General features: G+C 60.7%; 210 protein-coding genes, 2 tRNA genes and 13 pseudogenes (2 of these 225 only partly in view). 75 read left to right on the top strand and 150 right to left on the bottom strand.

Features of this window, described 5'->3' with window-relative positions; genetic code table 11:
• The 10 genes and pseudogenes from R1A29_RS05680 to pdeM all read left to right on the top strand — a co-directional run.
• Positions 1-940 (top strand): annotated as a pseudogene (locus R1A29_RS05680) (penicillin acylase family protein); it begins 1,510 nt to the left of the window's first position.
• Positions 941-1,065: 125 nt separating this feature from the next.
• On the top strand, positions 1,066-2,100 hold the full coding sequence (locus tag R1A29_RS05675) for a ligase-associated DNA damage response exonuclease (protein ID WP_134825705.1): 1,035 nt from the start codon (positions 1,066-1,068) through the stop codon (positions 2,098-2,100).
• On the top strand, positions 2,097-3,782 hold the full coding sequence (locus R1A29_RS05670) for an ATP-dependent DNA ligase (RefSeq protein ID WP_438300882.1): 1,686 nt from the start codon (positions 2,097-2,099) through the stop codon (positions 3,780-3,782). The genes R1A29_RS05675 and R1A29_RS05670 overlap by 4 nt, the downstream gene beginning before the upstream one ends.
• Positions 3,783-4,032: 250 nt before the next feature.
• Entirely contained in the window at positions 4,033-4,815 is a 783-nt protein-coding gene (locus R1A29_RS05665; protein ID WP_438300881.1) for a transporter substrate-binding domain-containing protein, read from the top strand.
• 57 nt (positions 4,816-4,872) lie between these two features.
• Positions 4,873-5,601, top strand: coding sequence for an ABC transporter permease (locus tag R1A29_RS05660; RefSeq protein ID WP_065259276.1), 729 nt, complete (start codon positions 4,873-4,875; stop codon positions 5,599-5,601).
• Positions 5,598-6,308 (top strand): ABC transporter permease, encoded by a 711-nt coding sequence (locus R1A29_RS05655; RefSeq protein ID WP_085712925.1) that lies wholly within the window; start codon positions 5,598-5,600, stop codon positions 6,306-6,308. Before R1A29_RS05660 ends, R1A29_RS05655 begins: the two co-directional genes overlap by 4 nt.
• A gap of 12 nt (positions 6,309-6,320) precedes the next feature.
• A pseudogene (locus R1A29_RS05650) lies at positions 6,321-7,440 on the top strand (succinylglutamate desuccinylase/aspartoacylase family protein).
• 13 nt (positions 7,441-7,453) lie between these two features.
• Positions 7,454-8,218 (top strand): ABC transporter ATP-binding protein, encoded by a 765-nt coding sequence (locus tag R1A29_RS05645; protein WP_085712923.1) that lies wholly within the window; start codon positions 7,454-7,456, stop codon positions 8,216-8,218.
• A gap of 59 nt (positions 8,219-8,277) precedes the next feature.
• Positions 8,278-10,764 carry a ligase-associated DNA damage response DEXH box helicase gene (locus R1A29_RS05640; RefSeq protein ID WP_438300880.1) on the top strand — a complete coding sequence of 829 codons (2,487 nt, stop codon included), beginning with the start codon at positions 8,278-8,280 and terminating at the stop codon, positions 10,762-10,764.
• Positions 10,764-11,420, top strand: coding sequence for a ligase-associated DNA damage response endonuclease PdeM (gene pdeM / locus R1A29_RS05635; RefSeq protein WP_438300879.1), 657 nt, complete (start codon positions 10,764-10,766; stop codon positions 11,418-11,420). Before R1A29_RS05640 ends, pdeM begins: the two co-directional genes overlap by 1 nt.
• 39 nt (positions 11,421-11,459) lie before the next feature.
• Here the strand turns inward: pdeM and R1A29_RS05630 are convergent, their stop codons facing one another.
• On the bottom strand, positions 11,460-11,669 hold the full coding sequence (locus tag R1A29_RS05630) for a hypothetical protein (protein ID WP_065259270.1): 210 nt from the start codon (positions 11,667-11,669) through the stop codon (positions 11,460-11,462).
• A gap of 106 nt (positions 11,670-11,775) precedes the next feature.
• The gene (gene dcd / locus R1A29_RS05625; RefSeq protein ID WP_438300878.1) at positions 11,776-12,342 is read right to left on the bottom strand and encodes a dCTP deaminase; all 567 of its coding nucleotides are present in this window, start codon (positions 12,340-12,342) and stop codon (positions 11,776-11,778) included.
• Between the two features lie 354 nt (positions 12,343-12,696).
• Between dcd and R1A29_RS05620 the strand changes: the two genes are divergently transcribed.
• Complete coding sequence (locus tag R1A29_RS05620) at positions 12,697-12,906, top strand: cold-shock protein (RefSeq protein ID WP_002554837.1); 210 nt, start codon at positions 12,697-12,699, stop codon at positions 12,904-12,906.
• A 119-nt stretch (positions 12,907-13,025) separates the two neighbouring features.
• On the opposite strand, the gene R1A29_RS05615 is transcribed toward R1A29_RS05620, so the two are convergent.
• On the bottom strand, positions 13,026-14,033 hold the full coding sequence (locus tag R1A29_RS05615) for a DUF481 domain-containing protein (RefSeq protein WP_438300877.1): 1,008 nt from the start codon (positions 14,031-14,033) through the stop codon (positions 13,026-13,028).
• Positions 14,034-14,169: 136 nt separating this feature from the next.
• On the opposite strand from R1A29_RS05615, the gene R1A29_RS05610 reads away from it, so the two are divergent.
• The 4 genes from R1A29_RS05610 to R1A29_RS05595 all read left to right on the top strand — a co-directional run bounded on the left by R1A29_RS05610 (position 14,170) and on the right by R1A29_RS05595 (position 18,958).
• Complete coding sequence (locus R1A29_RS05610; protein ID WP_438300876.1) at positions 14,170-14,553, top strand: MGMT family protein; 384 nt, start codon at positions 14,170-14,172, stop codon at positions 14,551-14,553.
• A gap of 43 nt (positions 14,554-14,596) precedes the next feature.
• Complete coding sequence (locus R1A29_RS05605) at positions 14,597-16,156, top strand: AmpG family muropeptide MFS transporter (RefSeq protein WP_114881691.1); 1,560 nt, start codon at positions 14,597-14,599, stop codon at positions 16,154-16,156.
• Positions 16,157-16,271: 115 nt separating this feature from the next.
• Entirely contained in the window at positions 16,272-17,987 is a 1,716-nt protein-coding gene (locus R1A29_RS05600; RefSeq protein ID WP_438300875.1) for a proline--tRNA ligase, read from the top strand.
• A 17-nt stretch (positions 17,988-18,004) separates the two neighbouring features.
• Positions 18,005-18,958, top strand: a complete 954-nt coding sequence (locus R1A29_RS05595; protein WP_438300874.1) for a hypothetical protein — start codon at positions 18,005-18,007, stop codon at positions 18,956-18,958.
• A 48-nt stretch (positions 18,959-19,006) separates the two neighbouring features.
• Here R1A29_RS05595 and dinB read toward each other — a convergent pair whose 3' ends face one another.
• Positions 19,007-20,068 (bottom strand): DNA polymerase IV, encoded by a 1,062-nt coding sequence (gene dinB, locus R1A29_RS05590; RefSeq protein ID WP_114881690.1) that lies wholly within the window; start codon positions 20,066-20,068, stop codon positions 19,007-19,009.
• A 281-nt stretch (positions 20,069-20,349) separates the two neighbouring features.
• Here dinB and R1A29_RS05585 point away from each other — a divergent pair.
• The 5 genes and pseudogenes from R1A29_RS05585 to R1A29_RS05565 all read left to right on the top strand — a co-directional run bounded on the left by R1A29_RS05585 (position 20,350) and on the right by R1A29_RS05565 (position 25,990).
• Positions 20,350-20,426 (top strand) — tRNA-Met (locus R1A29_RS05585).
• A 209-nt stretch (positions 20,427-20,635) separates the two neighbouring features.
• A tRNA-Met gene (locus tag R1A29_RS05580) sits at positions 20,636-20,712 on the top strand.
• Between the two features lie 279 nt (positions 20,713-20,991).
• A pseudogene (gene mprF, locus R1A29_RS05575) lies at positions 20,992-23,630 on the top strand (bifunctional lysylphosphatidylglycerol flippase/synthetase MprF).
• On the top strand, positions 23,630-24,922 hold the full coding sequence (locus R1A29_RS05570; protein ID WP_438300873.1) for a virulence factor family protein: 1,293 nt from the start codon (positions 23,630-23,632) through the stop codon (positions 24,920-24,922). The pseudogene mprF and the gene R1A29_RS05570 overlap by 1 nt, the downstream one beginning before the upstream one ends.
• 735 nt (positions 24,923-25,657) lie before the next feature.
• Positions 25,658-25,990, top strand: a complete 333-nt coding sequence (locus R1A29_RS05565; protein ID WP_248744350.1) for a DUF3077 domain-containing protein — start codon at positions 25,658-25,660, stop codon at positions 25,988-25,990.
• A 68-nt stretch (positions 25,991-26,058) separates the two neighbouring features.
• On the opposite strand, the gene R1A29_RS05560 is transcribed toward R1A29_RS05565, so the two are convergent.
• Positions 26,059-27,900: a potassium transporter Kup gene (locus R1A29_RS05560; RefSeq protein ID WP_371321039.1), complete on the bottom strand. Its 1,842-nt coding sequence runs from the start codon at positions 27,898-27,900 to the stop codon at positions 26,059-26,061.
• A gap of 350 nt (positions 27,901-28,250) precedes the next feature.
• On the opposite strand from R1A29_RS05560, the gene rimO reads away from it, so the two are divergent.
• From rimO to tsaA, 6 genes are all read left to right on the top strand, one after another.
• The gene (gene rimO / locus R1A29_RS05555) at positions 28,251-29,588 is read left to right on the top strand and encodes a 30S ribosomal protein S12 methylthiotransferase RimO (RefSeq protein ID WP_085712910.1); all 1,338 of its coding nucleotides are present in this window, start codon (positions 28,251-28,253) and stop codon (positions 29,586-29,588) included.
• 111 nt (positions 29,589-29,699) lie between these two features.
• Positions 29,700-30,173, top strand: coding sequence for a GNAT family N-acetyltransferase (locus R1A29_RS05550; RefSeq protein ID WP_438300872.1), 474 nt, complete (start codon positions 29,700-29,702; stop codon positions 30,171-30,173).
• A gap of 83 nt (positions 30,174-30,256) precedes the next feature.
• On the top strand, positions 30,257-30,967 hold the full coding sequence (locus R1A29_RS05545) for an rRNA pseudouridine synthase (RefSeq protein ID WP_207866681.1): 711 nt from the start codon (positions 30,257-30,259) through the stop codon (positions 30,965-30,967).
• A 73-nt stretch (positions 30,968-31,040) separates the two neighbouring features.
• Positions 31,041-31,508: a DUF1456 family protein gene (locus R1A29_RS05540; protein ID WP_434591662.1), complete on the top strand. Its 468-nt coding sequence runs from the start codon at positions 31,041-31,043 to the stop codon at positions 31,506-31,508.
• A 117-nt stretch (positions 31,509-31,625) separates the two neighbouring features.
• The gene (locus R1A29_RS05535; RefSeq protein ID WP_438300870.1) at positions 31,626-32,396 is read left to right on the top strand and encodes an SDR family oxidoreductase; all 771 of its coding nucleotides are present in this window, start codon (positions 31,626-31,628) and stop codon (positions 32,394-32,396) included.
• Positions 32,397-32,455: 59 nt separating this feature from the next.
• A complete protein-coding gene (gene tsaA, locus R1A29_RS05530; protein WP_438300869.1) occupies positions 32,456-33,154 on the top strand; it encodes a tRNA (N6-threonylcarbamoyladenosine(37)-N6)-methyltransferase TrmO in 699 nt (232 codons plus the stop codon).
• 69 nt (positions 33,155-33,223) lie between these two features.
• On the opposite strand, the gene fpr is transcribed toward tsaA, so the two are convergent.
• Entirely contained in the window at positions 33,224-34,003 is a 780-nt protein-coding gene (gene fpr / locus R1A29_RS05525) for a ferredoxin-NADP reductase (protein WP_003222277.1), read from the bottom strand.
• A gap of 144 nt (positions 34,004-34,147) precedes the next feature.
• Here fpr and R1A29_RS05520 point away from each other — a divergent pair, with 144 nt between their 5' ends.
• Positions 34,148-35,074, top strand: coding sequence for a LysR family transcriptional regulator (locus tag R1A29_RS05520; protein WP_085712905.1), 927 nt, complete (start codon positions 34,148-34,150; stop codon positions 35,072-35,074).
• On the opposite strand, the gene R1A29_RS05515 is transcribed toward R1A29_RS05520, so the two are convergent.
• The 3 genes from R1A29_RS05515 to R1A29_RS05505 all read right to left on the bottom strand — a co-directional run bounded on the left by R1A29_RS05515 (position 35,071) and on the right by R1A29_RS05505 (position 37,132).
• On the bottom strand, positions 35,071-35,433 hold the full coding sequence (locus R1A29_RS05515) for a diacylglycerol kinase (RefSeq protein ID WP_003222276.1): 363 nt from the start codon (positions 35,431-35,433) through the stop codon (positions 35,071-35,073). The two genes, R1A29_RS05520 and R1A29_RS05515, sit on opposite strands and share 4 nt — an antisense overlap.
• Before the next feature lie 75 nt (positions 35,434-35,508).
• A complete protein-coding gene (erdR, locus tag R1A29_RS05510) occupies positions 35,509-36,159 on the bottom strand; it encodes a response regulator transcription factor ErdR (RefSeq protein ID WP_007954938.1) in 651 nt (216 codons plus the stop codon).
• Positions 36,160-36,388: 229 nt separating this feature from the next.
• Entirely contained in the window at positions 36,389-37,132 is a 744-nt protein-coding gene (locus R1A29_RS05505) for a tRNA-uridine aminocarboxypropyltransferase (protein WP_438300868.1), read from the bottom strand.
• A 189-nt stretch (positions 37,133-37,321) separates the two neighbouring features.
• On the opposite strand from R1A29_RS05505, the gene R1A29_RS05500 reads away from it, so the two are divergent.
• A complete protein-coding gene (locus tag R1A29_RS05500) occupies positions 37,322-37,747 on the top strand; it encodes a PA3611 family quorum-sensing-regulated virulence factor (protein WP_119427211.1) in 426 nt (141 codons plus the stop codon).
• On the opposite strand, the gene R1A29_RS05495 is transcribed toward R1A29_RS05500, so the two are convergent.
• On the bottom strand, positions 37,748-37,942 hold the full coding sequence (locus tag R1A29_RS05495; protein ID WP_085712901.1) for a hypothetical protein: 195 nt from the start codon (positions 37,940-37,942) through the stop codon (positions 37,748-37,750).
• Positions 37,943-38,295: 353 nt separating this feature from the next.
• Here R1A29_RS05495 and R1A29_RS05490 point away from each other — a divergent pair, with 353 nt between their 5' ends.
• Positions 38,296-39,414 (top strand): TIGR00730 family Rossman fold protein, encoded by a 1,119-nt coding sequence (locus tag R1A29_RS05490; RefSeq protein ID WP_438300866.1) that lies wholly within the window; start codon positions 38,296-38,298, stop codon positions 39,412-39,414.
• A gap of 72 nt (positions 39,415-39,486) precedes the next feature.
• Here R1A29_RS05490 and recX read toward each other — a convergent pair whose 3' ends face one another.
• The 48 genes and pseudogenes from recX to R1A29_RS05250 all read right to left on the bottom strand — a co-directional run bounded on the left by recX (position 39,487) and on the right by R1A29_RS05250 (position 76,311).
• The gene (gene recX, locus R1A29_RS05485; protein WP_039771298.1) at positions 39,487-39,957 is read right to left on the bottom strand and encodes a recombination regulator RecX; all 471 of its coding nucleotides are present in this window, start codon (positions 39,955-39,957) and stop codon (positions 39,487-39,489) included.
• A gap of 8 nt (positions 39,958-39,965) precedes the next feature.
• Complete coding sequence (gene recA, locus R1A29_RS05480) at positions 39,966-41,024, bottom strand: recombinase RecA (RefSeq protein WP_085712898.1); 1,059 nt, start codon at positions 41,022-41,024, stop codon at positions 39,966-39,968.
• Between the two features lie 83 nt (positions 41,025-41,107).
• A complete protein-coding gene (locus R1A29_RS05475; RefSeq protein ID WP_134825690.1) occupies positions 41,108-41,608 on the bottom strand; it encodes a CinA family protein in 501 nt (166 codons plus the stop codon).
• A 68-nt stretch (positions 41,609-41,676) separates the two neighbouring features.
• Positions 41,677-42,195 carry a lysis system i-spanin subunit Rz gene (locus R1A29_RS05470; RefSeq protein WP_438300865.1) on the bottom strand — a complete coding sequence of 173 codons (519 nt, stop codon included), beginning with the start codon at positions 42,193-42,195 and terminating at the stop codon, positions 41,677-41,679.
• Positions 42,174-42,740, bottom strand: coding sequence for a glycoside hydrolase family 19 protein (locus R1A29_RS05465; protein ID WP_438300864.1), 567 nt, complete (start codon positions 42,738-42,740; stop codon positions 42,174-42,176). The genes R1A29_RS05470 and R1A29_RS05465 overlap by 22 nt, the downstream gene beginning before the upstream one ends.
• 34 nt (positions 42,741-42,774) lie before the next feature.
• Positions 42,775-43,029: a hypothetical protein gene (locus R1A29_RS05460; RefSeq protein ID WP_438300863.1), complete on the bottom strand. Its 255-nt coding sequence runs from the start codon at positions 43,027-43,029 to the stop codon at positions 42,775-42,777.
• A 19-nt stretch (positions 43,030-43,048) separates the two neighbouring features.
• Entirely contained in the window at positions 43,049-44,185 is a 1,137-nt protein-coding gene (locus tag R1A29_RS05455; protein WP_438300862.1) for a hypothetical protein, read from the bottom strand.
• An 18-nt stretch (positions 44,186-44,203) separates the two neighbouring features.
• The gene (locus R1A29_RS05450; protein WP_438300861.1) at positions 44,204-44,650 is read right to left on the bottom strand and encodes a hypothetical protein; all 447 of its coding nucleotides are present in this window, start codon (positions 44,648-44,650) and stop codon (positions 44,204-44,206) included.
• Positions 44,651-45,538, bottom strand: a complete 888-nt coding sequence (locus R1A29_RS05445; protein ID WP_438300860.1) for a gp53-like domain-containing protein — start codon at positions 45,536-45,538, stop codon at positions 44,651-44,653.
• Between the two features lie 41 nt (positions 45,539-45,579).
• Positions 45,580-46,047, bottom strand: coding sequence for a phage tail assembly chaperone (locus tag R1A29_RS05440; RefSeq protein ID WP_438300859.1), 468 nt, complete (start codon positions 46,045-46,047; stop codon positions 45,580-45,582).
• Positions 46,047-46,973, bottom strand: coding sequence for a hypothetical protein (locus R1A29_RS05435; RefSeq protein WP_438300858.1), 927 nt, complete (start codon positions 46,971-46,973; stop codon positions 46,047-46,049). Before R1A29_RS05435 ends, R1A29_RS05440 begins: the two co-directional genes overlap by 1 nt.
• Positions 46,974-46,995: 22 nt before the next feature.
• Positions 46,996-47,562, bottom strand: coding sequence for a tail fiber assembly protein (locus R1A29_RS05430; RefSeq protein ID WP_438300857.1), 567 nt, complete (start codon positions 47,560-47,562; stop codon positions 46,996-46,998).
• Positions 47,563-47,569: 7 nt separating this feature from the next.
• Positions 47,570-48,667, bottom strand: a complete 1,098-nt coding sequence (locus R1A29_RS05425) for a phage tail protein (protein WP_438300856.1) — start codon at positions 48,665-48,667, stop codon at positions 47,570-47,572.
• Between the two features lie 55 nt (positions 48,668-48,722).
• Positions 48,723-49,160 (bottom strand): phage tail assembly chaperone, encoded by a 438-nt coding sequence (locus tag R1A29_RS05420; protein WP_438300855.1) that lies wholly within the window; start codon positions 49,158-49,160, stop codon positions 48,723-48,725.
• Between the two features lie 64 nt (positions 49,161-49,224).
• Positions 49,225-49,893 (bottom strand): hypothetical protein, encoded by a 669-nt coding sequence (locus tag R1A29_RS05415; RefSeq protein ID WP_438300854.1) that lies wholly within the window; start codon positions 49,891-49,893, stop codon positions 49,225-49,227.
• Between the two features lie 14 nt (positions 49,894-49,907).
• Complete coding sequence (locus tag R1A29_RS05410) at positions 49,908-50,507, bottom strand: YmfQ family protein (RefSeq protein ID WP_438300853.1); 600 nt, start codon at positions 50,505-50,507, stop codon at positions 49,908-49,910.
• On the bottom strand, positions 50,495-51,541 hold the full coding sequence (locus R1A29_RS05405; RefSeq protein ID WP_438300852.1) for a baseplate J/gp47 family protein: 1,047 nt from the start codon (positions 51,539-51,541) through the stop codon (positions 50,495-50,497). The genes R1A29_RS05410 and R1A29_RS05405 overlap by 13 nt, the downstream gene beginning before the upstream one ends.
• Positions 51,531-51,929 (bottom strand): phage GP46 family protein, encoded by a 399-nt coding sequence (locus tag R1A29_RS05400; RefSeq protein WP_438300851.1) that lies wholly within the window; start codon positions 51,927-51,929, stop codon positions 51,531-51,533. Before R1A29_RS05400 ends, R1A29_RS05405 begins: the two co-directional genes overlap by 11 nt.
• Positions 51,929-52,438 carry a phage baseplate assembly protein V gene (locus R1A29_RS05395; RefSeq protein ID WP_438300850.1) on the bottom strand — a complete coding sequence of 170 codons (510 nt, stop codon included), beginning with the start codon at positions 52,436-52,438 and terminating at the stop codon, positions 51,929-51,931. Before R1A29_RS05395 ends, R1A29_RS05400 begins: the two co-directional genes overlap by 1 nt.
• Before the next feature lie 28 nt (positions 52,439-52,466).
• Positions 52,467-53,510, bottom strand: a complete 1,044-nt coding sequence (locus R1A29_RS05390; protein ID WP_438300849.1) for a phage baseplate assembly protein — start codon at positions 53,508-53,510, stop codon at positions 52,467-52,469.
• A 3-nt stretch (positions 53,511-53,513) separates the two neighbouring features.
• Complete coding sequence (locus R1A29_RS05385; RefSeq protein ID WP_438300847.1) at positions 53,514-54,749, bottom strand: DNA circularization protein; 1,236 nt, start codon at positions 54,747-54,749, stop codon at positions 53,514-53,516.
• Complete coding sequence (locus tag R1A29_RS05380) at positions 54,736-56,508, bottom strand: phage tail protein (protein ID WP_438300846.1); 1,773 nt, start codon at positions 56,506-56,508, stop codon at positions 54,736-54,738. The genes R1A29_RS05385 and R1A29_RS05380 overlap by 14 nt, the downstream gene beginning before the upstream one ends.
• Positions 56,509-56,638: 130 nt before the next feature.
• The gene (locus R1A29_RS05375) at positions 56,639-56,935 is read right to left on the bottom strand and encodes a phage tail assembly protein (protein WP_003222226.1); all 297 of its coding nucleotides are present in this window, start codon (positions 56,933-56,935) and stop codon (positions 56,639-56,641) included.
• Positions 56,932-57,279 carry a phage tail tube protein gene (locus R1A29_RS05370; protein WP_007908779.1) on the bottom strand — a complete coding sequence of 116 codons (348 nt, stop codon included), beginning with the start codon at positions 57,277-57,279 and terminating at the stop codon, positions 56,932-56,934. The genes R1A29_RS05375 and R1A29_RS05370 overlap by 4 nt, the downstream gene beginning before the upstream one ends.
• A gap of 67 nt (positions 57,280-57,346) precedes the next feature.
• On the bottom strand, positions 57,347-58,843 hold the full coding sequence (locus R1A29_RS05365) for a phage tail sheath subtilisin-like domain-containing protein (RefSeq protein WP_438300845.1): 1,497 nt from the start codon (positions 58,841-58,843) through the stop codon (positions 57,347-57,349).
• Positions 58,843-59,022: a DUF2635 domain-containing protein gene (locus tag R1A29_RS05360; RefSeq protein WP_007954893.1), complete on the bottom strand. Its 180-nt coding sequence runs from the start codon at positions 59,020-59,022 to the stop codon at positions 58,843-58,845. The genes R1A29_RS05365 and R1A29_RS05360 overlap by 1 nt, the downstream gene beginning before the upstream one ends.
• Positions 59,019-59,602: pseudogene (locus R1A29_RS05355) on the bottom strand (phage tail terminator protein). The gene R1A29_RS05360 and the pseudogene R1A29_RS05355 overlap by 4 nt, the downstream one beginning before the upstream one ends.
• Positions 59,603-59,663: 61 nt before the next feature.
• The gene (locus R1A29_RS05350) at positions 59,664-60,692 is read right to left on the bottom strand and encodes a phage late control D family protein (protein WP_438300844.1); all 1,029 of its coding nucleotides are present in this window, start codon (positions 60,690-60,692) and stop codon (positions 59,664-59,666) included.
• A 9-nt stretch (positions 60,693-60,701) separates the two neighbouring features.
• Complete coding sequence (locus R1A29_RS05345) at positions 60,702-60,914, bottom strand: tail protein X (protein WP_085712874.1); 213 nt, start codon at positions 60,912-60,914, stop codon at positions 60,702-60,704.
• Positions 60,907-61,290 (bottom strand): phage tail protein, encoded by a 384-nt coding sequence (locus R1A29_RS05340; protein ID WP_085712873.1) that lies wholly within the window; start codon positions 61,288-61,290, stop codon positions 60,907-60,909. The genes R1A29_RS05345 and R1A29_RS05340 overlap by 8 nt, the downstream gene beginning before the upstream one ends.
• The gene (locus R1A29_RS05335; protein WP_438300843.1) at positions 61,287-63,530 is read right to left on the bottom strand and encodes a phage tail tape measure protein; all 2,244 of its coding nucleotides are present in this window, start codon (positions 63,528-63,530) and stop codon (positions 61,287-61,289) included. The genes R1A29_RS05340 and R1A29_RS05335 overlap by 4 nt, the downstream gene beginning before the upstream one ends.
• Positions 63,531-63,658: 128 nt before the next feature.
• Positions 63,659-64,240: a phage tail assembly protein gene (locus R1A29_RS05330; protein ID WP_085712872.1), complete on the bottom strand. Its 582-nt coding sequence runs from the start codon at positions 64,238-64,240 to the stop codon at positions 63,659-63,661.
• A gap of 81 nt (positions 64,241-64,321) precedes the next feature.
• The gene (locus R1A29_RS05325; RefSeq protein WP_248738156.1) at positions 64,322-64,828 is read right to left on the bottom strand and encodes a phage major tail tube protein; all 507 of its coding nucleotides are present in this window, start codon (positions 64,826-64,828) and stop codon (positions 64,322-64,324) included.
• Positions 64,828-65,994: a phage tail protein gene (locus R1A29_RS05320; protein ID WP_134825664.1), complete on the bottom strand. Its 1,167-nt coding sequence runs from the start codon at positions 65,992-65,994 to the stop codon at positions 64,828-64,830. Before R1A29_RS05320 ends, R1A29_RS05325 begins: the two co-directional genes overlap by 1 nt.
• Before the next feature lie 2 nt (positions 65,995-65,996).
• Positions 65,997-66,182: a hypothetical protein gene (locus tag R1A29_RS05315; RefSeq protein ID WP_039771239.1), complete on the bottom strand. Its 186-nt coding sequence runs from the start codon at positions 66,180-66,182 to the stop codon at positions 65,997-65,999.
• Positions 66,183-66,283: 101 nt separating this feature from the next.
• Positions 66,284-66,799: a DUF4376 domain-containing protein gene (locus R1A29_RS05310; RefSeq protein WP_438300842.1), complete on the bottom strand. Its 516-nt coding sequence runs from the start codon at positions 66,797-66,799 to the stop codon at positions 66,284-66,286.
• Between the two features lie 9 nt (positions 66,800-66,808).
• A complete protein-coding gene (locus tag R1A29_RS05305) occupies positions 66,809-70,087 on the bottom strand; it encodes a tail fiber protein (RefSeq protein ID WP_438300841.1) in 3,279 nt (1,092 codons plus the stop codon).
• Positions 70,088-70,723: a phage tail protein I gene (locus tag R1A29_RS05300; RefSeq protein WP_438300840.1), complete on the bottom strand. Its 636-nt coding sequence runs from the start codon at positions 70,721-70,723 to the stop codon at positions 70,088-70,090.
• On the bottom strand, positions 70,720-71,715 hold the full coding sequence (locus R1A29_RS05295) for a baseplate J/gp47 family protein (protein WP_085712867.1): 996 nt from the start codon (positions 71,713-71,715) through the stop codon (positions 70,720-70,722). Before R1A29_RS05295 ends, R1A29_RS05300 begins: the two co-directional genes overlap by 4 nt.
• On the bottom strand, positions 71,712-72,044 hold the full coding sequence (locus tag R1A29_RS05290; RefSeq protein WP_438300839.1) for a phage baseplate protein: 333 nt from the start codon (positions 72,042-72,044) through the stop codon (positions 71,712-71,714). The genes R1A29_RS05295 and R1A29_RS05290 overlap by 4 nt, the downstream gene beginning before the upstream one ends.
• Before the next feature lie 14 nt (positions 72,045-72,058).
• On the bottom strand, positions 72,059-72,667 hold the full coding sequence (locus tag R1A29_RS05285) for a phage baseplate assembly protein V (RefSeq protein ID WP_438300838.1): 609 nt from the start codon (positions 72,665-72,667) through the stop codon (positions 72,059-72,061).
• Between the two features lie 3 nt (positions 72,668-72,670).
• Positions 72,671-73,192, bottom strand: coding sequence for a hypothetical protein (locus tag R1A29_RS05280; RefSeq protein WP_438300837.1), 522 nt, complete (start codon positions 73,190-73,192; stop codon positions 72,671-72,673).
• A 72-nt stretch (positions 73,193-73,264) separates the two neighbouring features.
• Complete coding sequence (locus R1A29_RS05275; protein WP_134825658.1) at positions 73,265-73,606, bottom strand: phage holin family protein; 342 nt, start codon at positions 73,604-73,606, stop codon at positions 73,265-73,267.
• Between the two features lie 108 nt (positions 73,607-73,714).
• The gene (locus R1A29_RS05270; RefSeq protein WP_207985179.1) at positions 73,715-74,293 is read right to left on the bottom strand and encodes a DUF642 domain-containing protein; all 579 of its coding nucleotides are present in this window, start codon (positions 74,291-74,293) and stop codon (positions 73,715-73,717) included.
• A gap of 3 nt (positions 74,294-74,296) precedes the next feature.
• Positions 74,297-74,488 (bottom strand): Com family DNA-binding transcriptional regulator, encoded by a 192-nt coding sequence (locus tag R1A29_RS05265; protein ID WP_438300836.1) that lies wholly within the window; start codon positions 74,486-74,488, stop codon positions 74,297-74,299.
• A gap of 144 nt (positions 74,489-74,632) precedes the next feature.
• Positions 74,633-75,061: a tail fiber assembly protein gene (locus R1A29_RS05260; protein ID WP_438300835.1), complete on the bottom strand. Its 429-nt coding sequence runs from the start codon at positions 75,059-75,061 to the stop codon at positions 74,633-74,635.
• A 177-nt stretch (positions 75,062-75,238) separates the two neighbouring features.
• Positions 75,239-75,427 carry a hypothetical protein gene (locus R1A29_RS05255; protein ID WP_134825654.1) on the bottom strand — a complete coding sequence of 63 codons (189 nt, stop codon included), beginning with the start codon at positions 75,425-75,427 and terminating at the stop codon, positions 75,239-75,241.
• Between the two features lie 148 nt (positions 75,428-75,575).
• A pseudogene (locus tag R1A29_RS05250) lies at positions 75,576-76,311 on the bottom strand (LexA family transcriptional regulator).
• Between the two features lie 210 nt (positions 76,312-76,521).
• Here R1A29_RS05250 and mutS point away from each other — a divergent pair.
• Positions 76,522-79,104, top strand: coding sequence for a DNA mismatch repair protein MutS (gene mutS / locus R1A29_RS05245; RefSeq protein WP_438300834.1), 2,583 nt, complete (start codon positions 76,522-76,524; stop codon positions 79,102-79,104).
• Positions 79,105-79,267: 163 nt separating this feature from the next.
• Entirely contained in the window at positions 79,268-79,591 is a 324-nt protein-coding gene (gene fdxA / locus R1A29_RS05240; protein ID WP_007908827.1) for a ferredoxin FdxA, read from the top strand.
• Positions 79,592-80,103: 512 nt separating this feature from the next.
• On the opposite strand, the gene rpoS is transcribed toward fdxA, so the two are convergent.
• The 8 genes from rpoS to R1A29_RS05200 form a co-directional block, all read right to left on the bottom strand.
• Positions 80,104-81,111, bottom strand: a complete 1,008-nt coding sequence (gene rpoS / locus R1A29_RS05235; protein WP_007954831.1) for an RNA polymerase sigma factor RpoS — start codon at positions 81,109-81,111, stop codon at positions 80,104-80,106.
• A 106-nt stretch (positions 81,112-81,217) separates the two neighbouring features.
• On the bottom strand, positions 81,218-82,099 hold the full coding sequence (locus R1A29_RS05230) for a peptidoglycan DD-metalloendopeptidase family protein (protein ID WP_438300833.1): 882 nt from the start codon (positions 82,097-82,099) through the stop codon (positions 81,218-81,220).
• Positions 82,100-82,311: 212 nt separating this feature from the next.
• Positions 82,312-82,947, bottom strand: a complete 636-nt coding sequence (locus R1A29_RS05225; protein WP_169432601.1) for a protein-L-isoaspartate(D-aspartate) O-methyltransferase — start codon at positions 82,945-82,947, stop codon at positions 82,312-82,314.
• Between the two features lie 41 nt (positions 82,948-82,988).
• Entirely contained in the window at positions 82,989-83,738 is a 750-nt protein-coding gene (surE, locus tag R1A29_RS05220) for a 5'/3'-nucleotidase SurE (protein WP_085712856.1), read from the bottom strand.
• Positions 83,726-84,784, bottom strand: coding sequence for a tRNA pseudouridine(13) synthase TruD (truD, locus tag R1A29_RS05215; protein WP_085712855.1), 1,059 nt, complete (start codon positions 84,782-84,784; stop codon positions 83,726-83,728). The genes surE and truD overlap by 13 nt, the downstream gene beginning before the upstream one ends.
• Entirely contained in the window at positions 84,781-85,254 is a 474-nt protein-coding gene (gene ispF / locus R1A29_RS05210; protein ID WP_438300832.1) for a 2-C-methyl-D-erythritol 2,4-cyclodiphosphate synthase, read from the bottom strand. The genes truD and ispF overlap by 4 nt, the downstream gene beginning before the upstream one ends.
• A 43-nt stretch (positions 85,255-85,297) precedes the next feature.
• Positions 85,298-86,143 (bottom strand): S-formylglutathione hydrolase, encoded by an 846-nt coding sequence (gene fghA / locus R1A29_RS05205; RefSeq protein WP_438300831.1) that lies wholly within the window; start codon positions 86,141-86,143, stop codon positions 85,298-85,300.
• Positions 86,144-86,198: 55 nt separating this feature from the next.
• A complete protein-coding gene (locus R1A29_RS05200; protein ID WP_065259207.1) occupies positions 86,199-87,311 on the bottom strand; it encodes an S-(hydroxymethyl)glutathione dehydrogenase/class III alcohol dehydrogenase in 1,113 nt (370 codons plus the stop codon).
• A gap of 116 nt (positions 87,312-87,427) precedes the next feature.
• On the opposite strand from R1A29_RS05200, the gene R1A29_RS05195 reads away from it, so the two are divergent.
• Positions 87,428-88,324, top strand: coding sequence for a LysR substrate-binding domain-containing protein (locus R1A29_RS05195; protein WP_085712852.1), 897 nt, complete (start codon positions 87,428-87,430; stop codon positions 88,322-88,324).
• Here R1A29_RS05195 and ispD read toward each other — a convergent pair.
• From ispD to rpsB, 23 genes are all read right to left on the bottom strand, one after another.
• Positions 88,321-89,028: a 2-C-methyl-D-erythritol 4-phosphate cytidylyltransferase gene (ispD, locus tag R1A29_RS05190; RefSeq protein ID WP_438300830.1), complete on the bottom strand. Its 708-nt coding sequence runs from the start codon at positions 89,026-89,028 to the stop codon at positions 88,321-88,323. The genes R1A29_RS05195 and ispD overlap by 4 nt on opposite strands.
• Positions 89,025-89,303: a cell division protein FtsB gene (gene ftsB / locus R1A29_RS05185; RefSeq protein WP_003222158.1), complete on the bottom strand. Its 279-nt coding sequence runs from the start codon at positions 89,301-89,303 to the stop codon at positions 89,025-89,027. Before ftsB ends, ispD begins: the two co-directional genes overlap by 4 nt.
• Before the next feature lie 171 nt (positions 89,304-89,474).
• The gene (gene eno, locus R1A29_RS05180; RefSeq protein WP_438300829.1) at positions 89,475-90,764 is read right to left on the bottom strand and encodes a phosphopyruvate hydratase; all 1,290 of its coding nucleotides are present in this window, start codon (positions 90,762-90,764) and stop codon (positions 89,475-89,477) included.
• Between the two features lie 156 nt (positions 90,765-90,920).
• Positions 90,921-91,766 carry a 3-deoxy-8-phosphooctulonate synthase gene (kdsA, locus tag R1A29_RS05175; RefSeq protein ID WP_007954807.1) on the bottom strand — a complete coding sequence of 282 codons (846 nt, stop codon included), beginning with the start codon at positions 91,764-91,766 and terminating at the stop codon, positions 90,921-90,923.
• Between the two features lie 4 nt (positions 91,767-91,770).
• Complete coding sequence (locus tag R1A29_RS05170; RefSeq protein ID WP_011332696.1) at positions 91,771-93,402, bottom strand: CTP synthase; 1,632 nt, start codon at positions 93,400-93,402, stop codon at positions 91,771-91,773.
• Positions 93,403-93,676: 274 nt separating this feature from the next.
• The gene (tilS, locus tag R1A29_RS05165; RefSeq protein ID WP_438300828.1) at positions 93,677-95,005 is read right to left on the bottom strand and encodes a tRNA lysidine(34) synthetase TilS; all 1,329 of its coding nucleotides are present in this window, start codon (positions 95,003-95,005) and stop codon (positions 93,677-93,679) included.
• Positions 95,006-95,151: 146 nt separating this feature from the next.
• Entirely contained in the window at positions 95,152-96,099 is a 948-nt protein-coding gene (locus R1A29_RS05160; RefSeq protein ID WP_085712849.1) for an acetyl-CoA carboxylase carboxyltransferase subunit alpha, read from the bottom strand.
• Between the two features lie 140 nt (positions 96,100-96,239).
• Positions 96,240-99,761 (bottom strand): DNA polymerase III subunit alpha, encoded by a 3,522-nt coding sequence (dnaE, locus tag R1A29_RS05155; RefSeq protein ID WP_085712848.1) that lies wholly within the window; start codon positions 99,759-99,761, stop codon positions 96,240-96,242.
• Positions 99,762-99,837: 76 nt separating this feature from the next.
• On the bottom strand, positions 99,838-100,464 hold the full coding sequence (gene rnhB / locus R1A29_RS05150; RefSeq protein WP_085729815.1) for a ribonuclease HII: 627 nt from the start codon (positions 100,462-100,464) through the stop codon (positions 99,838-99,840).
• 11 nt (positions 100,465-100,475) lie between these two features.
• On the bottom strand, positions 100,476-101,606 hold the full coding sequence (gene lpxB / locus R1A29_RS05145) for a lipid-A-disaccharide synthase (protein ID WP_438300827.1): 1,131 nt from the start codon (positions 101,604-101,606) through the stop codon (positions 100,476-100,478).
• A gap of 2 nt (positions 101,607-101,608) precedes the next feature.
• Complete coding sequence (gene lpxA / locus R1A29_RS05140; protein WP_085712845.1) at positions 101,609-102,385, bottom strand: acyl-ACP--UDP-N-acetylglucosamine O-acyltransferase; 777 nt, start codon at positions 102,383-102,385, stop codon at positions 101,609-101,611.
• Positions 102,382-102,822 (bottom strand): 3-hydroxyacyl-ACP dehydratase FabZ, encoded by a 441-nt coding sequence (gene fabZ / locus R1A29_RS05135; RefSeq protein WP_003222142.1) that lies wholly within the window; start codon positions 102,820-102,822, stop codon positions 102,382-102,384. Before fabZ ends, lpxA begins: the two co-directional genes overlap by 4 nt.
• A gap of 105 nt (positions 102,823-102,927) precedes the next feature.
• Positions 102,928-103,983 (bottom strand): UDP-3-O-(3-hydroxymyristoyl)glucosamine N-acyltransferase, encoded by a 1,056-nt coding sequence (gene lpxD, locus R1A29_RS05130; protein ID WP_438300826.1) that lies wholly within the window; start codon positions 103,981-103,983, stop codon positions 102,928-102,930.
• A gap of 3 nt (positions 103,984-103,986) precedes the next feature.
• Positions 103,987-104,490, bottom strand: a complete 504-nt coding sequence (locus tag R1A29_RS05125; protein WP_003222140.1) for an OmpH family outer membrane protein — start codon at positions 104,488-104,490, stop codon at positions 103,987-103,989.
• Between the two features lie 45 nt (positions 104,491-104,535).
• Complete coding sequence (gene bamA / locus R1A29_RS05120; RefSeq protein ID WP_438300825.1) at positions 104,536-106,911, bottom strand: outer membrane protein assembly factor BamA; 2,376 nt, start codon at positions 106,909-106,911, stop codon at positions 104,536-104,538.
• Positions 106,912-106,985: 74 nt separating this feature from the next.
• Positions 106,986-108,338 carry a sigma E protease regulator RseP gene (rseP, locus tag R1A29_RS05115; RefSeq protein WP_438300824.1) on the bottom strand — a complete coding sequence of 451 codons (1,353 nt, stop codon included), beginning with the start codon at positions 108,336-108,338 and terminating at the stop codon, positions 106,986-106,988.
• 53 nt (positions 108,339-108,391) lie between these two features.
• Positions 108,392-109,582: a 1-deoxy-D-xylulose-5-phosphate reductoisomerase gene (ispC, locus tag R1A29_RS05110; RefSeq protein WP_438300823.1), complete on the bottom strand. Its 1,191-nt coding sequence runs from the start codon at positions 109,580-109,582 to the stop codon at positions 108,392-108,394.
• Positions 109,579-110,385 (bottom strand): phosphatidate cytidylyltransferase, encoded by an 807-nt coding sequence (locus R1A29_RS05105; RefSeq protein ID WP_085712840.1) that lies wholly within the window; start codon positions 110,383-110,385, stop codon positions 109,579-109,581. Before R1A29_RS05105 ends, ispC begins: the two co-directional genes overlap by 4 nt.
• Positions 110,385-111,140 (bottom strand): polyprenyl diphosphate synthase, encoded by a 756-nt coding sequence (gene uppS / locus R1A29_RS05100; protein WP_438300822.1) that lies wholly within the window; start codon positions 111,138-111,140, stop codon positions 110,385-110,387. The genes R1A29_RS05105 and uppS overlap by 1 nt, the downstream gene beginning before the upstream one ends.
• A gap of 14 nt (positions 111,141-111,154) precedes the next feature.
• Positions 111,155-111,712, bottom strand: coding sequence for a ribosome recycling factor (frr, locus tag R1A29_RS05095; protein ID WP_085688727.1), 558 nt, complete (start codon positions 111,710-111,712; stop codon positions 111,155-111,157).
• Positions 111,709-112,452: a UMP kinase gene (pyrH, locus tag R1A29_RS05090; protein ID WP_011332683.1), complete on the bottom strand. Its 744-nt coding sequence runs from the start codon at positions 112,450-112,452 to the stop codon at positions 111,709-111,711. The genes frr and pyrH overlap by 4 nt, the downstream gene beginning before the upstream one ends.
• Before the next feature lie 209 nt (positions 112,453-112,661).
• The gene (tsf, locus tag R1A29_RS05085) at positions 112,662-113,525 is read right to left on the bottom strand and encodes a translation elongation factor Ts (protein WP_085712838.1); all 864 of its coding nucleotides are present in this window, start codon (positions 113,523-113,525) and stop codon (positions 112,662-112,664) included.
• A gap of 204 nt (positions 113,526-113,729) precedes the next feature.
• Positions 113,730-114,467 carry a 30S ribosomal protein S2 gene (gene rpsB, locus R1A29_RS05080; RefSeq protein ID WP_003222119.1) on the bottom strand — a complete coding sequence of 246 codons (738 nt, stop codon included), beginning with the start codon at positions 114,465-114,467 and terminating at the stop codon, positions 113,730-113,732.
• A gap of 372 nt (positions 114,468-114,839) precedes the next feature.
• Between rpsB and map the strand changes: the two genes are divergently transcribed.
• The 4 genes and pseudogenes from map to R1A29_RS05060 all read left to right on the top strand — a co-directional run bounded on the left by map (position 114,840) and on the right by R1A29_RS05060 (position 120,497).
• A complete protein-coding gene (gene map / locus R1A29_RS05075; RefSeq protein ID WP_039769663.1) occupies positions 114,840-115,622 on the top strand; it encodes a type I methionyl aminopeptidase in 783 nt (260 codons plus the stop codon).
• 40 nt (positions 115,623-115,662) lie between these two features.
• Positions 115,663-118,364: pseudogene (locus R1A29_RS05070) on the top strand ([protein-PII] uridylyltransferase).
• Between the two features lie 43 nt (positions 118,365-118,407).
• Entirely contained in the window at positions 118,408-119,607 is a 1,200-nt protein-coding gene (gene dapC, locus R1A29_RS05065; protein WP_085712836.1) for a succinyldiaminopimelate transaminase, read from the top strand.
• Positions 119,608-119,708: 101 nt separating this feature from the next.
• Entirely contained in the window at positions 119,709-120,497 is a 789-nt protein-coding gene (locus R1A29_RS05060; protein WP_438300821.1) for a M12 family metallopeptidase, read from the top strand.
• A 6-nt stretch (positions 120,498-120,503) separates the two neighbouring features.
• Here the strand turns inward: R1A29_RS05060 and R1A29_RS05055 are convergent, their stop codons facing one another.
• Positions 120,504-122,135: a Na+/H+ antiporter gene (locus tag R1A29_RS05055; RefSeq protein WP_438300820.1), complete on the bottom strand. Its 1,632-nt coding sequence runs from the start codon at positions 122,133-122,135 to the stop codon at positions 120,504-120,506.
• A gap of 260 nt (positions 122,136-122,395) precedes the next feature.
• On the opposite strand from R1A29_RS05055, the gene R1A29_RS05050 reads away from it, so the two are divergent.
• The 4 genes from R1A29_RS05050 to R1A29_RS05035 all read left to right on the top strand — a co-directional run bounded on the left by R1A29_RS05050 (position 122,396) and on the right by R1A29_RS05035 (position 125,502).
• The gene (locus tag R1A29_RS05050) at positions 122,396-122,704 is read left to right on the top strand and encodes an arsenate reductase (RefSeq protein ID WP_042607053.1); all 309 of its coding nucleotides are present in this window, start codon (positions 122,396-122,398) and stop codon (positions 122,702-122,704) included.
• Between the two features lie 31 nt (positions 122,705-122,735).
• Positions 122,736-123,770 carry a 2,3,4,5-tetrahydropyridine-2,6-dicarboxylate N-succinyltransferase gene (gene dapD, locus R1A29_RS05045; RefSeq protein WP_085712832.1) on the top strand — a complete coding sequence of 345 codons (1,035 nt, stop codon included), beginning with the start codon at positions 122,736-122,738 and terminating at the stop codon, positions 123,768-123,770.
• Between the two features lie 125 nt (positions 123,771-123,895).
• Positions 123,896-125,101 (top strand): aminotransferase class V-fold PLP-dependent enzyme, encoded by a 1,206-nt coding sequence (locus R1A29_RS05040; RefSeq protein WP_438300819.1) that lies wholly within the window; start codon positions 123,896-123,898, stop codon positions 125,099-125,101.
• On the top strand, positions 125,098-125,502 hold the full coding sequence (locus R1A29_RS05035) for a SufE family protein (protein ID WP_438300818.1): 405 nt from the start codon (positions 125,098-125,100) through the stop codon (positions 125,500-125,502). The genes R1A29_RS05040 and R1A29_RS05035 overlap by 4 nt, the downstream gene beginning before the upstream one ends.
• Positions 125,503-125,527: 25 nt before the next feature.
• On the opposite strand, the gene tcdA is transcribed toward R1A29_RS05035, so the two are convergent.
• The gene (tcdA, locus tag R1A29_RS05030; protein ID WP_085702578.1) at positions 125,528-126,346 is read right to left on the bottom strand and encodes a tRNA cyclic N6-threonylcarbamoyladenosine(37) synthase TcdA; all 819 of its coding nucleotides are present in this window, start codon (positions 126,344-126,346) and stop codon (positions 125,528-125,530) included.
• A gap of 213 nt (positions 126,347-126,559) precedes the next feature.
• Here tcdA and R1A29_RS05025 point away from each other — a divergent pair, with 213 nt between their 5' ends.
• The 4 genes from R1A29_RS05025 (at position 126,560) to R1A29_RS05010 (ending at position 131,778) form a co-directional block, all read left to right on the top strand.
• Positions 126,560-129,151, top strand: a complete 2,592-nt coding sequence (locus R1A29_RS05025) for a glycosyltransferase (protein WP_265812191.1) — start codon at positions 126,560-126,562, stop codon at positions 129,149-129,151.
• Positions 129,152-129,363: 212 nt separating this feature from the next.
• On the top strand, positions 129,364-130,515 hold the full coding sequence (gene dapE / locus R1A29_RS05020) for a succinyl-diaminopimelate desuccinylase (RefSeq protein WP_114881565.1): 1,152 nt from the start codon (positions 129,364-129,366) through the stop codon (positions 130,513-130,515).
• A complete protein-coding gene (locus R1A29_RS05015; RefSeq protein WP_438300817.1) occupies positions 130,515-131,324 on the top strand; it encodes a putative RNA methyltransferase in 810 nt (269 codons plus the stop codon). Before dapE ends, R1A29_RS05015 begins: the two co-directional genes overlap by 1 nt.
• Before the next feature lie 76 nt (positions 131,325-131,400).
• Complete coding sequence (locus tag R1A29_RS05010; RefSeq protein WP_085729795.1) at positions 131,401-131,778, top strand: hypothetical protein; 378 nt, start codon at positions 131,401-131,403, stop codon at positions 131,776-131,778.
• 76 nt (positions 131,779-131,854) lie between these two features.
• On the opposite strand, the gene R1A29_RS05005 is transcribed toward R1A29_RS05010, so the two are convergent.
• Positions 131,855-132,064 (bottom strand): cold shock domain-containing protein, encoded by a 210-nt coding sequence (locus tag R1A29_RS05005; protein WP_077044286.1) that lies wholly within the window; start codon positions 132,062-132,064, stop codon positions 131,855-131,857.
• Positions 132,065-132,301: 237 nt separating this feature from the next.
• On the opposite strand from R1A29_RS05005, the gene plsB reads away from it, so the two are divergent.
• The 3 genes from plsB to R1A29_RS04990 are packed head-to-tail and all read left to right on the top strand — an operon-like array spanning position 132,302 to position 135,971.
• Positions 132,302-134,806, top strand: a complete 2,505-nt coding sequence (gene plsB, locus R1A29_RS05000; RefSeq protein ID WP_438300816.1) for a glycerol-3-phosphate 1-O-acyltransferase PlsB — start codon at positions 132,302-132,304, stop codon at positions 134,804-134,806.
• Between the two features lie 51 nt (positions 134,807-134,857).
• Entirely contained in the window at positions 134,858-135,256 is a 399-nt protein-coding gene (locus R1A29_RS04995; protein WP_438300815.1) for a YbaY family lipoprotein, read from the top strand.
• A gap of 25 nt (positions 135,257-135,281) precedes the next feature.
• Positions 135,282-135,971 (top strand): DUF4197 domain-containing protein, encoded by a 690-nt coding sequence (locus tag R1A29_RS04990; protein WP_085712823.1) that lies wholly within the window; start codon positions 135,282-135,284, stop codon positions 135,969-135,971.
• Here R1A29_RS04990 and R1A29_RS04985 read toward each other — a convergent pair.
• The 3 genes and pseudogenes from R1A29_RS04985 to R1A29_RS04975 all read right to left on the bottom strand — a co-directional run.
• Positions 135,968-136,417, bottom strand: a pseudogene (locus R1A29_RS04985) (Fic family protein); the annotation flags it as partial. The gene R1A29_RS04990 and the pseudogene R1A29_RS04985 sit on opposite strands and share 4 nt — an antisense overlap.
• Positions 136,418-137,047: 630 nt before the next feature.
• Complete coding sequence (locus R1A29_RS04980; RefSeq protein ID WP_438300814.1) at positions 137,048-140,116, bottom strand: efflux RND transporter permease subunit; 3,069 nt, start codon at positions 140,114-140,116, stop codon at positions 137,048-137,050.
• Between the two features lie 6 nt (positions 140,117-140,122).
• Positions 140,123-141,223 (bottom strand): efflux RND transporter periplasmic adaptor subunit, encoded by a 1,101-nt coding sequence (locus R1A29_RS04975; protein ID WP_114881559.1) that lies wholly within the window; start codon positions 141,221-141,223, stop codon positions 140,123-140,125.
• A gap of 94 nt (positions 141,224-141,317) precedes the next feature.
• Between R1A29_RS04975 and R1A29_RS04970 the strand changes: the two genes are divergently transcribed.
• On the top strand, positions 141,318-141,971 hold the full coding sequence (locus R1A29_RS04970; protein WP_438300813.1) for a TetR/AcrR family transcriptional regulator: 654 nt from the start codon (positions 141,318-141,320) through the stop codon (positions 141,969-141,971).
• Positions 141,972-142,044: 73 nt separating this feature from the next.
• On the opposite strand, the gene R1A29_RS04965 is transcribed toward R1A29_RS04970, so the two are convergent.
• Positions 142,045-142,827 carry a class I SAM-dependent methyltransferase gene (locus tag R1A29_RS04965; protein WP_114881557.1) on the bottom strand — a complete coding sequence of 261 codons (783 nt, stop codon included), beginning with the start codon at positions 142,825-142,827 and terminating at the stop codon, positions 142,045-142,047.
• 93 nt (positions 142,828-142,920) lie between these two features.
• On the opposite strand from R1A29_RS04965, the pseudogene R1A29_RS04960 reads away from it, so the two are divergent.
• Positions 142,921-143,534, top strand: a pseudogene (locus tag R1A29_RS04960) (energy transducer TonB).
• A 12-nt stretch (positions 143,535-143,546) separates the two neighbouring features.
• On the opposite strand, the gene R1A29_RS04955 reads toward R1A29_RS04960, so the two are convergent.
• From R1A29_RS04955 to ppc, 6 genes and pseudogenes are all read right to left on the bottom strand, one after another.
• The gene (locus R1A29_RS04955; RefSeq protein ID WP_438300812.1) at positions 143,547-144,383 is read right to left on the bottom strand and encodes an isocitrate lyase/PEP mutase family protein; all 837 of its coding nucleotides are present in this window, start codon (positions 144,381-144,383) and stop codon (positions 143,547-143,549) included.
• A 30-nt stretch (positions 144,384-144,413) separates the two neighbouring features.
• On the bottom strand, positions 144,414-145,274 hold the full coding sequence (locus tag R1A29_RS04950) for a DUF72 domain-containing protein (RefSeq protein WP_085712815.1): 861 nt from the start codon (positions 145,272-145,274) through the stop codon (positions 144,414-144,416).
• Complete coding sequence (locus R1A29_RS04945; protein ID WP_085712814.1) at positions 145,274-145,582, bottom strand: hypothetical protein; 309 nt, start codon at positions 145,580-145,582, stop codon at positions 145,274-145,276. The genes R1A29_RS04950 and R1A29_RS04945 overlap by 1 nt, the downstream gene beginning before the upstream one ends.
• Positions 145,583-145,755: 173 nt before the next feature.
• Complete coding sequence (gene tsaB / locus R1A29_RS04940; RefSeq protein ID WP_438300811.1) at positions 145,756-146,430, bottom strand: tRNA (adenosine(37)-N6)-threonylcarbamoyltransferase complex dimerization subunit type 1 TsaB; 675 nt, start codon at positions 146,428-146,430, stop codon at positions 145,756-145,758.
• Between the two features lie 93 nt (positions 146,431-146,523).
• Positions 146,524-147,171, bottom strand: coding sequence for an adenylate kinase (gene adk / locus R1A29_RS04935; RefSeq protein WP_085712812.1), 648 nt, complete (start codon positions 147,169-147,171; stop codon positions 146,524-146,526).
• 300 nt (positions 147,172-147,471) lie between these two features.
• A pseudogene (gene ppc / locus R1A29_RS04930) lies at positions 147,472-150,104 on the bottom strand (phosphoenolpyruvate carboxylase).
• 214 nt (positions 150,105-150,318) lie between these two features.
• Here ppc and R1A29_RS04925 point away from each other — a divergent pair.
• The 3 genes from R1A29_RS04925 (at position 150,319) to R1A29_RS04915 (ending at position 152,279) form a co-directional block, all read left to right on the top strand.
• Positions 150,319-150,663 carry a pilin assembly protein gene (locus tag R1A29_RS04925; protein ID WP_085688799.1) on the top strand — a complete coding sequence of 115 codons (345 nt, stop codon included), beginning with the start codon at positions 150,319-150,321 and terminating at the stop codon, positions 150,661-150,663.
• 367 nt (positions 150,664-151,030) lie between these two features.
• Entirely contained in the window at positions 151,031-151,435 is a 405-nt protein-coding gene (locus R1A29_RS04920) for a DUF4398 domain-containing protein (RefSeq protein ID WP_085697302.1), read from the top strand.
• A 55-nt stretch (positions 151,436-151,490) separates the two neighbouring features.
• Positions 151,491-152,279, top strand: a complete 789-nt coding sequence (locus R1A29_RS04915) for an OmpA family protein (protein WP_248744282.1) — start codon at positions 151,491-151,493, stop codon at positions 152,277-152,279.
• Between the two features lie 257 nt (positions 152,280-152,536).
• Here the strand turns inward: R1A29_RS04915 and R1A29_RS04910 are convergent, their stop codons facing one another.
• From R1A29_RS04910 to R1A29_RS04830, 17 genes and pseudogenes are all read right to left on the bottom strand, one after another.
• Positions 152,537-152,866 (bottom strand): hypothetical protein, encoded by a 330-nt coding sequence (locus tag R1A29_RS04910; RefSeq protein ID WP_119427141.1) that lies wholly within the window; start codon positions 152,864-152,866, stop codon positions 152,537-152,539.
• A complete protein-coding gene (locus R1A29_RS04905) occupies positions 152,863-153,768 on the bottom strand; it encodes an alpha/beta hydrolase (RefSeq protein WP_438300810.1) in 906 nt (301 codons plus the stop codon). The genes R1A29_RS04910 and R1A29_RS04905 overlap by 4 nt, the downstream gene beginning before the upstream one ends.
• A gap of 58 nt (positions 153,769-153,826) precedes the next feature.
• A complete protein-coding gene (locus R1A29_RS04900; protein ID WP_085712808.1) occupies positions 153,827-155,104 on the bottom strand; it encodes a flavohemoglobin expression-modulating QEGLA motif protein in 1,278 nt (425 codons plus the stop codon).
• A 33-nt stretch (positions 155,105-155,137) separates the two neighbouring features.
• Positions 155,138-155,692 carry a hypothetical protein gene (locus R1A29_RS04895; protein WP_438300809.1) on the bottom strand — a complete coding sequence of 185 codons (555 nt, stop codon included), beginning with the start codon at positions 155,690-155,692 and terminating at the stop codon, positions 155,138-155,140.
• Positions 155,693-155,738: 46 nt separating this feature from the next.
• Positions 155,739-156,443: a TetR/AcrR family transcriptional regulator gene (locus R1A29_RS04890; protein ID WP_011332647.1), complete on the bottom strand. Its 705-nt coding sequence runs from the start codon at positions 156,441-156,443 to the stop codon at positions 155,739-155,741.
• 118 nt (positions 156,444-156,561) lie between these two features.
• Positions 156,562-158,064 (bottom strand): lysine--tRNA ligase, encoded by a 1,503-nt coding sequence (lysS, locus tag R1A29_RS04885; RefSeq protein ID WP_119427139.1) that lies wholly within the window; start codon positions 158,062-158,064, stop codon positions 156,562-156,564.
• A 68-nt stretch (positions 158,065-158,132) separates the two neighbouring features.
• Positions 158,133-159,228, bottom strand: a protein-coding gene (prfB, locus tag R1A29_RS04880) for a peptide chain release factor 2 (protein WP_114881547.1) whose coding sequence is annotated in 2 segments (ribosomal slippage) — positions 158,133-159,155 and positions 159,157-159,228 — 1,095 coding nt in all. Because the reading frame shifts where the segments join, the coding sequence is not laid out codon by codon here.
• Positions 159,229-159,334: 106 nt separating this feature from the next.
• Complete coding sequence (locus R1A29_RS04875; protein ID WP_085712805.1) at positions 159,335-160,336, bottom strand: response regulator; 1,002 nt, start codon at positions 160,334-160,336, stop codon at positions 159,335-159,337.
• A 48-nt stretch (positions 160,337-160,384) separates the two neighbouring features.
• Positions 160,385-161,395 (bottom strand): chemotaxis response regulator protein-glutamate methylesterase, encoded by a 1,011-nt coding sequence (locus R1A29_RS04870; protein WP_438300808.1) that lies wholly within the window; start codon positions 161,393-161,395, stop codon positions 160,385-160,387.
• Positions 161,392-163,685: pseudogene (locus tag R1A29_RS04865) on the bottom strand (hybrid sensor histidine kinase/response regulator). The gene R1A29_RS04870 and the pseudogene R1A29_RS04865 overlap by 4 nt, the downstream one beginning before the upstream one ends.
• The gene (locus tag R1A29_RS04860; RefSeq protein ID WP_248738199.1) at positions 163,682-164,365 is read right to left on the bottom strand and encodes a chemotaxis protein CheW; all 684 of its coding nucleotides are present in this window, start codon (positions 164,363-164,365) and stop codon (positions 163,682-163,684) included. The pseudogene R1A29_RS04865 and the gene R1A29_RS04860 overlap by 4 nt, the downstream one beginning before the upstream one ends.
• Entirely contained in the window at positions 164,362-165,639 is a 1,278-nt protein-coding gene (locus R1A29_RS04855; protein ID WP_438300807.1) for a CheR family methyltransferase, read from the bottom strand. Before R1A29_RS04855 ends, R1A29_RS04860 begins: the two co-directional genes overlap by 4 nt.
• Entirely contained in the window at positions 165,636-166,172 is a 537-nt protein-coding gene (locus tag R1A29_RS04850; RefSeq protein ID WP_114881542.1) for a chemotaxis protein CheW, read from the bottom strand. The genes R1A29_RS04855 and R1A29_RS04850 overlap by 4 nt, the downstream gene beginning before the upstream one ends.
• Positions 166,172-167,794 (bottom strand): methyl-accepting chemotaxis protein, encoded by a 1,623-nt coding sequence (locus R1A29_RS04845; protein WP_085712799.1) that lies wholly within the window; start codon positions 167,792-167,794, stop codon positions 166,172-166,174. Before R1A29_RS04845 ends, R1A29_RS04850 begins: the two co-directional genes overlap by 1 nt.
• Positions 167,795-168,029: 235 nt before the next feature.
• Positions 168,030-169,130: an acyltransferase family protein gene (locus R1A29_RS04840; protein WP_438300806.1), complete on the bottom strand. Its 1,101-nt coding sequence runs from the start codon at positions 169,128-169,130 to the stop codon at positions 168,030-168,032.
• Positions 169,127-170,215, bottom strand: coding sequence for an acyltransferase family protein (locus tag R1A29_RS04835; RefSeq protein WP_438300805.1), 1,089 nt, complete (start codon positions 170,213-170,215; stop codon positions 169,127-169,129). Before R1A29_RS04835 ends, R1A29_RS04840 begins: the two co-directional genes overlap by 4 nt.
• A gap of 238 nt (positions 170,216-170,453) precedes the next feature.
• Positions 170,454-171,176: a tellurite resistance TerB family protein gene (locus R1A29_RS04830; RefSeq protein ID WP_438300804.1), complete on the bottom strand. Its 723-nt coding sequence runs from the start codon at positions 171,174-171,176 to the stop codon at positions 170,454-170,456.
• A 176-nt stretch (positions 171,177-171,352) separates the two neighbouring features.
• Between R1A29_RS04830 and R1A29_RS04825 the strand changes: the two genes are divergently transcribed.
• From R1A29_RS04825 to R1A29_RS04790, 8 genes are all read left to right on the top strand, one after another.
• Entirely contained in the window at positions 171,353-172,267 is a 915-nt protein-coding gene (locus R1A29_RS04825; RefSeq protein WP_438300803.1) for a LysR family transcriptional regulator, read from the top strand.
• A gap of 144 nt (positions 172,268-172,411) precedes the next feature.
• Positions 172,412-173,869 carry a gamma-aminobutyraldehyde dehydrogenase gene (locus R1A29_RS04820; protein ID WP_438300802.1) on the top strand — a complete coding sequence of 486 codons (1,458 nt, stop codon included), beginning with the start codon at positions 172,412-172,414 and terminating at the stop codon, positions 173,867-173,869.
• A 112-nt stretch (positions 173,870-173,981) separates the two neighbouring features.
• Positions 173,982-175,133, top strand: a complete 1,152-nt coding sequence (gene ydcS / locus R1A29_RS04815) for a putative ABC transporter substrate-binding protein YdcS (RefSeq protein WP_114881536.1) — start codon at positions 173,982-173,984, stop codon at positions 175,131-175,133.
• Positions 175,134-175,425: 292 nt separating this feature from the next.
• Positions 175,426-176,463: an ABC transporter ATP-binding protein gene (locus R1A29_RS04810; RefSeq protein ID WP_438300801.1), complete on the top strand. Its 1,038-nt coding sequence runs from the start codon at positions 175,426-175,428 to the stop codon at positions 176,461-176,463.
• A 1-nt stretch (position 176,464) separates the two neighbouring features.
• Entirely contained in the window at positions 176,465-177,400 is a 936-nt protein-coding gene (locus R1A29_RS04805; protein ID WP_007954664.1) for an ABC transporter permease, read from the top strand.
• Complete coding sequence (locus R1A29_RS04800) at positions 177,390-178,199, top strand: ABC transporter permease (RefSeq protein ID WP_007954663.1); 810 nt, start codon at positions 177,390-177,392, stop codon at positions 178,197-178,199. The genes R1A29_RS04805 and R1A29_RS04800 overlap by 11 nt, the downstream gene beginning before the upstream one ends.
• 50 nt (positions 178,200-178,249) lie before the next feature.
• Positions 178,250-179,674 (top strand): gamma-aminobutyraldehyde dehydrogenase, encoded by a 1,425-nt coding sequence (locus R1A29_RS04795; protein ID WP_438300800.1) that lies wholly within the window; start codon positions 178,250-178,252, stop codon positions 179,672-179,674.
• Positions 179,675-179,818: 144 nt separating this feature from the next.
• On the top strand, positions 179,819-181,303 hold the full coding sequence (locus R1A29_RS04790; protein ID WP_085611445.1) for an APC family permease: 1,485 nt from the start codon (positions 179,819-179,821) through the stop codon (positions 181,301-181,303).
• A 44-nt stretch (positions 181,304-181,347) separates the two neighbouring features.
• Here the strand turns inward: R1A29_RS04790 and R1A29_RS04785 are convergent, their stop codons facing one another.
• The 3 genes from R1A29_RS04785 to R1A29_RS04775 form a co-directional block, all read right to left on the bottom strand.
• Entirely contained in the window at positions 181,348-181,974 is a 627-nt protein-coding gene (locus R1A29_RS04785) for an RloB family protein (RefSeq protein WP_438300799.1), read from the bottom strand.
• A 2-nt stretch (positions 181,975-181,976) separates the two neighbouring features.
• Positions 181,977-183,230, bottom strand: coding sequence for an AAA family ATPase (locus R1A29_RS04780; protein WP_438300798.1), 1,254 nt, complete (start codon positions 183,228-183,230; stop codon positions 181,977-181,979).
• Positions 183,231-183,710: 480 nt separating this feature from the next.
• Entirely contained in the window at positions 183,711-183,896 is a 186-nt protein-coding gene (locus R1A29_RS04775; RefSeq protein ID WP_039769577.1) for a hypothetical protein, read from the bottom strand.
• 404 nt (positions 183,897-184,300) lie between these two features.
• Here R1A29_RS04775 and R1A29_RS04770 point away from each other — a divergent pair, with 404 nt between their 5' ends.
• On the top strand, positions 184,301-185,929 hold the full coding sequence (locus R1A29_RS04770; RefSeq protein WP_438300797.1) for a glucan biosynthesis protein D: 1,629 nt from the start codon (positions 184,301-184,303) through the stop codon (positions 185,927-185,929).
• 12 nt (positions 185,930-185,941) lie between these two features.
• On the opposite strand, the gene R1A29_RS04765 is transcribed toward R1A29_RS04770, so the two are convergent.
• From R1A29_RS04765 to R1A29_RS04750, 4 genes are all read right to left on the bottom strand, one after another.
• Entirely contained in the window at positions 185,942-186,475 is a 534-nt protein-coding gene (locus tag R1A29_RS04765; protein WP_438300796.1) for a GNAT family N-acetyltransferase, read from the bottom strand.
• A 91-nt stretch (positions 186,476-186,566) separates the two neighbouring features.
• A complete protein-coding gene (locus R1A29_RS04760; protein ID WP_438300795.1) occupies positions 186,567-187,673 on the bottom strand; it encodes an NADH:flavin oxidoreductase/NADH oxidase in 1,107 nt (368 codons plus the stop codon).
• 231 nt (positions 187,674-187,904) lie between these two features.
• A complete protein-coding gene (gene recJ / locus R1A29_RS04755; protein ID WP_085609150.1) occupies positions 187,905-189,614 on the bottom strand; it encodes a single-stranded-DNA-specific exonuclease RecJ in 1,710 nt (569 codons plus the stop codon).
• A 54-nt stretch (positions 189,615-189,668) separates the two neighbouring features.
• Positions 189,669-190,211 carry a YaeQ family protein gene (locus tag R1A29_RS04750; protein ID WP_007954646.1) on the bottom strand — a complete coding sequence of 181 codons (543 nt, stop codon included), beginning with the start codon at positions 190,209-190,211 and terminating at the stop codon, positions 189,669-189,671.
• A 146-nt stretch (positions 190,212-190,357) separates the two neighbouring features.
• Between R1A29_RS04750 and R1A29_RS04745 the strand changes: the two genes are divergently transcribed.
• Positions 190,358-191,557, top strand: coding sequence for a CaiB/BaiF CoA transferase family protein (locus R1A29_RS04745; RefSeq protein WP_438300794.1), 1,200 nt, complete (start codon positions 190,358-190,360; stop codon positions 191,555-191,557).
• Complete coding sequence (locus R1A29_RS04740) at positions 191,505-192,464, top strand: TIGR02285 family protein (protein ID WP_438300793.1); 960 nt, start codon at positions 191,505-191,507, stop codon at positions 192,462-192,464. The genes R1A29_RS04745 and R1A29_RS04740 overlap by 53 nt, the downstream gene beginning before the upstream one ends.
• A 174-nt stretch (positions 192,465-192,638) precedes the next feature.
• On the opposite strand, the gene R1A29_RS04735 is transcribed toward R1A29_RS04740, so the two are convergent.
• From R1A29_RS04735 to xerD, 7 genes are all read right to left on the bottom strand, one after another.
• Entirely contained in the window at positions 192,639-192,920 is a 282-nt protein-coding gene (locus tag R1A29_RS04735) for a DUF3509 domain-containing protein (RefSeq protein WP_438300792.1), read from the bottom strand.
• Between the two features lie 165 nt (positions 192,921-193,085).
• A complete protein-coding gene (locus tag R1A29_RS04730; RefSeq protein WP_438300791.1) occupies positions 193,086-193,493 on the bottom strand; it encodes a response regulator in 408 nt (135 codons plus the stop codon).
• Positions 193,494-193,611: 118 nt separating this feature from the next.
• Complete coding sequence (locus R1A29_RS04725) at positions 193,612-194,985, bottom strand: transporter substrate-binding domain-containing protein (protein ID WP_438302009.1); 1,374 nt, start codon at positions 194,983-194,985, stop codon at positions 193,612-193,614.
• Positions 194,986-195,104: 119 nt separating this feature from the next.
• Entirely contained in the window at positions 195,105-196,514 is a 1,410-nt protein-coding gene (gene thrC, locus R1A29_RS04720) for a threonine synthase (RefSeq protein ID WP_438300790.1), read from the bottom strand.
• 109 nt (positions 196,515-196,623) lie between these two features.
• The gene (locus R1A29_RS04715) at positions 196,624-197,928 is read right to left on the bottom strand and encodes a homoserine dehydrogenase (RefSeq protein ID WP_011332618.1); all 1,305 of its coding nucleotides are present in this window, start codon (positions 197,926-197,928) and stop codon (positions 196,624-196,626) included.
• Between the two features lie 131 nt (positions 197,929-198,059).
• Positions 198,060-198,791, bottom strand: coding sequence for a bifunctional protein-disulfide isomerase/oxidoreductase DsbC (dsbC, locus tag R1A29_RS04710; RefSeq protein ID WP_085711641.1), 732 nt, complete (start codon positions 198,789-198,791; stop codon positions 198,060-198,062).
• A gap of 141 nt (positions 198,792-198,932) precedes the next feature.
• Positions 198,933-199,829: a site-specific tyrosine recombinase XerD gene (gene xerD / locus R1A29_RS04705; protein WP_438300789.1), complete on the bottom strand. Its 897-nt coding sequence runs from the start codon at positions 199,827-199,829 to the stop codon at positions 198,933-198,935.
• 108 nt (positions 199,830-199,937) lie between these two features.
• Between xerD and R1A29_RS04700 the strand changes: the two genes are divergently transcribed.
• Positions 199,938-201,749, top strand: a complete 1,812-nt coding sequence (locus tag R1A29_RS04700) for a cation:proton antiporter (protein WP_438300788.1) — start codon at positions 199,938-199,940, stop codon at positions 201,747-201,749.
• 45 nt (positions 201,750-201,794) lie between these two features.
• Here R1A29_RS04700 and R1A29_RS04695 read toward each other — a convergent pair whose 3' ends face one another.
• The 6 genes and pseudogenes from R1A29_RS04695 to ffh form a co-directional block, all read right to left on the bottom strand.
• Complete coding sequence (locus R1A29_RS04695) at positions 201,795-202,208, bottom strand: acyl-CoA thioesterase (protein ID WP_114881518.1); 414 nt, start codon at positions 202,206-202,208, stop codon at positions 201,795-201,797.
• 91 nt (positions 202,209-202,299) lie between these two features.
• Complete coding sequence (gene rplS, locus R1A29_RS04690) at positions 202,300-202,650, bottom strand: 50S ribosomal protein L19 (RefSeq protein ID WP_009047143.1); 351 nt, start codon at positions 202,648-202,650, stop codon at positions 202,300-202,302.
• Positions 202,651-202,695: 45 nt separating this feature from the next.
• Positions 202,696-203,405 (bottom strand): annotated as a pseudogene (trmD, locus tag R1A29_RS04685) (tRNA (guanosine(37)-N1)-methyltransferase TrmD).
• A gap of 44 nt (positions 203,406-203,449) precedes the next feature.
• Complete coding sequence (rimM, locus tag R1A29_RS04680) at positions 203,450-203,986, bottom strand: ribosome maturation factor RimM (protein ID WP_085711646.1); 537 nt, start codon at positions 203,984-203,986, stop codon at positions 203,450-203,452.
• A gap of 5 nt (positions 203,987-203,991) precedes the next feature.
• Positions 203,992-204,243 carry a 30S ribosomal protein S16 gene (rpsP, locus tag R1A29_RS04675; protein ID WP_003198088.1) on the bottom strand — a complete coding sequence of 84 codons (252 nt, stop codon included), beginning with the start codon at positions 204,241-204,243 and terminating at the stop codon, positions 203,992-203,994.
• Between the two features lie 248 nt (positions 204,244-204,491).
• The gene (ffh, locus tag R1A29_RS04670) at positions 204,492-205,868 is read right to left on the bottom strand and encodes a signal recognition particle protein (RefSeq protein ID WP_085711647.1); all 1,377 of its coding nucleotides are present in this window, start codon (positions 205,866-205,868) and stop codon (positions 204,492-204,494) included.
• Between the two features lie 209 nt (positions 205,869-206,077).
• On the opposite strand from ffh, the gene R1A29_RS04665 reads away from it, so the two are divergent.
• The 3 genes from R1A29_RS04665 (at position 206,078) to R1A29_RS04655 (ending at position 209,696) form a co-directional block, all read left to right on the top strand.
• The gene (locus R1A29_RS04665; RefSeq protein WP_096819244.1) at positions 206,078-206,890 is read left to right on the top strand and encodes a cytochrome C assembly family protein; all 813 of its coding nucleotides are present in this window, start codon (positions 206,078-206,080) and stop codon (positions 206,888-206,890) included.
• 12 nt (positions 206,891-206,902) lie between these two features.
• Positions 206,903-208,144: a transporter associated domain-containing protein gene (locus R1A29_RS04660; protein ID WP_438300787.1), complete on the top strand. Its 1,242-nt coding sequence runs from the start codon at positions 206,903-206,905 to the stop codon at positions 208,142-208,144.
• 235 nt (positions 208,145-208,379) lie between these two features.
• Entirely contained in the window at positions 208,380-209,696 is a 1,317-nt protein-coding gene (locus tag R1A29_RS04655) for an MFS transporter (protein WP_438300786.1), read from the top strand.
• 46 nt (positions 209,697-209,742) lie between these two features.
• Here R1A29_RS04655 and purT read toward each other — a convergent pair whose 3' ends face one another.
• From purT to R1A29_RS04630, 5 genes and pseudogenes are all read right to left on the bottom strand, one after another.
• Positions 209,743-210,924, bottom strand: coding sequence for a formate-dependent phosphoribosylglycinamide formyltransferase (gene purT / locus R1A29_RS04650; protein WP_438300785.1), 1,182 nt, complete (start codon positions 210,922-210,924; stop codon positions 209,743-209,745).
• Positions 210,925-211,024: 100 nt separating this feature from the next.
• Positions 211,025-211,492 carry a preQ0 transporter gene (locus tag R1A29_RS04645; protein ID WP_438300784.1) on the bottom strand — a complete coding sequence of 156 codons (468 nt, stop codon included), beginning with the start codon at positions 211,490-211,492 and terminating at the stop codon, positions 211,025-211,027.
• Between the two features lie 95 nt (positions 211,493-211,587).
• Positions 211,588-211,797, bottom strand: coding sequence for a DUF1289 domain-containing protein (locus tag R1A29_RS04640; protein ID WP_438300783.1), 210 nt, complete (start codon positions 211,795-211,797; stop codon positions 211,588-211,590).
• On the bottom strand, positions 211,794-212,318 hold the full coding sequence (locus tag R1A29_RS04635) for a gamma carbonic anhydrase family protein (protein ID WP_034154816.1): 525 nt from the start codon (positions 212,316-212,318) through the stop codon (positions 211,794-211,796). The genes R1A29_RS04640 and R1A29_RS04635 overlap by 4 nt, the downstream gene beginning before the upstream one ends.
• A 47-nt stretch (positions 212,319-212,365) precedes the next feature.
• Positions 212,366-212,964: pseudogene (locus R1A29_RS04630) on the bottom strand (CoA pyrophosphatase).
• A 147-nt stretch (positions 212,965-213,111) separates the two neighbouring features.
• Between R1A29_RS04630 and R1A29_RS04625 the strand changes: the two are divergent.
• The 7 genes from R1A29_RS04625 to nagE all read left to right on the top strand — a co-directional run bounded on the left by R1A29_RS04625 (position 213,112) and on the right by nagE (position 221,666).
• Entirely contained in the window at positions 213,112-213,663 is a 552-nt protein-coding gene (locus tag R1A29_RS04625) for an NUDIX hydrolase (RefSeq protein ID WP_438300782.1), read from the top strand.
• Between the two features lie 49 nt (positions 213,664-213,712).
• Positions 213,713-214,228 carry a L,D-transpeptidase family protein gene (locus R1A29_RS04620; protein WP_260522322.1) on the top strand — a complete coding sequence of 172 codons (516 nt, stop codon included), beginning with the start codon at positions 213,713-213,715 and terminating at the stop codon, positions 214,226-214,228.
• Between the two features lie 278 nt (positions 214,229-214,506).
• Positions 214,507-215,238 carry a GntR family transcriptional regulator gene (locus tag R1A29_RS04615; RefSeq protein WP_438300781.1) on the top strand — a complete coding sequence of 244 codons (732 nt, stop codon included), beginning with the start codon at positions 214,507-214,509 and terminating at the stop codon, positions 215,236-215,238.
• 30 nt (positions 215,239-215,268) lie between these two features.
• Entirely contained in the window at positions 215,269-216,375 is a 1,107-nt protein-coding gene (gene nagA / locus R1A29_RS04610) for an N-acetylglucosamine-6-phosphate deacetylase (protein ID WP_438300780.1), read from the top strand.
• Positions 216,356-217,378: an SIS domain-containing protein gene (locus R1A29_RS04605; protein ID WP_438300779.1), complete on the top strand. Its 1,023-nt coding sequence runs from the start codon at positions 216,356-216,358 to the stop codon at positions 217,376-217,378. The genes nagA and R1A29_RS04605 overlap by 20 nt, the downstream gene beginning before the upstream one ends.
• A 35-nt stretch (positions 217,379-217,413) precedes the next feature.
• Positions 217,414-219,927 carry a phosphoenolpyruvate--protein phosphotransferase gene (gene ptsP, locus R1A29_RS04600; RefSeq protein WP_438300778.1) on the top strand — a complete coding sequence of 838 codons (2,514 nt, stop codon included), beginning with the start codon at positions 217,414-217,416 and terminating at the stop codon, positions 219,925-219,927.
• Positions 219,928-219,950: 23 nt separating this feature from the next.
• Positions 219,951-221,666, top strand: a complete 1,716-nt coding sequence (gene nagE, locus R1A29_RS04595; RefSeq protein WP_438300777.1) for an N-acetylglucosamine-specific PTS transporter subunit IIBC — start codon at positions 219,951-219,953, stop codon at positions 221,664-221,666.
• A 405-nt stretch (positions 221,667-222,071) separates the two neighbouring features.
• Here nagE and R1A29_RS04590 read toward each other — a convergent pair whose 3' ends face one another.
• Both R1A29_RS04590 and purL read right to left on the bottom strand, forming a co-directional pair.
• On the bottom strand, positions 222,072-222,383 hold the full coding sequence (locus R1A29_RS04590; RefSeq protein ID WP_438300776.1) for an NGG1p interacting factor NIF3: 312 nt from the start codon (positions 222,381-222,383) through the stop codon (positions 222,072-222,074).
• A 5-nt stretch (positions 222,384-222,388) separates the two neighbouring features.
• Positions 222,389-226,284: pseudogene (gene purL, locus R1A29_RS04585) on the bottom strand (phosphoribosylformylglycinamidine synthase).
• Between the two features lie 285 nt (positions 226,285-226,569).
• Here purL and mltF point away from each other — a divergent pair.
• Positions 226,570-228,030 (top strand): membrane-bound lytic murein transglycosylase MltF, encoded by a 1,461-nt coding sequence (gene mltF / locus R1A29_RS04580; RefSeq protein ID WP_085711664.1) that lies wholly within the window; start codon positions 226,570-226,572, stop codon positions 228,028-228,030.
• A 43-nt stretch (positions 228,031-228,073) separates the two neighbouring features.
• Here the strand turns inward: mltF and pdxJ are convergent, their stop codons facing one another.
• The 4 genes from pdxJ to rnc all read right to left on the bottom strand — a co-directional run.
• Positions 228,074-228,817: a pyridoxine 5'-phosphate synthase gene (gene pdxJ / locus R1A29_RS04575; protein WP_038357694.1), complete on the bottom strand. Its 744-nt coding sequence runs from the start codon at positions 228,815-228,817 to the stop codon at positions 228,074-228,076.
• 47 nt (positions 228,818-228,864) lie between these two features.
• Entirely contained in the window at positions 228,865-229,551 is a 687-nt protein-coding gene (gene recO / locus R1A29_RS04570; protein WP_367255974.1) for a DNA repair protein RecO, read from the bottom strand.
• Between the two features lie 155 nt (positions 229,552-229,706).
• On the bottom strand, positions 229,707-230,609 hold the full coding sequence (gene era, locus R1A29_RS04565) for a GTPase Era (protein WP_011332590.1): 903 nt from the start codon (positions 230,607-230,609) through the stop codon (positions 229,707-229,709).
• On the bottom strand, positions 230,602-230,686 hold the 3' end of the coding sequence (rnc, locus tag R1A29_RS04560; RefSeq protein ID WP_085711665.1) for a ribonuclease III. Its footprint extends 605 nt past the window's final position; 85 of the gene's 690 nt are visible here — the last part of the coding sequence; the start codon falls outside the window, past its right edge; its stop codon occupies positions 230,602-230,604. Before rnc ends, era begins: the two co-directional genes overlap by 8 nt.

Below are 230,686 nucleotides of genomic sequence, written 5' to 3'. Positions count from 1 at the left end.
CGCCAACCAGCGCGTCATCCCTCACGGTTACGGCATGCAACTGTCCAACTCCTGGGCCGCACCGGAGCGTGGCGAGCGCCTCGCGGAACTGGCCGGCAGCGGCAAACAGGACGGTCGCAGCATGATCGCCATGCAGTACGACCAGACCACCACCTTCGCCGCCAAGCTGAAGAAAATGTTCGAAGCCCCGGGCATGGCGCAGCCGCTGAAACAGGCGATCGACGCTCTGCCGGAAGCCGACCGCAGCAAGGCTCGCGAGGCCTACACCCGCTTGATGGCATTCGACGGCAAGCTCAGCCCGACTTCGGCCGACGCGGCAATCTACGAGTTGTTCCTGCAGGAAAGCATGAAGCAGATCTTCCTCGACGAACTCGGCCCGCAGAACAGCCCGGCGTGGAAAGCGTTTATCGCCAACGGCGACTTGTCCTACTCGGCACAGGCCGATCACTTGCTGGGGCGCGAGGACAGTCCGTTCTGGGACGACGCACGCACGCCGCAGAAAGAAGACAAACCGACCATCCTCGCCCGCAGCCTGGCGGCGGCGATCAGCGCCGGCGACAGCCAACTGGGTGGCGACCGCAAAGCCTGGCAGTGGGGCAAACTGCACCGCTACGAATGGAAAAATGCCAACGGCCAGACCGTTCGCGGTCCGATCGCTGCGGGTGGTGACCACACTACTCTGAACACGGCGGCGTTTGCCTGGGGCCAGGACTTCAACACCACCCGGGCGCCGTCGATGCGTTTCATCGTCGACTTCAGCCAGAGCGAACCGCTGATGGGCCAGAACGGCACGGGGCAATCGGGTAACCCGGCCAGTCCGAACTACCTCAACGGCATCGATCCTTGGCTCAAGGGCCAGTACATCGGTTTGCCGATGCAGCCGCAGAACTTTGAGCGGGTGTATGGGAAGACGCGGTTGACGCTGACTCCAGGCAAGTAAATGCGATCCCCGTGTGGGAGCCAGCCCAGCTCCCACACGGGTTTTGCAATGACCCGCAAAATCAATCGAACTTCTGACTTCGCCCAAACCTCATAGCTAACAAGTCCCTCCATTCCGGTAACGCCATGGACCTTGTTATCGCCCGCCCCGAAGGCTTGTACTGCCCCGCCGGGGACTTCTACATCGATCCGTGGCGCCCGGTCGAGCGCGCGGTGATCACCCATGCCCACGGCGATCACGCCCGCACCGGCAACGCGCACTATCTGGCGGCCAGCGCCGGCGAAGGGATTCTGCGTGCGCGTCTCGGTCAGGACATCAACCTGCAATCACTTGAGTACGGCCGGCGCCTGACCCACCACGGCGTCACCTTGAGTTTTCACCCCGCCGGACACGTTCTGGGCTCGGCTCAGGTGCGACTCGAATACGGCGGTGAAGTCTGGGTCGCCTCCGGCGACTACAAAATCGAACCCGACGGCACCTGTGCGCCCTTCGAACCGGTGCGCTGCCACACCTTCATCACCGAATCGACCTTCGGCCTGCCGATCTACCGCTGGCAGCCGCAAGCGCAGGTGTTCGGAGAGATCAATCAGTGGTGGCAGGCCAATATCGAGGCCGGCAAAACCAGCGTGCTGTTCTGCTACTCCTTCGGCAAGGCACAGCGCATCCTCCACGGCATCGACGAAACCCTCGGCCCGATCCTCAGCCACGGCGCGGTGGAACCGCTGAACCGGGTCTATCGCGAGGCCGGTGTATACCTGCCGCCGACGATCTACGCCGGCGACGTGAAGAAAAACGACCCGCTGATGCGTCAGGCGCTGGTCATTGCCCCGCCTTCGGCCGGCGGCAGTAGCTGGATGCGGCGTTTCGGCGACTACAGCGACAGCTTCGCCAGCGGCTGGATGCGCTTGCGTGGCACCCGTCGGCGGCGCGGCGTGGATCGCGGTTTCGTGCTTTCCGATCACGCCGACTGGCCCGGCCTGTTGTGGGCCATCGAACAGACCGGTGCCGAACGGGTGATGGTCACTCACGGCTCGATCGGCGTGCTGGTCCGCCACCTGCGCGAAAAAGGGCTTGATGCCCAAGGCTTCAACACCGAATACGGCGATGATGAACAGGACAACCTCGCCGTCGAACCCGTCGTTGCCGAGGTGCAACCATGAAAGACTTCGCCGGGTTGTACGCCGAACTCGACGCCACCACCTCCAGCAACGCGAAACTCGCGGCCATGCAGGCCTACTTCGCCCAGGCGGAACCGCAAGACGCCGCGTGGGCGGTTTACTTTCTGTCCGGAGGACGGCCCCGGCAACTGGTGCCGGTACGGATCCTGCGCGAACTCGCCGTCGAAGTGTCCGGACTCACACCGTGGCTGTTCGAGGAGAGCTATCAAGCGGTCGGCGATCTGGCGGAAACCATCTCGCTGGTGCTCCCGGAAAACCCGCACACCTCCGAAGCCGGCCTCGCCGAATGGATCGAGCACAAGCTGTTGCCGCTGCGCGGTGAAACCCCAGAATACCTCGCTCGCCAGTTGCCGGCGCTGTGGGCGCAACTGGACCGGCCGAGCCTGATGCTGTGCATCAAACTGATCACCGGCAGCTTCCGGGTCGGTGTCTCCAAACTGCTGGTGACCCGTGCCCTGGCCTCGATGGCCGGGCTGGACAGCAAACGCGTGGCACAACGGCTGGTGGGTTACACCGATTTGTCCAACCGGCCGGACGCCGCCAGCTACCTGAAACTGATCGCCCCCGAGTCCAGCGACGAACACGCCCAGCGCGGCGGCCAGCCGTATCCGTTCTTTCTCGCCCACGGTCTGTCGCAACCGGTCGAGCAGTTCGAAGACTTGCTCGGCCCGGCGAGCAACTGGCAGGTTGAGTGGAAGTGGGACGGCATTCGCGCCCAAGTGGTCAAGCGTGACGGGCGGTTGTGGATCTGGTCCCGGGGCGAGGAACTGGTGACCGAACGCTTTCCCGAACTCGACTCGCTGGTTGAGGGCTTGCCTGACGGCACGGTGATCGACGGCGAAATCGTGGTCTGGAAAAACACACGGCCTGACGCCGAAACCTTTGATCCCGATTCGACGGCACCACCGGCGGTGCAACCTTTCGCCCTGCTCCAGCAGCGGATCGGTCGCAAGACCCTCGACCGGAAGATCCTCGAAGACGCACCGGTGGTGGTCCTCGCCTACGACCTTTTGGAGTGGCAGGGCGAAGACTGGCGCAACCGGCCGCAGATCAAACGGCGCGAACAACTGGAACAGGTCATCACACGTTGCAACAACCCGGTGCTGCTGCCCTCCCCGGTGCTGAACGGCAGCGACTGGTTCGACCTCGCCCGGCAACGCGAAGCCTCCCGACGACTGGGGGTCGAAGGCATGATGCTCAAGGCCCGCGACGCGATGTACGGCGTCGGGCGCACCAAGGACATGGGCGTGTGGTGGAAATGGAAGGTCGACCCGTTCAGTGTCGACGCCGTGCTGATCTACGCCCAGCGCGGCCATGGCCGGCGCGCCAGCCTGTACAGCGATTACACGTTTGCGGTGTGGGACGGGCCGCCCGGTTCCAGCGCCCGCGCCCTGGTGCCATTCGCCAAGGCCTATTCCGGCCTGACCGACGAGGAAATGCGCGAGGTCGACAGCATCGTGCGCAAGACCACCGTGGAAAAGTTCGGCCCGGTCAGCAGCGTGACACCAAGCCTGGTGTTCGAACTGGGTTTCGAAGGCATCGCCCTGTCGCGCCGGCACAAGAGTGGCATCGCCGTGCGCTTCCCGCGCATGCTGCGCTGGCGCCAGGACAAGACCGTGGAAGAGGCCGACAACCTGGCGACGTTGCAGAATCTGCTGGTCTGATCCCTCCTCCCGATGCTCACTCTGATCACTCCCACGCAGAGCGTGGGAACGATCATGCTCATAAACAGTGCATCCGATTTTCCGTGCCCGTTTTCGGGCATTCCTCCCGCTGCACCCTCCCTTCCTACACCTTTTAAAACACTTGTTCGGGACTCTGGTTCGGAAATTGCTACTTTCTATAAGTCGTAAGCGTTCCAGTAACAATAATTCTGCGCCACAAGCGCTCATATTGGTTCTTAGGGATTGAATAATGAAAAAAGCATTGCTGACCCTTTCTGCACTGGCGTTGTGCATGGCCGCCGGCTCCGCGCTGGCCAAGGAATACAAAGAGCTGCGTTTTGGCGTCGATCCTTCCTACGCACCGTTCGAGTCGAAAGCGGCCGACGGCAGCCTGGTGGGCTTTGACATCGATCTGGGCAACGCGATCTGCGCCGAGCTGAAGGTCAAGTGCAAGTGGGTCGAAAGCGACTTCGACGGCATGATTCCGGGCCTCAACGCCAATAAATTCGACGGTGTGATCTCGTCGATGACGGTAACACCGGCCCGTGAAAAGGCCATCGACTTCTCCAGCGAGCTGTTCTCCGGCCCGACGGCCTACGTATTCAAGAAGGGTTCCAGCCTGACCGATGACGTTGCTTCGCTGAAGGGCAAATCCGTCGGTTACGAGCAAGGCACCATCCAGGAAGCCTACGCCAAGGCCGTGCTGGAGAAGGCCGGGGTGAAAATCCAGGCCTACGCCAACCAGGACCAGGTCTACGCCGACCTGAAAAACGGCCGCCTCGACGCCTCGATCCAGGACATGCTGCAAGCCGAACTGGGCTTTTTGAAGTCGCCGGACGGTGCCGCGTACGAAGTCAGCAAGCCGGTTGACAGCGAATTGCTGCCAGCCAAAACCGCTGTCGGTATTAAGAAAGGTAACAAAGAGCTGAAGGCGCTTTTAGATAAAGGTATCAAAGCGTTACACGACGACGGCAAATACGCCGAGATTCAAAAGAAACACTTTGGCGATCTGAATCTGTACAGCGGCAAATAATGCACCGGCGCCCATCCTTCGATGGGCGCCTTTTTCATCCGCTCAGGTTGCTGATTTATGTTCGAAAACCTCTTACAAAATCTGGGGCTCTCCGCCTTCAGCCTCAAGGGCTTCGGTCCGTTGCTGTTGGAAGGCACCTGGATGACCATCAAATTGTCGGCGTTGTCGCTGCTGGTGGCCGTGTTGCTCGGCCTGCTGGGCGCCAGTGCCAAACTGTCCAAATCAAAACTGCTGCGCCTGCCTGCCCAGCTCTACACCACGCTGATTCGCGGGGTGCCGGACCTAGTGCTGATGCTGTTGATCTTCTACAGCCTGCAAACCTGGCTGACCGCGCTGACCGATGTCATGGAGTGGGATTACATTGAAATCGACTCCTTCACGGCCGGCGTGATCACCCTGGGCTTCATTTATGGCGCGTACTTCACCGAAACCTTCCGTGGCGCGATTCTCGCCGTGCCTCGAGGTCAGGTTGAAGCCGCCACGGCCTACGGCCTCAAACGCGGCCAGCGCTTTCGCTTCGTGGTGTTTCCGCAAATGATGCGCTTCGCCCTGCCGGGCATCGGCAACAACTGGATGGTGATGCTCAAGGCCACCGCGCTGGTGTCGATCATCGGCCTGGCGGATCTGGTCAAGGCCGCCCAGGACGCCGGCAAAAGCTCCTATCAACTGTTCTACTTCCTGGTACTCGCCGCCTTGATCTATCTGCTGATCACCAGTGCCTCGAACGTCATCCTGCGCTGGCTCGAACGTCGCTACGCCGCCGGTGCCCGGGAGGCCGTACGATGATCGAACTCCTGCAGGAATACTGGAAACCCTTCCTTTATACCGACGGCAACAACATCACCGGGCTGGCTATGACCCTGTGGCTGCTCAGTGCGTCGATCTTTATCGGTTTCATCGTGTCGATCCCGCTGTCGATTGCCCGGGTTTCCCCGCACTTCTACATTCGCTGGCCGGTGCAGTTCTACACTTACCTGTTCCGGGGCACGCCGCTCTATATCCAGCTGCTGATCTGCTACACCGGGATCTACAGCCTGGCCGCCGTGCGCGCCCAGCCGATGCTCGATGCATTCTTTCGCGATGCGATGAACTGCACGATCCTCGCCTTCGCCCTCAACACCTGCGCCTACACCACGGAGATCTTCGCCGGGGCGATCCGCAGCATGAACCACGGCGAAGTCGAAGCGGCCAAGGCTTACGGTCTGACCGGCTGGAAGCTGTATGCCTACGTGATCATGCCGTCGGCGCTGCGTCGTTCGCTGCCGTATTACAGCAACGAAGTGATCCTGATGCTGCACTCGACCACCGTGGCGTTCACCGCAACGATCCCGGACATCCTGAAAGTCGCGCGGGACGCCAACTCGGCGACCTACCTGACCTTCCAGTCGTTCGGTATCGCCGCGCTGATCTACCTGACCATCACCTTTGCGCTGGTCGGCCTGTTCCGTCTTGCCGAACGCCGATGGCTGGCTTTCCTCGGGCCGACTCACTAGGACCTCTCTGCAATGCGCCACCAGATACATGACCTGCTGGCCCCGCTGCCGGGGACCGCACGACAGATCCACAGCTTTCACTTCGGCCCGGAAAAGGCCAAAGGCAAAATCTACATCCAGTCCTCGCTGCATGCCGACGAACTGCCCGGCATGCTGGTGGCCTGGCACCTCAAGCAGCGCCTGGCGGAGCTGGAAGCCGCCGGGCGGCTGATCAGCGAAATCGTGCTGGTGCCGGTGGCCAACCCGGTCGGCCTCGAACAAGTGCTGATGGACGTGCCGCTGGGCCGCTACGAGCTGGAGAGCGGGCAGAATTTCAACCGCTGGTTCGTCGACCTCAGCGAAGAGATAGGCAACGAAATCGAATCGCAACTGTGCGACGACCCGCAGCGCAACCTCGAACTGATCCGCACCAGCCTGCGCAGCGCACTCGCCCGCCATAGCGCCACGACTCAGCTGCAATCCCAGCGCCTGACCCTGCAACGGCTGGCCTGTGACGCGGACATGGTGCTGGACCTGCACTGCGATTTCGAATCCGTGGTTCACCTCTACACCACGCCCGAGGCCTGGCCGCAGGTCGAGCCGCTGGCGCGCTACATCGAATCACAGGCGAGCCTGCTGGCCACCGACTCCGGCGGCCAATCGTTCGACGAATGCTTCACCCTGTTGTGGTGGCAATTGAAGGAGCGCTTCGGCGAGCACTTCGAGATTCCCTCTCGGCAGTTTCTCGGTGACGGTCGAGCTGCGCGGTCAGGGCGACGTCAGTCATCCCGTGGCCAGTCGTGACTGTCAGGCGCTGCTCGATTACCTGACTCACTTCGGTGCCATCGCCGGCGCCTCGAAACCGCTGCCGGAGCTGCCATTCCCGGCCACGCCGCTGGCCGGTGTCGAACCTGTCACCACGCCGGTTGGCGGCCTGCTGGTGTACACCGCCACGCCCGGCCAGCACCTGGAAGCAGGGCAGCAAATCGCCGAAATCATCGACCCGATCAACGACCGGGTCACGCCAGTCCATTGCACCGCTTCCGGTCTGCTCTATGCCCGCTCGCTGCGGCGCATGGCCACGGCCGGCATGGTGATCGCCCACGTCGCGGGCGCCGAAGCCTATCGCAGCGGCTACTTACTTTCGCCTTGAGGATGCCTGTCCCATGTACAAACTGACCGTAGAAGGCCTGCACAAAAGCTATGGCGACCATCAGGTGCTCAAAGGCGTTTCGCTCAAAGCCAAAACCGGCGACGTAATCAGCCTGATCGGCGCCAGCGGCTCGGGCAAAAGCACCTTTTTGCGCTGCATCAACTTCCTCGAACAACCCAACGACGGCGCGATGAGCCTCGACGGCCAGGCGATCCGCATGGTCACCGACCGCCACGGCATGCACGTCGCCGACGCCGAGGAACTGCAACGTCTGCGCACTCGCCTCGCCATGGTGTTCCAGCATTTCAACCTGTGGAGCCACATGACCGTGCTGGAAAACATCACCATGGCCCCGCGCCGGGTGCTGGGTTGCAGCAAGGCCGAGGCCGATGATCGCGCCCGGCGTTATCTGGACAAGGTCGGCCTGCCGGCCCGGGTCGCCGATCAGTACCCGGCCTTTCTCTCCGGCGGCCAGCAACAACGGGTGGCCATCGCCCGGGCCCTGGCCATGGAGCCGGAAGTCATGCTGTTCGACGAACCGACCTCGGCGCTCGATCCGGAACTGGTCGGCGAAGTGCTCAAGGTGATTCAGGGCCTGGCCGAAGAAGGCCGGACCATGATCATGGTCACCCACGAAATGAGCTTTGCGCGCAAGGTGTCGAGCCAGGTGCTGTTCCTGCATCAGGGGCTGGTGGAAGAAGAAGGTGCGCCGGAAGACGTGCTGGGCAATCCGAAAAGCGAACGCCTGAAGCAATTCCTCAGCGGCAATCTCAAGTAAAACTATTGCCCGGCCGGCGCGGTCACTGAAGGAACACCTTCAGAGCACACGTCGCCGGCATGGGCACTTCCACCGACTTCGCCAGACACTGGTTCAGCGCCCAAGGCTGGAAGCCGTTCGCCTTTCAGAAGCAGGTGTGGGCGGCGGTCAAGCGTGGCGAATCCGGACTGCTGCACGCCAGCACCGGTGCCGGTAAAACCTACGCGGTGTGGTTTGCCGCGCTCAATCGATTTGCCCGCTCCGGGCCTGCCGCAGAGACAACCCGCAAACGCCCACCGCCTGCCGAACCGCTGACCGTCCTGTGGATCACGCCGATGCGGGCGCTGGCCGCCGACACCGCGCGTGCCCTGCAAACGCCGCTGGACGATCTGCACATCCCCTGGAGCGTCGGCCTGCGCACCGGTGACACCGGCAGCAGCGAACGCGCACGGCAGAATCGGCGCCTGCCGACTACGCTGATCACCACCCCGGAAAGCCTGACCCTGATGCTCGCCCGCGCCGACGCGCAAACGGCGCTGTCGACCTTGCGCATGGTCGTGGTCGATGAATGGCACGAACTGCTCGGCAACAAGCGTGGCGTGCAATTGCAACTGGCCCTCGCCCGCCTGCGGCGCTGGCATCCGGGACTGATCGTCTGGGGTGTTTCCGCGACGCTTGGCAATCAGTCCCACGCCGAACAGGTGTTGATCCCACAGGGCGGTGGCGTGAGTGTTCAGGGGCAAAGCGAAAAAACGCTACGGGTCGATACCTTACTCCCACCGCAGATCGAGCGTTTTCCCTGGGCCGGGCATATCGGTCTGAAGATGTTGCCGCAGGTGGTCGCCGAACTGGATGTGTGCGCCAGCAGCCTGGTGTTCACCAATACTCGGGCGCAGTCGGAAATCTGGTATCAGGCCTTGCTGGAAGCACGACCGGACTGGGCCGGTCTGATTGCCTTGCACCACAGCTCGCTGTCCCGCGATACCCGGGACTGGGTCGAGCAGGCGTTGAAGAATGGCCAGCTCAAAGCGGTGGTTTGCACTTCGAGCCTGGATCTTGGAGTGGACTTTCTACCGGTGGAGCGGGTGCTACAGATCGGTTCGGCCAAAGGCGTAGCGCGCCTGATGCAGCGTGCCGGGCGTTCAGGCCATGCGCCCGGTCGAACGTCGCGGGTGACCCTAGTGCCGACTCACAGTCTGGAGCTGATCGAAGCCGCTGCCGCACGCGATGCCGTGGCGCAGCGACGGATTGAACCGCGTCTGTCGCCGCATAAACCGCTGGATGTGCTGGTGCAGCATCTGGTCAGCATCGCATTGGGCGGTGGCTTTATTCCCGATGACTTGTACGAAGAAGTCCGCAGCGCCTGGGCCTATCGCGACCTGACGCCCGCAGACTGGGCCTGGGCGCTGGCGTTCGTACGCCATGGCGGGATGTCACTGACGGCTTACCCGGACTACCGTCGGGTCGAGCCGGATGAGCACGGGATCTGGCGCGTCCCCGATGCCCGATTGGCCCGCCGCCACAGGATGAGCATCGGCACCATCGTCAGCGACGCCTCCATCCATCTGAAATTCTGGAGCAAGGGCGGAGGCGGCAAGCAACTGGGCAGCGTCGAGGAAGGCTTCATCGCCCGCCTCAAACCCGGTGACGGTTTCCTGTTCGCCGGACGCTTGCTGGAACTGGTGCGGGTGGAAAACATGACCGCCTACGTCAAACGCAGCACCGCGAAAAAAGCCGCCGTGCCGCGCTGGAATGGCGGACGCATGCCGCTGTCCAGCGAACTGGCCGAAGCGGTGGTCGCTCGATTCAGCGCCGCAGCACTCGGTGAGTTTGCAAGCCCGGAAATGCAGGCCTTGCGACCGTTGTTGGAAACGCAGATGCGCTGGTCGGGCCTGCCGACAGCCGACAGCCTGTTGGCCGAAGTGCTGAAATCCCGCGAAGGCTGGCATCTATTCCTCTATCCATTCGCCGGGCGGCAAGTGCATCTGGGGCTGGCCAGTCTGCTGGCGTGGCGGGTCAGCCAGCGCCTGCCTTTGACCTTCTCGATTGCGGTCAATGATTACGGGCTGGAATTGCTCAGTGCCACACCCGTTGACTGGTCTGTGCAACTGGACGGCGCCCTGCTCAGTCCCGAGGATTTGTTGAAGGATGTGCTCGCCAGCCTCAACGCGGGCGAACTGGCATTGCGGCGTTTCCGGGAAATCGCGCGGATCGCGGGCCTGGTGTTCGCCGGTTACCCCGGCGCGCCGAAAAGCACCCGACAGGTACAGGCCTCCAGCGGGCTGTTTTTCGAAGTGTTCAAGCAATACGACGCCGACAATCTGTTGCTGGCCCAGGCCGGGGAAGAAGTCCTACGGGAAGAACTGGATATTCGTCGACTGGAACAGACGCTGGAGCGAATCAACCGGATGAAACTGGACATGCACCTGATCAAACGTCCTACACCGCTCGGCTTCCCGCTGCTGGTGGAACGCATGCGCGAAAGCATGAGTTCGGAAAAACTCGCCGATCGCATCCGGCGCATGGTCGGCGATCTGGAGAAAAACGCCGACAAGGGTCAATCCTGATGGGCGCGCCCTATTCTGTGCGTCTGGCGGGCGAAGAACTCTGGCTGTTGCCGGAAAAGGCACTGTATTGGCCGGCGCAACAGGCGCTGCTGATTGCCGACGTGCATTTCGGCAAGGCGGCCGCCTACCGGCGCCTGGGGCAGCCGGTGCCGCAGGGCACCACGGCGAGCAACATTGCGGTGATCGAACAGTTGCTGGCGAAACTACCGTGTCGGCAACTGATCTTCCTTGGTGATTTTCTGCATGGGCCCGGTTCCCACGCCACAGACACCTTGCAAGCATTGGCGCAATGGCGGGCGCGTCATGCGGATCTGCCGATCACGCTGATTCGCGGCAATCACGATAAACGTGCCGGTGATCCTCCGCAGGCGCTGAATATTCGGGTGGTGCCGGAGCCGTTACTGCTCGGGCCCTTCGCCTTGCAGCACGAACCCGATCCGCACCCGGAACGCCATGTTCTCGCCGGGCACGTGCATCCGGTTTATCGATTGAACGGCAAAGGGCGTCAGCGTCTGCGGCTGGCGTGTTTCAGGCTGGGAGAACGCATCAGCCTGCTGCCGGCCTTCGGTGCCTTCACCGGCGGTTATCCGGTGGAGAAGGAAGACAGCTGTCGGATCTTTGTCATTGGCGACAACGAAATATGGCCCGTCGGCTGAGGTCCTGTTCAGGAATCAGTCGACGGGCCATACATTCAATCACGCGACGGGCGCGGGTGGCGGTTTGTCCGGCAATGTAGGCTCGCCGGGCTCGGTCGGTTCTTCGTTGGGGGTGTCGGGATCAGGCTGGTGAGGAATTCCGCCAGCCAGGGTGACGGGCGGGTGTGCCAACAAGGACCAGGCCAATACGCCAACCTGATTGGGCTCGAGCCTTGCCAGTTCGGCAGTGATTTGCGGATCGATCTTCATGGAGCACTCCTCGGCGAAGGCCCGTCCCGCTGTTCGCGAAACGGGCAGTACACCCCATAGAGTGTCTACCCGCCGAAGAATTCCCGGTAACTGCCGGATGGACGGCTCAGGTACGTGGCAGAGTCACGCCACGCTGGCCCTGGTACTTGCCGGCGCGGTCCTTGTAGGAAACTTCACACTCCTCGTCGGACTCCAGGAACAGCATCTGCGCCACACCTTCGTTGGCGTAGATCTTCGCTGGCAGGTTGGTGGTGTTGGAGAACTCCAGGGTCACCTGACCTTCCCACTCAGGCTCGAGCGGCGTGACGTTGACGATGATGCCGCAACGGGCGTAGGTGCTTTTGCCCAGGCAGATGGTCAGCACGTTGCGTGGAATACGGAAGTATTCAACGGTCGTGGCCAGGGCGAAGGAGTTCGGCGGGATGATGCAGGCGTCGCTGTGGACGTCGACGAAGCTGCCGGCGTCGAAGTTTTTCGGATCGACGATGGCCGAATTGATGTTGGTGAACACCTTGAAATGGTTGGTGCAACGCACATCGTAGCCGTAGCTCGACACACCGTAGGAGATCACCCGGCTGTCGTCGCTGCCACGTACCTGGCGCTCGACGAACGGCTCGATCATGCCGTGTTCCTGCGCCATGCGGCGAATCCACTTGTCCGATTTGATGCTCATGGCGGGGTGTCCTGAATAGCGAGGTGGAAAAAATCTGTCCGGCATCTTACCGGGCGCGCCGCCGGGTTCAAAGTCCAGGGTGCAAATCTCGCCGAACATGCAGGAAATACGCGGCTTCGCGACGAACCGTCACACCGCCGATCCTTAAAACGGAGAAACCTTCGCAAGAAGCATTGGCACGTTCCGGAAAAAGGGTTAAGGTGGCGCCACTGTGCTGCTTGTGTCACTGAGAATCTCTACACGATATGTTGAATTTCGATCCAACCATCTACAAGAATTTTTCCTGCTCTTTGCACTCAGTCTCGGCCAGGGTTCTTCCTGAGTCGCAGTTATCTTTGTTCAAGGAGTTACACCATGTCTAATCGCCAAACCGGTACCGTTAAGTGGTTCAACGATGAAAAAGGCTTCGGCTTCATCACTCCACAATCCGGTGACGACCTGTTCGTTCACTTCAAAGCTATCCAGTCCGACGGCTTCAAAAGCCTGAAAGAAGGCCAACAGGTTTCTTTCATCGCTACCCGCGGTCAGAAAGGCATGCAAGCTGAAGAAGTACAAGTTATCTAACTTGTAGCTTCCTAGCTAGGAAGCCCCGCCCTTAAAAGCGGGGCTTTTTTGTGGGCGCCTGTTTTGTACAGGCAAAAAAAACGCAGCCCGACAAAGGCTGCGTTTTTTTGTGTGCGGCGTTACCAGGCCACGCCAAACCCGGCGGTGTAGCGGGTCTTGTTCAGATCCGCATCCTTGGTGCCGCTGATGATGTCACGCTCGGCCTTCAGATTGAGCGAAGCCCAGTCCGTCACCTTGTAGCGCAGGCCCACTTCCGAATCCAGGGCATAGTTGGCGACGTCCGACAGTGGTTTGCCGAGTTCGCCGGTGGTGAAGAACTGCACCTTCTTGCCGATCAGGTAGCGGTTGTAGTCCCATTTCATGGCAACGGAATAGAAGTTGTCCTTGCCGCCGTCGCTGTACTCGTAATCGGTGCGGTTGAGCAGCGAGCCGAGGGAGAACGCGCCCAGTTCGTCATCCCAGAACTGATAGCCCGGACCGGTACCGACCACCCGCTGGCGTGACAGCTCTTCGACGTAATCACGTTTGTAGTTCAATCGCCCCTGCCAGAACCACTTGTCGGTCAGGAAGCGGTCCAGGGCGTATTCGGCGCGCCAGTTGTTGGTGGTCACCACCTCATCCTGGACTTCGCGGTTGTACTCGCCCTCGGCGGTATGACGCCAGCGGCCATGGCGCGCCGAGGTCTTGAAGCCGATGTCGTAGTCATTGGTGTCTTTTTCGGCACGCTGATAATCCAGGGCCAGATCGACATTGCCCTTCCAGACCAGATCCTCGACCACCGGCTTGGGCTTGAGAATCTGCTGGATGCTCGCCAGCTCGACGGTTTTCGGTGCTTCACCATTGGCAAGAGTGACCTTGCCATCGTCAGCGGCAGTCAGCGACTTGGCTTTCTCGCCGCTGTAGGCGTCCTGCTTGACCAGCAGTTCCTGATCACTTTCCAGGGTCTTCACCTGTTTCCAGTCGATGGTGACGGCACCGGCGTACTGAGTCTGCACCAGCAACTTGCCGCCATCGAACAGGGTGATTTTGCCGCTCAGCTTGTCTCCGTTCTTCAACCAGACGGTATCGGCAAGCAAGGGCGTGGACGCACTGAAGACAGCAAGGCACAACAGGGTTCTGGACAACATAAGCGAATCGGGGGCTCGGGTTTGCGAAAAAAGGGGTCGGCATTATCCGTAGGAATAATCCTCTGACAAGGAGTGACCCGGCTATTTCTGTTGAGTTCATTTCTCAATTGCCCGATCACGGATTACCCTTTAATCCATGAATCGACCCTGTTCAGGAACGGCGCACGTGACAGACCCGATACAAGCCTGCGAAAACGATCCGCAAATCCGACGCACGGCACTCTACTCGACCCTTGCCCAGGTACCTGAGGGCAAGGTGGTCAGCTATGGTCAGTTGGCCGAACTGGCCGGGTTGGGGCGCGCCGCCCGCTGGGTTGGCCGCACCCTGAGCCAGTTGCCGGACGACACCAAGCTGCCCTGGCACCGCGTACTCGGTGCCGGCGGTCGGATCAGCCTGCCGGCAGGCAGCCCTTCGGGTGATGAGCAGCGGGCACGATTGCGTATGGAGGGCGTTACGATCCTGAACAATCGTGTGGATATTCGGCGCCATGGCTGGCGTCCGGTAGAGCACAGCGGTTAGAGTGCGCGCTTTGTTTTCGCAATCTTGAGGCAGACTTCAGCCCATGCCCCGTAAAACCTGGCGCGCCGCGCTCGCCGCCTATGCCAGTCCTTCGACGCTCGTGCTGTTGTTGCTGGGTTTCGCCGCCGGCCTGCCGTACATGCTGGTGTTCTCGACACTTTCGGTCTGGCTGCGTGAAGCCGGTGTAGCCCGCGAGACGATCGGCTATGCCAGCCTGATCGGTCTGGCCTATGCCTTCAAATGGGTCTGGTCGCCGCTGCTCGATCAATGGCGCCTGCCGTTGCTCGGCAAACTGGGCCGACGCCGTTCGTGGCTGGTGCTTGCGCAGTCGCTGGTAATCCTCGGCCTGATCGGCATGGGCTTCTGCGACCCGCAGAAACACTTGTCCTGGCTGATCGCCATTGCCGTGATCGTCGCCTTCGCTTCCGCCACCCAGGACATCGCCGTCGACGCCTATCGCCTGGAAATCGCCGAAGACAACCGCCAGGCTGCCCTGGCCGCCAGCTACATGTCCGGTTATCGGGTCGCGGCCCTGCTGGCAACGGCCGGCGCACTGTTCTTTGCCGAGGGTTTCGGCTCCACCGGTTTCAACTACCAGCATTCGGCCTGGACCGGCACTTACGCGCTGTTCGGCGCCTTGATGGTGCCAGCCCTGATCACCACCCTGCTGATGCGCGAGCCGCCAGTGCCGCTGCGTACCCAGCTGCAGGCCGGGCGCTACACCTTCATGCATCAGCTGATGTCGGTGTTCGTGCTGATCGTTCTGCTGGTATCCGTACCGGCCATGTTCACCCAGCTCTACAACACCGATTTCGCCAGCGTGCTGTTCGGTACCATGAGCCCGCTGGACCTGCTGCTGGAAGACCGGGCATTCCTGCGCGCCATTCTCTACACCCTGCTGACCGGTCTGTGCCTGTCGACCATGGGTCGCCGTGGCCTGGCCCCGGTGCTGACGCCGGTCAACGATTTCATCCTGCGCTACCGCTGGCAGGCCCTGCTGCTGCTCGGCCTGATCGCCACCTATCGCATGTCGGACACGGTGATGGGCGTGATGGCCAACGTGTTCTACATCGACCAGGGCTTCACCAAGGACCAGATCGCCAGCGTCAGCAAGATCTTCGGCCTGATCATGACCCTGGTGGGCGCCGGCATGGGCGGCCTGCTGATCGTGCGCTTCGGGATTCTGCCGATCCTGTTCATTGGCGGTGCCGCGTCGGCAGCCACCAACCTGCTGTTCGTGATGCTGGCGGACATGGGCCCGAACCTGCAAATGCTGGTGGTGACCATTTCCCTCGACAACTTCAGCTCGGGCATGGCCACTTCGGCGTTCGTCGCCTATCTGTCGAGCCTGACCAACCTGAAGTTCTCCGCGACCCAGTACGCCCTCCTCAGTTCGATCATGCTGTTGCTGCCACGCCTCATCGGCGGCTACTCCGGGGTCATGGTGGAGAAGTTCGGCTATCACAACTTCTTCATCATCACAGCGGCGCTCGGCGTGCCGACCCTGGTGCTGATCGCCCTGCACTGGTTCCAGGAGAGTCGCCGCGAAGGCCCGACTCCGACACCGGAACCCGTGTCGACGCCCGTCGCCGAAGAGTCGTAAGACATCTCGCACCCGGCGGGAGGGTTTCCGCCGGGCCTGCACTTCTGTACGTCGGCAGCTCTCGCCGGTACACTGCTCCGTCATTTCCAGTCATAGCAACCGACAACGGCCAACCATGCGCACCAGTCAATTTTTGCTCGCCACACAGAAAGAAACGCCTTCCGACGCGGTCGTCGTCAGCCATCAGCTGATGCTGCGCGCCGGCATGATCCGCAAACTCGCCTCGGGCCTGTACACCTGGCTGCCGATGGGCCTGCGGGTAATGCGCAAGGTGGAAGCCATCGTTCGCGAAGAGATGAACGCCGCGGGCTCTCTGGAAGTGTTGATGCCGAGCACCCAACCGGCCGAGCTGTGGCAGGAATCGGGGCGCTGGGAAGAATACGGCCCTGAGCTGCTGCGCATCAAAGACCGTCACGGTCGCGACTTCTGCGCGGGCCCGACCCACGAAGAAGTGATCACCGATCTGATGCGCAACGAGTTGAGCAGCTACAAGCAGCTGCCAATCAACCTGTACCAGATCCAGACCAAATTCCGTGACGAAATCCGCCCACGCTTCGGCTTGATGCGCGGCCGTGAATTCATCATGAAGGACTCGTACTCATTCCATGCAGATCAGGCATCGCTGCAGATCACCTATGACCGCATGCACGAAGCGTACTGCAACATCTTCACCCGCCTGGGCCTGAAGTTCCGTCCGGTCGAAGCCGACAACGGCTCCATCGGTGGCGCCGGTTCCCACGAGTTCCACGTACTGGCCGAGTCCGGCGAAGACGATATCGTCTTCAGCAACGGTTCCGACTACGCCGCGAACATCGAGAAAGCCGAAGCCGTACCGCGTGAAACCTCCCGCGCTGCGCCGGCCGAAGAGCTGCGTCTGGTCGACACTCCGGACACCAAGACCATCGCGGCCCTGGTGGAAAAATTCGGTCTGCCGATCGAAAAGACCATCAAGACCCTGATCGTGCACGCCGAGGAAGAAGGCAAGCTGATCGCCCTGGTCATCCGTGGCGACCACGAGCTGAACGAAATCAAGGCTGCCCAGCAACCTGGCGTCGCCAGCCCGCTGGTCATGGCGTCCGACGCCGAACTGCGTGACGCCATCGGCGCCGGCGCTGGTTCCCTCGGCCCGCTGAACCTGCCACTGCCGATCATCATCGACCGTTCGGTCGAGCTGATGAGCGACTTCGGCATCGGTGCCAACATCGACGACAAGCACTACTTCGGCGTGAACTGGGAGCGTGACCTGCCGGTTCCGACCGTGGCCGACCTGCGCAACGTCGTGGCCGGCGACCCAAGCCCGGACGGTAAGGGCACCCTGGAAATCAAGCGCGGCATCGAAGTCGGACACATCTTCCAGCTGGGCAACAAGTACAGCAAGGCGATGAAGTGCGAAGTGCTGGGCGAGAACGGCAAGCCTGTGACCCTGGAAATGGGTTGCTACGGCATCGGCGTGTCCCGCGTGGTGGCTGCGGCCATCGAGCAGAACAACGACGAGAACGGCATCATCTGGAGCGACGCCCTGGCGCCATTCCAGATCGCCCTGGTACCGCTGCGCTATGAAACCGAGCAGGTGCGCGAAGCCACCGACAAGCTGTACGCGGAACTGACCGCGGCCGGCTTCGAAGTGCTGCTGGACGATCGCGACAAGAAAACCAGCCCGGGCATCAAGTTCGCGGACATGGAGCTGATCGGCATTCCACACCGGATCGTGGTCAGCGACCGCGGCCTCGCCGAAGGCAACCTGGAATACAAGAGCCGTACCGAAGGCCAGGCGCAAGCGCTGCCGGTTGCCGACGTACTGTCCTTCCTGCAGGCCCGTATCCGCCGCTGAAACCAGATAGAGTCCTCATGTTCAAGCGAAACACCTTAGGCCTCGGTGGTGCCGCCCTGTGCGGCACCCTGCTGGTCAGCGGCTGTGCCAATCACATGTCACAGCGCAGCGAGCACGAAGAGCGGGTCGAGCGGAAGCTGCTCGATCACAGCCTGCAGATCGATGTCGGTGAGCCTAAGGTGCTTGAGCTGCCGCAGAGACGCGTAAAGATCAACGAGCAGAAAACCTTCGAAGTCACTGAGTACGAAGTGACCCGTCGTTATGACCGTTACACGCCTTATCAGCCCTGGCGCGAAATCTACGAGATTCCGCTGGGTGCAGTGGCGGTGGTGGCCGGCGTCGGGGCCAACGTGGTCAACGTATTCGCCTTCGGCACCCTGCCAGACAGCGTGACCAAGGACTGGCTGAGCTACGGGTTCGCCGGGCTCAACCCGTTCATGAACGTGCAGTCCCACGGTCGTGCGCAGCAGAACCTGGCCGGTATCGATGAAGTCCAGCGCGACAAGCGCATGGAGTATTCGAGCCTGCCGTGGAGCGAGCGTCCGGTGCAGGTCAAGGCCGGCAAGCAGACCTTCGACATGACCACCGACCGCAACGGCGTGCTGCGCCTGAACCTGCTGGACAGCCCGTTCGCTGAAAACGATCTGAACCATGTCGGCAAACTGCAGATCAGTGTCGAGGACGCCAAGGATGACGTGCATTCCGACTCGTCCCTGACGATCAGCAGTCACCTGCGCGGCAAGCTGCTGGAAGCCCACGGTCTGATTTACGACGATCTGGAAGACGACGAAGTGAGCCAGTGGGTGCACCGGGTCAAACGTCTGTCGGAACTGGGTCTGGAAGAAGAAGCCAGTGAGCTGGAACAGAGCCTGATCGAGCTGACACGCAACGATCCCGAGTTGCAGGCCGAGTTCGTCAAGTCGCTGACCAAGGATGCCGGGCGACTGGTGGCGGACCCGGGTCCGAACTGACAACGCTTATAGAAGAGCCCGAACCTGTTTCGGGCTTTTTTATGTGCGCTACCGCTCGAACAACTCCATCTGCTCGAACCCGCCGCGCAAATCCTCCAGCCGAACCCCCACCCCAAGCAGCCGCACCGGTTTGCCACCGCGATTGAACGCCTGCGTCAGCATCAACTGATAACTGCCCAGATCCCGCCCTGCCCCGGCCTGCTCCAGTGTGGTCTGGGTGAAGTCATGGAATTTCACTTTGACGAACGGCTTGCCCGGCCGGTAGCTGCTGTCGATCCGCGCCATGCGGGTTTTCAGGGTTTCCAGCAATTCAGGGAGCTTGTCCAGGCAACTGCGCAGATCCGGGAGGTCGACGTCGTAGGTGTTTTCCACACTGATAGACTGACGACGACTGTCGTTATGCACCTGTCGCTCATCTATCCCACGGGCCAGACTCCAGAGTCGCTCGCCAAAACTACCGAATTCGCGCACCAACGCCAGCTTGTCCCACTCGCGCAGTTGCGAGCAGTCGTTGATTCCAAGCTTGCCCAGTTTGTCCGCAGTGACCTTGCCGACGCCGTGCAACTTGCTCACCGGTAGACCACTGACGAAGTCTTCGACCTGATCCGGGGTGATGACAAACAGGCCGTTGGGCTTTTTCCAGTCGCTGGCGATCTTGGCCAGAAACTTGTTCGGTGCCACCCCGGCCGAGACCGTGATGTGCAATTGATTGGAGACCCGGCGCCGGATGTCCTGGGCAATCCGCGTGGCGCTGCCACCGAAATGCGCACTGTCCGAAACATCAAGGTAAGCCTCATCCAGCGACAGCGGCTCGATCAGGTCGGTGTAATCGCGAAAGATCGTGTGAATTTCCTTCGATGCCTCGCGGTAGGCGTCCATACGCGGTTTGACGATGGTCAGGTCCGGGCACAGTTTCAAGGCATGCCCGGAGGACATCGCCGACCGCACGCCGTAAGCCCTCGCCTCATAGTTGCAGGTAGCGATCACCCCGCGCCGGTCTGCCGAACCACCCACCGCCAGCGGTTTACCGGCCAGACGCGGATCGTCACGCATCTCGATGGCGGCGTAGAAACAGTCACAGTCGATGTGGATGATTTTTCGCTGGGTCATGACAGAAAAGGAAACGTGGCAAGCCGGATGGGCAGTATCTCACTGACACCTGTATATAGCACCAGTGGTATGAAGGTTCTTTTCCAGCGGTAGGAAACGTCCGTTGAATTTATTTTCTCAATCGGAAATCGCTGACCAATAGAGCTGAAACCCGCGCCCTGCCTGACCTGCGGCCCCGCCAGCGGCCTCAAAAAATAGCTAACCAATTGAACCAGAACAGATTTTATCCGGATTCAAGGTTGACACCCCGGCGATCCTCTGTAGAATGCCCGCCACACAGACGCGGGATGGAGCAGTCTGGTAGCTCGTCGGGCTCATAACCCGAAGGTCGTCGGTTCAAATCCGGCTCCCGCAACCAAACATCGAAAAAGGCCAATCGAAAGATTGGCCTTTTTTGTGCGCGTCTGTTTTTCATTGGGCAATCATCCGGGCCAAACAGGAATCCTTTGCAATTCCGAAACTTACCGCCCTCCTGCGACGGATTGACGCGATTTCACGCTTATTTGACCCTTCGCGGGATTAACGGTTGACACCCCGCCGTTCGCCTGTAGAATGCCGCCACACAGACGCGGGATGGAGCAGTCTGGTAGCTCGTCGGGCTCATAACCCGAAGGTCGTCGGTTCAAATCCGGCTCCCGCAACCAAACATCAAAAAAGGCTGCTCGAAAGAGTGGCCTTTTTTGTATCTGTGGAAAAAGTCCTTTCGCAACAATGATCTGTCATCGTGCAGTGAACCGCTCAGGATCTTCAGACCCGCCGAGTTGCGACTATGCTTGAGTCGCAGGCAAGAGGTCTGCAATCCGGGACCTGCCCTCGCCGATACCCGACGAGAGGCGTAGTATTTTGTGATTATTTTTTTCTACAGGGATTGGTAACTTGGCTGGATACCCCCATCCTGTCGCGCACAATCCAAGAGGTGATTGATGCGCGCCAACTCGTCTGATCCACAAGACACCCTCACCGTGAATCCATCGATCAAGCCCGAGCGCATGCGCTTGCTGGATCGAATCAGCAAATACCGGCAACCGATTGGTCTGGCGGTCACTTTGCTGTTGTTCGCTATCGCGCTGATTGCCTGTCGCCATCTGCTCAGCGAACTCGACCTCTATGCCCTGCACGACTCGATTCTCGACGTGCCGAAGCCGGCCCTGCTCGGTGCTTTCGGCGCGACCGTCGTCGGCTTCATCATTCTGCTGGGCTACGAATGGTCGGCCAGCCGCTATGCCGGCGTGACCATCCCGCCGCGCACGCTGGCGCTCGGTGGCTTCACGGCTTTTGCGATCGGCAACGCCATCGGCCTGTCGATGCTGTCCGGCGGCTCGGTGCGTTACCGTTTATATGCACGGCTTGGCCTGGGCGCTTCGGAAGTCGCGCACATGACCCTGTTCGCCAGCCTGTCGCTGGGCTGCGCCCTACCCCCGCTGGCGGCACTGGCCACCCTGAGTGACCTGCCGGCGGCTTCCCAGGCGCTGGGCCTGTCCGAAGGCCTGCTGGCCACGATTGCCTCTGCCGTGCTGTTGCTCGGCGCGATTCTGGCCATGGGCATTTATCGTCGGCGTCTGCCGGAACAGCCTTATCGCGACAATCTGCTGGTCAAGGTCGGCCGCCGCACCTTGCGCCTGCCGGGCCGCCGCCTGACGTTCCTGCAACTGGTCATCACCGCCCTCGACGTCGCCGCTGCCGCTACCGTGTTGTACATGCTGCTGCCGGAAGCACCGCCATTCGGCGCGTTCCTGCTGGTGTACCTGCTGGCCCTGGCGGCCGGCGTGCTCAGCCATGTACCGGGCGGTGTCGGGGTTTTCGAAGCGATTCTGCTGGCGGCCTTCGCCGACAAACTCGGCGCAGCACCGCTGGCCGCCGCCCTTCTGCTCTATCGCATGATCTATGTGGTGCTGCCATTGCTGGTGGCCTGCGTACTGCTGCTGATCAATGAAGGTCAGCGGCTGTTCCAGACCCAGACCATGCGCGCCGCTTCCGGTCTGGCCGCACCGATCCTCGCGGTATTGGTGTTCCTGTCCGGCGTGGTGCTGCTGTTCTCCGGTGCCACCCCTGAAATCGACACGCGCCTGGAACACATCGCCTACCTGATCCCCCATCGCCTGGTCGATGCCTCGCACTTCGGCGCCAGCCTGATCGGCGTGCTGTGCCTGATGCTCGCCCAGGGCCTGCGTCGCCGGCTGTCGGCGGCGTGGATGCTGACCACCATTCTGCTGCTGGTGGGCGCCCTGCTCTCGCTGCTCAAGGGTTTCGACTGGGAAGAAGCGACGCTGATGACCCTCACCGCCGCGCTGCTGGGGGTGTTCCGTCGTTCGTTCTATCGCCCGAGCCGTCTGACCGAAGTGCCGTTCTCGCCGCTGTATCTGGTGGCGAGCCTGTGCGTACTCGGCGCTTCGACCTGGCTGCTGCTGTTCGCCTACCAGGACGTGCCGTACAGCCATCAGTTGTGGTGGCAGTTCACCCTCGACGCCGATGCCCCGCGCGGTTTGCGTTCGCTGCTCGGCGCTGCGGTGCTGTTGCTGGTGATCGCCCTGACCTGGCTGCTGCGTACCGCCCGCCCGGTGATTCATCTGCCGACCCCGGACGAGCTGGAGCGCGCCTCGAAGGTATTGATGGCCTCCTCGCAACCGGACGGCGGCCTGGCCCTGACCGGTGACAAGGCGTTGCTGTTTCACCCCAACGACGAAGCCTTCCTGATGTACGCCCGTCGCGGCCGCAGTCTGGTGGCGCTGTACGACCCGATCGGCCCCGGCCAGCAACGGGCGGAAATGATCTGGCAGTTCCGCGACCTGTGTGACATCCACCACGCCCGTCCCGTGTTCTATCAGGTGCGCGCCGAGAACCTGCCGTACTACATGGACATCGGCCTGACCGCGATCAAGCTCGGCGAAGAAGCCCGGGTCGATCTGCATCGCTTTGACCTGGATGCCAAGGGCAAGGAGATGAAGGACCTGCGCTACACCTGAACCGTGGCACCCGCGACGGTCTGTCGCTGGAGATCTTCGAGCCGGGCCAGGCGCCGATGGATGAGCTCAAGGTGATTTCCGATGCCTGGCTGACCGGCAAGAACGTACGCGAGAAAGGCTTCTCCCTCGGCCGTTTCAGCGACGATTACCTGAAGCATTTCCGCATCGCGGTGATTCGCTTCGAAGGCCGCCCGGTGGCGTTCGCCAACCTGCTCGAGACTTATAGCCATGACCTGGCCAGCCTCGATCTGATGCGCTCGCACCCGGACGCCCCCAAGCTGACCATGGAGTTTTTGATGGTCGGTCTGATTCAACATTATAAGAGTCACGGATACGCGCGTTTCAGCCTGGGCATGGTGCCGTTGTCGGGGTTGCAACCCCGTCGTGGTGCACCGCTGACCCAGCGTCTGGGCTCGATGGTTTTCCGCCGTGGTGAGCAGCTGTACAACTTCCAAGGCTTGCGCCGCTTCAAAGACAAGTTCCAGCCTGACTGGGAACCCCGTTATATGGCAGTGCCCGCCGGACTCGATCCGCTGGTGGCACTGGCCGATACTGCTGCCCTGATCGCGGGCGGCTTGACTGGATTGGTGAAACGCTGATGATTCAACGCTCCCTGAAGTACATCCTGGCCGCACTGATTGTGCTGGCCGTGATTGCCGGCGGCGGTTACTGGTACCTCAAACGCCCGGCACCGGAACCGACCCTCGAACAGCTAAAACCGGCTGACGGCACCGTCATGACCCGGGTCATCCCCGGCACCAAGCCCAAGGCCCAGGTGCTGGTGGCGGTCGAGGACGACAAGAAACTCACCGACAATCAGCTGACCACCCTGAGCCGCAGCGCCTCGGCGCAGATCGTCCAGGTGATTCTGCCCAAGGACTGCCTGCTGCAAAGCCGCGCGCTGCAAAGCGGCCTGCGCGAACTGAACGGCCCGGCGACCCTGGTCAGCGGCATCGGCCCTAGTGCGGTGCTGGCCTGGCGCTGGCTGTCGGAACAGAAGGACGACAAGGCCCAGGCCGTGTCGGTCGATCTGGCCCTGGAAAAAGGCGGCTGCACTCACCTGCTGCCAAAATCTGCCGCCCACGGCCACTGGCTGGTGGCCTGGAACGACAACCCGGACGACACCAGCGCCGGTTTCGTGCGCGATCAACCGAACGCCGAAACCAGCATCAGCGACTACGACATCAACCTGCCGCAAGTGCTGAACAACGAACTGCGCAAGATCCTCGTCGGTGGCGACAAGGCCAACGGCGGCCTGCAGATCCCGGTGGTGGAAGTCCCGGCCGGCCAGGCCAAGGACACCGTGACCCTGTTCCTGTCCGGTGACGGTGGCTGGCGAGATCTCGACCGCGACGTGGCCGGTGAAATGGCCAAGATCGGATACCCGGTGGTCGGCATCGACACCCTGCGCTACTACTGGCAGCACAAGAGCCCGGAACAGAGCGCACTGGACCTGACCGAACTGATGCAGCACTACCGCCAGAAATGGGGCACCAAACGCTTCATCCTGACCGGTTACTCGTTCGGCGCCGACGTCCTGCCGGCCATCTACAACCGCCTGCCGGAAACCGAGCAGCAACGCGTCGACGCAATCATCCTGCTGGCCTTCGCCCGCACCGGCAGCTTCGAAATCGAAGTCGAAGGCTGGCTCGGCAACGCCGGCAAAGAAGCCGCCACCGGCCCGGAAATGGCCAAACTGCCACCGGCCAAGGTCGTGTGCATCTACGGCGAAGAAGAGAAGGATGAAAGCGGTTGCACCGACAAGACCGCGGTGGGCGAAGCGGTGAAACTGCCTGGCGGCCACCACTTCGACGAGAACTACCCGGCGCTGGCCAAGCGCCTGGTGGATCTGATCGAGAAGCGTCAGAGCAAGGATCAGCCGGCAGAGTGATCTGAGGCGCACCAACGAAAAAGCCCCGCAACCTCACGGTTGCGGGGGCTTTTTCATTCTCGGAGCTCCCACGGAGAACCATACAGAACTCAGCTGACTGTCAGCGCTTCTTGGACATACCTCGCCCGCATGTCGTCATGGCTAATCGCTTGAGCCGGATTGAAATTGATCAATCGTGCCTCGGCTACCTCTTCAACCCGGAGATTCTCGAGTTCATCCAGCCTTTCTTGTTTCAAGCATTTCTTCATGAACACCCTTCTCCAAGAATGCCGCCTTTCACTCGAACTGCCCTCAGTCCTGGAACAAAGGACAGTTGCCAAGCGAAACTAATTGAAGAATCAACACCTGCTTAGCGCATTGATTCTGTCCGACGCATAGTTTCGCTTACTTCCGGTGGCGCAATATCAGATGACGTCCGAGTACCTTGTAGGCAAACTCCTAATCTCGTATTTGGGCACTTTGCCGCCCTGTTGCACTGTTTTTTGACGGGATACTCTCCAGAGGTCGCTGACCCTTTCAGCGATCGGGTGTGGTAACCCGGATAAACCAGCGCAACAGCGCCCCATTCACAATCACAGGCACTTTCATGCCTGTGATTTCGATTTATGGCAGCTGTGCGTGGGACGCCTTCGGGCGTGCCGGTTTCCTTGGTTCCCGGTTTACCACCCTGCGTACAGCTGCCTCCCTTTCGTGTGGTAACGGAAGTTGCAGCTCCTCGAACCAAGGAGTAACACCATGACCGAAACGAAATCGTCTACACCCACAGACCTTACAACCATCGGCTTCACCTCCTTTCTCTACGGCTCTGGCTCCGATCAAGCGTTTTTCAATGTCCGCTCTGGCGTCCCCATCGTCGAAGCCCTGTCACAGGCTTCAGATCTGTTGTTCCTCGCCAAATCCTTCGCCGAGGATGCCGCCTACGACAAAGAAAACGACCGCCACGCCTGGGCTGCGCATTACCTGACAATCATGGGCAAGGCCTTGATGGATGATGTGACGAAATCCCTGATGCCACGAGTAACGCGGACGAAAACCGAATCTGAAGCAGAATTGCCCGAAAGCATGTAAACGGCACAGAAACGAAAAAGCCCCCGCCAGCCACGAGACTGACGGGGGCTTTTCAGTTCAAACGGAGCCTACATCTCCACCTGCGTCCCCAACTCAATCACCCGGTTCAGCGGCAGATTGAAGAACCGCAGGTTCCCGTTCGCATTCTTCAACATGAACGCAAACAGCGCTTCACGCCAACGGGCCATGCCTTCGAGTTTCGAGGCGATGACCGTTTCGCGGCTGAGGAAGTAGGTGGTGCGCATCGGGCTGAAGTCGAGGTCGTCCAGATGGCACAGCTTCAACGCCTGCGGCACGTCCGGCTCGTCGGTGAAGCCGAAGTGCAGGATCACCCGGAAGAAGCCTTCGCCATGGGCCTCGACCTCGAAGCGTCGGGATGGCGGTACGCGCGGGATGTCTTCGTAGACCACGGTCAGCAGCACAACCTGCTCGTGCAAGACCTGGTTGTGCAGCAAGTTGTGCAACAGCGCGTGTGGCACTGCGTCGGAGCGGGCAGTGAGGAACACGGCAGTGCCCTGCACCCGGTGTGGCGGCTGCACGCGGATACTGCTGATGAAAATCGGCAGCGGCAGCGCGCCTTCGTCCAGGCGCTCGACCAGCAATTGCTTGCCGCGCTTCCAGGTGGTCATGAGGATGAACAAGGCGATACCGGCGACCACCGGGAACGCACCACCCTGCACGATCTTCGGCACGTTGGCGGCGAAGTACAGGCCGTCCACCAGCAGGAAACCGATCAGCACCGGCACAGCCAGCACCGGAGGCCATTTCCACAGCAACAGCATGACCGCCGACACCAGAATCGTGGTCATCAGCATGGTCCCGGTCACCGCCACGCCGTAGGCCGAGGCCAGTGCGCCGGAGGATTCGAAGCCCAGCACCAGCAGGACCACACCGACCATCAGCGTCCAGTTCACCGCACCGATGTAGATCTGCCCCTGCTCATCGCTGGAGGTGTGCTGGATGTACATGCGCGGGATGTAGCCGAGCTGGATCGCCTGACGGGTCAGGGAGAACGCGCCGGAGATCACCGCTTGCGAGGCGATCACCGTGGCCAGGGTCGACAGACCGACCAGCGGAATCAGCGCCCAGCTCGGCGCCAGCAGGTAGAACGGATTGCGCGCCGCTTCCGGGTTGTCCAGCAGCAAGGCACCCTGACCGAAGTAGTTGAGCACCAGCGCCGGCAGCACCAGCAGGAACCACGCCCGGGCAATCGGCTTGCGGCCGAAGTGGCCCATGTCGGCGTACAGCGCTTCGGCACCGGTCAGCGCCAGCACCACGGCACCGAGGATCGCCACGCCCATGCCGGCATGAACCATGAAGAAACGCACGGCCCAGATCGGGTTCAGCGCCTTCAGCACTTCCGGGGAATGGCTGATGCCGTACACGCCGAGGGCGCCGAGCACCAGGAACCAGGTGACCATGATCGGCCCGAAGAGAATGCCGATCCGCGCCGTACCGTGACGCTGGATCAGGAACAGGCCCACCAGCACCACCAGCGACAGCGGTACGACCCAGTGGTCGATGCCATCGAACGCCAGACCCAGACCTTCAATGGCCGAGAGTACGGAAATCGCCGGGGTGATCATGCTGTCGCCGTAGAACAGCGCCGCGCCGATCAGGCCGCAGACCACCAGCAGCGAACGCAACTTCCTGCGCTCCCCCGCCGCCCGCCGCGCCAATGCGGTGAGTGCCATGATCCCGCCTTCGCCCTGGTTGTCGGCCCGCAGGACGAACATCATGTATTTGATCGACACGACCCAGATCAGCGACCAGAAGATCAGCGACAGAATGCCCAGTACTCCGTCGTGATTGACGGGGACGCCATAACCGCCGGAAAACACTTCTTTGAGGGTGTACAACGGGCTCGTGCCGATGTCGCCGTAAACTACCCCGACTGCCGCGACCAGCATGCTCAGCGGTTTTGCAGCCGAATGCTCGGCGCCCGCCGCCTGACTACTTGCCTGACCCATCCAACACTCCTGATTTCCAGACCGGCTTCTTTGAACGAAGCACTATGCTTTTTGATGCAGCATGCGCTGTTTTACCTGTTGTTACAGTCGTTTTGTTGACTGTAAAAAATTGGTAAAGCCCAACGGCGCGAAGCATAGCGCAGCACTCGTCGTATTTCCCTGCATAAAGCTGGTCAAGTGCGCTGCTCATCGCTAGAATTGCGCACTTTTTGATCAGAGGCGCACTTCAAGCGCCCGTCCGTCGGCTTCCACCATCAGGCAAGCGACGTCACAAAACACCGAGGTTAGACATGTCCACCACTCCTGCGCCGGCCAATCCAAAGGTTGGCTTCGTATCTCTGGGTTGCCCGAAAGCACTGGTCGACTCCGAGCGCATCCTGACCCAGCTGCGCATGGAAGGCTATGACGTGGTGTCCACCTATCAGGACGCCGACGTGGTCGTGGTCAACACCTGTGGCTTCATCGACTCGGCCAAGGCCGAATCCCTGGAAGTCATCGGCGAAGCGATCAAGGAAAACGGCAAGGTCATCGTGACCGGTTGCATGGGTGTCGAAGAAGGCAACATCCGTGACGTGCACCCGAGCGTGCTGGCCGTCACCGGTCCGCAGCAGTACGAGCAAGTGGTCAACGCCGTGCACGAAGTCGTGCCGCCGAAACAGGATCACAACCCGCTGATCGACCTGGTGCCGCCGCAAGGCATCAAGCTGACGCCGCGTCACTACGCGTACCTGAAGATTTCCGAAGGCTGCAATCACAGCTGCAGCTTCTGCATCATCCCGTCGATGCGCGGCAAACTGGTCAGCCGTCCGGTCGGCGACGTGCTCGACGAAGCCCAGCGTCTGGTCAAATCCGGCGTCAAAGAGCTGCTGGTGATTTCCCAGGACACCAGCGCCTACGGCGTTGACGTCAAGTACCGCACCGGTTTCTGGAACGGCGCGCCGGTGAAGACCCGCATGACCGAACTGTGCGAAGCGCTGAGCACCCTCGGCGTCTGGGTCCGTCTGCACTACGTTTACCCGTACCCGCACGTCGACGAGTTGATCCCGCTGATGGCCGCCGGCAAGATCCTGCCGTACCTGGACATTCCGTTCCAGCACGCCAGCCCGAAAGTCCTGAAGTCGATGAAACGCCCGGCGTTCGAAGACAAGACCCTGGCGCGGATCAAGAACTGGCGCGAAATCTGCCCGGACCTGATCATCCGTTCGACCTTCATCGTCGGCTTCCCCGGCGAAACCGAAGAAGACTTCCAGTACCTGCTGGACTGGCTGACCGAAGCCCAGCTCGACCGCGTCGGCTGCTTCCAGTACTCGCCGGTCGAAGGCGCGCCGGCCAATGACCTGAACCTCGACATCGTCCCGGACGACGTCAAGCAGGATCGCTGGGAACGCTTCATGGCGCACCAGCAGGAAATCAGCTCGGCCCGCCTGCAAATGCGCATCGGCCGTGAAATCGAAGTGCTGGTGGACGAAGTCGACGAGCAAGGCGCGGTCGGCCGCTGCTTCTTCGATGCCCCGGAAATCGACGGCAACGTGTTCATCGACAACGGCAGCAACCTCAAGCCGGGCGACAAGGTCTGGTGCAAGGTGACCGACGCCGACGAATACGACCTCTGGGCCGAACAGATCTAAACGCGAAAAATACGAAAAGCCCCGCTCTCTTTTACGAGATGCGGGGCTTTTTTACGGCTATCGTTTGTGAGGGGAAGGACTCCCTCATTAATGACAAAGAGGCTATCGGGCATGCGCCACCATTCGGTCATTCACACGCCGAAACTCAGCGATTATCAGGAACTGACCCGGGTCTGGGAGGCCTCGGTTCGTGCCACACATGATTTTCTGCCGGACAGCTACATCGAGCTGCTGCGCAATCTGGTGCTGACCCGCTACCTCGATGCGGTGATGCTGATCTGCACCAGGGACAGCCACCAGCGCATCACCGGGTTTGCCGGCGTGGCGGCGGGCAAGATCGAAATGCTGTTCATCGACCCCCAGCATCGCGGCCAGGGCCTGGGCAAGAAGCTGCTGAGATACGCCATGGAACACCTGAACGCCGATGAACTGGACGTCAACGAGCAGAACCCGCAGGCCCTGGGCTTTTACTTCAAGCAGGGCTTCGAGGTGATCGGCCGGTCGGAAGTCGATGGCATGGGCCAGCCGTATCCACTGCTGCACATGCGTCTGAAACAGCCGGAACAGCGCGCCGTACGCGGCTAAAAGCCACACGGTACAAATGCAATCGCGATTAACCGGCGCCAGGCAGGTACAATGCCCACCCCTTTTTTTGTTACGGCCCTGTCATGACTGACCCGATTCGCCTCTCCAAACGCCTCATCGAACTGGTCGGTTGCTCCCGCCGGGAGGCCGAGCTGTTCATCGAGGGCGGCTGGGTCACCGTGGACGGCGAAGTCATCGACGAGCCGCAGTTCAAGGTCGGCGACCAGAAAGTCGAGCTCGACAAGGACGCCAAGGCCACCGCGCCGGAGCCGGTGACCATCCTGCTCAACGTCCCGGCCGGCATGGATGTCGACACTGCGATGCAATCGCTGAGCGCCGACACCCTCAGCGAAGAACACCGCTACGGCAAGCGACCGCTGCGCGGGCACTTCCTGCGCCTGACCGCCAGCGCCGACCTGCAACCCAAGGCCAGCGGCCTGCTGGTGTTCACCCAGGACTGGAAGGTGCTGCGCAAGCTCACCGCCGACGCTGCGAAGATCGAGCAGGAATACGTGGTCGAAGTCGAAGGCGACATGGTCGCCCACGGCCTCAATCGCCTGCAGCACGGTCTCACCCACAAGGGCAAGGAGCTGCCGCCGGTCAAGGCCAGCTGGCAGAACGAAAACCGCCTGCGCTTCGCCATGAAAAACCCGCAGCCGGGGATCATCGCCCAATTCTGCGAAGCGGTCGGGCTGAAGGTCGTCGGCATCCGCCGTATCCGCATCGGCGGCGTATCGATCGGCAAGGTGCCGGCCGGCCAATGGCGCTACCTGTCCGGCAAAGAGAAGTTCTAAGGCCTCCGTTGCCGCCACACATTCCGGCATCGCGCCTGCGCGGTGCCCACAGCGAAAGATCAGGACTGCAAACATGGTTCATAACGACGTATTGCGCAGCGTGCGCTACATGCTCGACATCAGCGACAAGAAAGTCGTCGAAATCATCAAACTAGGCGGCCTGGACGTAACGCTTGCCGACGTGGTGACCTGGCTCGACAAGAAAGAAGAAGACGAAGAAGGTTTCGTGCGCTGCCCGGACGAAGTCATCGCGCACTTCCTCGACGGTCTCGTGATCTTCAAGCGCGGCAAGGACGAAAGCCGTCCGCCGCAGCCAATCGAAGTGCCGGTGACCAACAACATCATTCTGAAAAAACTGCGCGTGGCCTTCGAACTGAAAGAAGACGACATGCACGCGATCCTCAAGGCTGCCGATTTCCCGGTGTCCAAGCCTGAGCTGAGCGCGCTGTTCCGCAAGGTCGGCCACACCAACTACCGCCCGTGCGGCGACCAGTTGCTGCGCAATTTCCTCAAGGGGCTCACGCTGCGCGTGAGAGCGTAAAAAGCAGCTACAAGTTTCGAGCTGCAAGCATTTGACTTTGCTTGCAGCTTGAAACTTGTAGCTCGAAGCTGGCCGCATGGCCTAGGGTGTACTGAACCCTAGCCCTCAGGATTCGCCATGCATCCATATTTTTCCCTGCAAGGCCGCACCGCCCTGGTGACCGGCGGCACCCGTGGTATCGGCAAAATGATCGCCAAGGCCTTTGTCGAGGCCGGCGCCCGTGTGTACGTCTGCTCCCGTGACGCTGAAGCCTGTCATCAGACCGCTGAAGAGCTCGGAACATTGGGCACTTGCGAGGGCGTGGCGGCGAATCTGGCGACTGAAGAAGGCGTAAAAGAGCTGGCGGAGCGACTGGGCGAGCAGATCACCCATCTGGACATTCTGGTGAACAACGCCGGCACCACCTGGGGTGCGCCGCTGGAGAGCTACCCGGTCAAGGGCTGGGAGAAGGTCATGCAGCTCAACGTGACTTCAGTGTTCAGCTGCATCCAGCAATTCCTGCCCCTGCTGCGCAAGGCCGGTTCGGCAGCGAATCCGGCGCGGATCATCAACATCGGTTCGGTGGCCGGGATCTCTTCCTTCGGCGAACAGGCCTACGCCTATGGGCCGAGCAAAGCGGCCCTGCACCAACTGTCGCGGATTCTCGCCCGGGAACTGGTGAGCCAGCACATCAACGTCAACGTGATTGCGCCGGGACGCTTCCCGAGCAAGATGACCCAGCACATCGGCAACGACCAGCAGGCACTGGCCGAGGACACCGCGCTGATCCCGATGAAGCGTTGGGGCCGCGAGGAAGAGATGGCGGCGCTGGCGATCAGCTTGGCGAGTACCGCCGGGGCCTATATGACCGGGAATGTCATTCCGCTGGATGGCGGGTTCAGTCTTTAGGTCGGCGACGTGGCCGGACGGGTTATCATGCCCGCCCTGCTCCGTTTCGAATGCAAACCATGACTTACAGCGTCTCCCCCATCGGCTTCGTCCGCTCCTGCTTCAAGGAGAAGTTCGCCATCCCGCGCCAGCCGCAACTGGCTCCCGCCGCCCGTGGCGTGCTGGAACTGGTGGCACCGTTCGACCAGGGCGATGCGGTGCTGGGGCTGGAGCAGGTCAGTCATGTCTGGCTGCTGTTCCTGTTCCATCAGGCGCTGGAAGACAAGCCGCGACTGAAAGTCCGCCCTCCGCGCCTGGGCGGCAACAAGTCCATGGGGGTGTTCGCCACCCGCGCCACTCACCGGCCAAACGGCATCGGTCAGTCGGTGGTGAAACTGGACAAGGTCGAGGCCAATCGCCTGTTCATCTCCGGCATCGACCTGCTGGACGGCACGCCGATTCTCGATATCAAACCCTACGTGCCCTACGCCGACATCATCGCTGACGCCTCCAACAGCATCGCCAGTGCCGCACCGAAACTGATCGACGTGCAGTGGACGGACGCGGCGCTGCAACAGGCGCACACGCACGCTCAGCGCCTTGCCGAGCCTTTGGTCGAGCTGATCGAGCAATGCCTGGCCCAGGATCCGCGTCCGGCGTATCAGACGCCCGCACCGGAGCGCGAATACGGCGCGCAGTTCTGGGATCTGGACGTGCGCTGGCATTACCCGACACCGGAGCAGATCCGCGTCCTGGAAGTCGTCCCCGCCGAAGCGTGATCCCCGGAAACGAAAAAGCCCGCGCTGCCTTCTCAGGCAACGCGGGCTTTTCTGTTGGCATCGTCGGGATTACTTCTCGACGAACGCACGCTCGATCAGGTAGTCACCTGGCTCGCGCATACGGGCCGAGATCTTCAGGCCGAAGCTGTCGAGCACTTCGCTGGTCTCGTCGAGCATGCTCGGGCTGCCGCAGATCATCGCGCGGTCGTCCTGCGGGTTGATCGGTGGCAGGCCGATGTCGCTGAACAGCTTGCCGCTGCGCATCAGGTCGGTCAGACGGCCCTGATTCTCGAACGGCTCGCGAGTCACGGTCGGGTAGTAGATCAGCTTGTCACGCAGCGCCTCGCCGAAGAACTCGTTCTGCGGCAGGTGCTCGGTGATGAATTCGCGGTAGGCGACTTCGTTGACGTAACGAACACCGTGGACCAGGATCACTTTCTCGAAGCGCTCGTAGGTTTCCGGGTCCTGGATCACGCTCATGAACGGCGCCAGACCGGTGCCGGTGCTCAGCAGGTACAGGTGCTTGCCCGGGTTCAGGTCGTCCAGGACGAGGGTGCCGGTAGGCTTCTTCGAGATGATGATCTCGTCGCCTTCCTTCAGGTGCTGCAGCTGCGAGGTCAGCGGACCATCAGGCACCTTGATGCTGAAGAACTCGAGATGCTCTTCCCAGTTCGGGCTGGCGATCGAGTAAGCGCGCATAAGCGGGCGGCCGTTTGGCTGTTGCAGGCCGATCATCACGAACTGACCGTTCTCGAAGCGCAGGCCCGGATCGCGGGTGCACTTGAAGCTGAACAGAGTGTCGTTCCAGTGATGAACACTGAGGACACGCTCGTGGTTCATGTTGCTCATGTACGTGGGACTCCTGGAGATTGATCTGCGCTTGCCCGGCTCGCGTTGAAGGATGCCGACGGTGCGCAATTGCATCGCATTCTAATAGCGCCGACAATATCTGTTAACTGGATTATTAAGATAAGGGTTATCGGTTATATCGATATGCGATTTACTCTTCGTCAACTGCAAGTCTTCGTCGCTGTCGCCCAGCAGGAGAGCGTGTCCCGGGCTGCGGGTCTGCTCAACCTGTCGCAATCGGCCGCCAGCACTTCCATCACCGAACTGGAGCGTCAATCCAGCTGCCAGCTGTTCGATCGTGCCGGCAAACGCCTGAGCCTCAACGCCCTCGGCAAACAATTGTTGCCGCAAGCGGTGGCTATGCTCGATCAGGCCAAGGAAATCGAGGACCTGCTCAACGGCAAATCCGGTTTCGGTTCGCTGTCGGTGGGCGCGACCCTGACCATCGGCAATTACCTGGCCACCCTGCTGATCGGCGGCTTCATGCAACGGCATCCGGAAAGCCAGGTGAAGCTGCACGTGCAGAACACTGCCAATATCGTGCAACAAGTGGCGCATTACGAAATTGATCTGGGTCTAATCGAAGGCGATTGCAGCCACCCGGACATCGAAGTGCAGAGCTGGGTCGAGGACGAACTGGTGGTGTTCTGCGCCCCGCAGCATCCACTGGCCAAACGCGGCAGCGCGACCATGGAGGAACTGACCCATGAAGCGTGGATTTTACGGGAACAGGGTTCGGGTACGCGTCTGACGTTCGATCAGGCCATGCGTCACCATCGCAGTGCGCTGAATATTCGTCTGGAGCTGGAACACACGGAAGCGATCAAGCGCGCCGTGGAATCTGGTCTGGGGATTGGCTGCATCTCGCGTCTGGCGCTGCGTGATGCGTTCCGGCGCGGCAGTCTGGTGCCGGTGGAGACGCCGGATCTGGATCTGGCGCGGCAGTTCTATTTCATCTGGCATAAACAGAAGTACCAGACCTCCGCCATGCGCGAGTTTCTCGATCTGTGCCGCGCCTTCACCGCCGGGGTCCAGCGCAGCGACGAGATCGTCCTGCCGACAATCGCTTAAAGCAGAATCACCGCCCACACCAGGGCAATCATGCTCAGTGCCACGAATTGCGCGGCGCTGCCCATGTCCTTGGCGTTCTTGGACAGCGGGTGCAGTTCCAGGGAAATGCGGTCGATGGCCGCCTCCACCGCAGAGTTCAGCAACTCGACGATCAGCGCCAGCAGGCACACGGCAATCAGCAACGCCTGCTCGACACGGCTGACATTCAGGAAGAACGTCAGTGGAATCAGCACCACGTTAAGCAGCACCAGCTGACGGAATGCCGCTTCGCCGGTGAAGGCTGCGCGCAGGCCGTCCAGCGAGTAACCGGAAGCGTTGAGGATGCGTTTCAGGCCCGTCTGGCCCTTGAAAGGTGACATAAAGTAAACAACCGACCAAAAAGAAGTGGGGAAGCTAGTTCAACGAAAGTCAAAAAAGCGTGAAGACGCCAGCCTTTACTGGCTTGGAATTGACTCAAGTTGTTGCAAGAGTAAAGCCGCCTGGGTGCGAGTCCGCACGTTCAGCTTGCGAAAGATCGCCGTGACGTGGGCCTTGATGGTCGCTTCCGACACACTCAACTCATAGGCAATCTGCTTGTTGAGCAGGCCTTCACAGACCATGGTCAACACCCGGAACTGCTGGGGCGTAAGGCTCGCAAGACCATCGCTGGCGGCTTTGGCCTCGTCGGATACGCTGACGGCTTCGAACGCCTGGGGCGGCCAGAACACGTCGCCGTCCAGCACTTTGCGCACTGCTTCCTGAATCACGCTCAAGTCGCTCGACTTGGGAATGAAACCGCTGGCACCGAACTCCCGCGACTTGACCATCACCGAAGCTTCTTCCTGCGCCGAAACCATCACCACCGGAATCTGCGGATACTGTCCGCGCAACATCACCAGCCCGGAAAACCCGAAAGCGCCCGGCATGTTCAGGTCCAGCAGCACCAGATCCCAGTCGGCCTTCTCGGTCAGGCGCGTCTCCAGCTCGGCGATGCTCGCCACTTCCACCATTCGTACATCCGGACCAAGGCCCATCGTCACCGCTTGATGCAGTGCGCTACGAAAAAGAGGGTGATCATCGGCAATCAGGATGTCGTATGTGGCCATTTTTCAAATGATCCTGTTTTTGATGGCAGACCCGATGCATTCGGGGCTCACCAAGGCAAATCAAGATGCCGGCGCTTGTGCAGCGGCATCCACAGGGGCACGTTCAACGCCAATCACGGACAAAAACGGCGTTTCAAACCTTGGCCGCACCCCAATCGGCGCCAAGCATGCCCAGCGAAGCCGGGGTGGTCAAGCAACACGGCCACTGCTTTAGCAGTATGGGCCAGGATCAGGCCGGCACCGGCTGCGGGTTGGCTATAAAAGGCAGCAACTCGGCATGGGCCGGTGTCGACACATTCACCTCAAGCTGCTGCTTGGCGCCCAGGTAATGCTGGCTGAACACATCGAAATAGGCGTCCAGCGCCGAGGCGGCATCCGTATCGCCCGCCAGTTCCAGGCACAGCGCCGCGACTTCGGCGGTGCACAGATGCTCGCTGCGGGTCGAACGGCGCAGGCGATAACGCGACAGTTTGTCGGGCAGCAGACTGAGGATCGGCAGGCGATCGAAGTACGGGCTCTTGCGGAAGATCTTGCGCGCCTCGGTCCAGGTCGCGTCCAGCAGAATGAACAACGGACGCTTGCTGCTATCGAGATCCACGGTGTTGGTGACCCGCGAAGGCTCGACGTACTCGCCGGGAAACACCAGATACGGCTGCCATTGCGGGTCGTTCAGCAGCGCCAGCAGTTGCTCGTCGGGTTCGGTCCGCGACCAGATGAAGGCATGATTGTCCCACACGATGTCGGCGATCAGCCAACCGGTGTTGCTCGGCTTGAACACTTCCTTGCCGGTCATGATCAGGCAGACACCAGAGCGGGTTTCAACGGTCGGGCGCCAAGCGCACAGGCAATGACTGATGATGACCCGGCAGTCGCGGCAACGCTCGGAGCGGAAACCACGGGCCTGAATCGGCTTGATGCCCTCGTCCTCGCGCTGATCGCGCAGGCGGGCCACGGCGTTGGGGGCATGGTTCATTGCGGGCGACGCCGACTGACAGGAAAACTCGACACGAACAACTCTCGGCAAGGCAATAAAGGCCGGCAGTTTATCAGAGCAACGGGCACAAGCCTGTACCCTCCCGACCGGCTCCCCTATAATTCGCCGCCACTGAACGCACAGCCCCGGGGCTGGTCGAACCACCAGTCACTGAATCAGGAGAGTTTCATGCTGCGCCTTATCGTTCCTACCGCGGCCATTGCGCTGGCGTTGTCCTTCAGCGCACAGGCTGCGTCCCTGAAAGAGCAGAACCTGAACAAAGAGCTGCAAAACGTCGCCGCCCAAAGCAGCGTCGGTACACCACGGGCGATCAACGAAGACATCCTCGATCAGGGTTACACCGTTGAAGGCACCACGCTGATCAACCACCTGAGCGTCCAGGCAAGCCATGCCGACAAGATGCGCGCCGACCCCAAAGCCGTGTATTTCCAGCTGGGGGCTTCGGTCTGCAACAACCCGTCGTACCGCAAGCTGATGGCCAAGGGTGCCGTGATGCGTTACGACTTCAGCGAAGTGAAGACCAATCGGGCGATCGGTTCGGCCAGCTATCAGGAATCGGACTGCCCTAAAGCAGGCCCGGCGAAGAAGAAGTAATCAACGAGAATTGGCGCGCCGCTGTTCATCCTCGGCGCGCAGTTCGGCCAGCAAGGCCTGCAGATAGCGCGAACGTCGCTCCCCTCCCGAAAGACGTCGGCAGCACTCTTCTTCGAGACTGACATGATTGGTCTCGGCCGATGCCTTCAACATTCGATACAGCTGTGTATCGATCTCCAGAATGACTCTGGTCATGTGTCCCGCCTCCTTGCCACCCGCAAATCCTTGAATCGCGTGCACCTTGCGTACGCTCGCTGACGCAAAGTTGTCGTACGGCGCCTTTAACTTAGTAAATCAGAGCATTTTGCCGTCGGTGCGCCATCGGACGAGCGGTGAAAGCACTTCGCAAAACGACAATAAGCAGTTGCCAGGCAAGACTTTGTGGCGCAATGCTCAATGAGCGAGAAATGCTTTGAGGGTCTAGATTCAAAGTATTCCCGATCATTTATCAACGGCAGGAAAGGAGCTGCCGGACGTTTGTTTTTCTTGCAGCGCGGCACTGACGCCGCACGTCAGGGCCGAAGGCTCTGTGCAGAAGGAGAAGTTGCATGCCTTACCAACCGAATGACCTGCTCAGCCGTCATTTTCAGGAAAGCGGCCACGACCTCACCGGCAAGGTCGAAGAACAACTCAACCTGGTTTCCCCCAACAGCCCGAACATTCCCATCTACCGCGACATGATCCTGACCGTGCTGCGCATGGCCCAGGAAGATCACAACCGCTGGAACGCCAAGATCACCCTGCAAGCCCTGCGAGAACTGGAGCAGGCGTTTCGCACGCTCGAACAGTTCAAGGGCCGGCGCAAGGTTACGGTGTTCGGCTCGGCGCGCACGCCCGTCGAGCATCCGCTGTACGCCATGGCCCGTGATCTGGGCGCAGCCCTGGCCCGCTCAGACATGATGGTCATCACCGGTGCCGGTGGTGGAATTATGGCCGCCGCCCATGAAGGAGCCGGCCGCGACAACAGCTTGGGATTCAACATCACCCTGCCCTTCGAACAGCACGCCAACCCTACCGTGGACGGCACCGGAAACCTGCTGCCGTTCCACTTTTTCTTTACGCGCAAACTGTTCTTCGTCAAAGAGGCCGACGCACTGGTGCTGTGCCCCGGCGGTTTCGGCACGCTGGACGAAGCGCTGGAAGTACTGACCCTGATCCAGACCGGCAAAAGCCCGCTGGTGCCGGTGGTTCTGCTGGACGCGCCGGGCGGCACGTTCTGGCAAGGGGCGCTGGATTTCATCCGCCAGCAACTGGAGGACAATCGTTACATCCTGCCAACCGACCTGAAACTGATGCGCCTGGTCTACAGCGTTGAAGAGGCGGTGGAACAGATCAATCAGTTCTATGGCAACTTCCACTCCAGCCGCTGGCTCAAACGGCAGTTCGTGATTCGCATGAACCACAGGCTCAGCGACCGGGCCCTGGACCACATGCAGGAGGCCTTCGCCGATCTGTGCCTGAGCGACCGGTTCCATCAACACGCCTATAACGGTGAGGAGCACGACGAGGCGCAATTCAGCCATCTGGCACGACTGTCCTTCGCCTTCAACGCCCGGGACCATGGACGCCTGCGGGAACTGGTGGACTTCATCAACCTGCCGGAAAACTGGGCCCAATCCAGACCACAAACGGCGCAACCCTCCCGCGAACCGTCGAAGGTAATCTGAAGGCAAAAAAAAGCGGCCCGCTATCGAAATAGCGGGCCGCTTTTTTATTTTTTGATTGAAGCTGGAACCGATTTAATCGTCCATCCCTCTGCCGCTGAACAAGCGGTTGATCATCTCCATCGAGAACCCCCTATACGCCAGAAACCGGCCTTGCCTGGCTCGTTCCTTGGCGTCGCCGGGAAGCTGTCCGGAGAATTTCCGTTGCCAGGTGTCTGTGAGCTGCTCTTGCCAGTTGATACCGCTCTCACGCAAGGCGAGTTCGATATCGGCACGCTGCAGGCCCCGCTGGCTCAGTTCTTCACGAATCCGTAACGGGCCATAACCTGAACGGGCGCGGTAAGAAACAAAGCTTTCCAGATAACGGGCTTCGGAAAGCAGCCCTTCTTCCGTCAATCGGTCGAGAGCTGTTTCGATCATTTCGGGTGGAGCGCCGCGCTGACGCAGTTTACGCGTCAGCTCGACTCGACCGTGCTCGCGACGTGCGAGCAGGTCCATTGCGGTTCGCCGCACCGCGACGAGGGTATCGAGTACGGCGGTTGTCATCGGTGCAATCAGATATCAGCGTCAGCCAGGTCGTCTTCGGTCTCTGTGACCGCAGAAGCCTTGGAGTCAGCGATCACGGCTGGCGACAGCAGCTTGTCACGCAGTTGTTTCTCGAGCTTCGCCGCGACTTCCGGGTTGTCTGCCAGGAACTTGGCCGAGTTGGCCTTGCCCTGACCGATCTTGGTGCCTTCGTAGGCATACCAGGCGCCGGACTTCTCGACGAAACCGTGCAGCACGCCCAGGTCGATCATCTCGCCGTTCAGGTAGATACCCTTGCCGTAGAGAATCTGGAACTCGGCCTGACGGAACGGCGAAGCCACCTTGTTTTTCACAACCTTGACGCGGGTTTCGCTGCCGACCACTTCGTCGCCTTCCTTCACCGCGCCGGTACGGCGGATGTCGAGACGAACCGAAGCGTAGAACTTCAGCGCGTTACCACCGGTAGTGGTTTCCGGGCTGCCGAACATCACGCCGATCTTCATGCGGATCTGGTTGATGAAGATCACCAGGCAGTTGGCGTTCTTGATGTTACCGGTGATCTTACGCAGCGCCTGGGACATCAGACGGGCTTGCAGGCCCACGTGCATGTCACCCATTTCGCCTTCGATTTCAGCCTTCGGCACCAGTGCCGCCACGGAGTCGACGATGATCACGTCAACGGCGTTGGAGCGCACCAGCATGTCGGTGATTTCCAGGGCCTGTTCGCCGGTGTCCGGCTGGGAAACCAGCAGGTCGTCGACGTTGACGCCCAGCTTGCCGGCGTACTCAGGGTCGAGGGCGTGTTCGGCGTCGACGAATGCGCAGGTCGCGCCGGCCTTCTGGGCCTGGGCGATCACGGACAGCGTCAGTGTGGTTTTACCGGAAGATTCAGGACCGTAGATTTCAACAATACGGCCTTTTGGCAGGCCGCCGATGCCGAGCGCGATGTCCAGCCCCAGAGAGCCGGTGGAAATGGCCGGGATCGCCTGACGGTCCTGATCGCCCATACGCATTACGGCACCCTTGCCGAATTGACGTTCGATCTGACCCAGGGCCGCAGCCAAGGCTTTCTTCTTGTTGTCGTCCATTAAAGTCCTCACGTAATCAATAAGGCCTGACGGCCAACACCTGTATAAGTAGCCAGTATTATTCCACAGCGTTCACGGATCGCCTACCCCTGATTTTCGATTTCTCGTGCCGCTAGTCGCAGCAGGCCCTCTAGCGCGGCCTTCACCGTTTGTCGGCGGACGTCGTCGCGGTTGCCGGGGAAGTGCTGCACCTCGCTGGAAACCGCGTCGCCGACACCCCAGGCCAGCCATACCGTGCCCACCGGCTTGTTCGGCGAGCCGCCGTCCGGCCCGGCGATACCGCTGACCGCCACGGCAAATCGCGCACGGCTGTGTTTCTGCGCACCGCGCACCATCGCCTCGACCACCTCGCGACTGACTGCGCCCACCGTCCCGAACAGTTCGGCGGGCACATTCAGTTGCTGGGTTTTCTGGCGGTTGGAGTAGGTCACATAACCGGCCTCGAACCAGGCGGAGCTCCCCGGGATCCGGGTAATCGCTTCAGCGATGCCGCCGCCGGTGCAGGACTCGGCCGTGGTGACGTGGGCATTGAGCAACTGCAGGCGTCGGCCAAGTTCGGCCGCCAGTTGGGTGAGGTCTTTCACGGCACTCTCCGGATCGGGTGGAATGCCTACCACCGTACACGAGCCGGTTGCGCTTTCAATACACAGACTCATTCAAAATGTGCAGGCGCCAGTGCTCTGATATAGGCCTGACAGGCCTGCAGGGCAATCAGTCCTCGATCGCCTTCACCGGTGATGGCGACAATTCGTTGAGCATGCGCCGAGTCAAGTCGGGCGCGTACGGTTGCATGATCCACGCCGCCGGTGCCGGAGGCGGCTGGCACGCCGCAGCCTTGGGCAGCGTCGCCTGCGTCGATGAGGACTGACAGGCGCAGATCAGCAGTGGCAAGGCGATCGCGCAGGCGATCCTGATCACGTTGGGCATCGCTGAGTGCTCGATAGTGGGTTTGTTCACTGGCCGCGAGCCGTTGCTCCAGGGCCAGACGCTTGTCCTGCTCGGCCTGTTGCGCCGTGGCAGCAGCCTGAGTCAGTTGGTTGAGGGTTTCGGCATGCTGTCGGGCCTGCTCGGCCAGTTGGCGGCCGTAGCGCCAGTCCTGGAATTGCCAGGCCAGTGCGGCAGCCCCCAGGACCAGCAATACAACACCAATTACACGCCAGGAGATGGACATAACACCGCCCTCGCCCGCGCCCAGATGTCCAGGCGATCCTGCAAGCCGTTCAACCCGCCGTTGATTCGACGGGTGATGGTGTTGAACTGATCGCGGTCCGCCAGTTCGTTCAAACCGTTCTGCTCCCAGAACCACGCGGCGGACTCCGCCGCCCACTGCGGTTGCTCGAGCAATTCGGGCAACGACAACAGACGCTCATCGCCAAACAGCCCGAGACTGCACTGGCGATAGTTGGTGCGCCCGGTGATCTGGATCAGACCGCGACCGCGATACTTCTGCCCGTCACCATCGGCTTCCGGCGTATTGCCCAGGCGCAGGGCCAGCGTGCCGGTGTCGTACTTGCTCAGATACTGGTTGTCGCCCAGTTCGCGCACGTAGCGCAGTTGCCCGGACTCATGACCGACCTGAGCGAGAAACGCAGCGACGCGCTTGGGCGTATCGATGCGATGACGCGCCATGGCGTCGTTGAGCGGTGAAACAAAAACGCCCGCTTGGGTGCGGGCGTTGGGCATGATGTTGCTGAGGTTGTTTTCAGTGATTTGCATAATGCTTGATCCTCCCTGGATTGCGCCGATTGAATCACGGCTGGCGACCGAATCCGGTCAGCCATTTCTTTGCCAGGGTTTTCAGGGCGCCATCAGGGGCAATGTCTTCTTGCGACGAAAACACCCAGCCGAGGTTGCCAAAGTTCGCCGACCAGTCTATTTGTGGTGCTGGAGTGACCTCGGTGATATCGACCCAGAGCAGATCCGGGTGAAACATCTCGACCATGTTTCCGTCGGTCGAGAACAGTTCGACTACCGTGTCGTTAACGATGCGTGCGTAGGTTTTCATCAGGCGTACTCGTAAATGATCACGACACCGGGAGCGCCGGCTGAACCGGATCGTCCCGGCTGGTTCGGGGCATTGGCAACTCCGCCGCCGCCAGCACCGTAACCGGTTCCGACGCTCGTCGGGCCGCCGAAACTGTTGCCCGTTCCTCCTGCGCCCAGCGGCGAGCTGGCACCATGTCCAGCGAGCGTAGGGCCTGCAACCGAGATGCCCGGCGCACCGGACGTGCCGGCACAGTTGACGATGTTCCCTCCGGAAGCGACGGCGCCTGGTGTACCGCCGAAATACAGGCCATTACCCCCGGTGAAACCAGATCGATCCAGGGCGACGCACCACCTCCCGGAGCACTGACCAGCGAGCCGAAGGAACTTGTCCCGCCGCTTGCTCCACTGCTCGCAATGGCACCTGCCGCTCCAGAGATCCCTACGGTGATCACTTGGCTGATGCCGATCGTTTTCGCATCCAGCCATGCCTCGGCATAACTTCCAGAAGCGCCGCCACCGGAAACACCATACTGAGTGGAAGTCGCCGGACTGACGCCCGCGCTTCCACCGCCACCGCCAACGACCTTGACCAGCACATTTTTCATTCCCGCCGTCGGTACATAGACACCGGATGCAGTGAAGGTTTTTACATTCAACAAGCGGCCACTGGTTGCGTTGCCACCGCTGGCATACACCAGCAACCAGCTGTCTCGCGCCGCGCTGTACACCACCGAACACACGCTGCCACCGACAATCTCCGCAGGTCGCAACGCACTCAACGCCAGACTCAATAGCGGTTTGGGCAGAAGACCATTCGGCGCAAAAGTGCTCGCCCCGGTATTGGCATTGCCTGCCGTGAAGCGCAGCGTCAGCCCGTCCTTCAACGCGCTGATGGCCGGCACGTAATTGGCCATGTAAAGGTTGGCAGCGCCAATATCCGCTGCGTGTTTATCTTCACCGCTCTGGCTGATTCTCTTGATCGCCAGCAACAACTGCGTCACATCGTTTTCGCTGGGTTCGAGTCCGGCAGACTTGACGACATTCAGCAGCTCATCGGTGATGCCATTGCCCCAGGTCGCGGGGATCAGCGATCCCGGCAACCCGCCGACAACGTCTTCATTGACGAACTTGCCGTTCACCAGTCCGATGCCGGGAACGCTTTTCGGATAATCCATTTCAGTTTTCCTGGTCCATTAGAGTGCCGTTGCCAACCAGCGCGGCGCCACCGGACGATGCTCGCTGAACGGGAAAAACGAAGCCTGTGGCCAGTCCCGCAGCGCGCGCCGAAACGCTTGCAGCTCGGCATATTGCTCGGTGGTCAGCGTGGTGCCGCCGCCGTCCTCCAGTTCATCGCGGTCGCGGGCCACCAGGCCATCGGTGGCTGCCAGTTGTGTGGTGCGCCAGCGGCGTTCGATATCAGCGGCTTCGTCTGCTGTCGGCGGTGGTGGATCAACCAGGATCGGAAAACCGTTATCGGCCCGCACGCCAATCACCTTCGCGGTGACCGCCAACTCTTGCAGGAGCGAAGTCCAATAGGCCTGAGGAATTTCGATGACATCGTCGGGAATGTCCGACGAGTTGATACCCGGTACATAGGCGCCCCGGGTACTGGCGCTGAACAACACGTTGAAGGGGTTCATTCAATAGCCCTTTGCAAAATAGCTCACGGAACAATTGGCGGCGAGGCTGCCGGCCGCGTCACGGATTCTCAGCGTGCAGCCTTGTTGGTTGACTGCAATCAACGCGAGCATCGCTGCATCACCTCCGGCGTGAGTGGCCACGAGCGAAAAGAATCCCCTGGGGAACGAGATCGGAAACGTCACCACGACATTCCCGCCGGCATTCGACATACCTGAGCCCCACTGATCGATATTCCCACTGAGGTGCTTTTGATAACCGGGATTGGCCACCAGGCCGGAAAACAGTGGGGCATATTTCAGACTGGCCGTACCGTGTACCGTCCAGATACCGTTCTCTTTGACAACGTTGGCACTCTCGCCGCTGTTCATCACAATCGAACTCAGATACGCGCCTTGCGGGCTTATTTGCGTACTGCCCAAGCAGGCAATGGTGATCGCTGCGTTGCTGCGACAGTGAAAGCCGATCGTCGCGCCGTTGGGCACACTGAGGATGTCCGGCAACGTCACGGTGTATGACGAATTACCACCCAGGCCGATTGAACATCCGACATCCGCAGCCGTCAGTTGCGTGGCCGCAGACACACCGCGCGCCCCGGCATAGTTGCCAAGTGCACGTTGGACAAATTCGGACGTTGCCGCCGATCGACTGACATCGAATGGCGCAGCCGTCTGGAACAGTTGAGAACCGCGAAGAGCACCCAGCAATTGAGTATTTGACGCCTCACTCGGTGTAAGGCCTCCGGCACGCACAACACCCAGAATTTCCTGCGTGACACCGTTGCCCCAACTGGCCGGGATCAACGATCCCGGCTTGCCCGTAATCAGGTCTTCATCGACAAACCGACCGTTGACCAGGCCGGCACTGGGAACACTATTGGGATAGTCCAAGGCTTATCTCCTTATCTGAAAACATGGGTAGCGTGACGGCTTCAGCCAATCGGGCCGGCCAGCCACTGCGGCGCTGATGGCCGAGAAACGGATGACGGGAATGCGCCGCAATCGGGCCAGTCGCGCAAGGCCTGGCGGTACTCGAGCAGCTCCAGGTATTGCTGGGCCTTGAGCGTTGTCCCACGCCCCAGCTCCTGCTCATCGCGATGGCGGGTGACCCGCCATTCGGTGGCTGCGAGAGCCGACTGACGCCAGGTGCGCCCTGCTGCCAGAGGCTCGTTGTCCTCGACCATGGGGGTCTTGTCGACAACGGGACTTTGCGGTTCGTACGCAGGCTCGATAGCGGGAGCTATCTCATCCATCGACGCGCCGATTTCGACGTTCACGCCATCGGGCACCTGCACCATCGCCGCAACGAACGCCGGCGCAAACAGTTGCTCGATCGCGTAGTCACCGGTGTCGATCACTTCGACCGCGACACCGTTTTCAATGCGTGCATAACGAGCCATTACTCGTACTCCCAGATTTCACAGAAGGCATTGCCACCGGCACCGCTGACTACGGATGCAGAAGCGTTGGTCGAGCATGAACCGCTTCCCCCCGAGCCGCGGACACCGGCAATGCCAGTGCCATTGACGCCCATCAGGGGAGCACCACCATCAAACGGGCTCGGCCCCCCGCCCCCGCAGAGCACACCCCAATTGGCGTTGTACATCGCATAGGTGCCGGGGATACCCCGAGCGCTGCAGAGATTGCCGCCCGTAACGACCTGCCCACCCGCGCCACCCTGTACAAAACCGGAAGCCGTTGCGGACGTCAGGACTGTAATCGTCTGCCCGCCCATTCCCCCCGAAACACTCAAATAAGAACCGAAAGACGCACCGCCACCCGCCTGACCAATCGCGTTACGTGCGGCACCGCCAGCGCCCAAAGTGACCGGAACACCGGCCAGCATTTCCGGCGTGACGTCATACAGGCTCTCTCCGTAAGCACCGGCTCCGCCACCGCCGCCAATCCCTTGATAAGTAGCCGGGATCGGCGCACATCCGCCCCCCGAACCACCTGCGCCCACCAACCGAACACGAATCCGTTTGGCTCTCGGGTTCGGCTTGTAAACCGTGATCCCGACCGTTTCGATCTGCCTGACTGCCAGCAGTCGCCCGACCGCATCGGTGATGCCGTAACCGGCCAGCGTGGTCGGGGTGTTCTTCAGTTTGGTGAAGTCGACCAGCGCACCGATGGCCGTGGCCAACTGGTTGGTTTTGCTCTCGTCCGGCGTCAGTCCGGCAGCCTTGATGGCGTTGAGAATTTCTTGCGTGACACTGTTGCCCCAGGCGGCGGGGATCAACGAACCGGGCGTGCCGGTAACGGGGTTTTCATCGATAAAACCACCGTCGACCAGGCCGACGCCGGGGATGCTTTTCGGATAGTCCATTGCACTGCTCCCTGTGCGGCAATCAGCTGGTTACGGTTGCGCCGGGCACTGCCGGCCAGGTGATCTGTTCCGGGAAACCGGTCTGCTTTTCGATGCGGTTCAGCTCCACGCAATAGAGCTTCCATTCGAGCAGTTGCAGTTGCTCTTCGTGGCTGGCATCGCCGATGTCTTCGGCATATTGCAGGGGCGCAATGCGCAGGACGGCGTCGCGCAGCAGCGTGTCGCGCCGGGTCAGAGCGATCCGTTTGAGATCCGCCGATTGAGCAGCAGTATCGAGCTGCCAGGCGTTATCGACCCACGAATGAAATCCGCCCGGCCATGGTTGCGTGGTGAAGCCCTCTGGCAGATCACCCAATGCGGTCCAGGTTTCCCGAATGCCCGTATCGGTGTGATAAACATCACCGCGGAAGTCGAGCTTTTGCTGCAGAGAACCGTTGTCGTAAGCCCAGGCATATCCACTCGGTGCCGCAGAGAGTTCGATACTCAACGTCACGGCGTTGCCAGGCAGCTGTACGCCGATACCTGGTACAAGCGGAAACTCGACAGGCCCGGTCAGCGCACCGCTGTCGTCTATCAAATAATTGAACATGTGTGCCTCAGATCAGTTTGATACGGCCGGGATACGCGATGTTTCGCGGGCGGGTTTCAGATGAGAAATTGCCGATCGACCCGATGTAGGTATCGGAGTCGAATGCAGGGTTCGGATACGTCGTAGCGACCGTTCCATTGGTGGGGTAAAAGTTGACGTCCGTCGAAACACTCCAGAGGTTGTCCGGAATGGAGGGAGCGGGACGCGCGGACGAGCCTGTGCTGGTGGGCAGATAATGGTTATGAGTCTGCAGCGCATGGTTTTGAAGGCTGCCCGCGACACGACCGACATCTACGCCTCTCGCTTCATCGAGCACACGCAGAAATTCGCCGCGCGCTTCCGGGATACGAAAGTTCGTCGCACCATCGCCGCTGGTCCACGCCCCTTCCCTGCCCCAACGCCCCGCTTCGTTGGTCAGCACGCCCGACGCCTGAGCAAAATCCCAGAGCCAGGGCCATTGCGCCCGATCGAGGAACGCTCCGTTAAGCGCCCCGTAACCGCCTGGCCCCAGCACAGTGGTGGTCTCGAAAACCGGTCGGCCCAACGGCGTGTTGTCGAAGCGTCCGAGCGGCCACCAGGCGCCAGCACCGTCACTGCGCAGATGCCACCAGTCGCCGTTGCCCATCAGCACCAGAAAGGGGTAACCATTGGACGAAAGGTGTGTATGAAAGCGAATGCGGTCCGTACCGGAAGCCTGAACAACCAGTCGATTGCCGCTGTTGTCGACACGACGAACAATCACGTCGCGCACACCCAGTCCGACAGTGGCGCCAGGCAAGGTGATCGTCGTGGCGCCGGGGCTGCCATCGATCAATACCAGACCGAGTTCCTGATCACTCAGTGCCTTCGAAGCGGCAAGCCGTGTCACCACCGAACGCATTGGGCTGGCGGCACCGATAATCGATTGAATGGCTTTGAACAACTGGCCGGTATCGGCCTCGTTGGCCGTCATTCCGGCACCGCCGATCACGTTGATAATTTCTTGCGTAACGCTGTTGCCCCACACCGCCGGAATCAAAGATCCCGGCGTTCCTGCCACCGGGTTTTCATCGACGAAGCGGCCGTCGACCAGGCCGACGCTGGGGACGCTTTTTGGGTAGTCCATATTTCAATCCTTTACCTGAAGCACTGATTGCAAATGTCGGGAACGCGCCGGGCGTTTAGTCGATAGCCATCCATGCCGGCTTCTTCGGTCGAGAGCGTTTAGAGGGAAACTTCTTGGCCTGCGGCCATTTGCGCAGAGCCTGCAGATAGACGAGCAGGGTCTGATACTCGGCATCGGACAGTGTCGTGGCCTTCATCAACTCCACTTCATCCCGATGCCGGTCGCGCAGCCAGACCACTCGTTCGAACTCGTTGTCACGCCAGGCCTTGGCATCCCGCGCAGCCTGCTCATCCGAAACTGACTCGGACGCAGGCGCGGGCGCCACCAGAACCGGCAGGCCTTTTTCATCGTGGGAACGGTCCATGCCCGCTGCCGGACTGGCGATCACCGCCTCGTAGCGTTCATCGTCAATTTCAACGGCATCATCGGGCAGACTTGTGTGATAACCCGCCAGGTAGGTATTGCCAGTACTGCGGCTATAGAAACGTTTCATGTCAATTCCCCACGCTCAGGACACTGACAAAACCTGAACCGCCGGAATTGCTCAGCACCTGGACCTAGCTTGCATCGAAGTTGGTCACCAGAGGAGGTGTGGTGATGTCGAAAAAGGGTGCGTTCCCGCTGTGCGAGTAACTCGCCCATGCACCACGACACTGATTCTTGAAAGCCAGCGGCCAGGGTTTTGTCACATAGCCTTTATCGACGCTGACCGTGATAAACACCCACTGGATCGTGAAGCCGCCCAGCCAGCTCGGGAAAACGACGTAGCCGTTTTCGCCAAAGCTGTAGGCAACGCCCAGACCCAGTTTTTTCGGCGTCACAATCGTGGTGTCATCCGCTACGGCATTGACCTGCGCCTGGGAAGCGATGCGCGCCCAGCCGAACAGCGTTTCCGTCGCCTGCACCAGTTTCTTTTCAATCGCCTGAAACACTCGCAGCGGCGACATCGATCGATTGCTGCTGGTCCCCGACTCCGCTTCTTCCTTGCTGGCGAAGGACTCGACCCTGTTCTTCTCGACAAGCGTCGAAATCGCCGTCTTGAGCTGGGTGTTGTCACTTTCATTCGGCACAAGACCGGCGGCGCTGATGACCGTCACGATCTCATCCGTCACACCATTGCCCCAGTCCGCCGGAATCAGCGATCCCGGTTTGCCGGTCAGCGGGTTTTCATCGATAAATTTCCCGTTCACCAGACCGGCGCTGGGGATACTTTTTGGATAGTCCATCCCGTCACTCCTTCCTAGTCATAGTTGATGTGCACCTTGGTATGCGCCGGCGCCGCCCGATGGATCAGGCACTCAAGCGCCGAGCCCGGATTCACGCCGAAGCGTTCGCCCCAGTAACTCGCGCCGAAACGCCGTCCGAGCAGCAAGCGGCCACCGGTATTGAGCGTCCACATGAACTGCGCTTCCCAGGTGCCCCAGTGCGCCGCGCCGAATCGCGAGCGGCCCATGCGCGGGGCTTCGAATTCGGTGATGGTGGCGTTGGGGTAACCCTGGCTTTTGGCGATTTCCAGGTAGTAGCCGACGGCCTGGCTGCCGACCGCGAGCAAGCGGCGGCGTACGGCGAGGCGACGGTCGTCGAACAGTGGTGTGGCGCCGAGGCACGGGTCGGGCAGGTTCATCACCTGTTCCCAGTCCGGCACCAGTTCGCTGACGCCGGCCGGGTCCATCTCGTTGAGCAGATCGGCGGCGCGGGCGTCGAGGCGCGCCAGTTCGACGGCAACGCCTTGCAGCACTTCATCGAGTTCCGGCACCCGCTCCGGGTCCCACGCCGGGCCGCTGGGCAGCAGTGCGCGAAGCTGCGCCTGATATTGCGCAGCGGTTCTTATGCCCCCCATACGCAACCTCCGAAGGTGAGCAGTTCGCTTTGACCGGCAGGCACGTCAGCGGCCGGTGCGGTCAAGGTGTGATCGTACTCACCGCCGGCGCTGCTGATGGCTTCGCGGATATGGCTGATCAGCAACGGCACGCCGAGGTCGGCTTCACGGTTGTGCAGATCGCGCAGCTGCGCTTCGACGGCGGCGCGCACGGCGGTGGTGTCCGGGTTGACGCTCTTGAAGCGGTACACCACCGGCACTTGAATCGGTCGCTGCACATGCACTTCCGCCGTCACCGGTCGCAGCGGTTCGATGTAGTCCTGGACTTCCGCCAGTTGCTCGTCGTTGGGCACCGGTTGTGGATCTTCATCACGCATGATGAACACCGTTACCGTACCCGGCCCGAGCAGGCCGCCTCGACACCAGGCGCGAGTTACGCCCGGCACTTCCAGCGCCCAGGTTTCATAGTCGCTGGCCGAACCGCCATGGGGGATGACGCGATAGGAACGGATCACCCGCGAACGCAGCGACTCCAGACTCTCCCTTGCCACGCCGCCACTGAGGCCCGGCGCCAACACCATGAAACTGTTGCCGACCACACCCGTCACTGGTTGTACCGGGGTCAGCGCCAGTCCGGCATCGGCATTACCGAGGCTGCCGGCATCCAGCGCCGCGATGGTGGTGGTGTTGCTGCCATTGACGGTGGTGCGCGCGGTGGTGACTTTGTAGGTACGACCATCGCTCGATTGCAGCAGCGTATCAACGTCCAGCACCGCGCCCGCGGTTGCAGTAAAACTGACGCTGCCGGTGGCGACTTGCGCCGGTTTGCGCGGCTGGTTCAGGCGCAGCGCGGCGATGCGTTCCAGGGTCGATTCGTCGGCGGTGTCGGGCAGGATCTGCTCGGCAATCCAGTCAAGGTAGCCATACAGACCGTAAGCGGCACCACCGACGGTGCGGGCCAGAACTTGCGCATCGGACTGGCGCAGCGAATCGCCGGCCAGGTCGCTTTGGGTGCGCTTGATCAGCACCGGCAGCGAAGGGGTTTCAAACGGCATAGATCACCTGCCAACTGTTATCGGGGTTGATGTCCAGGCGTTCGCCGTCGGCCAGGGTCAGGACCGTACGCAGGTTCAGGCGCTGGGCGTCGAGGCGTTCGCTGATGATGTCGATGGCGCTGCAGTGGCCGTCATCGATCAGCCATTGCAGGGCTTCGCGGGCATAGAACTCGGCGTCCATCTGGGTCTGCCGGGTCAGCTTGACCCGGCGCAGCAGCCACAGCCGCGAGCCGATGCGATCGTCGGCCACGGTGGGAAAGGTGTCGCCCCACCAGCCGTAACGCTCCTCGTCGTCGAGAGCATCGTCGTCGGCCGCACGGCGCCAGGAGAACAGGCTGATCAGCACCGAGCGGATCAGCGCGGCGTGGAGGTTTTGACTGAAAAGCATCACTGACCTCCCGCCGGCACGCCGGTCTGACTGCTGCCACCCTGCACGCCGCCATGTACGTGCTTGATCTGGCTGATGCCGCCGGCCAGCTGATCGCCTTTGGAAACGATCTTGCCGGTCTGGTTGATCACCGGTGTGTCGAAGTTCACCGCCGTGCTCGCGCGGATGTTGAGCGTGGCGGTTTCGATATCGATGATCCGCCCGCGCCTGAAGTGGATCTTGTCGCCTTCGTCGGTGTAGATCGCCACTTCGCCGGCCGCCAGCGATTGCAGGCGATAACGGCGGTCAGCGACCACCAGGGCGATGGCGTGGGAACGGTCACCGCCGAGGAACGTGACGACGCCTTCGGCACCGGCCAGCGGATGGCTGGTAAAGCCGTAGGGCTCGAAGTGCTCCATGTCGTCGTTCACTTCACCGGCGGTGAGGCGCATTTGCAGCGATTGCAGCTTGGAGGCCGAACTGGCGAGCACGACAGTGCCGCGCGCCAGCAGGCGTGTCAGTAGGCTCATAGGGTTTTCCTTGAGGGCGGTGTCGGGCTCAGGTCTTTTTCGGGGGAGTCGGGTTCGCGTCGAAGGTATGCGGCGGCGCCACCTGCAGGGTGGTCACCGAACCTTGCGCCGACAGCGAATACGTCACCTTGGAGATCAGCATGTCTTCATCGAACCCGAGCACCGGATCCTTGACCCGCACCAACGTGTTGTGACGCCACAGGTCACCGTTGGACTGACGCCAGCCCTGCACCTGATACGTGGTAGTCAGTGCCCGGCCCATGCGCGTCGCGCTCTCCCATTGGGCCCGTTGCTGGGCCAGTTCGAACGTCAGTTGCGAGCCTTCGTTGATGATCGTGGTACGCCGGCGTTTGAAACTCAGGTCGGCCGCCGTCGATTCCACTTCGCTGGCCGCCGCCCCGCTCTTCTTGTCGTTGCCCTTCTGCTGGCCGATCACCCGGTATTCGGAAAATACCTGGCTGAAATCCATCGGCGCATTGGCCGAGAGAATGTTCTTGCCCAGTTCCAGTGCATCGCTGGCGCGGCCGCCGCTGCCGGGTCTGGCGAGCACCAGCCGGCCTTCGGCGTCATCGGTGGAAAACACCCGGTACAGCGAGAGCAGACGGTCGATCGACTGAAACGCCGTTTCACCCGGCACGATCGTGTGTTTGCTCAGGCGTGCGGTCTCGGGAATTTCGTTGACCACCATCAACGCGTACTCCATGGCCAAGGCCTGAACGATGTTCAACAGCGACTGATCCTGCCATTGGCCGGGGTTGTTTCGCGCCGCACAATCCACCAGATCCTGGGTCTTGGAACTGCCTTCGATGCTCAGGCTGATCTGCCGCCCGTCATAACTGATTGGCGCCTTGAACACATAACCGGTGAGCACCAGATCCTGGCCGATCCGCACTTCGCACGGGTCGCCGGCCTTGATCCGCTGATCCACGGTCTGCCCCGGCCATTGCCAGGTGATGTCGAGTTTGAAGGTGCGGAACTGGCGCTCCAGGTCCGCGGTGATCTGCACGCTTTTCCAGCCGCCGTATTCCATGTCGCCGACGGTCAGCGTCACGCGGTTGTCAGTCTCGTTCATGGCTCACTCCCAGGAGACTTTCACTTCGTTGGGTGAATACCCTGGATGAGACAGGCCGTTGCGCTGAATGACCTCGGTCACACGGGTGGCATCGCCAAACTGCTTGTAAGCCACGACCACTGCCGGAAAGGTTTCCTGGAAGGTTTTGCTGACCAACCGCACACCGGACGAAGCCACAGCCTTGAGGTGCGCGATCAGCGCTTCCTTCACATCGGCGATGGCCTGGTAGTGCGCGGGATCGGCCTTGTCCTGGGCCTTTTGCAGCGCTTCGATCAGCTCTTTTTGCAACGCTTGCAGATCATCCGTGACCGGTACTTCCTGACGGCTGACCGGCTGTTTCGACTGCTGATCCAGCGAAGGCGTCGACGACAGTTTCACCGGCGTCGACGCCACCGGCATCGAAGCCACCCATTGCGCCGCTTTGACGATCAGGGTGTCCTGCACCAGATTGGCCAGGGCCTGCGCCGCAGCGGTGGTGTCCTTGCCGGTGGTGATTTTCGGTGCGTCGGCCTTGCGGATGGCTTCGATCTGTTGGGACACGTCGGCAATCACGCCACGGTAACCCTCCTTCGCGAATTCCTTCAGCTCCTTGATATCGCCGAGCAAACCCTTGAACTCCGCCGCCACCTCCTTGGGCAGTTCCTTGACGGCCCTGACCAGTTCGGTGATCTGTTTGTATTGCGCGATCAGCGGTTTGAGTTGCTCCTTGATCACGTCGTACACGCCGGTGAGGCTGTTGCGCAGATTGGTGATGCCGATCCGCGCAGCCTTGATCAGGGTCATCGCCTGTTCGAAGCGCGCCACCGCCGAGCCGAGCAAACCGTCGGCCTTGATCAGCAGGACTTTTTGTGTGCTGACCGTCGCCGTCGGAAACGGCAGCGGTCGGTCGGGGTAGAACTTCAGGCTGAAGGTCACCATCCCGCCGTCCTGACGGGTGTGGGTCATGTCGCACTCGCCGACCTTGACCTGCAAGCGTCCCAGCCACGGATGCACCAGCTCGCCGCTGCCCTGCTCCAGGGCCTGGAGCAGCTTGTCACGCTGCTCCAGGCAATCGGCACCGATGATGAACGCCGTCAGGTCGTGGGTCTTGGCTTGCTGGCCGAGATCCTCGAAAAACGGCAGGTCGCGTTGCGGGTATTCATGCAACTGCCCCTTGCGACCGACCGGGGTTTTCGCCTGGTCGATCCAGAAGCCGACACCGCGAAAGGATGCCGGCAACAAACGGTCACGCCAGTTCATTGGAACCTCCTGCCGATAGCGAGCGATAGCCGATGCGCGAACTGAGCGCCAGCCCCGGTTGATTGGTTTGCGGTTGATCGGTGCGCAGCCCCGCCGGCGCATTTTCGAAGCGCACCGTCAGGCCACCTTCGAGCTGCGTGCGGTTGTTGGCGGCGCTTTGCTGGATCAGGGCGCCAGAGGATCGCGGCAAAGAACCGCCCTGCAGCGCGCTGCCACCCTCGGGTTTCGGACTGGCACCGAAGAAGGCCGGCGCCAGTTCACCCTTGCCTTCGGCATTGGTCTGACGTTGCGCATCGGTCAAGGTTTCGACCTTGCCGGTGACCTTGGCGATCAGCCCGGCGAAGCCGCCATCGAACAATTCCTTGATCGGTGCGATGACGGTTTGCAGCTTTTGCCACAGCTCGCCGAACCATTCGGTGATCGGCCCCCAGTTCTTGATGATCTGCCCCAACGGTGTCCATTCGAACATGTTGTGCAGGAACTCCAGCACTGGTGCTGCCAACGCTTGTACCACGCCCCACAGCGCCGAAAACACTTCGCTGATCGGCTGCCAGTACTGCGCGATCTGCTCCAGCGGCGACCATTCGAACAGGCTCTGGAAGAAGCTTTTGATCGTTTGTGCCGACGTTTGCAGCGCGGCCCAGACCGGTTCGAAAAAGGTCACGACGCTGCCCCAGTTGTTGACGAGCATCCCCAACGGGGAATAGTCGAACAGGGTGCCGAAGAAGTCCTTGATGGCTTGCGCCGCCGGTTGCAGCGCGGCCCAGATCGAGGCGAAGAAACCGGTGATCGCGCCCCAGTTGTTGATGATCATGCCCAGGGGCGTCCAGTCGAACAGCCCTTTGAGGAACGACATCACCGGTACGCTCAAGGCCTTGAGCAATTCCCAGATCGCCGAAAACAGACCGGTCAACGGCCCCCAGTTTTCCAGGATCAGGCCCGCAGGCGACCACGAGAAAACCGACTTGAAGAAGTCGATCACCGGCGCGGTGACCGCTTTGACCTTGTCCCAGATTCCCGAGAAGAAACCCGTGACCGGTTCCCACAGTGCTGCCAGCGTTTCCAGCGGTCGCCAGTCGAGTACCGTGCGCAACGTCGCCATTGCACTGGCCCCGGCGTTTTTCACGCCCTCCCACAATCCGGTGAAGAACGCGGAAATCGGTGTCCAGTTGGCCACGATCAAACCGGCCGCCACGGCAATGCCCATGGCGATCAGCATGATCGGATTGGTCTTGAGCACCATGCTCATGACGTCCATCACCTGGGTCATACCGGTGACGGCGGTTTGCATGGCGGAAAACGCAATCGCCCCCGCCGCCAGCCCTTCGACCAGTTTCGGGTTGTCGGCCAGCAGGCTGCCGACCTGGGTCAGCATCGGCTCCAGCCCGACCACCAGGGCGCCCACCGCCGGCACCAGTGCGGCGTCTACCGCAGCGGAGACCTTTTCCATCGACGCGCTGAACACGTTCATGTTCTGCGCGGCGGCTTTCGGTGTTTCCGGCAGATCGACGGTTTTCGCCGTCTCGCTGACTTCGGTCAACTTGCCCTGAAACGCTGCGGCGGATTTGATGCCGTCCACGAACGGCGTAATCACGCTGCCGCCCTTGAACAGACCGCTGATGTCCAGTTTGCCGAGGCCGGTCTGTTCGAGGTTTTTCTTGAAGTCATCCACCTTCACTCGCAGGGCGCCGAGTTTGGGTGACAGTTCGTCGATGCCGGTCAGCAGCACCGACGCTTTAGCTTTGGTTTCTTCTGCCATCACTGCACCTGCTGCATCGCATTGATCCGTTGCGCGTGCTCCAGCGATTCGCGAAGCACATCCAGTGGCCTGGCCATCATCTGTTCGGGGTCAACCTTCCAGAACCAGGCCAGGTCATAGGCGACCGAAATCAGGTCGGTGATGGCTCCGACGCCGCACTCATGAAAAAACTCGCAACGGCCCAGCTCAACGCGTTGAGGTCAGCCAGGTCCAGCTGGTTGACCGACGACGGCGGAATGCCGGCGCACACGGCGATGTATTTGGCCGCCACGTCCATGTCGAGGCTGACTTCTTCGCTCTTGTCGATCTTGTACGGCAGCGCCTTGATCGCTCGCACCTCCTGCACCGTCGGACGGCGCAGGACGAGTTCGGTCAGGGGCTCGCCGTGAGCTTCGATCGCAACTTGAAGCTTCACGGCGCCGCTCATTGCCAGGTCCCCTTGATGCCTTCGAATTTCAGTTCGATGGTGGCGTCATCGCCTTTGGAGACTGGCTCTTCGACCAGGTAGGCACCGGCCAGTACGTAGACTTTGCCGTTGCTGAATTCGCAGGTGACGGTGATGTCGGTGCCTTCGATCAGCTTCTTCAGCGGGAAGTCGGCGGTGTGCAGCGCGGTCACTTTGAACGACGGCGCGATGTCGGTTTCCTTGTAGAAACCCGGTACGACGGTTTCGCGTTTGACGGCCATCAGCGGGGCTTCGCAGCCGCCATTGATGGTCAGTTGTGCACCGTCGACCTTGACGTAGCAGGTGCCTGCAATCAGTTGACCCATGGTGTTACTCCCTTCAAATAAAAAGCCCACGCAAGGTGGGCTGGATTCACAGATTCAAACGGGCCGATCAGGCGACGTCGTCGTACTGCAGACGGAACTGGTTGAGCAGTGCGAACACGCGCAGACCGTTGATGTAATCCGGCGGGAACAGCACGTTCACGCGGCTCGGGTCCTGCACGTCGCGCTCGACGATCAGGTGCTCGGCGAACAGCTCGGCGTTTTCCACGTGGCCTTCCAGTTCGAGCTTGGCGTACTGGGCGATCAGCTCACCGCGAATGGTCGCCGGGGTAACGATCGGCTGACCGGCGCCGAAACGGGTGCCGTCGGAGGCCAGTTTGTGGCGACCGTATTTGCTGGTGATCACGCTTTGCAGACGACGCACGATGAACGCCGACTGGTGCATGGTTTCGCTGTCCAGGTACGAGTTGTCGGCCTGGCCGTAAGCGTTCTTCTGGTAGGTGGTGATCGAGCGCTGGATGCGCACGTAGCCGCCTTCGTAGTACGCGGTGGCGATGCCGTAGTTGAGCAGCGACTGACGCTCGGTCAGGGTGAAGCGCTCGCTGGCCGGCGCCGGATCGACGCCTGGCAGGCTGCCGCTCTGGGTCGGACGGCTGGCGTCGGCAGAGATGAACACCGAGGTACGTGCAGCCAGTGCAGCGGCTTGTACCCATACCGGTTGCGGAACGCCCGGCTCCAGCGCCTGAATGGTCATGTGCTGGTCGTTGCGCGCCTGACCGGCCGCCACCAGAGTGCCGACGGTGCCGCGCTTGGCGCTGTAGACGTGACCGAACAGTTGCTTGGCCCAGGACCAGCGACCGGTGCTGTCGTCCATCACCGCTTGCCAAGTGTTGAGGGTAGCCAGGTCGGACCAAGGCAGTGCGATGAATTCGAACGGCTCGTCACCCAGTGCTGCAACGGCAGCCATTTGATCCGGTACACCGACGCCGCCGGTCATGGCGGTGATGGCGGTGGTCAGGCCGGCCGGGGTTTCTTCGCCGTTGCTCTTGCCCAGGCGATTGAATTGCAGGCTGATGTCGTTGCCGCTCTCGCCGGTCCATTTGGCGTTCAGGGTGACGACGCCTTCAGCAGCCGCAGCGCTCACCGGCAGATCGGCGGTGGCGTTGATTTTCTGTGCCAGGGCGGTAGCCGCCTGGGCCGCGGTGGCGCCGTTGACCACGGTGGCCTGCACACGCACGCCGCCGACATACAGGTTGAGAATGCCAGCCTGAGTCGCGGTGCCGGTCAGGGTCAGCACGCCTTTGGCGATGGCGCCGGTGGCGTTGTGCAGCGGCAGGCACCAGATCTCACCGATCGGGTCGGCCTTGCGGAAGGTCTCGTACATCGAGGCCAGCATCGAGCCCTGGCCGCCAATGCTCTTGGCCAGTGCCACGCTGGAAACCAGCACCAGTTTGCCGACTTCGCTCGGGGCGATGTTGTCGTTGACCTGTGCCACGATCAGGCGGCGCATGGACGACGACGCGCTATTGGCGGCCGAGTTGTCCATTTCGGCATAGAACAGCGGTACACGAATGTCCGCAGGAATGTTGCTGAATCCGATCGCCATTATTTGGCTCCTTTTTGTTTAGCTGTTGCGGTTTTGAGGGTGATATCGCCGTCGGCCAGACGCCGGCGCCACCAGGCGCTGTCCAGCACTTCACGGCCTTCGAGTGGCAGCAGGTCGCCTGCTTCCGGGTCCGGCACGGCACGGCCGGCGGCCGGCACTACGGTGATGCGGTTGCTCATGGGGTTACGTCTCCAGAGAAAGTCATTTCCACGCGCCCGTCAGGGCCGGGTGTTTCAGGTTGGGGTCGGCCGGGTCGATCGCATCGACCCGCACGGTGACCCCGGTAAAGGACGACAAGCCGTCCAGTTCACGTTCGTGCCAACTTTCCGCAGGCTGACTTGGCAGATTGCGGCCCAGCTGGAACTCGGCAAAAAAGCGCAGCCGGTAGAACGCGCGGCTGCTGTTGATCGAGACCGTTTCGCCGCCGTCATAAACGATGGCGCTGTATTCCGAACCGGGTTTGAAACCCACCAGCGCACGCCACAGTTCGGCGCGCAGGTCGTGCAACAGATCCAGCGCTTTTGTGGCGTCCGTGGCGTCGAGCACCAGGATGATTTCGAAGCGGTCACGGATCGGCTGGCTGGCGGAGTTCTGTGCGGTGCTGGCGCTGGCCAGGTCGGCCAGGGGTAAAACATGGGCCGACGGGGTCGGCAGATTCGGGTTGCCTTGCAGCAGCGCCAGGTCGACACCTGTCGCGATATGGCCGGCAAGGCTTGGGCATTGCGCACGCAGCTGCGTGAGGATCGGGGAGATCTTCATGGGGAGCGTTCCAGGATGTGTGAGTGGCCACAGTGATGCGTGTGGCGGTGAGTCCGGAGGATCAGTCTTTGGCTTTTGCTTCGGGATCCCGGCCGTTTGCTTCGATCAAGCAGCGATAGCTTTCTTCGGGCTTGCCGCTGGCAGTCACCTTCTCGATCGACCAGCGACCGCGCATGAAGTCGGGCCAAGTGTCATCGAGCACCAGCAGACCTTCGGCCACCAGCAGCGGATCACCCGGGCAAGTAACTTTCAGCGTGTATTTCTCGCGCAGCATCTTGCGCACTTCGGCTTCGCCGATGGCTTTGGCTTCTTCCACACTGGCCTGTTTCTGACGAACGATCTTGAAGGGCGCCTTGCCGGTTTTCACCTCCACCTGCTTGCCGGCATTGGTGTCCCAACAGCAGACTTTGCAACCCTGATTCTGGGTGCGGGCGGTCTCTTCCAGCGTGGCGCTGATGAAAGCGTGTTCGCCCGGCCGATTGTTGTGGGTCACCGACAGCCTCACATCCGGTATCACCTGACCCGACAGGGTTTTGAGCTGCGCCCGTTTCGCCAGCACGTAGAGGTCGTTGAACGGTTTGGCCACCGCGTCGTACTTTTTCGCCAGTCGCGTGATGAAACCCATGTCGGTTTCGTTCGACTGGTCGACATGAGCGATCCTGATCAACGCCAGTTCGGGATCGACGCGCGGCGAGAAACCGTGTGGCTCGACCAGTTTGCGAAACAGCCCGCCAAGCGTCGTGGGGCCATGACTGGCCGTGCGCCGTTCCTTGAATCCGGTTTCGTCCTTGCCGCTGAAAGGCGCGGCGGTCGCGACCAGCGTCAGGCGCAGCGGGAACAGCGTCGGTGTCAGTCGAGTGATCCTGAACTGGCCTTTGTCGACCAGCCTGGATTCCAGATAGCCCACCCGCAATCCAATTTTCCCGCCGAGGGTCGGCAAGCCTTCAAGGCCTTCCAGGTCGAGCACCAGCGTCAGTTGATCGGACTCCATCCCGGCAGCATCGATGTGTTCCCAACTGATCAGCCGCTGGTTCAGCAGGTCCTTGTTGGCGCCATAGATTTCGATCGCCGGCGTAAATCCCTGTGCCATGCAGCCTCCTTAATCCCAGGCCAGAACCGGTTTGATCGCGGCCGGTCTGCTATCGAGTTCCGGGAGTGTCACCCAGACACCCGCCGACAGAATCGGGCCGTGTTCGGCCAGGGTCGGGTTGAGTGTCCACAGGGCTTCTTCGGCGCTGTCATCGCTGCGACCGGTTTCGCGGTACAGCAGCAGATTGACCGAATCACCGGCCACGCTTCGTACCTTACGCATTGTTGAACTCCGTCAATACGATCACCCACTTGATCACCATCGCGGTGCCGTCATCGATGACCTCGCTCTGGTTTTCGTCGATGCTGGTGATCCGCCACAAACCCCAGTTGCGACCAATGCCGTCAATCAGCGGCAGCGGCACTCTCAGTGCTTGCAGCGCGCGCAGCTCATCGAGCCGGTCCATCGCCACGGCGTACATCGAGGTGCCACCGATGGTCAGGGTTTCGGGTTTCTGTCCTGTCTGGTGGGATCTGGGTTTGCTGTTGAGGATCTGCAGCTCGGTCCAGCCGCCCTCGGATTTTCGCGACAGCGTGCTGTACGCAAAATCCCGGGACAGGCCGAAGATGAAACTGCCCAGTGCCATTTGTTGTTTCATGTACCGGCTCCGTCAGTCAGGGCTGCATCACGACGCGTCCCGAGTGGGTTAGCGCCCATCAGCAGCGGCATGAATTGGCCATGGAATTGACCGGAAATCTGTTGCTCGATAATCGACTGAATCTGTTGGGCAGTGTCGGGGGCAGGACAGGTGACCTGGATCAGAGGAGAGAACGAAACGCTCTGGTTTTGTGTCTGCGCACTGGACAGACTTTTGGCAACGTCTGCGGGTGGGGCAAGCTTGTCCTTTTCTGATTCGGGGGCAAGTTTTTCACCGAGCCACGAACCGCCCACGCTGCCCGCGGTGCTGCCAATGATGCCGCCCACCAAGCCGCCGATCGCGGTGCCGATAATGGGAACGAAGCTGCCGATCATCGCGCCCGCCACGGCGCCGGCATAACCGCCCGCCAGGCTGCCGCCCGCCGAGCCTATTGCTCCGCCGACCGCTTTGTTGTCGCCATCCTGGATTCCTTTGAGCACGTCGGGAACCGCGGTGACCACTGTCAAAAGTGCGTTGGACTTGGTGAATCCTTTGGCTGCACTGTTCGCGTCCTTAAAGCGACTGCCCCATGTCTGGGGCGATGCATCCACATTCGCAGCCAACTTCATTTCCGCCTTCGCCCCGGCCTTTGCCTTCTCTCCCCTCTTCGGCTTTTTCGGCTTTTGCTCAGACGAATTGGCGGAGGCGCTATCGGTAGATCCGGCAGCAACAGGTTTGCCGTCGGGGCCAACGCCGGCTGCGCGATCCACGATTTCGATGAGGGGCCCCGCTCCCGCCGTCACCAACAGCTTCGTTGCTGCATTACGCAAGGCCGAAGCCATCGCAACCTTGATTTGCGCCCCCCGGGAAACAGCGATCACCCCTACCAGTGCGAGCAGGGCTGCTGTGGCCTTTGGTTGCTCCTCGGCAAAGCTGCTTATCCCGCTGACCACACTGTCCAGCGTAACGACCAGACCATCAACCAGATTGGTCAGTGAACTACCCAGAGCCGTGGACAATCGGGTCGCACTGGCGTCGAGCGCATTCCATCGTCCTTGCGAGGTTTCACCCAGCTCCGTGGCCGTTCTGGCCACAGAACCGACGTACGCGGGTTTCGATTCCGACTTCGGGTCTTGGCCAGGAACCAGAGAAAACGCCTTCTGCACGTCCTCAGGCTTCTTCAGCAATTTAACGATCGCATCATCGTTACCGAAGAGAGCCTTCGTCAGTGACTCTCGCTCTTTCTCATCTGACTTACCCTTGAGCGCTTCCAATAACTTATTGATAGTGGCGGGGGCGTCCGTGCGCATTCCGCTGGCCACGGTTTCAGGGGTCAGATCTTTAACGCCCAGTTTCGTCCAGGCAGCGCGTTGCTCTTGCGTCGCAGCCTCGCCCTTGGCCAGTACCGCGGTGAACGCATTCAACCCGGCGCCGGCACTGGCCTTGTCTGCACCACTGTTTAGAAAAGCGGCGGCCAACGCAGCAATCTGCTCAGGCTTGAGCCCCGTGGCCATCGCTTTTTCGCCGGAGTTCTGAACGACTGAACCGATGTCGGCGGCTTTGGCATCCAGCCCGCTGTGACCCAGGTAGTTGCTGGCATCAGCCAGTCGCTGGCTTTGCGTGCGATCAAGCTTCATCGCCGACTGCCACGCCAGCATCATTTCGCCAGCCGTTTTTACATCAACACCGAATGCCGAGGCATTGATGGCGGCGTCACGAGCAAAACCCGTCAGTGCATCCGCTTTCTGCTTGCCCTCAAGACCGTCGCCAACGCCGGACCTGGCCGCTGCCAGTTGAACCTTCAGCAGATCCACAGCGGTCGCCCCGCTCGGAGCGACCTGTTTGTCGCTGGTCATCTTCTGGGTGTCTTGCGAAAGTGCCCGAAGTTGATCCTTGTCCAGCTTCACGATCTGATTGAGTTCAAGCAGGGCCATTTGGTTGGTCATTGAGGCTTGCATGAACTTCAGCGGTGAACGTTGTTCTACCTCGGCCTTGAGTTTCGACTTCGGTTCGCTCGCCGCAGGTGCAGCAGCGCCAGTCTTGAACAACGACTGTTGGGCGGCAAATACCTCCCGCAGCTTGACCTGTTCCTGGGTCAGCAAACGAATATCCGCACTAGCCATGGCCAGTGCCAGACTCAAATCCACCAGCGGTGTGCCGAGACTGTCGGGCGCTATTGATCCACCCGCCAGTCTGACGTTGCCGAACGCCATGCTTCCAATCTCGCTGGCGAGCATCGGCGCATACTTCGTATCTGCCATGCCGCTCTACTCCTGTTTCACGCCAAGGCGAGTGATCGCTATGTCGTAGCGGCGCAACGCCTTTTCGGCGTCCCACTCCAGAATTTCCGCCTCACTTACCGGGTAAATGAGCGGCACGATATCGAGGATTACTTCGATGTCGCGTTCTGAAAGAAGGCCGCCGGCTGGTTTAAAAAATCGTCGATACGCACCTGCAATTGCGTCCAGTCCGGGACGCTCATCAGGGCCAGATCGGGGATCATCAGGCCGGTGCAATGGGCGGTGATGAACTCGGCGCGTTCCTTGGCCGTTTTCAGTTTCTTCATCACTTTGGTGGCCCGCAGCGCCGGCATTTCCAGGCTCAGCGAGGTCACGGTGCGGCCGGTGACGGCGAGCGGTTGCAGCAGTTGCACCTGGTCGGGATCATCGGACTTTTCCGCGTCTTCGACCTGGTCGAGAAAGTACGACGCCGGACGGGTCGACATCTCGTGCACGTACTGCGCGATGCTCACGTAGTCCGGGCGCTTGAGCTGGTCGAGTTCCTTGACCGACAACCCGGTGGCCAGCAGCGCCAGTTCGAAGAACTGATCGTCTTCATCGTCGCCGGCGCGTTCCAGCGCTTCTTTCTGGGCGGCGTAGAACAGTGGCTTGAGCTGGATCGATTCGATCTGCGAGCCGTCGTCGCCGGTGATCGGCGACAGCAGGTCATGCTTGGGTGGCATCCACGACATGAAAGGAATTCCTTGGGTGTTCTTGAAGATCCCTGCGGGCATGAACGCCCACAGGGTTTGTGCACGGTCTGCCAAAAAGGCTTACGGCATCAGCACCGCACGACGGGCATCACCGAGGATGTCGACGCCGTTGAGTACGAACTTCTGGGTGCGCACGTCGATGTCGATCACCGGCACGCCATTTTCCAGACGGTTGTAGGTACGGCAGGAGAGCTCCAGGTTGGTCTTGGGCTTTTCACCCATTTTCACCGCGGTTTCCTCCAGGGATTTCAGCTTGCCGCCGACGGTGTGGTAGGTGAACCAGGTGTTGCCGTCCTGGTCCTGACCGGCTTCGCGCACGTTCAGCAGGATGTCGTCGCCCAGCTTCACACCCAGTGCAAGCATGACCTCGGCGCCCATGCCTTGCAGGGTCAACTTGGCGTTGAGCGCTTTGCCGCCCTTGACCATTTCTTCAACGATGAAGCGGCCGCCACGCATCTCTTCCACGTCGAATTCGATCTTCGGCGGGGTGAACTCTTCCACGGTCGCCGACAGCGGCAGGCCTTGCAGGGTGGCCGCGATGGCCTGGCGATTACGGTTGGTAAACATTAGAGAACGTCCTCCAGGAACTGCTCGATGATTTCATCGCGGGCGTTGAGTTGATAAACCATGTGTTCGTTCGGCGCGTAGCGGCCGTAGTCGATGACCACGTACCAGGTGCCGTTCTTGTACTTCTCGACGCTGTTGAGTTCCGGGTGCAGATACACACTGCCGCCGGGAATGGTTTCGTCGGCAACCAGGGTCTGCAGCCAGTCGTTGATGCGTTTGACTTCCTGATCCATGAACGACTTGGTCAGGTTCTTGGCCATGGCCTTCTGACCGGCCTTCACCAGCTTGCGGCTGATGGCGTCTTCCAGACCGACATAGCTGATGAACTTGCCGGTGATCGAGCGGTTGCCCAGCAGCGAGAAGCCGCCCAGCACGGTGCGGGCGTAATAGCTGACGCCGTAGCGGTTGAGCAGATCGCCTTCGGTGGAGGTGTCGAGGATGTTGTACTCAACGACCCGGGATACGTCTTCGGCGTAGGTCACCTGGTTGCCCGGGCTTTCCCATTGCTTGACCTTGGCCAGTGCGGCAATCGCCAGGCTCGACGGTGCGAGGAAGACGTTTTTCTTCGCTGCTTTCGAGTACACGGCCGGCATGTTGTGCACCACCAGGCAACGGTCGAAACCGAGGTCGGCGCCGCCCAGTTCCTGGCTGTAAGTCACCTGGTCAGCGACCGAGGCATCCTTGCCGTCCAGCACCACGCGGGCCTTGATGCGTTTGCCGAACGAGGCGAACTCGCTGGCCACCGCTTTGGTGCCGGTGAAGCCTGGCGCGCCGATGATGGTCAGGTCTTCCGGGACGCTGCCCAGTGCCGCCAGACCGAGTTTGCGACCGGTGGCTGGCTCGATGCCGCCGATCACTGCGTTGACGGTGTCGGCCGGGGTCGCGCCCGCTTCGACGATCACCACGTACACCGGCACCTTGACCACTTTGAGGATCTGGTAGACCGCGTGGTACAGGGTGCCCTCTTCCGCACCGGTCGGATCGAGCAGCGCGTGAGTGGTGAAGCTGTTGATGCGAAACGGTGCGTTGCGCGGAATCAGCGGATCGGCTTTCGGCGCGGTGCCGACCAGACCGATAACGTTGTCGCCCAGGCCACCCATGGCCTCGGGGGATTCGGTGGCATTGACGGTAATGCCGTTGTGCTCGAAGTTCAGAACCTCAGCCATATTCAGTCAGCCTTCTTGGCAGCGGCCTTCACGGCCTTGGTGGTAGGTGTTTTCAGCTCCAGTCGACCGGCGCTGTGCAGGGCACTGGCCTCGACATCGAGCAGATCGAGTTCCTGGCCGACGCTCGACCAGTGCCCACCGCCGGTGGGGAATGGAACGAGCACGGTGTAGGTTTGGCGGGTTGCCATTTTTCGTTTCTCCATAAACGGGAAAGCCCCTCGTGGGGAGGGGCTTGGCGGGTGTTGAGTGTTTTTTGGGGGGGAAGAAAACGCCCCAGGATGCGGGGTGTTTATTTGAGATTTGCGGTATCGGGCGACGGTGACTCCGGCCAGCCTTCGGCAAGCATTTCGTCGTGGTAATCGCCTGCCTCGATTGCGCTTAACAATGTCAGTTCGCGGTCAAAACAGGCCTGTACGTGCGCCCGCACGGCTTTCGCAATTTCGATGATTTGCGCAGCGCCGATCTCGACGAATCCCTTCGCTGTTTTGAAATTGCAGCGGTATTCGGGATCGAGGACTGCGGACAGTCCCATACTGGCAATCAGAGCCTGACTGTCGCGGGTTGTCTCGATCTGTAGCTCACCGACCGACACGCCAGAGGCTTCCCGGCGGAATCGCTCGGCAGCAATAACTACTTCTTTTGAGACAGGGGTATTTCCGGTTTTTGAAGCGATATAGGCCAGATAGCGCTCATCGTCATCCGTAACGACGCCCTGGTTTGGCCAATACGCCTCATCTTGCGGCTCTGCAAAAACCGCCTTCACGGCAAGCAGGTGCTCATCCGTAAATTGGACATAGATGCTCATGGGTCACCCTTAAAATTTGTATGCCGTGATGTTGATGCTAAAGGTTGCGATACCCGCAGACGCCGACAGGGTGTGATACAGCGTCTGAGGACTCGTCAGCGGCAGAAGCGGAAAAGGACTTTGAGGGCCACCGTTTGCAGCGCCAGAGGGATTGCAAGCGAACTGTACGTTGCCCACACCATTTTCGCCGCCCAAGGCTGCATAGGTATTGACACCAGCCGAGGCGTTGGAAAGCCCAATGAAGCCTTGACACTGCTTTGCATTCATCGGAACAGCGGAAGCCACCGAGAACGGCGTATAGCTGGACCTGCCGCCCTGTGTGGACAACACTTCCTTGCTATTACCGAAGAACATTCGGTTTTCCTGATAACCATTCGGGAACTGGCCGCTGGCGTTCGTTGGCCACACCCCGATCAGCGCCGAGTAGGTGTAACCCGCTGGTGGAGCCGATCCACCGTACATAACAGGCGCCACAGCCGACGTGCAGTTCCACGCCATCACGCCCTGAGCCTCGGTTACCGGGTTGTAGAAGGCATAGAGGGCCACATAGCCATTGACTGGTGCTGCCCCTGCATCCATGGCACCGAGGCCCTTGGCTGCCGACGCCAGATCAACTAACTGGCTGAAGTTTCGCAGGGTGCGCGTCTTGCCATTGGCATTGCCGACAACAACCTCCGCCACCTTGATCGTTCCGGACGACGACGCAACCGAAATCTGCATCTTGTCGCCACGTATGCTCCCAACAAGCGGGCCATTGCTGGAGGCGGTTTCAATGGCCGCTGCGAGTGCGGCGATATCGATCGTTCCCTGGTTAACCGGCGCGTTCCAGGCCTTGATGCACCACATCACCGCCAAGTTGCGCGGGCGGGTTTCAGTTGAAGTTCGCGCTACCCTTGAAGCATCAAAGACCATCGAAATGGGTGCGGTTGTACTCCCCCCTGGCATAGACACCGCACCGTTGGACTGAACACTGAAAACTCCATATGCGGCGCCAGCGAGTTGCGTGCCATTACTCGCGGTCATCGACCCCGTAATGTTTTGCAGCGCATCAAGTTGATAACTGCCCAATGCTCGATCCGCATCGATACCTCGCCCATGATCCCAGCCACGCAGAAATTCACCGCGCGACTCCGGCAAGCGAAAATTCCCTGCGCCCTCATCACCCTTGTTGAACTTCGTACCGAGATACGCGGCCAGATCCGGATAGGTCGCGATGCTCTGCACGCTGCCATCCAGTTCCAGATAACCGGCAGGCACGACGCCCATTGGGAACGACAGAACAGCACCCACAGGAACAGAAGATTTAAGCTGCGAGACTTCCTTCGCCAGCGCAGCTACATCGATGTTTCCCTGATTGATCGGCGCGTTCCAGGCCTTGATGCACCACATGACGGCGAGGTTGCGGGGGCGGGTTTCACCCCCTCCGGTATTCGTCGTAGACCAGTTAGGCGTCCCCGTTGCAGAAAGAATGATGCCTGAGGAGCCACCAGACGCGGCGATGGATGTCGGGGCCGAGAAAGTGTGATTGTGAGATTTGAGATCGTCAGCCTGATAGCTACCCATCGCACGACCAGCATCCACACCGCGTCCATGATCCCAGCCGCGTAGAAATTCACCACGAGACTCCGGCAACCGGAAATTCCCGGTCCCCTCATCGCCCTTGTTGAACCTGGTACCGAGATACGCCGCCAAATCCGGATAAGTCGCAGTGCTCTGCACACTGCCATCCAGCTCAAGAAAACCGGGCGGCACGATCCCCGTCGGGAACGCCATGACAGCACCCACCGGAACGGCAGATCCCAAACGGGAAACTTCCTTGACCAGTGCCGCTACATCAATGTTTCCCTGATTGACCGGAGCATTCCACGCTTTGATGCACCACATGACGGTGATGTTGCGTGGGCGAGTTTCGCTACCACCGCGTACGCCGGTAGCGGCCATCTGTTGCCCTTCTCCGGAATACGATGGTGTACCCGAAGAGTTAGTGCCGTGGTATGCCTGAATAACAGGATATTCGTTACTCATGAAGCCAGGGCGATTGGTACTTGGAGGATGGTTGTGGGACTTGAAATCGTCTGCCTGAAAGCTGCCGAGACCGCGCCCCGCATCTACACCCCGCCCATGATCCCAACCGCGCAAAAACTCCCCACGAGCCTCAGGCAACCGGAAATTCCCGACACCCTCATCGCCCTTGTTGAACTTGCCGCCCAGATAAGCGCTCAAGTCCGGGTAGGTCGCGCTGCTCCTGACGCTGTTGTCCAGCTCCAGAAAGCCCGGCGGCGGCGTATCGACGGGGAACGCCACAATCGAACCCACGGGCAACGCCGAAGCCTTGGCAATCAGCGCTTCGACTTCAGCCTTGGTGTAGGAGTCCTTGATGCCGAAGCCGGCCAACGTGTCGGGATTCGAGCCGGCTGTCGCGCGGCCGTATTCGTCGACGCTCAGACTTTTGTAGGTACCGGCAGCAATCCCGGTGCGCCCGGCCAGCATCTTGAATGTCAGCGCGGTGGTGCCGAGGGTGATCGGTGCGTTGGTGGTCAGGTGCCACAGCGAATCGCCGTTGAGCGTGCCCTCTTCCACCATCACCGTCAGGCCCGGTGTGACCTTGGCGCTGACGTTGGCATCGCTGGCCCGCACCCAGTCACCGTTGGCGACAATCCACATGCCGTTGTCCTTGGCCAGGGTCTGGTTCGGCAGCAACACGCGGTCGCCCGCGATCACGGCAACACCGTCGATCTGCTGCGCACCGTTCAACACCACGTTGGCGGTGGCGGCGACGCGCACCGATTGTTTGCCATCGAGTTTGCCGAGTTCTTCGGCGAGGTAGCTCATGACCCAGGCACGAGTGGCCTTGACCACGGTGTCGTCGATCAGCAGCGTCACCAGCGAGGCATTGCTGGTCTCGAAAATCGAGCGGATATAGAACTCTTTGCCCGAGCCGGAGGTGGCCAGCACCGGTTTGAACGACTCCGGGTATTTGACGATGGCGTAGAGAATGCCGGTGTCGGTCCACAAACCGGCTTCACGCACGTACCAGCCACCGACGTCCGGCGGGATGGTGACTTCGGCGAGCAGCCAGCTCGGATTTTTCTCGTCCTGGAACAGCGCGTTAAGCGGTCCACGCCAGACTTCGCGCTTGAGCGCGGTAGCTGTCGCGGCCGGGTTGTAGACCGCGCCGCCACCATCGCCGACAGAAATCTGCGTCAGCTTGATCGGCACGCCCGCTGCCTTGCAGGCGGTTTCGTAGGCAATCCCTGCGTTGGTGAGCAGGGTGTAATAGTCAGCCATTCAGGCCCCCTGAGGATAAATAGTGGATGTTTCGACGGTGTAGAGACCGGCCGCCATGAAGGCTTCACCGGAGGTTTCGAGGCCTTCGAGGAACACCGGATAGACCGTGGTCAGTTCGCCGCAGAAGGTCGCGGCGCCAATCACATGAGAGCCGAAGGCGCTGAGGCCGACCGACACCGACAGCACGTCCCGTTCGCTCTTGGCATCGGCCAGGCGTCGGTCGAGACGGGCGTCGATTTCTTCGCTGTAGGGTTGTTCGCTGAAGGCCCGCACGGAAAAGCTGTACGGCGCGCCCGGCGGTGTCTGTTCATACCAGGCGCGGACTTCAGGCCTCAGTTGCAAGCCCTTGGCGGCGTTTTCCAGCGCCTTGCGAGTGCCGGCCTGGCGCGCAGTGGGCCAGGCCAGTTCGACAGTCAGGCGCTTTTCCGCCTCCGGTGCGTCGGTGCTCCATTCGGCCACGCCGCGATCCGCTGCGAGATACGGCAAGAACGCGGCCGGTGTTTCGCTCGGGTTCATCAATTCGGGAAACGGCGGCACGATGCGGTCGAGCAAGGTGCCGAAGCCGATATCGAGCGCCCGCTCCAGTGCCGAGCTGTTGGCCGGCAGCAGGGTCGGACGCGGTGTCTGGTCCGTCATAGCGTCTGCACCTCGACCTCGACCGCCGTGCAATACGGCGCTTGAAACGCGGAGCACACGATGGGTGTCAGCGGTTCAAGAATCTGCAACTGCACGGCGCCGGCGCTGTGCAGCGTGTAGTCGATCCAGCTCGGGTCGACCCGGCCTTCCAGACGATGGCAACTGTCGGCGTAGGCTTGCAGATGTTGCTCGGCGGCGACTTTGGTCAGGCCCGAATCCGGGCCGGAATTGATCTTCGCCACGACACGGATCTTGTAGCGCTGAATCTCGGCGCCCTTGACCGTGACCTTGTCAGTTTCCGGGCAGACATCGGGCCGGGCGAAGTGTTGGCGCACGCCATCCAGCAGTGCTGCGGACGGTGTGCCGTCGGCGTCGCGGGACAGCACAGTCACCTGCACTTCACCGGGTGCGGTGCGGCGGCCATTGCCATCCTTGACCTGTGCGGCGAGGCCGTCCGGGGCAAAGGTGTAGGTGACGTCGACGACACCGGCATCGGTGGATTCGACTTTCACTGACGGCCGCTCGCCGAGGGTGAACACCTCGCGGCGGTATTGCATCCGCGAACCCGCCGCCGGCGCATGGGGCGCCAGGTAGTAGCGCAACCGGGCGTCATCGTCGCTTTCGTAAATCGCCGGCACCGGCGGGAATGCCGCCGGGTCGCCCGGGTCGAGCAGCTGTCGCTCCAGGCCCATGTCCGCCAGCCGCGCATCGAGGTTGCTGCCGGTGGCCCACCACGCCAGCATCTGCTTGATCCGGGCGTTGTATTTGCGTTCGTGGGTCTGCAGGCGAACGCAAAATGCTTCGAGCGCCATCGTCAGCAGTTCGCTTTCGTTTTCCAGGCTGGTCTTGAGTTTCGCAGCACTCTGCGGCGAGCGGGATCCGACGTATTCCAGGACGAAGGTCTTGAACTCGGCCAGCAAATCCTCGAAGGCCTCGACCTTGATCAGCGAAGGTTCGGCCAGTTGGTTCTGGCCAGGGATCAGCATGCTCATGTCACGACCTCGAAAGTCTGTTGGCGGTTTTTCCAGGTGCCGGCGAAACGCAGCAGCAGGCCGGCGCCCTGTCGGGTGGCGACGATCACGCCGGGCTGGAAATCGCCGATGCCGTTCTGCGGGTTGTAGAACGCCTGCACAGCGTGGCTCTGGGCCAGAAGCAGAACGTCATCACCGAGGTTTTGCCCCAGCAGCGTGGGGATCAACGAACCATAAAGGGGCCTTTTTTGCCGGGTGCCCAGCGGCGTGGTCAGGGCTCGTGTCGCGCGCTGCACGAATTGCAGCCAGTCGTCGACCGTGGCCCCGGTGTCTCTATCGATTCCGATCATGGGAGGCTCTTGATTCAGGGACTGATGACGCGACCCTGGTGATCCACCAACGGGCCGCTGAAGTGCACGCCCGAGGCGTCGATGGTCAGGCCGGTGGCGCCCAGTTGCAGGTTGATCGCTTGCGGCGTCATCGCCAGCCGCGCCGGGCCGATGCTCAGTTCAAGCGCTTCGCGAGAGCCGCTGAATGCGGCCGGGCCGTTTTGCCAGTGCAGGGTGTGCGTGGCGTCGTCGTAGCCGCTTTCGCTGCCATCGACATGTACCCGTCGCGTCAGCGTGGGGATGGTCGCAACCGGTGGAAAACGGTCACTGTTCAAGCCGAACAACGCCACGCTTTGTGCGCCACTCTCTCCGCTGCCGTAGTTGAGCAGCAGACACTGTTCGCCCACGCTGGGAATCCGCGATTCGCTCTGGGCGCCGGCGCTCGGATTGAAGAACTTGATGGCCGGCGTGAGCAATCCTCCGTGGCTGACCTTGCAGGTGTTGCTCGCCGCATCGACCTCCTGACAGAGGCCGATGCGACAAAAGCTCTCGGCGCGTCGGTGCAGGTCTTCGATCTCCGCTTCCATCTCGGCCAGGCGCTCGATGATCGGGCCCAGTTGCATGCGCAGTAATGCGTCGAACATCGGTCAGGCCTCCAGCGAGGTGTATTGGTCGGGGTCGTCGATGTCGCTGACTTCCCAGGTGCGGGCGAATTTCGGCGTGCCGAGCGGATCCTCGAGCAAGGTCGGACCAAGGTAGAGGGTCTGGTTGAAAGTCAGGGTCCAGGCCTTGTTGGGCTGATCGGCGCGAATCGCCAGTGACGGCAAACCATCGAGATTCATCGGCAGATCGCACTGATCGCCGGGCAGGCCCCAGCGGTTGTCGGTGATCAGGTTTTTCAGGGCGGCAATCAGGTCACACGCGGCAAACGCCGTGGAGGAAAGCGCCGGAATGACCTGCAGCGACAGCGTCAGCACATGGGCAATTCGCCCGTTGGCAGCGCGCTCTCCTGGTGCATTGCGTTCGATGTCGATCAGCACCCAGGCCTTGTCGCCGGGGGCCGTGAAGTCATCGTGAGTGCCGACCTGCACGTTCAGGCCGGCGTTATTGCGCAAGGCTGTCGCCATTGCCGTGAACAGCTGCGATGGCTGTAAAACCGGTGCAGGCATGCATGACCTCCTTTTCGAATGTCCACGCAAAATCCCGCCGCACAGCGTGCAGCGAGACAAGAAAGGGGTGGGTTACTGTGGATCGCGCGGTGGCGGAACTTCGCAGACGCCGATGCGCTTGGCGGCCCAGCGTTCGTACAGACCGATGGCCACGTCGGCACCGGCCATGGCAGTCAGGCAGCCAAAAGCGCCGGCGGCCCAGATCGACATGCCGGCGGCGTACAGCAGCATGATTGCCGAGACGCCGCAGATCATGCAGGCGCCGGAGCGCAGGGCCAGCCGTCGCAGCAGTGGCCAGCCGCGGGCGCCGTCCTTGTCGGCACGCCACATTTCGCCGGAGACCCCGCCCGCCACGGCAAGCAGGATGACCAGCCAGATCGGCATGTCCGCCAACGCTTGTTGCTCGGTTGTCATGTCACGCCTCCTGAAAGCGTTGATGAAATAAAGGGGCGTGTGAAAGACAGCACCGAAGCGGTGCTGTCTTTCACACGGGTAGTAACCGCAGCTACTCTGCGCAGGGCGTTACAGGCGCTCAACAATGACGTTGTCGATAAAGGCATAGTTGGCGTATGGGTTCTGCTCGTTGGAAAACGCCAGAGTTGTCTGCGCGGTTATCGCGGTGAACTCGTAAGTGACGGTGCTCCACTCGACTGCGACGCCTTTGGCTGTCGGTGTGTTGAACGTAGCGGTTTGCCCGGCCACTTTCACCTGAATGACACCGTCTCCCGAGCGGCTGGCGTAACGCGAGTTACCCGCGCTGAAGGTCAATCGGTATCGGGCGCCCGGGGTAGTGGCGAAATTCTGCTGAATCCCGCCACCGTTGCCGTAAACATAGTTGGCGAGATCAACGATCATTACGCCATCTGCTGCCACAGAGCCGCCGATGGCATTGGGCATGTTGAAGTATTCGGCACCGGACAGGAACGTCGTCCAGCCCGTAATGGCATTGGTTTTTGCCGGGGTGTCCAGAATGCAGCCACCACCGCATGTCGATTGTTCAAAACTGCCGTTTACCAGAAGGTTGGCGGCAATTGCGCTGCCGCCATTGCCCAGCAGCGCTACCGCGAGAAACGGAGCAACGTATTTCTTCAGAATGTTCATGTCTTACCTATGAGGAGATTGATCAGGTTGTGCTGACAACGCAGCACGCATGTCGCTCACAGGCGATCGCTCGGGGCTCTTGGCCCTCACATGATTCAATGTTCCGCAGCGGGAACATTTGATCTGGAGTTCTGTGTACTCACCCACCCGGGCGAGCAGTCGTTTGCAGTTGCCACAGCGGCACTCTTTCAACATCGGCAAATCCTTTTGATTCCCTGCCAGGCCTTGTTCATGCCGCGAAACGTTGTTGAAGCGCCTGCATCAGGCAGGCATTCCAGAAAGCCCGGCACGGAGGCCGGACCTTTCGGTCATACAAACCAGAACAATTGGATCGTCGAATCAAACCAGCGAAAAAGGCTCTGTCGGCCAAACCATGGTGAACGGGTAACCCGGCTGACTCCTGTAATCGCACACGGCGACGACGTATTGCTTGAAAGCCAGCAATGCCACTTCTTCCTCTGGCGTTGCTATCCCCAGATCCTTCTTGTAATCCAGCGGATTGAACGTCAGCCAACCTTTGGCAGTTGATAGCTTCTCAGTCGCGAGGAACTTGACTTCACTGGCCACCTCTTCATAGGTGGGCGCATGCAACTCCCATTGATTGTTGACCAATCTGGCATTCCACCCCACCGCAACTTCAGTGTTTCCGGTGGCATCCACCCACTGCCCCCACAATCCGTCAGGAAGACTGACCGGTTTCCCTTCATCGGTATCAAGCACCTGATAAACCTTGAAATTGGGCATCGTAATGAAGACGTATCGATTCATGCTTTTCATCCCTTTTTGATTGCCGGCCTCCCGGCATTTCTGTTTCTGCCCAGAAGGCATTCCAAAAAGCCCGGCATTTCGCCGGGCTTTTCAGTAATGCGCTCCTTCGCCTTCCTTCAATCCTGTGTACGTGAAGGAAGCTGACTTTTCGGCGCTACTGGCGCGGTACGAGTCCATTCAGATTGTTTTTCCGACCGCGGTCCCTGCCCGCCGGATAACTGCTTCTGGTGCTTTACGCTGCACACCCGGGTCAGTTGCCAACCCTCTGAACCGTTGAGGCCGGTTCATCGCTGCCTGTTCTTGTGGAACTAAAGAGCTGTTGTTGCCAGCCGCTTTGTCGAGCGGCTTGGTGGCAAGAATATGCATGTATGCATATCCAGTCAATGCGTAAATGCATTTATTTATGCGCAATGAATGCGTGAATGCATGAAAGCCCTGTCGTTCAAGGGTTGGCCGGTTTTCTACAGGCGAAAAAAAACCCGCCGTGGGCGGGTTTTATCTGAGAGAGAGATCGTTACCGGGCGTACATGCCCCACCAGAAGACGTGACCGAGGATGACGATCTGCTCTTCCTGCATATCCTGGAAGCTGTAGTCCTCGTCCGGATGCTCATCGCGATTGAAGCTGCGCAGGCGAATACCGGTTGGCAGGCGATAGAGCTGCTTCACCCGCAACTGACCGTTGTGGTTGATCGCGTAAAGGTCGCCATCGATGATGTCACCAATCCCGCACTTGCCCGCGTTCACACCAACGGTGGCGCCGTCACGCAACACCGGCAACATGCTGTTGCCCCGTACGGTCACGCATTTGGCCTGGTCGAACTGCACGCCGTTATGGCGCAGGCTGCGCTTGCCGAAGCGCAGGCTAGAGCGTTCGCTCTCTTCGATGACGAATCTTCCTGATCCAGCAGCCAATTCAACCTCGCGAAGGAAGGGCACCGACACCTCGTCGTCATCGACGGGCGTGTCATCGTCCCACAGGCTTATGTCCTTGAGTTCGGAATGCAACTCCTCGCGCCCGCCGCCGGCAACCGGCGCGACATCCGCGCGCCCGCGCAACTGATCGGTACTCACGGCGAAGTACTCGGCAATCTTCGAGATGTGTTTATCCGAAGGATCGACGATCTTCCCGCTGAGAATCCGCGAGAGAGTGGATTGAGGCACGCCGGTGCGACGGTGGAGCTCCGTGGGGAGAGATCCCGTGCTGATCGAGCAGTGCTCTTAAGACGGAGGATACGTTGCGTTTTTGCATAACGCGCATAGTGCTTGAAGTTTTTCGGGAAAACAAATGCTGATTTGCATAATTCGTGCATAATCGACCTTTTTGCGCCAGATAGATGTCACCCGGCCGCGATGCCTGCGTCCGACAGACCGCCCATGGTAACCTTGCGCCCATCGCGGAAAAGCCCGGCGACTGCCCCGCTTTTGCCCCACACCTTCCAACGAGTTACCTGACAATCCGATGAATAAAGCCGTCTCCGACCTGTCCTCCCACACCCCGATGATGCAGCAGTACTGGCGCCTGAAGAATCAGCACCCGGACCAGCTGATGTTCTACCGCATGGGCGACTTCTACGAGATCTTCTACGAAGACGCGAAGAAGGCGGCCAAATTGCTGGACATCACCCTGACTGCCCGTGGGCAATCGGCGGGGCAGGCGATTCCGATGTGCGGGATTCCGTATCACGCGGCGGAAGGTTATCTGGCGAAGCTGGTCAAGCTCGGCGAGTCGGTGGTGATCTGTGAGCAGGTCGGCGACCCGGCCACCAGCAAGGGGCCGGTGGAACGTCAGGTGGTGCGGATTATCACCCCGGGCACGGTCAGCGATGAGGCACTGCTCGATGAACGTCGCGACAACCTGATCGCGGCGGTGCTGGGGGATGAACGCCTGTTCGGCCTGGCGGTGCTGGACATCACCAGCGGCAATTTCACCGTGCTCGAGATCAAGGGCTGGGAGAACCTGCTGGCGGAGCTGGAGCGGGTCAACCCGGTCGAGTTGCTGATCCCGGATGACTGGCCGAAAGACCTGCCGGCGGAAAAACGCCGTGGCGTTCGTCGCCGTGCGCCGTGGGATTTCGAGCGTGACTCGGCGCTGAAAAGTCTTTGCCAGCAGTTTTCGACCCAGGACCTGAAAGGCTTCGGCTGCGAAACCCTGACCCTGGCCATCGGCGCTGCCGGTTGCCTGCTGGCGTACGCCAAGGAAACCCAGCGTACCGCCCTGCCCCATCTGCGCAGCCTGCGTCACGAGCGGCTGGACGATACCGTGGTGCTGGACGGCGCCAGCCGCCGCAACCTGGAACTCGACACCAACCTGGCCGGTGGCCGCGACAACACCCTGCAATCGGTGGTCGACCGTTGCCAGACCGCCATGGGCAGCCGCTTGCTGACCCGCTGGCTGAACCGCCCGCTGCGCGATCTGACTGTGCTGCTGGCTCGCCAGAGTTCGATCACTTGCCTGCTCGACCGCTATCGCTTTGAAAGCCTGCAACCGCAGCTCAAGGAAATCGGCGATATCGAGCGGATTCTGGCGCGGATCGGCCTGCGTAACGCCCGCCCTCGCGACCTCGCTCGCCTGCGTGATGCACTCGGCGCCCTGCCGGAACTGCAAGTGGCGATGACCGAGCTGGAAGCGCCACACCTGCAACGCCTGGCCACCACCACCAGTACTTACCCGGAACTGGCGGTGCTGCTGGAAAAAGCCATTATCGACAACCCGCCAGCCGTGATCCGTGACGGCGGTGTGCTGAAAACCGGTTACGACAGCGAACTCGACGAGCTGCAATCGCTGAGCGAAAACGCCGGCCAGTTCCTGATCGATCTGGAAGCCCGGGAGAAGGCCCGAACCGGCCTGGCCAACCTGAAAGTCGGCTACAACCGTATCCACGGCTACTTCATCGAACTGCCGAGCAAGCAGGCCGAATCGGCCCCGGCGGACTACATCCGTCGGCAGACCCTCAAGGGCGCCGAGCGCTTCATCACGCCAGAGCTGAAAGAGTTCGAAGACAAGGCGCTGTCGGCCAAGAGCCGTGCCCTGGCTCGCGAGAAGATGCTCTACGAAGCGCTGCTGGAAGATCTGATCAGCCAGTTGCCGCCATTGCAGGACACCGCTGGTGCGCTGGCTGAACTGGATGTGCTGAGCAACCTCGCCGAGCGTGCTCTGAATCTCGATCTGAATTGCCCGACCTTCGTCAGCGAACCGTGCATGCGCATTACTCAGGGTCGTCACCCGGTGGTTGAACAAGTGCTGACCACGCCGTTCGTGGCCAACGACCTGAGCCTGGACGACAACACCCGGATGCTGGTGATCACCGGCCCGAACATGGGCGGTAAATCCACCTATATGCGCCAGACTGCATTGATCGTGCTGCTGGCTCATATCGGTAGCTTCGTGCCGGCGGCCAGCTGCGAACTGTCGCTGGTGGACCGGATTTTCACCCGAATCGGTTCCAGCGACGACCTCGCCGGCGGGCGTTCGACCTTCATGGTGGAAATGAGCGAAACCGCCAACATCCTGCACAACGCCACCGAGCGCAGCCTGGTGTTGATGGACGAAGTCGGTCGCGGCACCAGCACGTTCGACGGTCTGTCGCTGGCATGGGCGGCGGCCGAGCGACTGGCACATTTGCGTGCCTATACTCTATTTGCAACGCACTATTTCGAACTGACCGTATTGCCGGAAGCCGAGCCTCTGGTGGCCAACGTGCACCTCAATGCCACCGAGCACAACGAACGCATCGTGTTCCTGCACCATGTGTTGCCGGGGCCGGCCAGCCAGAGCTATGGCCTGGCAGTGGCACAACTGGCCGGTGTACCGAGCGAAGTGATCGTGCGAGCCCGCGAGCACTTGAGCCGACTGGAAGACACCGCACTGCCCCATGAGGCGCCGAAGCCTGCCGTCAAAGGCAAACCGGCGACGCCGCAGCAAAGCGACATGTTCGCCACCCTGCCGCATCCCGTACTGGATGAACTGGCCAAGCTGGATCTCGATGACGTGACGCCGCGTCGGGCACTCGAAATGTTATATGCACTTAAGAACCGGATCTAAGCACCGAAGAACCGGATATAACGCAAACGGCTTCAAGCTGTTAGAATCTCGCGCGGTTCGGGATGCTGCTGGCTATTAGCCTGGCTGGCAGACATCGCTCCCGAACCTGGCGACCCCAACCGTGAAGGGGCAACGCTGCCGCCGCCTGAGGAGAAAATTAGAAATGACCTTCGTCGTCACCGACAACTGCATCAAGTGCAAGTACACCGACTGCGTAGAAGTCTGTCCGGTGGACTGCTTTTACGAAGGCCCGAACTTCCTGGTGATTCACCCGGATGAGTGCATCGACTGCGCCCTGTGCGAACCGGAATGCCCGGCCGTCGCGATTTTCTCCGAGGATGAAGTCCCGGAAGAAATGCAGGAATTCATTCAGCTGAACGTTGAGCTGGCCGAGATCTGGCCGAACATCACCGAGAAGAAAGAATCGCTGCCGGACGCCGAAGAGTGGGATGGCGTCAAAGGCAAGATCAAAGACCTCGAACGCTGATCTGTCCCGCGTTTGAAGAAAAGGCCCCTTGCGGGCCTTTTTGTTTTTCCGGGTTTTGCTTTTCTTCGGGCAAAAAAAAGGGGCGGTTTGACCCGCCCACATTTTTTCCCTATTCCCTGTGTTCCTTTTCATCGTCCTGATGAATCGCATCCTGCGATGTCCATTCCCTTCTTCCTTGAAGGGCGTGTCTATCCGTCGACACAACCCAGATACTAAAGAGTTCCCCGTTTCGAGCAACCGGCCCGTTCCGGTAAAACCTCCTGTCATAAGCATTTAATATTTGTAAATATTCATATAAATCAAAAACTTAACCATGCCCCTACAGATCAATGGATGTCTTCCGCAGTGTAAAAATAACGAACACTTACGAAAGAGTAAGCCAGGGCTTACATCGCGAGACTACAAACCCGGGAAATGACGACCGGTCGTCAGGTTCCAAACAGATTGCCAAAGCCAGACAACAAAAAGCCCCGAACCAGTCGGGGCTTTTTGCGGACGATCATGCAAGACGCTTACTGAAACAGCGACTCGCTCGACAGGCCGTTTTTCTCGAGGATTTCACGCAGGCGCTTGAGGCCTTCCACCTGGATCTGTCTCACCCGTTCCCGGGTCAGGCCGATCTCCAGGCCTACATCTTCCAGCGTGCTGCTCTCGTGACCGCGCAGGCCGAAGCGGCGTACTACCACCTCGCGTTGCTTGTCGGTCAGCTCCGAGAGCCATTGATCGATGCTCTGCGACAGATCGTCGTCCTGCAGCAGTTCGCATGGATCGGTCGGGCGGTCATCCGTAAGGGTGTCCAGCAGGGTTTTATCCGAATCCGGACCCAGCGAGACGTCGACCGAAGAAACCCGCTCGTTCAGGCCCAGCATGCGCTTGACCTCGCCCACCGGTTTTTCCAGCAGGTTGGCGATTTCTTCAGGTGAAGGTTCGTGATCGAGCTTTTGCGTCAGCTCCCGTGCGGCCCGCAGGTACACGTTGAGCTCCTTGACCACATGGATCGGCAGCCGGATGGTCCGGGTCTGATTCATGATCGCGCGCTCGATGGTCTGACGGATCCACCAGGTCGCGTAGGTCGAGAAGCGGAAGCCGCGCTCGGGATCGAACTTTTCCACCGCGCGGATCAGCCCGAGGTTGCCCTCTTCGATCAGATCCAGCAGCGACAGCCCCCGATTGACGTAACGCCGGGCGATTTTGACCACCAGCCGCAGGTTACTTTCAATCATGCGCTTGCGCCCGGCGGGATCGCCACTTTGCGACAGACGCGCAAAATGAACTTCTTCCTCCGGGGAGAGCAATGGGGAAAAGCCGATTTCGTTGAGGTACAGCTGCGTGGCATCGAGTGCCCGAGTGTAGTCGATGTACTTGTGTTGCTTAAGTGAAGCGGAGTGTTTGGATTTGGCACGAACGGAAGGTGGAGCAGCCCCTTCATCATTCGACATCGAATCCGAATCGATGCCGGTCTCCATCAGGAGAACCTCATCGTCGATGTCAAACTCCGGCACTTCTTTACTGAGAGCCATTGTTATAGTCCTTTGGTGAGTTCGACCCCAAGCTCAAGCGACGCCTTTATCCTTGGCAACGCTGGAGCCTGTCCCCTCTACGCGACGGAACAGGCTGGTCTGCAAATCAACGTCTTGGCAGGAACTGCAGCGGATCTACAGGTTTACCTTGTCGGCGAATCTCAAAATGCAGTTTCACCCGGTCTGTACCCGTTGACCCCATTTCGGCAATTGTCTGTCCGACTTTGACCTGCTGCCCCTCCCGTACCAACAGCCGACGGTTGTGTCCGTAAGCACTGACGTAGGTTTCGCTGTGTTTGATGATGACTAATTCGCCGTAGCCCCTTAAGCCACTCCCGGCGTAAACCACCGTCCCATCAGACGCAGCTAAAACAGGCTGTCCCAAATCCCCGGCGATATCAATTCCTTTATTCAAACTACCGTTTGAAGAGAATTTTCCAATCAGAATGCCATTAGATGGCCATCCCCAGCCGGTCGGGGCCGGGCCGGGTGGAGGCAATGGAGCCGGTGCCGGCTTGTTGGCGACGGACGGTATAACCGTCGTCGAAGCGGCCCCGGAACCGGTGGTTGTGGTGGTCGTCGTGCCATTCGCCTGGCGCCGGATTATCGTGGTTTTGCTCGACGAGGACGGTGCCGAACTACTGCTGCTGGCCACGGCAGTCGACGTTGAACCCGGACGTCCATCAAAGCGAATCGTCTGACCCGGGTGGATCGTGTACGGCGTAGGAATATTGTTCCGGGCAGCGAGGGCTTTGTAGTCCCAGCCGTAACGAAACGCGATGGAAAACATCGTGTCACCCGGACGGACTACATACTGTCCGGTCGTCACTGTAGGACGCTGGGCGACCGCATTGTTGCGATCGACGACCCGAACGTTGTTCGATTTGGTGCTGGAGCAACCGACCAGCAAGGTGCTCAAGACAAGGCCAGTCACCAGGCGCTGAAAGCTCGTGTTACCCATACGCTGCGCAATGACTGTGAGACTCACCCGCCGCTCCCTTTGTGGTGGCTGAAAAAATATGGAATGCCGATTTCGGCTTGTAGCTTCGCAAGTATAACGGGCGAATCCGGCTTTACCTTTAATGAAGCGATATCGCTCGGCGCACACGTTTGCTCATGGACGATGAATTCTGTTTATACAATCGGTGCCGCTGTAAGACAGGCGCACTCGCAAGGAATTCAGCGCCGAAAAACAAATGCTCAGGCCAGTGGCCCGTTGAGCAATGGCACGAATCGCACCGCCCCGAGAACGTGCCGGGAGAAGCCGTTTTCTTCGCGCACGATCAACATCAATTGCTGAACTTCGCCTGAGCCGACCGGGATGACCATCCGCCCGCCCGGTGCCAGCTGATCGAGCAGCGCCTGGGGAACATCGGTCGCCACAGCCGTAACGATGATGCCGTTGTACGGCGCCAGCGCCGGCCAGCCTTCCCAGCCATCACCCCAGCGGAACACCACGTTGCGCAGGTTGAGCTCGACCAGGCGTTCCTTGGCCCGGTCCTGCAGCACCTTGATCCGCTCGACGGAGAACACCCGTTCGACCAGTTGCGACAACACCGCCGTCTGGTAACCGGAACCGGTGCCGATTTCCAGTACCTTGTCCAGCGGCCCCGCCTCGAGCAGCAACTCGCTCATGCGCGCAACCATATAAGGCTGGGAGATGGTCTGGTTGTGGCCGATCGGCAGCGCGGTGTCTTCGTAGGCACGGTGGGCCAGCGCTTCGTCGACGAAGAGATGGCGCGGCGTGCGGCGGATCACTTCCAGCACGTTCGCGTTGGACAGCCCTTCTTCATATAGACGCTGAATCAGGCGCTCACGGGTGCGCTGGGAGGTCATCCCGATGCCGCTGCGCAACCGGTCGTCTTGTTCACGAGCCATCAGTTGAGCCCCTCCAGCCAGCCGTCGAGACTTCTGAAAGCATCATTGAAGGTGCGATCGAGCTGCAACGGAGTGATGGAAACGTAGCCCTGCATCACCGCATGGAAATCGGTACCCGGCCCGCCGTCCTCTGCATCGCCGGCGGCAGCAATCCAGTAACCGGCCTTGCCACGGGGATCGACCACTTTCATCGGCGCTGCCGCACGAGCGCGATGCCCCAGGCGCGTCAGCTGAATGCCGCGAATGTGATCGAGAGGCAGATTGGGGATGTTCACGTTCAGTACCGTGCGCGGTGGCAGATCGAGCCCGGCGTGGGCTTCGACCAGTTTGCGCGCAAAGTAGGCGGCGGTGGGCAGATTGTCCACCTGCCGGGAAGCCAGCGAGAAGGCAAACGATGGGCGTTCGAGAAAACGGCCTTCAAGGGCCGCCGCCACTGTCCCGGAATACAACACATCGTCGCCCAGGTTGGCGCCGAGGTTGATGCCCGAAACCACCATGTCCGGTTCACGTTCCAGCAAACCGTTGAGCCCCAGATGCACGCAGTCGGTCGGCGTGCCGTTGAGACTGATGAAACCGTTGGCCAGGTATTGCGGGTGCAGCGGACGATCCAGTGTCAGCGAACTGCTGGCACCGCTTTTGTCCTGTTCCGGGGCGATAACCACGCATTCGGTGTAATCCGCCAGCGCAGCATAAAGCGCGGCAAGACCGGGCGCAGTCACCCCATCGTCGTTAGAAATCAGAATACGCATGGGCTGTCCGTCTGCCCCACCGGCACCAGATCAACGAGTTCGCGCACCAATACGGTGGCGAAGCATCCGGCCGGGAGGACGAATTCCAGTTGCAGAATGTCAGGCTCGGGATAATGCCACGTCAACCCGCCAATGGGCAGCCGCAGGATACGACGTTCGTGGCTCATACCGGCATTAATCAACCAATCGCGCAGATCCGCCTCACGTGCGGCGATTGCCTGCTCCAGATCATGGACAGCGCCGGCGGCCGGTGAGTCACCTTCGCCCCACTGTGGCCCGGTCGGATGCAGATCGAGAATCGCCAGGCGCGGGTCGCTGCACTCGGCAACACCGGCCGGGAAAAAGCTGCGGCTGTCGGTGAACGCCAGCAGATCGCCGACCTGGGCGCGCTGCCAGGTGCCATCGGCAACACGCGCCGCCAGCACCTGGTTGAACAGAAAGCTGCGTGCGGTCGACAGCAGGCGCGAACGCACATTGCGCTGCTCCGGCAAAGCCTTGCGCGCCGCCCATGAACGGGCATCGACGACATTGCCACCGTCATGGCCGAAACGCTGGGCGCCGAAGTAGTTCGGGATGCCTTGTTTGGCAATCAGTTGCAGACGCTCATCGATGGCGGCCTTGTCGCCATTGAACTGGGTCAGGCGCAAGGTGAAACCGTTGGCCGAATGCGCGCCGCGTTGCAGCTTGCGCTTGTGGCGGGTGGTCTTGAGGATCTTCAGGGTGTCGTTTTCCGCCGCCGACAGGTCCGGGTCAGCCTTGCCCGGCAGTTGCACGCTGAACCACTGGCGGGTCAGCGCCTGACGGTCTTTCAGGCCGGCATAGCTGACCGTGCGCAACGGCACACCGGCCGCCTTGGCAATGCGTCGAGCTGCTTCTTCGGTGTTCAGACCGCGCTTTTCCACCCAGATCCACAGGTGCTCGCCGTCACCGCTGAACGGAATGTCGAGGACTTCGTCGACCTGGAAATCTTCAGCGATGGCTTTCAGTACCGCGGTGCCGAGCGCATCGCCATAGGCCCGCGGGCCAAGCAGTTGCAGTTCGTTCATGCGCGCAGCAACAAGGCAACGGAATGCACGGCGATGCCTTCTTCGCGACCGACGAAGCCGAGCTTCTCGGTGGTGGTGGCTTTCACGTTCACTTGATCCAGTTCTACTTGCAGATCCGCGGCAATCAGCGCGCGCATCGCTTCGATATGAGGGGCCATTTTCGGGGCCTGGGCAACGATGGTGTTGTCGACGTTGCCGACTTTCCAGCCTTTGGCGTGGATCAGGCTGACCACATGACGCAACAACACACGGCTGTCGGCGCCCTTGAATTGCGGGTCGGTGTCCGGGAAATGCTTGCCGATATCACCCAGCGCCGCCGCGCCGAGCAAGGCATCGCTCAAGGCATGCAGCAGGACGTCACCGTCGGAGTGAGCGAGCAGCCCGAAGCAGTGTGCGATTCGCACGCCGCCCAGAGTAATGAAATCGCCTTCAGCGAAACGGTGCACATCATAGCCGTGGCCAATACGCATAAAAAAACGCCCCGAATTTTGTCAGGGCGTGATTCTACCTGCATTAGGCCTTGAGGGCGCGTGCGTGATGTTGCAAGTGGTCGTCTATGAAGCTGGCGATGAAGAAATAGCTGTGGTCGTAGCCCGGTTGCAGGCGCAACGTCAACGGATGACCCGCCTGTTTTGCCGCTTGTTGCAGGGCTTCCGGTTTGAGCTGGGTGGCGAGGAAATCGTCGCGATCACCTTGATCGACCAACAACGGCAGTTTCTCGTCCGCTTCGGCGATCAGTGCACAGGCATCCCATTCGCGCCATTTAGAACGGTCTTCGCCCAGATAGCGGGTGAATGCCTTCTGGCCCCACGGGCAATCCATTGGGTTGTTGATTGGCGAAAACGCCGACACCGACTGGTAACGCCCCGGATTGCGCAACGCACAGACCAGTGCACCGTGACCGCCCATGGAGTGACCGCTGATGCTGCGCTTGTCCGACGCCGGGAAATGCGCTTCAACCAGTGAAGGCAATTCCTGCACGACATAGTCATGCATCCGATAGTGCCGCGACCATGGTTCCTGCGTGGCATTCAGGTAGAACCCGGCACCGAGGCCGAAATCCCACGCGCCATCAGGGTCACCCGGTACATCGGCGCCACGGGGGCTGGTGTCCGGAGCCACGATGATCAACCCCAGTTCGGCTGCCATGCGCATGGCGCCGGCCTTCTGCATGAAGTTCTCGTCCGTGCAGGTCAGGCCCGACAGCCAGTACAGCACCGGCAGCTTGCCGCCCTGCTCTGCCTGCGGCGGCAGATACACGGCGAACACCATGTCGCAACCCAGTACTTCGGAGCGATGGCGATAGCGCTTGTGCCAGCCGCCGAAACTCTTCTGACAGGAGATGTTTTCCAGACTCATGTAGGACTCCTACGCAGTCACGGCTGCACATTGGCCGCCGTGACATCGCGATTGATCAGAAATGAATGACGGTGCGGATGCTCTTGCCTTCGTGCATCAGGTCGAAGGCCTTGTTGATGTCTTCCAGGCCCATGGTGTGAGTGATGAAGGTGTCCAGCGGGATTTCGCCGCTCTGAGCCATGTCGACATAGCTTGGCAATTCGGTACGACCACGCACGCCACCGAACGCCGAACCGCGCCAGACGCGACCGGTCACCAGCTGGAACGGACGGGTGGCGATTTCCTGGCCGGCACCGGCAACACCGATGATCACCGACTCGCCCCAACCTTTATGGCAGCACTCGAGGGCCGCACGCATTAGTTGCACGTTGCCGATGCATTCGAAGGAGAAATCGACGCCGCCGTCGGTCATGTCGACGATCACTTCCTGGATCGGACGATCGAAGTCTTTCGGGTTCACGCAGTCGGTAGCACCCAGTTGCCTGGCGATTTCGAACTTGGCCGGGTTGATGTCGATGGCGATGATGCGCGAGGCCTTGGCCTTCACCGCGCCAATCACCGCCGACAGACCGATGCCGCCAAGACCGAAAATGGCCACGGTGTCACCCGGCTTGACCTTGGCGGTGTTGATCACCGCACCGATACCGGTGGTCACGCCGCAACCGAGCAGGCAGACCTTTTCCAGCGGTGCATCCTTGGAGATCTTGGCCACGGAGATTTCCGGTAGCACGGTGTACTCGGAGAAGGTCGAGGTACCCATGTAGTGGAAAATCGTTTGGCCCTTGTAGGAAAAGCGCGAAGTGCCATCCGGCATCAGGCCCTTGCCCTGGGTGGCGCGAATTGCCTGGCAGAGGTTGGTCTTGCCCGACTTGCAGAATTTGCACTGGCCGCACTCCGGGGTGTACAGCGGGATCACGTGGTCGCCGACAGCAACAGAGGTCACGCCCTCGCCGATTGCTTCAACGATGGCACCGCCTTCGTGGCCGAGGATCGACGGAAAGATACCTTCCGGGTCAGCGCCGGACAGGGTGTAGGCGTCAGTGTGGCAAACCCCGGAAGCCACCACGCGCAGCAACACTTCACCGGCCTTGGGCATGGCGACATCGACTTCTACGATTTCCAGCGGCTTCTTGGCCTCGAAGGCAACGGCGGCGCGCGACTTGATCATGCTGACTCTCCAGTGAATCCATTGAATAAAAAAACAGACTGGCAGTGTAGTCCAGCGCCGTTTGATGAATAATCCGGACAAAAGCAAAACATTATTGCCATACAGGGATAATCCCCATGTCCGAAAACCGCTGGGAAGGCATCGACGAGTTCGTTGCCGTCGCCGAATGCAGCCAGTTCACGGCTGCTGCCGAACGCCTGGGCGTGTCTTCCTCGCACATCAGTCGACAAATCGTACGGCTGGAAGAGCGTTTGCAGACACGACTGCTCTACCGCAGTACCCGGCGCGTCACGCTGACAGAAGCCGGCCAGACGTTTCTGCAACATTGCCAGCGCCTGCAGGATGGTCGCGAAGAAGCGCTGCGCGCGGTCGGTGATTTGACCAGCGAACCCAAAGGCATGCTGCGCATGACCTGCGCCGTGGCCTACGGCGAGCGCTTCATTGTGCCGCTGGTGACCCGATTCATGGGGCACTATCCACAACTGCGCATCGATATCGAACTGACCAACCGGCAACTCGATCTGGTGCATGAAGGCCTGGATCTGGCGATCCGCCTCGGGCGTCTTCAGGATTCCCGGCTGGTGGCGACTCGTCTGGCCCCACGGCGCATGTACCTCTGCGCGTCGCCGTCCTACCTCGAACGGTACGGTCGGCCACACAGTTTGTCGGAACTGAGCCGGCACAATTGCCTGATCGGCAGCTCGGATATCTGGCAACTGGAACAGAACGGGCGGGAATTTTCCCAGCGGGTACAGGGAAACTGGCGCTGCAACAGTGGGCAAGCGGTGCTGGATGCAGCGCTACAAGGCGTGGGTTTGTGTCAATTGCCGGATTATTACGTGCTGGAGCATTTGCACAGCGGTGCGTTGATCTCTTTGCTGGAAGCGCATCAACCACCAAATACGGCGGTGTGGGCGCTGTATCCACAGCAAAGGCACCTTTCGCCGAAGGTGCGCAAACTGGTGGATTTTCTCAAGGAAGGTTTGGCCGAACGGCCGGAATACCGGATTTAACGGCGGTTCGCCCAGCGCTGGCGCAACCATTCGAGGTCTTCCGGGCGGGTGACTTTCAGGTTATCCGCACGCCCTTCGATAAGGCGTGGTGCCATGCCGGCCCACTCCATCGCCGAGGCCTCATCGGTGATCAGCGCATCGGCCACCAGACTGTCCGCCAGTGCGCGGTGTAAGGCACCGAGGCGGAACATCTGCGGCGTATAGGCCTGCCAGATCACGCTGCGATCCACGGTTTCGACCACACGACCGTGCTTGTCGACCCGCTTCAGGGTGTCGCGCGCCGGTACGGCCAGCAAACCGCCCACTGAATCGTCGGCAAGTTCTGAAAGTAATTTATCGAGATCGTCACGGCTCAGATTGGGCCGTGCCGCATCGTGCACCAGCACCCAATCCTCATCGTCGGCGCCTTGCGCATGCAAATGCAGCAAGGCGTTGAGCACCGAACCGGAACGCTCGGCGCCGCCATCGACCCGTTGAATGCGCGGATCGCTGGCGCTGGCCAGGTTCGGCCAATAAGGATCATCGACAGCAAGACTGACCACCAGCCCCTTGAGGCTCGGGTGATCGAGGAAACAGCCGAGGCTGTGTTCGAGAATTGTGCGCCCGCCCAGTTGCAGGTATTGCTTGGGACGGTCCGCGGCCATACGGGCACCGACGCCCGCGGCAGGAATCACGGCCCAGAAGGCCGGCAGGGAATCGATCATTGGGCCAACTGGTAAAGGGTTTCGCCGTCCTTGACCATGCCCAGTTCGTGACGAGCCCGCTCTTCAACGGTCTCCATGCCTTTTTTCAACTCGCTGACTTCAGCGTCCATCACCCGGTTGCGCTCCAGCAGGGCTTCGTTCTCGGCGTGTTGATCAGCGATCTGCTGATTCAGTTCGGCAACTTGCGCCAGACTGCCATTGCCCACCCACAGGCGGTACTGCAGACCGGCCAGCAGCAAGAGCAAGACGAGAAACAACCAGTAAGGACTGCGCATCGAATATCAGGTATCCAGTGAAAAAAGACAGCCACGCAAAAACTTTGAAGCATCTGATAGCACGAAGCCTGGAATATCCAGGCTTGTGCATATAAGGCATCAGATTAGTGGCAAATCCATCGCTGTCACGACTTTTCCGACACAATCCGGTGTCTTTTTACCATGTAGCGATCAGCCGCGGAACTCGCTGCGACCGTTGTACTTGGCTTTGCCATTCAACTGCTCTTCGATACGCAGCAGTTGGTTGTACTTGGAAACGCGGTCGGAACGGCACAGCGAGCCGGTCTTGATCTGGCCAGCCGAAGTACCCACGGCCAGGTCGGCGATGGTCGAATCTTCGGTTTCGCCCGAACGGTGCGAGATCACCGCAGTGTAACCGGCAGCCTTGGCCATCTGGATGGCTTCCAGTGTTTCGGTCAGGGTGCCGATCTGGTTGAACTTGATCAGGATCGAGTTGGCGATCTTTTTATCGATGCCTTCTTTCAGGATCTTGGTGTTGGTCACGAACAGGTCGTCACCGACCAGCTGGGTCTTCTCGCCGATCTTGTCGGTGAGGATCTTCCAGCCAGCCCAGTCGGACTCGTCCAGACCATCTTCGATGGAGATGATCGGGTAACGCTCGGTCAGGCCTTTCAGGTAGTCGGCGAAACCTTCAGCGGTGAACACCTGGCCTTCGCCGGACAGGTTGTACTTGCCGTCTTCGAAGAATTCGCTGGCCGCGCAGTCCAGAGCCAGGGTCACGTCGGTGCCCAGCTTGTAACCGGCGTTGGCAACGGCTTCGGAGATCACTTTCAGTGCGTCTTCGTTGGAAGCCAGGTTCGGCGCGAAACCGCCTTCGTCACCAACAGCGGTGCTCAGGCCACGGGCCTTCAGCACGGCTTGCAGGTGATGGAAAATCTCGGTGCCCATGCGCAGACCTTCCGAGAAAGACTTGGCGCCAACCGGCTGAACCATGAATTCCTGGATGTCGACGTTGTTGTCGGCGTGTTCGCCACCGTTGATGATGTTCATCATCGGAACCGGCATCGAGTACACACCCGGAGTGCCGTTCAGGTTGGCGATGTGTGCGTACAGTGGCAGGTCCTGATCCTGTGCAGCCGCCTTGGCCGCAGCCAGGGAAACGGCGAGGATGGCGTTGGCGCCCAGGGTTGCCTTGTTTTCGGTACCGTCGAGCTTGATCATCGCGTGATCCAGGGCTTTCTGGTCGCTCGGGTCGGTGCCCAGCAGCAGATCGCGGATCGGACCGTTGATGTTGGCTACCGCCTTGAGCACGCCCTTGCCCAGGTAACGGCTCTTGTCGCCATCACGCAGCTCGAGCGCTTCACGCGAGCCAGTGGATGCACCGGACGGCGCGCAAGCGCTGCCGATGATGCCGTTGTCGAGAAGCACGTCCGCTTCCACGGTGGGATTGCCACGGGAGTCGAGAACTTCACGACCTTTGATGTCGACGATTTTTGCCATTGTTGTAAACACTCCAAAGTTGACGAAAACGACGCAGCTAGAGGAAATCTTTTGACCGTCGGCAAGTGGTGTACAGCGGGCAGCTTGCAGACGACAACGCTCATACCCGAGGGCATGAGCGACAAATCGTGCGGTACTTTACCGGAGAATTGAGGTTTACGCGGTTTCTACCGTCGGAAAACTCTTCACCAGTTCGTCCAGGGCTTTGAGCTGGGCCAGGAATGGCTCCAGTTTGTCCAGACGCAAGGCGCAAGGGCCGTCGCATTTGGCGTTGTCCGGGTCCGGGTGCGCTTCGAGGAACAGACCCGCCAGCGACTGGCTCATGCCCGCCTTGGCCAGGTCGGTGACCTGGGCGCGGCGACCGCCGGCGGAGTCGGAACGACCGCCAGGCATTTGCAGCGAATGGGTCACGTCGAAGAATACCGGGTACTCGAACTGCTTCATGATGCCGAAGCCGAGCATGTCCACCACGAGGTTGTTGTAGCCGAAGCTTGAACCACGCTCGCAGAGGATCAATTGATCGTTACCCGCTTCCACGCACTTGTTCAGGATGTGTTTCATTTCCTGAGGCGCGAGGAACTGGGCTTTCTTGATGTTGATCACAGCATTGGTCTTGGCCATCGCGACGACCAGATCGGTCTGGCGCGACAGGAAGGCCGGCAGCTGGATGATGTCGCAGACCTCAGCGACGACCGCGGCCTGGTCAGGCTCGTGGACGTCGGTGATGATCGGCACGCCGAAGGCTTGTTTGATGTCCTGGAAGATGCGCATGCCCTCTTCCAGGCCAGGACCGCGATAGGAGGTCACAGAAGAACGGTTGGCCTTGTCGAAGCTGGCCTTGAACACGTAAGGGATACCGAGTTTTTCGGTGACCTTCACGTACTCTTCGCAAACCTGCATGGCCATGTCACGGCTTTCCAGCACGTTCATGCCGCCGAACAGCACCATGGGTTTGTCGTTGGCAATCTCGATGTCGCCGACGCGGATAATCTTCTGTGCCATCGGGTTACGCCTTCTTCTGGTGTTGAGCCAACGCTGCTTTCACGAAACCGCTGAACAGCGGGTGACCGTCACGCGGAGTCGAGGTGAATTCCGGGTGGAACTGGCAAGCGACGAACCATGGATGATCCGGTGCTTCGACCACTTCAACCAGCGCTGCATCGGAAGAACGACCGGAAATCTTCAGGCCGGCCTCGATGATTTGCGGCAGCAGGTTGTTGTTCACTTCGTAACGGTGACGGTGACGCTCGACAATCACATCCTTGCCGTAGCAGTCGTGCACCTTGGAGCCGGCTTCGAGCAGGCATTCCTGTGCGCCGAGGCGCATGGTGCCGCCCAGGTCGGACGCTTCGGTACGCACTTCAACGGCGCCGGTGGCGTCTTCCCACTCGGTGATCAGACCGACAACCGGATGGCCGCTGGCACGATCGAACTCGGTGGAGTTGGCGTCTTTCCAGCCCAGCACGTTACGGGCGAACTCGATGACCGCCACTTGCATGCCCAGGCAGATACCCAGGTACGGAACCTTGTTTTCGCGAGCGTATTGAACGGCAGTGATCTTGCCTTCCACGCCACGCAGACCGAAGCCACCCGGTACGAGGATCGCGTCCACGCCTTCCAGCAGCGCGGTGCCCTGGTTCTCGATGTCTTCGGAATCGATGTAGCGCAGGTTGACCTTGGTGCGGTTGGTGATGCCGGCGTGACTCATCGCTTCGATCAGCGACTTGTAGGCGTCCAGCAGTTCCATGTACTTGCCGACCATCGCGATGGTGACTTCGTGCTCAGGGTTCAGCTTGGCATCGACGACCTTTTCCCACTCGGAAAGGTCGGCGCCATTGCATTGCAGGCCGAAACGCTCGACGACGAAATCGTCCAGACCCTGGGCGTGCAGCACGGCCGGGATCTTGTAGATGGTGTCGACGTCTTCCAGGGAGATCACCGCACGCTCTTCAACGTTGGTGAACAGCGCGATCTTGCGACGCGACGAGACGTCCACCGGATGGTCGGAGCGGCAGATCAGCACGTCTGGCTGCAGACCGATCGAACGCAGCTCTTTTACGGAGTGCTGGGTCGGCTTGGTCTTGGTCTCGCCAGCGGTGGCGATGTACGGAACCAGGGTCAGGTGCATCAGCATCGCGCGCTTGGAACCGACTTCCACACGCAGTTGGCGGATGGCTTCGAGGAACGGTTGCGATTCGATGTCGCCAACGGTACCGCCGATTTCCACCAGGGCCACGTCAGCATCGCCGGCACCCTTGATGATGCGGCGCTTGATTTCGTCGGTGATGTGCGGAATCACCTGGATGGTTGCACCCAGGTAGTCACCACGGCGTTCTTTGCGCAGCACGTGCTCGTAGACACGGCCGGTGGTGAAGTTGTTGTTCTGGGTCATGGTCGTGCGGATGAACCGCTCGTAGTGGCCCAGGTCCAGGTCGGTCTCGGCGCCGTCGTGGGTGACGAACACTTCACCGTGCTGGAACGGGCTCATGGTGCCCGGGTCGACGTTGATGTACGGATCCAGCTTCAGCATGGTGACCTTAAGCCCCCGCGCCTCCAGGATGGCCGCCAATGAAGCCGATGCAATGCCTTTCCCCAAAGAAGAAACAACACCGCCCGTGACGAATATGTAGCGCGTCATGAAAAACCCTAGAAGTCTGCGTTAAAGCGGTCCGAGCCGCCGGGGAAAGCGAAGGAAGGCCGAAGCCCCCGATCACCTGCATTAATCACAGTGCACCTTTCAAAAAAACCGCCGCGTTGGGACAGACCGGAAGTGAAAACACCGGTACGTTGCTCGCTACACATTTTTTGGAATCGCCCAGCAAAGACTGCTTGGTAATCGGCAACTCCTGCAATTCAGGCGAATCCACAGAAGTTGTATCAAGAAGGGAGCGTAGTCTACCGGAATGCCCCCTTCATCTCAAACCTTGATCTTCGTCAGAAGGCTGCCAATGCAATCGCCAGCCTTCCGGTGGATTGCTGTCGAGCCCCGGCAGGTTCGCCACGGCGAGCAATTCTTCACCGCGAAACAGCAGCGGCAATCTGCCACGCACGAAGCCCGGCACCGCGCGCTCATTGAGCAGGCGCTTGAGATCGCGATGTCCGCGATCCGCCAGATGCATCACCTCGCCGCCCTGCCGATAGCGGATCTGCAGCGGCCCTGCGGGAGTCTGACCGCTGAACATGACACGCCCGTTATCGGGCAAGCGTAGCGCCAGCGACGTCTCGTGCCAGTCGCCACTGACCACCGGCGTGCGCAGCCAGTGGCCGCTGAGCCACCACAGGCGACCGGCGCTGCGGTGCAACTCGCCATCTGCCAGACGCCAGACCGGAGCGGCATCGTTACCGGCATCGCGCAGATCGATCCAACCCGACCAATGGTCGGTATCCGGCAGTCGGGTGAGCGGTTCAAGCCAGTGACTGAGCGCATTGCGCTGGCGCGCATCGGACAACCCGGCGATGGCCCCAAACTCCAGTGATGGCAATCCCGACCACCCGAACTCACCGGGCAAGCTCGCTTGAGCCAGATCGATCTGCGCCAGCTCATCGAGCAAACCTTGCGCCTCCCGTAAATGCGCCGCACTGCGGGCCATGCTAGCGTGAGCCTGCGGCCAGCGACCGGTCAGCAACGGCATGACCTGATGGCGCAGATAGTTGCGCGAGAACTGTCGATCCTGATTCGACGGATCCTCCACCCAACGCAGATCATGATCCCGCGCATAGGCTTCCAGTTCGGCACGCGTGATGTCGAGCAACGGTCGAACCAGACTGCCCTGCCCCACCGCTCGTTGCGCCGGCATGCCGGACAGACCGCGCACCCCGGCGCCTCGCAGCAACCGGAACAACAGGGTTTCTGCCTGATCGTCGCGGTGCTGGCCCGTTATCAAGACATCATTGATCCGAGTCGCCGAAGTGAATGCAGCGTAACGCGCATCCCGCGCCGCACGCTCAAGGCTGGCGCCCCCTTGCACGGTCACGTGAACAATCTGTAATGGAATGCCCAAGGCGTCACAGACAGCCTGGCAATGCGCCGGCCACGCGTCGGCCGCGGCTTGAAGGCCGTGATGGACATGGATGGCGCTTAGCGCTGGAAGGGATTCGGATTTGGCGAGCGTTGCCAGAAGGTGCAGCAGGACGGTGGAGTCGAGGCCGCCCGAGAAAGCGATACGCCAATGGGCCGCACCGAGCCAGGGCTTGAGATTACGCAAAAGCCTGGAAGGCAAATCAATCGAGGGCTGACCCATTTTTCTACCTTTTCACAAACCAAATGTGGGAGCGGGCTTGCTCGCGAAAGCGGTGAAACAGCCAACACAGTCGTTGAATGTTACATCGCATTCGCGGGCAAGCCCGCTCCCACAGTGTTTTGCATCGCTGGCCGAAACGGCTCGTCTTAGAGACCGTAGCTCATCAGACGATCGTAACGACGCTTGAGCAGCGCTTCGTTGTCGAGCTTCTTCAGCATCGCCAGTTGCGAGCTCAGCTCGGCACGGATCGAGGCAGCTGCAGCCGCCGGATCGCGGTGGGCGCCGCCCAGAGGCTCGCCGATCACTTTGTCGACGATGCCCAGGCCTTTCAGACGCTCGGCGGTGATGCCCATCGCTTCAGCGGCATCCGGCGCCTTTTCTGCGGTTTTCCACAGAATCGAAGCGCAACCTTCCGGCGAGATCACCGCGTAGGTCGAGTACTGCAGCATGTTCAGCTGATCGCAGACACCGATCGCCAGTGCGCCGCCGGAACCACCTTCACCGATCACGGTGGCGATGATCGGGGTTTTCAAACGAGCCATGACGCGCAGGTTCCAGGCGATCGCTTCGCTCTGGTTGCGCTCTTCGGCGTCGATGCCAGGGTAGGCGCCCGGAGTGTCGATGAAAGTCAGGATCGGCATCTTGAAACGCTCGGCCATTTCCATCAGGCGGCAAGCCTTGCGGTAGCCTTCCGGACGCGGCATGCCGAAGTTGCGGCGTACCTTTTCACGCACTTCACGGCCCTTCTGGTGACCGATCACCATCACTGGCTGGTCTTCCAGACGTGCCACGCCGCCCACAATGGCCGCGTCGTCGGAGAAGTGACGGTCACCGTGCAGTTCGTCGAACTCGGTGAAGATGTGCTCGATGTAGTCCAGGGTGTATGGACGTTTCGGGTGACGTGCCAGACGTGCGATCTGCCAGCTGGTCAGCTTGCCGAAGATGTCTTCGGTGAGCGTCTTGCTCTTGTCCTGCAGGCGGGAGATCTCATCGCCGATATTCAGCGAATTGTCATTACCGACCAAGCGCAACTCTTCGATCTTGGCTTGCAGGTCGGCGATCGGCTGTTCGAAATCCAGGAAATTCGGGTTCATAGGCGTCCGTCTTGGGTCGTGTCCCAAGTGAGCTTGGGGCCGGCCGGTTGTCTATTCGCGCCCTACCTTAAGGGAGAGGCGCGCTGAGGTCGAGATTAAAAATTCAGGTTGTGGGCAGGCGGTTCGGTCTCACCTGCCGGTCAACGGTATTGGAGGAAGACGTTGTCTCGCCCGAACTGGTCACGCAGGGCTTGAATCAAGGCATCCGCCGGGTCGATCCGCCAGGTCTCGCCAAACTGCAGCAAGGTCTTCGCATCCGGGCTGGTGTATTCCATGGTGATCGGGCACGCCCCGCGATGACGCTTGAGCAAATCCCCCAACCAGCGTAGCTGATCGCCTTTCAGGTCCTGGGTCTGCAGTTTAAGGCGCAGACTCTCGGCCAGGTTGGTGCGCGCATCTTCCATGCTCATCACCCGCTTGACCCGCAGGCGCAGGCCGCCAGAGAAGTCATCGTTGCTGACCTCGCCTTCGACCACCACCATCGCATCGGTCTGCAACAGCGATTGCGCGGAGTGGAACGCATCGGCAAACAGCGACGCCTCGATCCGTCCGGAGCGGTCGTCGAGGGTGATGAAACCCATCTTGTCGCCTTTTTTGTTCTTCATCACCCGCAGGGCAATGATCATCCCCGCCACGGTCTGGGTGTCCCGGGCCGGTTTCAGGTCGATGATGCGCTGGCGGGCAAAACGACGGATTTCGCCTTCGTATTCGTCGATCGGGTGGCCGGTCAGGTACAGGCCGAGGGTGTCTTTTTCACCCTTGAGGCGCTCCTTGAGCGTCAGCTCCTTGGCCTTGCGGTGCAGCGCGTAAACGTCTGCGTCCTCTTCGACGAACAACCCGCCGAACAGGTCGGCGTGGCCACTGTCGCGGGTGCGTGCAGTCTGTTCGGCCGACTTGATCGCCTCTTCCATCGCCGCCAGCAAGACCGCGCGGTTGCGGTCGATGTTGGCCTGATACGCCTTTTGCTCGTCATGGAAGTACGGGCCGAGACGATCCAGCGCGCCGCTGCGGATCAGGCCGTCCAGCGTACGCTTGTTGATGCGCTTGAGGTCGACCCGGGCGCAGAAGTCGAACAGATCCTTGAACGGACCGGCCTGACGCGCTTCGGTAATCGCCTCCACCGGGCCTTCGCCGACGCCTTTGATCGCGCCCAGGCCGTACACGATGCGGCCCTCGTCGTTCACCGTGAACTTGAACTCCGAAGTGTTCACGTCCGGCGCGTCGAGGCGCAGCTTCATCGTGCGCACTTCCTCGATCAAGGTCACGACCTTGTCGGTGTTGTGCATATCCGCCGACAGTACCGCAGCCATGAACGGCGCCGGGTAGTGAGCCTTCAGCCAGGCGGTCTGGTACGACACCAGGCCGTAGGCGGCGGAGTGGGATTTGTTGAAGCCGTAACCGGCGAATTTCTCTACCAGGTCGAAAATGTTACCAGCCAGGTCCGCGTCGATATTGTTCGACGCACAACCCTCAATGAAACCGCCGCGCTGCTTGGCCATTTCCTCGGGTTTTTTCTTACCCATCGCCCGACGCAGCATGTCCGCACCACCGAGGGTGTAACCGGCCATGACCTGGGCGATCTGCATCACCTGTTCCTGATACAGGATGATGCCGTAGGTCGGCGCCAGTACCGGCTGCAGGCCCTCGTACTGGTAATCCGGGTGCGGATACGCCAGTTCAGCGCGACCGTGCTTGCGGTTGATGAAGTCATCCACCATGCCGGACTGCAGCGGGCCCGGACGGAACAGGGCCACCAGTGCGATAAGGTCTTCGAGGCAGTCGGGCTTGAGCTTTTTGATCAGCTCTTTCATGCCGCGGGATTCAAGCTGGAACACCGCGGTGGTTTCAGCTTTTTGCAGCAACTGATAGGTCGGCTTGTCATCCAGCGGGATGAACGCGATATCCAGCGGCGGCTCGTTGACCTTGGCGCGGTCGCGGTTGATGGTTTTCAGCGCCCAGTCGATGATCGTCAGGGTCCGCAGGCCGAGGAAGTCGAACTTCACCAGACCGGCCGCCTCCACGTCGTCCTTGTCGAATTGGGTCACCAGACCGTCGCCGGCCTCGTCGCAATAGATCGGCGAGAAGTCGGTCAGTTTGGTCGGCGCGATCACCACACCACCGGCGTGTTTACCGACGTTACGCACCACGCCTTCGAGCTTGCGCGCCATCTCCCAGATTTCTGCCGCTTCTTCATCGACCTTGATGAAGTCGCGCAGGATTTCTTCCTGCTCGTAGGCTTTTTCCAGGGTCATGCCGACTTCGAACGGAATCATCTTCGACAGACGATCCGCCAGACCGAACGACTTGCCCTGGGCCCGCGCCACGTCCCGCACCACCGCCTTCGCCGCCATGGAACCGAAGGTGATGATCTGGCTAACGGCGTTGCGGCCGTACTTTTCGGCCACGTAATCGATTACCCGGTCGCGGCCGTCCATGCAGAAGTCGACGTCGAAGTCGGGCATGGATACCCGTTCCGGGTTGAGGAAACGTTCGAACAGCAGGTCATATTCCAGCGGGTCGAGGTCGGTGATCTTCTGTACATAGGCCACCAGCGATCCGGCACCCGAACCCCGGCCCGGGCCCACCGGCACGCCGTTGTTCTTGGCCCACTGGATAAAGTCCATCACGATCAGGAAGTAACCGGGGAATCCCATCTGGATGATGATATCCAGCTCGAAATTCAGCCGGTCGACATAGACCTGACGCTTGGCCTCGTAGTCCTCGGTGGTGTCCTTGGGCAGCAGTACGCTGAGACGCTCGTCCAGACCATCGAACGATACTTTGCGGAAATACTCGTCGATGGTCATGCCATCGGGAATCGGATAGTCCGGCAGGAAGTGCTTGCCCAGTTTCACGTCGATGTTGCAGCGCTTGGCGATCTCGACGGTGTTTTCCACCGCATCCGGCAAGTCGCTGAACAGCTCGGCCATTTCCTCGGCGCTTTTCAGGTACTGCTGATCGCTGTAATTCTTCGAGCGGCGCGGATCGTCGAGGGCCCGGCCCTCACCGATGCAGACGCGGGTTTCGTGGGCGGCGAAGTCTTCCTGCTTGATGAAGCGCACATCGTTGGTGGCAACCAGCGGCGCACCGAGCTTCTCGGCCAGGGCCACGGCGCCGTGCAGTTGCTCTTCATCGTTCGGGCGGTTGGTGCGCTGGATCTCCAGATAGAAACGATCCGGGAATACCGACATCCACTCACGGGTCAGGACTTCGGCCTCGGCGGGGTTGCCGCCGATCATGGCCATGCCGATCTCGCCTTCTTTCGCGGCGGACAGCATGATCAGGCCTTCGTTGGCCTCGGCCACCCACTCGCGCTCGATGATGATCATGCCGTTGCGCTGACCATCGATGAAGCCACGGGAAATCAGCTCGGTCAGGTTGCGATAGCCCAGGGCGTTCATGACCAGCAGGCTGATCCGGCTCAGCGGGCCATCCGGGTCCTTGTTCGACAGCCACAGGTCGGCGCCGCAGATCGGCTTGATCCCCGCGCCCATGGTGTTTTTATAGAATTTGACCAGCGAACACATGTTGTTCTGGTCGGTAACCGCAACGGCCGGCATGCCCATGCCGGTCAGGGCCTTGACCAGCGGCTTGATCCGCACCAGCCCGTCGACCAGGGAGTATTCAGTGTGCAGGCGTAGATGAACGAATGAAGCCGGCATAGTGATCCTGTCCAGTTACATAGAGACAACAAGGCCCGGATTGTACCGGGCCCCGAATAAAACATCAGCCTCGCCGCTAAACCGGCGTGAGACCTTCAAGCGCCTCGTAAGCCTGCCGCACCGGGGCAAACGAACGTCGGTGAATCGGCGTCGGCCCGAGGCGGACCAGCGCTTCCAGATGAACGGGCGTCGGATAGCCTTTATGACCACCAATGCCGTAACCCGGATAGATCAACTCGAACGCCGCCATCTCGCGGTCACGGCTGACCTTGGCCAGAATCGACGCGGCGGCGATGGCCGGAACCTTGCTATCGCCCTTGACCACCGCTTCGGAACGCATCGGCAGTTTCGGGCAGCGGTTGCCGTCGATCATCGCCAGTTTCGGCTGGATATGCAGGCCCGCCACTGCACGCTGCATGGCAAGCATGGTGGCGTGCAGGATATTCAGCTCGTCGATTTCTTCGACTTCGGCACGGGCAATGCACCAGCTCAGTGCCTTCTCGCAGATTTCGTCGTAGAGCTTTTCACGCTTGGCTTCGGTGAGTTTCTTCGAGTCGTTGAGACCAAGAATCGGCCGGTTGGGATCGAGGATCACTGCTGCCGTGACGACCGCACCGCACAAAGGGCCGCGACCGACTTCATCAACGCCGGCCACCAGTTCTTCGACTTCGGCGACCAGAGTGAAATCCAGGCCCATCTGCATGCTTGACTTGCTCATCGTGTTTGACCGATCAGGTTCAGAACGGCGTCAGCCGCCTGATTGGAGGCGTCCAGGCGCAGGGTGCGGTGGATTTCATCGAAGCCGCGAGTCTGTTCTTCACCGCCGTCGATCAGCGGCGACAGGGTCTGGGCCAGCGCCTCGACCGTCGCATCATCCTGCAACAATTCCGGCACCAGCAGTCGCTGGGCCAGCAGGTTCGGCAGGGAGACGTACGGGCTTTTGACCATGCGCTTGAGGATCCAGAACGTCAGCGGCGCAAGACGGTAAGCCACGACCATCGGGCGCTTGTACAGCAACGCTTCAAGGGTCGCCGTGCCCGACGCGATCAGGACCGCGTTGCACGCTGCGAGCGCCAAGTGGGACTTGCCGTCGAGCAAGGTCACTGGCAAATCGCGACCGGCCAGCAGCTCTTCAAGCTGGGCGCGACGCTCCGGATTGGCACATGGAATGACGAAGCGCAAACCCGGACGCAGGGCTCGCAGGCGTTCGGCGGTATCGAGAAAAAGCGCCCCCAGACGACTGACTTCGCCGCCCCGGCTACCGGGCATCAAAGCCACCAGCGGACCGTCAGGCAACCCCAGCTCGGCTCGCGCAGCGGCGCGATCGGCTTGCAGTGGAATGGTGTCGGCCAGCGTATGGCCGACGAACCTCACCGGCACGCCCTTCTCTTCGTAAAACTTTGCTTCGAACGGCAGCAGCGTGAGCATCAGGTCGCAGCCTTCGCGGATCTTCAGCACCCGCTTCTGCCGCCACGCCCACACCGAAGGGCTGACGTAGTGCACGGTCTTGATCCCAGCCCGACGCAGCTTGAGTTCGATGTTGAGGTTGAAATCCGGTGCATCGATGCCGATGAACACATCCGGCTTCTGTGCGATCAGGGTGGCGATCAGGTCCTTGCGGCGCTTGAGCAGCTCGCGCAACCGACCGAGGACCTCCACCAACCCCATGACCGACAAGCGCTCCATGGGGAAGTAGGAACTCAGGCCCTCGGACTGCATCAGGGGACCGCCAACGCCGATGAACTCGACCGCCGGATGCTGTGCCTTGAGGGCACGCATCAGACCGGCGCCCAAAATATCGCCGGAAGCCTCACCCGCCACCAGCGCAATACGCAGATTGGCCATGATCAGCGGGTGATGCCGCGAGACGACGACTGGATGGAGTCACGGAACACCGCGACTTCCGGGAACTGGGCGGCAGGCTCGGCCAGTTCGGCCAGCGCTTGCTCGACAGTCAGCCCCTGACGATAAACGGTTTTGTAGGCACGACGCAGGGCGTGAATCGCATCCTCGCTGAAACCGCGACGACGCATGCCTTCAAAATTCATGCTGCGCGCTTCAGCCGGGTTGCCGAACACCGTGACGAACGCCGGGACGTCCTTGCCAATGGCCGTTCCCATGCCGGAAAAGCTGTGGGCGCCGATGTGGCAATACTGATGCACCAGCGTGAAGCCGGACAGGATCGCCCAGTCCTCGACATGCACGTGGCCGGCCAGTGCCGTGTTGTTGACCAGGATGCAATGGTTGCCGATGACACTGTCGTGACCGATGTGGGCGTAAGCCATGATCAGGTTGTGATCACCCAGGGTGGTTTCGGAACGATCCTGAACCGTGCCACGGTGAATCGTCACGCCTTCACGGATAACGTTATGGTCACCGATCACCAGACGGGTCTCTTCACCCTTGTACTTCAGATCAGGCGTGTCTTCGCCTACCGAGGAAAACTGGTAGATGCGATTGTGCTTGCCGATTCGGGTCGGACCTTTGAGGATCACGTGTGGCCCGATCACTGTTCCCTCGCCGATTTCCACACCTGCGCCGATGATCGACCACGGGCCGACCTCGACACCTTCGGCCAGTACGGCCGAAGGATCGATGATTGCGCGAGGGTCAATCAAACTCATAGCTTGCGTTCCGCACAGATGATTTCAGCGGAGCAGACCGGCTTGCCATCGACCGAAGCCTGGCATTCGAACTTCCAGATCTGACGCTTGCAGCTGATGAACTTGGCTTCGAGGATCAACTGGTCACCCGGCAGCACCGGCTGACGGAAACGCAGTTTGTCGGAACCGACGAAATAGTAGAGGGTGCCATCGGCCGGTTTCACATCGAGCATCTTGAAACCGAGGATCCCGGCAGCCTGAGCCATTGCTTCGATAATCAGCACGCCCGGCATGATCGGGTGGGCCGGGAAGTGACCATTGAAGAACGGTTCGTTGATGCTGACATTCTTGTAGGCGCGAATGCGCTTGCCTTCCGTATCCAGCTCCACTACCCGGTCCACCAGCAGGAACGGGTAACGGTGAGGCAGGTATTCGCGAATCTCGTTGATGTCCATCATTTCGGGGGAAGCCTATGTAAAGATTGGGAGCGCGACTGACGCGCACTCCTCTAGCAAATCAAGGAGGCAGTCCAGAGGCTGTGCACACTTGATATGGAAATGGTATCAGCCTTCAGATGAAGCATTGCCGCCAGGGGTCACTTCCCCTGCGCGCTTTTCAAGCTGTTTCAAACGCCGCGCGAGGTCATCGAGCTGACGGATGCGCGCCGCGCTTTTACGCCATTCGGCAGCCGGCTGCATGGCTGTACCGGAAGAGTAGGCACCCGGCTCGGTAATCGAGTGAGTCACCATGGTCATCCCGGTCAGGAATACGTTGTCGCAAATATCGATGTGTCCTACCAGGCCGACACCGCCGGCGAGCATGCAGTGCTTGCCGATCTTGGTGCTGCCGGAAATCCCGACGCACGCGGCCATGGCGGTGTGATCACCGACCTGTACGTTGTGGGCGATCTGAATCTGGTTGTCGAGCTTCACACCATTGCCGATCACGGTGTCGGCCAACGCACCGCGGTCGATGGCGGTGTTCACGCCGATCTCCACATCGTCGCCGATGGTCACGCCACCGATCTGAGCGATTTTCTGCCAGATGCCTTTCTCGTTGGCAAAGCCGAAGCCTTCGCCACCAAGCACTGCACCGGACTGAATCACCACCCGCTTGCCGATACGCACATCGTGATACAGCGTCACCCGCGGAGCCAGCCAGCCGCCCTCGCCGATTTCACTGCGAGCACCGACAACGCAATGCGCACCGAGGGTTACACCGGCCCCGATCCGTGCACCCGCCTCGATCACCACAAAGGGGCCGATGCTGGCAGTCGGATCAACGACGGCGTCCGGCGCGATCACCGCACTCGGGTGGATACCGGCAGCGGATTTCGGTTTCGGATCGAACAGGTGGGAGATGCGGGCATAAGCCAGATAAGGATCCGGCACCACCAGTGCATTCCCGGCATAACCTTCGGCGTCCGCAGCCTTGAGCAACAGCGCTGCGGCTTGGGAGCCGGCCAGGTATTTGCGGTATTGGGGGTTTGCCAGAAAGCTCAACTGAGCTGGGCCAGCCTCCTGCAAGGTGGCTAGCCCAGTAATTTGCTGCTCGGGATCGCCACTCAGGGTGGCACCGAGGAACTCGGCCAACTGGCCGAGTTTGATAGTCACGGTCATGGGTTACTTCAGCTGATTCATGCGCTCGATAACCTGGCGCGTGATGTCGTACTGAGGTTTGACATCGATCACTGCGCCACGCTCGAACACCAGGTCAAAACCACCTTTCTTGATGACTTCTTCCACTGCGCTATCCAGTTTCGGCTTGAGCTGCTTGAGCATTTCACGGTCAGCAACAGCCTTGGCTTCGTTCAGTTCCTTGGATTGGAACTGGAAGTCACGGGCCTTTTGCTTGAATTCCAGCTCCAGACGCTCACGCTCGCCCTGTTGCATCTTGTCGCCGCCAGCCATCAGACGGTCCTGGATTCCCTTGGCGCTGCTTTCCAGCGTCTTCAGTTTGGTCAGTTGAGGACCGAACTTCTTCTCGGCATCCACGGCGTACTTCTTGGCCGCATCGGACTCCAGCAGAGCCATCTGATAGTTCAGAACAGCGATTTTCATGTCGGCAAACGCCGGACCTGCCACCAGTACGGAGGCCAGGAGAACCAATTGAGTCAACTTACGCACGATGTACTCCTACAAAATCCATTGTCGTTATCTTGGGTCAGACGCTTAGAACGTCTGGCCGAGGGAGAATTGGAACACCTGAGTTTCAGCGTTATCCGGTTTCTTGATCGGTGTGGCCAACGCGAAGCTCAAAGGTCCCAGTGCGGTAACCCAGGTCACGCCAACACCGACGGAACTGGCCATGTTGCTCAGGCTGATGTCGTTGCACTGGGTGCTGGACTTCGAACCGTCAGCATTCACAGAGTCCTTGCACTTGGAGTCAAACACGTTACCAACATCCCAGAACACGGAGGTGCGCAGGGAACGCTGATCCTTGACGAAAGGCAGCGGGAACAGAACTTCGACACCGCCCTGAATCAGGACGTTACCACCGAACGGCAGCGGATCCTGGTCCGGGTCAGGCAAAGTGCCCGGGTTTTTGCCCTTGCTAGGCGTACTGCGCGGACCAAGAGTACTGTCTTTGAAACCACGTACCGAGTTGAAACCACCAGCATAGTAGTTTTCATAGAACGGCAAGCCGTCGGTCGAACCGTAACCGTCGCCATAACCCAGTTCGGTGTGCAGGCGCAGGGTGTAGTTTTCGGTGAGTGGCTGGAACAGCTGACCACGGTAATCAAGTTTGTAGAACGACAGGTCACTGCCAGGAATCGTCGTTTCCAGGGTCAGACTCTGCGAACGGCCACGAGTTGGCAGCACACCTTTGTTCAGAGTGGACTCGGACCAGCCGGCCGAAGCCTTGAAGTTCAGGTACTGATCACCTTCCTTTCTAACGAAGTCGAAGATTTCGTCAACGGTGTAGGTACCGGTCTTGATCTTGTCCTGCTGAGCCGACAGACCGAAGGTCAGACGCGAAGTCTCGCTGATCGGATAACCAACGTTCACACCGGCACCCAGGCTGTCTACCGCATAGCTGGCTACGTCGACGTCGAGGTCTTTGTAGTCGGTGGTGCGATAGAAGGCGTTGTAACCCAGGCTCACGCCATCGGCGGTCCAGTAGGGGTCAACGTAGCCGAAGTTGTAACGGCTCTGGTATTCACTGCGGGTCAGGCCGACGCTGACGCGGTTACCGGTACCCAGGAAGTTGTTCTGGGTGATCGAACCACCGAGGATCAGACCGGCGCTCTGGGCAAAACCTACGCTGGCGGTGATCGAACCGGAAGCCTGCTCCTCAACCGCATAGTTCACGTCAACCTGGTCGTCGACACCTGGAACAGCCGGGGTCTCGACGTTGACTTCCTTGAAGAAGCCCAGGCGCTCAAGACGGGTCTTGGACTGGTCGATCAGGTAGGTCGAAGCCCAGCCACCTTCCATCTGGCGCATTTCACGACGCAGCACTTCGTCCTCGGACTTGGTGTTGCCACGGAAGTTGATACGGTTGACGTAGGCACGCTTGCCCGGATCGACCGCAAACAGGATGTCCACAGTGTGGTCATCGTCGTGCGGCTGAGGAACACCGTTGACGTTCGCGAAGGTGTAGCCCTCGTTACCCAGACGACGGGTGATCAGCTCGGAAGTGGTGGTCATCAGCTTGCGCGAGAACACCTGACCCTTTTGCACCAGCAGCAGGGACTTGATCTGATCTTCAGGGACTTTCAGGTCACCGCTGAGCTTGACGTCACGAACCGTGTATTTTTCGCCTTCGTTGACGTTGACGGTGATATAGACATGTTTCTTGTCCGGAGTGATGGACACCTGGGTCGAAGCGATATCCATATTGATATAGCCACGGTCCAGATAGTAGGAACGCAGACGCTCCAGGTCACCGGAAAGCTTTTCACGAGCGTACTTGTCATCGTTCTTGAAGAACGACAGCCAGTTGGTGGTCTTCAGCTCGAACAGGTCGACCAGATCTTCTTCAGGGAAAACCGTGTTGCCCACCACGTTGATGTGCTGAATGGCGGCGACGGTACCTTCGTTGATCTTCACTTTCAGGCCGACACGGTTACGCGGCTGCGATACCACTTCGGTATCGACGGTAGCCGAGTAACGACCCTGCGCGACGTACTGGCGTTGCAGTTCGTTACGCACGCCCTCGAGGGTCGCGCGCTGGAAGATTTCGCCCTCGGCCAGACCGGACTGCTTGAGGCCCTTCATCAGGTCTTCGGTGGAGATCGCCTTGTTGCCTTCGATCTCGATGCTCGCGACCGATGGACGTTCGACGACCGTGATCACCAGAACGTTGCCTTCGCGGCCCAGCTGGATATCTTGAAAGAAACCGGTTTTGAACAACGCACGAGTGGATTCCACCAGGCGACGATCATCCGCCTGCTCGCCGACGTTCAACGGCAAGGCACCAAATACGCTACCCGCGGAGACCCGCTGGAGGCCATTGACGCGAATATCAGAGATAGTGAAGGACTCGGCGTGAACTTCGGCGATCATCAATACGGTGAGAACCGCAGTTAGCAGCAGACGTTTCATGAAGTCCTTTCTTATTCCAACTGGCAATAAACAAACTGCCGCAAAATGCGGCAGATTCGCAATTCAGCGAAGCGTTACAGACGACCCAGGTCGTTGACCAGAGCAAGCAACATCACCCCGACCACCAAACTGATACCGATCTGTATCCCCCAACCTTGCACCCGATCCGACAAGGGACGACCACGCGCCCACTCGATCAGATAAAACAACAAATGCCCCCCATCCAGTACAGGAATGGGCAGCAAATTCAGAACCCCCAGGCTAATACTCAGATAAGCAAGGAAATTCAGGAAATCAGCAACGCCCGACTGGGCAGAAGCGCCCGCCACTTTAGCAATGGTTATCGGTCCACTCAAGTTTTTTACCGAGAGCTCGCCGAACAGCATTTTCTTCAGTGAATCCAGCGTCAGGACGCTCATGGTCCAGGTACGACGGGCGCCCTCGCCAATCGCGGCCAGAGGACCGTAGCTGACCTCACGAATCATCTCCGGCGGCCAGTCGACGGCCTTCACTCCCGCCCCCAGATAACCGCTGGGCGACTTTCTCTCGCCGCGCGCCGCCAGCGTCACCGGGACGTCGATTTGAGCACCGTCGCGCTCGACGTGCAGCATGATTTTGGTATCAGGACGCGTACGAACGGTGTCGACCACTTGTTGCCAGTCATCCAGCGCCTTGCCGTCCAGCGCCAGCAGACGGTCACCGGCCTTCAACCCGGCTGCCTGGGCAGGGCCTTTCGGATCGAGCTCAGCGAGAATCGGCGGCAACGCAGGACGCCATGGACGGATACCCAGAGAGCGAATCGGATCCGGCTCGTCGGCACCCTTGAGCCAGTGATCCAGTGCAAGCTCACGCGGCGAGTCGGCCGTAGAGCCCTGCTCACGCACCAGCACCTGCAGGGAACCGCTTTCCCCCAGGCGACGCACCAGTTGCAGGTTGACCGCCGCCCAGCCCGAAGTCGGCTCACCGTCGATGGCGACGATTTCCTGACCTGCATTCAGACCGGCTTTCGCAGCAATACTGCCGGACTCGACAGCACCGATGACCGGACGCACCTGCTCACTGCCGAGCATGGCCAGCACCCAGAAGAACACCATGGCCAGCAGAAAGTTGGCAACCGGACCAGCAGCCACGATAGCAATACGCTGGCGAACGGACTTGCGATTGAAAGACAAATGAAGCTGATCAGCGGGCACTTCACCTTCACGCTCATCGAGCATCTTGACGTAGCCACCCAACGGAATGGCGGCGACGACGAACTCGGTCCCCTGCTTGTCATGCCAGCGCAGCAACGGCATGCCGAAGCCCACGGAAAAGCGCAGAACCTTGACGCCACAGCGACGCGCGACCCAGAAGTGGCCGAATTCGTGAAAGGTGACCAGCACACCCAGGGCGATCAGGGTGCCGGCAATCATATAGAGCGCGCTCATCTACTTTCTCCGCAATCCTGTTCTATGCCGCGTGAAGCCTTGTACCACAGAGTCTATCGACCTTGACGAGTCAGCCATTGCCCGGCGAGCGTACGTGCTGCCGCGTCCGCCGTGAACACCGCATCGAGATCATTCAGCGCAACCACCGGCTCGAGATTCAACACTTCCTCGATGATACTCGCGATTTCGAGGTAGCGAACCCGCCCGTCGAGAAACGCCGCCACCGCAACTTCATTCGCGGCATTGAGCATGGCAGGTGCACTGTTGCCAGCCTCGGCCGCCTGGCGTGCCAGGCGCAGGCACGGGAAGCGCTCTTCGTCGGGCGCCTCGAAGTCCAGACGGGCAATGGCAAACAGGTCCAGTGGCGACACACCCGAATCAATGCGCTCGGGCCAGGCCAAAGCATTGGCGATCGGGGTACGCATGTCGGGATTGCCCAACTGCGCCAGCACCGAGCCATCCACATAGTCGACCAGAGAATGAATCACGCTCTGCGGATGGATGACCACCTCGACTTGCGACGGTCGGGCATCGAACAGCCAGCAGGCTTCAATCAGCTCGAGCCCCTTGTTCATCATGCTGGCCGAATCCACCGAGATCTTGCGCCCCATGGACCAGTTCGGATGCGCACAGGCCTGATCAGGTGAAACATGCGCCAGTTCGGCCATCGGTGTCTGCCGGAACGGACCACCGGAAGCCGTCAGAAGAATCCGACGCACACCGACCGAGCTCAGACCACGGGAAAAATCCTGAGGCATGCACTGAAAAATTGCATTGTGTTCACTGTCGATTGGCAGCAAGACCGAACCGCTCTTGCGCACAGCCTCCATGAACAAGGCGCCGGACATCACCAGCGCTTCCTTGTTGGCCAGGAGAATTTTCTTGCCGGCCTCGACAGCTGCAAGGGTCGGTCGCAGACCGGCAGCGCCGACAATGGCGGCCATCACGGCATCCACTTCGGGGGCAGACGCGATTTGACACAAGCCTTCTTCACCTACCAGCACCCGAGTCGACAGGCCAGCGGCACGCAAGTCGTCTTGCAAGCCACGGGCTGCTGCGACCTCTGGCACCACAGCGAACTGCGGCACATGACGTACGCACAAGGCAAACAGCTCGCTCAGGCGGGTAAAACCACTAAGGGCAAACACCTGATAACGCTCAGGGTGACGAGCGATGACATCCAGGGTGCTCAGACCGATCGAGCCGGTTGCCCCCAGAACAGTGATCTGTTGCGGGCGGCTCACGGTGCAGCCATCCACAGCAGCACAGCGAATACCGGGATCGCAGCCGTCAGGCTGTCAATCCGATCCAGTATGCCGCCGTGCCCCGGCAGCAAATTGCTGCTGTCCTTGATGCCGGACTGACGCTTGAACATGCTTTCAGTCAGATCACCCACCACCGAGATGAACACGATCAGCGCAGCGCCAATCAGGCCTTTGAACAATTGCGCCACTGTCCAGTCACGAAACAGAGCAACCAGCGTGGTGATAACGAGGCTCAGCGCCAGACCGCCATACACGCCTTCCCAGCTCTTGCCCGGACTGACCTGCGGGGCCAGCTTGCGCTTGCCGAACGCACGACCGGAAAAATAGGCACCGATATCGGCCCCCCAGACCAGCACCATCACCGCCATGATCAACCAGTTGCCCAGCGGGTATTGCTTGATCTGAACCAGCCCTTGCCAGGCCGGCAGGAGAATCAGCAAACCAATCACCAGTTTGCTGGCGGCACTGGCCCAGCGCTCGCTGGAGCGCGGATAGGTCAGCACCAGCCAGGTCGCTACCGCCCACCAGATCACCGAAGCACCGAGCACCCACGGCGCCAGCCCCGGCAGGATATACATGACGAACAGCATCAGCGCGACGACTGCCGCATAACCAACGCGAAACGATTGCGCGGTGAAACCGGCCAGGCGCGCCCATTCCCAGGCACCCAGACTGACCACCAGACCGATGAACAGCGCAAAACCGGAACCCTCGAGCAGGAAAAACCCGCCCAGGGCGATCGGCAGCAGGATCAGCGCAGTGATGATTCGTTGTTTAAGCATTAAACCCGGGCTCCAGCTTCGATCTGCTCGCTCGTTTTACCGAAGCGACGCTGACGCGAAGCGAAATCGGCCAGTGCATTTCGCATGGCATCGTGTTTGAAGTCCGGCCAGAACAGGTCGGAGAAGTACAACTCGGCATAGGCCAGTTGCCACAGCAGGAAGTTGCTGATGCGGTGCTCGCCGCCCGTACGGATGCACAGGTCCGGCAATGGCAGATCGCCGGTCGCAAGACAAGCCTGCAGCAGATCGGGCGTAATGTCCTCCGGGCGCAGATGCCCGGCCTGAACCTCACGCGCCAGACGTTGCGCAGCCTGCGCAATATCCCACTGACCGCCGTAGTTGGCGGCAATTTGCAGGATGAAGCGATTGCTTCCCGCGGTCATGGCTTCCGCTTCGCGCATGGCAGCCTGAAGTTCGGGATGGAAACGCGAACGGTCGCCAATGATGCGCAGGCTGATGTTGTTGTCGTTGAGGCGCCTGGCCTCACGACGCAGCGCCTTGAAGAACAGATCCATCAGGGCACTGACTTCATCGGCCGGGCGCTGCCAGTTCTCACTGGAAAAGGCAAACAGCGTCAGTACCTCGACACCGGCCTCGGCACACACCTCGATCACCGCCCGCACAGCATCTACACCCGCTTTATGCCCGGCGACACCCGGCATAAAGCGTTTTTTCGCCCAGCGATTGTTGCCATCCATGATGATCGCGACATGGCGCGGCACCGCGGACGGCGCAGTCTGCTTGGTCTTTTCCATTTAAAGCTCGACCCTTATACGGCCATCAGATCCGCTTCTTTTTCCTTGGTAGCCGCGTCGATATCAGCTTCAGCCTTGTCGGTCAGCTTCTGGATATCAGCCGCCGCACGGCGCTCTTCGTCTTCGCTGATTTCCTTGTCCTTGACCAGCTTCTTCAGGTCACCCAGTGCATCGCGACGAATGTTGCGCACGGCAACGCGAGCATCTTCAGCCGCTGCACGCGCTTGCTTGGTGAAGCCCTTACGGGTTTCTTCGGTCAGCGCCGGCATGGAAACCAGCAGCAGCTCGCCCAGGTTGGTCGGATTAAGGTTCAGACCGGCGTTCATGATCGCCTTGTCGACCGCCGTGAGCATGTTGCGCTCGAACGGCACGACCTGCAGGGTCCGGGAGTCTTTCACCGTAACGTTTGCGACACCGCTCAAAGGGGTATCGGCACCATAGTAAGGCACCATCACGCTACCCAGAATGCTCGGGTGAGCCTTGCCGGTACGAATCTGGCCGAATGCATGACTCAGCGACTCGATCGACTTCTTCATGCGCTCTTGGGCGTCTTTCTTGATTTCGTTGATCATTGTTGAACTTCCTCGATCAGGGTTCCTTCAGCGCCGCCGTGTACGATGTTCAGCAGGGCGCCGGGCTTGTTCATGTTGAATACGCGCAATGGCATCTTGTGGTCGCGGCACAGGCAGATGGCCGTCAGATCCATTACGCCCAGCTTGCGATCCAGTACTTCATCGTAAGTCAGATGATCGAACTTCTCGGCATGCGGGTCTTTGAACGGGTCGGCGGTGTAGACGCCATCGACCTTGGTTGCCTTGAGCACGACGTCCGCGTCGATCTCGATGGCACGCAGGCAGGCTGCCGAATCCGTGGTAAAGAACGGATTGCCGGTACCGGCCGCGAAAATCACCACGTCCTTGGAGTTCAGGTGGCGCATGGCCTTGCGACGATCATAGTGATCGGTCACACCGACCATGGAAATGGCCGACATCACGATGGCCGAGATATTGGCACGTTCCAGCGCATCGCGCATGGCCAGGGCGTTCATCACAGTGGCCAGCATGCCCATGTGGTCGCCGGTGACCCGATCCATGCCGGCCTTGCTCAGCGCTTCACCGCGGAACAGGTTGCCGCCGCCGATCACCAGACCGACCTGAACGCCGATGCCGACCAGTTGGCCGACTTCCAGCGCCATGCGATCCAGCACTTTCGGATCGATCCCGAACTCTTCCGAGCCCATCAGGGCCTCGCCGCTAAGCTTGAGTAGAATGCGTTTATAGCGAGCCTGATAACCACTGCCCTGCTGAGCCATTGCGAATCTCTCCTGCGGCGTATTTAAAAATTCTTTGCGAGCTGTTTGCAGCTGCGTTCACTCTAGCGTGGCGCTGCTTCAGCGCCATCGGAACATGGCTTTGTAAGTCAGTTCCAAGGGGAAACCAATTAAAAATTGGTAACCCTATCTGAAAAGAGGCTGCGCGCGTGAGCGGGCAGCCTCTTTCGGGCGACAGTTGAAAAACCGTCTTACTGCTTGGCGGCAGCCACTTGAGCGGCAACTTCGGCAGCGAAGTCATCAACTGGCTTCTCGATGCCTTCGCCTACTTTGAAGTAGGTGAAGGAAACGATTTCGGCACCGGCTTTCTTGGCCAGCTCGCCAACCTTGACTTCAGGGTTCATGACGAAGGCTTGCTCTTTCAGCGAGGCTTCGGCTTTGAACTTGGTGATACGACCGTTGATCATGTTCTCAACGATGTTTTCCGGCTTGCCGGCGATCTTGTCGGCATTCAGCTGCAGGAATACGTTCTTCTCGCGCTCGATGGCCTCGGCGGAGATTTCCGACGCGTCCAGGAACTCCGGGTTCGAAGCTGCAACGTGCATGGCGATGTTCTTGGCCAGGTCGACGTCGCCGCCTTTCAGAACAACCACTGCACCAATCTTGTTGCCGTGCAGGTAAGCGCCTACAACGTCACCCTCAACACGCGCCAGACGACGGATGTTGACGTTTTCGCCACACTTGGCAACCAGGGCTTCACGAGCAGCTTCACGCGAAGCGATCAGCGGAGCCGCGTCGGTCAGCTTCTGAGCGAAGGCTTCTTCGAGGCTTTCGCTGACGAAGTTCTTGAAGTCGTCCTGCAGGGCCAGGAAGTCGGTCTGCGAGTTCACTTCCAGCAGAACGGCGGACTTGCCGTCAGCCTTGACAGCGATAGCGCCTTCAGCGGCAACGTTGCCGGCTTTCTTGGCAGCCTTGATCGCGCCCGAAGCACGCATGTCATCAATGGCTTTTTCGATGTCGCCGCCAGCCTTTTCCAGGGCTTTCTTGCAATCCATCATGCCTTCGCCGGTACGCTCGCGCAGTTCTTTGACCAACGCTGCAGTAATTGCTGCCATTTTCAAATTCCTCTTGGATAGGTTTTCAACCATTCCACCCGATCGAACGGGCGTTCAATTCTTCCCGAACCACCTTGTAGCCGCTGCACGTTACAGATACAGGGCGAGCGCTGCCACAAGTGGGCGCCGACAGATGGTTTTCGAGGTGGCAAAAAAGGGGGCCAAGCCCCCTTTTTGCTTACTGAGTCAACGCCAGGGCGTCAATTACTCAGCTGCAGCCTGAGTTTCTTCAGCTGCGAATTCAACAGTACCGCCAGCAACATTGTTGCGACCACGGATAACTGCGTCAGCCATCGAACCCATGTACAGCTGGATAGCGCGGATTGCGTCATCGTTGCCTGGGATGATGTAGTCAACGCCTTCCGGGCTGCTGTTGGTATCGACAACGCCGATGACCGGGATGCCCAGCTTGTTGGCTTCGGTGATCGCGATGCGCTCGTGGTCAACGTCGATCACGAACAGTGCGTCTGGCAGACCGCCCATGTCCTTGATGCCGCCCAGGGAGCGATCCAGCTTCTCAAGATCACGGGAGCGCATCAGCGCTTCTTTCTTGGTCAGCTTGGCGAAAGTACCGTCTTCGGCTTGTACTTCAAGGTCACGCAGACGCTTGATGGAAGCACGAATGGTCTTGAAGTTGGTCAGCATGCCGCCCAACCAGCGGTGATCGACGTACGGCGAACCGCAACGTGCTGCTTCTTCAGCAACGATCTTGCCAGCGGAACGCTTGGTGCCGACGAACAGAATCTTGTTTTTGCCCTGAGCCAGGCGCTCTACGAAAGTCAGAGCTTCGTTGAACATTGGCAGGGTTTTTTCAAGGTTGATGATGTGAATCTTGTTACGCGCGCCGAAAATGTACTTGCCCATTTTCGGATTCCAGTAACGGGTTTGGTGACCGAAGTGCACACCGGCCTTCAGCATATCGCGCATATTGACTTGGGACATGATAGTTCCTTGATAAGTCGGGTTGGGCCTCCACGTATCCCAATGACCAACCCCCGATCCGAGGATCAAAGGCACCCAGGCCATCGTGTCGACACGTGTGTGGGTTAATGCTCCCGGAGCTATCCCCGGAAAGCGGCGCATTTTATACCACAGCAAGGCCGCAAACGGAACCCGGAATCTTTAATCCCGTCAGGGACATGGATGCCGGCCCCTTGAATCGGCCTTGCGCGCACTATTGTATAGAGAGAAGCGATGCACGCAGGCGCGGATTTGCGCCTTTGGTCTGTTAGAATCGCGTTTTTCAGGGCTGCCAGGCCAAAACCGCCGCCCTGTCCGTATCAGCAAGCGCCGTCGAGCGCAGAGAGAGCCTGTATGACCGTCACCCTCAAAACCCCCGAGGACATCGCTGGCATGCGTGTCGCCGGCAAACTGGCCGCCGATGTGCTGGAAATGATTGCCGAGCACGTCAAGCCGGGCGTGACCACCGATGAACTGAACCAGATCTGCCACGACTACATCGTCAACGTGCAGCAAGCCATCCCTGCCCCGCTCAATTACAAGGGCTACCCGAAGTCGATCTGCACTTCGATCAACCATGTGGTCTGCCACGGCATCCCGAACGACAAGCCGCTGAAAAACGGCGACACCCTGAACATCGATGTCACCGTAATCAAGGACGGCTACCACGGCGACACCAGCCGCATGTTCCACGTCGGCACCGTGCCGGTCTGGGCCGAGCGTCTGTCCCAGGTCACCCAGGAATGCATGTACAAGGCGATCGAGATCGTCAAACCCGGCTGCCGCCTCGGCGACATCGGCGAGATCATCCAGAAGCACGCTGAAAAGAACGGCTTCTCCGTGGTGCGCGAGTTCTGCGGTCACGGCATCGGCAAGGTGTTCCACGAAGAGCCGCAGATCCTGCACTACGGCCGCGCTGGCACCGGCATGGAGCTGAAAGCCGGCATGACCTTCACCATCGAGCCGATGATCAACCAGGGCAAGGCCGACACCAAGGTGCTGGGCGACGGCTGGACCGCGATCACCAAGGACCGCAAGCTGTCGGCACAGTGGGAACACACTTTGCTTGTCACCGACACCGGCTACGAGATCTTCACCCTGCGCAGCGACGACACCATCCCGCGCATCTCGGCCTGATCCAGACACTGTTCCCAGCCTATAGAAGGAAAGCCAATCGATGCCGCAGGTGGATCCCGAACTCTTCGACCGCGGCCAGTTCCAGGCTGAACTGGCCCTGAAAGCGAGTCCCATCGCGGCGTTCAAGAAGGCGATCCGCCAGGCCCGCGAAGTGCTCGATGCACGCTTTCGCAGCGGCCGCGACATCCGGCGACTGATCGAGGATCGCGCCTGGTTCGTCGACAACATCCTGCAAAAGGCCTGGGACCAGTTCAACTGGAGCGAAGACGCCGACATTGCGCTGGTCGCGGTCGGCGGCTACGGTCGCGGGGAGTTGCACCCTACTCCGATATCGATCTGCTGATCTTGCTGGACAGCGCCGACCACGAAATTTTCCGTGATTCCATCGAGCGTTTTCTGACGCTGTTGTGGGACATCGGCCTGGAAGTCGGTCAGAGCGTTCGTTCGGTGGACGAATGCGCCGAAGAGGCCCGCGCCGACCTGACGGTGGTTACCAACCTGATGGAGAGCCGTACCATCTGCGGCCCCGAGCGTCTGCGCCAGCGCATGCTCGATGTCACCAGCACCGCCCACATGTGGCCGAGCAAGGAATTCTTCCTGGCCAAACGCTCCGAGCAGAAGGCCCGTCACCACAAGTACAACGACACCGAATACAACCTGGAACCCAACGTCAAAGGCTCGCCCGGCGGACTACGGGATATTCAGACAATTCTGTGGGTCGCCCGTCGCCAGTATGGCACCCTGAACCTGCGCGCCCTGGCCGGCGAAGGCTTCCTGGTCGAGAGTGAAAACGCCCTGTTGGCGTCATCCCAGGAGTTCCTGTGGAAAGTGCGCTACGCGCTGCACATGCTGGCCGGCCGCTCCGAAGATCGCCTGCTGTTCGATCACCAACGCACCATTGCGGGGCTGCTGGGTTTTGAAGGCGACGACGCCAAGCAGGCCGTCGAAAACTTCATGCAGCAGTACTTCCGCGTGGTGATGAGCATCGCCCAGCTCAGCGACCTGATCATCCAGCACTTCGAGGAAGTCATCCTCGCCCCGGAAGACGAAGCGCCGCCACAGCCGATCAACTCGCGTTTCCAGTTGCACGACGGTTATATCGAAGCCCGCAACGACAACGTGTTCCGCCGCACGCCGTTCGCCATGCTCGAGATCTTCGTGCTGATGGCCCAGCAGCCGGAAATCAAGGGCGTGCGCGCCGATACCATTCGCCTGCTGCGGGAAAACCGTCACCTGATCGACGATAATTTCCGCAACGACATCCGCAACACCAGCCTGTTCATCGAGCTGTTCAAGTGCAAGATCGGCATCCACCGCAACCTGCGGCGGATGAACCGCTACGGCATTCTCGGGCGTTACCTGCCGGAATTCGGTTTCATCGTCGGACAGATGCAGCACGACCTGTTCCACATCTATACCGTCGATGCCCACACGCTGAACCTGATCAAACACCTGCGCAAGTTGCAGTACTCGCAGGTGTCGGAAAAATTCCCGCTGGCCGCCAAGCTCATGGCCAAACTGCCCAAGCCCGAACTGATCTACATGGCGGGCCTGTATCACGACATCGGCAAGGGCCGGCACGGCGACCACTCGGATATCGGCGCAGTGGATGCCGAAGCGTTCTGTCAGCGCCATCAGCTGCCGGTGTGGGACAGCCGCCTGATCGTGTGGCTGGTGCAGAATCATCTGGTGATGTCGACCACCGCCCAGCGCAAGGACTTGTCCGACCCGCAGGTGATCCATGACTTCGCCCAGATCGTCGGCGACGAAACCCGCCTCGACTACCTGTACGTGCTGACCGTGGCCGACATCAACGCAACCAACCCGACCCTGTGGAACTCCTGGCGCGCCAGCCTGCTGCGCCAGCTCTACACCGAGACCAAGCGCGCCCTGCGTCGCGGCCTGGAAAACCCGGTGGATCGCGAAGAGCAGATCCGCCAGACCCAGAGCGCAGCGCTGGATATTCTGGTGCGCGGCGGCACCGATCCGGACGACGTCGAGCAATTATGGGCGCAACTGGGCGACGACTATTTCCTGCGCCACACCGCCGGCGACGTGGCCTGGCACAGCGATGCGATTCTCCAGCAGCCGGCCGACGGCGGGCCGCTGGTATTGATCAAGGAAACCACCCAGCGCGAATTCGAGGGCGGCACACAGATCTTCATCTATGCCCCGGACCAGCACGATTTCTTTGCCGTGACCGTGGCCGCGATGGACCAGCTCAACCTGAACATTCACGACGCCCGGGTCATCACGTCCAGCAGCCAATTCACCCTCGACACCTATATCGTGCTCGACACCGATGGCGATTCGATCGGCGACAATCCGCTGCGGATCAAGCAGATCCGCGACGGTCTGACCGAAGCCCTGCGCAACCCGGACGACTACCCGACCATCATCCAGCGTCGGGTGCCACGCCAGCTCAAACACTTTGCGTTCGCACCACAGGTCACTATCCACAACGACGCCCAGCGTCCGGTGACAGTGCTGGAACTCACCGCCCCCGACCGGCCAGGTCTGCTGGCACGGATCGGCGGGATTTTCCTGGAGTTCGACCTGTCGCTGCAGAACGCCAAGATCGCCACCCTGGGCGAACGAGTGGAAGACGTGTTCTTCATCACCGACGCCCACAATCAGCCGCTGTCCGACCCGCTGCTGTGCAGCCGCTTGCAGGATGCCATCGTCGAGCAGCTCAGCGTCAATCAGGAACCCGATATCAAACTGTCGCGCATCAGCATTTGATTGCGCGCCCGGATTCAACCGCTTTGCACGAGACCCCGTACCGATGAACAACGCTCTGACCCAGCTGCAGCCCTACCCGTTCGAAAAGCTCCGCGCCCTGCTCGGCAGCGTCACGCCGAACCCGGACAAGCGCCCGATTGCGCTGTCCATCGGCGAGCCGAAACACCGTTCGCCAAGCTTTGTCGCCGAAGCGCTGGCCAACAACCTGGATCAAATGGCGGTGTACCCGACCACTCTCGGCATTCCGGCTCTGCGCGAAGCCATCGCCGCCTGGTGCGAGCGTCGTTTCAACGTGCCGAGCGGCTGGATCGACCCGGCGCGCAACGTGCTGCCGGTCAACGGCACCCGTGAAGCGCTGTTCGCGTTTACCCAGACCGTGGTCAACCGTGGCGATGACGCACTGGTGGTCAGCCCGAATCCGTTCTATCAGATCTACGAAGGCGCGGCGTTCCTCGCCGGCGCCAAGCCGCACTACCTGCCATGCCTGGATGAAAACGGCTTCAACCCGGACTTCGACGCGGTATCGCCGGACATCTGGAAACGCTGCCAGATCCTGTTCCTGTGCTCGCCGGGCAACCCGACCGGCGCGCTGATTCCGGTCGACGTGCTGAAGAAACTGATCGCCCTGGCCGACGAATACGACTTCGTGATCGCCGCCGACGAGTGCTACAGCGAGCTGTACTTCGACGAGCAGACACCACCGCCGGGCTTGCTCAGCGCCTGCGCCGAACTGGGTCGCAAGGATTTCAAGCGTTGCGTGGTGTTCCACAGCCTGTCCAAGCGTTCGAACCTGCCAGGCCTGCGATCGGGCTTTGTTGCCGGTGATGCAGACATCCTCAAAGGCTTCCTGCTGTACCGCACCTACCACGGCTGCGCGATGCCGGTTCAGACCCAACTGGCCAGCGTTGCTGCGTGGAATGATGAAGTGCATGTACGCGCCAACCGTGCGCTATATCGCGAGAAGTTCGACGCCGTACTGGCGATCCTCAGCCCGGTGATGGATGTGCAGCGTCCGGATGGCAGCTTCTATCTGTGGCCGAATGTGCAAGGCGATGACGCCGCGTTCTGCCGCGATCTGTTTGCCGAAGAGCACGTGACCGTGGTACCGGGCTCGTATCTGTCCCGGGATGTCGACGGGGTCAACCCGGGTGCCGGCCGCGTGCGCATGGCGCTGGTCGCACCGTTGGCAGAATGCGTCGAAGCGGCCGAACGCATCCGCGATTTCGTCCTGCGCCACAAGTAATACCTGAACGCCCGTGCCGGGCAATCCGGCACGGGTGGTCGAATATCAGGAAACAGTTCCTCTTCTTTTTATCCTCCCCCTCTTCCGCTCAGACGTTAGTCTTGGACGGCGCCGTTCGCTGCGCAGCAAAACCGACCCTGGACTTCATGGAAGAAGTAAAAATGACAGCACTACTCGATTGCCAGCTCATTCAATGGCCCGACGATCAGGCGGCCTACACAGCCGCCATGAATGAAAATCCGGCCAATGCCGGTACCGCGACCGGTACTCGCCGCAAGCGCTCCGTAGTCAATTATTCAAAACTGTGGGCCAACGGCCGCACGCTGAAAGTTGCCTTCATGGATGCGCTCGATACCGATCACAAGACGAAGATCATCAACGCCGCGAGCCAGTGGCTGCCGTACATCAACCTCAAGTTTGAATTCGTCGATCACTTCAAGGGCGACATCCGCATTGCCACAAAAAACAATGACAACAGTTCGATGCTGGGCACCGACGCCCTGCTGATCCACCCTGACCATCCAACCATGAATCTCGGAGTCAAACCGGATCATGAAGATTTTGAGGTAATCGTGATTCACGAGTTCGGCCACGCATTGGGGGCGATGCACGAGCATCAGCACCCACAGGCAAAAATCCCGTGGGACAAGCCAAAAGTGTATGAATTCTACAAAAATCGCGAGATGAACCCGCTGACCGAGGAGCAGGTCGACAGAAACCTGTTTGCCGCCTTCGACACGCTGGATGCGATCTACACGGCCTACGATCGCACGTCGATCATGCACCATCCCGTGGCCAACACGTTGACTGTGGGCAACTGGGAGGTGCCGATCAACCGCAAGATCAGCAAGAAAGACAAACGCCTGATGAAACTGCTCTATCCCAAATAACGGTTTCTATTTGACCTGCCCCAGATTCGCCTCACTCAAATCCAGCTCGCCCAACACTTCACGCAGCACATCATCGCCAATCTGGTGCTGACGACTCAGGCTATACAACTCAAGGCGTTGCGCCCGCAGCGCCTTGAGACGCAAGCGGCGCTCAAGCAGATCCATCTGAAATGCCAGCGCCTGGGCTTCCGCCGAATCGTTGAACACCTCCAGTTGATGGCGATACTCGGACATGATCCGCGCCTTGAGCTCCGCCGACAGTGCGGCCTGCGCGGCATCCTGCGGATTGACCTCTTCGATCTCCAGCGCGTGGATCGCCGCTTCGGCCGTCTTGCGCCAGGCATCGCGAACTTCCTGGCGACGTTTGTCGTCGGGGCTTTTCTGGATTCCGCGCAGCAGCAACGGCAAAGCGATGCAGGCTGCCACCAGCGACATCAGGATCACCCCGGCGGCGATGAAGATCAGCAGGTCACGTTCGGGAAAGGCCTCATTGCCCATCAGCATCGGCACCGACATCACGCCCGCCAGGGTCACCGCTCCGCGCACACCGCCGACCGTCAACAGCCAGCAGGAACGTGCCGTTGGCACTTGCGTGAGGTCACCCTTGCCGCGCAAGCGACGCAGCAGGACCGACAGACGCCAGATGCTTTGCACCCAGATGAAGCGCAGCAGCACCAAGGCAAGGAATATCGCCACTACGTCGAGGCAGCGATAAAGCAGCGTCGGCCACAATGAGGTTTCGTGGCTGACCACCGCCTTGATGATGTCCGGCAGTTGCAGGCCGAGCAGCAGGAAGATCAAACCGTTGAAAGCAAACTCCAGCAACGACCAGACGCTGCGATTGAGCAAACGGGTGCTGGTCTGGCGCGGCAGCAGATCGAGCCAGCTCTGCATCATCCCCGCTGCCACCGCCGAAAGAATGCCCGAGGCGCCAAGCCGTTCGGCCAACACGTAAGCGGCAAACGGCAGCAGCAACATGAACACCACGTGAGTCGCCGGATCGTCCCAGCCCCGGGCGATCATCCATGCGCGCAAACGGCCCACCAGCCAGCTCAGCGCAACACCGACCGCCAGCCCGCCAACCGCCACCAGTACAAACGTCAGACTGGCGTTGGCCAAAGAAAACGCACCGGTAACCGCCGCCACCAGGGCGAACTTGAAAGTCACCAGACCCGAAGCATCGTTCATCAACGCTTCGCCTTGCAGCATGTGCATCAGCGGTGTCGGCAAACGGTTCTGCGAAATCGCCGACACCGCCACGGCGTCGGTCGGCGACAGCACCGCCGCCAGCGCGAACGCCACCGGCAATGGAATCGTCGGCAACAGCCAGTGAATGAAGTAGCCGGCACCGACCACGGTAAACAGCACCAACCCGACTGCAAGCGTCAGGACCGGCCCGCGCAGACGCCACAATTCGCGTTTGGGCATGCGCCAGCCATCGGAGAACAACAGCGGCGGCAGGAACAGAAACAGGAACAGCTCGGGATCGAGCGCCACATGCAGGCCAAGAGTCGGCCAGGCCAGCAAGGCCCCGGCGGCAATTTGCACCAACGGTAGCGGCAACGGGATGACCCGTCCGACCAGACGCGAAACGCTGACCAGCATCAGCAGGATCAGGACGGTATAAGCGGTTTGCATAAAGCGGAAATCCCGGACAATCGACAGCGTTGAACTGCCATATTAGCCGCTTAGGCTGTGGCTGACCGTTGCACCTATGTCGCACATCGGTGGACGGCAGCCAGTGACAATGGGACAAACCCCGGCCAGCGGCGACGCCGAAACCGTCCGGTCGTGGCATAATCCGTCACCTTTTCTTTCCGGCAACCTGTAAAGGGGGCGATTCCTTGACCGTTTCAAGCAAAACGTTGCACCTTTTCGGCATCAAAGCCTGCGACACCATGAAAAAGGCGCGCACCTGGCTCGATGAACACGCTGTCAGCTACGACTTCCACGATTACAAAACCGCCGGCATCGACCGTGAACACCTGACCCAATGGTGTGACGAACACGGCTGGCAAACGGTGTTGAACCGCGCAGGCACGACCTTTCGCAAGCTCGACGACGAACGCAAAGCCGATCTCGACCAGTCGAAAGCCATCGAACTGATGCTCGCTCAACCCTCGATGATCAAGCGCCCGGTGCTCGATCTCGGTGACCGAACCCTGATTGGCTTCAAGCCAGATATCTACGCGGCCGCGCTCAAGTAAGCAGCCCGTCACTTTTTGTAGAGGTATTCACATGTCCAACTCCCTGTTCAGTATCGCCTTCGGCGTCGGCACCCAGAACCGTCAAGGTGCGTGGCTGGAAGTGTTCTACGCCCAGCCGCTGCTCAACCCGTCCGCCGAACTGGTCGCTGCCGTTGCACCGATCCTCGGCTACACCGAAGGCAACCAGGCCATCAGTTTCACCACCGCACAGGCCGCACAACTGGCTGAAGCCGTGAAAGGCATCGACGCCGTCCAGGGCAAGCTGCTGACCCGTCTGGCCGAAAGCCACAAGCCGCTGGTTGCCACCCTGCTGGCTGAAGACGCTCAACTGACCTCCACCCCTGAGGCGTACCTGAAGCTGCATCTGCTGTCCCATCGTCTGGTCAAGCCGCACGGTGTGAGCCTGGCCGGGATTTTCCCGTTGCTGCCGAACGTGGCCTGGACCAGCCAGGGCGCCATCGACCTGAGCGAACTGGCCGAGCTGCAACTCGAAGCCCGTCTGCGTGGCGAACTGCTGGAAGTGTTCTCGGTGGACAAGTTCCCGAAAATGACCGACTACGTGGTACCGGCCGGCGTGCGTATCGCTGACGCTGCACGTCTGCGTCTGGGCGCCTACGTGGGTGAAGGCACCACCGTGATGCACGAAGGTTTCATCAACTTCAACGCCGGAACCGAAGGCCCGGGCATGATCGAAGGCCGCGTCTCCGCTGGCGTATTCGTCGGCAAGGGTTCGGACCTGGGCGGCGGCTGCTCGACCATGGGCACCCTGTCGGGCGGCGGCAACATCGTGATCAAGGTCGGCGAAGGCTGCCTGATCGGCGCCAACGCCGGTATCGGTATCCCGCTGGGCGACCGCAACACCGTCGAGTCGGGTCTGTACGTGACCGCCGGTACCAAGGTGGCGCTGCTGGACGAGCACAACAACCTGGTCAAAGTGGTGAAAGCCCGTGAACTGGCCGGTCAGACCGACCTGCTGTTCCGTCGCAATTCGGAAACCGGTGCCGTGGAATGCAAGACCCACAAATCGGCGATCGAACTGAACGAAGCGCTGCACGCTCACAACTAAGCGCCAGAAGCTCACCTGAGGAAGCTGGCCTGTTTGCGATGGCGTTCGAAAGATCGCCTTCGCGGGCAAGCCCGCTCCCACAGGGTTCGGCGTTAACCCGCCCAAGTTCACCAGGGCTCGAAAGCATGATGATTCCCTCCCCCTGGCGCGCCGATTTCCCGGCCATCGCCGCCCTGCAACGGCAAGACCAGACCTATCTGGACAACGCCGCCACCACGCAAAAACCCCAGGCCCTGCTCGACGCACTGGCGCATTACTACGCCAACGGCGCGGCCAACGTGCACCGTGCGCAGCATCTGCCCGGCGCCCATGCCACGCAGGCATTCGAGGACAGTCGCCTGAAGGTCGCCCAGTGGCTGAATGCCGGTGGCAGCGGGCAGATCATCTTCACCCACGGCGCCACCAGCGCGCTGAATCTCCTGGCTTATGGCCTGGAACATCTTTTCCATCCGGGCGATGAAATTGTCATCAGCGCCCTGGAGCATCACGCCAACCTGCTGCCGTGGCAGCAACTGGCACAACGTCGCGACCTGAAACTGGTGATCCTGCCGCTGGACGATGACGGTGTGATCGATCTCGCCGCCGCCGTTCACCTGATCGGTCCGCGCACCCGTCTGCTGGCGGTCAGCCAGTTGTCCAACGTGCTTGGGGCCTGGCAACCGTTGCCGGCCCTGCTGGCGATGGCCAGGGCGCAGAACGCGATGACTGTGGTCGATGGCGCTCAAGGCGTTGTCCATGGCCGACATGACGTGCAGGCACTGGGTTGTGACTTTTATGTGTTTTCCAGCCACAAGCTGTACGGCCCCGATGGCCTCGGCGTGCTGTTCGGGTGCAACGAAGCGCTCGAACAACTGCGGCCGTGGCAGTTCGGCGGCGAAATGGTGCTGGAAGCCAACTATCACGAATCCCGTTTCCGCCCTGCTCCGCTGGGCTTCGAAGCCGGAACGCCGCCGATTGCCAGTGTGATCGGCCTCGGTGCGACCCTCGACTACCTTGCGGGTCTGGATCTGGACGCCGTGTCCGCCCACGAAGCCGCGCTGCACGATTACCTGTTGCGTGGCCTCGCCGCTCGCAACGGCATTCGCCTGCTGGGCAAGCCACAACTGGCGCTGGCCAGTTTTGTCGTCGAAGGTGTGCACAACGCTGATCTCGCGCACTTGCTGACCGAACAGGGCATCGCCGTGCGCGCCGGGCATCACTGCGCGATGCCGCTGCTCAAGCGCTTTGAACTGGCCGGGGCGATTCGCGTGTCGCTGGCGCTGTACAACGATTCCGAAGATCTGGAGCGCTTCTTTGAAGCGCTGGATCAGTCGCTGGAGTTATTGCGATGAGCCTGCCGGCAGAGGCCGCCGAAGCCCTGCAAACCTTTCAGAACGCCGCCGGTTGGGAGCAGCGGGCGCGTTTGCTGATGCAGTTTGGTGATCGACTGCCGCCGTTGAGCGATGCGGACAAGTGCGAGGCCAACCGGGTGCACGGCTGTGAAAGTCAGGTGTGGCTGGTCGGCGAGTTGCGCGATGGCCATTGGCAGTTCGCAGCGAGCAGCGATGCGCGGATGATTCGCGGATTGGTGGCATTGTTGCTGTTGCGGGTCAACGGCTTGAATGCTGAAGAATTGCAGCAGGTGGATCTGCCGGACTGGTTCAATCAACTGGGGTTGTCGCGACAGCTGTCGCCATCGCGCAGCAATGGCCTGAATGCCGTGCTGCAGCGGATGAACGAGCTGGCGCAGTAAAAGGGCCGCTGCGCAGCCCTCTGCTTCAGGCCTGAGGCTTGACCCGATCCGCCGGGCGCCGGACGCCCGCGACAATCTTGTCCACCGCCTTGGTTGCCGCGACCATGCCGAACGTCGCCGTCACCATCATCACCGCGCCAAACCCGCCGGCGCAGTCCAGCTTCACGCCGTCGCCGACAAAACTCTTCTGCAGACAGATGCTGCCGTCCGGTTTTGGATAACGCAGCTGTTCGGTGGAGAACACGCACGGCACGCTGTAATGACGGGTCACTGTGCGCGAAAAGCCGTAATCGCGGCGCAATGTCGAGCGCACTTTCGAGGCCAGCGGATCGTTGAAGGTGCGGTTGAGGTCGCAGACCTGAATCAGTGTCGGATCAATCTGCCCGCCGGCGCCGCCGGTGGTGATGATCTGGATCTTGCGGCGCTTGCACCAGGCGATCAGCGCCGCCTTGGCGTTGACCGCATCGATGCAGTCGATCACGCAGTCGATGTTCGGCGTGATGTATTCGGCCATGGTGTCGCGGGTGACGAAGTCCGCCACGGCGTGCACCTTGCAGTCCGGGTTGATCCCGCGCAGACGCTCCGCCATCACCTCGACCTTGGGTTTGCCGACGGTGCTGTCCAGCGCATGCAACTGCCGGTTGGCGTTGCTGACGCAGACATCGTCGAGGTCGAACAGGGAAATTTCGCCCACCCCGCAACGGGCCATGGCTTCCGCCGCCCAGGAACCGACGCCGCCAACGCCGACAATCGCCACGTGGGCGGCGCGCAGACGCTCCATCCCTTCAATGCCATACAAACGGGCGATGCCTGCAAACCGCGGATCTTCTGTACTCATGACCATTACCCCAAAAACCGGCGCGCATTATAGGACTACGCAGCGACAAGTTTTAAGCTTCAAGCTACAAGTGTAAGAACTTAAGTCAAAGTCGATTGCCCAACGTCCGGCATTTCCCTGTCTGTTGTAGGACTCGGCGAACTGCCGGTGTAGGATGCGCGCCCTCAGGCGTCAACCAGCCGACCCTTCGTTCCACAGACCTTGGAACCCGACACAGCTATGTCATCGCGTAAATTTGGACTCAACCTGGTGGTGGTTCTGGCAATCGCCGCCCTGTTCACCGGTTTCTGGGCGCTGATCAACCGCCCCGTCTCCGCGCCGAACTGGCCGGAGCAGATCTCCGGTTTCTCCTATTCACCGTTCCAGCAAGGACAGTTCCCGCAGAAGGATCAGTATCCGACTGACGACGAAATGCGCCGCGACCTGGAGATCATGAGCAAGCTGACGGACAACATCCGCATCTACTCGGTCGACGGTTCCCTGCAAGACATCCCGAAACTGGCGGAAGAATTCGGCCTTCGCGTGACCCTGGGGATCTGGATCAGCCCCGACCAGGAACGCAACGAACGGGAAATCACCCGTGCCATCGAACTGGCCAACACCTCGCGCAGCGTGGTTCGCGTGGTGGTCGGTAACGAAGCAATCTTCCGCAAGGAAATCACTGCCAAAGAACTCAGCGTGCTGCTCGACCGCGTGCGCGCGGCCGTGAAAGTGCCGGTGACCACCTCCGAACAGTGGCACGTCTGGGAAGAACACCCGGAACTGGCCAAGCACGTCGACCTGATCGCCGCGCACGTTCTGCCTTACTGGGAATTCATTCCGGTGGACAAGGCCGGGCAGTTCGTTTTCGACCGCGCCCGCGACCTGAAAAAGATGTTCCCGAAAAAGCCGCTGCTGCTGTCCGAAGTGGGCTGGCCGAGCAACGGCCGCATGCGCGGTGGCGCCGATGCGTCGCCGGCGGATCAGGCGATCTACCTGCGCACGCTGGTCAACAAACTCAACCGCCAGGGCTTCAACTACTTCGTGATCGAAGCGTTTGACCAGCCGTGGAAGGCCAGCGACGAAGGTTCGGTCGGCGCTTACTGGGGCGTGTTCAACGCAGCGCGCCAGCAGAAATTCAACTTCGAAGGCCCGGTGGTGGCGATCCCGCAATGGCGCGTGCTGGCCATCGGCTCGGTGGTGCTGGCGCTGTTGTCACTGACCCTGCTGATGATCGACGGTTCGGCCCTGCGCCAGCGCGGCCGTACTTTCCTGACCTTTATCGCGTTCCTCTGCGGTTCGGTGCTGGTGTGGATCGGTTACGACTACAGCCAGCAATACAGCACGTGGTTCAGCCTGACGGTGGGCTTCCTTCTGGCGCTCGGTGCGCTCGGGGTGTTCATCGTGTTGCTGACCGAGGCCCACGAACTGGCCGAAGCCGTGTGGATCCACAAGCGTCGCCGTGAATTCCTGCCGGTGGTCGGCGATTCGGACTACCGCCCGAAAGTATCGATCCACGTGCCTTGCTACAACGAGCCGCCGGAGATGGTCAAACAGACCCTCAATGCCCTGGCCAATCTCGATTATCCGGACTTCGAAGTCCTGATCATCGACAACAACACCAAGGACCCGGCGGTCTGGGAACCGGTGCGCGACTACTGCGAAACCCTCGGCCCGCGCTTCAAGTTCTTCCACGTTTCGCCCCTGGCCGGTTTCAAGGGCGGCGCGCTGAACTATTTGATCCCGCACACCGCCAAGGACGCCGAAGTGATCGCGGTGATCGACTCCGACTACTGCGTGCACCCGAACTGGCTCAAGCACATGGTGCCGCACTTCGCCGACCCGAAAATCGCCGTGGTGCAGTCGCCGCAGGACTACCGCGACCAGAACGAAAGCACCTTCAAGAAGCTCTGCTACGCCGAATACAAAGGTTTCTTCCACATCGGCATGGTCACCCGCAACGACCGCGACGCGATCATCCAGCACGGCACCATGACCATGACCCGTCGCTCGGTTCTGGAAGAACTGGGCTGGGCCGACTGGTGCATCTGTGAAGACGCCGAACTCGGTCTGCGCGTATTCGAGAAAGGCCTTTCGGCGGCGTATTACCACGACAGTTACGGCAAGGGTCTGATGCCGGACACCTTCATCGACTTCAAGAAGCAGCGTTTCCGCTGGGCCTACGGCGCGATCCAGATCATCAAGCGTCACACCCGCAGCCTGCTGCGCGGCAAGGACACCGAACTGACCCGTGGTCAGCGTTACCACTTCCTCGCGGGCTGGCTGCCGTGGGTGGCAGACGGCATGAACATTTTCTTCACCGTCGGCGCGTTGCTGTGGTCGGCGGCGATGATCATCGTGCCGCAGCGGGTCGATCCGCCACTGCTGATCTTCGCGATCCCGCCGCTGGCGCTGTTCGTGTTCAAGGTCGGCAAGATCATCTTCCTGTACCGTCGCGCCGTGGGCGTGAACCTCAAGGATGCGTTCTGCGCGGCACTGGCCGGCCTGGCGTTGTCGCACACCATCGCCAAAGCGGTGCTGTACGGCTTCTTCACCAGCAGCATTCCGTTCTTCCGTACGCCGAAAAACGCCGACAACCATGGCTTCTGGGTGGCGATTTCCGAGGCCAGGGAAGAGCTGTTCATCATGCTGCTGTTGTGGGGCGCGGCGCTGGGGATTTACCTGGTGCAGGGCATTCCGAGCAACGACATGCGCTTCTGGGTGGCCATGCTGCTGGTGCAGTCGCTGCCGTATGTGGCGGCGCTCATCATGGCGTTCCTGTCGTCGCTGCCGAAACCTTCGGCGGCGCCTGAACCGGCACCTGTCGTCTAATTCCTCGACGAAGCACTAAACGGCGGCCAATGGTCGCCGTTTTGCTTTAAGATAACCGCCATTTTGCAGGGCCAAGGCCCCGATGGCCTGCCACCAGACCTGTGAGAGCGAGCTTGCTCGCGATGAGTCCGTCACATTCAACATTTATGTTGAACAGGACATCGTCATCGCGAGCAAGCTCGCTCCCACATTTACAGCATCCGGAGTTTTCCATGACGGCCCACGCCGACCTTTCGCCGACCCTCCAACTCGCCATCGACCTGATCCGCCGTCCGTCCGTGACGCCGGTCGACGCCGATTGCCAGAAGCAGATGATGCAGCGCCTGGGCGATGCCGGTTTCACCCTCGAGCCGATGCGCATCGAAGATGTGGATAACTTCTGGGCGACTCACGGCAAAAACGACGGCCCGGTGCTGTGCTTCGCCGGCCACACCGATGTGGTGCCGACCGGTCCGGTGACCGCCTGGCAGATCGACCCGTTCAACGCGGTGATCGACGAACACGGCATGCTTTGCGGCCGTGGCGCGGCGGACATGAAAGGCAGCCTGGCCTCCATGACTGTGGCCGCCGAGCGCTTTGTCGCCGACTACCCGGATCACAAGGGCAAGGTCGCGTTCCTGATCACCAGCGACGAAGAAGGCCCGGCCCATCACGGCACCAAGGCTGTGGTCGAGCGTCTGGCAGCCCGTAACGAGCGTCTGGACTGGTGCATCGTCGGCGAACCGTCGAGCACCACGCTGGTGGGCGACGTGGTGAAAAACGGTCGTCGCGGCTCTCTCGGCGCCAAGCTGACCGTGCGCGGTGTGCAGGGCCACGTGGCCTATCCGCACCTGGCGAAGAACCCGATCCACCTCGCGGCTCCGGCCCTGGCCGAACTGGCCGCTGAGCACTGGGATCACGGCAACGACTTCTTCCCGCCGACCAGTTTCCAGATTTCCAACGTCAATTCCGGCACCGGCGCGACCAATGTGATTCCGGGTGATCTGGTGGCGTTGTTCAACTTCCGTTTCTCCACCGAATCAACCGTCGAAGGCCTGCAGAAACGCGTCGCCGACATCCTCGACAAGCACGGTCTGGACTGGCACATCGACTGGGCGCTGTCCGGTCTGCCGTTCCTCACCGAGCCGGGCGCGCTGCTCGACGCGGTGTCGTCGAGCATCAAGCAGATCACCGGCCGCGAGACCAAGGCGTCCACCAGTGGCGGTACTTCCGATGGCCGTTTCATCGCGACCATGGGTACCCAGGTTGTTGAGCTGGGCCCGGTCAACGCGACCATCCACCAGGTCAACGAACGCGTGCTGGCGGCCGATCTCGACGTGCTGACCGAGATCTACTACCAGACCCTGATCAAGTTGCTCGCCTGATGCTTGCGTGTCCAATCTGCAGTGAACCGCTGAACGCGGTGGACAACGGCGTGGTCTGCCCTGCCGGCCACCGCTTCGACCGTGCGCGCCAGGGTTATCTGAACCTGCTGCCGGTGCAGCACAAGAACAGCCGCGATCCCGGCGACAACCAGGCGATGGTCGAGGCTCGCCGCGACTTTCTGAACGCCGGCCATTACGCGCCGGTGGCCAAGCGCCTGGCGGAACTGGCGGCGAGTTATGCGCCGGCCCGTTGGGTCGATATCGGTTGTGGCGAGGGCTACTACACCGCGCAGATCGCCGAGGCCTTGCCGGATGCTGACGGTTACGCGCTGGACATCTCGAAAGAGGCGGTCAAACGCGCCTGCAAACGCAATCCGGCGCTGACCTGGTTGATCGCCAGCATGGCCCGTGTGCCATTGGCTTCCGGCAGTTGCCAGTTTCTGGCCAGTGTCTTCAGTCCACTGGACTGGGAAGAAGCCAAGCGCCTGCTCAGCGTCGGCGGCGGTCTGATGAAAGTCGGCCCGACCAGCGGTCATCTGATGGAACTGCGCGAACGCCTGTACGACGAAGTGCGTGAGTACACCGACGACAAGCACCTGGCCCTGGTGCCGGAAGGCATGGCGCTGGCGCACAGTGAAACCCTGGAATTCAAACTGACGCTGGACAGACCCGAGGATCGCGCCAACCTGCTGGCGATGACGCCCCACGGCTGGCGCGCCAGTGCCGAGCGCCGTGCGGCGGTAATCGAGCAGGCCGAGCCGTTCGTGACCACCGTGTCGATGCGCTACGATTATTTCGTTCTTCAATAACTTTTGGACTCGGGCAAGCAGCCCGGGGCCGGCTAAATCCGCGAATGGATTTTTCAGACCCGCAGTGAGGATATCCATGCGCCAACCGGACATCGAGATTTACCTGAAAGACGCCGACGTCGACCACAAGGCCATTTCCGCCTGGCTGGGCGCAGCCCTCGGCCCGTGCAGCGACTGGGTACAGAAAGGTCAGACCTACAAATGCAAGGCCGGCAACATCCCGGTGACCTGGCTGCCGAAAGCCGTGGGCAAGTGGAACAGCCTGTACCTGGAAAGCGACCAGACGCCATGGGACGACGACATCGCCTGCGCCCGTGCAGCCTTTGCCGCGCTGAACGTCGAAGTGCGCTGCGCGCCGGGGACGTGGGTCGAGGAAGAAGGTGAGGAAACGGCGGACCGCTGGATTCGGATCAGCGAAGACGGTGAAGAAGAAATCACCTGGAAAACGGCATAAAAGCAGCTTCGAGCTACAAGCCTCGAGCCGCAAGCCGAACTGCTTGTGGCTTATAGCTTGCAGCTCGTAGCTAGCTTTACAGGCCTACAACATCCTCCGCCTGCAAGCCCTTCTGCCCTTCCACCACCGCGTATTCAACCTGCTGACCTTCAGTCAGCGAACGGTGGCCTTCACCGCGGATCGCGCGGTAGTGCACGAATACGTCCACCCCGTCTTCGCGCTGAATGAAGCCGTAGCCCTTGGCATCGTTGAACCACTTCACGCTGCCGGTTTCACGTGTTGCCATCTGTTCATACTCCTTTTTTATTATTGAACAGGCTTTTCGCAGGAAAGCCTTTGCGGAACGTCAGCCTGCGTCCGACGTCCATAAAAGGGCCCCGGCGACAGACCGCCGAGTATATGACAGGCGGCAGAACTCTCAACAGGAGATTACTTCGCCGCTTTTTTGCCGATTTTCCATGAATCCGGCACACTATCGACCGCCCGAGCAAACGCTCGGTTTATCCACTCACGCAGAAGCCGTATGACCCGCTCCCCGTTCCGCCGTCTTGTGTTTGGCACCTTGCGCCGACTGTTGTATCTCTGGGTTCGCTCCGAGACGATCAACCAGTCGTCGTTCACCCTCAACCTCGACCGCAGTCGTCCGGTGTTCTACGTCCTGCAAAACCCATCGCTGACTGATCTGGCGGTGGTCGACACCGAGTGCACCAAGGCCGGCCTGCCGCGCCCGGTACTGCCGGTATCCGTGGGATCGCTGATCGAACCGGCGGCGTTCTTCTATCTGACGCCGGACCCGGACTGGCTCGGCCGCCAGGACAAGCGCGGCGCACCGCCGCCCCTGACCCGACTGGTCAGCGCCCTCACCCAGAATGCCGCCGAAGACGCGCAGATCATTCCGGTCAGCGTGTTCTGGGGCCAGTCGCCGGACAGCGAAAACAGTCCGTGGAAACTGCTGTTCGCCGACAGCTGGGCCGTCACCGGGCGCCTGCGTCGGCTGCTGAGCATCATGATTCTGGGGCGCAAGACCCGCGTGCAGTTCTCCGCGCCGATCCATCTGCGTGAACTGATCGAACACAACAAGGGCCACGAGCGCACCGTGCGCATGACCCAGCGAATCCTGCGGGTGCACTTCCGCAACCTCAAGGCTGCGGTGATCGGCCCGGACATTTCCCACCGCCGCAACCTGGTCAAGGGCTTGCTCAACCAGCCGCTGGTCAGGCAAGCGATCCTCGACGAGGCCGAGCGCGAAAACATCTCCCCGGAAAAAGCCAAGGCCCAGGCCCTGCGCTACGGCAACGAAATCGCGTCGGACTACACCTACACCGCAATCCGTTTTCTGGAAGTGGTGCTGAGCTGGTTCTGGAACAAGATCTACGACGGGATCAAGGTCAACCACATCGAAGGCGTGCAGAAGGTCGCCCAGGGTCACGAAGTGATCTACGTGCCGTGCCACCGCAGCCACATCGACTACCTGCTGCTGTCGTACCTGCTGTTCCGCAACGGCCTGACCCCGCCGCACATTGCCGCCGGGATCAACCTCAACATGCCGGTGATCGGCAGTCTGTTGCGGCGCGGCGGTGCGTTTTTCATGCGCCGCACGTTCAAGGGCAATCCGCTGTATACCTCGGTGTTCAACGAATACCTGCACACCCTGTTCACCAAGGGCTTCCCGGTCGAATACTTCGTCGAGGGCGGCCGCTCGCGTACCGGGCGCATGCTGCAACCGAAAACCGGGATGCTGGCGATCACGATGCGCAGCTTCCTGCGCTCCTCGCGGATGCCGATCGTGTTCGTGCCGGTGTACATCGGCTACGAGCGCGTACTCGAAGGTCGCACCTACCTCGGCGAACTGCGTGGCGCGAGCAAGAAGAAAGAATCGATCTTCGACATTTTCAAAGTCATCGGCGCGCTCAAGCAGCGTTTCGGCCAGGTGGCGGTGAACTTCGGCGAGCCGATCAAACTGGCGGAATTCCTCGACAGCGAACAGCCGGGCTGGCGCCAGCAGGAGTTGGGCCCGCAGTTCAAACCGGCGTGGCTCAACGAAACCACCAATCGCCTCGGCGAAAAGGTCGCGCAGCACCTGAACGAAGCGGCGGCGATCAATCCGGTCAACCTGGTGGCGCTGGCGTTGCTGTCGACCACTCGTCTGGCACTGGATGATCGAGCCATGGCCAGGGTGCTGGATCTGTATCTGGCACTGTTGCGCCAAGTCCCATACTCGCCGCACACCACGTTGCCGGAGGGTGATGGCCGGGCGTTGATCAAGCATGTGAAGGACATGGATCTGCTGTCCGAACAGAACGATGCGCTGGGCAAGATTCTCTATCTGGACGAACAGAACGCCGTCCTGATGACCTACTACCGCAACAACGTGCTGCACATCTTCGCCCTGCCGGCGTTGCTGGCAAGTTTCTTCCAGAGCACTTCGCGCATGAGCCGCGAGCAGATCCTGCGCTACACCCGAGCGCTGTATCCGTACCTCCAAGCGGAGCTGTTCATCCGCTGGAGCCTGGACGAACTGGATGCGGTGATCGATCAGTGGCTGGAGGCTTTCGTCGAACAAGGCCTGCTGCGTTTCGAGAAAGACGTGTACCTGCGCCCGGCACCGAGCTCGCGGCATTTCGTGCTTCTGACCCTGCTGTCGAAGAGCATCGCCCAGACCCTGCAACGCTTCTACATGACCGTATCGTTGTTGCTCAACGCCGGCCAGAACACCATCAGCGCCGAAGAACTGGAAGACCTGTGCACAGTCATGGCCCAGCGCCTGTCGATCCTGCATGGCCTGAACGCACCGGAGTTCTTCGACAAGAGCCTGTTCCGCCACTTCATCCAGACGATGCTCGATCTCGACGTGCTGCGTCGCGACGAAGCAGGCAAGTTGAGTTATCACGAACTGCTTGGAGAACTGGCCGAAGGCGCAGCGAAACGGGTGTTGCCTGCGGAGATTCGATTGTCGATTCGCCAGGTGGCGCTACATCGCAGCGAAGATGCAGCCGATCAGCCCGCCGCCCCCGCACAAAGCGACTAGATTCCTATAGGCGCCAGGCTTCTTCTGGCGCCGTCGATACGGAGATTTCCGATGAAAAAACTATCCCTGCTGGCCGCAGCCACTTTGCTCAGCGCCTGCCAGTCCACGACACCCGCCGGCAAAGCCAGCCTCGACGGCGAAGTGTTCTACCTGCAACGCATCGCCCTGCCACCAAGCGCGACCTTGAGTGTGAGCCTGCAGGACGTTTCGCTGGCCGATGCGCCGGCCGTCGTGCTCGACGAACAGAAAGGCCCGATCAAGGGACAAGTGCCGCTGCCGTTCCATTTGAGCTACGATCCGGCCCAGGTCAAACCCGGCCACCGCTACTCGGTCAGCGCACGCATCGAAGTCAACGGCGAACTGATGTTCATCACCACCGAAAACCATGCCGTGCAGCTTGATGGCAAGGATCCCCAGCCACTGAAGATCCGCGTCGACGCCGCCCGCTAACGCTCTTATGAACAAGGAAGCCTTGATGCTCCGCCCTACCCTTCGCTTCGCCGGCCTGTGCGCGGGCCTGATGATATCCGCCAGCGCCATGGCCCTGTCCCTCAGCGACCTGTCGCAGGGCGACGCCACCGGCGGCCTCAAGGATGCCCTGACCCAGGGTGCGCAACTGGCCGTCAAACAACTCGGCACGCCGGGTGGTTTCAGCAACAACCCGGACGTAAAAATCGAACTGCCGGGCAAACTCGGCAAAGTCGCCGGCAAGATGAAAGCGTTCGGCATGGGCGCCCAGGTCGACGAACTGGAAACCGCCATGAACAAGGCTGCGGAAACCGCCGTGACCCAGGCTCAGCCGATCCTGGTCGACGCCGTGAAGAAAATGAGCGTGGCCGACGCCAAAGGCATCCTCAGCGGCGGCAACGACTCCGCCACCCAATACCTGGACAAATCCAGCCGCGAACAGATCCGCGCCAAGTTCCTGCCAATCGTCAAACAGGCGACCGACAAGGTAGGCGTGGCGCAGAAGTACAACTCGTTCGCCGGCCAGGCTGCGACACTGGGCGTGGTCGACGCGAAGAGCGCGAACATCGAAAGCTACGTCACCGAACAAGCGCTGAACGGCCTGTTCGAAATGATCGGCAAACAGGAAGAAACCATCCGCAAGAACCCGGCCGCTGCGGCGACGAGTCTGGCGAAGAAGGTGTTCGGCAGCCTTTAGGCCGACGCTGCACGGGAGCGAGGCAACTCGCTCCCGTCCTTCAACACACTGGCTGGACTGCGTAAAAAGAACACCCACTCGCTGCCCATTTTCCTTTTCTCGAAGACCTTCAATTCGACCAGTCCATTCAGGGCCGACATCGCGGTGCTGCAAGAACAACCCAAGTGTTCCCTCACGTTGCTCGCCGTAAACTCCTTCGCCACTCCGCTCTTGGCCACCTGATACAGCGCCCGCTGCCTTTGCGTAAGCCGCTCGAAAAAGTCCGACGCCATCAGCCAGCGCTCAAAGTCTTCCGTGTACGCCAGGCTTTTGCGGTAGACATCCGTGAAGCGACCGACTGCACGCTGAATCACCGAACACTGCAACTCGATGAAATACGTCAGATCCAGCTCATCGGCCTCGCTATGCAAATACGACCGCCCGTACTTCACCGGCGCCCAGCGATAGCGCAAATCCTCAAAAGGCAAATAACGCCCCCGATCATCGAGAGGCTTCAGCAACGCCAGATAATCCACCAGATACTGCTTGTGCGGCGCCCGCGCCAACAAGTCGAACACCGGATCGGACCGTCCTTTCAATACTGGCGGCTTCTTCATGAAAAACCTCTCGATCACTCATAAACACAGAGAACCGAGTACAACACCCCAGACCAGATGGCCTCAATATCAGAGAATTCTGAAAAGTCTGTAGGAGACACCGCAGCCCATAGCCACTCAAACACGATGAGCGTTAGCTCGAGTAAAGCTTTTGACGTGCCGGCCCCATCGGTAGGCTGAGTGGAGGGATTTATCCGGGGTAGGCGCGAAGCGCCGTTCGACGAAGTCGAACACATCGAGAGGAGGTGCAGCGAAGCAAACCGGAGGCGATGCCCCCGGATGAATCCCGTAACGAAGGAACACCGAGCCAAAGCGAGGGGCCGAACGCCGGGGCCCAGCCTTTTGGTTCCTTTTTGGCGTCTGAAAAAGGGACTCGCCGTAAGGGCGAAACCGCCAGCGGCAACACCCGAAGCAACGGATATTCACAAAAAACACCCAGAGCATGGCCGGCCCAAAGGCCGCCACGCTCAACAAAGCAAATCAACCGTCCCGACGAACCCTGAACCAAGCCGCATACAACGCCGGCAAAAACAAAAGCGTCAGAGCCGTCGCCACAATCAACCCACCCATGATCGCCACCGCCATCGGCCCGAAAAACACACTGCGTGAAAGCGGAATCATCGCCAGCACCGCCGCCAGCGCGGTCAGCACAATCGGCCGGAACCGCCTCACGGTTGCCTCGATAATCGCCTGCCAGGGCCTGAGCCCCGCCGCAATATCCTGCTCGATCTGATCCACCAGAATCACCGAGTTGCGCATGATCATCCCCGACAGTGCAATCGTCCCGAGCATCGCCACAAACCCGAACGGCTGGCGGAACACCAGCAGAAACAGCGTCACCCCGATCAACCCCAGCGGCGCCGTCAGAAACACCATCGCCGTACGCGAGAAACTGCGCAGCTGCACCATCAGCAACGTCAGCACCACGACAATGAACATCGGCACACCGGCATTCACCGACTTCTGCCCGCGCTCGGAGTCTTCTACCGTGCCGCCGACGTCCAGCAGATAACCGTCAGGCAATTCGGCACGGATCGGATCGAGGGTCGGCTGGATCTGTTTCACCAGCGTCGCCGGTTGCTCCTTGCCATAGATATCGGCCCGCACCGTCACGGTCGGCAGTCGGTTGCGATGCCAGATGATGCCTTCCTCGAAGCCATATTCCAGCGTGGCAATCTGCGACAACGCAACGCTGCGACCGTTGTCGGTCGGCACCGCCAGACTCGGCAGCAGCGACAGTTCGGTACGCTCATGCACGGTGCCGCGCAGGAGGATTTCGATCAGCTCGTTGTCTTCGCGGTACTGGCTGACACTGGAACCGGTCAGCGAACTCTGGAGGAATTTCGCCAGGTTCGCCGTGCTGACACCCAGAGCCCGGGCGCGATCCTGATCGATGTTCAGGTACACGACCTTGCTCGGCTCTTCCCAGTCCAGGTGCACGTTCACCACATGCGGATTCTCGCGCACCTTGGCCGCGACCTTGCGTGCCAATGCGCGGACTTCTTCGATGTGTTCACCCGTGACGCGGAACTGCACCGGATAGCCGACCGGCGGGCCGTTCTCCAGTCGCGTGACCCGCGAGCGCAGGGCCGGGAATTGTTCGTTGAGGGTATCGATCAGCCAGGTGCGCAGGGCTTCGCGTTCCTCGATGGTTTTCGCCAACACCACGAACTGGGCGAAGCTCGCCGCCGGCAGTTGTTGATCCAGAGGCAAATAGAAACGCGGCGAACCGGTGCCGACGTAGGCCACGTAATTGTCGATGCCGGCATGATCCTTGAGCATCGCTTCCAGTCGCTTGACCTCAGCGGTGGTGTTGGCCAGCGACGCGCCTTCCGCCAGTTTCAGATCGACCATCAGTTCCAGCCGGTTGGAGGCCGGGAAGAACTGCTGCGGGACGAACTTGAACAGCATCACCGAAGCGACGAACAGCCCCACTGTCAGCACGATCACCGTTTTACGCCGACGCACGCACCACTCCACCAGACGTCGAACCCGCTGGTAAAACGGTGTGGCATAGGGATCCGGATGTCCGTCCCCCGAGCCGTGTTTGGCCGCGTGAATTTTCGCCAGATCCGGCAGGAGTTTTTCCCCGAGGTACGGCACAAACATCACCGCCGCCACCCACGAGGCGAGCAACGCGATGGTGACGACCTGAAAGATCGAGCGGGTGTATTCACCGGTGCCGGACTGCGCGGTGGCAATCGGCAGGAAACCCGCAGCGGTGATCAGCGTACCGGTGAGCATCGGGAATGCGGTGCTGGTCCAGGCGTAACTGGCGGCCTTGATCCGGTCGAAGCCCTGCTCCATTTTGATCGCCATCATTTCCACGGCGATGATCGCGTCGTCCACCAGCAAGCCCAGCGCCAGTACCAGTGCGCCGAGGGAAATCTTGTGCAGGCCGATGCCGAGGTAATACATGCAGGCGAAAGTCATCGCCAGCACCAGCGGAATAGTCAGCGCCACCACCATGCCGGTGCGCACGCCGAGGGAGAAGAAACTCACCAGCAACACGATGGCCAGCGCTTCGACCAGGACCTGGACGAACTCGCCGACGCCACTTTTCACCGCCGCTGGCTGATCGGAAACCTTGCGCAGTTGCATGCCGGCCGGGAGGTTTTTCTGGAGGCGGGAGAATTCGACTTCCAGGGCCTTGCCCAGCACCAGAATGTCACCGCCGTCCTTCATCGCCACCGCGAGCCCGATCGCGTCTTCGCCCATGAAGCGCATGCGCGGCGCCGGCGGATCATTGAAACCGCGCCGCACGTCGGCGACATCGGAGATGCGGAACGTACGATCACCGACCCGGATCGGGAAGTTCTTGATCTCGTCGACGGTCTGAAAATTCCCCGAAACCCGTAACTGCAAGCGCTCGCTGCCGGTCTCGAAGAACCCGGCAGTGGACACCGCGTTCTGCTCTTCCAGCGCCTGCTGGACTGCCGCCAGCGGCAAGCCGAGGGTGGCAAGTTTGACGTTGGACAGCTCGACCCAGATCTTCTCGTCCTGCAGCCCGAGCAGGTCGACTTTGCCCACGTCCTTGACCCGTTGCAGCTGGATCTGGATGCGGTCGGCGTAATCCTTGAGCACGGCGTAGTCGAAACCGTCGCCGGTCAGGGCGTAGATATTGCCGAACGTGGTGCCGAATTCATCGTTGAAGAATGGGCCCTGAATGCCCGGTGGCAGGGTCTGGCGGATATCGCCGACCTTCTTGCGCACCTGATACCAGAGGTCCGGAATCTCCACCGAATGCATCGAGTCGCGGGCGATGAAGGTGACCTGTGATTCACCGGGACGAGAGAACGAAACGATGCGTTCGTACTCACCGGTTTCCATCAGTTTCTTTTCGATGCGCTCGGTGACCTGACGCGAGACTTCCTGCGCCGTGGCGCCGGGCCAGCGGGTCTGGATGACCATGGCCTTGAAGGTGAATGGCGGGTCTTCACTCTGGCCGAGCTTGGTGTAGGACAAGGCGCCGACGATGGCCAGCAGAAGCATCAGGAACAGTACGATCTGGCGATTACGCAACGCCCATTCGGAAAGGTTGAAGCGCATCGGGACTTACTCCTTGTCCGCCAGATTGACCACACGGTTGGAGCGATCCACGGGACGCACCTGCTGCCCTTCCAGCAGCACATGCACGCCGGCGGCCACGACCCAGTCGCTGGCGTTGAGGCCTTCGAGCACCGGCACGGTTTTCTCGCCGAACGGGCCGACACGCACAGGGGTTTTCTTCAAGGTGTTGTTGGCGCTGACGACCCAGACGTAGGTCGCGCCGTTTTCGGCGGTCAGGGCCGAGAGCGGCACCGACAGCGGGATCACGTCGGCGGTCTGCACGAAGACTCGTGCGCTCTGGCCGAGCTCGACCGGCACGTTGCCGGCGGTGAAGGCAATGCGGGCGGCGAAGGTCCGGGATTTAGGGTCGGCGGCCGGGGACAACTCGCGGATCTTCCCGGCGAAGCGCTGGTTCGGTTGCGTCCACAGCTCCACGGAAACAGGCTGGCCGACCTTGAAGCGGCCGAAGCTTTGCTCCGGCAGGCTGATCGACACTTCGCGCTCGCCATCAGTGGCGAGGGTGAATACGGTCTGCCCGGCGGCGACCACTTGCCCGACTTCCACCGAGCGCTTGGCCACTACACCGTCCTGAGGCGCGCGCAACACAGCGTAACTGGCCTGGTTGGTCGAGACGTTGAATTCGGCTTTGATCTGTTTGAGGCGGGCCTCACCGGAGCGGTAGAGGTTTTCAGCATTGTCATAGGCCGAGCGGCTGACCATCTGCCGTTCCATCAGGGTCTTGTAACGGTCACGCTCGGCGCGCACCAGATTCAGATTGGCTTCGGCGGCGGTGACCTGGGCACGGGTGGCTTCCAGTTGCAGGCGTACGTCCTGCGGATCGAGTTCGGCCAAGGGTTGATCGGCCTTCACGCGCTGGCCTTCCTCGACCAGTCGTCGGCTGACTTTGCCGCCAATGCGGAACGCCAGATCCGGTTCGTAGCGGGCGCGAACCTCGCCCGGATAACTTTCCATCGCCTGCGCCGAAGGCTCTGGCTGCACCACCATGGCCGGTCGCACGCTGACTGGCGTCACCTCTTCCTTGCCACATGCCGACAATAAAAACGCCAGAGTGACTGGCACTGCAAAGGACAACGCATGGCGGAACATGGTGAAGGACCTTTCGCTAAGGAGGCTTGGAATAATTATACTGGCCGGTATGTTATTAATAGCAAACTCACCAGTCCAGTATTAAAAGCGAAGAATGTCGAACAATCTTTCAGCTCCAAACGGCCCCGGCCGCCCAAAGGATCCGGCCAAGCGCCAGGCGATTCTCGAAGCGGCGAAAATCCTGTTCCTGAGTCACGGCTATGCCAACACCAGCATGGACGCAGTGGCCGCCGAGGCTGGCGTGTCGAAGCTGACGGTCTACAGCCATTTCAATGACAAGGAGACGCTGTTCTCCGCCGCTGTCGTCGCCAAATGCGAGGAGCAATTGCCGCCGCTGTTCTTCGAATTGCCGGACGGCATCGCGGTGGAAAATGTGTTGCTGAACATTGCCAGAGGCTTTCATCACCTGATCAACAGCGATGAATCGGTGAACCTGCATCGCCTGATCATGGCGCTGGGCAGTCAGGATCCGAAGCTGTCGCTGATCTTCTTCGAGGCCGGCCCGCAGCGCATGGTGCAAGGCATGGAGCGGCTTCTGCGGCGGATCGATGAGACCGGTGCGCTGCGCATCGACAACCCGCACAACGCCGCCGAACACTTCTTCTGCCTGATCAAGGGCGCGGGGAATTTCCGGTTGCTGTATGGCTGCGGCGAACCACTGACCGGCGAGGCGGCGGAAAGCCATGTGCAGGAAGTGGTCGAGTTGTTCATGCGGGCCTATCGCAGAGAAGCAGCTTCAAGCCGCTAGCTACAAGCGGCAAGTACCAGCGCCCGCATCGCTTGTAGCTTGTAGCTTGTAGCTTGTAGCTTGTAGCTAGCTTTTATGGCTTGAGCGCTTTCTTCGGGTAGATGTCATAGCGGCTGGATTTGCCATCCAGCGCATGGCTCGGCTTCGGCCCTTCGATGCACGGCGCCTTGCGCGGACGCTTGACCACCACCCGGTGCGTGGCCAGCGCCAGCGCCGCTTCCAGCAAGGCCGGTGCATCCGGATCATCGCCCACCAGCGGGCGGAACAGGCGCATTTCCTTCTTCACCAGCGCGGTTTTCTCACGGTGCGGGAACATCGGGTCGAGGTAGATCACCTGCGGCGGCTCGCCTTCCCAGTTGCGCATCACGTCGATCGAGTTGCCCTTGAGCAGCGTCATCCGCGCCACGATCGGTGCCACGTCGAAATCTTCCGCCGCACGGGCCAGACCATCCTCCAGCAACGCGCCGATCAGCGGTTGACGCTCGATCAGGCTCATCTCGCAGCCCAGGCTCGCCAGCACGAACGCATCCTTCCCGAGCCCCGCCGTGGCATCCAGCACCCGCGGACGCACGCCTTGGGCGATACCGACCGCCTTGGCGATCATCTGTCCGCTGCCACCGCCGTACAACCGACGATGGGCCGCGCCACCCTCGACGAAGTCGACCCGCACCGGCCCCGGCGCATCCGGCCCCAGCTGTTGCAGCTGCAAGCCCTGCTCGCCGACCTGCAAGGCAAACTCGCCGTCGGCCACCTGCAACGGCAGATTCAGGCGCTGCGCCCACTGCTCGGCCTGCGCTTCGAACGTCGGGCCGAGGGCTTCGACATGGATGCGGCAGGCCGCAGGTTGCTCAATCATGGAAAACACGCTCAAAAAAGTTAAGGATCGGCAAAAACCGCCGATAACCCAATCAACGCGCATTTTGCCAGAGCTGAGCGTCGACCGAAAAAAATGTCAGGCATTCTTCCCACATCGATTGGCTACATTTCGCCCACAGGCGACTTCAGCCGTCATAACACTCAAGCATTGGGCGGCATCAGCCACCTGTGGCAGGATTTCTTCGCCCAGGCACTGGCCGAACAATCGAGTGATGTGGTGCCTGCCTGCGGGACATTCCCACCGGTCGATCTGGAAAGCCCTGAAGAGCCGACTATCGGCAGCGAACTGCACGCGCACATCATCGACCAGCGCGAATGCGATGTGGTGGAAACCGAGGTACGCCCCCCGAACCACTGTTCCTGCCGATTGCCGAAATCGACATGAACCTGGCCGAGCCATACCCACCGTTCCCGCCGGAAGACATCAAGACTCAGCAAAAACAACAGGATTTCGACAGCAGCTGGGTTCGTCCTGTCGTGATCAACAACGGCCAGCCGATTCCGGAACCGGGCCCTGCCCCGCAGAAAAAGCCACTGTACCTGCCGATTGCCGAGTTCGACCTGGATCTGCTGCAGCCTTACCCGCCGTTCCCGCCGGAAGAGATCGTCGAGCAGCAGAAAGCCCTGGACTTCGATAACGGCTGGGTGCGCCCGATCGTTCAGCAGAACCTGCGTATCGCCGCCTGATTCCGCCCTGCTTCAGCCCTTGAAAAACTGATTGGCCTTCGCGTACGGCATTGAACGCGAAGTGAAGCCGAACGTGCCCGATTGCTGGATTTCCTCGGCAGCCCGGAAGAACTCGCCAAACGCCGCCAGTGCCAGCGCCGAGCCGGTACTGATGCGCTTCACACCCATTTCCTCCAGTTGCTGCACAGTCAGTTTCAGGCCACCGGACATCAGCACGTTGACCGGTTTCGGCGCCACCGCTCGCACCACCGCCAACACTTCCTCAGCCGTCCTCAGACCCGGAGCATAGAGCACGTCGGCGCCCGCTTCGGCGAACGCCTGCAGGCGGCGAATGGTGTCGTTAATGTCCGGATTGCCGTGCAGGTAGTTTTCCGCGCGGGCCGTCAGGGTGAAGGGAAACGGTAAGGTTCGAACAGCGGCAACCGCGGCTTCGATCCGCGCCACGGCGTGTTCGAAACAGTAGATCGGCGCATCCGGGCGCCCGGTGGCATCTTCGATGGAGCCACCCACGGCGCCCGCTTCGGCGGCTCGCAAAAGACTTTGCGCCGACTCGGCCGGAGCGTCGGCAAAACCGTTTTCCAGATCCACTGCCACCGGCAAATCCGTGGCAGCGGCAATCGCCCGAACGTTGTCCAGAGTCTGTTCAAGCCCCAAAGCGCCATCGGGTTTACCTTGGGAAAACGCATAACCGGCACTGGTGGTCGCCAGCGCCTGATAACCCAGGCTGGCAAGCATCTTCGCGGAACCGGCATCCCACGGATTGGGAATCACGAAAATCCCGGGGCGTTCATGCAAGGCTTTGAAGGCTTCGGCTTTACGGACTTGTTCTTTGCGGGCTTGGGCGTCCATCGGCAGGCTCCTGGGCAGAAAAAAACCGCCTCAGAGCAAGCCAAGTTGCTCGGCGGCGGGTTCTCTGTATAGCTCAGGCAGCGATGGCAGGCCAGGCAAACGTTGCATCAGCTGTGCATGGAATCGCTGCGCAAGCTTCGCCGCCAGGATGTTATCGGCGGTGTGCAGGAAAATGTACGGCGTGCGGCCCTCTTCGATCCACTCGGCAATCTTCGCCACCCACGGCACCAGGAACGGATCGTTGGCCTCAAGCTCGGGATGACCGATGAAGCGTACCTGCGGGAATTGGGTGAACGCTGCCGGGCGGGTTGGCACGCGGGGCTTTTTCGATTGGGCGTGGATCACCGAAGACTCGGTGGACAGGCAACTGAATAACGCTCGCGGATCGAGACAGATGCGCTCCACACCGCGATCCAGCAACAGGCGATTGAGCAGGCGTTCACTCTCGCCCTTGGCGAAGAACTGCTCATGGCGCACTTCCACCGCCAGCGGTCGATCAAACGCGTCGATGAAGGCTGCGAGCTCTGGCAAACGTTGCGGAGTGAAGCTTTTCGACAGTTGCAGCCACAGTGGCGATACGCGTTCGCCGAGCGGGCTGAGCAACTGGATGAAGGTTTCGGCGGCGGTCAGTTGATCGCGCAGGTCACCGCCGTGGCTGATGTCGCCGGGGAATTTGGCGGTGAAACGAAAGTGCTCGGGCATGACCTCGGCCCAACGCTGCACGGTGGCCGGCGACGGGCTGGCGTAGAAAGTCGTGTTGCCTTCCACGGCGTTGAACACTTGCGAATACAGACCGAGGAAATCGGAGGTCTTGGCGTCTACCGGATACAGATACTCGCGCCAGGCGTTTTCACTCCAGGACGGGCAACCGAGGTAGTAAGGCAGATCCATCAGATGTACAGGTCGAGGCCCAGCACGTCTGCGTCCCAATCGACAAACCCGGCGGTACTCAGGTAGCTGGCCAGGGCCATGGCCACGCTTTTCTTCATCGCACGGTGATAAATCATGTCTTGTTGGCGGGCGGGCAGATTGCTCAGGCGTTGCGCAGAGGCCTTGGCGGCGCGGGCAGCCAGTTGCGCTTCGGTGGGGAATTCCAGCTCGCCTTCAATATCCTCGACGGATTCATCCAGCGCCGGATTGCCTTTGCGAGGCTTGCGCTTGATGGGGTAGGAATGAGTGGAAACGCCGTCTATACGCATAAAGTCATGCTCGGTATCGATGATGGCAATTTAGCGGCACCTGACCGACTTAGCAAATCGCCGAGTGATAACTAGAACACATAAAAGACAAAAGGTTTAAAGCGCGGGGTTGGAAACGGACGATTGGCAGGCTTTGGCATGACCCTGCGGCGAATGCCACAGGGTCGAAATCATCAGCGGGCTTTCGGCGTGGCGACTTTATCGCGCAGGTAAACCGGCTGGGCATCGTCGGCCGGAATCGACTCGCCACGTTCCCAGGCGAATCGCGCCAGCGTCAGCAGATCTTCGGCGTGGGGCAGCATGCCTGCGTCGGAACCGTTCAGGTTGACAGCGATGCGCTCGCCGTAGCCCCAACCCGTGCCAGCACCGAACCAGTCACCTGTAGCATCGTCCGGCAGCACAGCGACTTCCGGCGGCAACACCGCCTCGGTGCCGACCAGACGCATCTCCCCGGCCGTCTCGCGATAGCAGCCCCAGTACACTTCATCCATGCGCGCATCGATGGCTGCCGCGACCTGGCTCACGCCGTGTTCGCGATAAGCCCGTTGCGCCAGTACCGCCAGGTTCGACACCGGCAACACCGGACGATCCAGCGCGAACGCCAGGCCTTGCACCACGCCGATGGCGATGCGCACGCCGGTGAACGCACCCGGGCCGCGACCGAAGGCAATCGCGTCCACCGCTTGCAGCGTGGTACCGGCGTCGGCCAGCAATTGCTGGATCATCGGCAGCAGTTTCTGCGCGTGCAGGCGCGGGATCACCTCGTAATGGCTCGTGACCTTGCCGTCATGCAGCAAGGCAACGGAGCAAGCTTCAGTCGCGGTGTCCAGGGCCAGCAAGGTGCTCATCGATGTGTCCGTAAATCAGGTGGGGAAAAGTGCGCCAGTATAAACAACTACGGCCCGCAAGCGGGCCGTGGATGATGCAGCGGATCAGGTTTTTCAGCTCAGTGCTTCAAGAACCTTGGCGGTGATCGCTTCAACCGAACCGACACCCGGGATGTGGCTGTACTTCGGCTTGCCGTTGGCGGCCGACAGCTTCTGGTAGAAATCCACCAGCGGCTTGGTCTGCGAATGGTAGACCGACAGGCGATGACGCACGGTTTCTTCGGTGTCGTCCTTGCGCTGCACCAGCTCTTCACCGGTGATGTCGTCTTTGCCGGCAATCTTCGGCGGGTTGTAGACGATGTGGTACACGCGGCCGCTGGCCTCGTGAACGCGACGGCCGGCGATACGCTGAACGATTTCTTCGTCTTCAACGGCGATTTCAACCACGGCATCCAGCTCGACACCGGCAGTCACCAGCGCTTCAGCCTGAGGAATGGTGCGCGGGAAACCGTCGAACAGGAAACCGTTGGCGCAGTCAGCCTGAGCGATGCGGTCTTTTACCAGTGCGATGATCAGGTCATCCGACACCAGGCCGCCGGCATCCATGATGCTCTTGGCCTTGATGCCCAGTTCGGTGCCGGCCTTGACCGCAGCACGCAGCATGTCGCCGGTGGAGATTTGCGGAATGCCGAATTTCTCGGTGATGAACTTAGCCTGAGTACCTTTACCGGCCCCGGGAGCTCCCAGCAGAATGACGCGCATTAGATGTGCTCCTCAATTTTTTTATAAAAAGCTTTTGCAAAACAACGGATTCGCCTCATGGGGCGAAATCCTGGAAATAGGGTCGTGACCGCCCAAACGGCCAGAGGCTGACCAAGATACACAGCAGGCTGCGCCCACACAAGACGCCAAAAGTCGGAGAAACCGGCGCCTGCCGCGACCTTGCGACGCGGTTCCCCAAGTCGCAACCCCATCATTAACTGTCGCTTGCCCGCATTTTTCCCACGCTCGATAAACGGCACCCGACGTTTGCCCCGGGTGCCCCGCCCCACGCAGAAAACCTTAGCCGGTATTTCGCAAACCGGCGGCAATCCCCGCCACAGACACCAGCAACGCCTGTTCTACCGGGCTGTCCTGCTCGACGTTCGGCTGTCGCGAACGCGCCAGCAGTTCAGCCTGCAATAGATGCAGCGGGTCGAGATAGGTGTTGCGCAGGCGGATGAATTCCAGGGTGTCCGGGCTATGTGCCAGCAGTTGCGACTGACCGGTCAGGCCTAGGACCACGGAACATGCCTGCGACAATAGGTCGCGTAAGTGCACACCCAAAGGTAACAAGTCCGACTCAACCAGTCGCTCGTCGTAGGACAGCGCAATGTCGGCGTCGGCCTTGGCCAGGACCATTTCCAGCATGTCGATGCGAGTTCGGAAAAACGGCCACTGCTCACGCATCTGCCCCAGCAGCTCGCCTTCGCCGCGCGCTCCAGCGCCTTGCTCAATGCGGTTTCCCAACCGAGCCACGCTGGCAGCATCAAACGCGTCTGGGTCCAGCCGAAGATCCACGGAATCGCCCGCAGGCTTTCGATGCCACCGGCGCGACGCTTGGCCGGACGGCTGCCCAATGGCAGGCGTCCCAACTCCTGCTCGGGTGTCGACTGGCGGAAATACTCGACGAACTGCGGATTTTCCCGCACCACGGCGCGGTAAGCAGCCACACCGTCGGCGGCCAATTCGTCCATCAGATGCCGCCACTCCGGCGTCGGTGGCGGCGGTGGCAGCAGGGTCGCTTCGAGCACGGCAGCCAGATACAGATTGAGGTTTTGCTCGGCGATGTCCGGCAGGCCGAATTTGAATCGAATCATTTCCCCCTGCTCGGTGGTGCGGAAGCGTCCGGCCACCGAACCCGGCGGCTGTGACAGGATCGCCGCGTGAGCAGGGCCACCGCCACGGCCCACGGTGCCACCGCGACCATGAAACAGCAGCAGTTCGACTTGCTGCTCGCGGCAGATTTCCACCAGCCGCTCCTGAGCCCGATATTGCGCCCAGGCCGCTGCGGTGGTGCCGGCGTCCTTGGCCGAGTCGGAATAACCGATCATCACTTCCTGCGGGCCTTGCAGACGTGCGCGATAACCCGGCAGCAGCAACAGACGCTCGATCACCGGGCCGGCGTTGTCGAGGTCGGCCAGGGTTTCGAACAACGGCACTACACGCATCGGCCGCAGCACACCAGAATCCTTCAGCAGCAGTTGCACCGCGAGCACATCCGAGGCGGCACCGGCCATGGAGATCACATAGGAACCCAGCGAAGCCCCCGGCGCGGCGGCGATTTCCTTGCAGGTGGCGAGCACTTCGGCGGTGTCGGCCGAAGGCTTGAAATGCGCCGGCAGCAGCGGTCGACGGTTTTGCAGTTCGCGGGTCAGGAAGCTGATGCGCTGTTCTTCATCCCAGTCTTCATAGCGACCGAGGCCGAGGTAATCAGTGATTTCGGTCATGGCGGCGGTGTGTCGCGACGAATCCTGGCGTACATCGAGGCGCACCAGGAACAGGCCGAAGGTCACGGCCCGGCGCAGGCAATCGAGCAACGGTCCGTCGGCGATCACGCCCATGCCGCACTCGTGCAGCGAGTGGTAGCACAGCTCCAGCGGATCAAGCAGGTCGCGGTTGTTGTGCAATACATCGGCCGGTGCCGGGGTCGTCGCAGTCAAGGAGGCATGGGCCCAGTTGCGTGTGGCGCGCAGGCGTTCGCGCAATTGCTTGAGCACCGCGCGATAGGGTTCGGCGCTGTCACCGGCCTTGGCCTTGAGCGTATCGCTGGCTTGCTGCATCGACAGTTCAGCGGCGAGATGATCGACATCCCGCAGGTAAAGATCCGCCGCCATCCAGCGCGCCAGCAGCAGTACTTCGCGGGTCACCGCAGCGGTGACATTCGGGTTGCCGTCGCGGTCGCCGCCCATCCACGAAGCAAAGCGGATCGGTGCGGCTTCCAGTGGCAAACGCAAGCCCGTGGCGGCGAACAGTGCCTGATCGGCCTTGCGCATATGGTTGGGAATCGCCTGCCACAGCGAGTGCTCGATCACCGCAAAACCCCACTTGGCTTCGTCCACCGGCGTCGGGCGGGTGCGGCGGATTTCTTCGGTGTGCCAGGCTTCGGCGATCAGGCGTTGCAGGGTGTTGTGGATCTGCTCGCGCTCGGCGCTGGTCAGGTCGCGGTGATCCTGGGCGGCCAGTTTCGCAGCGATCGCGTCGTACTTCTGGATCAGCGTGCGTCGGGCCACTTCGGTCGGGTGCGCGGTCAGCACCAGTTCGATTTCCAGTCGCGATAACTGGCGGGCGAGGGAGTCGGCGCTGTGCCCTTCCTCGCGCAAACGGGCGAGCAATTCCGGCAGCACGCGGGATTCGAACGGCGCAGCTTGCGACTCTTCGCGGCGATGGATGAGCTGGTATTGCTCGGCGATGTTCGCCAGGTTGAGAAACTGGTTGAACGCCCGCGCCACCGGGAGCAATTCGTCTTCGCTCAACTGATTGAGGCTGGCGCTGAGTTCGGCGTCCATCGAGCCACGCCGGTCAGCCTTGGCGCCCTTGCGAATCTGCTCGATCTTGTCGAGAAACGCCTCGCCGTACTGGTCACGGATGGTGTTGCCCAACAGCTCACCGAGCAGGTGAACGTCTTCGCGCAAGCGTGCATCAATATCGGTCATCAGCATCTCTCCAGCAGTAATCGGTGACGGATCGCAAGTGAGTGGATGAACAGAGAGTGCCGCTCTGCAACGCTTCTTACAAGCAGACGACGAAGGGACTTTAAACCTTGCGCCCTGAAGCTAGTCTCAACAGTAAGCCCCACAACGGCTTGCCGCCGCCTGACGGCGGACACTCACCCAGACCTGCCACGAGCAGGTACGACATGAGGTCATCATGAAAATCCGTGAACTCGCCCAGCATTGGGAAGAAACCGCCAAGGGTCGCCTGACCGATACCGGCTACACGATTCATCTGGATGTGGAGGCCGCCGCGCGCCTGGCGGCGATTGCCGAGATGTACCCCAAACGCCACGCCGAAGAACTGCTCGGCGAATTGATCGGTGCGGCGCTTGAAGAGTTCGAGGCGAGCCTGCCGTATGTGAAAGGCTCGACCGTGGTTGCCACCGATGAGGAGGGCGATCCGCTGTATGAAGACGTTGGTCCTACGCCGCGTTTTCTTGCGTTGTCGCGGCGTCATCTACATGATTTGTCGACCGCAGCCGGCAAGCAAAAACACTGACACAACATAAATCGAAACGTGGGAGCGAGCTTGCTCGCGAAAGCGGTTTGTCAGGCACTGTAGAGGTGACTGATCCGACGCTATCGCGAGCAAGCTCGCTCCCACATTGACTGTATTCAAATTCAAAAATCACACGCCTTATTACCCCCGCGCGTACCACTCTCCCCCGTCAAAGTTCCCGGTTTAGAGCCCTGTCCATTCGGTCAGAATATTTTTTGGCGATGAGCCATCTTTTCTGAACTTTTAAAAAAAGCCTTCGGTCGGAACAGGTAACCACGCCTGGAACGAGCGTTTCAAAACGCACTTGCACATGACGGTTGCGGCTCCGCTACCAGGATGGATTTCGAAGCTTCCAAGGAGTTAACCAATGGAGTTGAAGACCATGAAGACCCAAACCTCGTTCTCCCACCTGCGCGGTCTGAAACTGGCCGCCCTGGCCATCGGCACCAGCTTCGTGCTGGCCGGTTGTGCCGGCAATCCACCGACCGAGCAATACGCGGTGACTCAATCGGCCGTCAACAGCGCGGTCAGCGCCGGCGGTACCGAGTTCGCCGCCGTGGAAATGAAGCAGGCGCAGGACAAGCTCAAACAAGCCGAAATCGCCATGCACGACAAAAAGTATGACGAAGCCCGCACCCTTGCCGAACAAGCCGAGTGGGACGCCCGCGTCGCCGAACGCAAGGCTCAGGCGATGAAAGCCGAACAGGCTGTGAAGGATTCCCAGAAAGGTGTTCAGGAACTGCGTCAGGAAAGTCAGCGCACCGTGCAATAAGCGCGCATCCCGACCGCAAGGCTGAATCTCTTATCGATAGAAAGGACGAACGATTATGCGTAAACAACTGATGATCCCCGCTCTCCTGGCCGCAAGCGTTGCCCTGGCTGCCTGCTCCACGCCGCCGAACCCGAACCTGGAACAGGCGCGCACCAACTACGCCGGCCTGCAGGCCAACCCGCAGGCGAGCAAAGTAGCGGCACTGGAAACCAAGGACGCCAGCGATTACCTGGACAAGGCTGACAAGGCCTATCTGGACAAGGAAAATGCATCCAAGGTCGACCAACTGGCCTACCTGACCAACCAGCGCGTGGAAGTGGCCAAGCAGACCATCGCCCTGCGCACCGCTGAAAACAACCTGAAGAACGCCGCCGCCCAGCGTGCCCAGGCCCGTCTGGATGCCCGCGATCAGCAGATCAAACAGCTGCAGGACAGCCTCAACGCCAAGCAGACCGATCGCGGTACGCTGGTGACCTTCGGTGACGTGCTGTTCGCCACCAACAAGGCCGACCTGAAATCCAGCGGTCTGGTGAACATCAATAAACTGGCGCAGTTCCTCCAGGAAAACCCGGATCGCAAGGTGATCGTCGAGGGCTACACCGACAGCACCGGCGCCGCTTCGTACAACCAGTCGCTGTCCGAGCGTCGTGCGACTTCGGTGCAGGTTGCGCTGATCAAGATGGGCGTCGATCCTTCGCGCATCGTGGTGCAGGGCTATGGCAAGGAATACCCGGTCGCGGATAACGGCAGCGTCTCGGGCCGTGCGATGAACCGTCGGGTGGAAGTGACCATTTCCAACGACAACCAGCCGGTGATGCCGCGTTCAGCAGTCAGTTCGAACTAAGCTTCACGCGGCAACGAAAAAAGCCCCGCCTGAGTTGATCAGGCGGGGCTTTTCGTTTACAGAGTTCGGCTTGCCCCTCACCCCAGCCCTCTCCCAGAGGGAGAGGGAGCCGATCGGGGGATATTTGATAATGCACCGACCTGAGATTTCTTCACCGAATCCATAATCGACACGATCTTTCAGGTCGATGCATAGCGTCAGACAACTCGGTCAGTTCCCTCTGGGAGAGAGTTAGGGTGAGGGCTATTCCTGCAGAATCACTCCTCAAGCTTCTGCGGCGTCTCCTGCCCCATGCAACGCACAGCTTTTTTCTGCGCGTTGATCAGCACCCCGGTCAGGCCTTTCTGTTCGGTGTCGAACAGCACCAGCACGCCATCGATGCACTGCGCCACTTGCGGCGCCGGGTCCAGGGAGACCTTGTAGTCTTCGCCGGGAATGGTCTTGAGCATGGTGAATTCGTTGAGCAGCAACGCATCCTCGGGTTTGGCGAAGTGCAGGTAGCCGTAGTACCACAGGGCACCGACGGTGCCGAGGATGCTGCAGATACCGGTGATGATCAGCGGGATGGCGTTGCGTTCTTCACTCATTGCGGACTCTCGTTTTCGGAATTCGGAGGTGGCGGGTAATTCGGGACTTCGCCGAGGCGGCGCAGGCCGTTGAAATGCTCGGGATCATCGAGGTAACGCAGCATCACCTGGCGCCACACCGGGTCGCCGAAGGTCTGCACATGGCCACCGCGAGTCAATTGCAGGACCCGGGGCGGCGGCGCAGCTTGATACAGGCGGATGCCGTTGGAAAGAGGCACCAGCGGATCATCGATGCTGTGGAAGATCAGTTTCGGTACGCCTTTGAGCTGCGGCATCGAGTTGATCGCACTGTCGCTGTCCGGCACCAGCCACGACAGCGGCACCTGGAATGGCCAGGTCATCCACGACGTGCTCAGGGCGTATTGGCCGACGCTGCGGTAACTGGCCGGAACCCCGTCGAGCACAAAGGCCTTGAGCTGTTTTTGTCTTTCCGGATGCTGCACCAGCCAATGCACCGCCATCGAGCCGCCGAGACTCTGGCCGAGCAGGATCAACGGCTTGCCTTTGACTTCCGGCGCGTTGTCCAGCCAGGCAAATGCGGCGTCGATGTCTTGATAGATCGCAGGCAGGCTCGGCTTGCCTTCGGACAGTCCGTAACCGCGATAGTCCACCAGCAGCACCTGATAGCCGTTTTTCGGCAACCACCAACTGCCGCCCAGGTGCATCGGCAGGTTGCCGCCGTTACCGTGCAGGTGCAGCACCGTGCCCTTGACCTCGACACCGGGTTTCGCCGGCAGCCACCAGGCGTTCAGCTTGAGGCCGTCGGCGGTTGTCAGGGTGACGGTGCGGTATTCAAGTTTGGCCTTTTCCGGGGTGAATATCTGGCCCGGCTCGGGGTAGAACAGCAAAGAGCTGCAACCACCGAGGGTCAGGAGCAGGCAGAGGATGCCGAGGATTCTCATCCGGTGAAACCTCGCAAGGTTCGGATTCCCGCGCTCGGCGCAGGAATGATCAATGGGCCTACAGGATGTTGGAGTAATCGGCCTCGATCCGGTCCAGGCTCAAGTGATTGAGGAAGTTGGAAAAGCACATCCACGCCGACAACGCATTCATGTCACGGAACTGGTCCGGCAAGTACTTGGGCGGCACCACCAGGCCTTCATCCACCAGTTGCCGCAGGGTTCGCATGTCCTCCAGCGTGGTCTTGCCGCAGAACAACAGCGGGACCTGCTCGAGCTTGCCCTTGCGCACGGCCAACTGAATGTAGTTGTAAACCATGATGAAGCCCTTGAGGTAGGACAAGTCTTTGGTGAATGGCAGACCGGTCGGCGTCGATCCACGGAAAACCCGACTGGCGTTGCCGTAGCTTTCCGCCATCTCGAAGCCCTGCTCGCGGAAGAACTCGAAAATCTGCAGGAAGTCCGCGCCCTCCTCCACCATATGAATGGCGCGGGTGCGGTTGGTCAGCTTGCGCAAACGACTCGGGTAGGAGGCGAAGGTGATGATTTCCATCAGGATCGCCAGACCTTCCTGAGTCACCGTCGACGAGGGCGGGCCCTTGGACAGGAAGGTGCAGATCGGCTGGTTCAAACCGTTGAGCGTGGTGCCGACGTGCACCAGGCCTTCGTGGACTTCCAGCGCGCGCACGTCGCGGTCGTTGAACATCGCGTCGGTGCGGATCTTGATGTAGTCGGCGCCCGCCGCCGCGTCGGCGACGATGCCGTCGGACTCGAACACGCGGATGGTTTCCTCGGCCTCGCCGAACACCTTGTTCAGACGAGTTTGCAGCAGGTGCACGGCGTCCTTGGCGGTGAGGATTTTCGGTTCGTCCTTCAGGTCGCCACGGCCGTCGATGTTGTTCAGGTAGTCCGACATCATCAAACCGAGATCGGCCAGGGTAGGGTCACCGGCGTGGAATGCATCGGACGCAGCGCCGTACAGTTCCTGAGAAATCAGGCCGAAATCTTCGGTGCCGCGCGCTTCGAGCATGCGCACCACCATCCGGTATTCCTTGCACATGCGCCGCATGATCTGGCCGACCGGGTTGAACTGGCCGAGCTGGCGGGTGATGTCGCGCTCGATGTTCTGGAATTCCAGCTTGACCTTGCTCGAATCGAAGGACAGCGGCCGGTTGAGGTAGTAGTCGCGATCCACCGCCGGCAATTCCTTGCCCTTGGCCTTGAGGAACCCCTTTCGGATGTTCTCGTCCCACTTGACTGCGTCAAGGACGCGAATCGGCGTCTGCGCCAGCACAATGCGATCGGACAGCGTGCGTATCGTCTGCTGGTAATCGTCCACCCGAAACTCCTGTAGAAAACGTGACGAACTGAATTATTTGGCCTTGGCCTGATGCTGGTAGCGCGCCGCTTCGACGAAAACGTCTGAGTTGGCCGGGTCGTCGAGATAAGCAAAGACCTTATCCAGCGGACTGTCGACCTGCACGCCCTGACCGTCATCGGTCGGGAAGCCCTGGCCGTCGAGGCTTTTCTGGGCGATGGCCTGGTTGATCTGATCGAGATCGAGGTTGTAGATCACCAGTTCATGTTTGTCGGTGATCTCGAAACCGGCGATGGTGAAGTGCCCGCCATATTGCGCCGGCACCTTCGCCGACAGATACCAGCGGTTGCCATGACGCGACACGGTGAACGGATAAGCTTCCCGCTCATGGGGACGGGCCTTGAACCAGGTGACCGCCTGATAGCGGTCATTGCCCAGGCGCGTGAGTTCCAGATTCATCGGCTCGCCCCAGGCATTGGTGCTCGCCCATTCGCCGAGCAGGCCCTTGGGCGCCGGCTCACGGGCAGGCAGCGGATCCTTGAAGGTCACCAGACAACCGCTGAGCAGCAGGAACGACAGCGCGATCAACGCGCCACGCCAGGCTTTCATTCAACACTCCCTATGAACCGAACTCACCACCGGACCTGTGGGAGCGTTACACCGACGCAAGCACCAGATGCATATAGCGCGTCAGAATGCCGAGCATGTCCTCTTCGGCCAAAGGCTCGGCGTCGTTGAGCAGGCCCTGATATTCCATCCGTCCGATAATCGCCGTCAACACCTTGGCATCCTGCTGCGGCTCACGGGAGCCCAGCACCTGGAACAACTGGCAGGTGCCCTGCAACAGAATCTGCTGATGGGAACGCACCAGCTCCGCCAGACGCGGGTTGAGCAGCGCTTCCTGACGGAACGCCTGTTCGGCCATCAAATGCTCGCGGCGGTTGACCAGTTGCCGGTGCACGTAGTCGGCCATCAGCCGGGCGATGTCGTCCGCCAGTTGCGAGCGCGACTCCGGGCTGCCGTCGCCGCTGACCACCATTTCGCGCAGCAGGCCTTCGTTGTTGATCCACAGCTTGGCCATGTAGGCCGCGCTGCGTTCGACATACTGAGCGAAGGTATCGGTGAGCAGGTCATCGATGTCCTTGAAGTAATAGGTGGTGGCCGACAGCGGCACACCGGCCTCGGCCGCCACCGCCCGGTGACGCACGGCGCGCACGCCGTCGCGCACGACAATGCGCATCGCCGCATCGAGAATGTCCTGCCGACGCTGCTCGCTGCCCTGTCGGCTGGCCTTGCGGCCCTGGTACTGAACACTTTCAGCGACCGCAGTGGCGATACCCGCTGCACCCTCTTGAGCCATTGCACCGATCACGACAGGACTTCCTCTGTTGTTTTTTTCAAAAGTAACCATTTGATACGTTTGTACCAGACAGGCAATAAAAAGCCGCCCATTTCAGGCGGCTTTTTTATTGAAACACTTACGCTTGCGGCCGCATGTGCGGGAACAGGATCACGTCGCGGATCGACGGCGAGTTGGTCAGCAACATCACCAGACGGTCGATACCGATACCTTCACCGGCCGTTGGCGGCATGCCGTACTCCAGCGCGCGAACGAAGTCGGCGTCGTAGTGCATGGCTTCGTCGTCGCCGGCGTCCTTGTCGGCCACCTGCGCCATGAAGCGCTCCGCCTGGTCTTCCGCGTCGTTCAGCTCGGAGTAGGCGTTGGCGATTTCACGGCCGCCGATGAACAGCTCGAAGCGGTCGGTAACGTTCGGGTTGTCGTCGTTGCGACGGGCCAGCGGCGACACTTCGAACGGGTACTGGGTAATGAAGTGCGGCTGTTCCAGCTTGTGCTCGACCAGCTCTTCGAAAATCATCACCTGCAACTTGCCCAGACCTTCAAAGCCCAGCACCTTGGCGCCGGCCTTCTTGGCGATGTCGCGAGCCTTGTCGATGTCGTTCAGGTCATCGGCGGTCAGCTCAGGGTTGTACTTGAGGATCGAGTCGAACACCGACAGGCGCACGAACGGCTCACCGAAGTGGAACACCTTGTCGCCGTAAGGCACGTCGGTGCTGCCCAGAACCAGCTGCGCCAGCTCACGGAACAGTTCTTCGGTCAGGTCCATGTTGTCTTCGTAGTCGGCGTAAGCCTGGTAGAACTCCAACATGGTGAATTCAGGGTTGTGACGAGTCGAAACGCCTTCGTTACGGAAGTTGCGGTTGATCTCGAACACTTTTTCGAAGCCGCCAACCACCAGACGCTTCAGGTACAGCTCTGGCGCGATACGCAGGAACATTTCCATGTCCAGCGCGTTGTGGTGGGTTTCGAACGGCTTGGCCGCGGCGCCGCCAGGAATGGTCTGCAGCATCGGCGTTTCGACTTCGAGGAAGTCGCGCTTCATCAGGAAGCTGCGGATGTGCGCGATCACTTGCGAACGCACGCGGAAGGTCTGGCGCACGTCTTCGTTGACGATCAGGTCAACGTAACGCTGACGGTAGCGCTGTTCGGTGTCGGTCAGGCCGTGGTGCTTGTCCGGCAGCGGGCGCAGGGATTTGGTCAGCAGGCGCACGCTGGTCATCTCGACGTACAGGTCGCCCTTGCCGGAACGGGCCAGGGTGCCTTCGGCGGCGATGATGTCGCCCATGTCCCAGGTTTTCACCGCGGCCAGGGTTTCTTCGGACAGAGTCTTGCGGTTGACGTAGACCTGGATGCGACCGGTCATGTCCTGGATCACCATGAACGAGCCACGGTTGAGCATGATGCGACCTGCAACCTTGACCGGGATCGCAGCCTCTGCCAGCTCTTCCTTGGTCTTGTCCGCGTACTGTTTCTGCAGTGCTTCGCAGTAGTTGTCGCGGCGGAAGTCGTTCGGGAAGGCATTGCCCTTGGCGCGCTCGGCAGCAAGCTTTTCCTTGCGCAGGGCGATCAGGGAGTTTTCTTCCTGTTGCAGGGCTTGCGAATCGAGTTGTTGGTCGCTCATGTCTTTAAATTTTCCATCACAGGTTCGTTGCCCCCGCCGGTGACGGGGGACTTGAGGTCGGGTGAAGCTTACAGCCCCGATTTCAGGCTGGCTTCCAGGTATTCGTCGATGTCGCCGTCGAGCACCTTGTCGCAGTCACTGCGTTCGATGTTGGTGCGCAGATCCTTGATCCGCGAGGCATCGAGCACGTACGAACGGATCTGGTGACCCCAGCCGATGTCCGACTTGGTGTCTTCCAGCGCCTGGGACGCCGCGTTGCGCTTCTGCATTTCCTGCTCGTACAACTTGGCCCGCAGCATTTTCATGGCGGTGTCCTTGTTGGCGTGCTGGGAACGTTCGTTCTGGCAGCTGACCACGGTGTTGGTCGGTACGTGGGTGATACGTACGGCCGAGTCGGTGGTGTTTACGTGCTGACCACCGGCACCGGAGGAACGATAGGTGTCGATCCGCAGGTCTGCCGGGTTGATTTCGATTTCCACCTTGTCGTCGATCTCTGGCGAGACGAAAACCGCGGAGAACGAGGTGTGGCGACGGTTGCCGGAGTCGAACGGGCTCTTGCGCACCAGACGGTGCACGCCGATCTCGGTGCGCAGCCAGCCAAAGGCGTATTCGCCCTTGATGTGCACGGTCGCGCCCTTGATACCGGCGACTTCACCGGCCGACAGCTCCATGATGGTCGCGTCGAAACCGCGTTTGTCGGCCCAGCGCAGGTACATGCGCAGCAGGATGTTGGCCCAGTCCTGGGCTTCGGTGCCGCCGGAACCGGCCTGGATGTCCAGGTAGGCGTTGTTCGGGTCCATCTCGCCGCTGAACATGCGACGGAATTCCAGCTTGGCCAGGGACTCTTCGAGACCTTGAAGGACTTCGACGACGTCGTTCACGGCGCCTTCGTCGTTCTCTTCGACGGCCATGTCGAGCAGCTCGCGGGAATCGGCCAGGCCGGTGGCCAGCTCGTCCAGAGTGTCGACGATCTGCGCCAGCGCCGAGCGCTCGCGGCCCAGTTCCTGGGCGTATTCAGGTTTGTTCCAGACTGCAGGATCTTCAAGCTCGCGATTGACTTCGATCAGACGCTCATGCTTTTGATCGTAGTCAAAGATACCCCCGAATAGATTCGGAGCGCTCGGACAGGTCCTTGATGGTGTTCAGGATCGGGTTGATTTCCATGACGGGCAGCACTCGTTGGCGAACTTTTGAAAGCCGGCGAGTATAACGTAATCAAGCTGTCAAGGCAGCCCGTCTGGCGGCTCTTGAGGCGAATGAACCCGATGGTTCATTCGATCCCCACCTGGTTGCGCCCGTTGTTCTTCGCCAGATAGAGGCCACGGTCCGCCGCCGAGATCAGCAACCGGCAGTCGCTGCCCGCCTCCGGCACCATGGTTGCCAGGCCGATGCTGATGGTCAGGCTCGCCCCTTCGGCCGGAGCATTGTGCGGAATCTTCAGCGCCGCCACGGTCTGGCGCAGCTTCTCCGCCACCAGCCGCGCCCCGCCCGGCGAGGTGTTGGGCAGCACCAGCGCGAATTCTTCGCCGCCATAACGCGCCGGCAGGTCGGACGGTCGGGCGCTGGCCTCGCGGATCGCCGTGGCGACCTTGCGCAAGGCTTCATCGCCCTCGACGTGGCCAAAGGTGTCGTTGTAGGACTTGAAGTAATCGACGTCGATCATCAGCAACGACAACTGGCTCTGGTCACGCAGCGAGCGGCGCCATTCCAGTTCCAGGTACTCGTCGAAGTGCCGTCGATTGGACAGCCCGGTCAGGCCGTCGGAGTTCATCAGGCGCTGCAGCACCAGGTTGGTGTCGAGCAATTGCTGCTGGCTGACCCGCAAGGCGCGATAGGCCGCGTCCCGTTGCAGCAGGGTCATGTAGGAGCGCGAGTGATAACGGATGCGCGCCACCAGTTCGATGTTGTCCGGCAGTTTCACCAGGTAATCGTTGGCCCCGGCGGAGAACGCCGCGCTCTTGATCAGCGGGTCTTCCTTGGTCGAGAGGACGATGATCGGAATGTCCTTGGTCGCCGGGTGATTGCGGTATTCACGCACCAGGCTCAGGCCGTCGAGGCCGGGCATCACCAGATCCTGGAGGATCACCGTCGGCTTGATCCGCACGGCGTGGGCCACGGCCTGATGCGGGTCGGAGCAGAAGTGAAAGTCGATGTTCTCTTCATTCGACAGCCCGCGGCGCACGGCTTCGCCGATCATCGCCTGATCGTCTACCAACAACACCATGGCGGCGTTCTCGTCGGTTTTGATGTCATCGATCTGTAAGTCATTCATGGGCGGTCACCTGAGTGCTGCGGGGGCCTGGATTGCGGAGTAATGCGTTCATTTGGGGAAAATCTCCAGCAATCGTGGCGCTATCTTTTCCAGTGGACGGATTTCTACGGCTGCATCGATGGCCGCGGCGGCCTTGGGCATGCCGTACACCGCACTGCTTTGCTGATCCTGCGCGATGGTCAGGTAACCCTGTTGGCGCATGAGCTTAAGCCCTTGAGCCCCGTCGCGTCCCATCCCGGTCAATAAAACCCCTACTGCGTCACCGTTCCAGTAATTGGCGACACTTTCGAAAAACACGTCGATCGAGGGGCGGTAGATCTCGTTGACCGGCTCGGCGGTGTAGGCCAGCGTGCCGTTCTTGAGCAACCGGATGTGATGATTGGTGCCGGCCAGCAATACCGCGCCGGCCTGCGGCGGCTCGCCCTCCCGGGCCAGACGCACGTCGAGGCCGCTGGCACTGGCCAGCCATTCGGCCATGCCGGCGGCGAACACCTGATCGACATGCTGCACCAGCACGATGGCCGCGGAAAAGTTGCGCGGCAGGCCTTTGAGCAAAACCTCCAGCGCCGCCGGGCCGCTCGCTGACGAGCCGATCGCCACCAGCCGCTGACACGACGCCGAACTGCGCGGCGTTGTCTGGGCCGGGCGGGCGCGAGCGGTTTTCTCGCCGATCAGCCAGCCGATATTCAGAATCTTGCGCAGCAGCGGCGCCGCCGCCTGCTGGGCATTGCCGGCGCCGAGGGCCGGGGTGTCGACCACATCCAGCGCGCCGTGGCCCATGGCTTCGAACACCCGGTGCACGTTCTGCTGGCGGTCCACGGTGACGATGACAATCGCGCAAGGGCTCTCGGCCATGATGCGGCGGGTGGCCTCGACGCCATCCATCACCGGCATGATCAGATCCATCAGGATCAGGTCCGGGGTGTTCTCCGCGCACAGGCGCACCGCTTCGGCGCCGTTGTTGGCGACCCACACCACCTGATGCGCCGGCTCGAAGGCCAGCGCCCGGCGCAGGGCCTCCACCGCCAGGGGCATGTCGTTGACGATTGCGATCTTCATGCCCGCGCTCCTCCGATGAGCTCAACCACTGCGTCGAGCAGGGCATCGTCATGAAAACTGGCCTTGGCCAGATAATAGTCCGCCCCGGCGTCCAGTCCACGGCGGCGGTCTTCTTCGCGATCCTTGTAGGACACCACCATCACCGGCAGCGATTGCAGGCGATTGTCGCGGCGCAACAGCGTCACCAGTTCGATGCCGTCCATGCGCGGCATGTCGATGTCGGTGATCAACAGATCGAAATCCTCGAGCGCAACGCGTTCCAGCCGTCCATGCCGTCTACCGCGACGGCGACGTCGTAGCCACGATTGAGCAGCAACTTGCGTTGCAGCTCGCGCACGGTGAGCGAGTCATCGACCACCAGAATCCGTTTGCGCGCAGCTTCTGCGGCCTGATTGCCATGGCGGGCGATACGCTCAAGGCGCCCGGTGTTCAGCAACTTGTCCACCGAGCGCAGCATGTCTTCGACGTCGACAATCAACACCACCGAACCGTCGTCGAGCAAAGCCCCGGCAGAAATGTCCTGCACCTTGCCCAGCCGCTCGTCCAGCGGCAGCACGACCAGGGTGCGCTCGCCGATGAAACGTTCGACCGCTACGCCATAGATCGCATCGCGCTCGCGGATCACCACGACCTTGAGCGTGTCGCCGCTGTTCTGACTGGCTGGACGTTGCAATAACTGACTGGCCGCGACCAGCCCCACATGCCGGCCCTCGTGCCAGAAATGCTGGCGGCCCTCGACCTGCACGATATCGTCCGGCGCCAGATCACACATGCGCTCGATGTGCGCCAGCGGGAACGCGTAGGCCTCGTCGCCGACTTCCACCACCAGACTGCGCACCACGGAAAGAGTCAGCGGCACTTCGAGATGGAAGCGACTGCCCTCACCCGCCGTCTGCTCCAGCACCACCGCGCCGCGCAACTGGCGGACCATGTGCTGAACGGCATCGAGGCCGACGCCCCGACCGGACACCTCGGTGACCTTGTCCCGCAGACTGAATCCCGGCAGGAACAGGAAGGTCAGAAGCTCTTCTTCGCTCAGTTGAGCGGCGGTTTCGACCGGTGACAACTGACGCTCGACGATGCTGCGGCGGACCTTTTCCAGATCCACACCGTTGCCGTCATCACTCAGCTCCAGCACCAGCAGCCCGGCCTGGTGCGAGGCACGCAATCGGATCAGCCCTTCCTCGGGCTTGCCTTTGAGCAGGCGTTCTTCCGGTGTTTCGATGCCGTGATCGACCGCGTTGCGCAGCAGGTGCGTCAGCGGCGCTTCGAGTTTTTCCAGCACATCGCGATCGACCTGGGTTTTCTCGCCTTCGATCTCCAGCCGCACTTGCTTGCCGAGACTGCGGCCCAGATCGCGGACCATGCGCACCTGACCCGACAGCACGTCGGCGAACGGCCGCATCCGGCAGGCCAGCGCGGTGTCATAGAGCACTTGCGCGCGCTGACTCGCTTGCCAGGCAAACTCGTCGAGTTCGGCGTTTTTTTCCGCCAGCAATTGTTGGGATTCCGCGAGCAGTCGCCGCGCATCTTCCAGTGCCTCTTGAGCTTCAAGGCTCAGGGCATGTTCCTTGAGATGCACGTTGAGACTTTCCAACGCTCGCAGGCCGTTGTTCTGCATGCGCTTAAGGCGCTGCATGGTGGCCAGGTGCGGTTTGAGACGCTGGGTTTCCACCAGGGATTTGCTGGACAGATCGAGCAGGCTGTTCAGGCGTTCGGCAGTGACCCGCAGCACCCGCTCGCCACCTTCGGTGGTGCGTTTGCTCTTGCGCGGCGCAGGCTCTGGCTCGGCCACCTCGACGGGGATTTCAACGGGCGCCGGCTCAACTACTGGCGGTGGCTGAAGCTGCAACTCGGCCATCGGTGGCGCGCTCGGAGCGGTGGCCACCACGGCCGGCGCCGCCGGATCGAGCAAACCACCCATCAATGCCACGTAAGCCTCAATGTCCGCCGGTTGTGGGCCATTGGCCGGGGTGGCGATGCGCATCAGCAAATCGGTGCCCTGCAACAGCGCGTCGATATGCTCCGGACGCAGGAACAACCGCCCTTCCTGCGCGCTGACCAGACAATCTTCCATCACGTGGGCAACGCTGACGCCGCTGTCGATGCCGACGATCCGCGCCGCGCCTTTCAACGAGTGCGCCGCCCGCATGCACGACTCAAGCTGATCGGCCTGGGTCGGATTGCGCTCCAGCGCCAGCAGCCCGGCACTCAGGACCTGGGTCTGGGCTTCGGCTTCAAGGCTGAACAGCTCCAGCAGGGAGGCGTCGCGCATTTGCTCGGGGGTCATGTGAGGCTCCGGGACACGGCGGACAACAGCTGTTCTTCATCCAGCCAACGCAGGCTGCGACCTTTGAAAGGCAACACGCCTCGGGTGTATTTGGCACTGGCCTGCGCCCCGGAACGCGACGCGGCATCGAGAATTCGTTCGTCGATGGCGTGAATCCCGTCGACTTCGTCCACCGGCACCACCACCGGCCCGCCCTGGGCCGCGATGATCAGCATGCGCGGCATGATCCGCGCGCCGGTCGCCGGGGCGGCGTTACCGTCGAGATCAAGCAGCTCGACCAGCGACAGGCACGCCACCAGCGCGCCGCGCACGTTCGCTACACCGAGCAAGGCCCGGGAGCGCTGGTGCGGCAAGGAGTGGATCGCCTGCAATGGTGCGACTTCCACCAGACTGCGGGTGGCCAGTCCGAGCCATTCCTCGCCAAGACGGAACATCAGCAGCGAGCGGGTTTTCAGCTCGGTTTCAACCTGGCTCGCCACCGGATCGCGCTCGTCCTGCTGCAACGCATAACGGTCGAGCAGGCGCGTGGCAGCGGCGGAATACACCGAGCAATTGCGGCAATGGATGTGTTCTTCCAGCAGCGGGCAGGACTTGTCGCCGTGGATGCCGATGCGGTTCCAGCAATCGTCGATGGCCCGGGCGTCTTCGTGGGTGACGTTCAAGGTGTCGGACGGGATCATCGTTTACGCTCACTGTCGGCGGTGCGGCCGCTGCGGGCGGCGCGCTCCTGCAATCGTCTGGCACCGGCCGTGTCACCCTGGGCCTGCAGCAGCGCGGCCAGGTGCATCAAGGCTTCGGGGTGTTGCGGTTCGAGGTACAAGGCTTTGCGATAGTAGCTCTGGGCTTCGAGAGCAGAGCCGGCGACATCGCTGAGCAACCCGAGCCAGTAGAACACCTGAGCCACCGGTTCATGACTGCGCAAATACTGTTCGCACGCGGCACGGGCCTCGGCGCTTTTGCCTTCGTTGGCCAGGGCGGCAATGTTGGCCAGCAGGGTCGCCGCGTCGGGGTTCGGGCTTTTGGCAGTGGCGGGCAACGGCGTCACAGCAGCAAACGGGCGATTGCGCACCGGCGGCGGTGGCGTGCTGCGTACCGGTTGGCGCACGGGCAACGGGGTCGGGAGAGCGACCGGCATCGGCAGCGGTTCGGGCTGCGGATCGCTGTGGCGACTGAACGCGAAAGACTGCGGAATCCCGATCGAGCGCATGCCCAGCCGCCCGAGCAGACTGCCCTCGGCCGGGCCGATAAACAACACGCCATCGACATGGGTCAGGCGCTTGAGCACGGCGAACACCTGCTGCTGGGTCGGCTGATCGAAATAGATCAACAGGTTGCGGCAGAACACGAAATCGAACGGCGGCTCGTTGACCAGCAATGACGGATCGAGCACGTTGCCCACTTGCAGACGCACCTGCTCGCGGACGATTTCATTCACCCGATAACCTTCGTTCTCGGCGAAAAAATGCCGCTCGCGAAAGTCCAGTTCCTGGCCACGAAACGAGTTCTTGCCGTACAACGCCCGCCGCGCCTTGTCCACCGACAGGGGGCTGACGTCCATGCCGTCGACCTTGAACTGATGGGGTTTGAGGCCCGCATCGAGCAACGCCATGGCAATCGAATAGGGTTCTTCACCCGTGGAGCACGGCAGGCTGAGAATGCGCAGCGCCCGCATGTTGTTCAGCTCGGCCAGGCGTTTGCGCGCCAGTTTGCCCAGGGTGGCGAAGGATTCCGGGTAACGGAAAAACCAGGTTTCGGGGACGATCACTGCCTCGATCAGCGCTTGCTGTTCGTCCCGCGAGCCTTGCAGCGTTTGCCAGTACTCGTCGGCGGTGACCATCTGCGCCAGGATGATGCGCTGGCGCACCGCCCGCTCGATGATTGCCGGCCCTACCGAAGCGACGTCGAGACCGATGCGTTCCTTGAGGAAATCGAAGAAGCGCTGGTCGCTGCTCATGGCAGATCCTCAAGCCGCGCCGGATCCAGCGGCGGCGTCGGGAACAGCAGCGGGCGTACCGTATCGTCGAGCAAATCGTTGACCCGCACCCATTGCACCAGCCCCTTGGCGTCTTCACGCACCGGACCGAGGTACGGAGCCTGACGATTGTCGAGCCCGTAAGGCTGGAAATCATCCGGGTTGCAACGCAGGGTGTCGGTGGCCTGTTCGAGGATCAGCCCGAGCCATTGCGAGGGTTGCGAATCGTCCGCGCGGTAATGCACCAGCACCAGTCGTGTGCTGGTGCGCGCCTCGGCTGGCTGGCCGAACGTCAGGGCACTGAGGTCGATCACCGGCACCACCGAGCCGCGATAGGCGAACACCCCCGCCACCCAGTGCGGCGCCCGGGCAATCGGCTTCAGCGGCAGGCGCGGCAGCACTTCCGCCACTTCCGTGGCACGCAGAGCGTAGCGTTCGTTGCCGATGCGAAACAACAGGAACAACGCCTGCTTCGCCACCGGTGCAGCGCTGCGTTTGGCGATGATTTCGCTCATCAGACTTTGAATCGCGAAACGCCGCTGCGCAGGCCCACGGCCACCTGGCTCAGTTCGTCGATGGCGAAACTGGCCTGACGCAACGACTCGACAGTCTGGCTGCTGGCATCACCCAGTTGCACCAGCGCGTGGTTGATCTGCTCGGCACCGGTGGCCTGGGCCTGCATGCCTTCGTTGACCATCAACACTCGCGGCGCCAGCGCCTGCACCTGGTGGATGATCTGCGACAACTGCTCACCGACCTGCTGCACTTCGGCCATGCCGCGACGCACTTCCTCGGAGAACTTGTCCATGCCCATCACCCCGGCGGACACCGCCGACTGGATCTCGCGGACCATCTGTTCGATGTCGTAAGTCGCAACAGCCGTCTGATCCGCCAGACGCCGCACTTCGGTGGCGACCACGGCAAAACCGCGACCGTATTCGCCGGCCTTCTCCGCTTCGATCGCGGCGTTCAGGGACAGCAGGTTGGTCTGGTCAGCGACCTTGACGATGGTCACGACGACCTGATTGATGTTGCCGGCCTTCTCGTTGAGGATCGCCAGTTTGGCGTTGACCAGATCCGCCGCGCCCATCACCGAGTGCATGGTGTCTTCCATGCGCGCCAGGCCCTGCTGCCCCGAACCGGCCAGCACCGAGGCCTGATCGGCGGCAGTGGAGACTTCGGTCATGGTGCGTACGAGGTCGCGGGAGGTCGCCGCGATCTCGCGGGACGTCGCACCGATTTCAGTGGTGGTGGCGGCGGTTTCGGTGGCGGTGGCCTGCTGTTGTTTGGAGGTGGCGGCAATCTCGGTGACCGACGTGGTGACCTGCACCGACGAGCGCTGCGCCTGAGACACCAGCGAGGTGAGCTCGGTCATCATGTCGTTGAAGCCGGTTTCCACGGCGTTGAATTCGTCCTTGCGGCCCAGGTTCAGGCGCGAACTCAGATCGCCGGTGCGCATGGTGTCGAGAATCCGCACGAGCAGGTTCATCGGGGCCATGATCGCGCGCATCAGCAGAAGACCGCACAGGCCGGCGGCCAGCACGGCCACCAGCAGGGAGATGCCCATGCTGACTTTCGCCGCCGCGACCGCGTCGTCGATGTTGTTCATGGCTTCATCGGCAACGGCCTTGTTCTCGCGAATGATGTCGTTGAGTTTCATGCGGCCGGCGGTCCAGGCCGGCGTCAGTTGTTCATTGAACAACTTCGCGGCCGCGTCCTCCTGGTTGCGCACATGCAGGTCGAGCACCTGCGCCTGAATCTTGTTGTAGTTGAGCACGTCCTGCTTGAACACGGTGTACTCGGCCCGGTCCTCGGCAGTGGTGACGGTGCTTTCGTAGTTGCCCATCTGCTCGTTGAGCCGCGCTTCGAAAGACTTGAAGTCCGCAGCGTCTTCGGCACTGATCCCCTGGCCTTTTTTCAGGCCCAGCAACTCCTGGGTCTGCAGATAGCTGTCGACCCAGGCACTGCGAATCATCGAGCTGAAATACACCCCCGGCACCGCGTCCTGACGCACGCTCTGCTCGCCGGCTTCGATCTTCAACAACCGTGAATACGAGACGACCACCATCAACAGCATGATGGCGATAATCACCGCAAAGCTCGCCAAAATGCGTTGGCGCAACGTCCAGTTCTTCACAGTCAGTCCTCGGGGCCAGATCGAAATTGCGGGGGAGTATAGCTGAGGGCGGTGTTTCATTTATAAGACGGTTTGCCGCGCTCGCGCCGCCCGAGCGTAAACGGGATGGGCTCTGGACAGGGACTTTCAGGCAATCGGAGGGCGGCGCACCAGTGACGCAATGGCAAAAAAGAGGCGATGAATTGGCCATCGCGGACAATTCCACCGCCTCATTGGCTTCCGCAGCGCGGGCGGCTCACCCCGCCGAGGGTATGTTTTTCATAGAACCCTGCAACCGTGAGTTGATGCTCCGCCCCAGAGTGACGCCGGGCTTCTCCAGCAGTGAGTAGCTGACGCCGGCCAGCGTGAGTGTCGCGAGTACGTAGATCAGAAATACCCACACGCTGAATCCCGCCTGCATATCGGTGGCATGGTCGGCCCACTCCAGAAAAAAGGGATGCACCAGATACACCGAATAACTGACAGTGCCCAGCCATGTCAGGCTTTTGATCTTCTGGCGCAAGTACCGGCTGGTGGTCATGGCGAAAGCCATTCCCGCCAGATAACTCAGCAGGTAGGCGTACGGATTCTCGTTGTGCCCGTAGTCGGCGCTATAGGCAAGCACGCAGATGAACGGCAACACCCCAAGGAACAGCGCAACCCACAGCCAGATGAAACGACGAACCTGCCGGCAGGCCTGCCCCAGACTGGCGTCCCGCCAGAAGCTGCCGAAGAACATGATCGACAGGCACAAGGGCAATGCCACGGGGATCTTCTTCGCCAGGTAGAACCGGGCGATGGCAAAGAGCAAGGCGAGTACCAACAACCCGACCGATGCCGCAAAGCGCACACCGACCCGCCCCAACCACCCCGCACCAAACAAGGCTGCGCAGGCGATATAGAAAAATATCTCGATGATCAGCGTCCAGTAGACACCAAACAGATCCGGGGTCTTGAGGATCGCCTGGAACATCGTCATGTTGATCAGCAGCGTCGTCAGAGGAACCTCGGTGGACAGGAACCAGTGCGCGCTCGTGACTGCCAGCAAGAGGGAAAACCAGTAGGCGGGATACAACCTGAAGAATCTCGAGACAGCAAAAGCCGCCAGCGCACGCCGCCCCTCCTTCAGACTGTAGGGAATGACCATCCCGCTGAGCAGAAAGAAAATCACCACACCAACCTGCCCAAGGTTCACATAGGTGAAGAAAAACGTGTCCTTGATCGGTGTCCTTTCGATGAAGTGAGCAATAACGACCAACATTGCGGCGATGCCTCGCAAGGCATCCAGATGCGTCAGTCGACTCTGTGGTGATCCTGCGCAGTGACTGGTGCAGGATGGTGCTTTCAATGAGTTCAAGCTCTCATCTCCACCGACGATGAGTTGGCACCTTTGATGGCATGCCTGCTCGTCAACCGTGCGTCCAGGGCCGCATTGATACGCCTCCCGAATCCAATGGAGCGCTTCTCGATCAAGAAATAACACAGCGTCGAAAGTACCAATGTACCCAGGCAATAGAGACCAAATGCGGGAAGATTGAAACCATTCGCCAGATTAACTTTCGAGTCAGCCAGCTCCAGAAAGAATGGATGAGTCAAATAGATCGAGTAGCTGATCGCACCAAAAAACACAAGCAGCCGATTTTCCAGTTTCAATACTGTCGTGGTCGCGACAAAGAACACCAGGGCCGAAAAATAACTGCCTGTATAGTTCCAGGCATTTTCTCCGAGCCCTTGATCCATGTCATAGGCCAGCAGTGCGATTAACGGAAATGCAACAACAAAGGCAACAATCCAGACAAGACTGTATTTCTTTGCTTTCGGATCCTGATCGATCAGATAGTTGCGCCACACCCCTCCAAACAGCATCAGCGAAAGCGATGACAGAATTCCGACCGGGGCCGGGACTGAATAATAATATCGGCATGCCGCTCCCACCAACGAAAGCACCAACAACATTATCGCCAGCCAGAACCTTGCTCTGAGATGCCCCAGCAACCCCACCCAGCCCAAGGCAATACACAGAGCATAAAAGACCAGTTCCACAAACAATGTCCAATACACACCGAACAAATTTGAATATCCCATCAACGTCTGAATCATGGTGATATTCGCAAGCACCCTTCCTGTACTCAGTTCACCCTGGACAAAGCAGGATATTGCGAAACAGGCCAGAACTACCGAAAACCAATAGGCCGGATACAACCTGAAAAACCTTGAGAGCATGAAGCGTCTTGTTTTGCCTGGCCCGTCCTTGAAACTGAACGGAATCACGAAACCGCTGACCATGAAAAAAACCACAACACCAAACTGCCCGGGACGGAAGTAGTCGAAAACCGCCCAACTGAATAGTGGCGTTCTTTCAATATAGTGGGAAATAACGACTGCCAACGCTGCCAGCGCTCTAATGGAATCGAGGTAAGCCAATCTGTTGTTGCTGACCATTTTATTTGAGGATCCCTTCTCCAATGAAGAACTGCTCCGTGAAACGAGCTGGCAGATTTTATCTGATGAACCCGAAAAAGCGACAAAAGTTAAACAACCGAGGCTTCACCCTTTGGCCTCGGAACTCCGGAACGTAGTGCAAGCCCGGCTACTGGCCCAGAAGCCGCCCTGAGCAACCACCCCCGCCGAGGTCAATGACTTGTCGACATTGACCTCAACGCGACGACGACCTGAAAAGTTACAGGGCCGTTTGTCGCACCTGTTTTTCCAGCTCGATCTTCAGTCCCGGCTCAAGTCCGAGCTGGCGCGCCAGTTCATCCAGATAGGATTTCTCCATGAAATTCTCCTCATCCACCATCATCACGCTCGCCACGTACATTTCGGCGGCCATCTCAGGCGTGCTCGCCGCGCGGGCGACGTCGGTGGGGTCGAGGGGTTTGTTGAGTTCGGCGTGGAGCCAGTGTTTGAGTTCCTGATCGTTGTCGAGTCGGGTGAATTCGCCTTCGATCAGTTGGCGCTCACGATCGTCGATGTGGCCGTCGGCCTTGGCAGCGGCGACCAGGGCCTTGAGGATGGCCTGGCTGTGTTGTTCGACTTGCGCCGGTGGCAGGCGATCCAGGGTTTGCGGTTCACTTTGTGGGGCGGTGCCTTTCTGGGCGTTCCAGTTGCCGTAGGCTTTGTAGGCGATTACACCCAGTGCTGCGAGGCCGCCGTAAATGGCGACTTTACCGCCAACCTTGCGGGCCTTTTTGCTGCCCAGCAGCAGGCCCATGGCGCCGGCCGCCAGGGCACCGCCGCCTGCGCCTGACAGCAAACCGCCGAGTGCGCCATTACTGGAAGATCCGCCCAGCAAGCCGCCCAAACCACCGGCAGCCGGTTTGTTCTGCGCCCCGCCCGCCTTGTTCTGCAGCAGTTCCTGGCCGGATTTGAGGAGTTGATCGAGCAATCCACGGGTGTTCATGTTCCGTCTCCAAACAGGGGTTATCCGGATCAATAAGGCCCTCAGCCTAGTTCGAAAGTGCCCGTCACTTGGGTGCGAGTGTGCTTCCAGATGTTGCCCGGCCCGCAGCAGTCCTTCGCGAAAATAGATATACACTCGAGGCAATCTATAAAAACCGCCCACCGGGTAAACCTTCCATGATGACCTTGCGTCAGATCCGTCATTTCATCGCCGTGGCCGAGACCGGCTCGATCTCCGCCGCCGCGCAAACCGCGTTCATTTCTCAATCGACCCTGACCCTGGCCATCCAGCAACTGGAGGAAGAAATCGGCGTCAGCCTGTTCAACCGCCACGCCAAGGGCATGACCCTTACCCATCAGGGTCACCAGTTCCTGCGCCAGGCGCACCTGATTCTCGCGACCGTGGACAACGCCAAGCGCAGCCTGCAACAGAGCACCGATCAGGTCGCCGGGCAGTTGATCGTCGGCGTGACCAGTCTGGTGGCCGGTTATTACCTGGCGGATTTGCTCACCCGTTTCCAGCGTGCCTACCCCAATGTCGAGATTCGCGTGATGGAAGACGAGCGGCCGTACATCGAACATCTCCTGGTCAGCGGCGAGATCGATGTCGGGGTGTTGATCCTCTCCAACCTCGAAGACCGCCACGCCTTGCAGACCGAAGTGCTGACCCACTCACCGCACCGTTTGTGGCTGCCGGCCCAGCATCCGCTGTTGGAACACGACAGCATCAACCTCGCCGATGTCGCCCGGGAGCCGTTGATTCAACTGAACGTCGACGAAATGGATCGCAACGCCCAACGCCTGTGGCGCGGCGCCGGACTGCAACCGAAGATCACCCTCAGAACCGCTTCTACAGAAGCCGTGCGAAGCCTGGTCGCGGCGGGACTGGGCGTTTCGATCCAGCCCGACATGACGTACCGACCGTGGTCGCTGGAAGGCGACATCATCGAGGCCCGGCCAATTGCCGATCTCAGCCAGACCCTCGACGTTGGCCTGGCCTGGCGTCGTGGCACCGCTCGCCCCACTCTGGTCGATCCTTTCCTGACCGTGGCCCGCGAGCAGCCTCACGGCGGACGCAAGCCATCTATTTAATCGAATGCAACCTTCAGTATTTAGAATTTGTCGACCCCGGAGCCGCGCACTAGTCTTGCTGCATCTATAAGACGGTCGGCTCCCGGAACAGGGAGCAACATGCCGTTAAAACAAAAAGAAACGCAAAAAAAGAGAACCCTCAAAATGGCTGGCGCGCAGACCCACATGCACACCGCGTTGCTGATCGACGGCGAACTGGTCGCCGGCCAGGGTTTTGTCGAACCGATCCTCAACCCGGCCACCGGCGAAGTCCTGACCCAGATCGCCGAGGCCAGCACCGAGCAAGTCGAAGCCGCCATCCTCGCCGCCCACCGCGCCTTTGCCGAGTGGTCGCGCACCACCCCGCAACAACGCTCGAATTTCCTGCTGGAAATCGCCAACGCCGTTGAAAAACACGCCGATTACCTCGCCCGCCTCGAAGCCCTGAACTGCGGCAAGCCGCTGCATCTGGCGCGTCAGGACGATTTGACCGCCACCGTCGATGTATTCCGCTTTTTCGCCGGCGCCGTGCGCTGTCAGACCGGCCAGCTCAGCGGCGAATACGTGCCGGGCTACACCAGCATGGTGCGCCGCGATCCGATTGGTGTCGTCGCCTCGATTGCGCCGTGGAACTACCCGATCATGATGGCCGCGTGGAAAATCGCCCCGGCCCTCGCCGCCGGCAATACGCTGGTGTTCAAGCCGTCCGAACACACGCCGCTGTCGATTCTGGCGTTGGCTCCGGCACTGGCTGAGATCCTGCCGCGTGGGGTGATCAACATTGTCTGCGGTGGCGGCGAAGGGGTTGGCAGTCATCTGGTCGGCCACCCGAAAGTACGCATGGTGTCGCTGACCGGCGACATCGTCACCGGCCAGAAAATCCTCCAGGCCGCCGCCAAAACCCTGAAACGCACCCACCTCGAACTCGGCGGCAAGGCCCCGGTGATCGTCTGCAATGACGCCGATCTGAAAGCCGTGGTCGAAGGCGTGCGCACTTATGGTTATTACAACGCCGGGCAGGATTGCACGGCGGCGTGCCGGATCTACGCCCAGGCCGGGATTCACGACAAGTTGGTGGCTGAACTCGGCGCGGCGGTCAGCAGCCTTCGCTTCGCAGGCAAACGCGATGCCGACAACGAGATAGGGCCGCTGATCAGCACCCGCCAGCGTGACCGCGTGGCCAGTTTCGTCGAGCGCGCCCTCGGCCAGCCGCACATCGAACGGGTGACTGGTGCGGCAGTGCATTCCGGCGCCGGGTTCTTCTATCAGCCAACCCTGCTGGCCGGTTGCAAACAGAGCGATGAAATCGTCCAGCGCGAAGTGTTCGGCCCGGTGGTGACCGTGACCCGCTTCGAGGAACTGGCGCAAGCGGTGGACTGGGCCAACGACTCGGAATACGGCCTCGCTTCGTCGGTGTGGACCCAGAACCTGGACAAGGCGATGCAGGTCGCCGCACGCCTGCAATACGGCTGCACCTGGATCAACAGCCATTTCATGCTGGTCAGCGAAATGCCCCACGGCGGGCTGAAACGCTCCGGTTACGGCAAAGACTTATCCAGCGATTCGCTGCAGGACTACAGCGTAGTGCGGCACGTAATGGCCCGGCACAGCCGGGAGCTTTAAGCGGCAAGCTACAAGCCGCAAGTTAAAAGCAGATCCGCTGTGTCTTGCAGCTTGGGGCTTGCAGCTTGCGACTACTCTTAACAAAAACCTAAAAAACAAAGAGGTGTGTCTCATGTTCGTGCACAAGACCGCACTGCTCAGTGCAATCACCACGGCCTTGCTGGCCAGCGCCAGCCTGCAGGCCGCCGAGCCGCTGAAAGCCGTCGGCGCCGGCGAAGGCCAACTGGATATCGTCGCCTGGCCCGGCTACATCGAACGCGGTGAAAGCGACAAGGCCTACGACTGGGTGACCGGTTTCGAGAAGGAAACCGGCTGCAAGGTCAATGTGAAAACCGCCGCCACCTCCGACGAAATGGTCAGCCTGATGGCCAAGGGCGGTTACGACCTGGTGACCGCGTCGGGTGATGCCTCGCTGCGGTTGATCGTCGGCAAGCGTGTGCAACCGATCAACACCGCGTTGATCCCGAACTGGAAATCCCTCGACCCGCGCCTGAAAGACGCGCCGTGGTACGTCGTCAATAAACAAACCTACGGCACCCCGTACCAGTGGGGCCCGAACGTGTTGATGTACAACACCAACGTGTTCAAGACCGCGCCGACCAGCTGGAACGTGGTGTTCGAGGAGCAGAACCTGCCCGACGGCAAGCCGAACAAGGGCCGCGTGCAGGCCTACGACGGCCCGATCTACATCGCCGACGCGGCGCTGTACCTGAAATCCACCAAGCCTGAGCTGGGGATCAAGGATCCGTACCAGCTCACCGAAGATCAGTACAAAGCCGTACTGGAACTGCTGCGCGCGCAGCAGAAGCTGATCCACCGCTACTGGCACGACACCACGGTGCAGATGAGCGACTTCAAGAATGAAGGCGTGGTCGCATCCAGCGCCTGGCCGTATCAGGTCAACGGCCTGATCAACGACAAGCAGCCGATCGCTTCGACCGTGCCGAAAGAAGGCGCCACCGGTTGGGCCGACACCACCATGCTGCACGCCGAGGCCAAGCATCCGAACTGCGCGTACAAGTGGATGGACTGGTCGCTGCAGCCGAAAGTCCAGGGTGATGTGGCGGCGTGGTTCGGCTCGTTGCCGGCGGTTCCGGCGGCGTGTCAGGGCAGTGAGTTGCTCGGTGCTGAAGGCTGCAAGACCAACGGGTTTGATCAGTTCGACAAGATCGCCTTCTGGAAAACCCCGCAGGCTGAGGGTGGGAAGTTTGTGCCGTATAGCCGGTGGACGCAGGACTACATTGCGATTATGGGCGGTAGATAACTCTCCATAACAACGCGGTCTGCCCCCTTTCCCCCTGGGGGGAGGGGTTGGGCGGGCGGCGTGCCGATGAGGGGGTGGCTTTTGACTTTGCTTTTGAAATTGGAGCAATAGCTGAAATAGCTGCCCTCACCCCCGCCCTCTCCCGGAGGGAGAGGGAGCTAAAAGCAGATCGCGGCGTATGGACCAGATGAGTTAGCCAAAAACAATCGCATACACCGCCAAACGATCCAGCTTTTTCAGAAGTCCAGGCAGGGCCGCTGCGACGGCCTTCGCCTTTTTGGAGCACCGCACCATGACGCTTGCAGTCCAGTTCACTAACGTTTCCCGGCAGTTCGGCGAGGTGAAGGCCGTTGACCGGGTTTCCATCGATATCCAGGACGGCGAGTTCTTTTCCATGCTCGGCCCTTCCGGTTCGGGCAAGACCACGTGCCTGCGCCTGATCGCCGGGTTCGAACAACCGAGCGCGGGCTCGATCCGCATTCACGGCGCCGAAGCCGCCGGTCTGCCGCCCTATCAACGCGACGTAAACACCGTGTTCCAGGATTACGCGCTGTTCCCGCACATGAACGTGCTGGATAACGTCGCCTACGGTTTGAAAGTCAAAGGCGTGAGCAAGAACGAGCGTCACAAGCGCGCCGAAGAGGCCTTGGACATGGTTGCCCTCGGCGGCTACGGAGCGCGCAAACCGGTGCAGTTGTCCGGCGGTCAGCGCCAGCGTGTCGCCCTCGCCCGCGCACTGGTCAATCGTCCACGAGTGCTGTTGCTCGACGAACCGTTGGGCGCTCTCGACCTGAAGCTGCGTGAGCAGATGCAGAGCGAACTGAAGAAGCTGCAACGCCAGCTCGGCATCACTTTCATCTTCGTCACCCACGATCAGACCGAAGCGCTGTCGATGTCCGATCGCGTGGCCGTGTTCAACAAGGGCCGCATCGAGCAGGTCGACACCCCACGCAATCTGTACATGAAACCCACCACCACGTTCGTCGCTGAATTCGTCGGCACTTCGAACGTGATTCGCGGCGATCTGGCGCGTCAGCTCAGCGGCCATCCGCAGCCGTTTTCGATCCGCCCGGAACACGTGCGTTTCGCCGAAGGCCCGTTGGCCAGCCATGAAATCGAAGTCAGCGGCCTGCTCCATGACATCCAGTATCAGGGCAGCGCCACGCGCTACGAACTGAAGCTGGAAAACGGTCAGACCCTGAGCATCAGCCAGGCCAACAATCAGTGGATCGTCAGCAGCGCGCAGCACCAGACCGGTCAGCGCATCAGCGCACGCTGGGCGCGGGAAGCGATGATTCCGCTGCACGACACCGTTGCGAGCGGGGTGTGACATGACCGCCCTCGCCCTCCCTCAATCGGCACCGTTGCGCAGGTTTTCCAACCTGCTCTATCGCAAGCCGAACCTGTACCTGTCGATGCTGCTGGTGCCGCCGCTGTTGTGGTTCGGCGCGATCTATCTGGGCTCGTTGCTGGTGCTGTTGTGGCAAGGTTTCTACACCTTCGACGACTTCACCATGGCAGTCACCCCGGACCTGACCCTGGCCAACTTCGCCGCGCTGTTCCAGCCGTCGAACTTCGACATCATCCTGCGCACCCTGAGCATGGCCGTCGTGGTATCGATCGCCAGCGCCATCGTCGCGTTCCCGATTGCCTACTACATGGCGCGTTACACCACCGGCAAGACCAAGGCGTTTTTCTACATCGCGGTGATGATGCCGATGTGGGCCAGTTATATCGTCAAGGCCTACGCCTGGACGCTGCTGCTGGCCAAGGGCGGCGTGGCGCAGTGGTTCGTTCAGCACCTGGGGCTGGAGCCGGTTCTGCAGTTCATTCTGGGGATTCCCGGGGTCGGCGGCAGCACCTTGTCGACCTCGCACCTGGGGCGGTTCATGGTGTTCGTCTACATCTGGCTGCCGTTCATGATCCTGCCGATCCAGGCCTCGCTGGAGCGCCTGCCGCCGTCGTTGCTGCAAGCCTCCGCGGACCTTGGAGCCAAACCGCGCCAGACCTTCATGCAGGTGATTCTGCCGCTGTCGGTGCCGGGCATCGCGGCCGGTTCGATCTTCACGTTCTCGCTGACGTTGGGCGACTTCATCGTGCCGCAACTGGTGGGCCCGCCGGGCTACTTCGTCGGCAGCATGGTTTACGCGCAACAGGGTGCGATCGGCAACATGCCGATGGCTGCGGCGTTCACGCTGGTGCCGATCGTGCTGATCGCCATCTACCTGTCCATCGTCAAACGTCTGGGGGCCTTCGATGCACTCTGAAAAGGCTTCAATCGGGCTCCGAATCGCGGCCTGGGGCGGGTTGGTGTTCCTGCACTTTCCGATCCTGATCATCTTCCTCTACGCCTTCAACACCGAAGACGCGGCGTTCAGTTTCCCACCGAAAGGCTTCACCCTGCACTGGTTCAGTGTGGCGTTTTCCCGGCCGGACGTGCTGGAAGCGATCAAGCTGTCGTTGCAGATCGCAGCCATTGCCACGCTGATTGCGATGGTGCTCGGCACGCTGGCTTCAGCGGCACTGTATCGCCGGGACTTCTTCGGCAAACAGGGCATTTCGCTGATGCTGATCCTGCCGATTGCACTGCCGGGAATTATCACCGGGATCGCACTGCTGGCGACTTTCAAGACGCTGGGGATCGAGCCGGGGATGTTCACCATCATCGTCGGCCACGCGACCTTCTGCGTGGTGATCGTCTACAACAACGTCATCGCCCGTTTGCGCCGCACCTCCCACAGCCTGATCGAGGCGTCGATGGATCTTGGCGCCGACGGATGGCAGACCTTCCGCTACATCATCCTGCCGAACCTCGGCTCGGCCCTGCTCGCCGGCGGCATGCTGGCGTTTGCGCTGTCGTTCGACGAAATCATCGTCACCACCTTCACCGCCGGCCACGAACGCACCTTGCCGCTGTGGTTGCTCAACCAGTTGAGCCGCCCACGGGACGTGCCGGTGACCAACGTCGTGGCGATGCTGGTGATGCTCGTAACCATGCTGCCGATCCTCGGTGCCTACTACCTGACCCGGGGTGGCGAGAGCGTGGCCGGCAGCGGCGGCAAATGAATTCCCTGACCTTTCCCACCCTGAATTTGCAGTAGAAAGAGGACAACAACATGCAAACCAAACTCTTGATCAACGGCCAACTGGTCAACGGCGAAGGCCCGGCGCAACCGGTGCTCAACCCGGCGCGCGGCGAAGTGCTGGTGGAAATCAACGAGGCCACCGAAGCCCAGGTCGATGCCGCGGTGCGCGCCGCCGACAGTGCCTTCGCCGAATGGTCGCAGACCACGCCGAAAGACCGTTCGCTGTTGCTGCTCAAACTCGCCGACGCCATCGAAACCCACGGCGAAGAGCTGGCGAAACTGGAATCGGACAACTGCGGCAAACCCTACAGTGCCGCGCTGAACGACGAGATTCCGGCGATTGCCGACGTGTTCCGTTTCTTCGCCGGCGCCAGCCGTTGCATGAGCGGTTCGGCCGGCGGCGAATATTTGCCCGGCCACACGTCGATGATCCGCCGCGACCCGGTGGGCGTGATCGCGTCCATCGCGCCGTGGAACTACCCGCTGATGATGGTCGCCTGGAAAATCGCCCCGGCCCTCGCCGCCGGTAATACCGTGGTGCTCAAGCCGTCGGAACAAACCCCGCTGACCGCGTTGCGTCTGGCCGAACTGGCGTCGGATATTTTCCCGGCCGGCGTACTCAATCTGGTGTTCGGGCGTGGGCCGAGCGTGGGCAGTCCGCTGGTGACCCATCCGAAAGTGCGCATGGTGTCGCTGACCGGTTCCATCGCCACCGGTTCGAACATCATTTCCAGCACCGCCGACAGCGTCAAACGCATGCACATGGAACTGGGCGGCAAGGCGCCGGTGATCATCTTCGACGATGCCGACATTGATGCGGCGGTCGAAGGCATTCGTACCTTCGGCTTCTACAACGCCGGCCAGGATTGCACCGCCGCATGCCGGATCTATGCCCAGCAAGGCATCTACGACAAGTTCGTCGAGAAGCTTGGCGCGGCGGTCAGCAGCATCAAGTACGGCTTGCAGGATGATCCGTCGACCGAGCTGGGGCCGCTGATCACCGCCCAGCATCGCGACCGCGTGGCCGGGTTTGTCGAACGCGCTGTCGCGCAATCGCACATCCGCTTGATCACGGGTGGCAAGGCTGTCGAAGGCAACGGTTTCTTCTTCGAGCCGACCGTTCTGGCCGACGCCCAGCAGGACGACGAAATCGTCCGTCGCGAAGTGTTCGGGCCAGTGGTGTCGGTGACCAAGTTCACTGATGAAGCTCAGGCGCTGGAATGGGCCAACGATTCGGACTACGGCCTGGCGTCCTCTGTATGGACGGCGGATGTCGGACGCGCCCATCGCCTGTCAGCACGGTTGCAGTACGGCTGCACCTGGGTGAATACGCACTTCATGCTTGTCAGCGAAATGCCCCATGGCGGTCAGAAACTGTCCGGTTACGGCAAGGACATGTCCATGTACGGGCTGGAGGACTACACCACGGTTCGGCATGTGATGTTCAAGCACTAAAGGCATCCCCCGGCTTCAAGGCAGAAACCGGTCATCCGCATCACCAGGCATTCAAAACAATAACTACCGATCCGGGCGGCGCTCACCAAGCCCCGCCACGGTTTCGGCCATCCGAAATCTGCCGATTTCACGGAGCAAACACACATGAGTGCATCACCCGATCTCTCAGCCGCCGTTGCCGACAGCGATGCCGAACAACTGCGCCAACTGGGCTACACCTCCAATTTCAACCGCAGCATGAGCCTGTGGGAAAACTTCGCGCTGGGCTTCACGTATCTGTCACCGGTCGTAGGGGTTTATACCCTGTTCGGCCTGTGCCTCGCCGCTGGCGGGCCACCAATGTTCTGGGCTTACTTGCTGGTCGGTTGCGGGCAATTGCTGGTGTGCCTGATCTTCGGCGAAGTGGTGTCGCAGTTCCCGATTTCCGGCGGCGTCTATCCTTGGGCGCGGCGCCTGGTGGGCAAGAAATGGGCGTGGATGGTCGGCTGGATCTACTCCATCGCCCTGTGCGTGACCATTGCCGCCGTTGCAGTCGGCGCCGGCCCGTACCTCGCGGCCATGCTGGGTTTTGAACCGAGCAACAACACCAACATCGTCATCGCCCTGGTGCTGACGCTGTTCGCCACACTAGTCAACCTCAGCGGCACCAAGGTGCTGGCGCGGATCGCCATGTTCGGCTTCCTCTGCGAACTGGTGGGCGCGGTGATCGTTGGCGTGTACTTGCTGATTTTCGAGCGTCACCAACCGATCAGCGTGCTGTTCAACACTTTCGACATCAGCGTCGATGGCTCCTATCTTCCGGCGTTCCTCACCGCGTCGCTGGCGGGGATGTTCCTCTACTACGGCTTCGAAGCCTGCGGGGATGTGGCCGAAGAAACCCCGAACCCGAGCAAGAAAATCCCGGTGGCCATGCGCATGACCATCTACATCGGCGGCATCGCCGCGATGTTCGCTTGCCTCGCGCTGATCCTCGCCGTGCCGGACATGCAAGCGGTGATCAACGGCACCGACAAGGACCCGGTCACCACCATCCTCAACAACGCCTTCGGCCCGATCGGCTCGAAAGTGGTGATGGGCGTGGTGATGATTTCCTTCATTTCCTGCGTCATCAGCCTGCAAGCGGCGGCGAGTCGTCTGCTGTATTCCTACGCTCGCGACGAAATGGTCATCGGCAGCCGACTGCTGAAAAAGATTTCTCCTACGACCCAGGTGCCGGTTGCTGCGCTGTTCGTGTCCGGCGTCCTGCCCGGCCTGATCATCGCCCTCGGCTTCTTCCTGCAAGACGCCGTGGCCACCATCGTCAGCTTCGCCGCCATCGGCATCTACCTCGCATTCCAGATGATTGTCCTCGCCGCCCTGTACGCCCGCAGCAAAGGCTGGAAACCCAGCGGCAAATTCACCCTCGGCGCCTGGGGCTGGCCGGTGAACATCGGCGCGCTAGTCTACGGCGTCGGCGCAATCATCAACATGGCCTGGCCACGCACGCCGGATGCGGCGTGGTACATCAACTACGCGATGGTGCTGAGTACGGTGATCGTGATTGGGTTGGGGTTGGTTTACATGTGGATTGGCAAGCCGTATGACCATGGGAAGGCGCCGGCTGGGGATGCTTGGAAGGTGAGTCGGTAACAGAGCACAACCTGCCCGCAGGGATGCGGGCATGGTTCGCATGACTAGATCAACTGGGGTTTGGAGAGGGTTTCAAACTCGTCCATCAGTAGATGGATTTCGGTACTTGGGTTGGGCTCGCCACTGACAGAAACATCCTCCAGGATTTTCGGTGCCAGCGTTCTCGCCATACTGAATGGCTCTCCAAGCAGTTGAGTGAAATAGCTGATGTCCTTTCCCTTGTCATATCTGAACATGCCGGGCTTCGCTCTCAGGCTCTTGGTAACCAGGTCGCCCGGAGAGTTTTTCCCGACTGCTCTGAAAGGCTTTCGATTGAAACCAAAGTGCAGCAGAAGCCAAAACTCAAAACATGGATACGAGGCGATGACTGTTATCCTGGGATGAGACCTCGCAACATTCAGTGCCCGCTCGAAGCACAAGTGAGTATCACGATCCAACACACAGAACACTTTTTCGAACTGCTTTTGTCGCACAACCGCGCGCTCGACTATCCCGCTCGGATGCGTAATGCCGCAATGGACGATTTCAACTTGTGCCTTGGCCCGAAAATAAAATGCGGCCTCCTCCAGATAACGTTTCCCTGACTTACTGTCCTCACACAAGACCAACACTTTCGGCTGCGCCTTGAAACGTGAACCCTTTCGATCAAACGACCTGTTCGAACCCACCATTCTCAATCCCGCCTTATCAGCGGCAACCCGCGATAGCGACCTTCGAAATAGCGTTTCTCGACATCCTCACTTTCCCGTCCCTCAAAATCGTGCACGGAAAACAGGCTGGTAGCGCCGTGGGCATCGCGTTCGGTGATCCAGAACTGATCACGCCTAAGAATCTTTTCATTCATCAGATGCGTGTCGTGAGTGGTAAAGATCAGCTGAGTGTCCAGACCACTGTTCAAGTGTTTGACAATCAAGTCAGCCACGATTTCAGGATGAAGGCTGCTGTCCAGTTCATCGACACACAAGACCCCACTACCCCCGGCCTGATTCATCATGAACCAGGGTAGCCAGAAGCCGATCAGATTCTTTGTGCCACACGACTCTTCAGAAAAATCGAACTCGGCGTCACCTGAGACACTGGAATGCGTAAGGGTCAGCTTGTCCTTTTGCGCCGCCGCGAAAAACTCTTTCAAGGTCAGTTTTCTATTGCCCGAGGTTGCTATGTCTTCGTCCGGGTTGAGTTGAATGGCCGATACGGGAATATCCAGAGCCTTGAGAAAGTCGCGAAGATCACTCGTATGGTTCTTGACCATTTTCAGAAACCGAATCGACGCTGTGGACAAACCAAGCATGTTGTTCTGTTCCACTACCAGCAACCCGGTTTGAAACCAACTGAACGGTAAGCGCAACTGGCTCAACTCTTCGCTGCTATTGGCAACGGCTTGCGCGATAAACAACATCTTCGGACTGGTTAATCGACGCCAGGCATTGTGTACGTCCTTGCCACCCTCAAGGGTTTTACCAAACACATAGTGTTCGCCCTCGGCATCAAACTGGCGCCGATAGAGCAGGGTTTCCTTTCCTTTGGGATAGACGAGCAATTGCTCCTGAACAACCCTCTGGGCAGTCAGTCCGAGCACGAACCGATAACGCAGCCCGGCTTGTATAAAGTCGTACTCAAAGAGGCTGGGGGCATCATTCAAAGCCCGGTCAAACCGGAAAGGTGAAACCGGCAGTGCATCGTCATTTGATCTCGAAGGAACCGCCATCAAGCGTCCCACGATCCCCATTGCGCGGATCAATGAAGATTTCCCGGCAGCGTTCGGGCCGTAGATTGCCGCGACCTTCAATAAATCAGGGAGTCTTTCAGCAGGGATGGGAGGCTTGAAGGTATTACGCGATTTGCTCAGACGAGGAGTGGCCGCCATGGACAGTGTTTGCCTGTCCCGAAACGAGCGGTAATTGGAAACCGAAAATTCGATCAGCATGTAGAAAACCTGCAGTTCATTCCTGGAATTCGAATAAATAAAGGAAAAACTGCGGCTTAGGGGCTGCCTCTCTGCAGGACATGCAAAAACAGGAAATTCCTACAGACGCTGCTTACGAGAAGGATCTTCAATTCCTACAACCAGCGTCGTCAGAGTAGACCTGGCACCGCTAGCCCCTGACCGATAGGCTTTGTCCCGTTGCAGCCCAATTAGTAGCTGAGGTCGAAGCCGGTAATCTGTCAACACGGTGTTTGCCCTTTATTGAACTGTGGTTTTTCCGAACCTCAGTTCTGCGTTATGGCGGGCCACGAGGCGCGGGCCTTCCGGTTTTGCCGTGTTGACGGGAAGTATCCCGAATTCGAACGCCACTCGGTTCGCCACCCAACTTGTCGAAGGGATTGATGCAACCGCAGCATCCCCGATAAGCCTCAATAACGAAAAAGGGGCGAACTTCACAGTCCGCCCCTTTGGTTTTTCACTTCAAAACCGCGAAACACTCCTCATCGCATCCACCAGATACCGCATCGCAATCCGGTCGCTTTCCGACAACTCCCGGTAACGCTCCACCAGCTTCAGTTCATCGGGACTGAGCCGGCGTCTTCGCCGGACGTTGGTGAGGCAGGGAAAGATGCCCAACATTTCGGTGATGCCTTGTCCTTTTGCCATGGACGTTGTCCTTTTCCAGTACGTCTGAATTTTTCCAAAACCGCATCGCCCTGCTCCCTTAAGCAGCGATTTGAGCCCTGCCGGTCGGATGGGTCCGTGACCGGCCATGCCCATAGAATAGAAATTAAATCGGCGCTGAAAAGCGGTTTTTAGAGTAATTAGTCGAAAAAAGCAGATATGCCCTGTAAATCAGAAAAGGCTGTGGGATAAGTAACCGTAACGTCTTGTTTCATTGAGACGCTGTCGCCGTGTAATCAATGAATTTTGCAAAATCAGCGAACGGATTAAGCTAGCGCGCATCTGTTACTAGTCCGTAGCGTTTGGCCGAAGGCTTGTCCGAACCGTAATTTCTGATCCAGTACGTGCCAGGAACGGCGCGGGATTGTCCACGACAGGTTGTATCTATGCACCGCAGGAATTTGCTCAAAGCGTCCATGGCCATTGCGGCTTACACCGGCCTTTCCGCCTCCGGCCTGCTCGCCGCACGCGCCTGGGCCGCCTCTGGCGGTGCCGCCGACGGTGAAGCCCAGGCCTTCGACTTCGAAACACTGAAGCGCCAGGCCAAGCAATTGGCCGGCAACGCGTATCAGGACACCAAACAGGTGCTGCCGCCGACCCTGGCGACCATGACCCCGCAGAACTTCAACGCGATCCGCTACGACGGCGAGCATTCGTTGTGGAAGGAGAACAAGGGTCAGCTCGATGTACAGTTCTTCCACGTCGGCATGGGTTTCCGCCAGCCAGTGCGCATGTATAGCGTCGATCCGAAGACTCGCACAGCCCGCGAGGTGCATTTCCGCCCTCAGCTGTTCAACTATGAGAACACCTCGGTCGACACCCAGCAGCTCAAGAGCGACCTGGGTTTTGCCGGCTTCAAGCTGTTCAAGGCACCGGAACTGGATCGCCATGACGTGGTGTCGTTCCTCGGCGCCAGCTACTTCCGCGCCGTGGATGCCACTGGCCAATATGGCCTCTCCGCCCGTGGCCTGGCCGTCGACACCTACGCCAAAAAACGCGAAGAATTCCCTGACTTCACCAAGTTCTGGTTCGAGACTCCGGATCAGAACGCGACCCGCTTCGTGGTCTACGCCCTGCTCGACTCGCCGAGCGCGACCGGGGCCTATCGCTTCGATATCGATTGCCAGGCCGAGCGCGTGGTGATGGAAGTCGATGCTCACATCAACGCCCGCACCGCCATCGAACAACTGGGCATCGCCCCGATGACCAGCATGTTCAGTTGCGGCACCCACGAGCGCCGGATGTGCGACACCATCCACCCGCAAATCCATGACTCGGATCGTCTGGCCATGTGGCGCGGCAACGGCGAGTGGATCTGCCGCCCGCTGAACAACCCGGCGACCCTGCAATTCAATGCCTTTGCGGACACCGATCCAAAAGGTTTCGGTCTGGTGCAGACCGACCACGAATTCGCCAACTATCAGGACACCGTCGACTGGTACAGCAAGCGGCCGAGCCTGTGGGTAGAACCTACAACCGCGTGGGGCGAAGGCTCTATCGACTTGCTGGAAATTCCTACAACCGGCGAGACCCTCGACAACATCGTCGCGTTCTGGACGCCGAAGAAACCGGTGGCTGCCGGCGATTCGTTGAACTACGGCTACAAGCTCTACTGGAGCGCCCTGCCGCCGGTCGGCACACCGCTGGCACGGGTGCATGCGACCCGTTCGGGCATGGGTGGATTCGTCGAAGGCTGGGCACCGGGTGAACATTACCCGCCAGTCTGGGCCCGTCGTTTTGCCGTGGACTTCACCGGTGGCGGTCTGGATCGTCTGCCCCAGGGCACCGGGATCGAACCGGTGGTGACTTGCTCCAACGGCAAGGTGCAGGACTTCAGCGTGCTGGTGCTGGATGACATCAAGGGTTACCGGATCCTGTTCGACTGGTACCCGACCAACGACAGCGTCGATCCCGTGGAGCTGCGGCTGTTCATCCGCACCAACGACCGCACGCTGAGCGAAACCTGGTTGTACCAGTACTTCCCGCCGGCACCGGACAAGCGCAAGTATCCTTGATGGTTTGAGCCGTCAGGCCAACGGGCAGTACAAGTGGATATCGTGGGGTTCCAGATCAAACAACTCGGGATCCGGTTGCGCCAGCAACCGGCAACCCTGGCGCTGATAGAACTCCACGGTATTGCGCGACTCGGTCGCCGAGACGTACAACGCATCGGCGCCGACCTCTCGGCCATGGGCGCAGGCCATCGCAAACAATCGCCCGCCCAGTCCCTGCCCGCGCCAGGCACAGCTGATGTGCAGGAACTTCAACTGCCGCATGTTCAGGCCCTGATTGTGAATAACCCGGTTATCCACAACCACTGCTGCCACCAACGTCTCTCCATCGAAAATCCCGTGTAGCCAGCCGCCGCCGCGCCAGCACTTTTCCAATACTCGCGCATTCTCCTCCGCCTCCCCTCCGGGCCAGCCGCGCATGTCAAAACGCGCCGGATACAGAACCAGCTCACCGTTCTCCACGCGATAACATTCCTCGACCAACTCACTGCGGTCGATCAGCGCCAGCAGTGGCAAGTCGGATTCAGTCAGCGCTCGTTCGATCAACATTGCAGTCCATTCCCTTGCGATTCCGGACGGCAGACAAGAAAAAACCCGCCGGTTCAATGACGGGTTTTATAGGCTGTGCGGCGGGTCGGAATCAATCCCGCAGATCAGACTCGTGAATCGGCTGATCCCGATGAGTCGCACGTTGATACTGCGCCGGCCACACCGCTTTGCGCCCGCCCAGATCATCGTCGGCATGCAGCGGCCAGTACGGATCACGCAGCAGCTCGCGGGCGAGGAAGATGATATCGGCCTGACAGGTCCGCAGGATGTGCTCGGCCTGGGCCGGCTCAGTAATCATTCCGACGGTTCCTGTGGCGATGCTTGACTCCTTGCGCACCCGTTCGGCGAAGCGCGTCTGATAACCCGGCCCCACAGGAATTTCGGCGTTGACCGCCGTGCCGCCCGATGACACATCGATCAGATCAGCCCCCAAGGCTTTCAGGCGTCGCGCCAGCTCCACGGTTTCATCGGGGTTCCAGCCGTCTTCCACCCAGTCGGTGGCCGACAGGCGCACAAACACCGGCAACTCTTCCGGCCATACGGCACGTACCGCCTCGGTCACTTGCAGCACCAGACGAATGCGGTTTTCGAACGAACCACCGTATTGGTCGCGGCGTTGGTTGCTCAGCGGCGAAAGAAACTGGTGCAGCAGATAACCGTGCGCCGCATGCACTTCGACCACGCTGAAACCGGCGGTCAGCGCGCGTTTGGCTGCGGCCACGAAGTCCTGGATGACTTGGGCGATCTGGCTCTCATCCAACTGTTTCGGTTGGGTGTGTTGCGGGTCGAAGGCAATCGGCGAGGGCCCGACCGGCGTCCAACCGCCGTCCTCCGGTTTGACGCTGCCATGCTTGCCGATCCACGGCCGATGGGTGCTGGCCTTGCGCCCGGCGTGGGCCAGTTGAATGCCGGCCACTGCGCCCTGCGCATTGATGAATCGGGTGATGCGTTGCAGCGGTGCGATCTGTTCGTCGTTCCACAGGCCCAGGTCTTCGGCGGTGATCCGCCCGTCAGCCGTAATCGCCGTGGCTTCGGTAAACACCAGGCCCGCGCCCCCCACGGCTCGGCTGCCGAGGTGTACCAGATGCCAGTCGTTGGCCAGGCCATCGACGCTGGAATACTGGCACATGGGCGACACGGCGATGCGGTTGGACAGGGTCAGTTGGCGAAGGGTAAAGGGTTCAAGCAGCAGACTCATGGGGCACCTCTCAAATCAGTGGGCAGGCTCCAGGGTTCTGTTTGAAAAGTCGACGAGTGACAGGAAAAAGGTGCAGCACCCGCCCCCGCGGGTAAAAATTCGACAAGACGTCACAAGGCCAATCAAGCAGTGCTTAGAGCCTAGTCGACATCCGGGGATGAGGGAGGGTTCAGAAATGAAACAGCACAATTGAAGACTCCTGCGCCCCTTCAGAAAGGGGCGCAGTGACCTTTAGCGCGGTTCGATGTGAGCAATCATCAATTGCACGGTTTCATTGCCGCGAAACTCGTTGAGATCGAGTTTGTACGCCAGTTCGACCCATTTGATTGTCGGGTTCGGCCAGATATCGCGATCAATACCGAAGGCGATGCCATCGAGCTTCACCGAGCCGCATTCAGTTTTCAGCACCACTTTCAGATGCCGCTCGCCGACCACTCGCTGCTCGACCAATTGGAACACGCCGTGAAACAGCGGCTCCGGAAAGTGCTGGCCCCACGGCCCGGCGTGACGCAGGGCCCGAGCCAGTTCCAGATGAAATTCCTCGACTGCCAGCGTACCGTCCGACAGCAGCCGTCCGGTCAGATCCTCTTCGCGAAGCTGCCTGCGCACTTCGGCGTCGAAGGCCTCGGCGAACAACGGAAAATTCTCCTGCGGCAAGGTCAGGCCGGCCGCCATCGCGTGGCCGCCGTACTTGCTGATCAGGTCTGGATGCTGCGCCGCGACCACGCTCAGCGCATCACGGATATGGAACCCCTGCACCGAACGTCCCGAGCCCTTGAGCAAGCCGTCGCCAGCATCGGCAAACGCGATGGTCGGGCGGAAATACCGCTCTTTCATCCGCGAAGCCAGAATACCGATCACACCCTGGTGCCACTCCGGATCGAACAGGCACAGGCCGAACGGCATCGACTCGACCGGCAAGTCCTTGAGCTGGGCCAGCGCTTCACGCTGCATGCCCTGCTCGATGGATTTGCGATCCTGGTTCATGCCGTCCAGTTGCGCGGCCATTTCCCGTGCCAGCGCAGCGTCGTGGGTCAGCAGGCACTCGATCCCGAGGCTCATGTCATCCAGACGCCCAGCCGCGTTCAAGCGCGGACCGACGATGAAACCGAGGTCGGTGGACGTGATGCGTGAGGCTTCACGCTTGGCCACTTCCAGAATCGCCTTGATCCCCGGCCGCGCACGCCCGGCGCGGATTCGCTCCAGGCCCTGGTGCACCAGAATCCGGTTGTTGGCATCCAGCGGCACCACGTCGGCAACGCTGCCCAGCGCCACCAGATCCAGCAGTTCGCCAATGTTCGGCTGTGGCTTGCTCTCGTACCAGCCGAGGCTGCGCAGGCGCGCACGCAACGCCATCAACACATAGAAAATCACCCCGACACCAGCCAGCGCCTTGCTCGGGAACTCGCAGCCGGGCTGGTTCGGATTGACCAGCGCATCGGCCTGCGGCAGTTCATCGCCGGGCAAGTGGTGGTCGGTGATCAAAACCTTCAGTCCGTGACGCTTGGCAGCCGCCACACCTTCGACGCTGGAAATACCGTTGTCGACGGTGATCAACAATTGCGGCTCGCGGGTCATCGCGACTTCGACGATTTCCGGGGTCAGGCCGTAGCCGTATTCGAAACGGTTCGGCACCAGATAATCGACGTGCGCCGCGCCCAGCAGACGCAAACCGAGCACGCCCACGGTGCTGGCCGTCGCGCCGTCGGCGTCGAAGTCGCCGACGATCAGGATCCGCTGACGCTGCTCCAGCGCCGTCACCAGCAGGTCCACCGCCGCATCGATCCCCTTGAGCTGCTGGAACGGAATCAACCGCGCCAGGCTCTTGTCCAGCTCCGCCTCGGACTGCACGCCCCGCGCCGCGTACAGGCGGGTCAGCAGGGGTGGCAGTTCACCGAGAAACGGCAGAGTGGCGGGCAACGGGCGAGGATCGATACGCATGGGGTGACAGAAGCTTCTCTTGAATACGTGGAATTTTTCGGGAGTAACGCGGACTTAACCGCGCTCGCCTTGCAGCCAGGTGAGCTGGACTTCGTGCTGACCGCGATCATCGGTGACGAAGATCGTGCCTTCACTGATCATCACGTCCCACTTGATGACGCGGGGCATGTCCTGGGCCAGGGTTTCCAGCACTTCCTGCGGAACGGCAGCAATGTTGACGTTCTTCAGGTTCTTGATTGCCGGAATCACCTTGCCTTCCCAGACGCGCAGGCTGCCGTAGGCCAGCAGGCTGGTGCGCTCGGTGCGACGGGAGCACCAGGTCAGGCGATCCGCATCAGGCTGGCCAACTTCGATCCAGTGCAGGACGCGGTCGTCCAGGCTCTTTTCCCACAATGCAGGTTCGTCCACGTCCGACAGACCACGACCGAACGACAGTTGCTCGTTGTACCAGAGCGCGTAGGCCAGCAGGCGCACGGTCATGCGTTCTTCGGTTTCCGAAGGGTGGCGGGCGATGGTCTGCTTCACGTTCTCGTAGACGCTGCGGTCCAGATCGGTGAGGTTCAGTTCGAATTTGTAGGTAGTGGACGGCTGGGCCATGAACGGGCTTCTTGATACGAGGAAAGTCGGCAAGTCTAACCGATGCTGTAGGCAATCCACGAATTGATGGCGATCAACCTTGCGCGACTGACAGCCGGCTATGTTAAAACGCTGTATCTGCTCAGCCTTGTCCTACAGGATTTCGCATGCCGTTCGCCAACAAACCGCTCAGCGGTCTGAAAGTCATTGAATTGGGTACCTTGATTGCCGGGCCGTTTGCCTCGCGCATTTGCGGCGAGTTCGGTGCCGAAGTGATCAAGATCGAATCGCCGGACGGCGGTGATCCGCTGCGCAAGTGGCGCAAATTGTATGAAGGCACCTCGTTGTGGTGGTTCATCCAGGCCCGCAACAAAAAGTCCCTGACCCTGAACCTGAAACACCCGGACGGCCTGGCGATCCTGAAAAAACTGCTGGGCGAAGCCGATATCCTGATCGAGAACTTCCGCCCCGGCGTGCTGGAAAAACTCGGCCTGAGCTGGGAAACCCTGCACGCACTGAACCCGAAACTGGTGATGGTGCGACTTTCCGGTTTCGGCCAGACCGGGCCGATGAAGGATCAGCCAGGTTTCGGCGCGGTCGGCGAATCCATGGGCGGCCTGCGCTACATCACTGGTTTCGAAGACCGCCCGCCGGTGCGCACCGGAATTTCAATCGGCGATTCGATTGCGGCCTTGTGGGGTGTAATCGGTGCGTTGATGGCCCTGCGTCATCGCGAGGTCAACGGCGGCCTCGGCCAGGTGGTCGATGTCGCGTTGTACGAAGCAATCTTCGCCATGATGGAAAGCATGGTGCCGGAGTTCGATGTGTTCGGCTTCATTCGCGAGCGCACCGGCAACATCATGCCGGGCATCACGCCCTCGTCGATCCACACCAGCGCAGACGGCAAGCACGTGCAGATCGGCGCCAACGGCGACGCGATCTTCAAGCGCTTCATGCTGATCATCGGTCGTGAGGATCTGGCCAATGACCCGACACTGGCCAGCAATGACGGGCGCGACACCCGCCGTGACGAGTTGTACGGCGTGATCGATCGCTGGGTCAATTCGCTGCCGCTGCAAACCGTGCTGGATCTGCTGAACCAGGCCGAAGTGCCGGCTAGCCGGATCTTCAGCGCCGAAGACATGTTCAACGATCCGCAGTACCTGGCCCGGGAAATGTTCCTGCACGCCAAACTGCCGGACGGCAAACCTTTCAAGATGCCCGGCATCGTGCCGAAACTCTCTGAGACACCCGGCACGTCCGAATGGGTCGGACCGCAGCTCGGTGAACACAATGCGCAGGTACTCCACGATCTTGGCTACGACGAGAAGCAGATCGCCCGGCTGCGCGAAGACGGAGCCATCTGAGCTGAAACGCCGACAGGCCTCAGCCTCCAACCGCGCCCGCCACTGGTGGACGTGGCGGCTGTTCGGCCTGCTTTTTCTGCTGGTATTGCCAGCCTGGGCGCAGGCCAAGCCAACGCTGATCTGGCTGCTGCGTGACCTGCCGCCGCTGACCATTCTCGAAGGCCCGAAAAAGGGTCAGGGCGTCATCGATCAACTTATGCCGATGCTGATAGCCGGCATGCCGCAATACGAACACACCTTGATGCGGGTCAACCGCGCCCGGGGCATCCAGATGCTTCATGAACATCCGTTTGCCTGCGATCCTTCGCTGCTCTGGAACAAGGAGCGGGCGCAGTGGGTCGCGTACTCCATCCCCGCATTCCGCGCAGTCAGCAATGGTCTGGTGGTTCGTCGCAAGGATCGCGGGGTACTGGAGCCGTTTCTGGTCGAGGGGCAGGTCGATCTGTCGGCGTACGTGGCCAACGGCGAAAGAAAAGTCGGGGTGGTGGCCGAGCGAAGCTATGGCGATTACGTCGACAATCTGCTGCGTCAGGCGCCAAGTGGTTCGCTGACGCCGCACTATGGCAACGATGCTCTGAGCAGTTTGCTGTCGATGCAGCGACTGGGGCGCTTGCAGGTTGTACTGGGCTACTGGCCGGAAATCCGCTATCAGGCGCGGCAGGCCGGGATTGACGAGGACGAGTTGCTGTTCTTTCCGATTCTCGGCACAGGCAAGTATTTGTCAGGGTATGTCGGCTGCACCGACACTCACCAGGGCCGACAGGCCATTCGCGAAATCGATCAACTGCTGCGCACCCTGCCCCACGAACACCTGAATCAGCTCTATGCCGAGTGGCTCGATCCGGAAATGCGTGCCGACTACCTGGAACAGGCCCGGATATTCTTCCAGCAACAGGCCGCGCCCTAGGATTCGGGCAAAAAGAAACCCCGAGAAGTGGGGAGACGACTCGGGGTTAAACGTGGTCCTTGAAAAAGACCCGTAGCAGCAAGCGACAAGCACCGGAGCACAATGCTTGATCCTGCTGTCATGGGGTCTGACTGATCCGGATGCAGGAAGGTTCCCACAAAAGACAAATCTGTTTCACAGCGCCGGATGCTTGTCCCGTGCGGCATTGCGCAAGGCCGCGATTACACAGGGTTCCAGTCGGCCTTCTGCGATCAGGATGTCACGGTGCAACCCGTCAACCACATCCGTCAGCTGGCGTTTGTCATTCAGTTGCGCCTGATTGAACTCACGCTCCACCATGATGGCGCCACTGCCGTTCTTCAGTGTCACCAGACATTCGCCATGCCGACCTCGAGGGGTCAGCGTTACCTGATACGGGCTCAGAGCCTCACCGAGCAATAGACTGATACTTTCCATCTCGATCTCCACTCAAAAGTCCGAAAACCCAGTGCCTGGGGTGTGTCCACAGTAAATGACCACCGGCCCGAGAAGAAAGTTCTGCATGCCGGCATGCCTCTCCCGGAGCGTCACCGACCTGTCGGAGCATGCATGGAGAAGATGACAGAAAAATAACCGATGGTTTCAGGCGCTGACCGAACGTCGGGGATGTGACAGGTAAGTGTCGAGCAGATTGCGCATCAGCACCGCCGAGACCGGCGTGTGCAGCCTGCCCAGGAGGCGCATCCCGTCCTCCTCCAGCAATGGCTCCAGGTCGGCCAGTACGCTGGGAGCCACCACCCCCAGCAGAATCAGCGCCTGAGCCTCCTGTCGGGCAACCAGATGCCTGATGAGTGCCAGTCCCTCGCCGCTCCTGAGCTGCGGATTGCAAATAGCGATGTCGACGGCTCCCCGACGCTCCAGCGATCGCGTTGCCGCCCCCAGCGAGGGCGCGGTCAATACATCGTAGATGCCGATGGCGTTGAGCATCTGATGCAACGCCATCAACTGAAAGGGGTTGGGTTCGAGAAGCAGGATTCTGAGCGAGCGCATTGGACGACCTCTTGCACGACAATCGCGGCTTCTCGCCGCAGTGGCTTGTCACTCTAGGGCAGTCGTCCTAAGCCTCCCATCAGAAAAGTAGCCACGGTTTATAGGACATTTCCTTTCTTCACTGCAGACATCGACACCCGCTTTCAGACTGCCGCTGAGTGATATCCGTCCAGCCCCCCAGCAATCCACGCGAGTGCCCGTCGGCACCGTAAAAAGGCACTGTCCATTGATAGATATGCCGTGGGCCATTCTTGAACATCAGCTGACGCTTGCTGAAGCGCGTCCTGCGGGTACGCAGCTGCACCATGAATTCGTCATGCAGCATCAATGCAGTGGCTTGCGGAAGCACATCGAGCTCATACAACATTCGCCCCTGCACCTGTTCCAGACGCACACCAAGCGCCTCTTCATAACTGCGATTGCACATGACCAGGCGTCCCTGCAGATCGCGAACGAATACCGGGTCGGGCATGGCATCGATCAGTGCATGTTGAAAGGCCAGTTGATCGCCCAGTTTTTTCTCCACCTCACGCCTCTGCCTTATCTCTGCAGCGAGTCGGCGATTCCATAGCAGCGAAAGCAGCCCGATTATTCCAAGCAAGCCCATGCCCCAGCATCCCCACTTGAGCACGCGCGCTCCGAACGACGGTACCGGCGCAGGCGAGATGCCCTCCAGCCACTTCAGGCGCATGGCACGCAATTCGGCAGCCGAGAAGGCCCCCAGTGCCTTGTTCAGAATGCTCAGCAGCTCAGGCATGCCCTTGCGCACCGCCAGATGATCCGCTTCCCACTTGCCCTCCACCAGTCCTCCGACCTTGAGCAAACCTGAAGGAAACAACTGCGCACCGATTTCGTTTTCGATTGTCGCGAAAGCCTCGCCACTTTCTACCAGCGCCCTGGCTTCGGCGTAAGTCTTGACCGAACGTATCTCGATCGACGGGTAGTCCCGGCGGATGAACTCTTCCAGGGCGTGCCTGGCCGGCAGTACCAGAACCCGCTTTTGTATTTCCTCGAGCGACTGTACTGCCGCCCCGCCAGCATGTCCGACGAACACCCACCCCGCCCCGCCGAAGGCATGGCTGAAATCGAGGAATTGTCGACGTTCCTCGTTCATTGCCAGTGTCGTACTGATATCGGCGACGCCGCTTTCAAGTCGCTCCAGCATATGGTTGGTGGAGAACGACTCCTGGTGCACGAACTGCAAACCGGTCATGGCGCTGATGCGCTTGAGCACATCGTTGTTCAGGCCGCTCCACTGGCCGTGCTCGTCCTGAAACAGGTACAGCGGGTATTGCACCGAGGCGACAGTCACCCTGGGGTTGTCGCGAATCCACTGGCGCTCCTGGGCATCCAGTTCAATCGGCGGCACATCCAGCGTCTGCTCATCGGAACGTATGGACAGATGGGCCGCCTCGCTCCATTGCAAAAGTCCCGACATGCCCAATAAAAACAACCAGCACAGCGCCGGCTTCCATCCTGAATAAAACCGCATTGCCACATCCTTCGTCATCGACTCGCCCGTCCTTCGTGGGCGAAACACGCGCAGTGTGGCATGCAAAAACAAGAAAGCCCGTCAGGAGACGGGCTTCAAAATGTGACAGCTTTCAGGGCTTAAAGCGGCTTGCCGCGATTGCCATGCTGGCTGACAAAGGCTTGCACGGCTTTCAGCTCGTTTGCCAGAACGGTGCAACGCTCTTCTCTCTCAAACAAATCAGAAAGGTGTGCAGGCAGTTCGAGAGCTTTTCCTACGCCGGCTTTCTCCACCGCGTCCGGGAACTTGACCGGATGCGCCGTACCCAGGATCACCATCGGGATATCCAGGCTGCGACGGTATTCGCGAGCGGCTTTCACGCCGATGGCGGTGTGCGGATCCAGCACTTCACCGGTCTGCGCGTAGACTTCGGCGATGGTTTCGCAGGTTTGCGCATCGTCCACGGCCAGCGAGTCGAACAGTTTGCGGGCTTCGGTCCAGCGTTCCTGTTCGACGCTGAAACCGCCGCCCTGCTTGAACGAGTCCATCAGGCCGGCAATCGCCGCGCCGTTGCGACCGTGCAGATCAAACAGCAGGCGTTCGAAGTTCGACGAAACCATGATGTCCATCGACGGCGACAGCGTGGCGTGCAGGGTTTCCTTGACGTACTGGTTGCCGCTCATGAAGCGGTGCAGGATGTCGTTGCGGTTGGTGGCGACGATCAACTGGTTGATGGGCAGGCCCATGTTGCGCGCCAGGTAACCGGCGAAGATGTCGCCGAAGTTGCCGGTCGGCACCGAGAACGACACCGAACGTGCCGGGCCACCCAGTTGCAGCGCTGCGTGGAAGTAATAAACGATCTGGGCCATGATCCGCGCCCAGTTGATCGAGTTCACCGCCACCAGGCGCGTGCCCTTGAGGAAGCTCTGGTCGGCGAAGCTGGCCTTGACCATTTCCTGGCAGTCATCGAAGTTGCCTTCGATGGCAATGTTGTGGATGTTTTCACCGAGGATGGTGGTCATCTGCCGACGCTGCACTTCGGACACGCGGTTGTGCGGGTGCAGGATGAAAATGTCGACGTTTTCGCAGTGCTTGCAGCCTTCGATGGCGGCCGAGCCGGTGTCACCGGAGGTGGCGCCAACGATGACAACGCGCTCGCCGCGCTTTTCCAGCACGTAGTCGAGCAAGCGACCGAGCAGTTGCAGGGCGAAGTCCTTGAACGCCAGGGTCGGGCCGTGGAACAGCTCCAGCACCCATTCGTTGCCGTTCAGCTGACGCAGCGGCGCAACGGCGTTGTGGGCGAACACACCGTAGGTTTCTTCAAGGATCTTTTTGAAATCGGCGTCCGGAATGCTGCCGGTGACGAACGGGCGCATGACGCGAAATGCCAGCTCGTGGTACGGCAGGCCGGCCCAGGAAGCGATTTCTTCCTGGGTGAAACGTGGCAGGTTTTCCGGGACGTACAAACCGCCGTCGGTGGCGAGACCGGCCAGCAGGACATCTTCGAAATTCAGGGCCGGTGCCTGGCCGCGGGTACTGATGTAACGCATAGGGGCAAACCTTCGGTTTGAGCTTCAAGCTGCGAGCTACAAGCTTCGAGTAAAAGCCAGACTGCTTTTCTCTTGTCGCTTGCAGCTCGAAGCTTGCCGCTGTTTCTGTTTAGTTCAAGTGCTCGACACGGATCCGCACGACCGGACCGACCACGCCCGCCAGGGCTTCAAGGGCGGCGATCGCATCGTTGATGTGCTGTTCCAGCACGCGGTGGGTCAGCAGGATCATCGGCACCAGACCGTCGTGTTCCTCGACTTCCTTCTGCATGATCGACTCGATGTTGATGCCGCGCTCCGAGAGGATGCTCGCCACCTGAGCGAGTACGCCCGGATGGTCCTTGGCCTGGATGCGCAGGTAGTAGGCGCTTTCGCAGGCTTCGATCGGCAGGATCGGATGGGCCGACAGCGAGTCCGGCTGGAAGGCCAGATGTGGCACGCGGTTTTCCGGGTCGGAGGTCATGGCGCGAACCACGTCCACCAGGTCGGCGATCACCGACGACGCGGTTGGCTCCATGCCGGCGCCGGCGCCGTAGAACAGGGTCGAACCGGCAGCGTCACCGTTGACCATCACCGCGTTCATTACGCCGTTGACGTTGGCGATCAGGCGATCGGCCGGGATCAGCGTCGGGTGTACGCGCAGCTCGATACCGGCGGCGGTGCTGCGTGCCACGCCCAGGTGCTTGATGCGGTAGCCCAGTGCTTCGGCGTAGTTCACGTCGGCGGTGGTCAGCTTGGTGATGCCTTCGGTGTAGGCCTTGTCGAACTGCAGCGGAACACCGAACGCGATGGACGCCAGGATCGTCAGCTTGTGCGCGGCGTCGATGCCTTCGACGTCGAACGTCGGATCGGCTTCGGCGTAACCCAGCGCTTGCGCTTCGGCCAGCACGTCTTCGAAGGTGCGACCCTTCTCGCGCATTTCGGTGAGGATGAAGTTGCCGGTGCCGTTGATGATCCCGGCGACCCAGTTGATACGGTTGGCAGACAGGCCTTCACGGATCGCCTTGATGACCGGAATGCCGCCGGCTACCGCCGCTTCGAACGCCACGATCACGCCTTTCTCGCGGGCCTTGGCGAAAATTTCATTACCGTGAACGGCAATCAGAGCCTTGTTCGCGGTGACCACATGCTTGCCATTCTCGATGGCCTTGAGTACCAGCTCTCGGGCAACGGTGTAGCCGCCCATCAGCTCTATGACGATGTCGATCTCAGGGTTCGTGGCCACTTCGAAGACATCGTTGGTAATCGCAATACCGGTCGTCTGGAACTGAGGCTTTGGCGTGCGCATGGCAATTTGTGCCACTTCGATTCCACGCCCGGCACGACGAGCAATTTCCTCGGCGTTGCGCTGAAGTACGTTGAAGGTACCGCCACCGACGGTCCCTAACCCACAGATGCCTACTTTGACCGGTTTCACTGTGAACTCCCCATAAAACGGCCGACGCGAGGCCGGCCGTGAAAACAACCGCGCAATCGCGGCTCTCTATTGATGGCCCGGCCATGTTGCCGCCGGGCCACGCTCGTCACGCCTTGGCGCGACGATGCGAATTACTTCGCGCCCAGCGCCAGTTTGGCGACTTGTGGCGCAGGCTGGTAGCCCGGAATGACTTGTCCGTCAGCCAAAACGATGGCCGGCGTGCCGTTCACGCCGATCGACTGACCGAGGGCGAACTGCTTGGAAACCGGGTTCTCGCACTTGGCGGCCTTGATTTCCTTGCCATCGACCATTTTGTCCATGGCGGCTTTCTTGTCTTTCGAGCACCACACGGCTTGCAGTTGCTCGTCACCCGGCGAGCCCAGGCCCTGACGCGGGAACGCCACGTAGCGCACTTCGATGCCGCGCTTGTTCAGCTCAGGCACTTCGGCGTGCAGCTTGTGGCAGTAAGGGCACGTGGTGTCGGTGAACACGGTGATGTGCGACTTGGTCTCGCCCACGGCCGGGTAAACCACGGTTTCGGCGACCGGAATCCCGTTGATCAGTTTGGAAATGCCCAGGCGTTCGGTCTTCTCGGTCAGGTTGACCGGTTTGCCGTCCTTGAGCTGGAACATGTAGCCCTGAACGATGTACTGGCCGTCGGCGCTGGCGTAGAGCACGCGGCTGCCCTTGAGCTTGACTTCGTACAGGCCCGGCAGCGGGCTGGCGGTGATGGTGTCCACCGGAACGTCGAGCTGGAGGTTTTCCAGGCTCTGGCGGATGGCTTTGTCGGCCGCATCATCGGCGACGGCAAAGGTGCTGACCAACGCAATGGCTGCGGCGGCGAAAATCTGGGTCAGACGCATGTGAACTCCTGAAGGCGGACAAATGGAACGATCAGAACGCCCGTGCCGGAACACCGGGTCATAACCGTCCATCGTGCAAACCGGCAAAGCCTACCACATAAGGCTCCCGTGGCCGAATGCGCCTGTCGCAAGGCAGAAGACTCAGCCGCGAGGGTGATGCTTGGCATGCAGATCCTGCAACCGTGCACGGGCGACGTGCGTGTAGATCTGCGTGGTCGACAGGTCGCTGTGGCCCAACAGCATCTGCACCACGCGCAAATCGGCGCCATGGTTGAGCAAGTGCGTCGCGAAGGCGTGACGCAGCGTGTGCGGCGACAGCGATTTGCCGATCCCGGCGACCTTGGCCTGATGCTTGATGCGGTGCCAGAAGGTCTGGCGAGTCATCTGTTCGCCGCGCTGGCTGGGGAACAGCACATCACTGGGGCGCCCGCCCAGCAACTCGCCGCGACCGTCGCGCAGGTAGCGCTCGACCCAGACAATCGCTTCCTCGCCCATCGGCACCAGCCGCTCCTTGCTGCCCTTGCCCATCACCCGCAACACGCCCTGCCGCAGGTTGACCTGCTCCAGGGTCAGGCTGATCAGCTCGGTCACCCGCAGACCGCAGGCGTAAAGGACTTCGAGCATGGCACGGTCGCGCTGGCCGATGGCTTCGCTCAAGTCTGGCGCCTTCAGCAGCGCTTCCACGTCGGCTTCCGACAGGGATTTGGGCAACGGCCGACCGAGTTGCGGCATGTCGACACGCAAGGTCGGATCGACCGGGATCAGTTTTTCCCGCAGCAAATAGCGATAAAAGCCACGCACACCTGAGAGAAATCTCGCTGTGGAACGGGGTTTGTAATTCTGCTCCAGACGCCAGGCCAGGTGATCGAGGATCAACTCGCGCCCGGCATTGATCAGTTCGAGATTTTTCTCCTGCAGCCAGCCGTTGAACAGCGCGAGATCGCTGCGGTAGGCATCACGAGTGTTGTCGGACAGGCCTTTCTCCAGCCACAGGGCATCGAGGAATTGGTCAATCAGCGGGTGGTCGATGGCGGGCATGGGCACTCTGGGCGCGCCGGCACTGGCACGGCGCGCAAATAAACAGTGAACGGTTGAAAGGCTCGCTAGTCTTTCATAGCCCGCTATTTCAAGGAACAGGGAGCTTCAATGAACGAGCAGCAAATCCTCTTGGCCTTCGGCGGTATCGGTGCTGCCGCTCTGGGCTGTCAATGGCTGGCGTGGCGGCTGAAGTTGCCGGCGATTCTGTTTCTGCTGTTGACCGGCATTCTCGCCGGCCCCGTGTTGGGCTGGCTCGATCCGCAGGAAATGTTCGGCCCGCTGCTGATGCCGCTGGTGTCGCTGGCAGTGGCGCTGATCCTGTTCGAGGGCAGCCTGACCTTGCACCTGTCGGAGTGGCGCGAGATTGGCAGCGTGGTGCATCGGCTGGTGACCCTCGGCGCGCTTTCGACCTGGACAGTGATTGCGGTGGCGACCCACTGGCTGCTGGGTTTCGACTGGCTGCTCGCCATCCTGTTCGGCAGCCTGACCCTGGTGACCGGCCCGACCGTGATCGTACCGATGCTGCGCGTGGTACGACCGAAGGCTTCGATCGCCAACATCCTGCGCTGGGAAGGGATTGTGATCGACCCGATCGGCGCGCTGCTCGCGGTGGTGGTCTACAGCTTCATCATTGCCCGGACCGAAGGTCACGGCCTGGAACAGAGCCTGCTTACGTTCGGCGGGGTGATTGTCTGCGGCAGCGCGTTCGGCATCGCCGGTGGCTGGCTGCTCGGCACGATTATTCGGCGCCAATGGCTGCCAGAGTATTTGCACAATCTGGCATCGCTCGCCGCAGTGCTGGGGATATTCATCGCCGCCAACCAGACCATGCACGAATCCGGGCTGCTGGCGGTGACGCTGATGGGCATGTGGCTGGCGAACATGAAAGGCGTGGATGTACGGCACATCCTGCACTTCAAGGAAAACCTCAGCGTGCTGCTGATTTCCGGGTTGTTCATTCTGCTGGCGGCACGCCTGGACCTGAACGCGCTGATCGGTCTCGGGCCACTGGTGCTGATTTTGTTGCTGGTGATCCAGCTGATTGCCCGACCGCTGAACGTAGTCTTGAGTACCGCCGGTTCGAGCCTGAGTTGGCGTGAGCGTGCATTGTTGTGCTGGATCGCCCCGCGCGGGATCGTCGCGGCGGCAGTCTCGGCGATCTTTGCGATTCGCCTGGATGAAGCAGGCCATGAAGGCGCGCTGTTGCTGGTGCCGCTGACCTTCGCCGTGATCATCGGCACCGTCGTGCTGCAAAGTGCGACCGCCCGACCGCTGGCGCGCCTGTTGAAGGTGGCGGAACCGGCACCCAGCGGCTTCCTGATCGTTGGTGCAAACGGCCCGGCGCGCCTGCTCGGCAAGTCGCTGCAACAACTCGGCAGCCGGGTGTTGCTCACGGATTCAAGCTGGGAAAACATTCGGGCGGCGCGCATGGAGGGCTTGCCGGTCTACTTCGGTAATCCGGCCTCGCAGCACGCGGATGCGCATCTGGATCTGGTGGGGCTGGGACATTTGCTGGCGCTGTCACCGTCCGGCGAACTCAATACGCTGGCAGCCATGCGCTTTCGACATGACTTTGGTCATCAACGCCTGTTCGGACTGGCCAGCGGTCATGAAAGCCGGCGCAGCGACAAGCACCGCGCCAGCCTGGAGCATCGCGGCAATCAACTGGGGAGCGAAGCGCTGACTTACGCCAGGCTGGCCAGCCAGTTGGGCCAGGGCGCCGATCTGTACAGCACGACGCTGACGGACGGGTTTGGCTGGGACGATTACCGGGAGCTGCATGGCAACCGCGCGACTCTGCTGTTCATGCGCGATGACAGTGGCTGGGTGCATGTGGTGACGCCGGAGACCGTGCTGAAACCGGGGCCGGGGTGGACGTTGCTGGCGTTGATTCAGCCTGAGGTCAGCGGAGGAGCATAAATCCAATCGCGGGCTTGCCCGCGAATGCCGCGGCTCAGTGCCGGGTCAGGCCGCGAAACCTGGCAACACGGGCACTGGCCGCTTGTCATCATCAATGGCAACGAAGCTGAACTGCCCGTGAATGGCTTTCTCACGCCCGTCACAACTCATGCTTTCAACGAACACTTCCACCTCGACCTTGAGGCTGGTGTTGCCGACCTTGATCACCCGCCCGACCAGCTCGACGATGGAACCTGCCGGGATCGCATGGTTGAAATCGATCCGGTCGGTGGAGACCGTCACCAGCGGCAGACGGCAGAAACGCGTGGCAGTGATGAACGACACTTCATCCATCCAGGCCAGCGCGGTGCCGCCGAACAGGGTGTTGTGGTGATTGGTGGTCGGCGGGAAGACCGCCTTGGTCACGCGGGTCACCGAGAGTTCGGTGCGGCGTTCGATTTCTTGCTCGCGAGATGTCATGGATACGGCCTGAAGCAATAGTGCTGTGGATAAATTGCGGACAACAAAAAAGCAGCCCGTAGGCTGCTTTTTTCTGCATCGGAAGCTGGGCTTAAGCCAGTTTTTCCTTGATGCGAGCTGCTTTACCCGACAGGTCGCGCAGGTAGTACAGCTTGGCTTTACGTACGTCACCGCGACGTTTGACAGCCATGCTGTCGATCTGCGGGGAGTAGGTCTGGAAAGTACGTTCTACGCCAACACCGTTGGAGATTTTACGAACGGTGAACGCACTGTTCACGCCGCGGTTACGCTTGGCGATTACAACGCCTTCGAACGCTTGCAGACGGGAACGATCGCCTTCCTTCACTTTCACCTGAACGACAATGGTGTCGCCCGGGGCAAAGGCTGGGATCTCTTTGGTCATCTGCTCTGCTTCGAGTGCAAGGATGATTTTGTTGGTCATGCTGTGCTCCTAAGGTAAATCGTCGGATCTACCATCGATACGTTGTTAACTATCGTCCCGCTCGCGGATGTATTCCTCGAGCAGCTTCTTCTCTTCTCCAGAAAGCGAGCGGCTTTCCAGAAGATCGGCGCGTCGTTCATAGGTCCGACCAAGGGACTGCTGTAAACGCCAACGCCGGATGTGTGCGTGATTGCCACTTAGCAATACGTCGGGAACACGCTGATCCGCATACACCTCCGGTCGGGTGTAGTGCGGGCAATCCAGCAAACCATCCGTGAAGGAATCTTCCTCCGCGGAGTCCGCATGCCCTAAAGCTCCGGGCAGCAGTCGTGTAACCGCATCTATCAGGACCATCGCCGGCAGCTCGCCGCCAGACAGGACATAGTCCCCAATCGACCACTCTTCATCGACATGAGCCTCAATAAAGCGCTCGTCAATGCCTTCATAGCGACCGGCAATCAGGATCAATGCATCCGATTTCGCCAGTTCGCGTACCGCCGACTGAGTCAGTTGACGGCCTTGGGGGACAGGTAAATCACCTTCGCCGCCTCCCCGGCTGCTGCCTTGGCCTGAACCAGAGCATCTTCCAGGGGCTTGATCTTCATCACCATGCCCGGACCACCGCCAAACGGGCGATCGTCCACAGTGTGATGCCGATCCGTCGTGTAATCCCGCGGATTCCAACAGGTCAGCTGCAAGAGCCCCTGTTTGACCGCTCGACTGGTGATGCCGTAGTCGCCGATGGCGGAAAACATCTCGGGAAACAAACTGATCACTTCTACGCGCAAGTTAGCCACGCTTAGAAGTCCGCGTCCCAATCCACCTTCATCTCGCCCGCTGCGAGGTCGACTGCCAACACGCATTGCTCCGTATAGGGCAACAGGCGTTCGCGATCATCCAGGCTGCCAGCGCAAGGCTTGACTACCATTACATCATTGGCGCCGGTTTCCAGAAGATGATCGATTTTCCCGAGCAGTTGCCCAAGCGTATCAATGACCTTCAGACCTTCCAGCTGGTACCAGTAGTACTCACCTTCGGTCAATTCAGCGAACAGGCTGCGCGGCACGCAGATCTCGTAACCGGCCAGAAGACGAGCTTCTTCACGATCATCAAGACCCTTGAGCTTTGCGACCAGGAACTTGTCGCTCCCGCGTCCACTGACCAGCTCGACCTGTTTGACATTGCCTTCGCGCTTGAGCGTCCAGGTTTTGTACTGCAACAGGTTTTCAGTCGGATCAGTAAAGGAATAAACCTTCACTTCGCCGCGAACGCCGTGAACAGAATAAATTTTGCCAATAACGATCAAATCATCGGCAACAGCAGGCGTCGCGTTCATATTGCTCAGGCCGCAGCCTTAGCCGATTCCTTCAGCAACTGAGCAACACGCTCAGAAGGCTGTGCACCAACGCTCAGCCAGTAGGCTACGCGCTCTTGGTTCACGGACAGACGAACTTCCTGACCACGGGCAACAGGGTTGAAGAAACCAACCTGTTCTTTGTGGGAACCGTCACGCGGGTTGCGGGAGTCGGTTACGGTCAGGTGGTAAAACGGGCGCTTTTTGGAGCCGCCAAGGGCAAGACGGATTGTTAGCATGTGAACATCGTTCCTGTAGTCGGTGCTGCAAATCTAAATGCACAGCGGGCATGGGTGCCCGAAAGGCCGCATATTCTAAGGAATATCCGGACTTTTGCAAATGACTTTTTCCGGCGCCTATGGCATGCCGTGCTGATTTGCGGTAGAGCCGTCGATGAAAACGGCCAGTCAGCTCCCGCCGAATGCGGGTTTGCTGTGAATCCCGCTTCCTTGCGGGACTGCGCCGGTGCGACGACCGGCGAGTTCTTTTACAGTTTTGGCATGCCGCCGCCGGGCAGCATTCCGCCCATGCCGCGCATCATTTTCGCCATTCCGCCCTTGGCGGAGAATTTCTTCATCATCTTCTGCATCTGCTTGTGCTGCTTGATCAAGCGACCGATGTCCTGCACCTGGGTGCCGGAACCCATGGCGATCCGACGCTTGCGCGAACCGCTGATCAGCTCGGGGTCGCGGCGCTCGGCCGGGGTCATGGAGTTGATGATGGCTTCCATCTGCTTGAACTGCTTCTCTGCCGCGCTCTGGGCATTGCCCATCTGGGACAGGTTGACGCCACCGATGCTCGGCAGTTTGTCCATGAGGCCGCCGAGGCCGCCCATGTTCTTCATCTGTTGCAGCTGATCGCGGAAGTCTTCGAGGTCGAAGCCCTTGCCCTTCTTCAGCTTCTTGGCCAGTTTGTCGGCCTTGTCCTTGTCAAGGGTCGCTTCAGCCTGTTCGATCAGGCTGAGCACGTCGCCCATGCCGAGGATCCGCGAGGCGATACGCTCAGGGTGGAACGGGTCGAGGGCTTCGGTCTTCTCGCCCATACCGATGAACTTGATCGGCTTGCCGGTGATGGCACGAACGGACAGTGCGGCACCGCCACGGGCGTCACCGTCGACCTTGGTCAGGATCACGCCGGTCAGCGGCAGTGCATCGCCAAAGGCCTTGGCCGTGTTGGCGGCATCCTGACCGGTCATGGCGTCGACCACGAACAGGGTTTCGACCGGGTTGATCGCGGCGTGCAGCGCCTTGATCTCGCCCATCATCTCTTCGTCGATGTGCAGACGACCGGCGGTATCGACGATGACCACGTCGATGAATTTCAGTTTTGCTTCTTTAATAGCTGCGTTGGCGATGTCGACCGGTTTCTGGCTCAGGTCGGACGGGAAGAACGTCACGCCGATGTCGTTGGCCAGGGTTTCCAGCTGTTTGATCGCGGCAGGACGATAGATGTCCGCCGACACGACCATGACCGACTTCTTCTTGCGCTCTTTAAGGAAGCGCGCCAGCTTGCCGGCGGTGGTGGTTTTACCGGCACCCTGCAGACCGGCCATCAGGATGACGGCAGGCGGCACGGCGCTCAGGTTCAGGTCTTCGTTGGCCGCGCCCATCAGGCTTTCGAGCTCGGCCTGGACGATCTTCACGAACGCCTGGCCCGGCGTCAGGCTGCGCGACACCTCGGTGCCGACAGCGCGTTCCTTGACCGAATTGACGAAGTCCTTGACCACCGGCAGGGCGACATCGGCCTCGAGCAACGCCATGCGCACTTCACGCAGGGTATCTTTGATGTTGTCTTCGGTCAGTTTCGCCTTGCCGGTGACATGGCGCAGCGTCTGCGAGAGACGGTCGGTTAAGTTTTCAAACATTGCGCGATCCTTTCAGGCCCTGTGTAGACCGGGATAATGGCGGCCCGGACCGGAATCAACATGTACTCGGCGAGCCTGCGGCGTGGGCAGGTCGCGGATTATAGCGAAGACTGCGTCTGGCGGACACCTCGCTGTCAGCTTGCCGGTCTTTCGTGCGATGACCGTTCTATGCCAAACTCAGCGCCTTTCGGGCTTGCCTAACAGGATTTATGCTCCCCTTGTCACCGAGTTTGCTGACCACCCTCGCCGCCGCCCTTCTCTATGCCGCTGCGACCCTTTATCAGGGCACCCGCCTGGCCACTGGCGCCAAGGCCAACAAGCGCCTGCTGGTCACGCTCGGCGTGCTCGCCGTGCTGGCCCACAGTGCCAGCCTGCTGACCCACCTGCTCACGCCGATCGGTCTGGGCCTGGATTTCTTCAGCGCTTCGAGCCTGATTGCCGCAGCGGTCATCGCCCTGACCCTGCTGGCCTGCTCGCGGATCCCCGTGGAAAACCTGCTGGTCCTGCTGTTCCCGCTGGGTGCGATCACTGTGTTGCTGGCGCAGTTTGCGCCGACCGGCACCGTGCAGATCATCGACGAGGAGCCGGGCATCCTCGCGCACATCCTGTTGTCGATCCTTGCCTACGGCATGTTCACCATCGCGGTGTTCCAGGCCTTGTTGCTGCTGGTGCAGGATCACCAGCTCAAGAACAAGCACCCGTCCGGGCTGATCAAGAACTTCCCGCCGCTGCAAACCATGGAAAGCCTGCTGTTCGGCTTCCTCTGGGCCGGCTGGACGCTGCTGTCGCTGTCGCTGATTTCCGGCTGGCTGTTCGTCGAGAACCTGTTTGCCCAGCACTTGGTGCACAAGACCCTGCTCGCTTGCCTGGCCTGGGTCGTGTTCAGCGTGCTGTTGTGGGGTCGCAACCGCCTCGGCTGGCGCGGCCACAAAGCGATCCGCTGGACCCTCGCCGGTTTCTGCCTGCTGATGTTGGCGTATTTCGGCAGCAAACTGGTCCGTGAATACATCCTGCACATCTGACGGGCGGCATAAATGGACGGTTTGCCCATAGGGCCGATGCTCGCGGTATTTGTCCTGCTGATTCTCTGGTCGGGGCTGTTTACCGCCATCGAAGTGGCGCAGCAGCATCTGCTGGCACAACGCACCGCGTCGCGTGCCAGTGACAAGCCACTGGCAAAACTCAGCTTCCCGCTCGACAGCCTGATCCTGTGCAACACCCTGTGCCGCGCCCTCGCCGTGGTGCTTGCCACGCTACTGGCGATTTTCCTCTGCGAAGAAAACGGTCCCTGGGCAGCCACTCTGGGTGCCGGCGCCATCTTGCTGGTGTTTGCCGACTATTTCCCGCGCACCCTCGCCCAGCGTTATCCGGACGCCGTGCTGTCATTCGGCAACACGTTGCTGGCAGTGCCGCTGAAAGTGATCTATCCGCTCGCATGGCTGCTGAGCGGCATCAGTGGTTTGCTGTTGCGTCCGCTGGCGCGCAAACCTCAGGTCGTGCAGCAGAGCGAAGACGACATCCCCGCGGAGCGCCATGACAACCCGGAACACCCGTCACGCACGCACCCGGTTTCCGGTATCCACGCGCTGGACAACATCACGGTCAACGACATCCTGGTGCCTCGCAGTGACGTTGACGGCATCAATCTCGACGACCCGATCGAAGAGATCATCGAACAATTGCGCCACAACAAGCGCACCCGCCTACCGGTCTTCCACAGTGACATCAACCAGGTCGAGGCGGTCCTCAACACTCGGCAGGTCCGTCATCTGCTGGATGATCACAGCCTGACGCGCGAAGCCCTGCTGGCCGCCAGTTACGAGCCGTACTTCGTCCCGGAAAGCACACCGCTGCAATTACAACTGCTGAACTTCCACAAGCAGCAGCGGCGTCTGGGCATGGTGGTGGACGAGTACGGCGAAGTGCTGGGGATCGTCACCCTGGAAGACATTCTCGAAGAAATCGTCGGCGAATTCGAAAGCGAGCACAGCCTCGATAACCCGCACATCCATCCGCAGGCCGACGGGCGCATGGTGATCGACGGCGCGGCCTCGATCCGCGAGTTGAACAAATGTCTGGGCTGGCACCTGCCCAGCGACGGCCCGCGAACCCTGAATGGCCTGGTGACCGAAGCGCTGGAAACCATTCCGGAAAGCGCGGTTTGCCTGAAGATCGGGCGCTATCGCCTGGAGATCCTCGAAACCGAGGAAAACCGCGTGAGCAAAGTGCTCATCTGGCACACCAGCTCGGTACCGGCGCTCGCCCCTGTCCGCTAGCTTGCCCCTTGTTCAATCGTTAGCCACCTTCCTATAATCGCGGTGCTTACCCAAGCCCCGCCGAACCCCGTGCTTACCCCGCACCCGACAGGTTCCGGCCGGTTCATCGCCGCTTTCCGCATCACACCGACGACTGTTCCTACCTGAAACAGCGCTCGCGCCCTATCCCCCATCCCCGGGTAGTCGACCATAATAATTCGCTCCAACGGAGCTCATGACTGTCAGGGATCACCGCATGACGACCAGCACAGCTTACAGCGACACCACGCCGGCCCAACCGGCCAACTCCGCCACCCGGGTGGCCACCGCGAGCTTCATCGGCACGGCCATCGAGTTCTACGACTTCTACGTCTATGCCACCGCCGCCGCACTGGTGATCGGGCCGGTATTCTTTCCGCAGACCTCCGGCACGGCGCAGATGCTATCGGCATTCCTCACCTTCGGTATCGCCTTCCTGGCCCGCCCGCTGGGTTCGGCGCTGTTCGGCCATTTCGGCGACCGGATCGGGCGCAAGTCCACGCTGGTGGCTTCGTTGCTGCTGATGGGTGTCTGCACCACGCTGATCGGCGTGCTGCCGGGTTACGACAGCATTGGAGCGTGGGCGCCGATCCTGTTGTGTGTGCTGCGCTTCGGTCAGGGTCTCGGACTGGGCGGTGAATGGGGTGGCGCGGCATTGTTGGCCACCGAGAACGCACCGAAAGGCAAACGAGCCTGGTTCGGCATGTTCCCGCAGTTGGGCCCTTCGATCGGTTTTCTGGCGGCCAACGGCCTGTTTCTGACCCTGGCCATGACGCTCAATGACGAACAGTTCCGCAGTTGGGGCTGGCGGATTCCGTTCCTGCTCAGTGCGGTACTGGTGATGGTCGGGCTGTACGTGCGCCTCAAACTCCACGAAACGCCAGTGTTCGCCAACGCCATCGCCCGTCAGGAGCGGGTGAAAGTGCCGCTGGTCGAGCTGTTCAGCCAATACTGGGCGCCAACGTTGCTGGGGGCCGCCGCCATGGTCGTCTGCTACGCGCTGTTCTACATCTCTACGGTGTTTTCCCTGAGCTACGGCGTGTCGACGCTGGGCTACAGCCGCGAGACATTCCTCGGACTGCTGTGCTTCGCCGTGTTGTTCATGGCAGCCGCGACACCGTTGTCGGCCTGGGCCAGTGATCGTTATGGACGTAAGCCGGTGCTGATCGTCGGCGGTGTGCTGGCGATTCTTTCCGGATTTCTGATGGAACCGTTGCTGACTCAGGGCTCGACCTGGGGCGTGGCGCTGTTCCTGTGCATCGAGCTGTTCCTGATGGGCGTGACGTTCGCCCCGATGGGCGCGCTGCTGCCAGAACTGTTTCCGACACACGTGCGGTATACCGGCGCATCGGCGGCCTACAACCTCGGCGGGATTGTCGGGGCCTCGGCGGCGCCGTTCTTCGCGCAGAAACTGGTGGCGATGGGTGGTTTGAATTACGTCGGCGGGTATGTGTCGGGGGCGGCGGTGCTCAGCCTGATCGCTGTGCTGTGCCTGAAGGAAACGCGCCATAACGACCTGAATCAGGTGTCGTAAGCGCAATGATCGCTCCCGCACGGGCGGGAGCGATCAGACAGCGAATTTACAGCTCTACAACGACAGCCTGAGAGGCACGGGTCGCTTTGGCACGAGCGGCCTCGATCGACTCGTCACGCGCCAGTGCCACGCCCATGCGGCGCTGGCCGTTGACTTCAGGCTTGCCGAACAGGCGCAGCGCGGTATCCGGCTCGCTCAGTGCAGCGCCGAGGTTGGCGAATGCGGTCTGGGTCGACTGACCTTCCACCAGAATCACTGCCGAAGCCGATGGGCCAAACTGACGGATCAGCGGCACCGGCAAGCCAAGGATTGCCCGGGCGTGCAGAGCGAACTGCGACAGGTCCTGGGAAATCAGGGTCACCAGACCGGTGTCGTGCGGACGCGGCGAGACTTCGCTGAACCACACCTGATCGCCCTTGATGAACAGTTCGACGCCGAACAGGCCACGGCCACCCAACGCCTCGGTCACGGCTTTGGCAACGCGCTCGGACTCAGCCAGAGCAATCGGGCTCATGGCTTGTGGCTGCCAGGATTCCTGATAGTCGCCCTTTTCCTGACGGTGGCCGACCGGTGCACAGAACGTGGTGCCGCCGACATGACGCACGGTCAGCAGGGTGATTTCGTAGTCGAAATCGATGAAGCCTTCGATGATCACCCGGCCTTTGCCGGCGCGACCGCCTTCTTGTGCGTAATCCCAGGCTTTCTGCACGTCATCGCCGCTGCGCAGCAGGCTCTGGCCCTTGCCAGACGAGCTCATCACCGGTTTGACGACGCAAGGGAAACCCAGATCCTCAACGGCTTTGCTGTAGTCCTCGAAGGTGTCGGCGAAGTGGTACGGCGAAGTCGGCAGATCCAGCTCTTCGGCGGCCAGACGACGGATGCCTTCGCGGTTCATGGTCAGTTGCGCGGCGCGCGCGGTCGGGATCACGGTGAAGCCTTCGGCTTCCAGCTCGACCAGGGTGGCGGTGGCGATGGCTTCGATTTCCGGCACGATGAAGTGCGGCTTCTCGGCTTCGATCACTGCACGCAGGGCGGCGCCGTCGAGCATGTTGATCACGTGGCTGCGATGGGCAACCTGCATGGCCGGCGCATTGGCGTAACGGTCAACGGCGATCACTTCAACGCCCAGGCGCTGCAGCTCGATCACCACTTCCTTGCCCAACTCACCACAGCCACACAGCAATACGCGGGTCGCGGTCGGCGACAATGGAGTTCCGATACGGGTCATCTCAGGTCCTCAAAGAAGCGGATCATCGAGGAAAGCAACGCCAGACGCGCTTTCCATGGGGAGAAAGCGCGGCATTTTACATGAACCTGAGGGTTTGGCTTCAGCCGGCGACAGCCTGTTTACGTTCGCGCCAGGCCATGATCAGCCAGACGGCGGTGACACCGGCGAACTTCGAGGCCAGGGCGGTGATGATCACCGGCGGCGTCAGCAGGTCGATCATGCCAAAGAAGATGAAGGTATCGAGGGGAATGCTCAGCGCCGAGCTGATCCACAACCGGTCGCGCAGCGGACGCTTGGTGATGGTGAACACCAGCCAGTCGATGCACTCGGACACCGCAAACGCCGTGGCACTCGCCAGTGCAATCGATGGATCGGAGGTGACATAGGACAGCACCAGCGCCGCCAGCATCGCCACAATCGCGCCATGGCCGAAACGGATCTGCACCATGTCGCGCAGCACGAACACCAGCCCGCCCCAGGCCGACCAGATGATGTCCAGGTGCGGCGCTGTGGAGAAGGCGAAGTTGATCAGCACGACGCTGCTGATGTAAGCGATGAGGAAGAGCATGGGCGTGACCTGTCAATTTGGCGCACAGGTTACTTGAGGAGGAGAGTCCGGCCAAGTCGGGGAGCAAATTGTATACACCCAACGCCAGGCCAGTATCAGCGCTTGCCAGGGATCATCCAAATCAATCCACTCGCCTTCGCCCGCTCATGACACAACCCCAGCACCACTCGCCGCTCGTCGTTGGTCATCCGGCTCCAGCGGGTGATTTCCTCGACCGTGCGCTGGCAACCGGTGCAAATGTCATCCTCGTCCAGCGCGCAAATGCTCACGCACGGCGAGGCGACAGGTCTTTCCGGGGTTGTCATTCTTCCTGCTCGACCAGATCGCGCGCATAGCGCTGGGAGTTATGCACATAGTGCGCGGCGCTGGCTTCGAGCATCTTCTTCTGCGGCTCGGTCAGTTCACGCACGACCTTGCCCGGCGAGCCCATCACCAGCGAACCATCGGGAATCTCCTTGCCTTCACCGATCAGCGAATTGGCGCCAATGATGCAGTTCTTGCCGATCTTCGCGCCATTGAGGATGACGGCGTTGATGCCGATCAGGCTGTAGTCGCCAACCGTGCAGCCGTGGAGCATCGCGTTGTGGCCGATGGTCACGCCGGTACCGATGGTCAGCGGAAAGCCCATGTCGGTGTGCATCACCGTGCCATCCTGCACGTTGCTGTTCTTGCCGATCAGGATCAGTTCGTTGTCGCCGCGCAACACGGCGTTGAACCAGACGTTGGCGCCCTCTTCCAGCTTGACCTTGCCCACCAGCACGGCGTTGGGGGCGACCCAGCTCTGCGGATGGGTTTCGACGCGGGCGTCGCCCAGGCGATATTTCATCTTGTTTTCCTCAGGGCTCACGATGGCTGACCATTCGAACGATGGCTTCAGGTATTGATAAAGCTTTTAGGCGGTCGATGCAGGCTGATTCTGGCGTCATAGAGCAGGTTGATCAACTCGACGATCATGATCGCCGTCAGCCCCCAGATCTTGTATTCGCCGTAACGATAGCTCGGCACGTACCAACTGCGACCCTGATAGTCGATGCGGTGGGTGTGTTCGCGCGGGTCCTTGCGGAAGAATTCCAGGGCACGCTGAACACCGCAGCGATCTCGGCATCATTGGCCTGGTATTCGACGAAATCGGGAATCACCCCGACATACGGCGTGACCTTGATGCCATGCAGGGAAATCAGCGGGCTGAGCGGACCGATCACTTCGACCAGGCCGGGCGGCAGGCCGATTTCCTCTTCGGCTTCACGCAGGGCGGTGAAGATCAGGTCCGGGTCTTCCGGGTCGCGCCTGCCACCGGGAAAGGCGACTTCGCCACCGTGGGTCGAGAGCCCGCTGGCGCGCAGGGTGAGGACAAGCTCGGGGTCGTCACTGCGAGTAATCGGCACCAGGACGGCGGCCTCGGGGAAACGCGTGTCGGTCTCCAGCGTGCGCGGCGTGTGATTGCTTACCCGGTGCAGTAGCTCGTCCAGCATAAGTGTTCTCGATCTGTGCCTTGCCCTGCATCATGCACCAATCAATGCGACCGCCCAAGCCCTGAACAGGGGTCATGTCGCGAAACGACAACTTGCCGACTGACACCGCTGCACGCCAAGATAGGCGCAGCATTCAGGAACCCCAGCATGAAATTTTGCAGCCAGTGCGGCAACCCGGTGACCCAGCGCATTCCCGAAGGCGACTCGCGGCTGCGATTTGTCTGCGACAGCTGTCAGACCATTCACTACCAGAACCCCAATATCGTGGCCGGCTGTGTAGCGACCTGGGGCAGCAAAGTCCTGCTCTGCCGCCGCGCCATCGAGCCGCGCCTCGGTTACTGGACGCTGCCCGCCGGCTTCATGGAGAACGGCGAGACCATCGAACAGGCTGCCATCCGCGAAACCGCCGAAGAAGCCTGCGCCCGGGTGCGCAACCTGAGCATCTACACGCTGATCGACGTGCCGCACATCAGTCAGGTGCATGTGTTCTTTCGCGCCGAGCTCGCAGACCTGGACTTTTCCGCCGGCCCCGAAAGCCTCGAAGTACAACTGTTCGACGAAGCTGACATTCCGTGGGACGAGCTGGCTTTCCGCACGGTGGGGCGTACCTTAGAATGCTTCTTCGCTGACCGCCGCGCCGAGACTTACCCGGTGCGCTCGGAATCGATTCCGCCGCTGGCTCAGCCTGCCATCACCTGAAAACATCTATAAATAAAGTATCTGCATCACTTCCTGGGGAATTGTTTCAATGCGCTGGTTGCTTGCCCTGTTCTGCCTGTCGTTCGTCACAGTCTCCCAAGCGTCATTCGTGACCACCGTGACGCCTTCGAACACCCCAATGATCGAAAAAATCCTGGTGCTCAAATCGGCGCATCAACTGCAATTGATCGCTAACGGCAAACCCATCAAGACCTATCGCATCTCTCTGGGCAAGGGCGCCAAGAAAGGCCCGAAACTGATTGAGGGCGACAAACGTACACCTGAAGGCCTCTACTGGATCGACTGGCGCAAGGTCAGCGAAAAATTCAATCTGGCCATGCACATCTCCTACCCGAACATCAGCGATTCGGCGCGCGCCCGGCGTGAAGGCGTAGAACCCGGCGGGATGATCATGATCCACGGCACGCCGGACTCGGAAGAAACCCCCGAAGACCTGTTCCACACTCTGGACTGGACCGACGGCTGCATTGCCATGCGCAACATGGACATGCGTGAAGTCTGGGGCCTGGTGCCGGACGGCACGATGATCGAAATCCGCCCGTAACGACCAACCACTGGTCACCTTCAAAAAATAATTCAAGAGATCGCAGTTTTCGTCAGCACCTGCCGGAGTGATACCACTCCGATCACAGGCGCTGTCACAGGCTGCGATTTTTTGCTTTTTGCAGCCCACCTTTAATACCACTTCAAAGCACCCTACTCACACCCCTAATGTTATGGGTTTCGGGCCAGTCCACCGCGTTGACATGGTATTCAAGTGGTATTAATTTCCGCCCGAAAGCGAGCCACAACAATCCTATACTCGCGCCGGAAATGACCTACATGAACGACCTCCACGCCCTACGTCCGGATGACTCTCAGCCTACGCCGCTGTACCTACAACTGGCGCGCAATCTGGAATCGGCGATCCATGCCGGGCAGTGGAAAGCCGAGCAGGCGATGCCTTCCGAGCGCAATCTCAGCGAACAACTGGGCATTTCCCGCGTCACTGCGCGCAAGGCGCTGGAAGTCCTGCTCGATCAAGGTTTGATTCGCCGCCTGCAAGGCTCCGGCACCTTCATCACTCCGCGCCTTGAACAACCGCTGTCACGTCTGTCGGGCTTCAGCGAAATGCTCCGTCTCAAGGGCTTCGTGCCCAGCTCGCAATGGCTGGAGCGGGAAATCACCCTGCCGACCCACGAAGAATTGATCCGCCTCGGCCTGTCGCCGAACGACAAGGTCGCGCGCATGAAACGCCTGCGCAAGGCCGACGACACGGTGATGGCCATCGAGATGAGCACCCTGCCCGCCTCGATCATGCCCAAGCCGCAAGTAGTGGGCGATTCGCTCTACGAACACCTCGACAGCATCGGTAAACCCATCGTGCGCGCCCTGCAGCACATCCAGGCGATCAACGCCTCGGACGAGTTCGCCGCGCTGGTCGGCATCGCCCCCGGCACCGCGATGCTGCTGATGACCCGGGTCGGCTACCTGGAAGACAACACGCCGATCGAAGTCACCGACACCTATTGCCGCAACGACTACTACGACTTTGTTGCAGAGCTGCGCCGCTGACCGGCAGCCAGGCCAAACGAGAGAAGCGAAATGTCCGAAGACAACATCCTCACCGCTGACGGCTGGATTCGCGGCCGGCTGATCCACGAACACGGCAGAGTCGTGTCCATCGAAGGCGTGCCCTGCGATCCGGCGGACAACGACCTGCCTTACCTGCTGCCGGGTTTCATCGACCTGCACGTTCACGGCGGTGGCGGCAAAGACATCATGGAAGGCACCAGCGCCTTCGAGACCATCACTCGAACCCACGTGCGCTTCGGCACCACTTCGCTGCTGGCCACCACCATGACCGCGCCAAGTGCCGAGATTGCCAGCGTGCTCAAGGATGTCGGCGAGTTCTGCGAACAGCGTCCGAAAGGCGCCGCCCGGGTCCTCGGCGTTCACCTCGAAGGCCCGTACATCAATCCCGGCAAACTCGGCGCGCAACCGAATTTCGCCCATACCGCGCTGATGGCCGAGGTAGAAGAATATCTGGCACTGGCACCGATCCGGGTGATCACCATCGCCCCGGAAATCGCCGGCCACGACGGTTTGATTCGTGAACTGAGCCGCCGGGGCATCCGCATGCAGATCGGCCACACCCTCGGCAGTTACGAAGAAGGTGTCGCCGCTCTCGAGGCCGGCGCCACCAGTTTCACCCACTTGTACAACGCCATGAGCCCGCTGCATCACCGCGAACCGGGCATCGTCGGTGCGGCGCTGGCCCACGCCAAGTTCGCTGAACTGATCCCGGACTTGCTGCACGTGCACCCCGGCGCGATCCGCGTGGCCCTGCGCTCGATTCCGTGCCTGTATTGCGTCACCGATTCGACCGCCGCCGCCGGCATGCCTGACGGCGAGTACAAGCTCGGCAGCCACACCGTCACCAAATGCCTGGGCGGCGTGCGCCTGCCGGACGGCACGCTGGCCGGTAGCACCCTGACCATGGATCAGGCCCTGCGCAATCTGGTGAAGATCGGTCTGCCGATCGCCGAGGCCTCGCAACGTCTTTCGCAATTCCCCGCCGACTACCTCGGCATCACCGAACGCGGGCGCATTGCACCTGGCGCCTGGGCCGACTGCGTGCGGCTGGATCGCTCACTCACACTGACCGCCGTCATGGTCGAAGGAGAAGACATTGACTTCAAAAATGCTTGAGGAGGCGCTGTCCTCGTTCGAGGCCGTGCAAGCCCAACTGCAACAGCTCGATGCTTCGATGATCGAGATCGCCGGGCGCCTGCGCCGTCAGCCGCCGCAAGTGGCGATGACCGTCGCCCGTGGCAGTTCCGATCATGCGGCGTGCTACTTCGCCTACCTGACCATGCAGCAACTGGGTATTCCGGTGGCGTCGCTGCCGATGTCGGTGGTGACCATGCAACAGGCGCCATTGAAAGTCAGCGGTCAGGTCGCGTTCGCATTTTCCCAGTCGGGCCAGAGCCCGGATCTGGTCAACAGCCTGCGTCTGCTGCGCAAGCGTGGCGCCTTGAGCGTGTCGATGGTCAACGCCTCCGATTCGCCGCTGGAGGCTGCGTGCGAATTCAGCCTGCCGCTGCTGGCCGGCACCGAAAGCAGTGTCGCCGCGACCAAAAGCTTTATTGCCACCCTCAGCGCCAGCGCCCGCCTGATCGCCCACTGGAAAGAAGACAGCGAATTGCTGGAGGCACACAACGCCCTGCCCGAAGGCTTGCGCGACGCCGCGCAACAGGACTGGAGTCCGGCCATCGACGCCCTGCGTGATTGCGAACGCCTGATGGTAATCGGCCGTGGCGCCGGTTTTGCCATCGCCCAGGAAGCCGCGCTGAAATTCAAGGAAACCTCGGCGATCCAGGCCGAAGCCTTCAGCAGTGCCGAAGTGCGTCACGGCCCGATGGCGCTGATCGACGAAAATTACCCTTTGCTGGTGTTCGCCCCACGCGGTGCCGAGCAGGCCGGTCTGCTGAGCCTGGCGGCAGAAATGCGTCAGCGTGGAGCCCGCGTATTGCTGGCGGCGCCGGACGATGTGCTCGAACGCGACCTGACCCTGAGCCGTGCCGAACACCCGGCGCTCGATCCGATTCTGGCAATCCAGAGTTTCTACGTAATGGCCGCCAACCTGGCCGTGGCCCGTGGCATGGACCCGGACCAGCCGCGTCACCTGAGCAAAGTCACCCGTACGCACTGAGTCCGAACCGAACGTTTTCTTGATGAGACCGAGCCATGCACAACAACAATAAAGAGCTGACTTTAAGCGCCCCGCTCAACGGCCCGGTGCTCACGCTCGCCAAAGTTCCGGACGCGGTGTTCGCCAGCGGCGCGATGGGCGACGGCATTGCCATCGATCCGCTGAACGATACCCTGTACTCGCCTTGCGCCGGGGTCGTGATCCACGTCGCCCGCACCGGCCACGCCCTGACCGTGCGTGCCGACAACGGCGCGGAAATTCTCCTGCACCTGGGGCTCGACACGGTCGAGTTGCAGGGCGAAGGTTTCTCGATGCTGGTCAAGGAAGGCACGCGGGTCAGCAGTGGCCAGCCATTGCTGCGCTATGACCTGGACAAGGTCGGCCGTCAGTGCAAAAGCCTGGTCAGCCTGTTGATCCTGACCAACAGCCAGGACTTCCAGGCGCGTCCCATCACTCTGAAAACGGTGAAGGTCGGCGAGCCGCTGCTGCACATCGTCGCTCGTCGCAGCGTTGCGGCGAACATAGATGAACTCGGCGGTCCGGAAGTTCACGGTCATGTGCGGGTCGCCCACCGTGGCGGTCTGCATGCACGTCCGGCGGCGTTGATTCGCCAGACCGCGCAAGGTTTCAAGAGTCAGTCGCAGCTGCATTTCGCCGGCAAATCGGCGCCGTGCAACAGCCTCATCGGTTTGATGGGCCTGGCGATTGGCGAACAGGACGAAGTGCAAGTCAGTTGCCAGGGTTCCGACGCGCAAGCGGCGTTGCAAGCCTTGCTCACTGCCTTGGCCACCGCCCTGCCGGAGGATCATCACGCCGCTGCACCGGTTGCTGCCGCTCCACGCAATCGCCCGGCCGAGGTCGGCGTGTTGCACGGTGTTTGCGCTGCACCGGGTCTGGTCGGCGGGCCGCTGTTTCGCCTGAACGCGATCAGCCTGCCGACGGACACAGGCAATCATCAGCCCGAGCAACAATTGCAGATCCTCGACACGGCGCTGAATCAGGTTCGCAGTGAAATCGACGGAACCCTCGCCCAGGCGAAAAAACAGCGCAATGCCGACGAAGAAGCGATCTTCGCCGCGCATCTGGCATTGCTGGAAGACCCGGCCCTGCTCGACGCTGCGCAGCAATCGATTGAAACCGGCACTGCGGCGACTCACGCCTGGAGCCAATCAATCGACACGCAATGCGAAGTGCTGCAAAACACCGGCAGCCCATTGCTGGCCGAGCGTGCCAACGATCTGCGCGATTTGAAACAACGGGTTCTGCGCGCGCTGCTCGGTGAAGCCTGGCATTACGAAGTGCCGGCCGGTGCCATCGTCGCCGCTCACGAACTGACACCGTCGGACCTGCTGCAACTGAGCGCTCAAGGTGTTGCCGGCTTGTGCATGGCCGAGGGTGGCGCGACTTCCCACGTGGCGATTCTGGCCCGGGGCAAAGGCCTGCCGTGCATGGTCGCACTGGGCTCGGCGCTGCTTGATCAAACGCAAGGCCAATCGGTGGTGCTCGATGCCGACGGCGGACGCCTCGAACTGACGCCGAATGCCGAGCGCCTGGCCGAAGTCCAACAAGCGCAAATCGACCGTCAGCAACGTCGCGAAGCCCAGCAAGCCCAGGCCCATCTGCCGGCGGAAACCCGCAACGGCGTGGCCATCGAAGTGGTCGCCAATGTCGCCTCCAGCCATGAAGCGGCGGATGCGTTTGCCAACGGCGCCGATGGCGTCGGCCTGCTGCGCACCGAGTTCCTGTTCGTTGATCGCCACACCGCTCCGGACGTCGAAGAGCAGCGCGCCGCCTATCAAGCGGTGATCGATGCCATGGGCGACAAATCGGTGATCATCCGCACAATCGACGTCGGTGGCGACAAACAACTCGACTATCTGCCGCTGCCAGTGGAGGCCAACCCGGTGCTCGGTCTGCGCGGTATTCGCCTGGCCCAGGCCCGTCCGGAAATCCTCGATCAGCAACTGCGCGCCCTGCTGCAAGTCAGCCCGCTGCAGCGCTGCCGGATCCTGCTGCCGATGGTCACCGAGGTCGACGAACTGCTGCACATCCGCCAGCGGGTCGATGCGCTGTGCCTGGAACTAGGCATCAATCAACGTCCTGAAATCGGCGTGATGATCGAAGTCCCGGCCGCTGCGCTGCAGGCCGAACAACTGGCCGAACACGCCGACTTCCTGTCCATCGGCACCAACGACCTGTCGCAATACACCCTGGCCATGGACCGCGACCACGCCGGCCTCGCCGCACGGGTCGATGCCCTGCACCCGGCGCTGCTGCGCCTGATCGCCATGACCTGCGAAGGCGCGGCGGTGCACAAGCGTTGGGTCGGCGTGTGCGGCGCCCTGGCTTCCGATCCGCTGGCGACGCCCGTGTTGATCGGCCTGGGCGTGACCGAACTGTCGGTGAGCCCGGTACAGATCGGCGAAATCAAGGATCGCGTGCGCCAGCTGCACGAAGCCGAATGCCAACGCCTCGCCCGGGACTTGCTCAAGTTGAGCGGCGCCGCTGCGGTGCGTCACGCCTGTCATCAACATTGGCCTCTGCGCTAACAACAACAAAAAGGACGACCGCCATGTACCAACTCTTCATCGAAGGCCTGCAACGTCTCGGCCGGGCGCTGATGCTGCCGATCGCGATACTGCCGATTGCCGGCCTGCTGCTGCGCCTGGGCGACACTGACCTGCTGAACATCGCGATCATCCACGACGCCGGTCAGGTGATCTTCGCCAACCTGGCGATGATCTTCGCCATCGGTATCGCGGTCGGCTTCGCCAAGGACAACAACGGCACTGCAGGTCTGGCCGGGGTGATCGGTTACCTGGTGATGATCTCCACGCTCAAGGTGCTCGACGCGAGTATCAACATGGGCATGCTCGCCGGGATCGTCAGCGGCCTGATGGCCGGCGCGCTGTACAACCGCTTCAAGGACATCAAGCTGCCGGAATACCTGGCGTTCTTCGGCGGTCGGCGCTTTGTGCCGATCGTCACCGGTTTTGCAGCGGTGGGCCTGGGCGTGGTGTTCGGCTACATCTGGCCGCCGATCCAGCACGGCATCAACAGCTTCGGCAGCCTGATGATGGAAAGCGGCAGCTTCGGCGCCTTTGTCTTCGGCGTATTCAACCGCCTGCTGATCGTCACCGGCCTGCACCACATCCTCAACAACATGGCGTGGTTCGTGTTCGGCAACTTCACCGACCCGACCACCGGCGCCTTGGTCACCGGCGACCTTTCACGCTACTTCGCAGGTGATCCGAAGGGCGGCCAGTTCATGACCGGCATGTTCCCGATGATGATCTTCGGCCTCCCTGCCGCCTGCCTGGCGATGTACCGCAATGCCCTGCCGGAACGACGCAAGGTGATGGGCGGGATCTTCCTGTCGATGGCCCTGACCTCGTTCCTGACCGGCGTCACCGAACCCATCGAATTCGCCTTCATGTTCCTGGCACCGTTGCTGTATCTGGTGCATGCGCTGCTGACCGGCCTGTCGATGGCGATCACCAACGCCTTGAACATTCATCTGGGCTTCACCTTCTCCGGCGGCTTCATCGACATGGTGCTCGGCTGGGGCAAGTCCACCAACGGCTGGCTGGTGATCCCGGTGGGTCTGGCCTATGCGGTCATCTATTACGCGGTGTTCGATTTCTGTATCCGCCGCTTCAACCTGAAAACGCCGGGGCGTGAAGACATTGCTACCGCCGACAAAGCGGTTTTGACTGAAAACGAACGTGCCGGGGCTTACATCAAGGCGCTCGGTGGTGCGGAAAATCTGGTGACTGTCGGCGCATGCACTACGCGTCTGCGACTGGAAATGGTTGATCGCAACAAAGCGTCGGATACCGACTTGAAAGCGCTGGGTGCCATGGCCGTTGTGCGTCCGGGCAAGGGTGGGAGTTTGCAGGTGGTTGTCGGGCCGATGGCCGACAGCATTGCCGATGAGATTCGCCTGGCGATGCCGGCATTGGGGCGGTCCGTAGTGGCTGCTCCTGTTGCCGCCGTCGAAACCAGCGAACCCGTAACGGTAGCCACACCGTTGGCACAGCAATGGCTGACCGCTCTGGGCGGCAGCGACAACGTGCTGCAACTGGACTGCATCGCCATGAGCCGGATTCGCCTGCAACTGGCCGATGGCAAGGCGCTGTCGGAAACACGATTGAAAGAACTGGGGTGCCTGGGTGTGAGCGCGCTGGAGGATGGCGTTTGGCACTTGCTGGTGGGTGAGCGGGCGCAGAGCTTGAGTGCGGCGTTGGAGGGGTTGGTTAATCGGAGTGAGGTGAGTGCGAAGGTTTAGGTCCACCACTCAACACGATGAGCGTTAGCTCGAGTAAGGCTCTTGATCTTTTGGCCCCATCGGAAGGCTGAGTGGAGGGATTGATCCGGGGGTGGGAGCGCAGCGACCGTGCGGCGAAGCCGCATGCATCGAGAGGAGGTGCAGCGAAGCAAACCGTAGGCGATGCCCCCGGATGAATACCGGAACGAAGGAACACCGAGCCAAAGCGAGGTGCCGAACGCAGGGGCAAGCCTTTTTGGTTACTTTTGAGGCGTTTGTCAAAAGTGACCCGCCGTAAGGGCGGAACCATAATCCGCAACACCCGAAGAAACGGATATTCACTCAATCCCAAGCCCCAACCCCAAAAACCAAAAAACCCGCTGAAATCACTCTCAGCGGGTTTCCCATTTCAGCAGCCAAGGAGGATCAAAAATCCTCCAACCGCCAAACCTCATAAGCCGGCGTCTCGTAAGGATGGCTAGCCTTCAAAGCCGCCACCACCCCACGAATCAACTCATCGCCAACGACAAGCTCGACCTTCCACTCCTCGACCCGCTCAACCCGCCCCGTCTCGCCAATGAACGGCTGACTGCCATCCAGAGGCCGAAACTGGCCCAGACCAAGCACCTGCCAGGCACAGTGGTCATAGTCACCGATCCGTCCGCCACCGGCAGCGAATACAGCGTCCTTGACCACCTCGACATGGCTGTCGGGAACAAAAAACGCGAGCTTGTACACAGCGCTTAGTTCACCCACACACGAGCGTTACGGAACATACGCATCCATGGAGCGTCTTCGTTCCAGTCTTCCGAACGCCACGAGTTCTGCACGGCGCGGAACACACGCTCCGGGTGCGGCATCATGATGGTTACGCGACCGTCGCGGCTGGTGAGGCCGGTGATCCCGCGCGGCGAACCGTTCGGGTTGGCCGGGTAGGCTTCGGTGACCTTGCCGTGGTTGTCGACGAAACGCATCGCCACGCAACCGGACAGGTCGGCTTCGAGCAGTGCCTCTTCGCTTTCGAATTCGGCATGGCCTTCACCGTGCGCGATGGCGATCGGCATGCGCGAACCGGCCATGCCCTGCAGGAAGATCGAGTTCGATTCCTGGATCTGCACCATCGCCACGCGCGCTTCGAACTGCTCGGAGCGGTTGCGCACGAAGTGCGGCCAGAACTCGCTGCCCGGGATCAGCTCGTGCAGGTTGGACATCATCTGGCAACCGTTGCACACGCCGAGGGTGAAGCTGTCGTTACGCTCGAAGAAGCCCTGGAACGCATCGCGGGCACGGCTGTTGAACAGTGCAGACTTGGCCCAGCCTTCACCGGCGCCCAGAACGTCGCCGTAGGAGAAACCACCGCAGGCCACCAGACCTTTGAACTCGTTCAGGTCGACACGGCCGGCCAGAATGTCGCTCATGTGCACGTCGATCGCGTTGAAACCGGCGCGGTCGAACGCGGCCGCCATTTCCACCTGACCGTTGACGCCCTGCTCACGCAGCACGGCAACCTGTGGGCGAATGCCTTTCTTGATGTAAGGCGCGGCGATGTCCTGGTTGACGTCGTAGCTCAGCTTGACGCTCAGGCCCGGGTTGTCTTCTTCCAGCAGCGCATCGAACTCTTGCTCGGCGCAGTCGGCGTTGTCGCGCAGACGCTGGATCTGGTAGCTGGTCTCGGCCCACTGACGTTGCAGCAGACGACGCTGGCCTTCGAACACGGTGTCACCGTTGAAGGTGATGTTGATCTGGCCGTTGTTGATCGGCTGACCGATCACGGAAACGCAGTCGCCCAGACCGGCCGCGCTGAATTGCGCGAGGATGTCCGGGGTGGCGTCCTGGCGAACCTGGATCACCGCACCCAGTTCTTCGTTGAACAGGATGGCGGCGATTTCAGCGGCGTTTTCCGCAACGCTGTCGAGGTTCAGGCTCAGACCGCAGTGGCCGGCGAAGGCCATTTCCACCACGGAGGTCAGCAGACCACCGTCGGAACGGTCGTGGTACGCCAGCAGGTGACCGTCGGCGTTGAGGCCCTGAATCACGGCGAAGAAGGCTTTCAGGTCTTCGGCGTCATCGACGTCCGGAGCCTGCTTGCCGAGCTTGCCGTGAACCTGGGCGAGGATCGAGGCGCCCATGCGGTTCTGGCCGCGGCCGAGGTCGATCAGGATCAGGTCGGTGGTGCCCTTGTCCATGCGCAGTTCCGGGGTCAGGGTCTGACGGATGTCAGCCACTGGCGCGAAACCGGTCACGATCAGGGACATCGGCGAGGTAACGGTCTTGTCTTCGCCGTTGTCGTTCCAGCGAGTAGCCATGGACATGGAGTCCTTGCCTACCGGAATGGTCAGGCCCAGCTCGGGGCACAGTTCCATGCCGACCGCTTTCACGGTGTCGTACAGACGCGCGTCTTCGCCCGGATGGCCGGCAGCGGACATCCAGTTCGCCGACAGTTTGATGTCGGAGAGCTTGTTGATGCGCGAGGCGGCAATGTTGGTCAGGGTTTCGCCGATGGCCATGCGGCCCGACGCCGGAGCGTCCAGCAGCGCCAGCGGAGTGCGCTCGCCCATCGCCATCGCTTCACCGGTGTAGACGTCGAAACTGGTGGCGGTGACGGCCACGTCGGCCACCGGAACCTGCCATGGGCCGACCATCTGGTCACGGGCCACGAGGCCGGTGATGGTGCGGTCGCCGATGGTGATCAGGAAGCTTTTGCTCGCCACGGCCGGGTGATGCAGGACGCGCTCGATGGAATCGGCGATGTCGAGGTTCGACGGATCGAAGTCATCGCCCAGCTCGGCTTCGCGAACCACCGAACGGTGCATGCGCGGCGCCTTGCCCAGCAACACTTCCAGTGGCATGTCCACCGGGTTGTTGCCGAAGTGACTGTCGGTCACGGTCAGTTGCGGCTCGGCGGTGGCTTCACCGACGACGGCAAACGGGCAACGCTCGCGTTCGCAGATCGCCTTGAAGCGCTCGAAGTCGGCCGGGCCGACTGCCAGAACGTAACGTTCCTGAGATTCGTTGGACCAGATTTCGTGCGGGGCCATGCCCGGCTCGTCGTTTGGAATGTTGCGCAGTTCGAAACGGCCACCGCGGTCGCCGTCGTTGACCAGTTCCGGGAAGGCGTTGGACAGACCGCCCGCGCCCACGTCGTGGATGAAGCTGATCGGGTTCTTGTCTCCGAGCTGCCAGCAACGGTCGATGACTTCCTGGCAGCGACGTTCCATTTCAGGGTTTTCACGCTGCACGGAAGCGAAGTCCAGATCTGCCGAGCTGGTGCCGGTGGCCATGGAGGAAGCAGCGCCGCCGCCCAGACCGATCAGCATTGCCGGGCCGCCGAGGACGATCAGCTTCGAGCCGACGACGATCTCGCCTTTCTTGACGTGCTCTTCACGGATGTTGCCCATGCCGCCAGCCAGCATGATCGGCTTGTGGTAACCGCGAACTTCGTCACCGTGCGGGGTGGTGATCGACTGTTCGAAGGTACGGAAGTAGCCGGTCAGGGCCGGACGGCCGAATTCGTTGTTGAACGCGGCGCCGCCCAGCGGGCCTTCGATCATGATGTCCAGCGCATTGACGATGCGCTCAGGCTTGCCGTACGGCACTTCCCACGGCTGTTCGAAGCCCGGGATCTGCAGGTTCGACACGGTGAAACCGGTCAGGCCGGCCTTCGGCTTGGCGCCACGACCGGTTGCGCCTTCGTCGCGGATCTCGCCACCGGAACCGGTGGACGCGCCCGGGAACGGAGCGATCGCGGTCGGGTGGTTGTGGGTTTCGACCTTCATCAGGATGTGCACCGGCTCCTGCACCGCGCCGTACTGGCGGGTTTCCGGATCCGGGAAGAAGCGGCCGGCAACGTTGCCGACGATCACCGAAGCGTTGTCCTTGTAAGCGGACAGCACGCCTTCGCTGTGCATCTGATAGGTGTTCTTGATCATGCCGAACAGGCTTTTTCCTGGCTCTCGCCGTCAATATCCCAACTGGCGTTGAAGATCTTGTGGCGGCAGTGCTCGGAGTTGGCCTGGGCGAACATCATCAGTTCGATGTCGTGCGGGTTGCGCTTGAGACCGTTGAAGGCGTTGACCAGGTAGTCGATCTCGTCTTCGGCCAGGGCCAGGCCCAGCTCGACGTTGGCCTTCTCCAGCGCGGCGCGACCACCGCCGAGGATGTCGATGGCGGTCAGCGGCTTCGGCTCGGCGTGGCTGAACAGACCGGCAGCCTGTTCGAGGTTGCCCAGAACGATCTGGGTCATGCGGTCATGCAGTACGTCGGCGATCTGCTGCGCCTGGGCGTCGCTGAACTGACCGGCCACATAGAACGCGATACCGCGCTCCAGGCGCTGGATCTTGCTCAGGCCGCAGTTGCGGGCGATGTCGCTGGCCTTGCTCGACCATGGCGAGATGGTGCCGAAACGCGGCAACACCAGGAACAGACGACCGGTCGGCTCTTGTACCGGAACGCTTGGACCGTACTTCAGAAGGCGCGCAAGCACCTGCTGTTCGTCGCCGGTCAGGACGCCGGTGACTTCGGCGAAGTGAGCGAATTCAGCATACAGGCCACTGACAGCTGGAACCTTCTGGCTCAGTTGCTCAAGGAGTTTGCTGTGGCGAAAGGCAGAAAGGGCAGGAGCGCCGCGCAGGATCAACATCTTCGGGACAGCCTCGGGAAGGGGTGTGCTTTGAGGCCGTGCATTCTAGCCTAAACCGCCCTCAACATCACCCGAAACGCTACGCACGGTTGCACTCGGACCACAATCTGTGTTTCTGCCTCTGAAGTCAAATTTAGAGCCTGCGGGACAACAGCTTATTTTTTCTGTCACAAAATGCTGTCCGGCCCCATTCCTGCGGGGTTGCGGGTGCTTTTTCAATCGCTAGCAGACTACCCCTCCACTGTCGAGATATGGCGCCCGTTGCGCTTTGCGTATACTGCGCACATGTTTTCCCCAACGGCTTTGCGTCCGCGGTACGCCAAATGGCTGATCGCTACCGGACTCTTCCTGATGCTCAGTGGCTGTGTTGATAAACCCAACACACTCGAGCGCGTAAAGGAGGATGGTGTGCTGCGGGTGATCACCCGTAACAGCCCCGCCACCTACTTTCAGGATCGCAGCGGCGAGACCGGCTTCGAATACGAGCTGGTGAAGCGCTTCGCCGACGATTTGGGGGTGGAGCTGAAGATCGAGACCGCCGACAACCTCGACGACCTGTTCGACCAGATCGGCAAACCCAACGGCCCGGTGCTGGCCGCCGCCGGCCTGGTCAGCAGTGAACAGCGCAAGAAGCAGGTGCGCTTCTCCCACTCCTACCTCGAAGTCACCCCACAGATCATCTATCGCAACGGCCAGTCCCGGCCGACCGACGCCAGTGAACTGGTCGGCAAGAAGATCATGGTGCTCAAGGGCAGCACCCACGCCGACCAGCTCGCCGAGCTGAAACAGAAATATCCCGGGATCGAATACGAAGAGTCCGACGCCGTCGAGGTGGTCGATCTGCTGCGCATGGTCGACGAAGGCCAGATAGACCTGACCCTGGTCGATTCCAACGAAGTGGCGATGAACCAGGTGTACTTCACCAACATCCGCGTCGCCTTCGACCTCGGCGATGCCCGCAGCCAGAGCTGGGCGGTGGCCGCCGGCGAAGACAACAGCCTGCTCAACGAGATCAACAGTTATCTGGACAAAGTCCAGAAGAACGGCACCCTGCAACGTCTGAAGGACCGCTACTACGGCCACGTCGACGTCCTCGGCTACATGGGCGCCACGACCTTCGCCCAGCATTTGCAGCAACGCCTGCCCAAGTACGAACAGCACTTCAAGACCTACGCCAAAAAAGAGAAAGTCGACTGGCGCCTGCTCGCGGCCATCGGTTATCAGGAATCGCTGTGGCAACCGGCCGTCACTTCGAAGACCGGCGTACGCGGCCTGATGATGCTGACCCAGAACACTGCGCAAGCCATGGGTGTGTCCAACCGCCTCGATCCGAAGCAGAGCATCATGGGCGGCGCGAAGTATCTGGCGTACATGAAGGATCAGCTGGATGACTCGATCCAGGAGCCGGATCGTACGTGGTTTGCACTGGCTGCCTACAACGTCGGCAGCGGTCACCTGGATGACGCACGCAAACTGGCGTCCCGGGAAGGCCTGAATCCGGACAAGTGGCTGGATGTGAAGAAGATGCTGCCCCGCCTGTCGCAGAAGCAGTGGTACAGCAAGACCCGCTATGGCTACGCCCGTGGCGGCGAACCGGTGCACTTCGTGGCGAACATCCGTCGCTACTACGACATCCTGACCTGGGTGACCCAGCCGCAGCTTGAGGGCGATCAGGTCGCCGAAGGCAATCTGCATGTGCCGGGGATCGACAAGTCCAAACCGGCGCAGGAAAACCCGCCGCTCTGATAAACACTGCGGGAGCCGGCTCCCACAGTGTCTGTGTTGATGCTTAGTGTTTGGCGGCCGCCAGGATCAGCGCCTTCATCTCCGAAACCGCCGACTTGAAGCCGACGAACAACGCATGCGCCACCAGCGCGTGACCGATGTTCAGTTCGTTGATGCCCTTGATCGCCGCCACAGCTTCAACGTTGTGATAGTGCAGACCGTGACCGGCATTGACGATCAGGCCCTGGGCCAGACCGAATGCCACGCCGTCCGCCACACGCTTGAGCTCTTCAGCCACTTCGGTCGGCGTTTCGGCATCGGCGTAACGCCCGGTGTGCAGCTCGATGGCCGGTGCGCCCACACGTTTCGAGGCAGCGATCTGCCGCTCGTCAGCGTCGATGAACAGCGACACTTCGCTGCCGATCTTCGACAGACGCTCCACCGCAGCCTTGATCCGCTCTTCCTGCCCCGCCACGTCCAGACCGCCTTCTGTGGTCAACTCCTGACGGGTTTCCGGTACCAGGCAGATGTGCGCCGGACGGATGCGTTCGGCGAACGCCATCATTTCTTCGGTGACGCCCATTTCGAAGTTCATGCGGGTTTGCAGCACATCCTTGAGCAGCAGCACGTCGCGCTCCTGAATGTGGCGACGGTCCTCGCGCAGGTGCACGGTGATGCCGTCGGCGCCCGCCTCTTCCGCGTCCAGCGCAGCCTTGACCGGATCCGGATAGCGCGTGCCCCGAGCCTGACGCAGGGTGGCGACGTGGTCGATGTTCACGCCAAGAAGAATGCGATTGCTGGTGGTCACGGATGCGCTCCTGAAGGGAAAGATTCGGCGCACAGCATACGGTGAGATCAGGGCTTGCGAAACAGCTCGCGACTGACAAGCGGACGACCGCCAAGATGAACGGCCAATGCCTGACGCATCAAACGCTTGGCGGCAGACAGAGCGCCCGGGGCAGACCAGTCCGCTTCGGCCATGGCTAGCAGTTCGGTGCCATTGAACAGACCGGGTTGCAGCAGGTAGACCCGCTCAAGTCCGGCGTCCACCTGCAAGCGGTAGAGACCGTCCGCAGCGATGGGCTCGTCGTTGATGTCGGTGCTCAGGGAAAAGCCATAGCCGAGGTCATCGAGCAGACGCCATTCGAAGGAACGCAGAAGAGGCTCCAGTGGACGGCCTTCGGCGAGGGCCAGCAGCGTGGCGGCGTAATGATCGAACACCGCCGGATGCGGATCTTCGGCCGGCAGCAGGCGGATCAGCAGCTCGTTGAGATAGAGCCCGCTGAACAGCGCCTCGCCAACCATCCACGTCGCGTTACCGACGCTTTCCATGCGCCCGACATTCTTCAACTCACCCTTGCCGCGAAACTCCACTTCCAGCGGCACGAACGGCCGCGCCAGTGTCCCGGCCTTGCCCCGCGCGCTGCGCAACACCGCCCGCAACCGACCTTGCGGCGTGAGGAAGTCCACCAATGCGCTGGTTTCGCGGTAGGCGCGGGAGTGGAGGACGTAGGCGGGTTGGGCGGGAGGCGTTTGAGACATGGACTTCTCGTTGAGGGAAACGCGGTTTACTCATCACCCAAAACCAATGTGGGAGCGAGCTTGCTCGCGAAAGCGGTGCAACAGTCAACATCAATGCCGAATGTTACATCGTCTTCGCGAGCAAGCTCGCTCCCACAATGGATCGATGTATTGCTTTACAGGTCGCCGTAACCCAGCGAACGCAGCGCACGCTCGTCATCGGACCAGCCGCCCTTCACCTTGACCCACAGGTTGAGCATGATCTTGGAGTCGAACAGCAGCTCCATGTCCTTGCGCGCCTCGGTGCCGATGCGCTTGATGCGCTCGCCCTTGTCGCCAATGATGATTTTCTTCTGGCCGTCACGCTCGACGAGAATCAACGCATGGATGTGCAGTGTTGCACCCTGCTGCTTGAACTCTTCGATTTCCACGGTGATCTGGTACGGCAACTCGGCGCCGAGCTGGCGCATGATCTTCTCGCGAACCAGTTCGGCGGCGAGGAAGCGGCTGCTGCGGTCGGTGATCTGGTCTTCCGGGAAGAAGTGATCGTTCTCCGGCAGGTGATCGGCGATCACTTTTTCCAGCGCGTCGAGGTTGTGCCCCTGCTGCGCCGAAATCGGAATGATCTGCGCGTTCGGCAGCTGTTCCTGCAACCAGGACAAATGCGGCATCAGCTCGGCCTTGTCCTCGATGCGGTCAGTCTTGTTCAGCGCGACGATCAGCGGGCCGGTCACGTACTGCACGCGCTCCAGGACCATCTGGTCTTCTTCGGTCCACTTGGTGCGGTCGACCACGAAGATCACCACATCGACGTCTTTCAACGCTGCCGAAGCGGTCTTGTTCATGTAGCGGTTCAGGGCCTTTTCGCCGCCCTTGTGCATGCCGGGAGTGTCGACGTAGATCGCCTGCACGTCGCCTTCGGTCTTGATCCCGAGCATGTTGTGGCGAGTGGTCTGCGGCTTGCGCGAGGTGATCGCGAGCTTCTGGCCGAGGATGTGGTTCAGCAGCGTGGACTTGCCCACGTTCGGACGGCCGACGATGGCAACGTAGCCACAGCGAGTTGCGTTTGTATCAGTCATTGCCATTCTCCACACCCAGGGCAATCAGTGCTGCGGCGGCCGCTACCTGTTCGGCAATACGACGGCTCACACCCTGA

It is taken from the genome of Pseudomonas sp. NMS19W (assembly GCF_051554255.1).
Classification (GTDB): Bacteria; Pseudomonadota; Gammaproteobacteria; order Pseudomonadales; family Pseudomonadaceae; genus Aquipseudomonas; species Aquipseudomonas kribbensis.
This window is presented reverse-complemented; position numbering and strand designations above follow the sequence as displayed.

Coding starts and splice junctions, on each gene's coding strand:
- R1A29_RS05675 (WP_134825705.1), top strand. CDS start 1,066: ATGGACCTTGTTATCGCCCGCCCCGAAGGCTTGTACTGCCCCGCCGGG.
- R1A29_RS05670 (WP_438300882.1), top strand. CDS start 2,097: ATGAAAGACTTCGCCGGGTTGTACGCCGAACTCGACGCCACCACCTCC.
- R1A29_RS05665 (WP_438300881.1), top strand. CDS start 4,033: ATGAAAAAAGCATTGCTGACCCTTTCTGCACTGGCGTTGTGCATGGCC.
- R1A29_RS05660 (WP_065259276.1), top strand. CDS start 4,873: ATGTTCGAAAACCTCTTACAAAATCTGGGGCTCTCCGCCTTCAGCCTC.
- R1A29_RS05655 (WP_085712925.1), top strand. CDS start 5,598: ATGATCGAACTCCTGCAGGAATACTGGAAACCCTTCCTTTATACCGAC.
- R1A29_RS05645 (WP_085712923.1), top strand. CDS start 7,454: ATGTACAAACTGACCGTAGAAGGCCTGCACAAAAGCTATGGCGACCAT.
- R1A29_RS05640 (WP_438300880.1), top strand. CDS start 8,278: ATGGGCACTTCCACCGACTTCGCCAGACACTGGTTCAGCGCCCAAGGC.
- pdeM (WP_438300879.1), top strand. CDS start 10,764: ATGGGCGCGCCCTATTCTGTGCGTCTGGCGGGCGAAGAACTCTGGCTG.
- R1A29_RS05630 (WP_065259270.1), bottom strand. CDS start 11,669: ATGAAGATCGATCCGCAAATCACTGCCGAACTGGCAAGGCTCGAGCCC.
- dcd (WP_438300878.1), bottom strand. CDS start 12,342: ATGAGCATCAAATCGGACAAGTGGATTCGCCGCATGGCGCAGGAACAC.
- R1A29_RS05620 (WP_002554837.1), top strand. CDS start 12,697: ATGTCTAATCGCCAAACCGGTACCGTTAAGTGGTTCAACGATGAAAAA.
- R1A29_RS05615 (WP_438300877.1), bottom strand. CDS start 14,033: ATGTTGTCCAGAACCCTGTTGTGCCTTGCTGTCTTCAGTGCGTCCACG.
- R1A29_RS05610 (WP_438300876.1), top strand. CDS start 14,170: ATGAATCGACCCTGTTCAGGAACGGCGCACGTGACAGACCCGATACAA.
- R1A29_RS05605 (WP_114881691.1), top strand. CDS start 14,597: ATGCCCCGTAAAACCTGGCGCGCCGCGCTCGCCGCCTATGCCAGTCCT.
- R1A29_RS05600 (WP_438300875.1), top strand. CDS start 16,272: ATGCGCACCAGTCAATTTTTGCTCGCCACACAGAAAGAAACGCCTTCC.
- R1A29_RS05595 (WP_438300874.1), top strand. CDS start 18,005: ATGTTCAAGCGAAACACCTTAGGCCTCGGTGGTGCCGCCCTGTGCGGC.
- dinB (WP_114881690.1), bottom strand. CDS start 20,068: ATGACCCAGCGAAAAATCATCCACATCGACTGTGACTGTTTCTACGCC.
- R1A29_RS05570 (WP_438300873.1), top strand. CDS start 23,630: ATGATTCAACGCTCCCTGAAGTACATCCTGGCCGCACTGATTGTGCTG.
- R1A29_RS05565 (WP_248744350.1), top strand. CDS start 25,658: ATGACCGAAACGAAATCGTCTACACCCACAGACCTTACAACCATCGGC.
- R1A29_RS05560 (WP_371321039.1), bottom strand. CDS start 27,900: ATGCTGGTCGCGGCAGTCGGGGTAGTTTACGGCGACATCGGCACGAGC.
- rimO (WP_085712910.1), top strand. CDS start 28,251: ATGTCCACCACTCCTGCGCCGGCCAATCCAAAGGTTGGCTTCGTATCT.
- R1A29_RS05550 (WP_438300872.1), top strand. CDS start 29,700: ATGCGCCACCATTCGGTCATTCACACGCCGAAACTCAGCGATTATCAG.
- R1A29_RS05545 (WP_207866681.1), top strand. CDS start 30,257: ATGACTGACCCGATTCGCCTCTCCAAACGCCTCATCGAACTGGTCGGT.
- R1A29_RS05540 (WP_434591662.1), top strand. CDS start 31,041: ATGGTTCATAACGACGTATTGCGCAGCGTGCGCTACATGCTCGACATC.
- R1A29_RS05535 (WP_438300870.1), top strand. CDS start 31,626: ATGCATCCATATTTTTCCCTGCAAGGCCGCACCGCCCTGGTGACCGGC.
- tsaA (WP_438300869.1), top strand. CDS start 32,456: ATGACTTACAGCGTCTCCCCCATCGGCTTCGTCCGCTCCTGCTTCAAG.
- fpr (WP_003222277.1), bottom strand. CDS start 34,003: ATGAGCAACATGAACCACGAGCGTGTCCTCAGTGTTCATCACTGGAAC.
- R1A29_RS05520 (WP_085712905.1), top strand. CDS start 34,148: ATGCGATTTACTCTTCGTCAACTGCAAGTCTTCGTCGCTGTCGCCCAG.
- R1A29_RS05515 (WP_003222276.1), bottom strand. CDS start 35,433: ATGTCACCTTTCAAGGGCCAGACGGGCCTGAAACGCATCCTCAACGCT.
- erdR (WP_007954938.1), bottom strand. CDS start 36,159: ATGGCCACATACGACATCCTGATTGCCGATGATCACCCTCTTTTTCGT.
- R1A29_RS05505 (WP_438300868.1), bottom strand. CDS start 37,132: ATGAACCATGCCCCCAACGCCGTGGCCCGCCTGCGCGATCAGCGCGAG.
- R1A29_RS05500 (WP_119427211.1), top strand. CDS start 37,322: ATGCTGCGCCTTATCGTTCCTACCGCGGCCATTGCGCTGGCGTTGTCC.
- R1A29_RS05495 (WP_085712901.1), bottom strand. CDS start 37,942: ATGACCAGAGTCATTCTGGAGATCGATACACAGCTGTATCGAATGTTG.
- R1A29_RS05490 (WP_438300866.1), top strand. CDS start 38,296: ATGCCTTACCAACCGAATGACCTGCTCAGCCGTCATTTTCAGGAAAGC.
- recX (WP_039771298.1), bottom strand. CDS start 39,957: ATGACAACCGCCGTACTCGATACCCTCGTCGCGGTGCGGCGAACCGCA.
- recA (WP_085712898.1), bottom strand. CDS start 41,024: ATGGACGACAACAAGAAGAAAGCCTTGGCTGCGGCCCTGGGTCAGATC.
- R1A29_RS05470 (WP_438300865.1), bottom strand. CDS start 42,195: ATGTCCATCTCCTGGCGTGTAATTGGTGTTGTATTGCTGGTCCTGGGG.
- R1A29_RS05465 (WP_438300864.1), bottom strand. CDS start 42,740: ATGCAAATCACTGAAAACAACCTCAGCAACATCATGCCCAACGCCCGC.
- R1A29_RS05460 (WP_438300863.1), bottom strand. CDS start 43,029: ATGAAAACCTACGCACGCATCGTTAACGACACGGTAGTCGAACTGTTC.
- R1A29_RS05455 (WP_438300862.1), bottom strand. CDS start 44,185: ATGGATTATCCGAAAAGCGTTCCCGGCATCGGACTGGTGAACGGCAAG.
- R1A29_RS05450 (WP_438300861.1), bottom strand. CDS start 44,650: ATGAACCCCTTCAACGTGTTGTTCAGCGCCAGTACCCGGGGCGCCTAT.
- R1A29_RS05440 (WP_438300859.1), bottom strand. CDS start 46,047: ATGGCTCGTTATGCACGCATTGAAAACGGTGTCGCGGTCGAAGTGATC.
- R1A29_RS05435 (WP_438300858.1), bottom strand. CDS start 46,973: ATGGACTATCCGAAAAGCATCCCCGGCGTCGGCCTGGTCGACGGTGGT.
- R1A29_RS05430 (WP_438300857.1), bottom strand. CDS start 47,562: ATGTTCAATTATTTGATAGACGACAGCGGTGCGCTGACCGGGCCTGTC.
- R1A29_RS05425 (WP_438300856.1), bottom strand. CDS start 48,667: ATGGACTACCCAAAAAGCGTCCCCAGCGTCGGCCTGGTCGACGGCCGC.
- R1A29_RS05420 (WP_438300855.1), bottom strand. CDS start 49,160: ATGAAACGTTTCTATAGCCGCAGTACTGGCAATACCTACCTGGCGGGT.
- R1A29_RS05415 (WP_438300854.1), bottom strand. CDS start 49,893: ATGGACTATCCAAAAAGTATCCCCAGCGCCGGTCTGGTGAACGGGAAA.
- R1A29_RS05410 (WP_438300853.1), bottom strand. CDS start 50,507: ATGGGGGGCATAAGAACCGCTGCGCAATATCAGGCGCAGCTTCGCGCA.
- R1A29_RS05405 (WP_438300852.1), bottom strand. CDS start 51,541: ATGCCGTTTGAAACCCCTTCGCTGCCGGTGCTGATCAAGCGCACCCAA.
- R1A29_RS05400 (WP_438300851.1), bottom strand. CDS start 51,929: ATGCTTTTCAGTCAAAACCTCCACGCCGCGCTGATCCGCTCGGTGCTG.
- R1A29_RS05395 (WP_438300850.1), bottom strand. CDS start 52,438: ATGAGCCTACTGACACGCCTGCTGGCGCGCGGCACTGTCGTGCTCGCC.
- R1A29_RS05390 (WP_438300849.1), bottom strand. CDS start 53,510: ATGAACGAGACTGACAACCGCGTGACGCTGACCGTCGGCGACATGGAA.
- R1A29_RS05385 (WP_438300847.1), bottom strand. CDS start 54,749: ATGAACTGGCGTGACCGTTTGTTGCCGGCATCCTTTCGCGGTGTCGGC.
- R1A29_RS05380 (WP_438300846.1), bottom strand. CDS start 56,508: ATGGCAGAAGAAACCAAAGCTAAAGCGTCGGTGCTGCTGACCGGCATC.
- R1A29_RS05375 (WP_003222226.1), bottom strand. CDS start 56,935: ATGAGCGGCGCCGTGAAGCTTCAAGTTGCGATCGAAGCTCACGGCGAG.
- R1A29_RS05370 (WP_007908779.1), bottom strand. CDS start 57,279: ATGGGTCAACTGATTGCAGGCACCTGCTACGTCAAGGTCGACGGTGCA.
- R1A29_RS05365 (WP_438300845.1), bottom strand. CDS start 58,843: ATGGCGATCGGATTCAGCAACATTCCTGCGGACATTCGTGTACCGCTG.
- R1A29_RS05360 (WP_007954893.1), bottom strand. CDS start 59,022: ATGAGCAACCGCATCACCGTAGTGCCGGCCGCCGGCCGTGCCGTGCCG.
- R1A29_RS05350 (WP_438300844.1), bottom strand. CDS start 60,692: ATGGCACAGGGATTTACGCCGGCGATCGAAATCTATGGCGCCAACAAG.
- R1A29_RS05345 (WP_085712874.1), bottom strand. CDS start 60,914: ATGCGTAAGGTACGAAGCGTGGCCGGTGATTCGGTCAATCTGCTGCTG.
- R1A29_RS05340 (WP_085712873.1), bottom strand. CDS start 61,290: ATGAAACAACAAATGGCACTGGGCAGTTTCATCTTCGGCCTGTCCCGG.
- R1A29_RS05335 (WP_438300843.1), bottom strand. CDS start 63,530: ATGGCAGATACGAAGTATGCGCCGATGCTCGCCAGCGAGATTGGAAGC.
- R1A29_RS05330 (WP_085712872.1), bottom strand. CDS start 64,240: ATGTCGTGGATGCCACCCAAGCATGACCTGCTGTCGCCGATCACCGGC.
- R1A29_RS05325 (WP_248738156.1), bottom strand. CDS start 64,828: ATGTTTACCAACCGTAATCGCCAGGCCATCGCGGCCACCCTGCAAGGC.
- R1A29_RS05320 (WP_134825664.1), bottom strand. CDS start 65,994: ATGGCTGAGGTTCTGAACTTCGAGCACAACGGCATTACCGTCAATGCC.
- R1A29_RS05315 (WP_039771239.1), bottom strand. CDS start 66,182: ATGGCAACCCGCCAAACCTACACCGTGCTCGTTCCATTCCCCACCGGC.
- R1A29_RS05310 (WP_438300842.1), bottom strand. CDS start 66,799: ATGAGCATCTATGTCCAATTTACGGATGAGCACCTGCTTGCCGTGAAG.
- R1A29_RS05305 (WP_438300841.1), bottom strand. CDS start 70,087: ATGGCTGACTATTACACCCTGCTCACCAACGCAGGGATTGCCTACGAA.
- R1A29_RS05300 (WP_438300840.1), bottom strand. CDS start 70,723: ATGACGGACCAGACACCGCGTCCGACCCTGCTGCCGGCCAACAGCTCG.
- R1A29_RS05295 (WP_085712867.1), bottom strand. CDS start 71,715: ATGAGCATGCTGATCCCTGGCCAGAACCAACTGGCCGAACCTTCGCTG.
- R1A29_RS05290 (WP_438300839.1), bottom strand. CDS start 72,044: ATGATCGGAATCGATAGAGACACCGGGGCCACGGTCGACGACTGGCTG.
- R1A29_RS05285 (WP_438300838.1), bottom strand. CDS start 72,667: ATGTTCGACGCATTACTGCGCATGCAACTGGGCCCGATCATCGAGCGC.
- R1A29_RS05280 (WP_438300837.1), bottom strand. CDS start 73,192: ATGCCTGCACCGGTTTTACAGCCATCGCAGCTGTTCACGGCAATGGCG.
- R1A29_RS05275 (WP_134825658.1), bottom strand. CDS start 73,606: ATGACAACCGAGCAACAAGCGTTGGCGGACATGCCGATCTGGCTGGTC.
- R1A29_RS05270 (WP_207985179.1), bottom strand. CDS start 74,293: ATGAACATTCTGAAGAAATACGTTGCTCCGTTTCTCGCGGTAGCGCTG.
- R1A29_RS05265 (WP_438300836.1), bottom strand. CDS start 74,488: ATGTTGAAAGAGTGCCGCTGTGGCAACTGCAAACGACTGCTCGCCCGG.
- R1A29_RS05260 (WP_438300835.1), bottom strand. CDS start 75,061: ATGAATCGATACGTCTTCATTACGATGCCCAATTTCAAGGTTTATCAG.
- R1A29_RS05255 (WP_134825654.1), bottom strand. CDS start 75,427: ATGCATATTCTTGCCACCAAGCCGCTCGACAAAGCGGCTGGCAACAAC.
- mutS (WP_438300834.1), top strand. CDS start 76,522: ATGAATAAAGCCGTCTCCGACCTGTCCTCCCACACCCCGATGATGCAG.
- fdxA (WP_007908827.1), top strand. CDS start 79,268: ATGACCTTCGTCGTCACCGACAACTGCATCAAGTGCAAGTACACCGAC.
- rpoS (WP_007954831.1), bottom strand. CDS start 81,111: ATGGCTCTCAGTAAAGAAGTGCCGGAGTTTGACATCGACGATGAGGTT.
- R1A29_RS05225 (WP_169432601.1), bottom strand. CDS start 82,947: ATGACCTCCCAGCGCACCCGTGAGCGCCTGATTCAGCGTCTATATGAA.
- surE (WP_085712856.1), bottom strand. CDS start 83,738: ATGCGTATTCTGATTTCTAACGACGATGGGGTGACTGCGCCCGGTCTT.
- truD (WP_085712855.1), bottom strand. CDS start 84,784: ATGAACGAACTGCAACTGCTTGGCCCGCGGGCCTATGGCGATGCGCTC.
- ispF (WP_438300832.1), bottom strand. CDS start 85,254: ATGCGTATTGGCCACGGCTATGATGTGCACCGTTTCGCTGAAGGCGAT.
- fghA (WP_438300831.1), bottom strand. CDS start 86,143: ATGAGTCTGGAAAACATCTCCTGTCAGAAGAGTTTCGGCGGCTGGCAC.
- R1A29_RS05200 (WP_065259207.1), bottom strand. CDS start 87,311: ATGATCAAGTCGCGCGCCGCCGTTGCCTTCGAGGCCAAGAAGCCGCTG.
- R1A29_RS05195 (WP_085712852.1), top strand. CDS start 87,428: ATGTCCGAAAACCGCTGGGAAGGCATCGACGAGTTCGTTGCCGTCGCC.
- ispD (WP_438300830.1), bottom strand. CDS start 89,028: ATGATCGATTCCCTGCCGGCCTTCTGGGCCGTGATTCCTGCCGCGGGC.
- ftsB (WP_003222158.1), bottom strand. CDS start 89,303: ATGCGCAGTCCTTACTGGTTGTTTCTCGTCTTGCTCTTGCTGCTGGCC.
- eno (WP_438300829.1), bottom strand. CDS start 90,764: ATGGCAAAAATCGTCGACATCAAAGGTCGTGAAGTTCTCGACTCCCGT.
- kdsA (WP_007954807.1), bottom strand. CDS start 91,766: ATGGCACAGAAGATTATCCGCGTCGGCGACATCGAGATTGCCAACGAC.
- R1A29_RS05170 (WP_011332696.1), bottom strand. CDS start 93,402: ATGACGCGCTACATATTCGTCACGGGCGGTGTTGTTTCTTCTTTGGGG.
- tilS (WP_438300828.1), bottom strand. CDS start 95,005: ATGGGTCAGCCCTCGATTGATTTGCCTTCCAGGCTTTTGCGTAATCTC.
- R1A29_RS05160 (WP_085712849.1), bottom strand. CDS start 96,099: ATGAACCCGAATTTCCTGGATTTCGAACAGCCGATCGCCGACCTGCAA.
- dnaE (WP_085712848.1), bottom strand. CDS start 99,761: ATGCCGGCTTCATTCGTTCATCTACGCCTGCACACTGAATACTCCCTG.
- rnhB (WP_085729815.1), bottom strand. CDS start 100,464: ATGCAGATGGGCCTGGATTTCACTCTGGTCGCCGAAGTCGAAGAACTG.
- lpxB (WP_438300827.1), bottom strand. CDS start 101,606: ATGGCCAATCTGCGTATTGCGCTGGTGGCGGGTGAGGCTTCCGGCGAT.
- lpxA (WP_085712845.1), bottom strand. CDS start 102,385: ATGAGTTTGATTGACCCTCGCGCAATCATCGATCCTTCGGCCGTACTG.
- fabZ (WP_003222142.1), bottom strand. CDS start 102,822: ATGATGGACATCAACGAGATTCGCGAATACCTGCCTCACCGTTACCCG.
- lpxD (WP_438300826.1), bottom strand. CDS start 103,983: ATGACCGTGACTATCAAACTCGGCCAGTTGGCCGAGTTCCTCGGTGCC.
- bamA (WP_438300825.1), bottom strand. CDS start 106,911: ATGAAACGTCTGCTGCTAACTGCGGTTCTCACCGTATTGATGATCGCC.
- rseP (WP_438300824.1), bottom strand. CDS start 108,338: ATGAGCGCGCTCTATATGATTGCCGGCACCCTGATCGCCCTGGGTGTG.
- R1A29_RS05105 (WP_085712840.1), bottom strand. CDS start 110,385: ATGCTTAAACAACGAATCATCACTGCGCTGATCCTGCTGCCGATCGCC.
- uppS (WP_438300822.1), bottom strand. CDS start 111,140: ATGGAAAAGACCAAGCAGACTGCGCCGTCCGCGGTGCCGCGCCATGTC.
- frr (WP_085688727.1), bottom strand. CDS start 111,712: ATGATCAACGAAATCAAGAAAGACGCCCAAGAGCGCATGAAGAAGTCG.
- pyrH (WP_011332683.1), bottom strand. CDS start 112,452: ATGGCTCAGCAGGGCAGTGGTTATCAGGCTCGCTATAAACGCATTCTA.
- tsf (WP_085712838.1), bottom strand. CDS start 113,525: ATGGCAGCAATTACTGCAGCGTTGGTCAAAGAACTGCGCGAGCGTACC.
- rpsB (WP_003222119.1), bottom strand. CDS start 114,467: ATGTCCCAAGTCAATATGCGCGATATGCTGAAGGCCGGTGTGCACTTC.
- map (WP_039769663.1), top strand. CDS start 114,840: ATGACCGTCACCCTCAAAACCCCCGAGGACATCGCTGGCATGCGTGTC.
- dapC (WP_085712836.1), top strand. CDS start 118,408: ATGAACAACGCTCTGACCCAGCTGCAGCCCTACCCGTTCGAAAAGCTC.
- R1A29_RS05055 (WP_438300820.1), bottom strand. CDS start 122,135: ATGCAAACCGCTTATACCGTCCTGATCCTGCTGATGCTGGTCAGCGTT.
- R1A29_RS05050 (WP_042607053.1), top strand. CDS start 122,396: ATGAAAAAGGCGCGCACCTGGCTCGATGAACACGCTGTCAGCTACGAC.
- dapD (WP_085712832.1), top strand. CDS start 122,736: ATGTCCAACTCCCTGTTCAGTATCGCCTTCGGCGTCGGCACCCAGAAC.
- R1A29_RS05040 (WP_438300819.1), top strand. CDS start 123,896: ATGATGATTCCCTCCCCCTGGCGCGCCGATTTCCCGGCCATCGCCGCC.
- R1A29_RS05035 (WP_438300818.1), top strand. CDS start 125,098: ATGAGCCTGCCGGCAGAGGCCGCCGAAGCCCTGCAAACCTTTCAGAAC.
- tcdA (WP_085702578.1), bottom strand. CDS start 126,346: ATGGTCATGAGTACAGAAGATCCGCGGTTTGCAGGCATCGCCCGTTTG.
- R1A29_RS05025 (WP_265812191.1), top strand. CDS start 126,560: ATGTCATCGCGTAAATTTGGACTCAACCTGGTGGTGGTTCTGGCAATC.
- dapE (WP_114881565.1), top strand. CDS start 129,364: ATGACGGCCCACGCCGACCTTTCGCCGACCCTCCAACTCGCCATCGAC.
- R1A29_RS05015 (WP_438300817.1), top strand. CDS start 130,515: ATGCTTGCGTGTCCAATCTGCAGTGAACCGCTGAACGCGGTGGACAAC.
- R1A29_RS05010 (WP_085729795.1), top strand. CDS start 131,401: ATGCGCCAACCGGACATCGAGATTTACCTGAAAGACGCCGACGTCGAC.
- R1A29_RS05005 (WP_077044286.1), bottom strand. CDS start 132,064: ATGGCAACACGTGAAACCGGCAGCGTGAAGTGGTTCAACGATGCCAAG.
- plsB (WP_438300816.1), top strand. CDS start 132,302: ATGACCCGCTCCCCGTTCCGCCGTCTTGTGTTTGGCACCTTGCGCCGA.
- R1A29_RS04995 (WP_438300815.1), top strand. CDS start 134,858: ATGAAAAAACTATCCCTGCTGGCCGCAGCCACTTTGCTCAGCGCCTGC.
- R1A29_RS04990 (WP_085712823.1), top strand. CDS start 135,282: ATGCTCCGCCCTACCCTTCGCTTCGCCGGCCTGTGCGCGGGCCTGATG.
- R1A29_RS04980 (WP_438300814.1), bottom strand. CDS start 140,116: ATGCGCTTCAACCTTTCCGAATGGGCGTTGCGTAATCGCCAGATCGTA.
- R1A29_RS04975 (WP_114881559.1), bottom strand. CDS start 141,223: ATGTTCCGCCATGCGTTGTCCTTTGCAGTGCCAGTCACTCTGGCGTTT.
- R1A29_RS04970 (WP_438300813.1), top strand. CDS start 141,318: ATGTCGAACAATCTTTCAGCTCCAAACGGCCCCGGCCGCCCAAAGGAT.
- R1A29_RS04965 (WP_114881557.1), bottom strand. CDS start 142,827: ATGATTGAGCAACCTGCGGCCTGCCGCATCCATGTCGAAGCCCTCGGC.
- R1A29_RS04955 (WP_438300812.1), bottom strand. CDS start 144,383: ATGGACGCCCAAGCCCGCAAAGAACAAGTCCGTAAAGCCGAAGCCTTC.
- R1A29_RS04950 (WP_085712815.1), bottom strand. CDS start 145,274: ATGGATCTGCCTTACTACCTCGGTTGCCCGTCCTGGAGTGAAAACGCC.
- R1A29_RS04945 (WP_085712814.1), bottom strand. CDS start 145,582: ATGCGTATAGACGGCGTTTCCACTCATTCCTACCCCATCAAGCGCAAG.
- tsaB (WP_438300811.1), bottom strand. CDS start 146,430: ATGAGCACCTTGCTGGCCCTGGACACCGCGACTGAAGCTTGCTCCGTT.
- adk (WP_085712812.1), bottom strand. CDS start 147,171: ATGCGCGTCATTCTGCTGGGAGCTCCCGGGGCCGGTAAAGGTACTCAG.
- R1A29_RS04925 (WP_085688799.1), top strand. CDS start 150,319: ATGAAAATCCGTGAACTCGCCCAGCATTGGGAAGAAACCGCCAAGGGT.
- R1A29_RS04920 (WP_085697302.1), top strand. CDS start 151,031: ATGGAGTTGAAGACCATGAAGACCCAAACCTCGTTCTCCCACCTGCGC.
- R1A29_RS04915 (WP_248744282.1), top strand. CDS start 151,491: ATGCGTAAACAACTGATGATCCCCGCTCTCCTGGCCGCAAGCGTTGCC.
- R1A29_RS04910 (WP_119427141.1), bottom strand. CDS start 152,866: ATGAGTGAAGAACGCAACGCCATCCCGCTGATCATCACCGGTATCTGC.
- R1A29_RS04905 (WP_438300810.1), bottom strand. CDS start 153,768: ATGAGAATCCTCGGCATCCTCTGCCTGCTCCTGACCCTCGGTGGTTGC.
- R1A29_RS04895 (WP_438300809.1), bottom strand. CDS start 155,692: ATGAAAGCCTGGCGTGGCGCGTTGATCGCGCTGTCGTTCCTGCTGCTC.
- R1A29_RS04890 (WP_011332647.1), bottom strand. CDS start 156,443: ATGGCTCAAGAGGGTGCAGCGGGTATCGCCACTGCGGTCGCTGAAAGT.
- lysS (WP_119427139.1), bottom strand. CDS start 158,064: ATGAGCGACCAACAACTCGATTCGCAAGCCCTGCAACAGGAAGAAAAC.
- R1A29_RS04875 (WP_085712805.1), bottom strand. CDS start 160,336: ATGAATGACTTACAGATCGATGACATCAAAACCGACGAGAACGCCGCC.
- R1A29_RS04870 (WP_438300808.1), bottom strand. CDS start 161,395: ATGAAGATCGCAATCGTCAACGACATGCCCCTGGCGGTGGAGGCCCTG.
- R1A29_RS04860 (WP_248738199.1), bottom strand. CDS start 164,365: ATGATCCCGTCCGACACCTTGAACGTCACCCACGAAGACGCCCGGGCC.
- R1A29_RS04855 (WP_438300807.1), bottom strand. CDS start 165,639: ATGAGCAGCGACCAGCGCTTCTTCGATTTCCTCAAGGAACGCATCGGT.
- R1A29_RS04850 (WP_114881542.1), bottom strand. CDS start 166,172: ATGAGCGAAATCATCGCCAAACGCAGCGCTGCACCGGTGGCGAAGCAG.
- R1A29_RS04835 (WP_438300805.1), bottom strand. CDS start 170,215: ATGGTCAGCAACAACAGATTGGCTTACCTCGATTCCATTAGAGCGCTG.
- R1A29_RS04830 (WP_438300804.1), bottom strand. CDS start 171,176: ATGAACACCCGTGGATTGCTCGATCAACTCCTCAAATCCGGCCAGGAA.
- R1A29_RS04825 (WP_438300803.1), top strand. CDS start 171,353: ATGATGACCTTGCGTCAGATCCGTCATTTCATCGCCGTGGCCGAGACC.
- R1A29_RS04820 (WP_438300802.1), top strand. CDS start 172,412: ATGGCTGGCGCGCAGACCCACATGCACACCGCGTTGCTGATCGACGGC.
- ydcS (WP_114881536.1), top strand. CDS start 173,982: ATGTTCGTGCACAAGACCGCACTGCTCAGTGCAATCACCACGGCCTTG.
- R1A29_RS04810 (WP_438300801.1), top strand. CDS start 175,426: ATGACGCTTGCAGTCCAGTTCACTAACGTTTCCCGGCAGTTCGGCGAG.
- R1A29_RS04805 (WP_007954664.1), top strand. CDS start 176,465: ATGACCGCCCTCGCCCTCCCTCAATCGGCACCGTTGCGCAGGTTTTCC.
- R1A29_RS04800 (WP_007954663.1), top strand. CDS start 177,390: ATGCACTCTGAAAAGGCTTCAATCGGGCTCCGAATCGCGGCCTGGGGC.
- R1A29_RS04795 (WP_438300800.1), top strand. CDS start 178,250: ATGCAAACCAAACTCTTGATCAACGGCCAACTGGTCAACGGCGAAGGC.
- R1A29_RS04790 (WP_085611445.1), top strand. CDS start 179,819: ATGAGTGCATCACCCGATCTCTCAGCCGCCGTTGCCGACAGCGATGCC.
- R1A29_RS04785 (WP_438300799.1), bottom strand. CDS start 181,974: ATGGTGGGTTCGAACAGGTCGTTTGATCGAAAGGGTTCACGTTTCAAG.
- R1A29_RS04780 (WP_438300798.1), bottom strand. CDS start 183,230: ATGCTGATCGAATTTTCGGTTTCCAATTACCGCTCGTTTCGGGACAGG.
- R1A29_RS04775 (WP_039769577.1), bottom strand. CDS start 183,896: ATGGCAAAAGGACAAGGCATCACCGAAATGTTGGGCATCTTTCCCTGC.
- R1A29_RS04770 (WP_438300797.1), top strand. CDS start 184,301: ATGCACCGCAGGAATTTGCTCAAAGCGTCCATGGCCATTGCGGCTTAC.
- R1A29_RS04765 (WP_438300796.1), bottom strand. CDS start 186,475: ATGTTGATCGAACGAGCGCTGACTGAATCCGACTTGCCACTGCTGGCG.
- R1A29_RS04760 (WP_438300795.1), bottom strand. CDS start 187,673: ATGAGTCTGCTGCTTGAACCCTTTACCCTTCGCCAACTGACCCTGTCC.
- recJ (WP_085609150.1), bottom strand. CDS start 189,614: ATGCGTATCGATCCTCGCCCGTTGCCCGCCACTCTGCCGTTTCTCGGT.
- R1A29_RS04750 (WP_007954646.1), bottom strand. CDS start 190,211: ATGGCCCAGCCGTCCACTACCTACAAATTCGAACTGAACCTCACCGAT.
- R1A29_RS04745 (WP_438300794.1), top strand. CDS start 190,358: ATGCCGTTCGCCAACAAACCGCTCAGCGGTCTGAAAGTCATTGAATTG.
- R1A29_RS04735 (WP_438300792.1), bottom strand. CDS start 192,920: ATGGAAAGTATCAGTCTATTGCTCGGTGAGGCTCTGAGCCCGTATCAG.
- R1A29_RS04730 (WP_438300791.1), bottom strand. CDS start 193,493: ATGCGCTCGCTCAGAATCCTGCTTCTCGAACCCAACCCCTTTCAGTTG.
- R1A29_RS04725 (WP_438302009.1), bottom strand. CDS start 194,985: ATGCGGTTTTATTCAGGATGGAAGCCGGCGCTGTGCTGGTTGTTTTTA.
- thrC (WP_438300790.1), bottom strand. CDS start 196,514: ATGCGTTACATCAGTACCCGCGGCCAGGCACCGGCCCTGAATTTCGAA.
- dsbC (WP_085711641.1), bottom strand. CDS start 198,791: ATGCGTCTGACCCAGATTTTCGCCGCCGCAGCCATTGCGTTGGTCAGC.
- xerD (WP_438300789.1), bottom strand. CDS start 199,829: ATGCCCGCCATCGACCACCCGCTGATTGACCAATTCCTCGATGCCCTG.
- R1A29_RS04700 (WP_438300788.1), top strand. CDS start 199,938: ATGAACGAGCAGCAAATCCTCTTGGCCTTCGGCGGTATCGGTGCTGCC.
- R1A29_RS04695 (WP_114881518.1), bottom strand. CDS start 202,208: ATGACATCTCGCGAGCAAGAAATCGAACGCCGCACCGAACTCTCGGTG.
- rplS (WP_009047143.1), bottom strand. CDS start 202,650: ATGACCAACAAAATCATCCTTGCACTCGAAGCAGAGCAGATGACCAAA.
- rimM (WP_085711646.1), bottom strand. CDS start 203,986: ATGAACGCGACGCCTGCTGTTGCCGATGATTTGATCGTTATTGGCAAA.
- rpsP (WP_003198088.1), bottom strand. CDS start 204,243: ATGCTAACAATCCGTCTTGCCCTTGGCGGCTCCAAAAAGCGCCCGTTT.
- ffh (WP_085711647.1), bottom strand. CDS start 205,868: ATGTTTGAAAACTTAACCGACCGTCTCTCGCAGACGCTGCGCCATGTC.
- R1A29_RS04665 (WP_096819244.1), top strand. CDS start 206,078: ATGCTCCCCTTGTCACCGAGTTTGCTGACCACCCTCGCCGCCGCCCTT.
- R1A29_RS04660 (WP_438300787.1), top strand. CDS start 206,903: ATGGACGGTTTGCCCATAGGGCCGATGCTCGCGGTATTTGTCCTGCTG.
- R1A29_RS04655 (WP_438300786.1), top strand. CDS start 208,380: ATGACGACCAGCACAGCTTACAGCGACACCACGCCGGCCCAACCGGCC.
- purT (WP_438300785.1), bottom strand. CDS start 210,924: ATGACCCGTATCGGAACTCCATTGTCGCCGACCGCGACCCGCGTATTG.
- R1A29_RS04645 (WP_438300784.1), bottom strand. CDS start 211,492: ATGCTCTTCCTCATCGCTTACATCAGCAGCGTCGTGCTGATCAACTTC.
- R1A29_RS04640 (WP_438300783.1), bottom strand. CDS start 211,797: ATGACAACCCCGGAAAGACCTGTCGCCTCGCCGTGCGTGAGCATTTGC.
- R1A29_RS04635 (WP_034154816.1), bottom strand. CDS start 212,318: ATGAAATATCGCCTGGGCGACGCCCGCGTCGAAACCCATCCGCAGAGC.
- R1A29_RS04625 (WP_438300782.1), top strand. CDS start 213,112: ATGAAATTTTGCAGCCAGTGCGGCAACCCGGTGACCCAGCGCATTCCC.
- R1A29_RS04620 (WP_260522322.1), top strand. CDS start 213,713: ATGCGCTGGTTGCTTGCCCTGTTCTGCCTGTCGTTCGTCACAGTCTCC.
- R1A29_RS04615 (WP_438300781.1), top strand. CDS start 214,507: ATGAACGACCTCCACGCCCTACGTCCGGATGACTCTCAGCCTACGCCG.
- nagA (WP_438300780.1), top strand. CDS start 215,269: ATGTCCGAAGACAACATCCTCACCGCTGACGGCTGGATTCGCGGCCGG.
- ptsP (WP_438300778.1), top strand. CDS start 217,414: ATGCACAACAACAATAAAGAGCTGACTTTAAGCGCCCCGCTCAACGGC.
- nagE (WP_438300777.1), top strand. CDS start 219,951: ATGTACCAACTCTTCATCGAAGGCCTGCAACGTCTCGGCCGGGCGCTG.
- mltF (WP_085711664.1), top strand. CDS start 226,570: ATGTTTTCCCCAACGGCTTTGCGTCCGCGGTACGCCAAATGGCTGATC.
- recO (WP_367255974.1), bottom strand. CDS start 229,551: ATGTCTCAAACGCCTCCCGCCCAACCCGCCTACGTCCTCCACTCCCGC.
- era (WP_011332590.1), bottom strand. CDS start 230,609: ATGACTGATACAAACGCAACTCGCTGTGGCTACGTTGCCATCGTCGGC.